The sequence below is a fragment of the uncultured Castellaniella sp. genome (assembly GCF_937988725.1).
Classification (GTDB): domain Bacteria; phylum Pseudomonadota; class Gammaproteobacteria; order Burkholderiales; family Burkholderiaceae_B; genus Castellaniella.
In genome coordinates this window covers 1,068,841-1,297,363 of sequence record NZ_CALKHS010000010.1, presented here as the reverse complement: position 1 = coordinate 1,297,363, position 228,523 = coordinate 1,068,841, and the positions used below count along the sequence as shown (strand labels likewise).

Below are 228,523 nucleotides of genomic sequence, written 5' to 3'. Positions count from 1 at the left end.
GATTAAAAAGCGAGTCACTGCGGCCCATCCATACCCTGATGGTCGCCCCCAGCCGCTCGCTGGATGATATGGCGCTGGATCATCTCGATGAATTGCCGCGCGCCGTGCAGACCTTGTTCCGGGTGCTGGGGGTTTCGCCTCGCAAGGCGGATGCCGCGGGCGGTGCGCTGGCATCGTATTTGCTGTTCGAGGCAGGCTACACCCGGGACCTGATTGCGTTGGGCAGGGCGGATAGCATGAACCGTGCTGATGAAATCATCGCTTTTTTCAAGGAGTGGCCCGCATGAGTCAGGCCCAGATAGGCAAAATGTTCGCCCAGGGAGTCGTCGACGCCCAGGCTGTGTCCGAACAGGATGCGCTGACGGCGGCCGCCGAGGCCGGCCTGGCGGCTTTTGTGGTGGATTGCGACCGCGCGCGCAGCCGTTCCGCCGTCTTGCGGGCGGTGGTGAAGTCCATCGACTATCCTGAATTCTTCGGCGGCAATCTGGATGCCCTGTACGACTGCCTGTGCGACACGCTCGGCGACCAGAAGACCGGGCTGTTCCTGTGGTTCCGCCACCTGCATTCGGGCGATCCGGCCCTGGCCGACGATGCCCAGGCCATCCGCGCGGTGTGCGACGACGTGGTCGAATTCGGCCAGAACAACGAACGCGTGTTCGCCTATGCGATCCAGCACGCCGGGGCGCATCCCGCCCCCGAGCCGGGCGTCGATCCCACGCCGTATTCCGGCCGCGAAGAAAACTGAATCCTGATGTGAAAACGGCGCCTGGCGAATCCGAGCGGCATGCAGGCCGCGAGGTGGGCAGCAAGCGGGCGCAGGCTGCGCAGCGTGGGGCCGGTTGCCCCCTACCAGCCCAGCAGCGCGCCCGCGGCGGCCGCCATGGCCAGACCGGCGGTTTCCGTGCGCAGGACCCTGGGTCCGAAACGCACGCCCTGCAGGCCCTGGCGCCGCGCCAGGGCCAGTTCCTCCGGCGACCAGCCGCCTTCGGGCCCCACCAGCAGGTTCAGGCGATCCTCCACGCCGCGCAGGGCCTGTGAAAAATCGGCGTCGCCGTCCGGATGGCAGAACAGGCTGACGCCGCTTAGCCGCTCCAGGCCGCCGCGCAGCGGGGCGGGCTCCAGAATTTCCATCAGGCGGTTGCGCCCGCATTGCTCGCTGGCCGACTGCACGATCGCGCGCCAGTGCGCCAGGCGCTTTTCCAGGCGGGGGCCGCTCAGGCGCAGCACGCTGCGTTCGGCCGCCACCGGAATCAGCGCGCTCACGCCCAGTTCCACGGCCTTTTCCACGATCCAGTCCATCTTGTCGCCGGAGGCGATGCCCTGGATCAGGGTCAGGCGGCCACGCAGTTCGCAGTCGACGGCCTGGTGGGGGCCGACGTCGGCCAGCACGGTCCGGCCCTGGATGTCCAGCACGGCCGGGTACTGCCCGCCGCGCCCGTCGAACAGCGTCACGGCCGTGCCGGAGGGCAGGCGCAGGACCCGGACCGCGTGGTGCGCCAGGGATTCGGGCAATTCGATCCGGCAATCGGCCTGCAGCGGCGACGGGCAGAAGAATCGGGCGATGGGCATGGATGGGCGGTTGTCCCTGCGGCGTGAATGCTCGGACTATAAACCGGAGCGGGCAGGGTGGTAAAATTCAGGGCTTTGTCATCCTGTATGCGGCGAGGCTTGCGGCAATGGCCGCCCGGTTCGCCCCCAAAGACCCTATGAGCGCTTTGCCCGCCCCCGATCCCGCCATGGCCAACGCAATTCGCGTGCTGGCCATGGACGCCGTCCAACAAGCCAATTCCGGGCACCCCGGCGCCCCCATGGGGATGGCGGATATCGCGCACGTGCTCTGGACGCGCCATCTGCGCCACAACCCGTCCGATCCGGCCTGGCTCGACCGTGATCGTTTCGTGCTGTCCAACGGCCATGGCTCGATGCTGCTGTACGCGCTGCTGCATCTTAGCGGCTACGACCTGCCCATCGAAGAACTGCGCAACTTCCGCCAGCTGCATTCCAGGACGCCCGGACACCCGGAAGTCGGCATCACGCCGGGAGTGGAAACCACGACCGGGCCGCTGGGCCAGGGTCTGGCCAACGGGGTCGGCATGGCCCTGGCCCAGGCCCTGCTGGCGAAGGAATTCAATCGCCCGGGGCATGACATCATCGATCACGACACCTACGTGTTCGTGGGCGACGGCTGCCTGATGGAAGGCATCTCCCACGAAGCCTGCTCCCTGGCCGGCACGCTGGGCCTGTCGCGCCTGATCGTGTTCTACGACGACAACGGCATTTCCATCGACGGCCACGTGGAGAACTGGTTCGCCGACGACACGCCGGCCCGCTTCGAGGCCTACGGCTGGAACGTGCTGCGCGGGGTCGACGGCCACGACATGAACGCCCTGGATGCGGCGATCACCCAGGCCAAGACCCATGCCGCCGGCGGCCGCGGACCCACCCTGATCTGCTGCCGCACCGTCATCGGGCGCGGCGCCCCCACCAAGGCCGGCACCGAAAAGGTCCACGGCGCCCCCCTGGGAGCCGACGAGATCGCCGCGGCCCGCAAGGCCATGGGCTGGAACCGCCCGCCCTTCGACATCCCGCGCGAGGTCTACGCCTACTGGAACGGCCGCGAACGCGGCGCCCACCTGCAGTCCGACTGGCAGGTGCGTTTCGATCACTATGCGGAAGCCTATCCGGAACTGGCGTCGGAACTGTGTCGGCGCATGGCCGGCGAACTGCCCGCCGATTTCGCCGCCCGCGCCCGCGCCTACGTGCTGTCCACGCAGGACAAGGCCGAATCCATCGCCTCGCGCAAGGCCTCTCAGCAGGCCATCACGGCGTTCGCCGAACTCCTGCCCGAACTGCTGGGCGGCTCGGCCGACCTGACCGGGTCGAACTTCACCGACTGGAAGGGCGTCGCGCCCGTGCGCCGCACGGCCGACGGCCTGCAGGCCGGACGCCACATCAACTACGGCGTGCGCGAATTCGGCATGGCGGCGATCATGAACGGCATGGCCCTGCATGGCGGCTACCTGCCTTTCGGCGGCACCTTCCTGACCTTCTCCGACTATTCCCGCAACGCCCTGCGCATGGCGGCCCTGATGAAGCAGCGCGTGGTGCACGTCTTCACGCACGATTCCATCGGCCTGGGCGAGGACGGTCCCACCCACCAGTCCATCGAACACGCCGGCAGCCTGCGCCTGATTCCCAATCTGCACGTCTGGCGCCCCTGCGACACGACCGAGACCGCGGTGGCCTGGCAGGCCGCCGTGGCGCGCCCGGCCAGCCTGGGCATGGCCGTGCACGACGGCGGCCCGTCGGCGCTGCTGCTGTCGCGCCAGAACCTGCCTTTCGTCGCCCGCGACGCCTCCACCACCGACGCCATCGCGCGGGGCGGCTACGTGCTGCGCGACATGGTGGGGGCCTGCGCCGTCATCATCGCCACCGGGTCCGAGGTCGAACTCGCCCTGCAGGCCCAGGATCAACTGGCCGCGCGCGGCATCGCCACGCGGGTGGTGTCCATGCCCTGCACCCAGGTGTTCGACGCCCAGGACGCAGCCTGGCGCAGCGCCGTGCTGCCCGACGGCTTGCCGCGCGTGGCCGTCGAGGCCGGGGGCACGGCCACCTGGTACAAATACGTCGGGACGACCGGAGCTGTGGTCGGGATCGACACCTTCGGGGAATCGGCGCCTGCCGGTGTGTTGTTCAAACATTTCAACCTCACGGCCGATCATGTCGCGGCCACGGTCGAGCAGCTTTTGTAAAGGAGATCCCTCATGACCATTCGCGTCGCCATCAATGGTTACGGCCGCATCGGCCGCAACATCCTGCGTGCTCACTATGAAGACGGGAAGAAGCACGATATCCAGATCGTGGCCATCAACGATCTGGGCAATCCCGAAACCAATGCCCACCTGACCCGCTACGACACGGCCCACGGCCGCTTCCCCGGCACGGTCGAAGTCGACGGCGACTTCATGGTGGTCAACGGCGACCGGATTCGCGTGCTGGCCGACCGCGACCCCGCCAAGCTGCCCTGGGGCGAGCTGAAGGTCGACGTGGTGCTGGAATGCACGGGCTTTTTCACCAGCAAGGAAAAGGCTTCCGCCCACCTGAAGGGCGGCGCGAAGAAAGTCATCATTTCCGCGCCCGGCGGCAAGGACGTGGACGCCACCATCGTCTACGGCGTCAATCACCAGGTGCTGAAGGCGTCCGACACGGTCATCTCCAACGCTTCGTGCACCACCAACTGCCTGGCGCCGCTGGTGTATCCGCTGCACCAGAAGCTGGGCATCGTCAACGGTCTGATGACCACGGTGCACGCCTACACCAACGACCAGGTCCTGACCGACGTCTATCACTCCGACCTGCGCCGCGCCCGCTCGGCCACGCACAGCATGATCCCGACCAAGACCGGCGCCGCGTCGGCGGTCGGCCTGGTGCTGCCCGAACTGAACGGCAAGCTCGACGGCTACGCGATCCGCGTGCCGACGATCAACGTGTCCATCGTCGACCTGTCCTTCGTGGCCGCGCGCGAAACCACGGTGGATGAGGTCAACGGCATCCTCAAGGCCGCCGCCGAAGGCCCCCTGAAGGGCATCCTGGCCTACACCACCGAACCGCTGGTGTCCGTGGACTTCAACCACAGCCCGCTGTCCAGCACCGTGGACGCCGCGCTGACCAAGGTCTCCGGCTCCCTGGTCAAGGTCTCGTCCTGGTACGACAACGAATGGGGTTTCTCCAATCGCATGCTCGATACCACGGTCGCCCTGATGGCCGCCAAATAAAGCCGGCATCCCGGTGATCGTCCCGCCGGCGTGTCCGATCCGGACATCTCCAGGCGGTGCGCGAGGGCGGGGCGACCCGCCCTTTTTTCCGTTTCCGGGGTTCTCGATGGCCGGGCCTGATCGCCCGGCGAGACGGGCCCCGCGCAGAAAAAGGCAAATCATGTCGATACAGACACTTTCCGGCCTGGCCCAGGCCGGCGCCCTGGCGGGCAAGCGCGTTTTCATCCGTTCCGACCTGAACGTGCCCCTGGACCAGGGGAAAATCACCGAAGATACCCGCGTGCGGGCCTCGGTGCCGGCCATCCGGCTGGCGCTGGACGCCGGGGCGGCCGTCATGGTCACGTCCCACCTGGGCCGTCCCAAGGAAGGCGTCGTCGGTCCCGACGACACCCTGCAGCCCGTGGCGGAGCGCCTGGCAGAATTGCTGGGCCGCCCCGTGCGGCTGGTTCGCGACTGGGTCGACGGGGTGGAACTGGCCGTCGGCGACGTGGCGCTGCTGGAGAACTGCCGCTGCAATCCGGGAGAAAAGAAGAACGATCCCGATCTGGCCCGCCGCATGGCGGCCCTGTGCGACGTCTACGTCAACGATGCCTTCGGCACCGCGCACCGGGCCGAGGCCACGACCGAAGGCATGGCCCGCTTCGCCCCGGTGGCCTGCGCAGGGCCGCTGCTGGCCGCCGAACTGGACGCCCTGGGCCGCGCCCTGAAGTCGCCGCGCCGCCCGATGGCGGCCATCGTGGGCGGGTCGAAGGTCTCCACCAAGCTGTCCATCCTGCAGGCGCTGGCCGACAAGGTCGATCAACTGATCGTCGGGGGCGGCATCGCCAACACGTTCATGCTGGCGGCGGGCCTGCCCATCGGCAAGTCCCTGGCCGAGCCGGATCAGGTCGATCAGGCCAAGGCCGTCATCCAAGCCATGCAGGCGCGGGGCGTGCAGGTGCCGATTCCGGTGGACGTGGTCGTGGCGAAGACGTTCGCCGCCGATGCGCCCGCCACGGTCAAGGAGGCCGCCGACGTGGCCCCCGACGACCTGATCCTCGACATCGGCCCCCGGACGGCGGCGCTGCTGGCGCAGCAGCTGCGCCAGGCAGGCACCATCGTCTGGAACGGCCCCGTCGGCGTTTTCGAATTCGACGCCTTCGCCGAAGGCACCCGGGTCATCGCCCAGGCGATCGCCGAGTCGGACGGCTTTTCCATCGCCGGCGGCGGCGACACCCTGGCGGCCATCGCCAAATACGGCATCGCCGACCGGGTGGGCTACATTTCCACAGGCGGCGGCGCCTTCCTGGAATTCCTGGAAGGCAAGACTTTGCCGGCCGTGGCGGCCTTGCAGGCGCGAAGTGCCTGAGGTCTGTTAGAATTCCAGAGGCGGGCCCCTTCGCATGGTTCGGCGGTGAACCTGGTCAGGTCGGGAACGAAGCAGCCACAGCCGTGCAGAACCAGTGCCGAAGTCAGGCTCGCCTTTCCTTTTGTCTTCTCCGGGCGGCGGCCGACTCATGAGCTATCTCGTTCTGGCGCGCAAATGGCGCCCCCGTTCTTTCGACACCCTGATCGGGCAGGACCACGTGGTCCGGGCGCTGACCCATGCCCTGTCGTCCGGGCGCCTGCATCATGCTTGGCTGTTCACCGGCACCCGGGGCGTGGGCAAGACCACGCTGTCGCGCATCCTGGCCAAATCCCTGAACTGCGCCGACGGCGTCACGGCGACCCCCTGCGGCCATTGCCAGGCCTGCACCGAAATCGATGCCGGGCGCTACGTCGACTACATCGAACTGGATGCGGCGTCCAACCGCGGCGTGGACGAAATGACCCAGCTGCTGGAACAGGCGGTCTATGCGCCGTCCGCCGGCCGCTACAAGGTCTACATGATCGACGAAGTGCACATGCTCACCGGGCATGCCTTCAACGCCATGCTGAAGACCCTGGAAGAGCCCCCCGAACACGTCAAGTTCATCCTGGCCACCACCGATCCGCAGAAGATCCCCGTCACGGTCCTGTCGCGCTGCCTGCAGTTCAATCTGAAGCAGATGACGGTGCCGGCCATCGTCGAACATCTGCAGCACATCCTGGCCCAGGAATCCATTCCCGCCGATGCGCAGGGCCTGAGGCTGATCGCCCAGGCGGCGGCCGGCTCCATGCGCGACGCCCTGTCCCTGACGGACCAGGCGATTTCCTATGCCGCGGGCAATCTCACGGCCGCCGCCGTGGGCGAAATGCTGGGCACGCTGGACCAGCACCATCTGGTCGCGCTGCTGCGGGCCCTGGCGGCGGCTGATGCGCCGGGAATCCTGGCCGTGGCGGATGAACTGGCCGCCCGCGGCCTGTCGTTCCAGGCGGCCCTGGCCGACCTGGCCATCCTGCTGTCGCGCGTCGCCATCGCGCAGCGCCTGGGGCATGCCCAGGCGGACGATCCCCTGGCGGACGACGTCCAGGCGCTGGCGGCCGGCCTCGGTCCGGACGACGTGCAGCTTTTCTATGCCGTGGCGGTTCACAGCCGCCAGGAACTTGCCCTGGCGCCGGATGAATACGCCGGCTTCGTCATGGCGTGCCTACGCATGCTGGCCCTGCTGCCGCCGGATCGCGTGCCGCCCGTGAGGCTGGATCCGCCCGCCGCGGGCCGGTCGACGGAGTCCGCCGCCGCGCCTGCGGCGCCCGCCGTTGCGCCTGTCGTCGAGGGCCTTGCCGCCGCGCCGACGGCGCCGACCGCCGGGGCTCACGCCGCGCCGGTTGCGCCCGCCGCCGCATTGTCCGCCGCGCCGATGGCGTCCGCGAAGTCGGTCAAGGCGCAGCCAGGCCCCGTGGCCGCGCCGGCTGCGTCCGCTGCCCGACCTGCCGCCCCGGCGGCGCCCGTCGCGGCGTCCGCCTCCGACGAGCCGCCCGCCTGGGACATGCCTGACTCCGATGCGCTGCCGCAGGCCGCCAATCCGTCGACGGCCGCCGCGCCGCCCGACGAGACGGAACCGGCGGGCCAGGACTGGACGGCCGACGTGCCGGACGATTTCGATGCGGTGGCGGCGGCCGATGCCCTGGACGAGGAAGACCTGCCCGTGCGCCTGACGGACTTGCCGGGCGCGTCGGCGCCGGCTTCCGTCGAGATTCCCGATCCCGCCCGCCTGACCGCATCCGACTGGCCCGCGGTGGCGGCCGGCCTGCCGGTCACCGGGGCGGCGCGCGCGCTGGCGCTGAACAGCGAATGGCTGGGGGGCGACGAACACCAGATCCGGCTGCGCGTGGCCATCCATACCTATACCGAAGGCGGCGCCCACGATCGCCTGCGCACGGTGCTGTCGGAATATTTCGGCCGGGTGCTGCGTCTGGACGTCGCCTACGGCACGACGGGCGACGATACGGCGGCCGCCGTGGACCAGGCGGCCCGGGCCCAGCGCCAGCAGGCGGCCGAAGACGCCGCCGAACACGATGCCCTGGTCCGGGCGCTGGCCGGCCAGTTCGCCGCCCGGCTGGTCCCGGGGACCGTCCGCCCGCCTGCGGTATAGTCCCTGTTTTCGTTTCCACCCCTTATTCAATCAGGACATCGACATGATGAAAGGTCAGATTGCCGGCTTGATGCGTCAGGCTCAGCAAATGCAGGAAAACATGAAGAAGGCCCAGGACGCCCTGGCCGAATTGATCGTCGAGGGCGCGGCCGGCGGCGGCCTGGTGAAAGTCACCATGAGCTGCAAGTTCGACGTCAAGCGCGTCGCCATCGATCCCTCGCTGTTCGACGATGACCGCGACATGATCGAAGATCTGGTCGCCGCCGCCTTCAACGATGCGCAGCGCAAGGCGGAAGCCACCGCCCAGGAAAAAATGTCCGCCGTCACGGCCGGCATGTCCCTGCCCGCGGGCATGAAGCTGCCGTTCTGACATGGCGGCGGGCCTGCCCGAACCGGAACCCCTGCGGGTCCTGATCGATGCCTTGCGCGGCCTGCCGGGCGTGGGCGTGCGCACGGCCCGGCGCATGGCCTACCATCTGCTGCAACGCGATCCCGATGCGGCCTTGAAGCTGGGCGACGCGCTGCGCGACGCGGTCACGGGGCTGTGCCATTGCGAGCGCTGCAACTCCTTTTCGCAGACGCCGCTGTGCGCCACCTGCGAGAGCCCGGATCGCGACGCCTCGCTGCTGTGCGTGGTGGAAACGCCGGCCGACCAGAACATGATCGAAGCCAGCCACGGCTACCGGGGCCTGTATTACGTCATGATGGGGCGCCTGGCGCCCCTGGAAGGCGTCGGCCCGGACCAGGTCCAGTTCGCCCGCCTGCTGGAACGCGCGACCGACGGCCAGGTGCGCGAAGTCATTCTCGCGACCAATTTCACCGCCGAAGGCGAGACCACGGCGTACTACCTGTCCGACATGCTGCGGGGCCGCGGCCTGAAGGTCACGCGGCTGGCGCGGGGCGTGCCCAGCGGCAGCGAACTGGAATACGTCGACGCGGGCACGATCGCCTGGGCGCTGATGGAACGCCGGTCCGATTGACGTCGCTTCCGGCTGCGCATGTTTGAATCCGGCGCGGTATCATGCTGGCTCGGTATCCAATCCTAAGGAGACAACACCATGCCGATTTCTCGCCGTGAATTGCTGAAGACCGTCGGTGCGGCGGGCGTGCTGGGCGCATTGCCTGGTGTGGTCCGCGCCCAGAAGGTCGCCCTGGAAAAACAGTCCCTGACCATCGCGGTCGGCGGCCAGTCCCTGATCTATTACCTGCCCTTGTCCGTGGCGCACCTGAAGGGCTACTTCAAGGACGAAGGACTGGATGCCACCATCGCGGACTTCGCGGGCGGGTCCAAGGCCCTGCAGGCGGTGGTGGGCGGCAGCGCCGACGTCGTCTCCGGCGCCTTCGAACACACCATCAACCTGCAGGCCAAGGGCCAGTTCTACCGCTGCTTCGTGCTGCAGGGGCAGGCGCCGATGATCGTGCTGGGCGTCTCCAAGAAGACGCTGCCCGACTACAAGACGCCGGCCGACCTGAAGGGCAAGAAGATCGGCGTGACGGCGCCGGGTTCCTCGACCAACATGATGGCCAGCTTCTTCCTGGCCCAGCATGGCCTCAAGCCCAGCGACGTGTCCTACATCGGGGTGGGCGCCGGGGCGGGGGCCGTGACGGCGCTGCGTTCCGGGCAGGTCGATGCCATCGCCAACCTGGATCCGGTCATCAGCACCCTGGCCAAGGAAGACGCCATCCGGATCATCGCCGATACGCGCACCCTGAAGGACGCCCGCCAGATCTTCGGCGGCAACATGCCCTCGGGCTGCCTGTACACCTCGCAGGCCTTCATCGACGCGAATCCCAACACCACCCAGGCCCTGGCCAACGCCATCGTGCGGGCCGACAAATGGATCCAGGCCGTCACGCCCGACGAAATCGCCAAGCTGGTGCCGGAATCCTACCTGCTGGGCGATCCCGAACTCTACAAGCTGGCCCTCAAGGGCAACCGCGAAGCCCTGTCGCCCGACGGCCTGGTGCCCGAGGACGGTCCGCAGACGGCCCTGAACGCCCTGGCGGAATTCGTGCCGCATTTCGACCGCACCAAGATCGACATCTCGCGCATCTGGACCAACCAGTTCGCGTCCAAGGCCGGCCAGACGTATCCGCATGTCTGATCCGCAGACCGCTCCGGAGCCCGGCCAGGCCGGGCAGACGCCCGCCTTGCTGCTCGACCGGGTCACGTGCACCTTCACGTCGCCCGACGGCTCCGCCTACACGGCCATGCGGGATGCCACCCTGACCGTGGCGCCCGGCGAGTTCGTCTCCGTCGTCGGCCCTACGGGTTGCGGCAAGTCCACGCTGCTGAACATGGCCGCCGGCCTGCTGCGCCCCTCGTCCGGCCGCGTCAGCGTCTTCGGCGAAGCCTTGCGCGGCATCAATCACAGGGCGGGCTACATGTTCCAGGGCGAGGCCCTGATGCCCTGGCGCAATGCTCTGGCCAACGTCACCGCCGGCCTGGAATTCGCCGGCGTGGCGGCGGCGGATGCCACGGCGCAGGGGCGCGACTGGCTGCGCAGGGTGGGGCTGGGCGGTTTCGAGAACCGCTATCCGCACCAGATGTCGGGCGGCATGCGCAAGCGCGCCATGCTGGCCCAGACCCTGATCCGTGATCCCGACATCATCCTGATGGACGAGCCCTTCTCGGCCCTGGACATCCAGACCCGCCAGCTGATGGAAAACGAGGTCCTGGATCTCTGGATGGCGCGCCGCAAGGCGGTGCTCTTCATCACCCATGACCTGGACGAGGCTATCGCCATGAGTGACCGCGTCGTGGTGCTGTCGGCCGGACCCGACACCCACCCGATCGGCGAGTTCGCCATCGATATTCCGCGCCCGCGCGACGTGGCCGAAGTCCGCATGCATCCTCGCTTCATTGAACTGCACCAGGGCATCTGGGCCGTGCTGCGCGACGAAGTCCTCAAGGGCTACGAACGCCAGAAGCAGGCCTGAACCGGAGCCGTATCCATCATGAAATCCGACGAACTGTCCCGGCCCGTGCTGCGGACGCTGCAAATAGCCCTGCTGGCCGCCATCCTGCTGGCCTGGTACTGGGCCTCGCTGAACCAGAACATCGCCTTCTTCTTCGGCCGGCCCCTCGAAGTCGCCCAGGTCATCTGGGCGTGGTTCGTCACCGATGCCAGCGTCTACCGCCATCTGTGGATCACCCTGTCCGAAACCGTGCTGGCCTTCATCATCGGCACGGTGGGCGGCCTGGGCTTCGGCCTGTGGCTGGGCCTGTCGCGCGGCGCCAGCGCCTTGCTGGAACCCTACGTGACGGCCGCCAATTCCATGCCGCGCGTGATCCTGGCGCCGATCTTCGCCATGTGGTTCGGCCTGGGCATCTGGTCCAAGGTCGCCCTGGCCGTCACCCTGGTGTTCTTCATCGTGTTCTTCAACGTCTACCGGGGCGTGCGGGAAGTGTCGCCCACCTTGCTGGACAACGCCCGCATGCTGGGCGCCACCCGCCGCCAGCTGCTGCGCCACGTGTACATTCCCTCGGCCACCAGCTGGGTCTTTTCCAGCCTGCACACGTCCGTGGGCCTGGCCTTCGTGGGGGCGGTGGTCGGCGAATACCTGGGGTCGGCGGCCGGCGTCGGCTACCTGATCCTGCAGGCCGAAGGCACGCTGGACGTGAACACGGTCTTCGCCGGCATCGTCGTCCTGACCATCTTCGCCCTGCTGCTGGACGGCGCGGTGTCCCTGGCCGAACGCCGCCTGCTGGTCTGGCAGCCCGGGCCGGGGGAGTCGGGCAAGACCTGAGCGGAACCGCTATCTGGCGAAATGGGGCGCCGGCGCGCCCGATTTCCTGGAAAAGCGGCGCACGGCGGCCGTGAGCACGATGCTGATGGCGAGATAGACCAGGGCCACGAACAGATAGGGTTCGACCAAGTTCCCGTCGCGGATCCCGATGATGGACGCCGCGCCCAGGAGATCCGTCACGGACATGACGTATACCAGCGACGTGTCCTGAAAAAGAATGATGGCCTGCGTCAGGAATACCGGCACCATGTTCCGGATGGCCTGCGGCAGCACGATCAGCGCCATCATCTGGCGGCGGGACATGCCCAGGGCCAGCGAGGCCGACCACTGGCCGGGTGACACCGAACTGATGCCCGAGCGGATGATTTCGCAGTAATAGGCGGCTTCGAACAGGATAAAGGCGATGATCGCGGTCTTGTCCGGGCCCACCTTGACGGGGCGCACCGCGCCCGTCGCCCACTGCAGGGCCAGCGGCGCCAGGAAGAAGATCCAGAACAAGGCCAGGAGCAGGGGCACGGACCGCATGAGGTCCACGTACAGCCCGGCCGCGATGCGGATGACGGCGATGCGGGAATATCTGGCCAGCGCCAGGACCAGGCCGATCAGGAAGCCGCCCGCGATCGCGATGGCGGACAGCTCCAGCGTGAACAGGAACCCCTTCTGAAGCAGGGGAAGGTTGTCCCAGATGACCGAGAAATCCATGTCCGTTCCGTCCGTGCGTCTTCAGGTCCGCGAGGCCAGCGGGCGCCCGGTCGATCCGGCGTGCGGTCCGGCCGCCGTCTTCTGGTGCCTCAGCTTGTGCTCGATCAGCGCCGATGCCCTGTTGGCGGCGAGCGCGATGATGATGTAGGCGAAGGTCGCGATGGTGAAGGATTCGAAGTAGGCGAAGGTGGTTTCCCCCATCTCGCGCGACCGGAAGGTGATTTCAGCCAGCCCGATGGTCAGGGCGATAGAGGTGTTCTTGATCAGGTTCATGGTCTCGCTGGTCAGCGGAGGCATGATGATCCGATAGGTTTGCGGCAGCAGCACGTGCCGGTACGCCTGGAGGCGCCGCATCCCGAGCGCCGCGGCGGCGGCCGGCTGGCCGGGCGGCAGCGCCTGCAGGCCCGAGCGGACCTGTTCCGCGATCCGCGCGGAGGTGTAGAGCCCCAGGCAGATGCTGGCCAGCGTGAATTGCACGATGCCCGCATCGGTGTCGTTCGCCCAGGCCTTGAGCGCGGGGACGAGCTGCGGCAGGATGAAATACCACAGGAACATCTGCACCAGCAGCGGTATGCCCCGGAAGATCTGGACATAGCACAGGGCAAGCATGCGCACGGGCCAGCTTTTGAGCGTGCGCAGGATGCCCACGACGGATCCGCTGGCCATCGCGATGAGCCAGCTGCTGGCGGAAAGCCCCAGCGTGACCGCGACGCCGTTCAGGAACAGCTGCAGATAGCTGACCCCGTAATTGGGAGAAATCTGGAAGAAAACGGCCCAGTTCCAGTGGTAGTTCATCCCTTGGCTCCTCCTGGCGCCGCCTGCTTGGTTCGGACGGCGGGTTGTGTCGGCGCGGCGGCGGCGCGTCGCGCACGCGCCGCCGCCGGGGGCCGGGCCTATTGCCGTGGCTGCGGATTCGTCGAATCGCTGGGGTGCTGCATGAGCTGCTTCAATTCACCCGACATCGGCATGTCGAGATTGATGCCCTTGGGCGGTATCGGGTTCATGAACCATTTTTCGTAGATGGCGGTGAATTTTCCGTCGTCGAAGGCCGTTTTCAGGATGCCGTCGGCGAGCTCCTTGAATTTCGGGTCGTCCTTGCGCACGCCGATGGCGTAGGGTTCCACGGACAGCAGCTGTTCGGGGATGAGCTTGAAGTCCTTGGGCGCCTTGGATTGGGCGCGCAGGACGGAGAGCAGGATGTCGTCGGTCGAGAAGCCGTCCACGCGGCCGTTTTGCAGCTGCAGGAAATTGACGGCGTGACTGTCGCCGTAGACCAGGGTGAGGTTCAGGTGCTTTTCCTCGTTGAGCTTCTGCACCGCGCGGATGTTGTTGGTGCCCGCCGTGACCGCGATCTTCTTGCCCTTCAGGTCTTCGACGCTGTTGATGCCCGAATCGGTCCTGACCAGGATTTTAGTTCCGGTCACGTAGGTGGTGTACAGAAAGGACACGGCCTTCTGCCGTTCCTGCGTGTTGGTGGTCGAGCCGCATTCCAGATCGATCGAGCCGTTGGCCAGCAGGGGAATGCGGTTCGATGCGGTGACCGGCTGGTAGGTGATCCGGATATCCTGCATGCCCAGCGCCTTTTCGATCCCCTTGACGATCTCCCGGCACAGGTCGACCGAGAATCCGGTCGGCGTCTGGCTGTTGTCGATGTAGGCGAAGGGCGTGGCGTCCTCGCGATAGCCCAGGACGATCTCCTTGGTGTCCTTGATCTTCTGCAGGGTGTTCGATGTGTCGGCCGCATAAGCGGAAAAGGCGCAGACCGTCAGCGCGGCGCCCAGGATCATTGAATGGATTTTCATGGTGTCTCCTCCTGTTCCGATCAGGATATGGTTGTGGTCTTGCGTGTCGTGATCAGGCGATGCCTTTGCCGCGCGTCATCTCGTCCAGGCTTTCCTGCAGGGACTCGTCCAGGATCGCGATGCCCTGGTCGATCTGGGCGTGGGTGACGGTGAGCGGCGGCGCGATGCGCCAGACGGACCCGCGTTCCGGCCGCCGCTTGATGTTCATGCTGAGGCCCTTTTCGTAGCATTTGCGCGTGGTGAGGGCGCCCAGTTCCAGCGCGGGCTCTTTGGTGTCCGGGCTGACGACCAGCTCCACGCCCAGCAGCATGCCGGCGCCGCGCACGTCGCCGATGACTTCGTACTTCTTCTGCAGATCGAGCAGCGCCTTGCGCAGATAGTCGCCGGTGTCGCGGGCTTTTTCCAGCAGGCGTTCTTCCTGCAGCGTGCGCAGGACCGCCAGCCCGACCGTAGCGGGCAGGGGATCGGACACGTGGCTCGTGTAGTAGCTGTAGCCGCGTTCGAAGTTGGTCTGCTCGATGTCCGGGCGCGTGATGGTGGCCGCCAGCGGCAGCCCGCCGCCCATGGTCTTCGAAACGCTCATGATGTCCGGCACGACGTCGAACATCTCCGAGGCGGTCTTGTATCCGATGCGGCCGAAGGCGGTCTGCGCCTCGTCGAAGATGAGCAGCATGTTCCGGTCGTCGGCCGCCTTCCTCAGCGCGCGCATGTAGGACGGCGGCGGCACCAGGACGCCGCCGGCGCTGATCACGGGCTCGATGACGATGGCTGCGGGCTTGCCCGTCGACGCCATGTCGAACATCCGCAGGCCGATCTGCAGGCAGGTCAGGGCGGATTCCTCGGCGGACAGGCCGGAGATGTACGGGCGGTAGGAATGTGGTTCGGGCATGACGAACACGCCGGGGGTCGGCACGCCGTAGCCTTTGCGGTCGCTGGCGAACGAGGCGGCGCTGACGCCGCCGGTGATGCCGTGCCAGGATCCGCCGACCGCGATGATCTCGTAGCCGCCGGTGTACAGCTTGGCCATCCTGAACGCCGCCTCGTTGCTTTCGGAGCCCGTGTTGATGAAGATGGATTTGGTGAGCCCCTTCGGCATCCATTCCGTGGCCAGCTTCTCGGCCAGTTCCGCGACGACCTCCGGGATCATCCCGCTGAACATGTGGTAGGCCTTCCGGCCGGCTTCGGCGATGGCCTGGACGACTGCGGGGTGGTTGTGCCCCAGGGTCGCGCACATCTGGCCGGACGTGAAGTCCAGTATCTCGCGCCCGGTGTCGTCCTTGACGATGGCGCCCCTGGCTTCGCAGAACAGGTTCGGGAAGCTGTCGCCGCCGTACCGGACGAGATATTCCTTGGCGGCGGCGCGCAGTGCTGGTTTCATGTCGATTCTCTCCTGGGGCTAAGGGCGGACTGAGTACCGGGCCAGTATGGTTGGTATGCTATTGCCGGTCTAATGCAAAAAATGCATGACGTTCCCCTCAGCTGATCGGAGGTCCCGATGGACACGCGCTGGTTGCAGGATTTTCTGACTCTGGTCGAAGTGCGCAGTTTTACGCGGGCCGCGGAGCTGCGCCATTGTTCCCAGGCGGCGTTCAGCCGGCGCATCCAGAGCCTGGAGAACTGGCTGGGGACGGAGTTGGTGGACCGCAGCCGGTACCCTTTATATCTGACGCAGGCGGGCGACGATCTGCTGGTGAACGCGGACCGGCTGCTCGCGCAGCTGGAAGGGCTCAGGGTCAGGCCGGTCCGGTTCGAGGCCCAGCGCAACGTGCGCATCGCCCTGCCGTATGCGCTGGCCAGCCTGTGGCTGCCGACGTGGTGGAAGATGTGGTGCGGCGGGGACAGGCACTGGACGTGTCAGGCATTGGTCGGCAGCGTGCTGGAGACGACCGCCGATTTCGCGGCCGGGGCTGCGGACATCCTGATCAACTACTACCAGCCGACGCAGCGGATTCCGCTGGACGCGGCCGATTACGAAAAGGCGGTGCTGCTGTCGGACGTGGTCCGCCCGTATTGCTCCCGGCAGCTGCTGGACCGCAAGGGGTTCGCGCTGCCCGGCACGAAGGCCAAGCCGGTGCCTTATTTCCACTATTCGGCAAACGCCTATTTCCACCGGCTGGTGGAGGCCATTCTGGAGAACGCCGCGGATGAGTTCTGCGGGACCTTGTTGGGCGAGTCCGACATGTCGGAGGTGCTGGCCGGGTTTGTGACCAGCGGTCTGGGCGTGGCCTGGATTCCGGATTCATCGCTGATGCGCAAGCCCACCCACGACCTGGTGAATCTGGATCAGACGGGGCGCTGGTCGGTCGGCGTCGATGTCGTGGCCTTCGTCGCCAGAAGCAATACGTCCGGCCACATCGGCGAGATCTGGCGCCGGATGCAGGGCAACGGCTGAGGACTTCCGGCGGGCGCGCCGCTTACGTCGCCTGTCCCACCAGCGCGTCCAGCTTCACCGCGTCCGCCGTGAAGATCCGGATGCCTTCGGCCAGCTTTTCCGTCGCCATCGCATCCTGGTTCAGCTGCGTGCGGAACGCCACTTCGTTGCTGGCCAGCCATTCCGGCGCGTTCGCCTTCGCGGCGGCCACCGTCAGCGCGGCGGGCAGCGGATCGTTCGATGCCGCCAGTTCGCCCAGCAGGGCGGGGCTGATCGTCAGCAGATCGCAGCCCGCCAGCGCGCGGATCTGCCCGATGTTGCGGAAGCTGGCCCCCATCACCTGCGTGGGGATGCCGTAGGCCTTGAAGTAGCCGTAGATGCGGGCGACCGATTGCACGCCGGGGTCGCTGGGGCCGGCGTTCGCGGCTTCGTCCCAGTCCGACCCGGCGGCCTTCTTGTACCAATCGTAGATGCGGCCCACGAAGGGCGAAATCAGCGTCACGCGCGCCTGGGCGCAGGCGATGGCCTGCGTCAGCGAGAACAGCAGCGTCAGGTTGCAGCGGATGCCCTGGGTTTCCAGCGCCCGCGCCGCCTGGATGCCTTCCCAGGTGGAGGCCAGCTTGATCAGGACCCGTTCGCGGGGGACGCCGTGGGATTCGTACAGCGCGATGATCTGTTTCGCCCGCTCGATGCTGGATTGCGTGTCGAAGGACAGGCGGGCGTCGACTTCGGTGGAGACCCGGCCGGGCACGATGGCCAGGATCTCGCGCCCGAACGCCACCAGCAGCCGGTCCACCTGCTCGGCTAGCGACGCCGAGGGATGGTCGCGCAGCACCTGGTCCAGCAGATGACGATAGGCGTCCTGCTGCACGGCCTTGAGAATCAGCGAGGGATTGGTGGTGGCGTCCGTGGGCCGGTAGGCCCGCATCGTTTCGAAATCCCCCGTATCCGCCACGACGGTGGTCAGCGCGCGCAGGGCGTCGAGTTGGTGAATCATGAAGACAAGACCCTCTGGTAAAGCAGTGAAAGACTCTTACTTTAGACCATTTTCAAGGTCGCGGATTCCGGGTTCATGGGGATAAACCCCTATCGGGCTGTATAATAGGAAGGTTTATATATCGACTTTACAACCGGGGTACCATTTTGCTGCCGTCAATCTTTCCTGAGGGGTCCACAGGGCTCATCCCAGCAATCCTTGCCTTGGCTGACGGTACCGTATTTCGAGGCGTTTCCATAGGCGCCGACGGATTCACCGTGGCCGAGATCGTGTTCAACACGGCCATGACCGGCTATCAGGAAATCCTGACCGACCCCAGCTACAGCGGCCAGATCGTCACCCTGACCTATCCCCACATCGGCAACACCGGCGTCAATGCCGAAGACGTCGAATCCAGCCAGATCCATGCCGCCGGCCTGGTCGTGCGCGACTGCCCGGCCCGCGTGTCCAACTTCCGGGCCACGCAATCCCTGCCCGAATACCTGAAGTCGCAGGGCGTCGTCGCGATTGCCGGCGTGGATACGCGCAAACTGACGCGCATCCTGCGCGAGCGCGGCGCCCAGGGCGCCTGCATCCTGGTGGGCGACGACGTCGCGCGGGCGGTGGAACTGGCGCGCGGCTTCGGCGGCATGGAAGGCCAGGACCTGGCGTTGAAGGTCACCACCGCCAAGACCGGCGCCTGGGTGCAGGGCACCTGGCAGCTGGGCCGCGGCTTCCGCCGCCAGGAATCCGCCGACTACCACGTCATCGCCTACGACTACGGCATCAAGACCAACATCCTGCGCCTGCTGGCCGATCGCGGCTGCCGCATCACCCTGGTGCCGGCCACGACGCCGGTGGCCGACATCCTGGCGCAGAACCCGGACGGCGTGTTTCTGTCCAACGGGCCGGGCGACCCCGCCGCCTGCCAGTACGCCGTCGAAACCTGCCGGGCCGTGCTGGAACGCGGCATTCCTCTGTTCGGCATCTGCCTGGGCCAGCAGGTCCTGGGCCTGACCCTGGGCGGGCGCACGGTGAAGATGAAGACCGGCCACCACGGCGCCAACCACCCGGTGCAGGATCTGGACAGCGGGCGGGTGTTCATCACCAGCCAGAACCACGGCTTCACCGTCGATGGCGGCAGCCTGCCGGGCAACGCCCGCGTGACGCACGTGTCGCTGTTCGACGGCACGCTTCAGGGCTTCGAACTCACCGACAAGCCGGTGTTCTGCTTCCAGGGCCACCCGGAGGCCAGCCCCGGCCCCCACGACATCCTGGTGCTGTTCGACAAGTTCATCGACCTGATGGCCCAGCACAAAGCCCAGTCGTCCAAATAACCGATACCGTTCTCTCATGCCCAAGCGTTCAGACATCAAAAGCATTCTCATCATCGGGGCGGGTCCGATCATCATCGGTCAGGCCTGCGAATTCGACTATTCCGGCGCCCAGGCCTGCAAGGCCCTGAAGGCCGACGGCTTTCGCACCATCCTGGTCAACAGCAACCCCGCCACCATCATGACGGACCCGGAAACGGCCGACGTCACCTACATCGAACCCATCACCTGGCAGGCCCTGGAAAAGATCATCGAGATCGAAAAACCCGACGCCGTCCTGCCCACCATGGGCGGCCAGACGGCGCTGAACTGCGCCCTGGATCTCGACCGCCACGGCGTGCTGGCCAAGCACGGGGTCGAACTGATCGGCGCCAACGCGGCCGCCATCGAAAAGGCCGAAGACCGCCTGAAGTTCAAGGACGCCATGACCTCCATCGGTCTGGAATCCGCGAAATCCGGCGTCGCCCACAGCATGGACGAGGCCTGGGCCGTGCAAAAGCGCATCGCCGCCGAGCTGGGCGGCTCGGGCTTCCCCGCCGTCATCCGTCCCAGCTTCACGCTGGGCGGCACGGGCGGGGGCATCGCCTACAACGCCGAGGAATTCGAGACCATCTGCCGGCGCGGTCTGGAAGCCTCGCCCACGCACGAACTGCTGATCGAGGAATCGCTGCTGGGCTGGAAGGAATTCGAAATGGAAGTCGTGCGCGACAGCGCCGACAACTGCATCATCGTGTGCGCCATCGAGAACCTGGACCCCATGGGCGTGCACACCGGCGATTCCATCACGGTCGCCCCGGCGCAGACGCTGACCGACAAGGAATACCAGATCATGCGCAACGCCTCGATCGCGGTGCTGCGCGAGATCGGCGTGGACACGGGCGGCTCGAACGTGCAGTTCGCCGTCAATCCGGCCAACGGCCGCATGATCGTCATCGAGATGAACCCGCGCGTGTCGCGTTCCTCCGCGCTGGCCTCCAAGGCCACCGGCTTTCCCATCGCGAAGGTCGCCGCCCGCCTGGCCGTGGGCTACACGCTGGACGAACTGCGCAACGAGATCACCGGCGGCGCGACGCCCGCGTCCTTCGAGCCCACCCTGGACTACGTCGTCGTCAAAGTCCCCCGTTTCGCCTTTGAAAAATTCCCGCAGGCCGATTCCCGCCTGACCACCCAGATGAAGGCGGTGGGCGAGGTCATGGCCATCGGCCGCACCTTCCAGGAAGCCTTCCAGAAAGCCCTGCGCGGCCTGGAAGTCGGCGTGGACGGCCTGAACCAGAAGACCACCGACCGCGAACGCCTGCAGATCGAACTGGGCGAACCGGGTCCGGAACGCATCTGGTACGTGGGCGACGCCTTCGCCCAGGGCTTCAGCCTGGACGAAGTCCACCAGCTGACGAAGATCGACCCCTGGTTCCTGGCGCAGATCAAGGAAATCGTCGACATCGAACTGGCCCTGGAACAGCGCACGCTGTCCGAACTGGACGACGACACCATGCGCCAGTTGAAGCGCCGGGGCTTTTCCGACCGCCGCCTGGCCTTCCTGCTGGACACCACGGAAGCCGAGGTGCGCAAGCTGCGCCACCAGATGAACGTGCGCCCGGTGTACAAGCGCGTGGACACCTGCGCGGCGGAATTCGCCACGACCACGGCCTACATGTATTCGACCTATGAGGACGAGGACGAGGCCGCGCCCACCGACCGCAAGAAGATCATCGTGCTGGGCGGCGGCCCCAACCGCATCGGCCAGGGCATCGAATTCGACTACTGCTGCGTGCATGCGGCGCTGGCCCTGCGCGAAGACGGCTTCGAGACCATCATGGTCAACTGCAACCCCGAAACCGTCTCCACGGACTACGACACGTCCGATCGCCTGTATTTCGAACCGCTGACCCTGGAAGACGTGCTGGAGATCGTCAACAAGGAAAACCCGGCCGGTGTCATCGTGCAGTACGGCGGCCAGACGCCGCTGAAGCTGGCCCGCGCCTTGGAAGCCAACGGCGTGCCCATCATCGGCACCAGCCCGGATTCCATCGACGTCGCCGAGGACCGCGAACGCTTCCAGAAGCTGCTGACCAAGCTGGGCCTGCGCCAGCCGGCCAACCGCACGGCCCGCACCGAAAGCGAAGCCCTGGCCCTGGCCGGGGAAATCGGCTATCCCCTGGTGGTGCGCCCCAGCTACGTGCTGGGCGGACGCGCCATGGAAATCGTGCACGAGCCGCAGGACCTGGAACGCTACATGCGCGAAGCCGTCAAGGTCAGCAATGATTCCCCGGTGCTGCTGGACCATTTCCTGAACAACGCCACCGAAGTCGACGTGGACTGCCTGGCCGACGGCGAGCAGGTCGTCGTGGGCGGCGTCATGGAACACATCGAGCAGGCCGGCGTGCACTCGGGCGATTCGGCCTGCAGCCTGCCGCCGTATTCCCTGTCGGCTGAAATCGTCGATGAAATCAAGCGCCAGACCGCGCTCATGGCCCGCGCCCTGAACGTCAAGGGCCTGATGAACGTGCAGTTCGCCATCCAGGATGGCGATGTCTACGTGCTGGAAGTCAATCCGCGCGCCTCGCGCACCGTGCCCTACGTGTCCAAGGCCACGGGCCGCCAGCTGGCCAAGATCGCCGCCCGTATCATGGCCGGACGCACCCTGGCCCAGCAGGGCGTGACCTCGATTCCGTCGCCCATCCATTACTGCGTCAAGGAAGCCGTCTTTCCCTTCGTGAAGTTCCCGGGGGTGGATACCATCCTGGGGCCGGAAATGAAGTCCACCGGCGAAGTCATGGGCGTGGGCGAAACGTTTGGCGAAGCCTTCGTCAAGTCCCAGATCGCGGCGGGGGCCTGGCTGCCGGAATCCGGCAAGGTCTTCATCAGCGTGCGGGCCCAGGACAAGCCCCGCGCCGTCGAAGTCGCCCGGGGCCTGGCGGCCATGGGCTTCCAGCTGATCGCCACGCGTGGCACGGCGGCCGTCATCGAGGCCGCGGGCCTGGCGGTGGAAGTCGTCAACAAGGTCACGGAAGGCCGTCCGAACATCGTGGACATGCTCAAGAACGGCGAGATCGCCATGGTCATCAATACGGTGGAAGAGCGCCGCAACGCCATCGCCGATTCGCGTACCATCCGCACGCAATCGCTGGCCAACCGCGTCACGTTCTTCACGACCATCGCCGGGGCCCGCGCCGCCGTCGAAGGCCTGCAGTACCTGCGCCATGGCGGGGGCCTGAAGGTCTACGGCCTGCAGGCCATGCACGCGGCCACGCTCGGCTGACGCGGCATGGCGGGCGACCCCATCGCGTCCGCAGGCTCCGATGCCCCCGCCGCGCCGGGGGCATCCTCCCGACCCGTCCAGGCGGAAGCGCCCGGACGGGTTTTCATTACCGGCGCCAGCAGCGGCATCGGCGCCGCGCTGGCGCGTCGATACGCGGCGCGGGGCGCCGTCGTCGGGCTGGTGGGCCGGCGCCGGGAGGCGCTGCAGGCCGTCGCGGACGCCTTGCCGGGGCAGGGGCACCGGGTGTATGCCCTGGACGTCCGGGACCGCGCCGCCCTGCGGGATGCCGCCCGGGATTTCCAGGCCGACGGCCCGGCGGACCGTGTCATCGCCTGCGCGGGCATCAGCGCGGGCACCCTGACCGACGCGCCCGAGGACTTCGAGGTCTTCCAGGCCATTTTCGACACCAACGTCCTGGCCATGGTGGCGACGTTCGAGCCTTTCATCGCGGCGATGCGCGCCCGGCGCCAGGGCGTCCTGGTCGGCATCGGCAGCGTGGCGGGGGTGCGCGGCCTGCCGGGCGCCGGCGCCTACAGCGCCTCCAAGGCCGCCGTGCGGGCGTATTGCGAAAGCCTGCGGGTGGAGCTTCGCGGATCCGGCGTGCAGGTCGTCACATTGGCGCCGGGCTTCATCGCCACGCCGATGACGGCGCGCAATCCCTATCGCATGCCCTTCCTGATGCCGGTGGACCGTTTCGCGCGGCAGGCCGTGCGCGCGATCGAATCCGGCGACCGCTATCGCGTCATTCCCTGGCCCATGGCCTGGGTGGGGCGCCTGCTGCGCCTGGTCCCGGACGCTCTCTATGACGCCGTGGCCGCCGGCCGCAAGCGCAAGCCCCGGGTTCATCGCGATCCCGAATGAAAAACCGGGCTCTTGAAAAGAGCCCGGTCCGGGTGGGGATGCTCGTCCTTATTGCTGGCGCCGCGCGTCCAGGCTCAGCGAACCGCCGCCGAAGGCCGCCAGTTGCAGCAGGCCGCCGGCAATGGCCAGGTTCTTGAAGAAGTGGGTCGACTGGTTCATGTCGCCGAACTGCGCGTGGAAGAACAGGGCGGCCGCGACCGAGAAGATCGCCAGGACCAGCGCGCTCAGTCGGGTGCGGTATCCCAGCACCAGCAGGACCGGCAGAACCAGTTCGACGAACACCGTGGCGGCGTAGGCCAGCGTCGGCAGCGGAATGCCGGCCGATCCGATGTAGCCGATGGTGCCGGCGGGGGCGGTGATCTTGCCGGAGACGCCGATCCAGAAAAGGATGGCGATCAGAATGCGGCCGATCAGGGACAGAGAGTCAAGGTTGCGTTGGGTCATGGCGTTCAATGAAAGGGTGATTAAAAGGAAAGCGGTAAGAAGGGGGAAAAGGCATCCCGTCCCGGAGGGCGGGATGCGTGTCCGGGTCAGCGGCGCGGCATCACTGCGCGGCGCTGTCCACCAGGATCAGTTCGGCGTCCTCGATGGCGATGATCCGCACGACGGCCTCGTCCTTGATGGCGGCGCCGTCGCGCGTCTCCAGCGGGATGCCGTTGACTTCGACCTGGCCGATCGCGGGAACCAGGTAGCCGACGCGGCCGGCGTCCTGGAACGTGTATTCCAGGGTCTCGCCCGCCTTGAGCGTGGCGCCGGAGACCCGGGCCTGGGCCCGGATGGGCAGCGCCTCGTCATCGCCTTCCAGGCCGCTGGCCAGCGTCACGAAGCGGCCGGAACGATCCGTCTTCGGGAAGGGCTGCGTGCCCCAGCAGGGCTTGCCGCCTTGCTGGTCCGGGAAGATCCAGATCTGGAAGATCCGGGTGACGCCAGGTTCCAGGTTGTATTCGGAATGGACGATGCCGCTGCCCGCGCTCATGACCTGGACGTCGCCCGCCAGCGTGCGGCCCTGGTTGCCCAGGTTGTCCTGGTGCGTGATGGCGCCTTCCCGCACGTAGGTGATGATCTCCATATTGGCGTGCGGGTGCGGGGGGAATCCGCTGCCGGGCTGGATCGTGTCGTCGTTCCAGACGCGCAGCGCGCCCCAGTGGACCCGCGCAGGGTCGTGGTATTCGGCGAAGGAAAAGTGGTGCCGCGCATCGAGCCAGCCGTGGTGGGCTGCGCCCAGACTCGCGTAGGGACGGCGTTCGATCATGATGTGGCTCCTGTGAAGCTTGGAAGATGCGAGCAGTTTAAGATTGGCTGATTGCGTTGAGAAGATCAACAATGGAATTCCATTGTTTCCAATTTTGATATGATCGATGCCGTGTCTTCGATCCCGAGAGAAGGAATCCCCATGAAAGGACTGCCCGACCTGGAAGCCTGGGCCCTGTTCGCCAAGGTGGTGGAAACCGGGTCCTTCGCCCGGACGGCGGCCGTCTGCAACGTGTCCCAGGCCACGGTGTCCAAGGCCATCAGCCGTCTGGAGGCCCGCATGAAGACCACGCTGATCCATCGCACCTCGCGGCGCCTGTCGCTGACCGACAGCGGCCAGTCGGCCCTGGAGCGCGCCGCCCGCATCCTGGAGGAAGGAGAGGCGGTCGAGGCCGAGGTCACGGAACAGGCCCAGGCCTTGCGGGGGCGGGTCCGGGTGTCCGCGCCCATGTCCTTCGGACTGGCGCGCCTGGCGCCGCTCTTGCCGGGGTTCATGCGGGCGCACCCGGGGGTGCGGCTGGACGTGCAGTTCAACGACGCCCAGGTGGACCTGCTGGCCGAACGCTTCGATCTGGCCCTGCGGATCGCCCGGCTGGCGGATTCCAGCCTGCTGGCGCGGCGCCTGTGCGGGGTGCGCATCGTGCTGGTGGGGGCGCCCGCGTACTTCGATGCGCATGGGCGGCCGCGCCATCCGCGAGACTTGCAGGCGCACCAGGCGCTGCACTATTCCTATGCGCGCCATGGCGTGACCTGGCATTTCCGGCATCCCCGGCAGGGCGAGTTCGCCCAGTTCATGCCGACCCGCCTGCAGGTGAACAACGCCGATGCCCTGATGCCCGCCCTGCGCTCGGGCCTGGGCCTGGCCCTGCAGCCGGAATTCCTGGTCTGGCCGGATCTGCAGTCCGGCGCGCTGGAAACGGTGATGGCCCCCTGGGAAGTCGAGCCCCTGGCGCTGCACGCGGTCACGCCGCCGGGGCGCAACCGGCCCGCCCGCGTCCAGGCCCTGATCGATTATCTGCGGGACGCCCTGGTGGACGAGCCCTGGGCGCGGGACGCGGCGCGCCCGGAATAGGGGCCGGCGGCGCGTGGATCCCTTCCGGCCCCCGGGACGCGGGGCGGCCTTTCCCGCCTTGCGAGGTGTGCGGGTCGCGCCGTACACTTGCGACGAAATTTAACCTTCCACCTTTCCCTTCCGGACGGCCCCGGGCCGCACACCCATGACAACTTCCTATTTCCCCCGCTGGCGTCGCGTATCCGGCACGGCGGACGGCGCCGTCGTGCAGCCCGACGAGACCATGCCGCTGTCGCAGACCGTGGCGATGGGCGCCCAGCACGTCGTCGCCATGTTCGGCTCGACCATCCTGGCGCCGCTGATCATGGGCTTCGATCCCAACATGGCCATCCTGATGTCGGGGGTCGGCACGCTGGTGTTCTTCCTGTTCGTCGGCGGCCGGGTGCCCAGCTACCTGGGCTCCAGCTTCGCCTTCATCGGCGGCGTGGTGGCCGTCACCGGCTACGCCGGCAGCGGCCCGAATCCCAACATCGGCGTCGCCCTGGGCGCCATCATCGTCTGCGGCCTGATCTATGCGGGCATCGGCCTGCTGACCATGCTCGTCAATGCCCGCCAGGGCGGGGCGGCCGACTGGATCGATCGCTGGATGCCGCCGGTGGTGACGGGGGCCGTGGTCGCCGTCATCGGCCTGAACCTGGCGCCGATCGCCGCCAAGGGCGCCATGGGCGGTTCGCTGTTCGATTCGGCCATGGCGCTGCTGACGATCCTGTGCGTGGGCGGCGTGGCCGTCTACACGCGCGGGCTGGTGCAGCGCCTGCTGATCCTGGTGGGCCTGTTCCTGGCCTGCGTGCTGTATGCGGTGCTGACCAATGGCCTGGGCTTCGGCGCCCCCATCGACTTTTCCGCCATCGCGGCCGCGCCCTGGCTGGGCCTGCCCAAGATGACGGCGCCGGTGTTCGAAGGCCATGCCATCAGCGTCATCGCGCCGGTCGCCATCATCCTGGTCGCCGAGAACCTGGGCCACATCAAGGCCGTCAGCGCCATGACGGGGCAGAACCTGGACCGCTACCTGGGCCGGGCGTTCCTGGGCGACGGCGTCGCCACCATGATTTCGGGTTCCATGGGCGGCACGGGCGTGACCACCTACGCCGAGAACATCGGCGTCATGACCGTTACCAAGATCTATTCCACCCTGGTGTTCGTGGTGGCGGCGCTGGTGGCGCTGCTGCTGGGCTTCTCGCCCAAGTTCGGCGCGGTCATCCAGGCCATCCCGGCCCCGGTGCTGGGCGGCATGGCCGTGGTCGTGTTCGGCCTGATCACCATCGCCGGCGCCCGCATCTGGGTGGTCAACCAGGTGGATTTCAGCGACAACCGCAATCTGATCGTGGCGGCCGTCACCCTGATCCTGGGGGCGGGCAATTTCTCCATCGAACTGGGCGGCTTCAAGCTGGACGGCATCGGCACCGCCACCTTCGGCGCCATCATCCTGTACGCCCTGCTGCGAGGGCGAAAATCCGCAACGGCGGTCTGATCAGTCCCGCCGGCTGCAGCGCCGGAACGCGGCGGGGGTGAGGCTTTCATTGCGGGCGAAGAACCGGGTGAAATACGCGGGGTCCTCGAAGCCGAGGTCGTAGCCGATCTCGGCGACGGTCTTTTCGGTGTACAGCAGGTTGCGCTTGGCCTCGAGCAGGATGCGCCGGTGCAGGATCCGCACCGGCGACTGGCCCACCAGATCGAATGAGGCGCGCCGCAGGCTGCGCTCGGTGGTCGCCAGCGCCAGCGCGTAATCCGCCACCCGCCACTGGTCCTGGTAGTGCGCCTCGACCAGTTCCTTGAAGCGCCTGTAGAGCGTCAGCCTGCCCGAGGCTTCGTGAGACTCTTTCTGCAGGCTCAGGTGGCGCAGCCTGGCCACCTCGGCGAACAGCATCAGGACGTTCCCCGAAATCGCGGTGCCGCGACACACCCTGTCGTGGATGTATTCGTCCAGGATGGTGTCGAACAGGGCCTTGAGCCGGCCGATGCTGCCCGGGTCGACCGCCCCGGTGATGGTCAGCAGCTGTTCCAGCGCGGCATGGACGGCCTCGTCGCCCGACTGCCCGGCCAGGTCCGCCACGAACCCTTCGGCGATCGTCAGGATCAGGCCCTTGGTGCCGGGCTGCCAGCGAAAGCCGTGGACGATCGGGGGAGGGATGCTGATGAGGACGGGCGCCTGCAGCGACAGGGTCTGTTCGTCGAGCATGACGGTTCCTTCGCCCTGTTCGACCCAGATCAGCTGGTACAGATCGTGATGCCGGTGCGGCCGGATGTCCCAGCCGTACACGCGATTGCGGGATTCCAGCGATTCCAGGTGCAGGAAGCGCAACTCGGCCGCCGTGTCGATCTGGCCATACAGGGAATACAGCGGTATCGAAGCACCCATGTCCGAAAAACACCATTATTGGTCCCGTTCGTCCATTCGCAGCGGGCCGTCGGGACGCGATCATGAAGGCACATTCCTTGAAGATTGAAGCTTAAGGCTTGTGGGCTGAAAAGCACAAGCCGCCACCAGATCGGAGCGCGACATGATGCAACTGGATCCCGGCCGGCCCATTCCCGACGTCCTGATATTCAATTTGAGCGAATCCCGCAAGGGCTACCGCATCAACAAGCTGTGCGACTCCCTGACCGTCGAGGCCAACCGCCGGGCGTTCCAGGCGGACGAGGAGGCCTATCTGTCCGCGCACGGCCTGAGCGAGGCGGAAAAGGACCTGATCCGCGCCCGCGATTGGGCGGGGCTCAATGCGGCGGGCGGCAACATCTACTACCTGCTCAAGCTGGGCTTCGTGACGGGGCACGGCCTGTACCGGATGGGCGCGCAGATGCGCGGCGAGACGTTCGAGGCCTTCCTGGCCTCGCGCAATGGCAAGGGAGCGCGCTGACCATGGGAAAGATCATCGCCGGCATCGGCACATCGCACGTCCCCTCGATCGGCGGCGCCTATGACCGCGGGGCGCAGAACGATCCCGACTGGAAGCCCCTGTTCGACGCCTACGTGCCCGTGCGGGAATGGCTGTCGGAACTGCGGCCGGACGTGGCCATCATGGTCTACAACGATCATGGCGCGGAGTTCTTCTTCAACAAGTACCCGACGTTCGCGGTCGGCTGCGCGGACCAGTACGCGATCGCCGACGAGGGCATGGGGGTGCGCCCCCTGCCTCCCATCCGGGGCGATTTCGAGTTCTCGCGTCATCTGTGCGAATCGCTGGTCTATGACGAGTTCGACCTGACCCTGTGCCAGGAGATGGCCGTGGAACACGGTTTCCTGGTGCCGATGCACCTGTGTTTCGACCCCGTCCCCGGCTGGCCGGTCGCCGCCGTGCCCCTGGCCGTGAACGTGCTGCTGCACCCGTTGCCGACGGCCCTGCGCTGTTTCAAGCTGGGCCAGGCGATCCGCCGGGCGGTCGAATCCGATCCGCGCGACCTGCGGGTCGTCATCCTGGGCACCGGGGGCATGTCCCACCAGTTGCAGGGCAAGCGCTTCGGCGCCATGGACTCGTGGTTCGATCAGGATTTCCTGGACCGGATCGAGCGCGATCCCGGGAGCCTGACCCGGATGACGCATCAGGAACTGATGGAACGGGCGGGTGCCGAGGGCATCGAGCTGATCATGTGGCTGGTGATGCGAGGGGCGCTCTCCGGCCAGGCCCGCCGCGTGCATCGGCACTACTACGCCCCCATGACGACGGGCATGGGGCTCGTCACGTTCGAAGAGCCCTGAACGGAAATCATCGACAGGAGACCGATTTCATGGAAGAGACACGCCGCACCCAGGTCGTCATCATCGGCGCGGGGCCTTCGGGCCTGCTGCTGGGCCAGCTGCTGCACAGGCACGGCATCGATCACGTCATTCTGGAGAACCGCAGCGCCGACTATGTGCTAGGGCGCGTCCGCGCCGGCGTGCTGGAGCAGCCCACGATCGCCGCCCTGCGCGAGGCGGGCGTCGGCGACCGCGCGGAAAGGGAAGGCCTGCGCATGAACGGCTTCGACCTGCGCTGGGACGAGGAACGCTGCCACATCGATTTTCGCCGGATCGGCAAGCATGCGACGGTCTATGGCCAGACGCGCGTCACGCGCGACCTGATGGACGCGCGCGCGGCCTGCGGCGGCATCACGCTCTACGAGGCGAGCGACGTGCAGCTCCATGACATCGAAAGCGGACGCCCCTACGTCACGTACCGCCACGAGGGGCGGAACTGGCGCATGGACTGCGATTTCATCGCCGGATGCGACGGCTTCCATGGGGTGTCGCGCCAGTCCATCCCCCAGGACACGGTGCGGCAGTATGCGCTGACCTTTCCCTTCGGGTGGCTGGCCCTGCTGGCCGACGTGCCCCCCGTATCGGAGGAAGTCGCCTGGATCAACCACGCCGACGGCTTCCTGATGTGCAGCCTTCGGTCCAAGACGCGCAGCCGCTACTACGTGCAGGTGCCCCTGACGGAAGACATCCGGGAATGGGACGCCGACCGGTTCTGGGCGCTGTATCGCAGCCGCCTGCCCAGGGACCTGGCGGAGAAGCTGGTGACCGGTCCGGCGCTCGAGATGAGCATTGCGCCCCTGCGCAGCTTCGTTTGCGCGACGATGCGGCACGGCCGGCTGTTCCTGGTCGGAGATGCCGCGCACATCGTTCCCCCGACGGGCGCCAAGGGCCTGAACCTGGCGGTCGGGGACGCGAAGGAACTGGCGGACAGCCTGCGGCGCCACTACCAGGACCATGACGTCCAGGGGCTGGACGGCTACTGCGATCGCGCCTTGTCCAGGATCTGGAAGGCTGTGCGGTTCTCGTGGTGGATGACCAACCTGACCCACAAGATGATGGACAACCCGTTCGCGCGGCAGATGCAGCTGGCCGAGTTCGAATACACGCGCGGTTCCGAGGCGGCGCAGATCGCCATTGCGGAAAATTTCTGCGGACTGGATTGAACGCGCCGCCCGCCGGCCGCTTCCGGTTCCAACTTCAAGGGAGGAAGACATGATGCTGCTGAAGAAAATCGCTTGTGCCGCCGTCCTGGCCGCCGCCGCATCCGGCGCGCAGGCCGAGGATCTGAAGATCGGCGTGATCCTGCCGCTGTCGGGACCCTTCGCCGCCCATGGGCAGCAGCTGGAAAACAGCATCCGCCTGTACATGAAGCAGCACGGCGACACCGTGGCCGGCCGCAGGATCCGGCTGATCATCAAGGACGACACCGGTATCGCGCCCGCGGTCAGCAAGCGCCAGGCCCAGGAGCTGCTGGTGCGGGACAAAGTGGATCTGCTGGCCGGCTTCGGCATGACTCCGTCGGCGTTTTCCGTCGCCCCCCTGGCGCAGGAGTCCAGGACGCCGATGGTGGTGATGAACGCCGCCACCTCGTCCATCACCACGAAGTCGGATTACATCGTCCGGACCTCGTTCACCCTGCCCCAGGTCACGACGCCGATCGCGGCCTGGTCGCTCAAGAACGGGATCAGGACGGTCTACACCATCGTCGCGGACTACGGTCCCGGACATGACGCCGAGGCGGAGTTCGTCAAGACCTTCACCGCCGGCGGCGGCAAGATCGTGGGCCAGGTCCGCGCGCCCGTCAACACGCCGGATTTCGCGCCCTTCCTGCAGAAGGCCAAGGACGCCAAACCCGACGCCGTCTTCGTGATGCTGCCGGCGGGCGAACTGGGGGTGGCCTTCGTGAAGGGGTACAAGGAGCGCGGCCTGGATGCGGCGGGCATCCGCCTGGTGACGACCGGAGACCTGACGGACGAGGGCGTGATCGATGCGATGGGCGACGCGGCCCTGGGGATGATCACCTCCTTCCATTATTCCCAGGCCCATGAGTCCCCCGAGAACAAGTCGTATGTCGGCGACTACGTCCGGGCCTATCCCGGCCAGAGGCCGAACTTCTGGACCGTGGGCGGCTACGACGGCATGCGCGTGATCTACGAGGCCCTGCGCAAGACTGGCGGCGATGCGGACGGCGACCGCTTCATGGCGGCCGTGAAGGGCATGCGATGGACGAGTCCCCGCGGGCCGGTCTCGATCGATCCCGATACGCGCGACATCGTCCAGGATGTCTACATCCGCAAGGTCGAGCGAGTGGGCGGGTTCCTGCAGAATGTCGAGTTCGACCGGCAGGAGGACGTCAAGGATCCCGGGAAATAGCGCCCGGGGATGCCTTCGGGATCCCGCGCCCGGGAGGGCTTGCTTTTTCCCGCCAGATTGACCACAATAGCCTCAGCACCCCGGTTTCGGCCGGGGTTTTTCACGAGCGAGCCTGCTGCTTATTCCGGCTTCGCGCAGGGAACTCAATCCCGCCGCCGGCGGCTGTGATCAGTCCACCGCGCAGGTCGCTCGCTCTCAGCATCCCGGGCCGGAATCACCTTTCGGATCCGCCGGGGTATGGCGACGGGGGTTCACCTCCGTCTTTACTTTTTCTTGTTGTCGGGCGCCCCCGCGCATGGGGCGTCTTTTTACTTTGAGTCAGGAAATTATGGCTGCGATCCCTTTGACAGCTCGCGGGGCCGAGCGTTTACAAGCCGAACTGCAACGTCTGAAGACGGTGGAACGCCCCGAAGTCATCAACGCCATCGCCGAGGCGCGCGCGCAGGGCGATTTGTCGGAAAACGCCGAATACGATGCCGCCCGCGAACGCCAGGGCTTCATAGAAGGCCGGATCCAGGAACTGGAAGGCTCTTTGTCCAATGCCCAGATCATCAATCCCGCGGATCTGGACGTCGGCGGCCAGGCCGTCTTTGGCGCGACCGTCGAAATCGAGGACCTGGAATCCGGTGAACGCCTGACTTACCAGATCGTGGGCGACCTGGAAGCCGACATCCGCTCCAACATGATTTCCGTGTCCAGCCCGGTGGCGCGCGCCCTGATCGGCAAGAGCCAGGGCGACGTGGTCGAAGTCCGCGCCCCCGCCGGCGTGCGCGAATACGAAGTCTGTTCCGTCAGCTACCAGTAGGCGGCCGGGCAGGGCTGTGAAAAGGCTCGGGCCCGGGCTCAGCGCATGCTGAACCCGGGCCCGAGCCTTTTGAGGTCAGGGCCGGTCGCGGCGTGTCAGCGCGGATTGCGGCTGCGGCGGGCGCCGGCGCGCAGCGACAGGGCGCTGCCGCTGCGGCGCGGGATGCCGTGCGCATCGGACGATGACGAACGGCCGCCGCCCGCGGGGCGGGCGCGGCGGGTGGTCGGGCGCCCGAGGGCGTCTTCCTGGCGGCCGTCGCGTCGCGCGCCGGCCGGTTCGAAGCCCTTGCCGCCGGGATGTTCGTCCTGCGATTTGCGGGGCGCCTTCCGAGCGGCGGGCTTGGCGGCGTCGGGGTGCGCCGCCTGTTTCTTGGGCACGTAGGGGTCGGATTTCCTGCGTACGGCGCGGGTGGCGTTCGCCGCTGCCGCCGCTGCCTGTTGCGCAAGCACGTCGGGCCGGTAGATAATCAGCGTTTTGCCCAGATGATGCACTGCAGCACACGACAGGGCGTCGCAGATGCTTTCCAGCATGGCTTCGCGGTCGGTGCGCTCGGCGCCCGCCACGCGGACTTTGATCAGCTCGTGGGACGTCAGGCTGCGGTCGATTTCACCCAGCACGGCGTCGGTCAGGCCCTTGTCGCCGATCAGGACGACAGGGTGCAGGGGGTGGGCAGCGGCGCGCAAGTCGCGGCGCTGCTGGGAACTTATTTCGAGTTTCGGCATACTGGAATTGTACGGGAATGGCCAAGAAAAAATTCTCCAAAGCCTGGGTGCAGCGTCATATTCATGACCCTTACGTCAAAATGGCGCAACAAAAGGGCTACCGCGCCCGCGCGGCCTTCAAGCTGACGGAAATCCTGGATGCCGAAAAGCTGCTGCGCCGGGGCGACGTCGTGGTCGACCTGGGCTCGACCCCCGGCAGCTGGTCGCAGATCGCGCGCGAACGGCTGCTGGCGGCGGGCGGCGCGATCGACGGGCGCATCGTCGCCCTGGATCTCCTGCCCATGGAACCCATCGCCGGCGTGGAATTCATTCAGGGCGATTTCCGCGACGACGCGGTCCTGCAGGAACTGCACGATCGCCTGGGCGGCCAGGCGGTGGACCTTGTGATTTCGGACATGGCCCCCAACTTGTCCGGTGTGGCCTCGGCCGATTCCGCCCGGATCGCGCACGTCTGCGAGCTGGCTCTGGAATTCGCCTGCGGCCACCTGAAGCCGGAGGGCGCCCTGATCGTCAAGGCCTTTCACGGCAGCGGGTTTTCCCAGATCGTGCAGACCTTCAAGCAGCATTTCACGCGGGTCGTCGAACGCAAGCCCAAGGCGTCGCGGGACGAATCCTCGGAAACCTTCCTGGTCGGAAGGGGGCTGAAATCCCCTCGCGAACCGGCGCCGTGAGGCGGCTGTGGCAGGGTGGTGGATTCAGGTAGAATGAAATATTGACGGATTTGTCAGCTTGCTGTAATCGCGCATTCCCGCGGATGGCAGGCAGGCAGCAGCAAAACCCAGGAGATTCGCTTTGAACAACTCGTTTTCCAAGATCGCGGTCTGGCTGGTGATCGCGCTCGTGCTCTTTACGGTGTTCAAGCAGTTCGACGGACGCCCGGCGACCGGCGGCGATACCGTGACCTACACGCAATTCATGAACGATGCGCGCGCCGGCCGGATCAACAAGGTCGACATCCAGGGCGACACCATCTACGTCACCCCGGAATCCGGCCGCGCCTACAGCCTGACTTCGCCCGGCGACCTGTGGATGGTGCCCGAACTGGTGAAGGACGGCGTGCAGGTGTCGGGCAAGGCCCGCGAAGAACCGTCCTTCCTGACCAGCCTGTTCATCTCCTGGTTCCCGATGCTGCTGCTGATCGGGGTGTGGATCTTCTTCATGCGCCAGATGCAGGGCGGCGGCAAGGGCGGGGCCTTCAGCTTCGGCAAGTCCCGCGCCCGCATGCTGGATGAAAACAACAACAACATCACCTTCGCGGACGTCGCCGGCTGCGACGAAGCCAAGGAAGACGTCCAGGAACTGGTCGACTTCCTGCGCGACCCCACCAAATTCCAGCGCCTGGGCGGCCGCATTCCGCGCGGCGTGCTGATGGTCGGCCCTCCGGGCACCGGCAAGACCCTGCTGGCCAAGGCCATCGCGGGCGAGGCCAAGGTCCCCTTCTTCAGCATTTCGGGCTCCGATTTCGTCGAAATGTTCGTGGGCGTGGGCGCGGCCCGCGTGCGCGACATGTTTGAAAATGCGAAGAAACAGTCCCCCTGCATCATCTTCATCGATGAAATCGATGCCGTGGGCCGTCAGCGCGGCGCCGGCCTGGGCGGCGGCAACGACGAACGCGAACAGACCCTGAACCAGCTGCTGGTCGAAATGGACGGCTTCGAAACCGGCCAGGGCGTGCTGGTGATCGCGGCCACGAACCGGCCCGATGTGCTGGACCCGGCCCTGCTGCGTCCGGGGCGCTTCGACCGCCAGGTGGTGGTGTCGCTGCCCGATATCCGCGGCCGCGAACAGATCCTGAAAGTCCACATGCGCAAGGTCCCCATCGCCCAGGACGTCGATCCCAACGTGCTGGCGCGGGGCACGCCCGGCTTCTCAGGGGCCGACCTGGCCAACCTGATCAATGAGGCCGCGTTGTTCGCCGCCCGGCGCAACGGCCGCACGGTCGACATGAACGACCTGGAAAAGGCCAAGGACAAGATCATCATGGGCGCCGAGCGCCGTTCCATGATCATGCCCGAAGAGGAACGCCGCAACACCGCCTACCACGAATCCGGCCACGCGCTGGTGGCCCGCATGCTGCCGAAGACCGACCCGGTGCACAAGGTCACCATCATCCCGCGCGGCCGCGCCCTGGGCGTGACCATGCAGCTGCCGGAAAACGACCGCTACAGCATGGACAAGGAACGCCTGCTGAACACCATCGCCGTGCTGTTCGGCGGCCGCATCGCCGAAGAAGTCTTCATGCACCAGATGACCACGGGGGCGTCGAACGACTTCGAACGCGCCACGGCCATCGCCCGCGACATCGTCACGCGCTACGGCATGACCGATTCCCTGGGGCCGGTCGTCTACGCCGAAAACGAAGGCGAAGTCTTCCTGGGCCGCAGCGTGACCAAGACCACTCACGTGTCCGAAGCCACCATGCAGAAGGTCGATGCGGAAATCCGCAGCATCATCGACGAACAATACAGCGTGGCCCGCAACCTGATCGAGTCCAATCAGGACAAGATGCATGCCATGGCCAATGCCCTGCTCGAATGGGAAACCATCGATGCCGAGCAGATCGACGACATCATGTCCGGTCGGCCGCCGCGTCCCCCGCGCACGTCTTCGTCGGGCAATGGCGACAACACGCCGCACACGCCGCCGTCGGCCGGCCAGGCGGCCGCCAATCCGGACAAAGGCCCCGCCGCCACGCCGGTCTGATCAGGCTGTTTCCGGATCCTATGTTTTCAACTCTTCGATGCGGGCGTTTCCAGCTGTCTCTGGAACGCCCGCTGGTCATGGGAATCGTCAACGTCACGCCCGATTCCTTTTCCGACGGCAATGTCCACTTCCAGGCGGACCAGGCGATCGCCCATGGCCTGCGCCTGATCGCAGAGGGCGCCGACATGCTGGACATCGGCGGGGAATCCACGCGGCCGGGGGCGCAAGCCGTCGCGGCGGACGAGGAATGGCGCCGCATCCAGCCGGTGATCCAGGGCCTGCGCGATGGCGGCGTCCCCCTGTCGGTCGATACCTGCAAGCCCGACGTCATGCGGCTCTCCGTGCAGGCGGGCGCGGACATGATCAACGACATCGGCGGCTTCACGGCGCCGGGCGCCCTGGACGCGGTGCGCGATGCCGGCTGCGCCCTGTGCCTGATGCACATGCGCGGGGAACCCCGCACCATGCAGAAAGATCCCGTCTACGCCGACGTGGTGGCCGACGTCCGCGACTACCTGGCGGCCGGGGCGCGGCGCCTGCGCGATGCCGGCATCGCGGCGGATCGCATCGTCCTGGATCCCGGGTTTGGCTTTGGCAAGACGGTGGCGCACAATTACGCCTTGCTGCGGCATCTGCCTCAAGTGATGGGAAACGATTATCCCAGCCTGCTGGGCCTGTCGCGCAAATCGATGATCGGCGCCATCACCGGACGGCCCGCCACGCAGCGCCTGGGCGGCAGCATCGCGGCGGCGCTGGCCGGCGCGACGCGGGGGGCGCACATCCTGCGCGTCCATGATGTGGCGGATACCGTGGATGCCCTGCGGATCTGGGCGGCGGTGGAACAGTCGTGTATTGAACAAGGAGTCCGTGCATGAGCGCACGCAAATATTTTGGAACCGACGGGGTCCGCGGAGTGGTCGGCGGCGAACGCATCAATGCGGAATTCGCCCTGCGCCTGGGCTATGCCGCGGGCCGTGTGCTGGCCCAGGGGGCGGTCACGAGCGGTCGTCCGACCGTCGTCATCGGCAAGGACACGCGGATTTCCGGCTACATGCTGGAATCCGCCCTGGAAGCCGGCCTGTCGGCGGCGGGGGTCGACGTGCTGCTGGCGGGGCCGATCCCGACGCCCGCCGTGGCCTACCTGACCCGCGCCTGGCGCCTGGCGGCCGGCATCGTCATCAGCGCCTCGCACAATCCGCACTACGACAATGGTATCAAATTCTTTTCCTCGGCCGGCACCAAGCTGCCCGACGAGACCGAAGCCGCCATCGAAGCCATGCTGGAACAGCCCGTGGGCTGCGCCGATTCGGCCGGCCTGGGCCGTGCGCGGCGCATCAATGACGCGGCCGGGCGCTACATCGAATTCTGCAAGAGCACCTTTCCCAACGAACTGGACCTGCAGGGCCTGAAGATCGTGGTCGACGCCGCCCATGGGGCGGCCTACCAGATCGCGCCCCACGTCTTTCGCGAACTGGGGGCCGACGTCAGCGCCATCGGCTGCGAACCGGACGGCTTCAACATCAATGAAAAGGTGGGCGCCACCCATCCGGAAACCCTGGCGGCGGCCGTCGCGGCCCAGAAGGCCGATTTCGGCGTCGCGCTGGACGGCGATGCGGACCGCCTGCAGATGGTGGATGCCGCCGGACGGCTGTATAACGGCGACGAACTGCTGTATGCCATCGTCCGGGATCGGGCGAAAACGCATCCCATCGAAGGCGTGGTCGGCACGCTGATGACGAACTTCGGCCTGGAGCGGCGCCTGAAGGAATTGCGCATTCCCTTCGAGCGCGCCCAGGTCGGCGACCGTTACGTGCTGGAACTGCTGCGCCAGCATGGCTGGCTGTATGGCGGCGAAAGCTCCGGCCATCTGCTGTGCCTGGACCAGCACACCACGGGCGACGGCATCGTCGCGGCCCTGCAGGTGCTGGCGGCGGTGCGCCATGCGCGGGTGCCTCTGGCGGCCCTGGTGGCCGACCTGAAGATGTATGCGCAGAAAATGGTCAACGTGCCCCTGGCGCCGGGACTGGACTGGAAGTCGCATGCCGGCCTGCAGGCCGCTTCGCAGGCGGTGCGCGACTCGCTGGGCGACCGGGGACGGGTGCTGATCCGCGCCTCGGGCACCGAACCCAAGCTGCGCCTGATGGTCGAGGCCGATGACGCCGCGCTTGCCGAGGAAGGCGTGCGCCAGCTCGTGGCCGTCAAGCTGACCTGATTACATCCTGTCTCATGGGTGACACATTGCTCGGGCACAATCGTCTCCACCTTACGGAACCCTGGAGATTTTCATGCTGGCCTGCCAACCCCTGCAGCAAGCGGAGCCCATGGAACAAATAGATTGGCCGGGGGTCGAGGCCGGCGGCCTGACCCTGAGCATCGCCCGCACGCCCGCGGATCTCGAGGCGCTGCAGCGCTTGCGCTTCCGGGTCTTTACCGAAGACATGGGGGCTCATTTCCCCCAGGCGGAAGGCGACAGGGACGTGGATCGCTTCGATCCCTGGTGCGTGCATTTCATGGTGCGGGAAGCCCGGACCCGGCGGGTCGTGGGCACCTACCGCCTGTTGACGCCGGAATCGGCCGCCCGGGCGGGCAGCTACTATTCCGAATCCGAATTCGACCTGGGGCCGCTGCAGGCCCTGCGCCCCTGGCTGGTGGAAGTCGGGCGATCCTGCATCGATGCGGAATTCCGCGGCGGCACGGCCATCATGCTGCTGTGGTCGGCGCTCGGCCAGGTCATGATGCAGGGCGGCTACCGCTACATGCTGGGCTGCGCCAGCGTCAGCCTGCGCGATGGGGGCGCCACCGCCTCCGAGGTCTGGCGCCGGGCGCAGACGCTGATGGACCGCCATCCCGACGTGCCCCGCATCCGGGCCCTGCACCCTTATCCGGTGGACCGCCTGGACAGCACGCTGCCGGCGCGGGTGCCGCCCCTGATCAAAGGTTATCTGAAGCTGGGCGCGACCATCTGCGGCGCGCCGGCCTGGGATCCGGACTTCCACACCGCCGATTTCCCCATCCTGCTGGATCTGGAATGGCTGGATGCCCGCTACCGTCGGCACTTCGGCATGGCATGAACCGGCTCCGCGCCTGAAACCGGCGTCGCGCGGCCTGCCCGGGCCCGGGCTCGGTCGCGGCGTCAGTGTTCCGTGACGTCCAGCACGAATCCCGCCTTGCGCCAGACTTCGGTTTCGCCCTTCAGGAGAAAGCCGCTGAGCGGGTGGGCGATCAGCCAGCCCGCGGGCGCCGACAGGGTGATGTGCTGCGCCTGGGCGTTCAGCCTGATGGGCAGCGTGTCGTGGGGCTCCCGGCGGCGCAGCAGCAGGACCGCCAGGCGCAGGCAGCACAGGGCCAGCCATTGTTCGCGGCTGGGCGCATAGGGACGGACCTTCGCCAGCTTGCCCTGATGGCCCAGGGCCAGGAAGGCCAGCAATTCCTGGTCGTCGTGCGAAAACCCCGGCATGTCGGCGTGTTCCAGGATATAGGCGCCGTGCTTGTGATAGTCGTTGCGGGCGATCACCAGGCCGATTTCGTGCAGCTGCGCGGTCCAGCCCAGCGCCTTGCGCAGTTCCGCCATCGGCAGCTGGCGGTCGTCCAGACCCAGCTGGTCGAACAGGGCCAGGGCGGTCCGGCGGACCTGTTCGGCCTGGGTCGCGTCCAGCTGGTAGCGGCTGCCCATCTGGCGCACGGTTTCGTCGCGCTGATCGTGGTGTGAATCCCGGCCCAGCAGGTCGTGCAGCACGCCGACGCGCAGGGCGCCGTCGCCGGCGCCCATGTGCGTGATGCCCAGTTCCTGGAAGGCCGCCATCATGATGGCCAGGCCGCCCGCCAGCACCGGCGCGCGCTCGGCCTTCAGGCCGGCCCAGTCCTGCAGGCGCACCTCGCCGGCCTTGACCAGCGCGGAGGCCAGGCGGTCCATGCCGTCCAGGGTGATGTCCCGTTCGCTGAGGCCGTTTTCCACGAGCACTGCCAGCAGGCCCTTGGCCGTGCCCGAGGACCCGTAGGCTTCCTGCCAGCCGATGCGCCGGTAGCTGTGGGTGATGGATTCGATGGTGCTGCGGGCGGCCAGGATGGCCCGGTGCAGCCGCGCCCTCGTGATCAGGCCGTTGGGAAAGAAGCGGCGCGTCCAGGTCGTGCAGCCCAGTTGCAGCGAGGCCAACTGCAGGGGTTCCTTGCCCTGGCCGATGATGAATTCGGTGGATCCGCCGCCGATGTCGATGACCAGGCGGTGGTCGTCCGTCGGCGGCAGGTCCTGGATGACGCCCAGGTAGATCAGGCGGGCTTCTTCCTGGCCGGAAATGATCTCGATGGGAAAGCCCAGGGCGCGTTCGGCCTCGGGCAGGATGTCGGCGGCGTTGCGGGCCACCCGGAAGGTGTTGGTGGCCACGGCGCGCACATTGGCCGGAGAGAACCCTTTCAGCCGTTCGCCGAAGCGCCGCAGGGCGGCGACGGCCTGGGCGACGGTGGCCGCGTCGATGCGCTGGTGCTCGTCCAGGCCGTTGGCCAGGGCGACCAGTTCGCGCAGCTTGTCTTCCGTGTAGAGCTGGACGGCGTCGCCATGGCGCACGATGCGTCCGATGGAGAGCCGGAATGTATTCGAGCCGAGGTCAATCGAAGCCAGCCGGTCGTCCATGGGGATACCTGAGAATGTCACACTGTGCGATTATAGTGGTCGCAACATGACAGGATCGGGAGCCCCCATGCACGGCGCTGATGCATCGCCACCTTTGCTGAATCGCGAACTTTCGGTGTTGAAGTTCAACGAACGGGTGCTGTCCATGGCCGAACGCGTGGACGTGCCTCCGCTCGAGCGTCTGCGTTATCTGTGCATCGTCGGCTCCAATCTGGACGAATTCTTCGAAATCCGCATGGCCAGCCTGAAAGAACAGCAGCGCCAGACGCCGGAACTGCTGGGCGTCGACGGCATGAGCCCGGATGAAGCGTTCGACCGCGTGCAGCGGGCCGCCCATGCCCTGGTGGACCGGCAGAACCGCCTGCTGACGGGCGAGGTCATGCCCAAGCTGATGGAATGCGGCGTGGGGCTGATCTATTCCACCGGCTGGACCGATCTGCAGCGCGAATGGGCCTACGGGGTGTTCCTGCGCGACGTCATGCCGCTGCTGACGCCGATCGGCCTGGACCCCGCCCATCCCTTTCCGCGGGTCTACAACAAAAGCCTGAATTTCGTGGTGTCGCTCAGCGGCGAGGACGCCTTCGGCCGCGAAGGCCATATCGCCATCGTGCAGGCGCCCCGGGCGCTGCCGCGCATGATGAAGGTGCCGCCCGAGATCTCCGGCATTCCCGATGGCTTCATGCTGCTGACCACGCTGATCAATGCCTTCGTGGGCGCCCTGTTCCCCGGCATGGACGTCCAGGGCTGCTACCAGTGGCGGGTGACGCGCAACAGCGACCTGTTCGTGGACGAGGAAGAAATCACCAATCTGCGCCAGGCCCTGCAGGGCGAACTGTCGCAGCGCAATTTCGGGGCGTCGGTGCGGCTGGAGATCGCCCATGCCATGCCGCCGGACCTGGAACTCTTCCTGCAGCGGGAATTCAATCTGGGGTCGGCCGACACCTATCGCGTCAACGGGCCGGTCAATCTGGCCCGGCTGATGCAGCTGTGCAACCGGGTCGGGCGCCCCGATCTGGAATACCCCGTGTTCCGTCCGCGGGTCCCGCCGCCCTTCGACGGCGACCTGGAACGGCCCGAAACCCTGTTCGCCGCCATCGCCGCGCGCGATCACCTGCTGCATCACCCCTATCAGTCCTTCCAGCCGGTGCTGATGTTCCTGCGGGCGGCGGCCGCGGACCCGCAGGTGGTGGCGATCAAGCAGACCATCTACCGCACGGGCGAGGACTCCGAGCTCATGGGGCTGCTGCTGTCGGCCGCCCGCGCGGGCAAGGAAGTCACCGTCGTGGTCGAATTGATGGCGCGCTTCGACGAACAGACCAACATCAACTGGGCCGCGCGCCTGGAAGAGGTCGGCGCCCACGTCAGCTACGGGGTGGTGGGCCACAAGACGCACGCCAAGATGGCCCTGGTCCTGCGCCGGGAAGACGGGCGCATCCGCCGCTACGGCCACCTGGGCACGGGCAATTACCATCCCCGCACGGCGAAGCTCTACACCGATTTCGGCCTGCTGACGGCGAACCAGGCCATCTGCGAGGACATGGACCAGGTCTTTTCCCTGCTGACGGGCCTGGGCGCGCGGCGCGAACTGAAGCTGCTGCTGCAGTCGCCCTTCACCCTGCACGAAACGGTGCTGAGGCTGATCCGCTCGGAAACCGAATTCGCCCGGGCGGGCAAGCGCGCCCGCATCCGCGCCAAGATGAATTCCCTGCTCGAACCCACGGTGATCCAGGCGCTCTACGAAGCCAGCCAGGCGGGGGTGCGCATCGACCTGATCGTGCGCGGCGCCTGCGCCCTGCAGGCGGGGGTGCCGGGCCTGTCCGAACACATCCGGGTGCGCTCCATCATCGGCCGCTTCCTGGAGCATTCCCGGGTCTTCTATTTCTACCAGGATGGCGCGGAACCCCTGTACCTGTCCTCGGCCGACTGGATGGACCGGAATTTCCTGCGCCGCGTGGAACTGGCGTTCCCGGTGCTGGACAAGACCCTGCGCCGCCGCGTGATCGACGAGGCCTTCACCTTCGCCTGGCGCGACAACCAGCTGGCCTGGGCCGCCCAGCCCGACGGCCGCTACCTGCGCGTGCGCAACCGCCGCGCGCCCGTGAACCTGCACCAGCACCTGATGGCTCGACTCGGGTGAATGTCATCAAACTGTCACGTCGGCTCTCTAATATGACGACCTGACAGCTTGGAAGCTGTCATTACTGCAAACCACAAAGGGTTTTCGACATGCTCAAACGAATTCTGACGCAATGCGCCGCCGGCCTGACGGTGATGGCGGCCGCAGGCGCGCCCGCGTTCGCCGCCGACCTGACGGGGGCGGGCGCTTCCTTCCCCTATCCGATCTACGCCAAATGGGCGGCCAAATACCAGGAAGTCACCGGCAACCGCATCAACTACCAGTCGATCGGTTCGGGCGGCGGCCAGCAGCAGATCATTGCCAAGACCGTGGATTTCGGCGCCTCGGATGATCCGATGAAGCCCGAAGCCCTGCAGGAAAACGGCCTGGTCCAGTTCCCGGCCGTGGTCGGCGGGACGGTCCCGGTCATCAACGTCGAAGGCATCAAGGCGGGCCAGCTGAAGCTGACCGGCCCGGTGCTGGCCGACATCTTCCTGGGCAAGATCAAGAAATGGAACGAACCGGCGATCGCCGACCTGAACCCGGGTGTGACGCTGCCGGCCAAGGGCATCGTGGTCGTGCACCGTTCCGACGGGTCGGGCACCACCTTCGGCTGGACCAACTACCTGTCCCAGGTGTCGCCGGCCTGGAAAGAGCAGGTCGGGCAGGGCAAGGCCGTGAAGTGGCCCACGGGTCAGGGCGGCAAGGGCAATGAAGGCGTCGCCGCCTACGTGCGCCAGCTGGCCAACTCCATCGGCTACGTCGAATATGCCTATGCCCACCAGAACGGCCTGGCCTGGGCCCAGTTGCAGAACCGCGAAGGCAAGTTCGTGCAACCGTCCCAGCAGGCATTCGCCGCCGCAGCCTCTCATGCCGACTGGTCGTCCGCTCCCGGCATGGGCCTGGTGCTGAACAACGAGCCGGGCGCGGATTCCTGGCCCGTGACCGCGGCCACCTTCATCCTGGTCCACGGCAAGCAGGCCGATCCCAAGAAGGCGAAGGAAGTCCTGGCCTTCTTCGACTGGGCCTGGCGCGACGGCGCCGACATGGCGCGCGAACTGGACTACGTGCCCCTGCCGGAAGCCGTGACCAAGCAGATCCGCACGCTGTGGACGGAAAAGGTCCGCGGCGAGGACGGCTCCGCCGTCTGGCCCTGACGGGCCGCTCCCCCGGCATCCCGATCCGGCCCGCAAGGGAACCGGGCGGATGCGGGGGGTTCCCGCAGGCGGGGGTCTGACGACACCCCGTTTGTGGGAAAATACAGCTCTTTCAATCCTGGCCGATCCGCCCGCCGTCGGGCGGCTCCTTATCACCGAAGCTCCCCATGCCCAATCAACACCGCAGTCTGCTGGTGGACGCCGGATTCCGGCATCTGACGCGCGTGTTCGCGTTCCTGGTCTTCATCCTGCTGGCCGGCATCATGGTGTCGCTGGTGTATGGCAGCCGGGATACCCTGATCCGCGACGGCCTGGCGTTTCTGTGGACCAACGACTGGGATCCGGTGAAGCAGCACTATGGCGCCCTGGTGCCGATCCTGGGAACGGTCATCAGCGCCTTTCTGGCCCTGCTGATCGCCGTGCCGGTGTCCTTCGGCATCGCCATGTTCCTGACCGAGCTCGCGCCCGTCTGGGTGCGCCGCCCCCTGGGGATCGCCATCGAGATGCTGGCGGCCATCCCGTCCATCATCTATGGCATGTGGGGCCTGTTCGTCTTCGTGCCCCTGTTCCAGGAATACGTCCAGCCCGTGATCGTCGACGTGTTCGAGGGCGTTCCGGTGCTGGGCGACCTGTTCGCGGGGCCGCCCATGGGGATCGGCCTGTTCACGGCGGGACTGATCCTGTCGATCATGGTCATCCCCTTCATCACCGCCGTCATGCGCGACGTGTTCGAGCAGGTGCCGTCCATGCTGAAGGAATCCGCCTACGGGCTGGGCAGCACCACCTGGGAAGTCGTCTGGAAGGTCGTCCTGCCCTACACCAAGCATGGCGTCATCGGCGGCATCATGCTGGGCCTGGGGCGCGCCCTGGGCGAGACCATGGCCGTCACCTTCGTGATCGGCAACGCCTTCAATCTGCCGTCCTCGATCTTCTCGCCGTCCAATTCCATCGCTTCGGCCCTGGCCAATGAATTCAACGAGGCCGGCGGCCTGCAGAAATCCGCGTTGCTGGAACTGGGCCTGATCCTGTTCCTGATCACCACGGTGGTGCTGGCCCTGTCGAAGTTCATGCTCCTGAAACTGTCGCGCAAAGAAGGCGCGCATCACTGACCCGCCCATGCCCGTGTCCGATTCTCCCATCGTCCTGACCAATCCCATCTACCGGCGCCGGCGGCTGTTCAACCGCCTCATGCTCAGCCTGTCGGGCGTGGCCCTGGCGTCGGGGCTGTTCTGGCTGGCGTGGATCATCGCCACGCTGCTGCTCAAGGGCGGCAGCGCGCTGTCCCTGACGCTGCTGCTGGAAAGCACGCCGCCTCCCGGCCAGAGCGGCGGTCTCATGAACGCCATCATCGGCAGCGTGCTGATGTCGGCGGTCGGCACGCTGATCGGCACGCCCATCGGCGTGCTGGCGGGCACCTATCTGGCCGAATACGGCCGCCGGGGCTGGCTCGCGCCGGCCACCCGCTTCCTGAACGACGTGCTGCTCTCGGCGCCGTCCATCGTGATCGGCCTGTTCATCTATGCCGTGTACGTGGCGCAGGTGGGCCATTATTCGGGCTGGGCGGGCGCCTTCGCCCTGGCCATCCTGGTGATCCCGGTGGTGGTGCGGGCCACCGACAACATGCTGTGCCTGGTGCCCAACAGCCTGCGCGAAGCCGCCGCCGCGCTGGGCTGCCCCCAATGGCGCGTGGTCGTGTTCATCTGCTATCGGGCGGCGCGTTCGGGCATCATCACCGGCATTCTGCTGGCGGTGGCCCGGATCGCCGGCGAAACGGCGCCGCTGCTGTTCACCGCCCTGAACAACCAGTTCATGTCCTTCAACATGAACGCGCCCATCGCCAACCTGCCCGTCGTGATCTTTCAATATGCCGCCAGCCCCTTCGAGGACTGGAATCGCCTGGCCTGGGCGGGCGCCGCACTGATCACCCTGCTGGTGCTGGGGATCAACATCGCCGCCCGCAGCCTGTTCCGTAAATAATCCGTCTTCGTCCGATCATGCCCCTGTCCTCGACCGCCAAACCGGAACGCACCAAACTGGCCGTGCGTCACCTGAATTTCTATTACGGCAATTTCCATGCCCTGCGCGACATCAACATGGAGATCGCCGAAAACAAGGTGACGGCCTTCATCGGTCCGTCGGGCTGCGGCAAATCCACCCTGCTGCGCACCTTCAACCGCATGTTCGAGCTCTACCCCGGCCAGCGCGCCGAGGGCGCCATCGAACTGGACGGCGAAGACCTGCTGAATTCGCGCCTGGACATCTCCCTGATCCGCGCCAAGGTCGGCATGGTGTTCCAGAAGCCCACGCCGTTTCCCATGAGCATCTACGACAACATCGCCTTCGGCGTGCGCCTGTTCGAGCGGCTCAGCAAGGGCGAGATGGACGAGCGCGTGGAATGGGCCCTGACCAAGGCGGCGCTGTGGAACGAGGTCAAGGACAAGCTGGGCCAGAGCGGCAACGGCCTGTCGGGCGGGCAGCAGCAGCGCCTGTGCATCGCCCGGGGCGTGGCCATCAAGCCCGAAGTCCTGTTGCTGGACGAGCCCTGCTCGGCCCTGGACCCGATTTCCACCGCCAAGATCGAGGAACTGATCGCCGAACTGAAGGACGACTACACCGTCGTCATCGTGACGCACAATATGCAGCAGGCCGCCCGCTGCTCGGACTACACCGCCTACATGTACCTGGGCGAGCTGATGGAATTCGGCCCCACCGACCAGATCTTCGTGAAGCCTTCCCGCAAGGAAACCGAAGACTACATCACGGGTAGATTCGGTTAATCCCCCGTTCATTTCCATCCGGCTATCCTGCCTCCATCGAATCAAACCGGAGGCTCGCCATGCGGCGTCGCAACATGCTGGCCGGCGCCCTGGCGCTGGGAATCTGGACCGCGGGCGCGCAGGCCCATGACCATGACCGGGATCGCGAGCGGGCCGAACGCCTGCAGGCGGCCGGCGAGGTCCTGCCGCTGCAGGACGTGCTGAACCGCGTGTCCAAAGACTATCCCGGTCAGGTCCTGAAGGTCGAGTTCGAGGAAGAGTCCGGCCGGGGCGACTGCGCGGATGGCTCGTCCTGCCGGGAGCGCTGGATCTACGAGTTCAAGATCCTGCAGGATGAGGGGCGTTTGGTCAAAATCAAAGCCGATGCCCGCACGGGGCAGGTATTATGGGTGGGTCGCCGTCCCGGCCGTGAGCAAGGAACCCATCGATGAGACTGCTGGTGGCCGAAGATGAACCGCTGCTGGCCTCGCAGCTGAAAGCCGCCCTGGAATCCGCCGGTTATGTGGTGGACGTGGCTGCCGATGGTCCGGACGCCCTGCACCAGGGATTGTCCGAGCCCTACGATCTGGTGGTGCTGGATCTGGGGCTGCCGGGGCGCGACGGCCTGTCGGTGCTGCGGGCCTGGCGCGAATCCGGCCGGCAGGTGCCGGTGCTGATCCTGACGGCTCGCGACAACTGGCACGACAAGGTCGCCGGCATCGACGCCGGGGCCGACGATTATCTGACCAAGCCTTTCCACCTGGAAGAACTGCAGGCGCGGGTGCGCGCGCTGCTGCGCCGGGCGGGCGGCCATGCCAGCCCCGAAATCCGCTGCGGGCCGTTGCTGCTCGATACGCGCCAGTCGCGCCTGCTGCTCGACGACGTGCCGCTGGAGCTGACCAGCCACGAATACCGGGTGCTGGCGTATCTGATGATGCACCAGGGGGAGGTCGTGTCCCGCAGCCAGCTGGTCGAGCACATCTATGCCCAGGACTTCGACCGGGACTCCAACACGATCGAAGTCTTCATCGCCCGCCTGCGGCGCAAGATTCCCTCTGAACTGATCCAGACGGTGCGCGGCCTGGGCTACCGGTTGGACGCGGTTCCCGCGCCATGAGGCGGCGGCTCCGGTCGCTGCGCCTGCGCCTGCTGGCCGGGATGCTGGCCTGGGTGCTGCTCAGCGTGGCGGTGGCCGGATGGGGCATCCAGCAACTGTTTCGCCAGCATATCCTGGCCCAGCTGCAGTCCGAGCTGAACATCCACCTGGACCAACTGACGGCGGTGCTGCAGGTCGACCCGAAGGGCGAGGTGTCCCTGTCTTCCTTTCCCAGCGATCCGCGTTTCAATCATCCCTTTTCGGGCCTGTACTGGCAGATCAGCGTGCCCGCCCAGGGCGGCCTGCCCGCCCAGCGGCTGCGGTCCCGGTCCCTGTGGGACGCTCACCTGCCGGATGCCTATGCCGATCTGCGGGCGGGCCAGGACCTGCCCGCGACGATCGAGGGGCCCGGCGGCAAGCAGCTGCGCGTGAGAGCGCGCGAGATCGAGCCGGCCGACGGACCGTTTGACGATCTGGTGCTGTCCGTGGCGGCGGATCAGGCTTTGTGGGCCGAACCCATCAGCCGCTTCAACCGCATGCTGGGCCTGGCGCTGGGCGTGCTGGTGCTGGGCATGCTGGCGGCGGCGTGGGCGCAGGTGTCCTACGGCCTGCGGCCCCTGGCCCGCCTGCGCCGCCGCCTGGCCGACGTGCGCGAGGGCCGCGCGGCGCAGGTCCGCGGACCGTTTCCCACCGAAGTGCAGCCGCTGGTCGAGGATTTCAATCAGGTCCTGCAGCGCAATGCCCAGGGTCTGGAGCGGGCCCGCCAGCAGGCCGGCAACCTGGCCCATGCCCTGAAGACGCCCCTGGCGGTCATGGCCAATGCGGCGGCTGCGGGCGATCCCGCCTTGCCGCGCCTGGTCGCCGAGCAGGTCGATGCGGCCCGCCGCCAGGTCGACTATCACCTGGCCCATGCGCGGGCGGCTGCCGCCGTGCGCATGACGGGCTTGCGCAGCCCCATCCTTCCCTTGCTGCAAGGCCTGGTGCGGGTAATGGAGCGTGTGCATGCCGAGCGGCATCTAAGCTACGAGTTGCAGGGAGTCGCGGCCGACCTGGCCTTTCGCGGCGAATCCCAGGATTTCCAGGAGATGCTGGGCAATGTGCTGGACAACGCCGGCAAGTGGGCGCGCCGGCGCGTGCGGGTGAGCGCCACCCGCCGCGACGGCGAGCTGGAGATTCGGGTCGAGGACGACGGCCCCGGGCTCAGTCCGGAGCGCGCCGAGGCCGTGTTCGAGCGCGGCAAGCGCGCCGATGAGCGCACCCCGGGGTCCGGCCTGGGCCTGGGAATCGTGCGCGATCTGGCCGATCTGTACGGCGGCTGGGCCCTGATCCGGAAAGGAGAACTGGGCGGCGCCTGCGTGGTGATCACGCTGCCGGCCGCCTGATCCGGCGGGGCCAGGGGCGCCGGAAATGCCGGAAACGAAACTGCCCGCCGAAGCGGGCAGTGGACAGACGGGGCAGGGGAGGCTCAGTTCCAGCGGCCGCCGCGCCCGCCCAGGCTGTAGGCCCCGGCGCCCAGGAGCGCCACGGCGATGCCGCCGAACAGGTACATGCCCTGCAGTTCCAGCGACCAGCCGCCGCTCTTGCCGATGGCGAACAGTTCGTTCGCGTGGACCAGGCCGAAGGCGAACAGCATGTTCAGGGCGACGATCAGGCCGCCGACGCGCGTCCACAGCCCCAGGATCAGCAGCACGGGGGCGACGACCTCGCCGACGTACACGCCGTAGGCGATGAAGCCCGGCAGGCCGCGGGCATCGAGCATGCCGGAGATCCAGCCCACGCCGCCGTCCAGTTTCGCCAGACCGTGCAGCAGGATCAGGATGCCCAGCGCCAGACGCAGGATCAGTTTGCCCAGATCATCAGTAGAGGTGGAAGACATCGTGGTGGATTCCTTTGTGTTGGTCGGGGCGACATGATTCGAACATGCGACCCTCTGCTCCCAAAGCAGATGCGCTACCAGGCTGCGCTACGCCCCGATTGAACCAGAACCGCAGATTCTACCATGGGGGGCAGGGTCATTCGGGCCTGGCGCGTCGCAGTTCGGGCAGGGTGTGGGCCTGGTGGCGGTAGGCCCAGGTGGGCCAGAGCGCGTGGGCCAGGGCGATGCGGCCGAGCTCCGGATCGGGGTCCTGCGGGGTGTAGCCGTCCGGGGCGGCGTACCGGAAGAAATGGGGCGCCTGCTGGGGTTCCAGCACGGCCAGCATGTCGCCTCGCAGGTAGCCGTAGTGGTCCTCGTATTGCATCATGGCGCGCCCGCCGGTGCCGGGGCGGGTCAGGTCGTGGCCGATCATCGGGTGTTCGTCGCTGATGCCGATCAGGGACAGCAGCGTGGCGGGCAGGTCGATCTGGCTGATGATGCGCTCGTCGCGGCGCGGATCGATCCCGGCGCCCACGACCAGGGCGGGAATGTGGAAGTGGCGCAGCGGAATGCGCTGGGCGCCGCCCACGCGGGCGTCGTGGTCCGCGACGATCAGGAAGACGGTGTCCTGCCAGTAGTCGCTGGCCCGCGCGCGCTCGAAGAACTGCCCGATGGCCCAGTCGGCGTAGCGCACCGTGTTCTGCACCGTGGCGGGATCGCCCTGGACCGGAATGCGCCCGGCCGGGTATTCCCAGGGCGTGTGGTTGGTCACGGAAAAGGCCAGGTGCAGGGTGGGCTGGCCGACGTCGCGCGACAGCAGGGTGTGCAGCTTGTCGAACATGTCCTCGTCGCTGGCGCCCCAGGTGCCGACGAAGGCGGGCGATTCGAAGGTCGGCAGATCGTGCAGTTCGTCGAAGCCGTTGCCCAGGAAGAAGCTCTTCATGTTGTCGAAGTGAGCTTCGCCGCCATAGATGAAGCGCGACCGGTAGCCGTGCCGGCGCAGCAGCTGCGCCAGGGTGAAGAAGTGGCTTTGCGCGTCGGTCAGGCGCAGCGCGGCGTCGGAGAGCGTGGGCGGAAAGCCCGCCGTGACTGCCTCCAGGCCGCGCACGGACCGCGTGCCGGTGGCATAGGCGCGGGTGAAGTTCCAGCCGGTGGCGGCCAGCGCGTCCAGGCAGGGGGTGAGCCCCGCGCCGCCCAGGTTGCCGACATACTGGGCCCCCAGGCTTTCCTGCACGATCAGCACCAGGTTGCGCGGCCGCGCCGGCCGCATGCTGGCGGGCTGGTGGTGCAGGGTGGGCAGCTCCGGCGGCCCGGGCGGGATGCCGGCCTGTTCGCAGATGATCGCCTGCAGTTCCTGATCCGGCAGATCGCCGTACACGTCGGCGGCGGACCGTTCGTTCTTGATGGCGTACAGAGCGAACAGCACGTTGTACAGGGAATTCAGGGGCAGCGTGTTCAGCAGGCTGTCGCCGCACCAGGCGACCGAGGCCGGATTGATGGGGCGGTGCCCCAGCGTACCGCGGATGGCCAGCACGATGGCGGCGGCGATCAGCAGCGTCATGCTCAGGCGCCAGGGCCAGGCGGGCAGGGGGTGCGGCTGCGCCTGCGCGAACAGGGCATGGCCCAGCCAGGCGGCCAGCGCCAGCGCGATCAGGGCGGCGGCCAGCACCAGCTTGTAGCCCTTCCACAGCATGCCGAAGACTTCCTTGGGGTATTTCAGGTAGTCCAGATACAGGCGATTGGGCCGGCTGTCGTATTCCTGGATGAACTGCGGGGTGGATATTTCCAGCAGCACGAAGAGCAGCCAGACGCCCTGCAGCCACAGGCCCGTCAGCCAGATGGCCAGGGGCTGGTCGGCCACCCAGGGGGCCAGCAGGGCGGGGATGCCGACCCACATGGCGATCTGGTTCAGATCGATGCGCAGGCCCCAGCGGAAGATCGGCCAGGGTGCGCCGGCGGCGCGGACGCGCGGCCAGAGCCAGGCGGTCAGCAGCAGGCGGCTGGCGGTCAGCAGCAGCGCGAGCGCCAGGATGAAGATGCCGATCTGGGTGAACATGCCGTGTCCTTTGCCGGGTCAGGGAACCAGGGCGATGCCGATGCGCACTTGCGGATCGCTTTTCTGGTTATAGCCCAGCAGGGTCTCGCCGTATCCCTGGAAGTACTGGACGTACAGGTGGCCGTTCATGTGCAGGAAGGTCCGCTGCAGCGGCCAGGCCGCTTCGATCTGCGTGGCGTTCCCGCGGCTGCCCTGGCGGTACAGGCCCGAGAGCGACAGGCCGTTGTCCTGCGCCCAGCGCAGCTTCCAGTCCACGTAGCCCAGGTAGTCCTGATAGCCCATGTCGCTTTCGGTCGTGAAGTAGGCCTTGAAGCGCGGCTGGAAGCTGAGCTTGCTGCCGCCATCGAGGCGGTAGTTGAATTCCGGCTGCAGGTAGAAGTCGTTCAGGGAACGCGAGTCGTCGCCTTCCTTGCCGTTGGACTTGTGTTCGACGCCGGCGTTCAGGCCGAGGGACCAACGCTTGTCCTGGGTTTCCAGCAGCGATTCCCGGGCCCAGAACAGGCTGGGATTGTAGGTCGTGTCCACGAAGGGAATGGAATCCGAATGCAGGTCCCACAGGGACGTCTGGGTGTAGCCGAAGTACCAGTCGTTCATGAAGCCCGAGCGGGCCGGGTCCGCGGGGCTGAAGGGCCGGTACTTGAAACTGAGCTGGAAGCGGGCGTTGGTGCCGCCTTCGCGGCCGAAGGCGAAATAAATGGGCTCGTAGGGCGACAGCGCGTTGCGGAAGGTCTCGAAGGGCGAGAGCGCGGCGGGGGCCGCCGTCGTCTGGGCGGTGGCCGGGGGGATGGGCGTGGCGCCGTCGCTGAGCGCGGCCGGTTCCGGGGATGTGGCCGGGCCGCCGGCCTGGGCGAGTCGGGGCGCGTCGCCCACCCGCAGCGCCAGCAGGGTGTTGTCCGCCCCCTGGACGGTCAGGGTCAACAGCCCCTGAGCAGTGGCCGGCACGGTGCCGGTCCAGGCCATGCGGGTGAACGTATTGGCGGGCAGGTCCGCCGCGTCGGGGGAGGTCCGCAACTGGAAGTGCGCCGGGGTGGTGTGGCCCTGGGCGTCCGTCCATTGCCCGGTCAATTCCCTGGGCATCGGACTGGACAGCGGGTTGCCGCTGTCGTTGACCAGCAGCCCTTCCAGTTCGATGGGTGCGCCGGGGGCGGCCTGGGGGCTGCCCAGCCGCAGCACGAGTTCGGCCTGGGCGGCGGGGGCCGTGGCGAGCAGCCCCAGGATCAACAGGAAAGACAGGCGAAGAAAGCGCGGAGCGTGCATGGAAAAGACTGGATGGCTGACTATGCCCGAAACTGTAGCATCTGTGCCGTCCGACCTAGCGTATCGCGCTTGAAAACAGCGGAGGAATCGGTAACAAGAACTGATCCGCCGGTTTCGGGTTTCAGGCCGCCAGGCTGGCGTTGTCGATCACGAAGCGGTACTTCACGTCGCCCTTGATCATGCGCTCGTAGGCTTCATTGATCTGGTCGGCCCGGATCAGCTCGATATCCGCCACGATGCCGTGTTCGGCGCAGAAATCCAGCATTTCCTGCGTTTCGGGGATGCCGCCGATCATCGATCCGGCAAGGCTGCGCCGCTTCATGATCAGATTGAACACCTCGGGCGAGGGGTGCGGCGTGGCCGGCGCGCCCACCAGCGTCATCGTGCCGTCGCGCTTGAGCAGCGCGAAGAAGGCATCCAGGTCGTGCGGGGCGGCTACGGTGTTGAGAATGAAGTCGAGGCTCCTGGCGTGCGCGGCCATCTCGTCGGCATCGCGCGAGACGACGACTTCGTCCGCGCCCAGCGTCCTGGCCGCTTCCCGCTTGGGTTCGGAGGTGGTGAAGGCCACCACGTGCGCGCCCATGGCATGCGCCAGCTTGATGCCCATGTGGCCCAGGCCGCCGATGCCGACCACCCCCACCTTGTGGCCCGGCCCCACCTTCCAGTGGCGCAGCGGCGAGTAGGTGGTGATGCCGGCGCACAGCAACGGCGCCACCGCCGCGAGCTGCGCTTCGGGGTGGCGGATGCGCAACACGTAGTGTTCGTGCACGACGATCCGCTGCGAATATCCGCCCAGCGTGTGGCCCGGCGCGTCGTCCGTCGGGAAGTTGTAGGTGCCGATCATGTGGTCGCAGTAGTTTTCCAGCCCTTCGCCGCAATCGGCGCAGTGCCGGCAGCTGTCGACGATGCAGCCGACGCCGACCAGGTCGCCCGTCCGGAAACCCGCCACGTGGGCGCCGACGGCGGACACGCGGCCGACGATTTCGTGTCCGGGCACGCAGGGGTAGCGCGTGCCGGCCCATTCCGAACGCACCTGGTGGATGTCCGAGTGGCACACGCCGCAGTAGGCGATGTCGATCTGCACGTCGTGGGGGCCCGGCGCGCGCCGGGCGATGTCCATCGGTTCGAGAGGCTGGTTGCCGGCGTGGGCGCCGTAAGCTTTGGTGGTCATCGTGGATGCTCCTTTTAAATCCGGGAAAATCTGTGCAACGTGGATTCCATGGGCCTCAGGCGGCGTGCGGCGCATGTGCGCGCGAGGTCAGGAAGGCCAGTGCGGCGGCGGCCGTCAGCAAGAAGGCGCTGGTCGCAAAAGCGGTCTGGTAGCCGATTCCATCAAACAGGATACCGCCGACCGTGGAACCCAACGCAATGCACAGCTGGATCACGGCGACCATCAATCCCCCACCGGCTTCGGCGCTTTGGGGCAGCGATCGAGCCAGCCATGACCACCAGCCGACAGGGGCGGCCGTCGCCATCATCCCCCACAGAGCCGACAGCGCGAAAGCCATGGACAGGGAACTGCCGACGGCGGTGAAGGCCAGTGCGATCAAGGCCATCAGAACGGGGATGGTCGCCAGCGTGGCGTACAGGCTCCGCTTCAGGAACGCGCCAATGAGCGTCGTGCCGAGAACGCCGGCCATGCCAAGCACCAGCAGGATCATCGACAAGGTGGGAATGTCCACGCGCGTGACGGTTTCAAGAAAGGGCCGGATGTAGGTGAACAGCGCGAACTGCCCCATGAAGAAGACGCCGACCGCCAGCATGCCCAGCGTCACCAGACGGTTCCTGAGCAGCTTGAAGATACCGCCTGATCCCGCTGGGCGAGAGGGCGCGGGCATCGACGGCAGACTGGCCCACTGCCAGGCCAGGGCGATCAGGATGACGGGCATCAGGCAGAAGAAGGCGCCGCGCCAGCCGATGAGGCCGCCGAGGTAGCTTCCCAGCGGAGCGGCCACTACGGTCGCCAGCGCATTGCCGCCGTTGAAAACGGCCAGGGCCTTGGGCACCTTGTCGGCGGGCACCAGCCGTATCGCGACCGCCGCCGACATGGACCAGAAGCCTCCCACCACCACGCCGATCAGCGCGCGGCCGATCATGTACGCCGGATAGTCGGGCGCCAATGCCACGACCAGGGCCGACACGCCCATCAGCCCGCTCAGCCATAGCAGCAGTGTTCTGCGATTCAGTGAGCCCGCGATTGTCGAAATGGAAAGACTGGTCAGCACCGCGAAGGCGCCGGAAATGGCGATGCCGTAGCCCACCCGGCCTTCGCTGACCTGCAATTCCGCGGCGATCGGCGTCAGCAGACTGACCGGCATGAATTCGGACGCGATCAGCGCGAAGACGCACAGCGTCATTGCGAAAACGCCATTCCAGTAAGCCGGCTGAGGCCGGTCTTCTCGTCGAATGGCGGGCCCGGGTCCCGCCGGGATGTCGGGGACTTGAGTGTTCATGAATATTTATGCCAGATACTTGGTGAAGGGCGAAGTGTTCGTGTCCTCCATCTTGATGGATTCGGGAGGATATGATTAGTAGGTGCAATCTTGATGTGCTAGTGAGAAAATTTCAGTAATGGCATATCCCAAAGTGAATGATCTGCAAGCCTTCGTGGCGGTCGCCCGAGACCGGAGTTTCACCAAGGCGGCGGCCAGGCTGGGCATTACGCCTTCCGCCCTGAGCCACGCGATGAGGGGGCTCGAAGAGCGGCTGGGCGTGCGCCTGCTGGTCCGCACGACTCGCAACGTGGCGCCGACGGAGGCGGGCGAACGCTTCATGCTGTCGATCGCGCCGCTTTTCGATCAGCTCGCCGCCGAAATCGAAGCGCTTGGAGTATTGCGCGACAAGCCGGCCGGCACGATCCGCATCACGTGCACGGACGATGCCATCGAAATGTCCGTGAGACCCAGGCTGGCGGCGTTTCTGGAAAATTATCCCGACATCACGCTGGAGTTCTATATCGACTACGGATTCACCAATGTCGTTGAGGAGCGGTTCGATGCCGGCATCCGCCTGGGCGAGGCGATCAGCAAAGACATGATCGCGACCCGCATCGGGCCGGATTGGCGCTTGATCGTCGTAGGCGCCCCGAAGTACTTCGAGCGGAATCCGATGCCGCAAACGCCCCATGATCTGACCAGATTTGCCTGCATCAATATCCGGCACAGGGCGTCCGGCGCCCTTTATGCCTGGGAATTCGAGAAGGACGGCCAGGCGTTCACCGTGAAGGTCGAAGGCCAGCTCGTCTTCAACAGCATGCCCCATGTGATCAATGCCGCGGTCGACGGCATCGGCCTGGCCTATGTCACCGAAGATCTCGCCGCGCCTTACTTGGCCGATGGCCGACTCAAAATGATCCTGAGCGACTGGTGTCCCTATTTCTCGGGCTATCACCTGTACTATCCGAACAGGCGGCAGGCCTCTCCCGCGTTTTCAGCGTTCGTCGAAGCGCTTCGGTATCGCGGTACGGCGTGATGCTCATGCGTGCCCGTCGGCTGCCCGACGGTGATCGACGTCTTGCGGTATCGCCCCGATTCCCCGGTCGCCGCGCCTCGCGGCTGAACGGCATCGTCCTGTCCCGATGGGGCGGGATGGGAAGATCGTTCAGCTCACTTCCAGCCGTCCCATCATGCCCAGGTCCTCGTGCTCCAGGATATGGCAGTGGAACATGCGGATGCCCCTGGCGGCCTGCGTGGTGCGGATGAGCACCGTTTCCCGGGCCTTGAGATTGACCGTGTCGCGCCAGGCGCGAAACGGCTCCCGGGTCGAGCTCCCGTCGAGGGGGCGTTCCAGCACGGCGAACTGCGTGCCGTGGATGTGGAAGGGATGATCCATGTCCGAATCGTTGACGATCTCCCAGTCTTCCCATTCGCCGGCCCGGCTGCTCAGGTCGATGCGCCGCATGTCGAAGGCTTTGCCGTTCAGCAGGAACTGCATCGCCGGGGGGCGTCCCATGCCCATTTCCCCCATGTTCCCCATGCCCGCCATGCCCGCCATGCTCATGCCGCCTGCGGACATCATGCCGTGCGATCCATGGGCCATGGGCATGCTTTCGCTCATGACGACCCGCTTCTTCGCAGTCGCGCCGGGCAGCGCCTGGAACGTCCGCAGCGGTTGCGGCAGCGCCAGGGGCCGGGGTTGCCGCGCGGCGCCGAAATCCACCTGCATGAGCGGGATGGGCGGCGTCTCGCCCGCGCCGCCCATCCGGCCGCGTGCGTAGGCCTGCGCCATCAGCGCGCCGCCGGATCCGTCCGTGGCGGTCACCAGGATTTCCGCGCGCTGGGCCGGCGCCAGCAGCACGTCGGGCAATCCCGCTTGCGCCTGTTCGATGCGTCCGCCGTCCGTGCCCAGCAGCGTGAGCTCGCGCCCCGGCAGGGCCAGGCGCAGATAGCGGGCGTTCGTGGCGTTGAGGACGTGCCAGCGTTCCCGGCCGCACGCATCGAACCGCAGCACGGGGCGATTCAGACCGTTGACCAGGGCGTACTGCCCTTCGCGGCCGTTCATCCAGTCCATCATGTCGTTCGCCGGGATCGCGCCGAGCGCCGTCAGCCGCAGGTCGGTGACGACGAGGATGCGCTCGGGAATGGCCGAGAGCGCGTCTTCCCGGGCGCGCACCCGGATCGCGCCGGCCAGCCCCCGGTGGACCTGCTCGCCGGACTGGCCGTGCGGGTGGGGGTGGTACCAGTAGAGGCCTTCGACGTCCTCGGGGATCTTGAAGCGATAGGTGTGGCTGGCCCCGGGCGCCACCGCGGCGTCGGGGTTGCCGTCCTGGTCCGGCGGCACGGGCAGCCCGTGCCAGTGGATCGTGGTGGGCTCGGGCAGGCGGTTCTCGAGCGTGATCTCGACTTCGTCGCCCGCCTGCAGATCGATCAGCGGACCGGGCAGCTGGCCGTTGTAGGCCCAGGCCTCGGTCGTGACGCCCGGGATCAGCTCGATCCCGGCGGGGGCGGCGACGAGCGTGGCCCGGAACAGGCCGGGCTGCGCAGCGGTGTTGCGCAGCGTCGCCGGCGCCGCGAAGGGACGTCCGGGCGGAATGGCGTCCGCGGCCGCCAGCGGCCCGCTGCCCGCGCCCATGGCGGGCGGGCCGTGCCGGGGCTGCGCGGAAGATCCGCCGGCGTGGTGCATGGCTTGCCCGCCGGACGCGGGCCGGATGCCCGTGGCAAGCGCCAGGCCGGCAGAGCCCGCCAGGCCCGTCAGAAAATCTCTGCGTCGCATGGGTTCTTCGCTCCTCGCATCGGATGCTTCGTGACATGCGGCGCCCGCCGCCGGCCGAACCATCTTGATAGTGTGATCCTTCCCACGGTGGGAAGGTCAAGCGCGGGTTTGAAGAAATCGTGTGGCCCGCCCTACTGGATTCGAACCAGTGACCTACGGCTTAGAAGGCCGTTGCTCTATCCAACTGAGCTAAGGGCGGCGAGGCGCGGCATCGGCGGGGCTGTCGGGCGCGGGATGCCCGTTGCGCGGCGGCTGCTCCGTGCCTGTGAACCCTGAATTCTAACGTGCAATCCGGGGATCGGTGTTTTCCCTGATCCGGAGCCGCATTAACGGGAATGTAAGGTCTCCGTAAGACCCGACCTCTAACTTGCCGGCGAACAGGAACCCATCCCCCATTACAAAAGTAGGAGACCGCCATGGGAGACCAACAGACACAGCGCATCGTGTCCAATCCGAAATACCAGCATCTGCGCCGCACCCGCCTGCGCTACGGCTGGACGCTGACCGTGGTCATGCTGATCGTGTATTACGCGTTCATCGGCGTCATCGCCTTCGACAAGGAACTGTTCGCCCTGAAACTGGGCGAAGGCGTCATGACCTGGGGCATCCCGGTCGGTTTCGGCGTCATCGTGTTCAGCGTGCTGGTCACCGGCCTGTACGTGCGCCGCGCCAACGGCGAATTCGATCGCCTGACGCGCGAAATCGCGCAGGAGGCCTGAGATGCGTCGCATGACTGTAAGCGCCTTGAGCGCGCTGGCCCTGGCGGGCATGACGGGAGCCGCGCGGGCGGCCGGCGGCGATCTGGGCGAACTGCAGCAGCAGCCGACCAACTGGACGGCCATCGCCATGTTCGCCCTGTTCGTGCTGCTGACCCTGTGGATCACCAAGTGGGCGGCCAAGCGCACCCGCTCCGCCGCGGATTTCTACACGGCGGGCGGCGGCATCACCGGCTTCCAGAACGGCCTGGCGATCGCCGGCGACTACATGTCGGCGGCGTCCTTCCTGGGGATTTCGGCGGCCGTCATGATCAACGGCTATGACGGCCTGATCTACTCCATCGGCTTCCTGGTGGGCTGGCCGATCCTGACCTTCCTGATGGCGGAACGCCTGCGCAATCTGGGCAAGTTCACCTTCGCCGACGTGGCCGCCTACCGCTTCAAGCAGGGCCCGATCCGCGCGTTCGCCGCCTCGGGCACCCTGGTGGTCGTGGCCTTCTACCTGATCGCGCAGATGGTGGGCGCGGGCCAGCTGATCAAGCTGCTGTTCGGCCTGGAATACTGGATCGCCGTGGTCGTGGTGGGCGTGCTGATGATGATCTACGTGCTGTTCGGCGGCATGACGGCCACGACCTGGGTGCAGATCATCAAGGCGGCGCTGCTGCTGGCCGGGGCGACGTTCATGGCCCTGATGGTGCTGGCGCACTACGGCTTCTCGCCGGAACGCCTGTTCGCCGCCGCGGTCGAGGTCAAGACCCTGGCCGCCCTGAACGCCGGCAAGGACGCCGCCCAGGCCGGCGCCCTGGGCCAGTCCATCATGGGGCCGGGCAATTTCATCAAGGACCCGATCAGCGCGATTTCCTTCGGCATGGCGCTGATGTTCGGCACGGCGGGCCTGCCGCACATCCTGATGCGCTTCTTCACGGTGCCGGATGCCCGCGAAGCCCGCAAGTCGGTGTTCTGGGCCACGTCCTGGATCGGCTACTTCTACATCCTGACCTTCATCATCGGCTTTGGAGCCATCGTGCTGGTGTCCACCAATCCGCACTTCCTGGATGCGGCCGGCGCGTTGATCGGCGGCGGCAACATGGCGGCGGTCCACCTGGCCGACGCCGTCGGCGGCAATGTCTTCCTGGGCTTCATGTCGGCCGTGGCCTTCGCCACGATTCTGGCGGTGGTCGCCGGGCTGACTTTGTCGGGCACGTCGGCCGTGTCGCATGACATTTACGCCACGCTGATCTGCAAGGGCGATGCGTCGCGCCGCGACGAGATGCGGGTGGCCAAGATCACGACCGTGGTCCTGGGCGTCATCGCGGTGGTGCTGGGCATCGCCTTCGAAAAGCAGAACATCGCCTTCATGGTGTCCCTGGCCTTCGCGGTCGCCGCGTCCGCGAACTTCCCGGTGCTGTTCATGTCCGTGCTCTGGAAGGGCTGCACGACGCGCGGCGCCATGATCGGCGGCTTCGCGGGCCTGATCAGCGCCGTGGGGCTGACGGTCGTGTCGCCGTCGGTCTGGGAAGCCACGCTGGGCAATCCGGCGGGGTCCGCCTGGTTCCCGTACGCGTCACCGGCGCTGTTCTCCATGACCATCGGCTTCGTGTCGATCTGGCTGTTCTCGGTCACGGACCGCAGCGAACGCGCCCGCATCGACCGGGCCGGCTTCGAGGCGCAGACCGTGCGCAGCGAAACCGGCATCGGCGCGGCGGCCGCCAGCGCCCACTGATCGGCATCGACGGCAGGATATCGGGCCGCCCTCGGGCGGCCCGATGCGTTCGCCGCCGCGCAGTATCATGAACCACCTGACGCAATTTGGAACCCTTCCCATGAATCCGCATTCGCCCGACACCCCCGACATGGCATCCTGGCATGAGCAGACCCTGGTCCTGCATGGCGATGCGGCCTGCCACCACGATGCGGCGGTGGTGCCGCCCATTCACTACAGCGCGACGTTCCGGGCGGAATCGGCGGAAGAGTTCTCGGCGATGGCGACCACGGTGCGGCCGGCCAGTTTCTACACGCGCCACGGCAACCCGGTCAACAAGCACGTCGAAGCCATTCTGGCGGGCCTGGAAGGCACGGAAACGGCCCTGCTGACCGGATCGGGCATGGGCGCCATCTGCACCACGATCCTCGCGCTGCTGCAGGCGGGCGACCACGTCGTCGTGCAGCAGCGCCATTACATGAGCACGTCCAAGCTCTTTTCCGAAGTCCTGACCCGCTACGGCGTGCAGGTCAGCGTGTTCGACCAGACGGACCTGGACAGCCTGAAGGCCGCGCTGCGGCCCGACACCAAGCTGATCATGGTGGAAACGCCGGTCAATCCCAGTCTGTCGATCACGGACCTGGCGGCGGTGGCGGCGATCGCCCGGCCCCGGGGCATCCTGACGGTGGCGGACAACACCTTCGCCTCGCCCCTGAACCAGCGCCCGCACGACCTGGGCATCGACATCGTGGTCCACAGCGCGACCAAGTACCTGGGCGGCCACAGCGACATCATGGCCGGCGCCATCTGCTGCAGCCAGGACCTGGCGGAAAAAATCTGGAAGATGCACGTCACCCTGGGGGCGGTGCTCTCGCCCATGGACGCCTGGCTGCTGCTGCGCGGACTGCGCACGCTGTCCCTGCGCATGGAGCGCATCAACGCCAATGCCCTGGCGGTGGCGCAGTGGCTGGAATCGCGCCCCGAAGTCGAACGGGTCCTGTATCCGGGGCTGCGCAGCCATGCCCAGCACGACCTGGCCGCCCGCCAGATGAAGGGCTTCGGCGCCATCGTGGCGTATTCCATCCGGGGCGGCTATGCCGTCACGCAGCGGTTCGTGTCGGCCTTGAAGCTGGCGACCCAGGCGGTCAGCCTGGGCGGGGTCGAGACCCTGGCCGTGCATACGGCGTCGATGTGGGCCAGTTCGATGAGCGAGGCCGAGATGCAGGCCGCCGGCATCGAACCCAATTTCGTGCGCATGTCCGTCGGCGTGGAGCACATCGACGACCTGAAGGCCGATCTGGCCCAGGCGCTGGCCCAGGCCCAGGTCCAGGCCCGGGTCGGAGCGGCCTGAGGCCGGGCGCGGGCCGCCGGCGGCGCTTTGGGTCGGCGGTGCGGGCGGGCCCGGCGGCTGCCGGCCCGCGTCCGTGGCTTAGTTCAGCCCGGCCTTGTCCAGCCCGTATTGCTTGTCGGCCGACCCCGGCTCGGCCCGGAAAGCCACGCCCAGGCGGTTCCAGCCGTTGATGCCGACGATCAGGAAGGACAGGTCGGCCAGTTCCTGTTCGGACAGCTGCTCGCGCACCCGCGCGAACAGGTCGTCCGGGATGCCGTGGGGCGGCAGCTGGGTCAGGGCCTCGGTCCATTCCAGGATGGCTTTTTCCTTGGCGTCGAAGAGCGGCGATTCGCGCCAGACGGCGACGTGATGCAGCCGCAGTTCGCGTTCGCCCGCCAGCTTGCCTTCTTTCACGTGCATGTCCACGCAGAAGGCGCAGCCGTTCAGTTGCGAGGCCCGCAGGGTGACCAGGTGGCCGATCCTGGCCAGGAAGGGATTCTTGTGCAGGGTCAGGCTGAAGTCGGAATACTTCTGGGCGGCCTCGGGCGAGGCCTTGTAGTAGTTGAGGCGTTGGGTCATGGTGTCGATCCGAAAGAGTTCATGAAACGAACCTTTTCATTCTGCACCATTTCGGTCCTGTATGCATGGGGGCGGCGCAGGGCTACAGGTACGGGCTGGCCAGCCAGATGACGCGGTTGCGCAGCTGCTTCAGGAAGGGGATGGCCTTCAGGGATTCCAGCGTGACCGGATCCGCGTGGGCGATCTCGGCGTCGATGCGTTCCGCGATGCGGCGCGCCATGACGGGATCGTAGATCTCCATGTCCAGTTCGAAGTTCAGCCGCAGGCTGCGCGGGTCCAGGTTCGACGAACCCACGTAGGACCAGCCATCGTCGATGGTGATCAGCTTGGAATGGTCGAAGTTGCCCCGGCTGCGCCAGATCCGGCAGCCGCTCGAGATCACCTGCGCCAGCTGCGCGGTCATGGCGTAATTGACCAGCCGCAGATTGTTGCGTCCCGGGATGACGATGTCGACCTGGATGCCCCGGCGGGCGGCGGTGTTCAGGGCGCCCATCAGGGTCTGGTCGGGCAGGAAGTAGGGCGACTGGATGCGCACGTGCCGCTGGGCGACGGCCAGGGCGCCCAGCAGCACATTGTGGGTCGCGGCGATGAACCGGTCGGGGCTGGAACGGATGCAGCGGGCCGGCACCTGGGGTTCGGGCGCGTCGGGCGCGCGCTGGCACCAGTCCTCGATGCTCAATCGTTCGCGCGTGGTGAATTCCCAGTCGTTGGCGAAGACGGCGAAGAGCTGGGTGGCGACGGGCCCCTCAATGCGGAAATGGGTGTCGCAGGCGGCGTGGCGTCCCGCCAGGGACGTCATGAAGCCTTCGCGGATGTTCATGCCGCCCATGAAACCCAGATGGCCGTCGACGAAGAGGATCTTCCGGTGGCTGCGCAGGTTGGCGTACGGCATGCGCAGGCCCAGCATGTTCGACATGAACAGTTCGGTGCGGATGCCGTGGCGGCGCAGCAGGTGAATGATGGGGGGGCGCGAATAGCGGGATCCCACCGAGTCGATCAGGACCCGGATGACGATGCCCCGGTCATGGGCGCGGCGCAGCGCCTCGGCGAACTGCAGGCCGATGCGGTCGTGGTCGAAGATGTAGCTTTGCAGGGCGATGCAGTGGGCGGCCGAGTCGATGGCCTGCAGCATGGCCGGGTAGGCCTGGTCGCCGCTGTCGAGCAGGGTGATGTGGTTGCCGTCGTGCAGCGGGAAGCGGCTGATGCGGTCGCACAGCACGCGCAGCGAGGCGAACTGCGAGCCAGCCAGGGAAGCGACGTCCTTGACGGGATCGCGGGCGTGATTGACGTAGTCCTTGATCAGCCGGCTGCGCTGGGTGGACATCTGGTCGTGGCGGATGCGGTTGATGCCGGCCACCAGGTACAGGAACGGCCCCAGGAACGGCGACATCAGCACGACGCCGACCCAGGCGATGGCCGCCCGCACGTCGTTCTTGTTCATGGCCGCGTGCACGGCGGCAAAGGCGCTGAGCGTGAGCGAGATGGCCGCCACCAGATGCGGCCAGTAATCCGACAGGAACTGCGAGATCGCCAGCATGGCTCAGCCCTTGCCGGCGCCCGCCGGGCGCCGTTGCAGCGAATCCAGCCAGTCGGGGTTGGGGGCGCCGGACCCCGCATACTGCTGGTTGCGCGAATTGGACCGCCAGACCCCGCCGCCGATGCCGGGGACGGGTTCGGCCCGATACCAGAACCAGCGGCCGTCGGCGTCCTGGGCGGCCCAGTCCCAGCCGGGCGGGGCCGCCGTCCAGTCGGGCATGCGGGGAAGAGGTTCGGTCGTGTTCGGGCTCATGGACATCCGGTCGGCTGACGGGCCCGATGCGCCGGCGCCTCCGCGGATGCCCGGGATCCCCGGGGGCCGGACCAGCTAGTGCGTGGCGATCAGGTTCTGACGAATCTTGTCATAACCCAGGTTGAAAAGAAACCCGTAGGGCAGGTAGAACAGGACGAAGCCGATGTCCAGCAGCAGCGCCTGCCACATGGAAATGCCCAGCCACCAGGCCACGAAGGGGATGGCGATGATGATCAGGCCGCCTTCGAAGCCGCAGGCGTGGCCCACGCGCACCCAGTAGGTGCGGTCGAAGCCCAGCCGGGACTGCAGGCGGTCGAACAGCCAGTTGTAGATCATGTTCCACGTGACGGCGATGGTGGCGATGGCGGCGGTCATGACGCCCATGTCCAGGGCGGAATGGCCGGTGATCCAGGCTGCCAGGGGGGCGGAAATGCCGATGGCCAGGACTTCGAACGCCAGCGCATGGAAGATGCGTTCGGACAGCGATCGATGATGAATCTGCATGGGGAGATTGTGCTATGGAGGCGGTGTCGTCACCGCGTTCAAGCGCCGCAGGCGGGGTCGTCCCTGCCTGGCCCGGAAGCCGGGAAGAAGATGGGGTGACCGATGGGGCTCGAACCCACGACAACCGGAATCACAATCCGGGACTCTACCAACTGAGCTACGGTCACCACTGAAAGAAGAAGGATTCTAGCATGGCTGCAAACCTTTTGCTGAAATGGGGCCGGCCCCTTGATCCGGGCTGCGTTTTCAGTCATGTTATGGGTTGTGGTTTCGATCGGGCCGGGCTCATGCCAGCCGGGCCTCTCCTCCAAAAAGGAAATGCTTATGGCACAGATTTTCGTTGTCCATCCCGAAAACCCGCAGTCCCGCCTGCTGCAGCAGGCGGCGGACCTTTTGTCGCAGGGCGGCCTGGTGGCCGTGCCGACGGATTCCAGTTATGCCGTGGTCGCCCGGCTGGACGACAAGGCGGCGGCCGACGGCCTGCGCCGCCTGCGGGGCCTGGACGAACGCCATCACCTGACCCTGCTTTGCCGCGACCTGGCGGAAATCAGTCATTTCGCCAAGGTCGAGAACACCCATTACCGCCTGCTGAAGCTGGCCACCCCCGGTCCCTGGACCTTCATCCTGGAAGCCACGAAGGAAGTGCCCCGCCGCGTGTCGCACCCTTCGCGCAAGACCATCGGCATCCGGGTGCCCGACCACCGGGTGGCCCGCGCGCTGATCGAAGCCGTCGGCTCGCCGCTGCTGTCCACCACCCTGATTCCCCAGGGCGAAGCCCTGCCGCTGAACGACGCGCAGGACATCCTGTCGCGGTACCAGCACGATCTGGCCGCCATCGTCGACGGCGGCGCCTGCCCCTTCGACCCGACCACCGTGATCGACCTGACCCGGGAAGCCCCCCAGGTGGTGCGGGTGGGGCGCGGCGATCCGGCCACGCTGGGGCTGCAATAGCGGTTATGCTTGCGGGGATTGCCGGCGCGGGCCGGCTCCCTTGCCAGCATTCTCATGGATCAACTCATCCAGACCATCGCGGTCTATGCCTTGCCGGTCCTGTTCGCCATCACCCTGCACGAGGCCGCCCACGGCTACGTGGCCCGGTTCTTCGGCGATCCCACGGCCCAGCAGGCGGGCCGCATCAGTCTGAATCCGCTGCGCCACATCGATCCCGTGGGCACCATCATCGTGCCGCTGGTGCTGCTGTTCGTCACGCGCTTCATGGGCGGCGGACTGCTCTTCGGCTGGGCCAAGCCCGTGCCGGTCAACTGGAGCCGGCTGCGTCGCCCCAAGCAGGACATGCTCTGGGTGGCCCTGGCCGGCCCGGCCTCCAACCTGCTGCAGGCCATCGCCTGGGTGCTGCTCTGGCGGCTGATGCTGTCCGCGGGCCTGGCGCAGGGCGGCGGCAGCTTCTGGACGCTGATGGCGCACGCGGGCGTGCAGGTCAACCTCATCCTGATGGCCCTGAACCTGCTGCCGCTGCCGCCGCTGGACGGCGGGCGCATCGTCTTCAGCCTGCTGCCCCCGCGCATGGCCTGGCAGTACGGCCGCATCGAACCCTACGGGCTCGTCATCCTGGTCGTGCTGATGATGATGGGCTGGCTCTGGCCCCTCATGGCGCCGCTGCTGAAGCTGGGCGAGTGGATCGTCAACGGATTTTTGTAAATCGGGCCCGCGAATCCGGTAAACTTGATTCTTTCATCGCCTGGGATGTCGCCCGGGCGTTTTTCGGAGACTTTCTTCATCATGGCCGGTGCGGATTCATCCCTTCCAGTCTTTCAGGGCAGCATGGTTGCCCTGGTCACGCCCATGCATCCCGACGGGCAACTGGACCTCGATGCCTTTCGAAAATTGGTCGATTGGCACATCGATCAGGGCACGGACGCCCTGGTGGTGGTCGGGACGTCGGGCGAATCGCCCACGGTCACGGTGCAGGAACAGGCCGAACTGATCGAACTGGCGGTGCGCCATGCGAACGGCCGCATCCCCATCATCGCCGGCACGGGCGGCAATTCCACGGCGGAAGCCATCGAACTGCAGCGCCATGCCTATGCGGCGGGCGCGGCGGCCGGCCTGACCGTGGTGCCCTACTACAACAAGCCCACCCAGGAAGGCCTGTACCAGCATTTCCGGGCGATCGCCGAATCCGTGGAATTGCCCAGCATCCTGTACAACGTGCCGGGGCGCACGGTGGCCGATCTGTCCAACGACACGATCCTGCGCCTGGCGCAGGTGCCGGGCATCATCGGGGTGAAGGACGCCACGGGCAACATCGCGCGCGGCGCGCAGCTGATCGCCGCCGCTCCGGCGGGCTTCCACGTCATCAGCGGCGACGATCCCACCGCGGCGGCGCTGATCCTGCTGGGCGGCCGGGGCAACATCTCCGTCACCGCCAACGTCGCTCCGCGGCTGATGCATGAACTGTGCGCGGCGGCCCTGCGCGGCGACGTGCCCGAAACCCGGCGTCTGAACACGGTCCTGTCCACCCTGAACCGGGTCCTCTTCCTGGAAGCCAACCCGATCCCGGTGAAATGGGCGGTGGCGGAAATGGGCCTGACCCAACTGGGCTACCGCCTGCCCCTGACCCCGCTGTCCGATTCCTTCCGCACCGTGGTGCGCCAAGCCTTGATTGATGCAGGTTGCCTCTGACATGATGATGAAACGTACGCCGTTTTCCCTGGCCAGCGTCCTGCTGTTCAGCCTGCTGGCGGGCTGCTCCACGCTCGGCCAGCTGACCGGACAGACCGAATCCGTCGAATACAAGAGCACGGTCACGGGCGATCCGCTGTCGATCCCGCCCGACCTGACCCAGGCCAGCGACAACACCCACTACAAGGCCCCCGAAGGCACCGCCAGCCTCAGCGCCTATTCCGCCAGCCAGCGCTCGCAAAGCGCCAACCCGGCGGACCGCGTCCTGCCGCAGACGGCCGGCGTGCAGGTGATGCGCGACGGCGCGCTGCGCTGGCTGTCGGTCAGCGAACCGGCCGAAACCCTGTATCCCAAGATCATCGAATTCTGGGGCCAGCAGGGCTTCACCATCCAGTCCCAGAATCCCAAGGCCGGCCTGATCGAGACCGACTGGGCCGAGAACCGCGCCAAGATCCCGGAAGGCTGGCTGCGCAGCGCCCTGGGCAGCGTCCTGGACCAGGTCTTCGACAGCGGCGAACGCGACCGCTTCTCCACCCGCCTGGAACGCAACAACGGCAAGACCGAGGTCTACATCAGCCACCAGCACATGGAAGAAACGCCTACGAGCGATGGCACGGCCTTCAAGTGGGTCGCCGGCAAGGAAGACCCGGGCCTGAACGCCGCCATGCTGGCGCGCCTGATGGTGTATCTGGGCACGGATCAGCAAAAGGCCGCCCAGGAAATCAAGAACGCTTCCCAGGAAGCCGGTTCTGGCACCACGACCCAACTGGCCGACGGCCAGGCGTCCCTGACGGTGAACGAATCGTTTGACCGCGCATGGCGCCGCGTCGGGGTGGCCATCGACTCGGCCCGCTTCACCGTGGAAGACCGCAACCGCGACCAGGGCGATTACTACATCCGCTACCTGGACACCGACACCGGCGAAAAGATCGAACAGCAGAACATCTTCGGTCGCCTGTTCGGCACCAAGAACGCCGCCGAGCCGCAGAAACTGCGGGTCCATCTGGCCCAGCAAGGCGCCGGCACCGAGGTCACCGTGCTGAATGCGAACGGGCAGACGATGACCGACGCCACGGCCCGCCGGATCCTGACGGTGCTGGACAAGAACCTGAAGACCACGCAGTAAACGGAAAGCGCGGCCGGCTCGCTGCCGGCGCACAGAAAAAATCCTGCTTCGGCAGGATTTTTTCTGTGCGGGATGCTGATGGGGGCGGGCATCGCCGGCGTAGCGCCGGCTCCTGGGTTGGGCGTCGCTTTATGCCGATGCCTGCAGACGATCTGCGTCGGGCAGCGTTGCGTCGGCATTCAGCATCTGACCGAACCAGGCCAGTTCCGCTCCCAGCGCCGTGACCTCGCCCACCAGGACCAGGGCGGGGGACAGCACCCGATGCCCGGCTGCCGCGGATGCCAGGGTGTCCAGGGTGGCGAAGACGGTCCGCTGGGAAGGCCGGGAACCGTTTTCCACCAGGGCGCAGGGCGTGGACGGCGCGCAGCCGTCCGCCAGCAATTGTTCGCGCAGGACCGGCAAGCGGTTCACCCCCATGTAATAGATCCGGGTCTGGCCGTCGCCCAGGCCGCCTGACGCCTGCGTGGCTTCCGCGCGGCGGTGCGCGGTCGCCAGCGTCAGCGATTGCGCGTGATCGCGGTGCGTCAGGGGGATTCCGGCGTAGGCCCCGCAGGCCAGCGCGGCGGTGATGCCGGGCACGACTTCGTAGGCGATGCCGTGGCGCTTCAGGTGCTGCAGCTCTTCGCCGCCCCGGCCGAACACCAGGGGGTCGCCGCCCTTCAGGCGCACCACGCAGCGGCCTTGCCGGGCATGGGACACCATCAGGGCGTGGATGCGGGCCTGGGTCGTTTCGTGCGGGCCGCCCAGGGCCTTGCCCACGTCGATCACCTGCGCGTCGCGCCGCGCCAGCGCCAGGACTTCGGGGCTGACCAGGCGGTCGGCCAGGATGACGTCGGCCTCGTTCAGGGCGCGCAGGCCGCGCAGGGTCAGCAGGCCCGGATCGCCGGGACCTGCGCCGACGAGCAGGACCTTGCCGGCCGGCGCGGGGGTGTTCCGGCCCAGCGCCTGTTCCAGGGCGGCTTCGGCTTCCTCGGGCCGGCTGCGCCGCAGCGCCCCCAGCACGGGGCCGTCCATCAGCCAGTCGTAGAAGTCCCGGCGGGCGCGCAGCTCGGGCCGGGCCTGGCGGATCGCCCCGCGCTTGCGCTGCGCCAGCGCGGCCAGCGCGCCCAGCGCCGGGTCGAACAGGGATTCGATGCGCTCGCGCAGGCGCCGGGCGATCACCGGCGCGCTGCCGCCCGAGGAAATGGCGATGGTGATGGGCGCCCGGTCCACGATGGCCGGCACCTGGGCGCTGGAGAGCGCCACGTCGTCCACCACATTGCAGAACAGCCGCCGGGCGGCGGCGGCATCCGCCACCTGGCGGTTCAGCGCCCGGTCGTTCGTGGCGGCGATGACCAGCCAGGCCTCGTCCAGCCAGGCCAGATCGAAGGGCGCCAGGCGCAGTTCCACGTCGCCCGCCCGGGCGCGGGCCTGGACCTGGGGGTGGGCCGCGTGGGCGCCGACGATGACGCGGGCGCCGGCCGAGAGCAGCAGAGCGATCTTGCGGTCCGCGACCAGGCCGGCGCCGATCACCAGCGCCGTGCGGCCCTTCAGGTCGGTGAACAGGGGGAACAGCTGCATGATCAGACCACTCCGGTGCGCACCAGGAAATTGCCGAAGGCTTCCTGCGGCTGGCGCTGCCCGGCATAGTCGGCGAACAGAGCGTCCAGGCTGCCCAGGATCTCGGTTTCGTCGATGTTCTCCCGGTACAGGCGGTTCATGCGCTCGCCCACGAAGTCGGCGCCCAGGCGCAGGTCGTAGCGGCCCAGCGCCCGTCCCACCAGGGCGATCTCGCCCAGGTAGGGGCGCGAGCAGCCGTTCGGGCAGCCCGACAGGCGCAGCAGGATGGGCTCGTCGCGCAGGCCGTGCTTGTCCAGCAGGGCTTCCAGTTTGGGCAGCAGCACCGGGGCGTAGCGCTCGCTTTCCGCCATAGCCAGGCCGCAGGTGGGCAGCGCCACGCAGGCGATGTGGTGGCGGCGGATGCCGCTTTGCTCCTTGTAGCCGTCCAGTCCGTATTCCTGCGCCAGGGCGTCGATGGCGGCGCGGTCGGCCTCGTCCACGTTGGCGATCACCAGGTTCTGGTTGCAGGTCAGGCGGAACTCGCCCTTCAGGACCTTGGCGATTTCGCGCATGCCGGTCTGCAGCCGCAGGCCGTCGCGGTCCCACAGGCGCCCGGAGGCGATGTACAGGCCCAGGTGCCAGCGGCCGTCCTCGCCGCGCGACCAGCCGTAGCGGTCGCCGTTGCGCTCGAACCGATAGGGGCGGGCATCCTGCAGGGTGCGGCCGCTGCGGACCTGGATCTGTTCGCGGAACCACTCCACGCCCAGGCGGTCCACCGTGTACTTCAGCCGCGCGTGCTGGCGTTCCTTGCGGTCGCCGTGGTCGCGCTGCAGCGTGACGACCGCCTCGGCGACGGCGATCAGGTCTTCGGGGGTGACGAAGCCCACCATCGAGCCCAGGCGCGGATAGGTCGTGGGGTCGCCCGCCGTGGCGCCCATGCCGCCGCCCACCGCGACATTGAAGCCTTGCAGCCGGCCATCCTCGATGATGGCGACCAGGCCCAGGTCGTTGGCGAACACGTCGCAGTCGTTGGTCGGCGGGATGGCGATGCCGATCTTGAACTTGCGCGGCAGGTAGGCGGAATTGTTGCCGTAGATGGGCTCCTCGTCCCCGGCTTCGCCCACCTGCTTGCCGCCCAGCCAGATTTCCGCGTAGGCCGTGGTGCGGGGCAGGAAATGATCGGACAGGCGCTGCACCCATGCCTGGGTCAAGGCATGCTGGCTGGACAGGTGCGGATTGACCGAGCTGATCACCTGGCGGTTGACGTCGCCGCAGGCGGCGATGGTCGTCGCCCGGGCATCGTGGATGCCCTGCATGAAGGCGCGCAGGTCGCGTTTCAGGATGCCGTGCCACTGGAAGGTCTGGCGCGTCGTGATGCGCAGGCCCCGCGTGGCGTACCGCTGCGCCAGCGCGTCCAGCGCCAGCCACTGCTGCGGCGGGATGACGCCGCCCGGCAGGCGGGCGCGCACCATGAAGGCGTAGGCGGGCTCCAGCTTCTGCTTGCGCCGTTCGTCGCGGATGTCGCGGTCGTCCTGCATGTAGCTGCCGTGGAATTTCAGCAGCTTGGTGTCGGATTCGGGGATCGCCCCGGTGATCGGATTGTCCAGTTCCGGGGCGATGGTGCCGCGCAGGAACCGGCTGGCGGTCTTGATGTCTTCCAGGGGGGACAGGGGGGAAATGCTCATCTTGTGTCAGTCGCTGCTATTGCTGTCAGGGGCGCCGGTCGGGCGGGAGTCGGGTGATGGGGGATCAGTACACGTCCCGGGCGTAGCGGCCCTGGGCCGCCAGGTCGTCCAGCCACTGCCGGGCGCCTTCCTCGCTCAGGCCGCCCTGGTCGCGGGCGATGTCCAGCAGGGCGGCGTGCACGTCGCGGGCCATGTGGTCCGCGTCCCCGCAGACGTAGACGTGGGCGCCGGCCTGGATCCAGTCGTAGACGTCGGCGCCGCGCTCCAGCAGCCGGTGCTGCACGTAGACTTTCTCGGCCTGGTCGCGGGAAAAAGCCAGGTCGATGCGGTCGAGCTGGCCGTCCTTCAGGGCCTGCTGCCATTCGGTCTGGTACAGGAAGTCGCTGGTGAAATGCGGGTTGCCGAAGAACAGCCAGTTGCGGCCGGCGGCGTCCGCGTCGGAACGAGCCTGGACGAAGGCGCGGAAGGGCGCCACGCCGGTGCCGGCGCCGATCATGATGATGTCGCGGGCCGGGTCCTCGGGCAGGCGAAAGCGCGTGTTTTCCTCGATGAAGATCGGCACCGTGTCGCCTTCGGCGCGTTCGGCCAGGAAGTGCGAGGCCACGCCCCAGCGGGATTCGGCTTCGTGTTCGAAGGCGACGTGCGCCAGGGTCAGGTGGACCTCGTCTTCGGCCACCGAGGCGCAGGAGGCGATGGAATACAGGCGCGGGGTCAGGGGGCGCAGGGCGGCCACCAGGTCCTGCGCGTTCCAGCGCACCGGCCAGGCCCGCAGCGCGTCGATCAGCTGGCGCCGCGCCATGTAGGCCGAGAGCGCCTCGCGGGATTCGGGCTGCAGCAGGGCCTTCAAGTCGTCCTGGCCGGCGCGCTCCGCCAGCGCCGTCAGGAAGGGGCGGGTCAGCACGGTCAGTTCGCGGTAGCGGCCCAGCCATTCGCCCAGCGGCCGGCGGGCGCCCTGGTGTTCGACGGAGTCGGCCGCATTCAGGCCCGTGGCTTCCAGCACGCGGGCGACCAGGGTGTCGTCCTGCACCGGCCACACGCCCAGGGCGTCGCCCGGTTCGTAGTTCAGCCTGCTGCCTTCCAGGGACAGTTCCAGGTGGCGGATGTCCTTGTCGCTGTCGCGTCCGGTGATGGGCTGGTTCAGCAGCACTTCGGCCTGGAAGGGATGATCGCGCGTGAATTTCTCGGCCTGCGGGCGCAGCGGCGTGACGGTGGCCTGGGCGGCGGCCGGCGCGGCGGCTTTCAGCGCCTGTCCCGCCTGTTCCAGGGCGCGGGCCTGCCAGGGGCCGGCGACGGTCTCGATGTCCAGATCGGCGGCGCCGGCATCCTGCAGGCGCTGGGCGCCCAGTTCGGCCAGCCGGGCGTCGATCTTCTGCGAGATGCCGCAGAACGAAGGGTAGCTGGAATCGCCCAGCCCCAGGACGGCGTATTTCAGCCTGGGCAGCTTGGGCGCCCGCTTGCCCAGCAGGAACTCGACCCAGGCGATGGAGTCGTCCGGCGCGTCGCCGTCGCCCTGCGTGCTCATGACGACGTAGAGCAGCTGCTCGTCCTTCAGTTCCTTGGTCTTGTACTGGTCGGCCCGCACCAGGCGCGCGTTCAGGCCCTGGGCCTGGACCTGCTCGTGCAACTGGGTGGCCAGGCGCCTGGCGTTGCCGGTCTGGCTGCCGTACAGGATGGTCAGGCGCTGGGCCGCATCCGCGGCGGGCGCGGCGGCGACCGTCAGCGGCGGCGCGGCTTCGCGCGCCGGCTGGCGGGCCTGGGCGACCCCGGCGAAATAGCCGGACAGCCAGTGCAGGCTGTTGGATTCGAGCGTGTCCGCCAGTTCGGCGATCAGGGAATGATGGGCGTCGGGCAGATAGTTCGGCGCGAGCATGGCGTGGCCTTGTCGGAACGAAAGAAGGGTCCATTCTGGGACGCTTCCTTCATGCCGTGAACGATCAGATGCTTATGTTTTTATGCGGATATAAGCAAATGCCGTGGCGATGCCGCCGCAGCCGCCGGGATGCGGCCGGGGGGACCGCCCGCTCGTCCGTGCCGGTGCGCGCTTGCCGTCCGAAGATCAGTCTTCCCAGTGCGCCCAGCCTTCCTGCAGCCATTCGTCCAGCATGGACAGCGCGTCCGGGGGCAGGTTGCGCAGCTCGTCCGCCGACAGGCTGCGCTGGTCGGCCAGGGCTTCCAGCGCCGGCGCGGCCGCCAGTTCGGCGACCTCGCCGTTGATGAAGAGCTGCGCGCCGCAGTACATCAGGCGGGTGCAGCGATCCAGCGCCAGCCTGCCTTGCGCCGGCACCCCGGCCGACAGGGACGTCGGTTCGTCGGGGGGATCGAACAGGGCGCTGTCGGGCAGGTTCGTCAGCCATTGGCCCAGGAAGCGGGCGGCCACGGCTTCGTCCAGGCGGATGCGCCGCAGGGTGTCCAGGGTGGATCGGACCAGCTGGTCGGGCAGGGCGGCCGGATGCCGGGTGGCGGGGGTGTCCGCGTCGGTGTACAGGGCGGACAGGTCCGGGCCCTGCAGGAGGGGATGCCCGTACAGCCCCGGATCGCCCAGGTGCTGCGCCGACAGCTGGTCGGCGGCCGATTCCAGCAGGCCGCGCGCCAGGGTGGCCTGGCTGGGCACGCGAAAGCCGATGGACAGCGTCATGCAGTCGTTGCCGATGGCCACGCCGTCGTGGCAGACGTGCGGCGGCAGGTACAGCATGTCGCCGGGTTCCAGGATGTCGTCGGCGTCCGGCTGGAAATCCGCCAGGATCTTCAGCGGCAGGCCGGGTGTCAGGCTGCGGTCGGCTTGGCAGCTGGTGCGCCAGCGCCGCCGGCCCTGGCCCTGCAGCAGGAACACGTCGTAGCTGTCGAAGTGCGGCCCCACGCCGCCGCCGTCGGTGGCGATGCTGATCATCAGGTCGTCCAGCCGGGCGTCGGAGATGAATCGGAACTGCCGCATCAGCGCCGCGGATTCGTCGTCGTGCAGGTCCACGCTTTGCACCAGCAGCGTCCATTTGGGCTGGGATGCCGTGGGAAAGCGGCGGAACGGGCCGTGCTTCAGGGACCAGCCCTTTTCGCCCTGCGTGATCAGGCGGGATTCGACTTCTTCCCGGCGGGCGAGGGTCTGCACGTCGCGGATCGTCACGGGCGGCTTGAAATCCGGAATGGCCTGGCGGATCAGCAGCGGCTTTTTCTGCCAGTAGTCGCGCATGAATTCGCGCGGCGTCAGGCCCCCCAGCAGGGGCGTGGGCTGATCGATGTCGGGGGTGGCGTAGGCGCGAGACATGGCGGGGTGTCCTGGCTAGACCCGTGGCGGCGCCGGGACGCCGTCGCGGGGTGATCGGGTGGAATCAGTGTAGGGGGTAACCGCTGGAAATCAAAGAAAATCGCGGCGCAGCTGGTAGATCAGTTGCAGCGCCTCGCGAGGGCTGAGCGTGTCAGGATCCAGGGCCTGCAGGGCCGTCTTCAGGGGGGCGTCCGCGTCGCGTTCCTCTTCCTCGGCCTGCTGGATGAAGAGCGAGAGCTGGGAGTCGGCGCGGTTGCGGGCTTCCAGTTCGGCCAGTTCCTTGCGGGCATGGCGGATCACCACGGGCGGGATGCCGGCGCGCTGCGCCACATGCAGCCCGTAGCTCTGGCTGGCGGGGCCAGGGCGCACTTCGTGCAGGAAGACCACCCCGTCGGGGGCGTCCGCCGCCGCCAGGTGCACGTTGGCGACCCCGTGCGTCTTTTCCGGCAGGCGGGTGATCTCGAAGTAGTGCGTGGCGAACAGTGTCAGCGCCCGGTTGTGCGTCAGCAGCCGGTGGGCGATGGCCCAGGCCAGCGCCAGCCCGTCGTAGGTGGACGTCCCCCGGCCGATCTCGTCCATCAGGACCAGGCTGTGCGGGGTCGCGGCCGCCAGGATGACGCCGGCCTCCATCATTTCCATCATGAAGGTCGAACGCCCGCCCGCCAGGTCGTCGGCCGCCCCGATCCGCGTGAAAATGCGGTCGATCGGCCCGATGCGAGCATGGCTGGCCGGGACGTAGCTGCCCATGCGGGCCAGCAGCGCGATCAGCGCCACCTGGCGCATGTAGGTGGACTTGCCGCCCATGTTCGGGCCGGTGATCAGCAGCATGCGGCGTTCTTCGTGCATGACGCAGTCGTTGGGCGTGAAGGTCTCGATGCTGTGTTCCACCACCGGGTGGCGGCCCGCCTGGATGTCCAGGCAGTTGTCGTCGCACAGTTCGGGGGCGACCCAGGCATGGCGGCGGGCATGGTGCGCCAGCGCCGCCAGCGCGTCGATGCGGGCCAGGGCCGCGGCGCTGGCCGCCAGGGCCGCCGCGTGCCCGGCCGCCTGTGCCAGCATCTGGTCGAACAGCAGCTTTTCGCGCGCCAGGCCGCGTTCGCGGGCCGACAGGACCTTGTCTTCCCAGGATTTCAGTTCGGGCGTGATGTAGCGCTCGACGTTCTTCAGCGTCTGGCGGCGGCGGTAGTCGTCCGGGACCTTGTCGGCCTGGCCGCGCGTGACCTCGATGAAGAAGCCGTGCACCCGGTTGTATTCCACCCGCAGATTGGCGATGCCCGTGCGTTCGCGTTCGCGGGTTTCCATCTCCATCAGGAAGGCGCCGTTGTCGCCCGCCAACTGGCGCAGGGTGTCGAGTTCCTCGTCATAGCCTTCGGCGATCACCCCGCCGTCGCGGATCATCAGCGCGGGCTCGGGCGCGATGGCGCGGGTCAGCAGCGCGGCCAGCGCCGCATCCACCGGGATCGCCCGCAGGCTGTCGGCCAGCAGGCCGGTCGCCTGGAAATCCGCCTGCGCCGCGGCGGACAAGGGTTCCAGCGCCCCCAGGGCGTCGCGCAGGCTGGCCAGTTCGCGCGGGCGGATCGTGCCCAGGGCCAGCCGGGTGGCCATGCGTTCCAGGTCGGGCAGGGCCCGCAGGCCGTCGCGCAGCGTCAGCAGCGCCTGGTCCGCATCGGCGGCCCCCAGCAGCTGCGTGATGGCGTCCTGCCGGGCCTGCGCCTGCGGATTGTCGCGCAGCGGCGCCTGCAGCCAGCGGCGCAGCTGGCGGCTACCCATCGGCGTGCGGGCGTGGTCCAGCGTGCTGAACAGCGTCGGCCCCTCGCCCCCGTTCAGCGTGTCGGTGAGTTCCAGATTGCGCCGCGTCGCCGGGTCCAGCACGACGTAGTCGCCGCCCGCGTCCACCGCCAGGCTGTGGACGTGGCTGAGCGTCTGCGCCTGAGTGGCGCCCACATAGCGCAGCAGGGCGCCCGCCGCGCACATCGCCAGCGGCAGGTGATCCAGGCCGAAAGCCCCTACGTCCGCCACCCCGAAGTGCCGCAGCAGCGTGTCGCGCGCGCCGTCGGCTTCGAAATGCCAGTCCGGCACCCGGCTGATCGCCGATTCCAGTCCGGACGCTTCCAGCGCCTGCACGTCCGCCTGCTCCGCGCAGACCAGCTCGGCCGGGGAGATGCGCCCCAGTTCCGTGTCCAGCAGTTCCGGCGTGCATTCGCATGCCTTGAATTCCCCATTGGCCAGGTTCATCCAGGCCAGCCCCGCGCCATCCTTGTGGCGATTGCGGCCCGTCACCCAGGCCGCGATCACGCGGTCTTCCCGCGCCGGCAGCAGGGCCTCGTCGGTCAGCGTGCCGGGCGTCACCACCCGCACGATCTTGCGCTCGACCGGCCCCTTGCTGGCCGCCGGATCGCCCACCTGCTCGCAGATCGCGATCGATTCGCCCAGCGCCACCAGCCGCGCCAGGTAGCCTTCCATGGCGTGATGCGGCACCCCCGCCATCGGGATCGGCGCTCCGTTGGATGTCCCCCGCTTGGTCAGCGTCAGATTCAGCAGCCGCGCCCCACGTTCCGCATCGTCGTAGAACATCTCGTAGAAGTCCCCCATGCGATAGAACAGCAGGTGAGAGCCCGCCTGGGCTTTCAGCTGCAGATATTGCTGCATCATCGGGGTGTGGTTGGAGAGGTCGGGGGTGGTCATGCGGGGGAATCGGTCTGCTTGGGGGGGAGGGGTAGGGGGTATTATCGTTCAATGTTGGGGGGAGGGGCTGTGTGGAACTAGCGGAAGTTATTGCTCAGTTGTAACGCTCTTGCGCGGATCAAGTCTCGGACTCTGATTTTCCGTTCGGCTACTCCAAGAAGAGCTGCACCAGCTTGGAGAGTCCTGCAGAGAAAAATGAACTCCATACCACCAGCATTATCAGTAGGATAGCTATTTCTCCTCCTATATCATTTTTTCTGCCTGATGATTGTTCGGTTTCAGAGTGAGGGCGCTCTGAATGTCCCTGAATGATTATGCTCTCGGCGGTGGATCGACCATTTATCGCTAGAAATACAAACAGCGTAGCCCAAAAAACAACGTCTTTCGCTGTTTTAAAAGTTTGTTCTGTTATGGGTCGAGGAGGAGCCAATTGCAGTACAACTAAAGAGAGAAACGCTGATAGTACCGCCGTCGGGACAGAAAGAATCATGGCGTGAAACGGATATGATTGGTCAAGGGAGTGTATAAGAGATGCAAGTGCTGTGGAACTCGCGATGAAAAATGACGTTACTAAAAGGAAATTGGTTAGTTGAAAGCTTGAGGTTGTCGGTCCGGCAATTGATGTTGCGATCATTGGAGGGCCCGCATACTGAAGTAAAGCAACAAGCAAGCTGATGGCAGCAACTAGTACGCCAATGACAGTTGCTGTAACTGTGATCGGCCCTCTCTTAAATTCTTCGATAATTTTTTCTTTCAGGGGCATTGGTGATATTAACTCTAAAATGGATTTAGAGGTGATGCTTGGTAGAAATATATTTCTGTGTTATTGAATTGAAGATGTCATGATGTAAATATTGCCTTGATTGCTAAATTGAGTTAGCGACTTTCAGAGCTGGTGATGGAAACTACAGCGACGGGTTATTTAGATACGTCTTGCGGCTAGACTTGGCGAAGCGTAGTCGCCTGCATTGGTTTTCCGTGATAGCTATTTGGAAAACGAATCATTATCTCTTTGAGGAGTTTTAGGGTGTGGCTGCGAAGGGTAAAATCCAAGTCGGCCAACGCCAGGGATGCCAGAAAATTCGATCGGATGCAGCAGTTCAGATGTTTGAGTTGAAATGCGCTCATTTTCCAAAATGATAACTTGGCCAATGCCAGCGAATTCCGACAGCCACCGATAGAACTGATCGGTTACTGTTCCGACGGGGATGTCCCTCTGCTCATTGGACTCGGGGTCTGCATAGGCTTTTAATGGCGAGTCCACGACAACAATGCCGAGGTGCGGATGATTATGGGCAAGTGCGTGTTCCATCAGGGCGATGATCAATGCAGTCAGGTAGATCGCTCGCCGACCCGCACCATAGCTAAGACGGGGCCTGTCGTTGATGACCAAATCGCACTGCTCGCTGTCGAGCGCGATGCTTTTGATGTCTTGGAATCCCCAAGCTTCCAAAAGAGCCTTAGCAGCATTTGCCACAGATCTTCCAAAGGTGCCGCCGTCTCGTACCACTTGAACCCTGGGGCGCAACTTCGACTTCTTAAGCCGCTCAATCTCTGCTTTTAGTCGCTCTACCTCGTCAAAGGTCGCCAGTTGTGCTGCGAGTTCGCTGCGTCGTATAGCAAGTTCCTTTGGATTTGCGGAGAACTCGATTCGAGTCCCTAGCATTACAGCCTCTTCGCGTCCCTGGAGCTCCGATAGTCGATCCATATGCTTGTCGACCTCAGCACCCCACGTGGCGAAGCGGCGACGTTCGTTCTCGAGAGCTGCCAAGAGACCAATTCGCAGGCCACGAATCTTTTCCGCTTCCGCATTGATCGCTGCCCGGTACCGCCGAGGTGCATCCGACCGAAGGTCGTTCGGGGCGGGCTGGACGTTTGTAGGTGTTCCACATAACGGGCATGGTAATGTAGGTAATTCTTCAAAGAAGGCGATGCCTTCGCCCGCAGCGCCGAGCCTTTCCATGTCGTTGGAGTATTTCTGCTCAAGCAGATGGAAGCGCGCGATCATGGCCCTGGCATGGTTGCGTAAACTGGTGGCTCTTGAAAGCATGTCGGATGTGTCTCCGATCTCACGCCGCAAACCCCGGAGCGTGGCAGCGCGTTCTTCATACTGAGCCGTGATTGCGCTCAAGGTTGCATCGACACGCTTGAGCGCGTCTGCGACATCCTCTCGTGTGGAATTGGACGGCAACCCGACCTGCACACGCTTTAGCGCGTCTTCTGCAGAGGTCAGTTGCCCCTTGATACGCTCCACTTCAGAGGATTTCTTGCGGAGCTGTACTGCGGCATCGTCGGTGCCTGTGAGGAAGAGATTAAACGACGATATCCGCTTCGTTGCACCGAAGCCAGGTCCGCTGGTGGGCTCATCGCTCAAGATGGTTGTTTGCGACCACAGAGACCAATGACGAACATCGTCACCGGTGACCGGACCGCGTTCGCTCAATGAGCGGATTATCTGATGATCCTTCGCATTGCTCAGTTCAACAAGCAGTTCACCGATGTCTTGGTCATGAGCCTCAAAATCTTGATCTCTACCCAATGGACGCTTACAGACTGCCGCAGCTCCCCCGTTAAGGGCTCGGCGGACCTCATACTCCATCCCCTCACTTGTAAATCGAAGCAGCAGCTCCTGGTAGCCCTCTGCCAGGGGAAAGGTTTTGGGAACCTTGTCGCCTCCAAGTAGGTACCAGAGACAATCGCGTATGTATGACTTCCCAGTATCGCTAGGTCCGCGTATTAGTGAACGTTTGTCGTGAAACTCAATAGCTGCGTCAAGGCGGTCGGGGCCGATGGATTGGAGGCGAGTCAAAACAATTGCCATGAACTCCCCCCACTACTTGCAACGTTCTCCAACTCTGCCCCCCAAAGATGCCCGCCATCAGCGAACTGTGCCATCAAATCTATAGAACTTGTTTGCCCAAAAAATTCGGCCACCCACTGGCAACGTTCTTCCAACTTTCTCATGTAAGCCGAGGCCAGTGCAGTGGTCATGAGGCGTGCCACCTCGCCCGCGTGGTAGGTGATTCCGTTGGAGTCCCAGGAGGCAGTCACCAGCCCGCGTGTACTCATCAAGTAGAGGCCTTGTTCAATCAACTCCCTACGGCTAAGAAGCTCAGCACCTCTAAAGGGTACCGGTGTATGCAGGCTACTGGGACCATTGAGGTCTGCTGAATAAACCACAGCGTAATCTAGGAGTACAAGCTTCTGAAGATCTGCACCTGAAGGGTTGAGTGCTTGCAGAAGATAGACCATTCGTAGTCCGAGCTCGAACGGCGAGTTGAAGATCAGCAGTTTTTTTCGGTGAGAATTCCTTACTTGACCCATTTTAGCCTTCCTCTATTTGCGAGGTGGTGACATGTTCCCGGCAGATCACCCGGTCGGAGTCTTGGCGCAAGTACGCTATCGCTGACCTTCAGCGATGTGGCACCGCTGAGGCTGGCATCCAGCCGTTCGACTCCTGTAGAGTGCTGCAGGCTGTTTGCGATCGGGCGAATTCCAATAAGCACCATCTCCATCAACGCTGTAAATTCTTCTTCGCCGTAGAGGTCGCGACTAAAAATCTTCAGGCCCTCGGCGCAGTAGAAAAGCGCGCGCTGATCTTGAAAATGTTCACCATACTTGGGCACTTGCATGATTTCGTCCAAGGTCAACGGCTGTCCAGAGTGCTCTGAATAGACTTTGATGAGTTCTTCCACATAACCTAACTCTTGACCGCTCGGCATAAGTGGTGCGTTTGGATCGTCACCTCGTTCCGGTTCGATTCCGAATAGATGGAAGTGAGCTTTTCTATCTAAGGAGTGCCATGCCAGAAGGTCGCGGATCTGGCATTCAAGGATAGTTGAGAAGTCATAATCTTCAACCAGTTGACGCACCTTTGGTGTCAGCTCGATAGCACGAGCCTTGAGTCCGGTTTTCTCAGCGGTCCAATCTGCGAGAAAGCGGCGCTTGAATTCTGCTTGCTTGCTGAGAAGATTATGCAGATCGTTGCCGACGCCCATAGGCGCGCAGATGAAATAGAAGCGGGGCGTTGGATACGTCCCGGCGGCAAGATGCAGGAAGAATTTTGCTAATTCTGGGAAGAATTCTGAGGGCTTGAGTCCTGCACCGTAATGCTTGGCTTGGTAAAGATCCCATTTGCGTGGCAGAAGATCCGTTACGAGTCGGGCTTCGACATCTCGTCCGCCGTCGCCTGCGCCGCCGAGTTGCTTCACAAAGACGTATCCTGCACCGCCCTCTAGAGGACGCAGGCGGCATGCAGCCTCAATGAACTTCTCCCACTGGTCGGGAGAAAAATGCATGACGAGTGCCGAGGGCGGAATCAACCCTCTCCGAACCTCGAATTTATTTCTCCGTGGCTTGCGCGATGTCTTTGTTTTGGTCGCCATACGTCAGGGGCATTGCGCGTATTAGCGCTATTGCTCTGCCTCCTCCTTTCAGGATCGCCGAGCCTCTCCGCTTAGTATGAAACAAAGTGTACCAGATCTTGGTGGATACTCCGTACTGAGTAGGTGATTTCGATCTCCGACCGTTTGCCTTAATCTTCAGCTTAGTGCGATTAAGTCGAGTAACTGACCTTAGAGTAGCAGCGATAGGTTGGCGTCGTATTCGTCGAGAAGTTCGCAATCACAACGGCGTACGGCGCCGACTGACAGGTGCGAATGGCTGAGGTTTGTCTGGTGGTGGGCAGCTAGGACAATTCTTGGTTGTCTGCCGCCGGCCGAGAGCAGTCGGCTGTAGTGATCGACCAGACGTTGATCTCCATGAAGAGATTCGTTTAGGCCTATGGGGGCTTACCTGCATAGGTCGGCGCCTGTGCGTTCATACGGAAAGGTGCCGGGTTTCTCTGCGGATTTCTCCCCCGATCATCCCCCACCCCATCCCCCCAACCCCTTGACCCACAAACAAAATCCCCAAAATCCCGCCCCCTTATCCCTAACCTTGTCCACAATTTCCGTGGACAAGTTCGACACACCGGGCATTTTTTGTGCAGTGCATCCAAGTCTTTGATCAGACAGAAGATTCAGGGATAACCCGCAGCTTGTCCATGGGCTTGTCCACAAGCGGCGTGGATAAATCGTTCACGTCCGAAAGCAAGCATTTCCGCGGGTCGCCGCCATGCGGCCGGCGGCTGCCACCCTGCCGACAAGGCCCCGTAAAGCGCGCCAGTAGGCCCAAGAGTGCCATTTCTTCCCCTCAATCATGGTTATTACCGTGGTGTAAGCTGGGTGTCATCCGATGCCGGGAGCATCGCCCGGCCGACAATACGCGATAAAAATCAAAGGGGTTCCATGGCGCATCGTGACGATGAAGCCTTCGTCTTCATGGATGAACCGGACGGGCCGGCGGAACGCCCGCAGGCCCGGGGCTGGCAGGTGCTGCTGGTCGATGACGAGCCGGACGTCCATGCGGCCACGCGCCTGGCGCTGAAAGGCATGGAAATCGAGGGCAGGACGATCGAATTCAGCCATGCCTATTCCGCGGCGCAGGCGATGGAACTGCTGTCGCGGCGCGACGACTTTGCCGTGGCGCTGATCGATGTCGTCATGGGCGGCCACGACGAAGGGCTGCAGCTGGTGCGCCGCATTCGTGAAGAGCTGGGCAGGCAGGCCATCCGCATCATCCTGCGCACCGGGCAGCCGGGCTATGCGCCCGAGATCGATACGATCCGGCAGTACGACCTGAACGATTACAAGACCAAGTCCGAATTGACCCAGGTACGCCTGTTCACCAGCCTGACCATGGCGATCCGTTCCTATGCGCAGATCCGGCGGCTGGAATCGGGGCGGCGGGGGCTGGAGCAGATCCTGTCCGCCACGCTCGAACTGGGCAAGCCGATGGGCATGCCGGCATTCGTCGGCGGCATCATGGCGCAGCTGCGCGCCCTGTTGAACGTCGGTGCGGAACGCCCGGTGTGCGCCGCCATCCGGGAACTCGATTCGCCGCGCTGCATCCTGGCGCAAGCCAGCCACGAGGATTCCTGGGCGGGCATGCCGCTGCGCGACGTGCCCGACGAGCGCGTCAGGATCCGTCTGCAGCAGACGCTGGACGAGCGCCGGCATTGCTTCGAGGACGGCGTGGGCCTGTTCTTTTCCGGCCGGGGCCAGCAGGATCTGGCGGTTTTCGTCGACACGCCCGGCCCTTTGTCGGACCTGGAGCAGCGCCTGCTGGCGATCTTCTGCGGCAATATCGCCATCGCCTTCGAAAACCTGCGGCTGTATCTGGACATCAATGACCTGGCCTATCAGGATGTCCTGGTGCGCCTGCCCAATCGCAATGCCATGGTGGCCGCCATCGATGCGCAGGCCTCGGGGATGGACGTCGTGGCCCTGGTGGATCTGGACAATTTCTCCGAGATCAACAGCATCCTGGACGACAGCTATGGCGATGCCGTGCTGCTGGCGGTCGCCCGGAAATTGCGGCAGGCTTTTCCCGCGGAGACCCTGGTGGCCCGGCTGGGCGGGGATCTCTTCGGCCTGTATGGGCCGGGCGCCCAGGTGACGTCGCAGCATATCGCACAGGTTTTTGCCGAACCTCTGGAAATGGCGGGCGGCGAACCTCTGCGCCTGTCGGCCACCGCGGGCCTGATCCGCCTGAAGGGCAACGGGCTGCCGGGGGTGGCGGTCCTGAAGAACGCCGGGGCCGCGCTGAAGCAGGCCAAGCGCTTCCAGCGGGGCAAGTCCATGATGTTCGAGACCGCCCAGGCGGATGCGGCGCGGGACCGGATCCAGATGCTGAACCGCTTGCGGGCCTCTTTTTCGGCGGAGCATCTGTTTTTGAACTATCAGCCCTTCGTGCATCTGGGAGACGGCCGGGTGATGGGGGCGGAATGCCTGTTGCGCTGGAAGACTCCCGAAGGGCTGTTCATTCCGCCCGACCGCTTCATTCCACTGGCCGAGCAATCCGGCCTGATGATCCCGATCGGCGAATGGGTGTTTCGCACGGCCCTGAACTGGCGCAAGTCGCTGGCCGGCCTGGTGGATGACGATTTCCGGGTGGCGGTGAACGTCTCCCACGTCCAGTTCGCGGAACCCGATTTCGTCCACAGGCTGCTGGGCATCCTGGATGAAATCGGGATTCCGGGCAAACAGGTGGAAATCGAGCTGACGGAATCGGTGGCCATCGGCAACATCGACGTGCTGGCCCGGCGCCTGGATGAATTGCGCGCGCGGGGCGTCAAGGTGGCCATGGATGATTTCGGCACCGGCTATTCCTCGCTCAGCGTGATCCAGCGCCTGAACCTGGACCGGCTGAAGATCGATCGCAGTTTCGTCAGCGGCCCCCAGGGCGGGGACGATCATTTCGGCATCGCACGGACGGTCATCGCGCTGGCCCGGCATCTGCAGGTGGCCACCATTGCCGAAGGCATCGAAACCAGCGCGCAGCGCCTGGCGCTGCAGGCCTCGGGCTGCGAGGAAGGCCAGGGATACCTGTTTTCGCGGCCGCTGGATGAAGCCGCCTTCCGGCAGTGGCTGCTGGACCGGCGGGCCGCCGGGGGCTGAATGGCCGGCCCGCATCGCCGCGATCACTTCAACGGGACGGAGTCATGAAAGCGACAGATATCACTGCCGTCGGCCCGCACGGCGATTCCGGCCGGGAAAGCGAACGATTGGCCGCAGCCCTGGCGCGGGTGTCCAATACCGGCGTCTGGGAATGGGACGCGGATCGGCGGCACCTGTGGTGCAGCCCGGAATACTTCAGCATGCTGGGGCTGGATCCGGCGGCGTTCGCCGACCAGGCTCAGGAAAACCTGGAGGCCGCCTGGATCGCTTTCCTGCATCCGGACGATCGGGAACGGGCCCGCCGCGGCTTCGCGGATTACCTGGCCTCGGATACGGCCGAGATGTACGAAGGAGAGTTCCGCATGGCCCATGCCGACGGCGGCTGGGTCTGGGTCTGGTCGCGCGGCAGCACCCTGAGGGACGACCAGGGAAGGCGGACCAGCCGCACCGTGGGCACGCACATCGACGTGACGTCGCTGCGGCAGACCCAGGAACGCCTGCGCGAGAGCCAGGAACGGCTGGCCGCGATCAGCAACAATCTGCCCGACAGCATGGTGTACCAGGTGGATTGCGGCCCCACGGGCGATACGCGGAAGTTCACCTATCTCAGCGAAGGGGTCTGGCACCTGCACGGGGTGTCCGTGGCGGATGCTTTGCGGTCGCCGGAACTGATCTACGGGCAGATTTCCCTGGACACCAAGGAACGCCTGCTGGCGCGGCAGCGCCAATGCCTCGCGGACATGGCCGATTTCAGATTCGAGATCTGCTCGACGCTGCCCGATGGCAGCCAGCGCTGGTTTCTGATCGCCTCGTCGCCCCGGCGCCTGGACAACGGCCATCTGGTGTTCGACGGCATCGAACTGGACATCACCGAGCGCAAGCTGCGGGAACAGGAAATCCGGGATCTCAACACCAGCCTGGAGCGCCGCGTGCGGGAACGCACCGTAGAGCTGCAATCGACGCTGGACCGGCTGCGCCACACCCAGGACGAGCTGCTGCAGAACGAAAAGCTGGCGTCGCTGGGGGCCCTGGTCGCGGGCGTGGCGCACGAACTCAACACTCCGATCGGCAACGCCGTCACGGTGGCCTCGACCCTGGCCCAGGCGCACCGCCGGTTCAGGGCGCAGACCGAATCCGGCCTGACCCGCAGCGCCCTGGCCAGCTACCTGGACGACGTCGAAGAAGGCAGCCAGATCATCGAACGCAACCTGGCCCGCGCGGCCGAGCTCATCGGCGGCTTCAAGCAGCTGTCCGCCGACCAGGCCAGCTATCAGCGCCGTCCGTTCGATCTGAGGGTGCTGGTCCAGGAAGTCGTCATGACCATGCGCCCGGCGGTTCGCAAGACGAATATCCGGCTGCTGGATGACGTGCCCCCGGGCCTGGCGCTCGACAGCTTTCCCGGGCCGCTGGGGCAGGTGCTGATGAACCTGATCAACAACGCCCTGATCCATGCTTTCGACGGGCGCGAGACCGGCCTGATCCGCCTGTCCGCCGCCCTGCCGGAGGGATCGGACGCCGTGCGCCTGACCGTTGCCGACGACGGCTGCGGCATTCCGCCGGGCGACCGCAAGCGGATCTTCGATCCCTTCTTTTCCACCCGCCTGGGGCAGGGCGGATCGGGCCTGGGACTGCACATCACCCACACGCTGGTGACGGGGCTGCTCGGCGGGCGGATCGAAGTCGACAGCGAGCCGGGGCAGGGCAGCCGCTTCGTCCTGCACGTGCCGCTGCGGGCCCCCCGGGATGAGGGCGCCGATCGGCCGGCACGGTAGAATCACGCCGTATCCCTCAATAGAACAGTGGTCTTCTCCATGGAACAATTCCAAACCTTCTGGGCGTCCATGCCAGATCTTCAGGATGCCGCCGTGCATCTGCTCGTCACGCTGCTCATTCTGGTGATCGGCTGGATGGTCTCCAACGGGCTGGGGCGGCTGGTGCGCCGCCTGGCGGATCATTCCCCGCGCATCGACCCCACCATCATCCCCATCCTGCGCAGCGTGACCGTCTGGTCCGTGCGCACGGTCGTGCTGCTGGCCGTGCTGGCCCGCCTGGGCGTGCAGACGGCCAGCCTGGTGGCGATGCTGGGCGCTTCCGCCCTGGCCATCGGCCTGGCCTTGCAGGGCACTTTGCAGAATTTCGCCGCCGGCATCATGCTGCTGTTGCTGCGCCCCGTGCGGGCGGGCGAGTTCGTCTCGGTGGAAGGCAAGGGCATGGGCACGGTGGATGAAATCGGCCTGTTCATGACGCGGCTGGTGCAGATCGACGGCATCCACCTGCTGCTGCCCAACTCCCTGGTCTGGGGCAACCCCATCGTCAATTACAGCCGCAACCCGACCCGGCGCCTGGACATGATGGTGGGGGTGCGCCATGACGACGACCTGGAAGCCGCGCTGGCCGTCTTGCGGGACCTGGTGGACCGGCACGCCGACGTGCTGAAGGATCCCGCGCCCGAGGTCATGGTGATGGAATACCGCGAGAGCACCATCATGCTGAACATCCGGTTGTGGACGCTGTCGGACAAGTACTGGGACGTCCGCTTCGACCTGCAGCGCCAGGCGCCGCAGGCGCTGCGCGATGCCGGGCTGCGCAGTCCGATTCCCCTGCGCGAGGTCCGGACCATCGACCAGGCGGCGCCCGCGCCTCGCGCGGCCGCCAACGGCGACTGACGGTCGCCGGAAACAGCACGCGAAAAAACCCGCCCGCGCGGTCCATCCCCCCGAACCCGGAGGAGGCGGACCGCGCAGGCGGGTTTTTTCAATCCACCATCCGGTTCAGGCGCTCCGCGTCCAGCGGGCGCTGGCCGTTTTCGATGCGCTGGCCCAGGTCTTCCATGGCCTGGCACAGGCGGTGGATGCGCTGGTCCTGCTGCGCCGTGTGGTTGATCAGTTCGTGCAGCACCTTCACCAGAGGGTCGTCGTCCGAGCGGCCCACGCCGTAGGGCGCGAAATCCTCCGGCCGCTCGGCGGCCTGGCCGTCTTCGCTCTGGCGGCCTCGCTGCAGCAGGTCCTGCAGGGGCTTGGCGGCCCATTCCGACTGGCAGGGCAGATCCCGCCCGGCCGGTGCGTCTGACGCCGGTGCGGCGCCGCCTTGCGTCGGCGCGGCGTCCGGCGTCGGCGCGCCATTGCCCGTGGCGTCCGCAGGGGCCGGTTCGTCCCCGGCGTGGTCCTGCGGCAGGATGATGCGGGCCGGGTTGCCCACCGCCGTCGCGCCCGCCGGCACCGGCTTGATCACCACGGCATTGGAGCCGATGCGGGCATGGGCGCCCACGGTGAATCCGCCCAGGATCTGGGCGCCCGCGCCGACCACCACGCCTTCTTCCAGAGTGGGGTGGCGCTTTTCGCCTTTATACAGGCGGGTGCCGCCCAGGGTGACGCCCTGGTAGATCGTGCAGTCGTCGCCGATTTCGGCCGTTTCGCCGATCACCACGCCGAAGCCGTGGTCGATGAAGACGCGCCGTCCGATGATGGCGCCCGGGTGGATCTCGATGCCGGTCAGCAGCCGGCCCAGGTGCGAGACGAAGCGCCCCGCCCAGTACCAGCCGCGCCGCCACAGGCCGTGGGCCATGCGGTGGATCAGGATGGCGTGCAGGCCGGGATAGCAGGTCAGGATCTCGATGCGGCTGCGGGCGGCCGGGTCGCGCTCGTGGATGCAGGCGATTTCTTCGCGTAGCTGTTCAAACATGGTGGCTCAGACGGTGTCCTGGGGGTGGGCGAGTCGGGCGGTGCGGATCATGGCGGTGCACAGGCCGCGCATCATGTCCACTTCATCGGCGCTCAGGCGGTTGCGCGTCCACATCTGGCGCATCCGCGGCACCAGTTTCTTGGGGTGCCGGGGGTCCAGGAATTCGACGGCGACCAGGGCCTGTTCGAAATGGTCCAGCATGGCCTGGACGCGGTCGCTGCTGGCCGGATCCGTGCCGGGGTCGTGGCGGCCGTGGGTGTCGGGCAGGCGGGCTTCGTGCGTCAGGGGCAGCAGGGCGTAGCGCATTTCCCAGGCGGCCAGCTGCAGCGCCTGGGACACGTTCAGGGAACTGTATTCCGGATTGGCCGGGATGTGGCAGATCTGCTGGCACAGCAGGATGTCGTCGTTGGACAGGCCGGATCGTTCCGTGCCCAGCACGATGGCGATCCGGGATTCGGGGCGGGCCAGCGCGGCGGCCGATTGCGCGGCGGCCTCGCGGATGTCGCAGGGCGGCGCGCCCAGGGCGCGGGCGCGCGCCGTCAGGGCGAAGGCCAGGGTCGTGGGGCCCAGGGCGTCGGCCAGGCTGGCGTGCAGGACGGCCCGTTCCAGGATGTCGGTCGCACCGCTGGCCAGCGCATGGGCGTCGGGGTGGCGCAGCACGTCGGGGTCGCCCGGCGCGACCAGATGCAGGTCGTGGAACCCCATGGTCTTGATCGCGCGCGCGGCCGAGCCCACGTTGCCGGGATGGCTGGGACTGACCATGACGAAGCGCACCCGGGCGAAGGGATCGGGCCCGTCGGCGGGCAAATCGGAGGAAACTGGCAGAGTCATTTAAAATAGGAAGCTTGTTACCCGTGATCTTTGGAAACCTATGCATCCGATGCTTAACACCGCCATCAAGGCGGCGCGCCGCGCAGGCGCCATCATCAACCGCGCCAGTCTGGACCTTGAACGCCTGAACGTGGCGCGCAAAGGCCCCAAGGACTACGTGACCGAGGTCGATCGGGCTGCCGAGGAATCCATTATCGACATTTTACGCACAGCCTATCCCGAACACGGTTTCCTGGGCGAAGAATCCGGCGCGCATGCGGGATCGGGCGGCGCCGAGCCCGAATTCCAGTGGATCATCGATCCGCTGGACGGCACCACGAACTTCATCCATGGTTTCCAGCACTACGCCGTGTCGATCGCCCTGATGCAGCGCGGACAGGCCGCGCATGCCGTGATCTACGATCCCTCGCGCAATGAAATGTTCACCGCCAGCCGGGGCAGCGGCGCCTTCCTGAACGATCGCCGGGTGCGGGTGTCGTCGTGCACGCGTTATCACGACGCCCTGCTGGCCTCGCACATTCCGCAGTCCACGGCGCTGCCGGCGCATTCGCCCTTCGTGCCGCTGCTGGCCGATTGCGCCGCCGCCCGGCGCACGGGCTCGACCGTGCTGGACCTGGCCTGGGTGGCCAGCGGCCGGCTGGACGGCTTCTGCGGCGTGGGCCTGAAGCCCTGGGACATGGCGGCCGGCAGCCTGCTGGTGCTGGAAGCCGGCGGCCTGGTGGCCGATTTCCAGGGCGAACAGGGCTGGCTGGCGTCGGGCAACGTGCTGGCCGCCGCCCCCAAAATCTTCGCCCAGATGGTGGCGCATCTGCAGGCCTGATAAGGAAACATGATGGAATGGTTGCTGGATCCGGCAGCCTGGGTGGGCTTGTTCACCCTGATCGTCCTGGAAATCGTCCTGGGGATCGACAATCTGGTCTTCATCGCCATCCTGGTCGACAAGCTTCCCCCCAAGGAACGCGACCGCGCGCGGGTGCTGGGCCTGAGCCTGGCCCTGATCATGCGGCTGCTGCTGCTGACCCTGATGTCCCATCTGGTCAAGCTGACCGCCCCGCTGTTCCACGTGGGGTCCATGGGGTTCTCGGGGCGCGACCTGATCCTGATCGTGGGCGGGTTCTTCCTGCTGTTCAAGGGCACCTTCGAACTGCATGACCGCATAGAAGGCCGCACCCAGCATGCGACGGGCTCGCGCATCCATGCGGGGTTCGCGGTCATCGTCACCCAGATCGTGATTCTGGACGCGGTTTTTTCCATCGATTCCGTCATCACCGCGGTGGGCATGGTGGATCACCTGGCGATCATGATGGCGGCCGTGATCATCGCCATGGCCATCATGCTGGTGGCGTCCAAGCCGCTGACCGCCTTCGTCAACGCGCACCAGACCGTCGTCATCCTGTGCCTGGGGTTCCTGCTGACCATCGGCTTCTCGCTGGTGGCCGACGGCTTCAAGTTCGCCGTGCCCAAGGGCTACCTGTACGCGGCCATCATCTTCTCGGTGCTGATCGAGGCCTTGAACCAATGGGCCAAGCGCAATGTGCGCCGGGCGGAAATGCGCCGGCCGCTGCGCGAGCGCACGGCCGAAACCGTGCTGCTGATGCTGGGGCGCAAGCCCCTGGCCGGTCCGGAACCGGAATCCGACGCGGAACACGCCCAGCCGGTGCAGGCCTTCGGCGACGAGGAACGCAATATGGTCAGCGGCGTGCTCACGCTCAGCGACCGCAACGTGCACTCGGTCATGACGCCGCGCACGGACGTGTCGTGGATCAATCTGGAATCTCCGGTGGAGGAACTGCGCGAGCAGCTGATCCGGGAACCGCACAGCTTCTTCCCGGTCTGCCGGGGCACCCTGGACGAGGTCGTGGGCGTGGGGCGGGCCAAGGAACTGCTGCTCGATCTGCTGGAACACGGCGGCATCCGCGAGACCCGCCTGCGCGAACCCATCATCGTCCATGAGAGCATCCAGATCCTGTCGCTGATGGAAACGCTCAAGCGCTCGCACGGCCTGCTGGTGCTGGTGGCCGACGAGTTCGGCTCCATCGTGGGGGTGGTCACGCCGATCGACATCTTCGAGGCCATCGCCGGCGAATTTCCGGACGAGGACGAGGCCCCGGACATCATCGACCAGGGGGGCGGCCGCTGGCGCGTCGACGGCGCGGCCGACCTGCATCACCTGGAACAGATCCTGCACACCGACGGGCTGGTGGACGACGACGAGGAATATTCCACGATCGCCGGCTATCTGCTGAGCCGCTTCGGGCGCCTGCCCGAAGTGGGCGACCAGTGCGAACTGGTGCACGACTACGATGCCTTCCGCTTCACGGTCGCCGCCTTGCAGGGCCGCCGCATCGCCGCCGTGCAGATCGAACGCCTGGCTCCGCTGGACGCCGATCCGGACGTGGAGATGCTGGGATGAGTCCGGACACAGGGCCGTCCCTGCGGACGGCGCTGTGCCTGACGAATCCGAGTGGCCTGCAGGCCGCGAGGTGGGGCAGCCTGGATGCCAAATTCAAGTACGAGTATTGGCCGAGCAGTACACGCTAGTTCCCGGCAGCTGCGGCCGGCCACGGGTGCAGCTGCACGCCCTGCGCCGCTGAAATCGAGATCCAGCCGCCCCGGGGCTCTCCCGCGTGGTCGAATTCCCAGTCGGGCAGCACGTATCGCCGCGCGGGGCGGCCGTCCAGGTTCAGCTCGTGCACCGCGGGCCGGTGGGTGTGGCCATGGATCATCACGTCGCAGCCCGAGGACCGCAGCGCCTGCAGAATCGCATCGGCGTTCACATCCATGATCCGCATGGATTTTCCATGCCGCGCCTGGCGGCTGCGGTTGCGCGCCCAGTTCGCGATGGCGCGGCGCGAGACCAGGGGCAGGGCCAGGAAGACGGACTGTATCCAGGGCGTGTGCACCACGCGCCGGAAGCGCTGGTAGGCCGCGTCGTCGGTGCAGTATTCGTCGCCGTGGGCCAGCAGGATGGGGCCGGCGTCGGTGTCCAGCCGCACGGGGGCCTCGATCAGGCGGGCGCCCAGCGCCCGGGCCAGGGTTTCGCCCATCAGGAAATCCCGATTGCCGCGGATCAGCCAGAGCGGGATGGCCTGCGCGGTGCGGCGCAGTTCGTCCAGGGCGGCGTTCAGCCAGGCGGGCGGCTCGCTCAGCGCGTGATCGTCGCCGATCCAGGCGTCGAAGATGTCGCCGCACAGGATCAGGGCCTGCGCCCGGGCGCGGGCCAGCGCCAGAAAATCGTAGAAGGCGCGCGACGTCCGGGGGACGGCCGCGCCCAGGTGGATGTCCGAGGCGATCCACAGATCGCCCGGCAGCGCGGCCTTATTCAACCAGCGTGGCGCTTTCGATGATCACGTCCTCGACGGGGACGTCTTGGTGGAAGCCCTTGTTGCCGGTCTTGACCTTCTTGATTTCGTCGACGACTTCGGTGCCTTCGACGACGCGGCCGAAGACGGCGTAGCCCCAGCCATTGGACGTGGGCGCCGTGAAGTTCAGGAAGTCGTTGTCCGCCACGTTGATGAAGAACTGCGCGGTGGCCGAGTGCGGGTCGGCCGTGCGGGCCATGGCCAGCGTGTAGCGGTCGTTCTTCAGGCCGTTATTGGCTTCGTTCTCGATCGGCGCGTGCGTCTGTTTCTGCTTCATGCCGGGTTCGAAGCCGCCGCCCTGGATCATGAAGTTGTTGATCACGCGGTGAAAGACCGTGCCGTTGTAGAAGCCTTCCTGGACGTAGGAGAGAAAGTTCTCGACCGTCTTGGGTGCTTTGTCAGCATCCAGCTCGATCAGCATGTCGCCCTTGTTGGTGTGCAGTTTGACGTGCGGGTGTGTGCTCATGGATTTGCCTTGGGTGGATTGAAGGGGGCTGGTTTGAGCGCCGGCCAGGCCGGGGGCCAGGACCAGGGCGCAGCCCAGGCTGAGTGCGCGCATCCCGGTCAGGATGCGCAGGAATGAAAAGGGATGGGACATGACAGGATACGCGGAAATGAAGGAATCAGTGGGCGTCCGGAGCCTGCGAGGCGTCCGTGGCCGGGGATGCGGGGGATGCGTCGTCGCTGGCCGGAGCCGGGGCCGGCGGCGCGGCGGAAGGCCGGGCGGCGGCCGGGCGGCCTTGCGCGCTGCGCGCCTTGGCGAAGGATTCCTGGGCCAGCGCCATCTGCACGTGCCCCAGGTTTTCCAGGGCGGGCGCGAAGGCGGGGTCGGAGGTCAGGGCCATGTTCAGGGCGTCGCGGGCCATCAGCAGCTTGCCCTGGCTGGCGTATTCGACGGCCAGCGCATTCCAGGGTTCCGGCAGTTCCGGGTAGTTCTCGGTCATGGACTGCCACAGGGCCACGGCCTGGTCGTGCCGGCCCAGGGCGGCCAGGGCGCGGGCCTTCTGGTATTCCAGCTGGACGTCCGTGCCGACCGGGTCGGTCTTGGCGCGGGCGGCTTCCTGCTTCTGGATCATGTCCATGGCGTCCTGGGCGCGCCCGTCGCTGATCAGCGCGGCGATGTGATCCGTGACCTGGGACGGCGTCAGGGGAATTCCCGTATTGACTGAAGGCGTGATTTTTCCCAGCAGGTCGGCAAAGGCCTGCCAGCCGCCGTCGGGCTTTTCTTCCTGCGTGAATTGGCCGGTGGCCGGGTCGAACGTCAGGCCTTGGATCGTCGTCGTGGACGCGTTAGTATCATGGGATGCCGCCTGCGCGGGCCCCGCGATCAGGCCGACGCAGGCAGTCAGGATAGTCAGAAAAACACGGGTCACGACACGTAGCGCCTAATGAGGGGTTTCAAAGATGGGGCCGGGGGACGGTATACTTGGCAGTTCATTTTACATCCCATCACGCCGCCGGCAGGTCTGGCGCGTGGGGGATGCTTGACCTTATCCATCCGACATGCTGCACATTTATAACACCCTTTCGCGCCAGAAAACCCCGTTGCGGACAGCGGAATCCGGGGTGGTGCGGATGTACGTCTGCGGCATGACGGTCTACGATTTCTGCCACCTGGGCCATGCCCGCATGCTGGTCAGTTTCGACGTGGTGCAGCGCTGGCTGCGGGCCTCGGGCTATCGGGTGCGCTACGTGCGCAACATCACCGACATCGACGACAAGATCATCCGCCGCGCCGTGGAACGCGGGGTGCCGATCCGCACCCTGACCGAATTCTTCATCGCCGCCATGCGGGCCGACGAGCGCGCCCTGGGCGTGCAGGCGCCCGACGACGAACCCCGCGCCACCGAACACGTGGCCGGCATGCTGGACATCATCGGTGTGCTGCAGTCCAAAGGCCTGGCCTACCAGGGCGCCGACGGAGACGTCAATTTTTCCGTGCGCAAATTCCCCGGCTACGGCAAGCTGTCGGGCAAATCGCTGGACGATCTGCGGGCGGGCGAACGCGTGGCCGTGTCCGCCGGCAAGCAGGATCCGCTGGACTTCGTGCTGTGGAAATCGGCCAAGCCCGAGGAACCCGCCGACACCCGCTGGGATTCGCCCTACGGGCCGGGGCGCCCGGGCTGGCACATCGAATGCTCCGCCATGAGCCGCAGCCTGCTGGGCATGCCCCTGGACATCCACGGCGGCGGGCCGGACCTGAAATTCCCCCACCACGAAAATGAGATCGCCCAGAGCGAAGGCGCCTTCGGCGGCACGCTGGCCACCACCTGGATGCATTGCGGCCCGATGATGGTGGATGCCGAAAAGATGTCCAAGTCCCTGGGCAATTTCCGCCGCATCCGCGATACGGTGTCCGATGCGGCGGCCGATGACGCCGCCGACTACGCGGCCAATCCGCGCGAATCCGAAATGCTGCGCTTCTTCCTGATCCGCAGCCACTATCGCAGCGTGCAGAACTACACGCCCGACAATCTGCAGGACGCCCAGCATGCGCTGGACCGGCTGTACCAGGCGCTGAACAACGTGCCGCCCGCCGCAGCGCAGATCGATTGGGAATCGCCCCAGGCCCGGGCTTTCCGGGACGCCATGGACGACGATTTCAATACGGCGGGCGCGGTGGCCGTGCTGTTCGACCTGGCCAACCAGGCCAATCGCGATACCGACGCCCAGGCCAGCGGCCTGCTGCGGGCGCTGGGCGGCGTGCTGGGCCTGCTGCAGACCGATCCGCAGGTCTATCTGCAGTCTCCGACCCGATTCCTGTCCGGGGGCGCCGGCGCGGCGTCGCTGTCGGCGCAGGCCATCGACGGCCTGATCGCCGAACGCGCGGCCGCCAAGGCCGCCCGCGATTTCGCGCGGGCCGACCGGATCCGCGCCGAATTGCGCGACCAGGGCGTGGAGCTGGCCGACGTGGCCGGCGGCGCCACGCAATGGCGGCGGGTGTAGACATGGACATGGGCTATTCAGAACCCGCCGTGCAGCGTCCCGTGTACTGGACGCAAGCCTGCCAGGACCTGATGCAGCGCGACCGCATCCTGCGCAAACTGATTCCGGTGTACGGACAGGAATGCGTGCAGGCGCAGCACGGCCCCTACCAGACCCTGATCCGCATCATCGTCGGCCAGCAGATTTCCCTGGCGCTGGGGCGCAAATTGTGGCGGCAGCTGGTGCAGGCCTGCGGCCAGGACCTGCAGCCCGATTGCATCCTGCGCCATTCCGAATCCGATCTGCGGGCCATGGGCCTGTCGCTGCGCAAGGCGCAGTACGTGCTCGATGCCGCCCGCTTCTTCCAGCAGGACGACCATCGGGACCCCGACTGGTGGCAGGCGCAGGACGATGCGGCCATCATGGCCCGGCTGTGCGACATCCGCGGGGTGGGGCGCTGGTCGGCGGAAATGTTCCTGATCTTCTTCCTGCGGCGCCCCGACGTGCTGCCGCTGGACGACACGGCCCTGCTCAAGGCCATTTCCCATCATTATTTCAGCGGCGAACCCGTGTCGCGCTTCGAGGCCCGTGAAGTCGCGCAGGCCTGGGCGCCGTGGCGCACGGTCGCCAGCTGGTACTTGTGGCGCAGCATGGATGCCGCTGCCGTCGAATATTGATTTTTCCATTCAGGAAATCCTGTTCTCATGCGAAATACCTTTCTTGAATTCGAACAGCCTCTGGCGGAACTCGAGCAGAAGATCGAAGAGCTGCGCTACGTGCAGACGGATTCTGCGGTGGACATCTCGGAAGAAGTCGGGCGTCTGCAACAGAAAAGCCAGTCGCTGGCCAAGAGCATCTACGCCAAGCTGACCCCGTGGCAGACGGCACTGGTCGCCCGGCATCCGCAGCGGCCCTACACCATGGATTACGTGCAGGCGCTGTTCACCGATTTCCATGAACTGCACGGCGATCGCATGTACGCCGATGACCAGTCCATCGTCGGCGGACTGGCGCGCTTCAACGGCACGCCCTGCATGGTGATCGGCCACCAGAAGGGCCGCGACACCAAGGAACGCGCCATGCGCAACTTCGGCATGCCGCTGCCCGAGGGCTACCGCAAGGCGCTGCGCCTGATGCGCCTGGCCGAAAAATTCCGCCTGCCGATCTTCACCTTCGTCGACACGCCGGGCGCCTATCCGGGCGTCGGGGCGGAAGAGCGCGGCCAGTCGGAAGCCATCGGCCACAATCTGTTCGCCATGGCGGGGCTGAAAGTCCCCGTCATCGTCACCATCATCGGCGAAGGCGGTTCGGGCGGCGCCCTGGCCATCGCCGTGGGCGACACCGTCATGATGCTGCAGTACGCCACCTATTCGGTGATCTCGCCCGAAGGCTGCGCGTCCATCCTGTGGCGCAGCGCCGACAAGGCCGCCACGGCGGCCGAAGCGCTGGCGATCACGGCGCCGCGCCTGAAGGATCTGGGCCTGATCGACCGCGTCGTCAACGAACCCGTGGGCGGCGCCCACCGCGATCCGGACACCATGGCCCGCCAGCTGCACCGGGCGCTGGCCGATGCGCTGCGCGAATTGTCCAGCCTGGACACGGAACAGCTGCTCAGCCGCCGGCTGGAACGCATCGCCGCCTACGGGCGATTCCAGGAAGCCCGCTGATCGGCCCGCGGGGCCCGCATCGGGCCCTGGCCGCGCGGAGCCGCAGCGCGGCGCCGTGATTCCCGGGGAACGCCATGAACACCCATCCCGCCCAGCAGTGGCAGGCCGCTTGCGACGAGCGCCTGCTGGCCGCCGTGCGGAAGACGCTGGCCGATGCGCCGGCCGGGGCCGCCGTCGGGGTGGCGCTCAGCGCCGGCGCCGATTCGGCGATGCTGGCCCTGCACGCCGCCGTGGCGGCGGCCGATGCCGGCCGGTCCCTGCATTGCTTCCACATCCACCATGGCCTGCAGGCCGAAGCCGACCGCTGGCTGGCGCAGGCGCATGATCTTGCCGGCCTGCTGGGCGCGTCCTGCCACAGCCTCCGGGTCCGGGTCGACGCCCAGGGCCTGGGCATGGAAGCCGCCGCCCGCGCGGCGCGCTATGCCGCCCTGGCGAGTCTGGCGGATCGGGCGGGCGTGGACCATGTCCTGCTGGCCCATCACCAGGACGACCAGGCGGAAACCGTCCTGCTGCGGCTGCTGCGCGGATCCGGGCCCCTGGGCCTGGCGGCCATGGCGGCCGTCATGCAGCAAGGCGAGGTGACGTACCACCGGCCCTGGCTCGACCAGCCCCGCGACCTGATCCTGCGGGCCGCCGACCGGTTCGCGGATCTCAGCGCCTGGCGGCCCGTGCGGGATCCCAGCAATCACGATGCGCGGTACAAGCGGGCGGCCATGCGCCTGAACCTGGCGCCGGTGCTGGACGCGCACTGGCCGGCCTGGCGCCGGACCCTGGCGCGGCACGCCCGTCAGGCGGGCGAACTGGCGCAGTGGGCGCGGGATGCCGCCCGGGAAGACTGGCTGCGGCTGGACCCGCGGGATGACGACGCCAGTTTTTCCCTGGCGGCCTGGCGCGCCTTGCCGGCCGCGCGCCAGGCGCCGGTGCTGCGGCACTGGCTGCTGGAACGCGGATTGCGCATGCCGACCGAGGCGCGTCTGAGCGCCTGGCTCAAGCAATTGCGGGAAGTCCATGCCCTGGGCCACGACCGCCAGGTGCGCCTGCGCCACGAAAAACACTGGATCGTGGTCCAAAAAGGGCGAGTTCGACTGATATCCGGGGTATCGGACGGAAACATCCTCAAAAGCCAGTTAGAATAATCAGCTTGTTTTCTTGCCTGCGGGGGCGTTGGCCGCTTGCAGCGTTTCACTGTCCATCCATCATGCTCATTGTCCAGAAATACGGCGGCACCTCCATGGGTTCCGTCGAACGCATTCAGAACGTCGCCCGGCGCGTGGCCAAATGGCATGCCGCCGGTCATCAGGTGGTTGTGGTGCCCTCGGCCATGTCGGGCGAAACCAACCGCCTGCTGGGCCTGGCGAAGGAAATCTCCCCGCAGCCCGATCTGCGCGAGCTGGACATGCTGGCCGCCACGGGCGAACAGGCCAGCAGCGCCCTGCTGGCCATCGCCCTGATGCGCCAGGGCGTGGCGGCCCGCAGCTACGCGGGCTGGCAGGTGCCGGTGCGCACCGACAGCGCCTACACCAAGGCCCGCATCAAATCGATCGACGACACCCGTGTGCGCACGGACCTGGAATCGGGCCGGGTGGTCATCATCACGGGTTTCCAGGGCATCGACGACGAGGGCCACATCACGACCCTGGGCCGGGGGGGGTCGGACACGTCCGCCGTGGCCGTCGCCGCCGCCATGCAGGCCGACGAATGCCTGATCTTCACGGACGTCGACGGGGTCTACACGACCGATCCGCGCGTGGTGCCCGAAGCTCGCCGCATGAACGTCATTTCCTTCGAGGAAATGCTGGAAATGGCCTCGCTGGGGTCCAAGGTCCTGCAGATCCGTTCCGTGGAATTCGCCGGCAAATACCAGGTGCCCCTGCGAGTGCTGTCGTCGCTGACCGATCCCATGATCCCGGTCGACGAGGAAATGCATTCGGGCACGCTCATCACTTTCGAGGAAGATCACAAAATGGAATCCGCCGTTGTCTCCGGCATCGCCTTCAGCCGCGACGAAGCCAAAGTCACCCTGCGCAACGTTCCCGACACCCCGGGCGTCGCCTATTCCATCCTGGGGCCGGTGGCCGCCGCCAACATCGACGTCGACATGATCCTGCAGAACATCTCGCAGCAGGGCATGACCGACTTCTCCTTCACGGTCAACCGCAACGACTTCACGCGCACCCTGGAACTGCTGAAGAACCAGATCGGCCCGGCCGTGGGCGCGGGCGACGTGGTGTCCGACGACAAGGTCGCCAAGGTCTCCATCGTGGGCATCGGCATGCGCAGCCACGTCGGCGTGGCCAGCCTGATGTTCCGCACCCTGGCCGAAGAAGGCATCAACATCCAGATGATCAGCACCTCGGAAATCAAGACGTCCGTGCTGATCAACGACAAATACATGGAACTGGCCGTGCGCGCCCTGCACAAGGCCTTCGAACTGGACCAGGAGCCGGCCAAGGCCGAGGCCTGAGTCTTCCGCGATCCGCCGCCGAAGCCTGTGGCCGGCGGCGGGGATTCAAGCCTGGTTTGCTGGCCGGTCTGGATTCCTATGTTAGAATGCCGGTCTTGCTGGAGACGTGGCCGAGTGGTTGAAGGTACTCCCCTGCTAAGGGAGCATGCGGCTTATACCCGCATCGAGGGTTCGAATCCCTCCGTCTCCGCCAGCACTGATGTTCCGCTGCGCCAAAACGCAAAGCCCGCATGTCCCTGGACATCGCGGGCTTTTTGTTGCCGCCGCGCTCATTGCGGGCGGCCCCGGCCGGGCCTCGTCAGTGGCTGCCGTCGGGGACTGTCTGGACCTCGATGTATTCCATGAGTCCTTCGCGGCCGCCTTCGCGGCCCAGGCCGGAACTCAGCATGCCTCCGAAGGGGGCGATCGCGGCGGGTCCGGTGCCGGTGTTGTAGGCGCAGTGGCCGAAGTGCAGCTGGGCGATGATGCGGTGCGACCGCGCCCGGTCCTTGCCAAAGACGTATGCCGCCAGCCCGAACTCCGTGTCGTTCGCCCGGCGGATGACTTCATCGTCGTCCGTGAACGAGATCAGCGGGATCAGCGGCCCGAATGTTTCTTCCTGGCAGCATTGCATCGTGTCATCCACGTTGCCGATCACGGCGGGCGTGAAGAACAGGCCGTCCCCGGCATTCAGCGCGTCGGGCTGTTTGCCGGTCAGCAGCGTGGCGCCTTTGTCCAGCGCGTCGGCCAGGTGTCCCTTGACCTTGGCGTAGCCATTGGCATTGATGAGCGGACCGATGTCCGTGCCGTCCTTCATGCCATCGCCCACCTTGAGCTTCGAAACGCGTTCGACGAGCTTTTGAGCGAAGGCGTCGTAGACCCCCCGCTGTACGTAGACGCGGTTGGCGCACACGCAGGTTTGCCCGGCGCCGCGGAATTTGTTGATCATCAGGCCGTCGGCGGCGGCGTCCAGGTCCGCGTCGTCCAGCACGATGAAGGGCGCATTGCCGCCCAGTTCCAGGCCCAGGCGTTTGACGCGCGGGGACGCCTGCTGCATCAGCAGGCGTCCCACGGCGGTCGATCCCGTGAAGGACACCATGGCCACGTCCGGCGAATGCATCAGTTCGCCGCCGATTTGCGCCGCGTCGCCCATGACCAGGTTGACCATGCCTTTGGGCAGGTCGAGCCGGTCCGCCATGATCTGGAACAAGGCGATCATCGTGAGCGGCGTGTCGGGCGCGGGTTTGATGAGGGATGGGCAGCCTGCGGCGAGCGCCGGCGCGATCTTCTTGGCGATCATGGCGATCGGGAAGTTCCATGGCGTGATCAGGCCGACGACCCCGACCGGCCGCTTGTAGAGCGTCCAGATGCAGTCCTTGACCTTGCCGGGAAGTGTCTCGGGCGCCGTGGCGGTCTCGGCCAGCGGAGCGTAGTAGTCGAAGAAACTGGCCGCGTATTGCACTTCGCCCTGCGCTTCCTTCCAGGGCTTTCCGTGCTCCAGGCACAGGATGCGGCCGATTTCCTGCTGTTGCTCCAGCAGGGCGTCGCGAATGGCGGTGAGCCAGCGCCGCCGGGTGGCGGCATCGGCCGGAGTCGCCAGCGCGCGCTTGGCCGATGCGATGGCGCGCCGGGTTTCCGCCGCCCCCATGACGGGCACATCCGCCAGTTTTTCTCCGGTGGCGGGGTTGACGACATCCTGCCGCTTGCCGGCGTCGGCTGAAATCCACCGGTCATTGATATACCCGGCCAGATGAGGCAGTAAAGGTGAGTGGATCATGGCGATGCCTCTGCTAAGCGTCCAGTGTGATGCTGTCGCGCAGGCCCGAACCTGACGCGAGGTGATCGAAACCCTCGTTGACTGCTTCGAGGGTGAAGGTTTTCCCCAGCAGCCTGTTCACGGGCAGCTTTCCTTCCTGATACAGGGTCATGTACTGGTTGATGGCAATCGACGGGACCCCTGATCCCAGGTAGCTGCCGCGGATGTCGCGCTCCTGCCCCACCAGTTCGGAAATGGGCAGGCTGAACATGTGCTTGGGGTGCGGCAGGCCCGTGGTCATCGTCACCCCGCCGCGACGGGTGAGCTTGTAGGCCGCTTCGAATGCCGGCACCGCGCCGGCCGCGTCATATCCGATGTCGACGGGGCCGCCGGCGGCATCCAGCAGGTCTTTGTCGGATTGGATGTCGCGGGGGTCGATGACGTGCGTGGCGCCCAGGGCGCGCGCGAGTTCCCGCTTGCCCGGATCCAGTTCCACGCCGACGATGCGGCGCGCGCCCGATGCGACCGCCGCCATGAGTCCGCTCAGGCCCACGCCGCCCAGGCCCACGATGGCGATCGTGTCGCCGGCCCGGATGCCGGAGCGGTTGATGACGGCGCCCGCGCCGGTCAGCACCGCGCATCCGAACAGCGCGGCCTCCTGGTGCGAGATGCCGGCTTCGACCTTGACGCACGACCGTTGCGAGACGACCGCGTAATCGGAAAAACACGACACGCCGAGATGGTGGTTGATGCCTTCCCGGCCCAGATGCAGGCGGCGTTCGCCGCCCAGCAGCACGCCCTTGGTGTTGGCGGCGGCGCCGGGTTCGCAGAGCGCGGGCCGGCCCGACATGCAGGGATTGCAATGGCCGCAGCTGGGGACGAAGACCGTGACGACATGGTCGCCCGGCCTGAGCAGGTCCACGCCAGGGCCGACTTCGACGACCTCGCCGGACGATTCGTGGCCAAGCGCCATCGGCATGACGCGGGGGCGGCTGCCGTTGATGACCGAGAGGTCCGAATGGCAGAGGCCCGCGACCTTGACCTTGATCAGGACCTCGCCGAAACCGGGCGGATCGAGCTCGGCTTCCTCAATGTGTATGGGCCGGCTTTGCTGGTACGGCGCCGGAAGGCCCATCTCCCGCAGGAGAGCGATGCGTGTTTTCAAGGTAGTGCTCCTTCATTTGACTCGTTGGCCGCTGTTCGAGACAGCGCCGCGTTCGATATGAAACACCTTATCGAGCAATTCTGACGAATGCCGCAGATCCGATTCCGCGACGATGATGGACAGCCCGCTGCTCTTGAGGCCGGCGATGACTTCGGCGATGCGGCGGGCGAGCGCGGGGGCCACGCCCTCGAAGGGCTCGTCCAGCAACAAGAGCTTTGAGCCGCACATCAAGGCCCGGCCGATCGCCACCAGTTTCTGCTGGCCGCCCGAGAGCTGTTGCGCCTTGCGCGCGGCGAATGCCTCGACTTCCGGGATCATGCGGCATACCTCGTGCCAGCGCGACTGCGTATCCGCGCGTTTCATGGCCCAGGAGGGGATGCAGATGTTTTCCTGCACGGTCAGTTCCGGCACCAGCCGCCGGTCCTCCGGCATGTAGCCGATTCCCATGCGGGCGCGCGACCAGGGGGGCGCCGCCGTCAGTTCTGCGCCGTCGAAGGTGATCTGGCCGCCGCGCGTCGGCAACAGCCCCATGATGCTGCGCATCAGCGTGGTCTTGCCCGCGCCGTTGCGCCCGATCAGGCCCGCCATTTCTTGCGGGTCGAGATTCAGCGCCACCTGGCGCAGGATGCTGACGGGTCCGATGGACACATCGAGATTGCGGATTTCAAGCATGGGTCTCTCTCATCATCCGATCTGGTTCGGCCTCGGGCGGGGTCGCCGGCGGGGTGCCGATGACCCGCATCAGGACTTCCGGATCGGTCAGCACGTCGGCGGCGGCGCCGTCGGCCAGGACGCGGCCCGCGTAGAACGCCAGGACGCGCTCCGAGTACCGCTCGATGATGTCCATGTCGTGCTCCACGAACAGCACCGTGACGTTCTGCGCGCGGACGGCGTCCATCACACGGTCCATGATCTGGAACTTTTCCTCCGCGCTGACGCCGCTGGTCGGTTCGTCGAGGAACAGGACCTTGGGCTGGGCGACCATGGCCATGGCGATGTCCAGCAGCTTGCGCAGTCCCTCCGGCAGCGTGCTGGCCGCTTTGTCGCGATGGGGCGTGAGGCCGAACTGATCGAGGACCTGATCGGCGGCTTCCCGGATTCCGCCCTGGAATCCCGGGACGTGCCGGGGCAGCGGCCCTATCGGCGAGCGGCGGCTGTTGCGCAGGACGATCCCCAGGCCGATGCCGAGGTTCTCGCGGACGCTCAGGCTGTCGAACAGCTGCGGGATCTGAAACGAGCGGCAGATCCCGGTCCGTGTGACCTGGCGCGGGCTCAGGGACGTGATGTCGCGGCCGTCGTACAGCACATGGCCGGAGTCCGGCTTGAGATAGCCGGTGATCATGTTGATGAATGTGGTCTTGCCGGCGCCATTGGTGCCGATCAGGCCGACGACGGTATGGCGCGCGATGCTGATCGTGATGTCGTCGGCCGCCGTCACGGCGCCGAATTGCTTGCGCAGGCCGACCGCTTCGATGATGGCAGTCATTTGAGGGCCTTCCCTGGTTGGCGTTGGAATAGCGACCACAGTCCCCCCGGCAGGAAGACGATGATCCCCAGCATCACGATGCCCAGCATAAGCTGCCAGACTTCCGGCGTGTACTGCGTGGCCAGGCTGCGCACGGTCTCGAACAGGATCGCCCCGAGGAAGGGCGCGGCCACGCTGCCTGTGCCCGCCAGGATCGCCACGAACAGGAATTCTCCCGAGGTGGACCAGTAGGACATTTCGGGGTCGACGTGCCCCACGACGATCGCCGCGATGGCGCCGCCCGCGCCGGCCAGCGCGGCGGCGATCAGGTACTTGACGTAGATGGTCCAGTACACGTCCGCGCCCATGTACTCGGTGCGGATCTCGTTGTCGCGTATGGCGGTGGACAGGCGCCCGAATGGCGTGTGGAAATAGCGGTGCATCGCGCAGATCACGAGGAAGACCAGGACGCAGGCCAGGATGAGCAGGCCGAGCTGTCCGTGGCTGTCGGCCAGCGCCTGGCCGAACAGTTTCGCGGACTTGACGTTGACCCCGTCCGTGCTGCCCAGCAGCGTCGTCTTGACCAGCAACCCGTAGAGGACCATCGAGAAGGCCAGGCTGAGCATGGCAAAAAAGATGTTCCGATATCGCGCCATGAGCAGACCCAGCACGGCCGCGACGGCGGCCGCGACCGCCACGCCCAGGATGATCTGCAACAGGATGTCGTCCGCTCCCAGGAATTCGCTGAGAACTCCGGCGGTGTAGGCGCCCAGGCAGTAGTACAGCGCCTGGCCGAAGGACACGAGGCCGGTGCGCAGGAGCAGCAGCAGCCCCAGGACCACCAGGCCTTTGGCCAGCGCCAGAGTGAGCAGGAATTGCCAGCTGCCGAAGGCCGCGCCGAACAGGACGACGATGATTGCCAGGCTCGCGAACAGGCCGTAGGTTTTGTGGGAATGGTTCATATCTTTCGCACCTCGGCGCCGGAAAAGAGGCCTTTGGGCCGGAAGATCAGGACAATGGCCATCACGAGATACACGCTGAAAAGCTCGGCCTCGGGAAGATAATGGACCGCTGCCGCGCGGGTAATCCCCACGATCAGGGCTCCCAGGGCGGCGCCCGGCAAGCTGCCAAGGCCGCCGATGACGACGACCGCGAAGGCGAGCACGATCACTTCCACGCCCATTCCGGGCACGACGGAAATCATGGGAGCGGTGACGGCTCCGCCGATCGTGGCCAGGATGGCCCCGGCCGTGAAGGTCGTCAGATAAAAGCGGCCCACGTTGATGCCCATGGCGACGCTGACCTCGCGATCATGGATCACGACGCGCAGCAGCTTGCCTGACCGGGTGCTTCTGAGTATCCAGCTCATCGCGCCGCCGATGAGCAGCGCGATGGCCAGGAGCAGAAGATCGTAGGTCGGATAGATCAGGTTGCCGAATTCCAGCGTCCCGAGCAGCCCGTAGGGTTCCGCGAAGAAGTAGGGGTCCACGCCCCAGACCAGCTTGATGAGGTCTTCCAGAATGAGCAGCAAGGCGTAGGTGGCCAGCAGCAGGGTCACTTCATCGCGGCCGTACATGAAGCGCAGCAGGCCGCGCTCGATGACGACGCCGGCGGCAAGCCCGGCGATGGCTGCCGCCACGATCAGGATGGCGTAGCTGCCATAAGGCGAATGGCCGTGCGCAATCCAGGCGCCGCCGAGTGAAGCGGCGGCGTACGCCCCCAGCGCGTAGAGGCTGCCGTGCGCCATGTTGAGGATTTTCATGACGCCATAGATCAGCGTCAGGCCCGCCGCGATCAGGAAGAGCCATGAGGCATAGATGACCCCGTCTGCCAGTACGGCCGGAATCTGATTCATAACAAAACCCCGAAGGAGGGCGGCGGTCCCGTCGCCGGGCGCCGCCACCGGTTCACAGGACTGCTTATTGCTTGAAGCCGTTCTTGATCCAGTCCGTGCTCTTCACGCCATCCGGCGGTGTGACCTTGTCGGCGGGGAAGCGGACGATGTCGACGACCTTGAGCGCGCCGTTTTCATGCTTGACCGTGCCCACGGCGGTTCCCTGGACGGCCTGGTGTCCTTTGCCCAGGCCCAGCGTGACTTCGCCGCCGGGGCCGGTCCAGGTCAGGTGTTCGAAAGCGGCGATGATCTGTTCCTGGCTGGGCGCGCTGTTGTTGTTGGCGGCCTTTGCTTTTTCATACGCCGTTTTCACGCCGAGGAGGGCTTGCGTGATCTTGTAGGCCGGGTAGCTCGGCGGAATCGAATAGCGGTCTTCGAAGGCCTTGCGAAACCAGGTATTCATGGCGGAATCCGGGGCCAGCATGTCGAATGGCCCGCGCGCGCCGATGATGGTGCCGTCGGGAATCTGCGAGCCGAGCTTCTGCACGGCCGTCTCGCCGGCAGTCAGGATGACCTTGCTCTTCTTGAACAGGCCGCGCGCCGATCCCTGCAGGATCAGCGCGTCGGTGTCGCCGCCCCAGAAACTGGACATCACGACGTCGGGACGGCTGGACAGCAGCGTGGAGATCTCGGCGCCGTACTGGCCCGCCCCCAGTTTCGGGAATTGCGCGGTGGCGATCTTGGCCTTGGGGTAGATCTGCGCCATGGTGGCCGTGAAGTCCGCCCAGTTGTCCTGTCCGTAGGCGTAGTTCTGGTTGATGCCCGCGTAGTTGTCGACCTTCACGCCCCGGTCCTTCAGATACAGCGCTGCGCTGACGTTGTCCATGGTGCCCAGCGCGCCGGTGCGGAACACGTAGTGGTAGGAATTGTCTTCGAAGATGCGCGGCGTGCCGCAGTCGAAGAAGACCGTGAGCTTCTTGAGCTCCTCCGCGACCGGCGCCACGGCCAGGCAGTCCCCGCTGGAGATGTAGCCGACGACCATGTCGACGTCCTGTTGCCCCACCAGGTTTCGGTATTCGGTGACGGCCTTGGTCGAGCCGCCCGCCTCGTCGATGATCTTGAGTTCGATGGGCGTGCCGCCGAATCCCTTGGTGCCGTATGGGCCGGGCACGGCGCCGGCGTTGATCTGGTCGGCGATCAGTTCTGCGCCGTTTCGCGCCGGGATGCCGAAGGTGCCGGCGGCGGCGCCCGACAGGAATGTCACCACGCCGATCTTGATGGGTTTGTCCGCCGCGGCCGCGTTGCCGGCCAGGCCGACCGACAGTGCGCCGATGGCGGTGCAGAGCGCGGTTCTGCGCATCGATTTCTTCAAGCCAAATTTCATCTGTCTCTCCGTTGCACTACTCTGGACTTGCCCCGGCGCCGATAGTCATTGGCTCCCGGGGCTCCTTCCCCTGGGCGTGATTTTTCGCATGAGCCCGGGGTCATGACGTTTCGATGGACGGTATGAGCGATTGCTGTTCAGGCTATTCGTTCAATATAATGAACATCGTTGCGTATGATGAACTCTGTGCATGGTACAAAATGGTATAAAACCAGTCAACAGAGCGGTCTGAGGGATTTTCCTAGGGTGCCCGGGATCGGGACGGGCTTTTCAGGGACAATGAGCCCCGGTCATGGAGGAGATGTTTTTTGAGCAGCGATAAACTTGCGGCGCCGGCGGTGGGCAGGGCGGCCGCCATTCTGGACTGTCTTGCGCGGGCGGGCTCGCCTCAGTCGCTGGCGGACCTGACGCGCGCCCTGCAACTGCCGAAAAGCAGCATACATGGGTTGTGCGCGACCCTGGAACACCTGAATCTGCTGACGCGGCTGGAAAGCGGGCAGATGACGCTCGGACCGCATGTGGTCATGTGGGCCAATGCGTTCCTGGCCCGCATCAACATCACGCAGGAGTTTTTCGCGTCCTGGGACGAGATGCGCGTCCTGCCGGAAGAGACCATCACGCTGTCGGTCCGCGACGGCCGGGAAGTCGTCTACATCGCGTGCCGCAACGGGACCCGCCCCCTGGGTTTCACCTTCAAGACGGGGATGCGGATCCCCGCCGTTTATACGGCGACGGGCCTGGCCATGTTGAGCACTTTGCCGGACCAGAGCGTCAGCAAGCTGCTCATGGGCCAGGGCGATCCGTGGCCGGCGCCATTGACGATGAAGGGGCTGCGCGACGTGGACGAACTCGTGGCGGAACTCCACGAGGTGCGCCGCCGGGGTTATTCCATCGATCGTGAAAGCGTGCGCGAAGGCATGTATTGTTTCGGCGCCCCGGTCTTCGACTCGTACAACCCGGAGGCGGTCGCGGGTGTCGCGGTCAGCATCCTGGCCAACGAGGTGGATCCCGAACTGGAAAGACGCGCAGGCCTGGCAATGCGCAAGCTGGCGGACCGCCTATCGGAGCGGCTGGGAGGGCTGGCGACCAGCCGCGAGGCATGGCATCGCAAGTCGGTTCTGGACTAGGCGCGCGCCGCGATCCTACATCCTGGGCAGTTGGCTGTCCTGGTCGTACATCGGGTCCGGCCCGGGGTGGAACTTCGTCACCTGGGCGCCGTCGCGGCCCATGAACACGTACATCAGCGAATTCCAGACGTGGTCCTGCTTGTAGCGGTAGCTCCAGACGATCTGGCGCACGTTGGGCAGGCCGGCCGTGTCGATGATCGCGGGCGGGCCGAATTCGCAGCGCACCTGCTCGGCCGTCCAGACGCCTTGTTTCAGCACCTGGAAGTGTTCGTCGGTCAACAGGGGCTGGATCGGGCCGACGCGGCCCTGGGCGTCGACCGTGGCGCCCCAGGCGTGCTGCCCGAAAGGCTGCTGCGACCAGACGGCGCGCTCGCGCCCCTGCCTGTCGGTGCATTGCAGGGTCGGGGCGCCGAACCGGGCCTCGACCTGCGCCAGCGGGGTGCCCGGCGGCGTGGCCGCGATGTTGGCGCAGCCCGCCAGCATCAGGCTGGCGCCGGCCGCCGCGCCGGCCAGAAGCGTTCGGGACAGGGGGAAGGAATGCTGCGACATGCCGGCCTCTCGACGAGGGGATGGGTGAAGCAGTCAGCATATCCCGAAAGCGCCTTGCGCGAATACCCTACAATCGACCGGAGTCCGTCGGCGGGGGCCGGAACGGACGGCTTGCGGCGGGGCATCCCCGCCCGATGACCGGGGAACACCATGGAATCCACCTTCATGCGCACGGTGCGCGCCCGCACCGACGCGGCCATCGCTTCGGGCGACCTGCAGCCGATCCAGGCCGATCAGGTCGTCCTCCAGGATCAGGGCCTGTCCTTCATCGTGCGCTGGGTGGCGGCGCTGGCCGCCAAGGATGCGGCGGGCAAGCCTGCCTCCGGGCCCGGGGGCGCCACGATCTTGCCGGGCGGGCCGCGCGACCCCGGTTTCAACCCTTTCCTGAATCCGGATCCCGCCTTGCTGGTGGGCACCGCGGGCGATCACCACGTGGCGATCCTGAACAAGTTCCCGGTCTGCCGGCATCATCTGGTGCTGGCGCGGCGCGTGTTCGCGGAACAGCAGGCGCCCCTGGAGCAGGTGGATTTCCAGGCGCTGGCCGCCATCCTGTCGGCCGAGGGCGGCCTGGGGTTCTACAACGGCGGCGCGGCGGCCGGGGCCAGCCAGCGGCACAAGCACGTGCAATGGATTCCCGCATCGGACCAGAACGCGTCGTTGCGCGCCCTGGGCGCGGGCATGCCGGAGGGCCTGCCCCTGGGGGCCATCAGCCGGCACCCGGCCTTGCCCCTGGCGCATCGTTTCGCGCGGGTGGATGCGGGGCAGGGGGCGGATGTCCAGGCCAGCGCCCGGAGCATGCTGACGGCGTTCGGGCAGGCGTGCGCGGAACTGGACCTGCGGGCGGGCGTCGATGGTCTTTTGCCGCCTTGCAACATGCTGGCGGGCGACGGCTGGATGCTGGTGCTGCCCCGCAGCAAGGAGCATTTCCAGGGGGTGTCCCTGAATGCCTTGTCCTTCGGCGGCACCATCTACGTGCGCGATCCGGCACAGATCGACGCCATCCGCGCGGCGGGGCCGTTGAAGGCGCTGGCCGACGTGGCGTTCCCGGCCAGTGGCCGGCAGCCTGCCTAGGCGAAAAACCAGTAGCACACTCCGATCGAAGCCAGCACGCCGGCCAGGTCGGCCAGCAGGGCGCAACCCACCGCGTGGCGGGCCCGCTGGATGCCGACCGCGCCGAAATAGACGGCCAGCACGTAGAACGTGGTTTCGGTGCTGCCCTGGACGGTCGCGGCCAGCAGCGACGCGAAGCTGTCGGGCCCCGAATGCTGCATGGTCTCGATCAGCAGCGCCCGCGCCGCGCTGCCCGAAAACGGCTTGACCAGGGCCGTGGGCAGGGCGTCCACGAAACGCGTGTCCAGGCCCATCCCGTGCACCGTCCAGCGGATGGCGTCCAGCACCATGTCCAGCGCGCCGGACGCCCGCAGCACGCCGATGGCGCAGAGCATGGCGACCAGATAGGGCAGCAGGTTCTTGCAGACGTCGAAGCCGTCGCGGGCGCCTTCGATGAAGCTTTCGTACACCGGGATCCGCTTCCAGGCGCCGACCGCCAGGAAGGCGATGATGACGCCGAACAGCACCAGATTGCCCAGCAGGGACGACAGGGCCGCCACGGCGCCGGCGCTCAGGCTGGCCAGGACGGCCATGAAGCCGCCCAGCAGCAGGGCGCCCCCGCCCAGCCAGGCCAGGACCACGGGATCGCGCAGCCGCAGGCGCTGCATGAACGCCACGGACAGCAGGCCCGCCAGCGTCGAGGCCGAGGTCGCCAGCAGGATGGGCAGGAACACCAGCGTCGGATCCGGCGCGCCCTGTTGCGCCCGGTACATGAAGATCGAGACGGGCAACAGGGTCAGGGACGAGGAATTCAGCACCAGGAACAGGATCTGCGCGTTGGTGGCGGTCCTGGGTTCGGGGTTCAGATCCTGCAGCGCATGCATGGCGCGCAGCCCGATGGGGGTGGCGGCGTTGTCCAGCCCCAGGGCGTTGGCCGCGAAATTCAGCGTCATCAGACCCAACGCCGGGTGTCCGGCCGGCACCTCCGGCATCAGCCGCCGGAACAGCGGCCCCAGCAGCCGGGCCAGACCCTGGACCAGGCCGGCGGATTCCGCGATGCGCAGGAACCCCATCCACAGGGTCAGGGTGCCGAACAGCAGCAGCATCAGCTTGACCGACAGGTCGGCCATGTCGAACAGGCTGGCGATCAGGCGGGAGAAGACGGCCGGATCGCCCAGCGCCAGCCACTGGAAGAGCCCGGCGGCCGCCGCGACCAGGAAAAACCCGAGCCAGAGAATGTTCAGCATGCCGGCCGCCGCGCGGATCCGCCGCCGCCGGGCTGAAGGGATGGCGGCATGCCGGCGCCCGTCATGCCGTCGCGGCATCCGCACCCGCCGGAATGCCGGGACGGGCAGGGCGGCGGACGGCTGCGGGACGGGTGATCTCGTGGAAGGCGGGCAAGGGGGACTCCGGCAAAGATACTCTGGTTTATACCGTGTTTCCCGGCCAGGGGGAAGGCAGTATCATGGCCTCCCGGGCGGGTAATACTTTTTAACTTCATTTATATCGATTTGATCATTGTCAATACTGGTCACAAGTGAATCTGGTTTGTACAATGCAACCGTATTTGCAACACTTAAACATACAGAAGACGCAAGTTCATGCTTCAAGAACACTGGCCAGAAGTCAGTGGCTCCGACTTGCCAGTGGGCGTTTGCCCAGGTGCTCCCAATGTTCCAATAACACTGGTGTCGTCATGGTATTGAAACCATTTCGTTGTTACATCCGGTGCGGACAGCCGTCTTGACAGTCTTCTCCCTCTTTGGGTCTGTGTGGCGCCGTGTACGTGTGTAATAGATTCCACTTGTTTCTGACGATATAAGTTGTATTTGTTCGTCCGGGCACTGTCGGAAAGCCGCGTGGCTGCCCAGGCTGATGTCCCAGAGGAGAATTGACGCATGAAAAACCATAAAACCACCCTCACTTTGCTGGGCGCCGCCGTGGCGCTGGCGTTCTCGGCGGCCGCATCCGCGGACAACATCTCCCTGCAGCAGGCCGTGGAATCCGCGGTTCTCAACAACCCCGAAATCGGCGCCCAGTTCCAGAACTTCCAATCCAGCCTGGAAGGCCAGAAGGTCGGCCGCGGCCGCCTGCTGCCCGAAGTCAACCTGCAGGGCTGGACCGGCCGCGAATACCGCGGCAGCAGCGAAGCCAGCGGGTCCACCGACTGGACGCGGACGGGCTACAGCCTGTCGCTGCGCCAGTTGCTGTTCGACGGCTTCTCCACGATCAACGACGTGCGCCAGCTGGGCTTTGAAAAGCTGGCGGACTACTACACCCTGAAAGCCACGGTCGACGACATGGCCCAGCAGGCCACGCAGGCGTATCTGGACGTGCAGCGGTATCGGGAACAGGTCCGCCTGGCCGAGCAGAACTACAAGCTGCACACCGACATCCTCAAGCAGATCTCCGAACGCAGCGATTCGGGCGTGGGCCGGGGCGTGGACGAAGTCCAGGCGCAGGCCCGGGTGGCCCTGGCGCAGACCAATCTGATGACCGCCAGCGGCAATCTCAACGACGTCACCCAGCGCTACCAACGGATCATCGGCAAGGTGCCGGCCGACACCATGGCCGAAGTCCCCGATGTGGAAAAGGACCTGCCCAAGGATCCCACGGATTTCATCCCGTCGGTGCGGGTGAACCCCAGCGTGCTGGCCAAGCAGGCCCTGGTGCAGGCGGCCGAGCGCGGCAACGCCTCGGCGAAAGGGCGTTTCTCTCCCACGCTGGAACTGCGCGCCGCGACCGGGCGGGACCGTTCCGATCCGCCCTACATCAACGACTCGTCGGTGCAAAGCTCCAACGTTCAGTTGATGGCTAGCTTCAACCTGTTCCGCGGCGGCGCCGACAGCGCCCGCGTGCGCCAGACGGCCGCGCAGACCTACGCGGCCCGCGACGTGCGCGACTACACGTGCCGCAACGTGCAGCAGGAACTCTCCATCGCCTGGAACAACGTCGTGCGCCTGCGCCTGCAGATGCCCTTCCTGCAGCAGCACGAACGCGACATCTCCCAGGTTCGCGTGGCGTACCTGCAACAGTTCAAGATCGGCCAGCGCACGCTGCTCGACCTGCTGGATACGGAAAACGAACTGTTCGATGCTCGCCAGGCCCTGACCAACGGCGCCTTCGACCTGCGGGTCGCGGAATTCCGCTGGCTCAGCCTGTCGCATCGCGTGCTGCCGGCGCTGGGCCTGGGCGATCCCTACCAGGAACAACCCGACGAGGCCGGCAAGCTGCAGTTTCCGGATGAAATCCTGAAGGCTTGCGTGACGCCCTTGCCCGATACCAGCCGCTTGCAACCCGTGCAGGTGAATTACCAGGGCGGCATGAAGCCCCCGGTGCTCGCCCCCACGGGCCAGACCGGTAAAAAGGGCGCCAGCGGCTGGAATTGATCCGGCGACAACGGCGGGCCGGTCCGGCCCGCCCCGGTACGAAGACCAACGGGTTGCCGGGCAGGCAACCCGGTTTTCTCTGTGGAACAAGGAAGGGCTGATGGCCTCTGATCACGACCGCATCAAGCAGGATCTTTCACAACTGGATGCCGGATTCATCCGGGTCCTGGAAGATCTGATCGATGCATTGATCGCCAACGGGTCGCTGCGGCTGACGGACCTCCCTCCCCAGGCGCTCGAAAAACTCAATCTGCGCAAGAGCGCGCGCCAGCGTCTGCGTGACGCGCTGGATCTGATTCCCGATGACGACAACATCCTCTGACGCCGCCATGGCCGCGCAGCCCGAATCCCCCCAACCCGATTCCCCGCCCCGGGCGACGACGCCCGGGGGCGCTGCGTCGTCGGGCGCCGCCGCGGCGGACCGGGGGCCTGAGCTGCCCGGCGCGACGCCGCACCAGCTGCATGACGATCCCCTGCTGGCCAGCCTGGTCCTGGTCACCCAGCTGCTGGGTCGTCCGTGCACGGCGCAGCAATTGTCTTCGGGCCTGCCGCTGGTCGATCAATGCCTGACGCCGTCGCTGCTGACGCGGGCCGCCGGCCGGGCGCAGTGCAGCGCGCGCATCGTGCGCCGCAAACTGGGCGGCTGGTCGCGCAGCGTGTTTCCCGCCATCCTGTTCCTGAAAAACCAGCGTACCTGCGTGCTGATCCGCGAACGCGCCGACCAGTATCTGGTGCAGTACCCGGAATCCCCGGAACCCGTCGAAGTCCACAAGGCGGACCTGGAAATCGAATACGCCGGCCTGGCCGCCTTCGTGCGGCCGAAATACCGGACCGAGGACCGCACCCAGGACGCCCACATGCGGGCGCGCAGCGGCCACTGGTTCTGGGCCGCCATGCTGGGCAACTGGAAGCTCTACCGCGATGCCGTCGCGGCCGCGGTGCTGATCAACATCTTCGCCCTGGTCATGCCGCTGTACACGATGAACATCTACGATCGCGTCATTCCCAACAGCGCGGTCGAAACGCTGTGGGCGCTGACCATCGGCATCGCCCTGGCCATGGTGTTCAACCTGGCGCTGACGGCGATCCGCGCCTACGTGGTCGATATCGCCAGCAAACGCGTCGACGTGGAATTGTCCTCGCGCATCATGGAACAGGTGCTGGACCTGCGCATGGAAAGCCGGCCGGTGTCGGTCGGCTCCTTCGCGTCGAACCTGCGCTCCTTCGAGTCCGTGCGCGACTTCATCGCGTCCGCCAGCCTCACCACCCTGGTGGACCTGCCGTTCGTCGTGCTGTTCCTGGCGGTGCTGGCCTGGATCTCCCCCTGGATGGTGGCGCCGCCCATCGTGGCCATCCTGATCATCCTGTTCGTGTCGCTGTTTTCCCTGGCCCGGGTCGAAAAGATGACCCTGGAATCCTTCCAGGCCGGGGCGCAGCGCAACGCCGGCCTGATCGAGGCCCTGAACGGCATGGAAACCGTCAAGGCCCTGAACGCCCAGAGCCATTCGCAGCGCATGTGGGAAGAATCCACCCGCTGGCTGGCCGAACTGGGGGCGCACATCAAGCTCACGTCCTCCGTCACGGTCAGCTTCGTGCAGACCTGCCAGCAACTGGTCAACATCAGCGTGGTGGTGATCGGCGTCTATCTGGTGCAGGACGGCATGACCATGGGCGGCATCATCGCCGCGTCCATGATCTCCGGGCGCTGCCTGGCGCCGCTGGGGCAGGTCGTGGGCCTGATGATGCAGTATCACAACGCCAAGGCGTCCCTGAAGTCCATCGACAACTACATGTCCATGCCGGTGGAACGCCCCGCGGACCGCGCCTTCATGCCGCGCCCGCAACTGCGCGGCGGGATCGAGTTCCAGGGCGTGACCTTCGCCTATCCCAATACCCAGATGGCGGCGCTGGACGACGTCAGCTTCCGGATCCAGCCGGGTGAAAAGGTCGGCATCATCGGGCGCATCGGCTCGGGCAAGACCACGCTGGAAAAGCTGGTGCTGAAACTGTATGCGCCGGTGCAGGGGGCCATTCTGGTCGACGGCATCGATCTGAACCAGATCGATCCGGCCGACGTGCGCCGCACCATCGGCTACGTGCCCCAGGATCCCGTGCTGTTCTACGGCACCCTGAAGCACAACCTGACCATCGCATCCCCCTTCGCCTCGGACGAAGACGTGCTGCGGGCGGCCCAGCTGGCCGGCGTGGACGAATTCGCGGCCGCCCATCCGGAAGGCTACAACATGATCGTGGGCGAACGCGGCGATTCGCTGTCGGGGGGGCAGCGCCAATCCATCGCCATCGCCCGGGCGCTGGTCAATGATCCGCAGATCCTGCTGCTGGACGAGCCCAGCAGCAACATGGACCACCAGAGCGAATCCCAGCTGAAGGCCCGCCTGCGGGCGGCCAGCCAGGGCAAGACCATGATCCTGGTCACGCACCGCACCTCGCTGCTGGACCTGGTCGACCGGCTGATGGTCATCGACCACGGCCGCATCGTGGCCGACGGTCCCAAGGCCCAGGTGGTCGAGGCCCTGCGCCAGGGCCGCATCGGCGGCGCCCGCAGGAGCTGACATCATGGGATTGCTACCACATTGGTTCGACCGCCTGCGCGCCACGTTCGCCCCCGACCATCACGGCGGCGGCAAGGACATGATCGGCGACGCCACCTGGGCGCTCAGCCAGCAGCGCACCCGGGGTTCGCGGACGCTGATCTGGATGTCGCTGCTGACGCTGGGCGTGCTGATTTTCTGGGCTTCCACTGCGGAAATCGACGAAGTCGTGCGCGGCGAAGGCAAGGTTGTGCCGTCCCGCCAGGTGCAGGTCGTGCAAAGCCTGGACGGCGGCGTCGTCCAGGAAATCCTGGTGCGCCCCGGCGACAAGGTCGTCAAGAACCAGGTCCTGCTGCGCATCGACCCGACGCGGTATTCCTCGTCGCTGGGGGAAAACCGGGCCGAATCCCTGGCCCTGAAGGCCAAGGTCGCCCGCCTGGAAGCCATCGCCAACAACACGCCTTTCCAGGCGCCGGCCGATGTCGTGGAACAGGCCCCTAATCTGGCCGAGCAGGAACGCAACGTCTGGCAGGCGCGCACCCGCGAATTGCAGGCCAATCTGCAGGTCGCCCAGGAACAGCTGAACCAGCGCCAGCAGGAACTGCGTTCCACCATCGCCAACCGCGATCAGGCGGCCACCGCCTGCAGCCTGTCGTCGCGCGAATATTCCATGACCAAGCCGCTGCTGGCCAGCGGCGCCGTGTCGCAGGTGGATCTGCTGCGCCTGCAGCGCGACGTGGCGAAATACTGCGGCGACCAGAAATCGGCGGCGGCGCAGATCGACAAGATCCAGGCCGCCATCCAGGAAGCCCAGGCCAAGCTGGGCGAGACCGAGGTCACCTTCCGCAACCAGGCCCGCACGGAACTGTCCGACACCCGGGCCAAGCTGTCGTCCCTGCTGGAAAGCCAGATCGCCCTGGCGGACCGGGTCACCTCGTCCAACATCCGTTCGCCGGTCAACGGCACGGTCAAGACCCTGACGGCCAACACCATCGGCGGCGTCGTGCAGCCGGGCAAGGACATCATGGAAATCGTCCCGTCCGACGACACCCTGCTGCTGGAAGTGAAGGTCAATCCGCGCGACATCGGTTTCCTGTATCCGGGCCAGAAGGCGGAAGTCAAATTCACCGCCTATGACTTTTCCATCTACGGCGGCCTGCAGGGCCACGTGGAGGAAATCGGCGCGGACTCCATCACCGATGAAAAAGGCAATTCCTACTATCTGGTCAAGGTCCGCACCGAAAAAGCCTACGTCGGCAGCGACGAGCGGCCCATCATCCCCGGGATGATGGCCGAAGTCCACATCCTGACGGGCAAGCGCACCTTGATGCAGTATCTGCTGAAACCCGTTTTGCGAGCGCATTCCAATGCGTTCCGCGAACGCTGAAGGGGGAATGATCATGACCTTACCGGTTCTGTTGCTCACGGCGGACGAGTCGCTCTATCGGCATTGGTCGAGCCTGTCGCAGGCCGATTGGGCGCCGGCGCATGGCACCAAGCTGGCCGACCTGGCCCCCTGGGGACGCCGGGGAGTGATGGTCATCATGGATGCCCGCCTGCTGCCCACGGCCGGTTCGCAGATTCCGTCCATTCCCGCTGGCCTGCAGATCGTGGTGGCCAGCACCCATCCCGGCGACCCCGAAGGCCAGCGCGCCCTGGTGGCCGGGGCCGTCGGCTACGTGCATGCCTACATGCCGGTCCAGGGCCTGGACCGCGTCCTGCGCCACGTCATGGGCGGCGAAATCTGGGTCGGCAAGAGCATGCTGACCCGGATGCTCAGCCAGATCGGCCAAGCCGTGCCCGAACCCGATCAGGACTGGGCCCGGGACCTGACCGCCCGCGAACGCGACGTCGCCCGCTACGTCGCCCAAGGCCATTCGAACCAGTCCATCGCCGACAGCCTGGGCATCACCGAGCGCACCGTGCGGGCGCACATTTCCGCCATCTTCGAAAAAATGGGCGTCACCGACCGCCTGATGCTGGCGCTGCGGGTGCATGGGATCGACCAGCACGCGCGGCGCGGCGTGGATGTGTGATTCGATGCGGGCTTCGAGGCCGCCCGGCCATGGCTTCGAATTGTCGTCCACGCCAATAGGCATCATTTCCTTACATTGGTAGCATGCCCCCTCAAGATTGTCGCCCTGGCGCCTGCGCGCGCCCCGGCAGACGCGACCGAATTTAATCTCTGGGGAACGCTCAATGGCCACCGATACCGTCCTGATCTCTCACGTCACAGGCAAAGCCTGGATGCGCACTGCTGAGGGACAACTGATCGCCCTGCATGAAGGCATGCGAGTGCCTGTCAACGCCAGCATCCTGACGGACGAGGGGGCCTCGGTGATCCTGCAGGTCGACGGGGTGCCGGCCGTGATCCTTGGCCAGAACACCGACATGCTGGTGTCCGCCGACCTGGCTCAGGCCCAGCCCCAGCCGGCTGAACACGCCGTGGCTGTGCCGGCCGACCCCGTTGCCGACCAGGTCCTGGCTGCCCTGGATGCGGGGCAAGATCCGTTCGCTGTCCTGGATCCGACCGCGGCGGTGCTGACCGGCGGCGGTGGCGGCGGCGCCAGCTTCACGCGCCTGGCCAGCGTCACCGAAGCCGTGTCCCCTCTGGATCTGGCCTACCCGCGCCAGGGCGTGGAAACGCCGGAGTTCGTGCAACTGGGCGGTGCGGCGCCGACGCCGACAGCGGCGGACGTGCTGGCGCCGACGCCGGAACCGGCCGCTCCGACGATTAACGTCCCCGATGACAACGACAAGACTCTGGAAGGTCTGCCGGTGTTTGTGCCGGGCACCTTCACCATCAGCGAGGCCGATACGGCCGCGGGTGTGGAAGGGACGTTCACCTTCTCCGCTCCGGCCGCTCCGTCATCCCTGGAGTTCGTCTTCGCGGGCGAAACCGGCACGCCGGGCGGCGGCGCGCCCGCCGCCTCGTCCCTCACGGTCACCTTGGCCCAGCTTCAGGCGGCGACGCCGGGCAGTCCCATCGTGATCGACACGGATCGAGGCGTCCTGACTCTGACCGGCTACAACCCCGCCACGGGCACGGTCTCTTACCGTTATGTGTCCGATGGCTGGCAGGACCACACGGGCTCGGCCACGGATCCGTCCATCGGGCAATACCTGCCCGATTCCATCAGCATCACCGTGACCGACAGCCTCGGCCGTACCGCGACTGGCAGCATCGTGGCCGCCATCACGGATACGGATCCCGTGGCCCGGCCCGACACGGCCGCGGTCACGGAAGACACCGCTCCGCAGGCCGTGGGCAATGTCATCACGGGCACGGGGGTCGATGGACAGGATACGCTGGCGGCGGACCCCGCCCACGTGACGGCGATCCAGGCGCCTGGCGCGGCGGATGCCGCCCCCGTATCTGAAAGCGGCACGGTGACCGTGCAGGGCGCCTATGGCGACCTGACGATCGATGCGGACGGGAACTACACCTACACGCTGGCGGGCGAAGGCGACCCGCGCTTTGGGGCCGTGCAGGCACTGGGGGCGGACGCCCATCCCACGGAAGTCTTTACCTACACGCTGACCGACCAGGACGGCGATGTTGCCGCGACGACGCTGACGGTCACTGTCAATGGCACGAACGACGTGCCGACGATCACCTTCGGCGGCGACAACGGCGCCGACGCGAACGCGGCGGTGTCGGAAGAGGGCCTGAAGGCCGGCATCTGGCCGCCGCAGTTCCCCGGGATCCCGGATGGCGAAGGCGTTCCCGACACGACCGACAGCGCCAAGGACAGCGGCACGTTCACGGTCCACGACACGGACGCGGGCGACACGGTGACGGTGAAGCTGGGCGCGCCGTCCGATGTCCTGAGCTCGGCCGGCCAGACGGTGCATTGGGTGGTGTCGGCCGATGGCCAGACGCTGACCGGGCGCGTGGGCAGCGGGCTCTTTGCGCATGACGTGATCAAGATCTCCCTGCACGACAACGGCGGCGGGAACTACTCGTATGACGTGAAGCTGCTGGGGCCGGTCGATCACCCCGATGCGAGCATCGAGGATGCCCTGAACCTGGGCGTTCCCATCCTGGTCACGGACAGCCAGGGCGCGACGGCGACAGGCAACATCCTGACCGTGAACATCCAGGACGACAGCCCTCTGGCGGTCAACGATGACGGCGGCACGGTGACCGAGGACGCCCAGGGGCATGCTGCGGTCCTGATCGGTAATGTGCTGGTCAACGATGTTGCGGAAAGCGGCGCCTGGGGGGCGGACGGCCCGAAAGACGGAACCCACGGCTTTGCCTGGAACGCCGGCGACAATGCGGCGGCGCAGGCCGATCTGTCGCAGTACGGCACGCTGCATCTGGATGCCCTGGGGAACTGGAAGTTCACTCTGGACAACTCCCTGCCCGCCACGCAGGCGCTGGCCGAAGGCCAGACCAAGGACTTCGTCCTGAAATACACGCTGACCGACAACGACGGCGACACGTCGGAAGCCACGCTGACCATTCACATCAAGGGCGCCAACGACGCTCCCACGATCACTTTTGGCCAGGATGGCGGCCATGCGGCCGTCTCCGAGGAAGGCCTGACCGCAGCCGGTGGCAACTATGACAACGGCGTTCCCGGCCACGGGAACGACGTTCCCAGCGGCGACCAGACCAACGCGCCTTCGGCGTCCGGCTCGTTCACCATCGCGGACGTGGATGGGGATATGCCGACTGTGGCGTTGGGCGCGGGCGTGACGGCGGTCAGCCTGGACAACCCGGCCGGCGGCTCGACCACGCCGCAGGGTCTGACGTCGCATGGCGATCCCATTCAATGGGCCCCCAGCGCCGATGGCCATCATCTGATCGGCTACACCGGGACCGAGGGCGCGGACGACTACCGTGAGATCATCCAGATCGATCTGACGCCGGGCGCCGACGGGCATTATGACTATACGGTGACGCTGAAGGGCGCCATCGACCATCCGATCACGGAAGGCGCCGCCGAGGACGTGCTGAGCCTGAACGTTCCGATCGCGGTGGATGACGGCCACGGCGGCGTCACGAATTCCGCCATCACGGTGCGTGTCGAGGACGACAGCCCCTATGTCGGCACGCCCGACGCACAGGGCTCCGCCGGCCTGACCGGCATCCCCGACGTGTATGTCGGGACCGTGGACTTCACGGGTGATTCCGTCGGAACCTTGCTGGGCTTCAATGATGGCGCCATCAGGGTTACGGCCCAGGGTTTCTCGACATCAACGGATTCCACCTTGACGAGCGCCAATGTCCTCCAGACCGATAATGGCCTGGGTGTCATGAGCAATGGCGAACCCTATCTTCCTCTATCCGGCGAAGTCGATTTCCGGAACTTCGCGGATGGCAGCAGCGCTTCCGAAACCCTGACGGTCGCGCTGCAGGATGGCAAGGTCGCCTATAGCGCTCATGTGGAATTCTCCATGATGTTCGGCGGCGAACTGGAATCCGGCATGGTGGAATTCTGGCGGGGCGGCATCAAGGTCGGCCAGCAAGCCTTCAGTTCCGACGCCGGGTCCGGGGACTACGCGGCGGATTTCAACGCCGACAGCTTCGGCGGTTTCGATACGCTGGTGTTCCGGGCGACCAGCAACGGCAACACCAATTTCAGCGACAACAGCGATTTCGCCGTCAAGAGCATCACCTTCGGCGGTTCCGATCTGCCCCAGGCCCTGGCCTATGGCACGGGCCAGCTCGACTACCAGTACGGCGCCGATGGCGCGGGTGGCGTTCAATGGAACACGCCGGCGGCCGGCGCGATCTATGCCGACGGGCAGGAAGTCCAGTTCTCGTCCGAGGGCAAGGGCACCGTGCTGAACGGCATGGTCAATGGCGAACTGGCTTTTCAACTGATCCTGTCGCCCGCGACAGGGAAGTGGGAATTCTTCGAGTACAAACCCCTGACCGATGCGAACGGCGATCACCTGAATTCGCTGCCCGCTTCCTTCACGGTTACCGACGCTGACGGCGATCCCTCGGTCGGGCGGATCACCATCGGCCTGCCGGAGTTCAATCACGCGCCTGTCATTGTCGACGGCGAGACAGCCGTGTCCGAGGAAGGCTTGCCTCATGGCCTGCCGGACACGGCCGGCACGCCCACGGACACGGGCAACGAGCGGACGGCTTCCGGCACGCTGGCCATCACCGACCAGGATAGCGGTGACACGCATACGGTCACCCTGGTGAAGCCGGCGGATGATGCGTTGACCTCCCAAGGCAAGCCGGTCGTCTGGGCCCTGTCGGACAGCGATCACACCCTGATCGGCACGGTGGACGGCGTCACGGTGATCACCGTGACGATCACGGATGCCGGCGCCTACACCGTCACCTTGTCGGGCCAGATCGATCATCCGACGAAGGGCGTGGAAGATGTGCTGTCCCTGGGCATCGGCGTGCAGGTTTCCGATGGTCACGGCGGCGCCGACAGCGGCACCCTGACAGTCAACATCGAAGACGACAGCCCGGAATTCGGCCAAGTGACCGATGCCACCCTGCTCAATCAGGTGGGTGAAACGCTCGGCGATCTGGTCTTCCATACGGGAGCGGATGTCAACGGCGCGTCGCTGGACATCACCAAGATCGATGGCCTGCCCAAAGGCTACGAGGCGAAGATCAGCGACGATGGAAAGACAGCGGATATTTATCCTTCCGGACATTCGGGAACGCCGCTGTACACCGTGACCCTGAACGACAACGGCACCTACTCGGTTGATCAGCATTACGTGCTGGCAGGAACAGAGGTCCTGCCTCCTGCCGGAGGCTATGCCATCATCACCAACTCGCCGACGGATCACTACCAATGGGGGACTGATGTACAGGTGCGTGCCTTGGGTGGCGATACTCTGAATGCAAGTTCTGCGAACGGGTTTGGTATTAATAACGGCGGGCAGTTCCAGCAGGGCGAACAATTCCAGATCGCGTTCAAGGAACCCGTGTCCGAGTTCAGCCTGTCCGTAAAAAAGGTCTGGGATGCGGGCTCCGTCAAGGTCGATTTGTATAACGACGGCGAACTTGTCAAGACGCTCTATGTGGCTCTCGACAGCAGTCATTCCGTTCTCGGCATTACAAGCGGTCAACTGGGCGGGGTGGTGTTTGACCAGGTGAACGTGACGGGCCAGGGGAATATCAAGGTCGGGTTTGACAGCGACCTTCAGTACACCTCGGCTCATGTCGACGCTCCCGACTTCACCGTTCACGTCACCGGCACGGATGGCGACGGCGATTCCGTGACGACATCGTTCGATGTCGCGACCAAGGCCAACACGCCGCCTGAATTCCTCAGCGGCAGCGACACGAACGATACGCCGCCGAATCACGACACCTATGCCTTCACGGCTGCGGATCCGCATGACGGCACATCGGTTGTGGGCGAGGTGCAGGCGCACGACGTCGATGGCGATACCCTGAGCTACCAGATCACCAACGGCAACGGAGACGGCGCCTACAGCATCGATGCCGCGACCGGGGAAATCCAGGTCGACGGTTCGAAGATCGGCGATCTGTTCGGCAAGGAGCAGACCGACACGCTGACGGTGCAGGTCTCCGACGGCAAGGGCGGCACTGACATCGCGGCGGTGGACATCCATCTGGTCGGCGACAAGCTGGTGACCGGCACCAATGACCAGAACGTCCTGGCCGGGAATGTCGGCGACGACATCCTGCTGGGCGATCAGGGCGGGGCCAAGGTAACGGTCCAGCCAGGACAGAACTACAACATTGCATTGGTGGTGGATACGTCCGGTTCGATGAGCGATGACTCTGGAGAGACCAGACCGGTCTGGGTGGAGAGTAAGGAATGGCAATCGACGGGGTGGTGGCCGTGGCAAGGGCATTGGGTCGATACCAGCCATTACGAGGACCAACCGATTTCCCGTATGGAGCTCGTTCAGGACGCGCTGAAGAATCTGGCTACCCAGTTGGCGAACCACGATGGCAAGGTCAATGTGACCCTGATCGGATTCGCGGGTACGGCGACGGATGTCACGCCAAGCCATGGGCAGTCGGGTTATGTGTTCAAGGATCTTGATGCCACGAAGCTCGCTGCGTTGATCGACAAGATCGACGATCTGACGGCTGATGGTGCGACAAACTACGAAGACGCTTTCAAGCAGGCGGGGGACTGGTTCCAGTCACTGCCGTCCGATGGCAGCTACAAGGACCTGACCTTCTTCCTGACCGACGGGAATCCCACGACCCATATCGGCGAAGGGGGCGGCAGCTATACGAACTATGGCGACGTGGCCAACGCCTTGGACGACTTTCAGCAGGTCGCCGGCTACGGCGAGGTCCATGCCATCGGCATCGGTGCCGGGATCAACGAGAGCATCCTGAAGTTTTTCGACAATACGAGCACCACCGGATCGCAATGGGTGCAACTCGAGGATGGCAGCTGGGTCCATGCCGAAGCCGGCCAGGTCGACATCGTCAACGATGCCGACGGCCTGAATGCCGCTTTGCAGGGCGGCGGACCGGACAGCATCGATCCGCTGCCCGTCAGCAACGACACCCTGTCGGGCGGCGACGGCAACGACATCCTGTTCGGCGACGCCATCAACACCGATGGCCTGACCTGGGCGGGGCGCCCGGACAATCTTCCAGACGGCTCGGGCCTGGATGCCTTGAAGGCCTACCTGAAGGTCGATCTGGGCCACGATGCCTCGAATCAGGACATCTACGACTACATCAAGGGCCATTCCGATCAGTTCAACGTCGCGGGCGATGAGCGGGGCGGGAATGACACCCTGGATGGCGGGGCCGGGAACGACACCCTGTACGGCCAGGGCGGCAACGATACGCTGATCGGCGGGGCAGGCAACGACACGCTGTATGGCGGCGCCGGCGACGACGTCTTTGTCTGGAAGCTGGGCGACCAGGCTGCGGCGGGCCAACCCGCGGCGGTGGATCATGTGATGGACTTCGGCGTGGATGCCGCCGGCGCCAATGGCAAGGATCTTCTGGATCTTAGCGATCTGCTCAAGGGCCATGCCGACGGCGCCACGCCGGGCGATCATGGTGACCTGACGCAGTACCTGCACATCAGCGGTGACGGCAGCAAGACCGTCATCGACGTGAAGGTCAACGCGGACGGTACGGCAGCCGATCATGTGACTCAGCAGATCGTCATCGACAACGTCGACCTGACGATCGGCCATGGCAGCGATCAAACGGCTCTCATCAACAGCCTGATCAACGATGGCAAGCTGAAGGTCGATCCCAGCTAAGCGGCACTTTACGCAGGTCCTGCGCCCGCGCTCCCGGTGTTTCCGGGGCGCGGGCGTTTCTCTTTGGGCGGCGGCAAACTCACCGATGTGACTTTTTCAGATGTCCGTAGTTTCCAGCCTGGCGGGGTGAACACGGCATCAGGCTCAGTGTGTCATCGTCATCTGCGCGATGTAGCCGGATCGGGTTTCGCCCGCTGATTTTGCCCGCTGATCCAGCAGCGCCAGGATGCGGCGGGGCAGGGTAATGTTCACCCGCTCGGTTGTGTCATCCATCAGGGCGGGGTCGACTTCAGCAATTGCCCATATCCAGCCATCGTATTCCCCTGACCTTTGCAGATCGGTGATGTGGGACGGCTTGGGAATAGTTTCCTGGTGGGCGATGGCGTCCTCGATCCACAGAGAGATCGCCTCTTTGGCATTCTCGATGGCCTCGTCGATGCCTGTGTCGGCGGCGGAAAAACAGCCGGGCAGATCAGGGACGACGACGCCCCAAGCGGTCGTGTCGTTGCCAGGCTCGATAGCGATCGGATACTTCATGATGGCCCCTTATTCCTTATTTCATGTTGGCTTGACGAAGCAGCTTGGCCACGAGTCCGGTACCTAGATCCTTTTTAGGGTGAGGCACGCTGATGTGGCCGGACCGTTCGGAATGTCTGTAGACGTGATGAGAACCTTTGACGTTCTGCAAGCGCCATCCAGCTTTTTCAAGCTGCTTGATAAGGTCTGCACTGTTCATCGTGTGTGCTATACACATTATAGCGAGTGAAATCACATATTGTCCGGACTGCGGCTAATCTCTTCCAGCCGGCAGATCTACCGAGGGTTGGAAATGTCATTCCTGGGCTTACCGAGCCATCATGCCTGTGTCACTGGTGCCTGACGCCCCAACATCTCCCTACGGGTTACCACCTGCTCAAAATCCCTCTTTATTGGCCGACCCGCCAATAGGCATCATTTCCTTACATCGGTAGCATCTCTCCTCATGATCGCCGCCATGGCGTTTGGATGCGCCCTGGCAGGCATGACCGAATTCCACCTCTGGGGAACCCACCATGGCCACCGATACCGTCCTGATCACCCACGTCACTGGCAAAGCCTGGATGCGCAACGCCGATGGGCAACTGATCGCGCTGCACGAAGGCATGCGCGTGCCCGTCGATGCGCACATCCTGACGGACGGGGGCGCCAGCGTCACCCTGCAGGCCACCGGTGTGCCGCCGGTCATCGTCGGCCAGAACACCGACATGCTGGTGTCCGACGACCTGGCCCAGGTCCAGCCGCAGCCGGCCGACAATGCCGTGGCTCCGCCGGCCGATCCGGTGGCCAATCAGGTCCTGGCCGCGCTGGATGCGGGGCAGGACCCGTTCGCCGTTCTGGATCCGACCGCTGCGGTGCTGACTGGCGGCGGGGGCGGCGGCGCCAGCTTCACGCGTTTGTCGAGTGTCGTGGAAACGGTCTCCCCGTTGGCTCTGGCCTACCCGCGTCCGGGCCTGGAAACGCCGGAATTCGTGCAACTGGGCGGGGCCGCGCCGGCGCCGACGGAAGCCGCGCCGGCTCCGGTGCCGGCCGGCCCGACCATCGATGTGCCTGATACCAACGATCAACCGGGCGGCGACGGTCAGCCGCCCGTCGCGGTGCCCGGCAATTTCAGCATCGTCGAATCGGATACGGGAGTCGGTGTCGAGGGCACGTTCAGCTTCACGGCCGCGGGCGGACTGCAGGCATTGGTATTCAATTTCGCCGGCGAAACCGGCACGCCCGGCGGCGCCGCGGCTCCGGCGGACGCCAGCCAGCTCGTCACCCTGGCCCAGTTGCTGGCTTCGTCCGGGACCCCCATCGCGATTGACACCGACCGCGGGCTGCTGGTGATCACTGGCTACAACCCGACGACGGGCGAAGTCTCTTATCGCTATACCTCCGACGGGGCGCAGGACCACCGGCAGGGAGACGGCGAATCGGTGCTCGACTCCATCGGCATCACCGTGGTCGATAACCAGGGAAGAACCGCCTCGTCGGATCTGGTGGCGAACGTTACGGATACTGTGCCCGTGGCCAATCCGGATGCCAATGCGATCGACGAAGACGGCAGTTCGGTCACCGGCAATGTGCTGGGCGCCGCCGGGGCGTCCGCGGGCGATGTCGCGGACACGCAAGGCGCCGATGGCGCCAAGGTGACGGGCGTTCAAGAGCCGGGCGCGGCGGGCAGTTCGGCCGTGGCCGACAGCGGTACGACGGTGTTCCATGGCCAGTATGGCGACCTGACGATTGATGCGCAGGGCCAGTACACCTACGCGTTGGCCGTTGAAGGCGACCCGCGCTATCTGGCGCTGCAGGGGCTGGCCGAAGGCCAGCAGGTCAATGAAGTCTTTAAATACACGCTGACCGATGGCGACAATGACCAGTCCTCGGCCGATCTGACGATTACGGTGACGGGCGCCGATGATGGCGTGACGGTTGTGGTGCCGCCGACTGACGATGGCGATCCGGTGCATGGCTCGACGACGGATAACACGGTTTTTGAAAGCGGGCTGGCCAACGGCAGTGCGCCTGGCGCGGCGGACCTGACGGCTGCCGGGTCGTTCACGGTGCAGGCGCTCGACGGCCTGCATGCCAGCGAAGCGGTGACGTTGGGCTATACGGATGCGGGCGGCAACCCGGCCACATTGGTGCTGGGCAAGGCGGCGCTGGAGGCGCTGGGCACGACGCATCAGACGGTGACGACGCAGTACGGCACGATGGAACTCATCGGCTACAGCCAGGCGGCCGATGGCACGATCACGGTGAACTACAGCTACACGCTGGTCAATGCGCCCGTGGTTGATGGGGCCTCGACGACCGATGGCTTCACGGTGGTGGCCAAGGACGTGGACGGGGATGTGAACCCGACGCAGGATCTGGACATCCGGATCGTGGACGATGCGCCGGTGGCTGCCGACGATGCCAATGCGATTGGCGAGAGCGGCACTTCGGTGACGGGCAATGTGCTGGGCGCCGCTGGCGCGACGGCGGGCGATGCCCTCGATACGCAAGGCGCCGATGGCGCCAAGGTGACCGGTGTTCAAGAGCCGGGCGCGGCGGGCAGTTCGGCCGTGGCCGGCAGCGGCGAGACGGTGTTCCATGGCCAATATGGCGACCTGACGATTGATGCGCAGGGCCAGTACACCTACGCGCTGGCCGTTGAAGGCGACCCGCGCTACCTGGCGCTGCAGGGCCTGGCCGAAGGCCAGCAGGTCAATGAAGTCTTTAAATACACGCTGACCGATGGCGACAATGACCAGTCCTCGGCCGATCTGACAATCACGGTGACGGGCGCCGATGATGGCGTGACGGTGGTGGTGCCGCCGACGGAGACGGGCAATCCGGTGCATGGCACGACGACGGATAACACGGTCTTTGAAAGTGGCTTGGCCGATGGCAGCGCGCCCGATGCGGTGGACCTGACGGCTGCCGGGTCGTTCACGGTGCAGGCGCTCGACGGGCTGCATGCCAGCGAGGCGGTGACGCTGGGCTACACGGATGCGGGCGGCAGCGCGGCCACGCTGGTGCTGAGCAAGGCGGCGCTGGAAGCGTTGGGCACGGCGCATCAGACGGTGACGACGCAGTACGGCACGATGGAGCTCACTGGCTACAGCCAGGCGGCCGATGGCACGATTACGGTGAACTACAGCTACACGCTGGTCAATGCGCCCGTGGTTGATGGGGCCTCGACGACCGATGGCTTCACGGTGGTGGCCAAGGACGTGGACGGGGATGTGAATCCGGCGCAGGATCTGAACATCCGGATCGTGGACGATGCACCGCAGGCGCATCTGGACGTGGACAGCATCGCGGCTGGCGGCACGGCGGCTGCGGGCAACGTGATCACGGGCGAGGGCACGGCGGGCGGCACGGCCAATGCCGACGTGCAGGGCGCCGATGGCGCGCACGTGAGCCTGGTCACGAGCAACAATGTCTCGACGAATACGGCCACGACCGACGGCTCGGGCAATCTGGTGATCAATGGTCAGTACGGGGTGCTGACGATCGGCGCGGATGGCGAGTACAGCTACGTGCGCAATCCGGGCACGGCCGGCGGCGTGAGCGACGTGTTCACCTACACGTTGAGCGACGGCGATACGGACACGGATACTGCCACGCTGACGATCAACATCGGCAACGATGTGCCGACGATCGGCGCGATCCCGGCGGCGGGCGGCGAGGACACGCAGGTGTACGAAGCGGGCCTGCTGGCCTCGCGCGGCACGGGCGAGTCGGCGGGCTCGGACAGCACGGCGCCGACGACGGCCGATGGCACGATCGCGTTCACTTCGCACGACGGCGTGGGCTCGGTAAGCCTGGGCGGTCATGCGCTGAGCAGCGATTCGTCCGCGCCGACGGTGTTTGCCGACGGCACGCGCGGCTCGGTGAGCGCGTACTACACGTACGACGCGGCCACGGGGGCGGGCACGATCCACTACGCTTACACGCTGGTGGACAACACACTGTCCGATCCGGATTCGACGAGCTTCGCGGTGGTGGTGACCGATGCGGACGGCCAGGACAGCACGGGCACCCACAATCTGGTGATCGACATCGTGGACGATGCGCCGCACGCGCATCTGGACGTGGACAGCATCGCGGCTGGCGGCACGACGGCTGCGGGCAATGTGATCACGGGCGAGGGCACGGCGGGCGGCACGGCCAATGCCGACGTGCAGGGCGCCGATGGCGCGCACGTGAGCCTGGTCACGAGCAACAATGTCTCGACGAATACGGCCACGACCGACGGCTCGGGCAATCTGGTGATCAATGGTCAGTACGGGGTGCTGACGATCGGCGCGGATGGCGAGTACAGCTACGTGCGCAATCCGGGCACGGCCGGCGGCGTGAGCGACGTGTTCACCTACACGTTGAGCGACGGCGATACGGACACGGATACTGCCACGCTGACGATCAACATCGGCAACGATGTGCCGACGATCGGCGCGATCCCGGCGGCGGGCGGCGAGGACACGCAGGTGTACGAAGCGGGCCTGCTGGCCTCGCGCGGCACGGGCGAGTCGGCGGGCTCGGACAGCACGGCGCCGACGACGGCCGATGGCACGATCGCGTTCACTTCGCACGACGGCGTGGGCTCGGTAAGCCTGGGCGGTCATGCGCTGAGCAGCGATTCGTCCGCGCCGACGGTGTTTGCCGACGGCACGCGCGGCTCGGTGAGCGCGTACTACACGTACGACGCGGCCACGGGGGCGGGCACGATCCACTACGCTTACACGCTGGTGGACAACACACTGTCCGATCCGGATTCGACGAGCTTCGCGGTGGTGGTGACCGATGCGGACGGCCAGGACAGCACGGGCACCCACAATCTGGTGATCGACATCGTGGACGATGCGCCGCACGCGGTGGCCGACACCAACAGCGTGACCGAGGGCGGTTCCACCGGCGGCAATGTGCTGACCGACGGCCCGGATGATGTGCTGGGCGCCGATGGCGCCGTGGTGACGGGCGTGGCCACGGGCTCGAACACGGCATCGCCGGTGAGCGGCAATCTGGGCGGCACGGGCATTGCTGGCACGTACGGCACACTGATCCTGAACGCCAACGGCAGCTACACCTACAAGGCCAACCCGGATGCGGTGACGGCCAATGCGGTGGATCACTTCGTGTACACCATCACGGACGGCGATGGCGACACCTCGACGGTGACGCTGAACATCAACGTGAGCAACGTGAGCCTGGGGGCGGACAACGCCACGGTCACGGTGGATGAGGCTGCGCTGGCCAGCGGCAGCAATCCGGGCAGCACGGCCGAGACGGCGGGCGGCACGCTGGCGGTGGCTGGCGCGACCAGCTACGCGTTTGCCAGCGGCACGGATGGCACGGGCGCCCACGGCACGCTGACGCTGAACCCGAACGGCACGTACAGCTACACGCTGAACACGCCCGTGGACGGCACGACGGCCGACAACGGGACGAACACCGTCAACGGGGTGGAGACCTTCCACTACACGGCCACGGATGCCAACGGCAACACGGTCAACGGCACCATCACGGTCAATGTGGTCGACGACGTGCCTACCTTCGGCACGCACGAGAACATCTCGATGGCCAACGAGGCGGGCACGGAGACGGGGGATCTGGTATTCAATACCGGGGCGGACGTGGATGGCGCCACGCACGTGATCTCCAGCATCACCGGCTTGCCGTCGGACTGGACGGTGAGCGGCTTGAACACCGGGGTCGGTACGATCAAGGATCAGGACGGGACGCCGATCTTCACGGTGACGCTGAACCCTGATAATGCGACGTATACGGTCCAGCAATTGGCTACGCGCCCGGGATCCACGGAGACCTTCGATGTGGCGGCCAACATCAGCAACTCGCCCATCACGACCTACGATTTTGGCTTTGCCACGCTGACTGCGCTCAATGGAGGCACGTTCAATGCCAATACCATTGGCGGCACCAGCAATCATGAATTCGGCATAGGCAACCCGCAGTTCAATGGCAGCGAAAGCTTCCGCATGGTGTTCGACGAGCCTCTGTCGCACTTCTCCCTGGATATCTCGACGTTCAAGACAGCTGGCACGATTGACGTACTGGTTCAGAGCGGCAGCCAGAGCGTCCTGGTCCACGTCCCCGTTTCGAGCGGGACTTCGGCGATTGAAATCACGCCGGCTGATCTCGCCGCCGCAGGCGCTCCGTTCACCAGCTTTGATACGGTCACCTTGACGGCCACTGGCGGCGTCAACGTCTCCTTCTCTACGTTGTCCTATACGGAAAGCGTTCCTGCGACGGACATGTCGTTCACCGTCAATGTGACCGGCACGGATGGCGACGGCGATACGGCGACGACATCGTTCGTCGTGACCTCGGAGGGCTCGGACAACGCGGCGCCCAGCATCACCGGCGCGGAGCTGCTGGTGTCCGAGGCCAGCATGAACACCCTGATGACAGGCGCGCTGATGGTTGCCGACCCCGGCGATACCGGCGCTCATCACATCAGCCTGCTGGCCCCGCCCACTGGCGCCTTCAAGTCGGATGGGCGCCCGGTGCACTGGGACATTTCCGATGACGGCCATACCTTGACGGGCAGCACGAAGGATACGGGCAACACCGTCGGCCACGACGTGATTACGGTCACCATCGACGACAACGGGAATTACACGGTCAAGCTGCTTGCTCCCATCGAACACCCGGGCCATAACCCGCAGAACGATGTGACGTCCTTCGACGTCAGGGTCAAGGTCACGGATTCGCAGGGCTCGACGGGCACTTCCAACCTGACGATCCATATCCAGGACGACGCGCCGGCCAACAATCCCAATGCCGATAGCGACCTGGGCATCCCCGTCAGCGTCATCAGCGTGGGCGAACTGGAATCCGGCTTCACGAACTGGAAGCTGGAGAACAACGGCTCTTTGTCTCAGACGATCAATAACGACAGCGATCCCGGGATCGATCGGATCGTCTGGGGCGACAAGAGCCAGGGCTCGGGCTATGCCTTCGTGGATAACGAGGGCCTGCGAGGCGCGGATTCCAACCTCCTGGATACCACGTTCAAGCTGGGGACGTTCACCCACAATAATTTCCCGGTTTCGGGCAATTCGCTGACCTCGGTCGACCTGCAGGTCTCCATCCATGTGACGATCGATGGCGTCGAACACGTCGTCAACCACACGATCAAGCTCAGCCATACGGAAACGCCGAACAACTACGGTGATTCGCGGGACGACGATATCGTGTCCATCACGAACTCGACGGCCACGCAGACCTTCACGGTGGGCGATCGGACCTATGTCCTGGATATCAAGGGTTTCCTGGACGCGAACGGGAACCTGGTGTCGACGATCCACACGCAGGAGAACAAGGCGAGTTCCTTCGACCTGTATGCCACGATTTCCTCCACGGATACGTTGCCCCGGGTCGAAGGGGACCTGTTCGACCAGAGTTCCGGCATCACGACGTGGCAGTACGGCGCCGATGGCGCCGGGTCGGTGACCTGGGAAAATGGGGTCGCGGGAGCCGGCGGGTCCACGGTCATCACCAATCAGTACGGGACGTTGACGGTGGGAGCCGACGGACATTACGTGTTCGAGATGAGCCGGGCGGCGAGGGACAACTTCCAGATCGGCGACAAGAGCCTGAACTACAACTACACCGTCACGGACGCCGACGGAGATACCCAGGTCGGGCACATCACGATCGACCTGAGCGGCTACAAGAACATCCCGACGGTGCCGACGATCGATCACGCGGCGGACAGCACTCTGCTGGCCAACGAGGTCGGCCTGGTGACCACGGCGGACACCGGCATCGACGTGGGCAAGGATGTGTCGGGCGCCACGATCGCCATCACGGGCGCGGACCAGGCGAGCCTGAACGGCTCGGCTGTGACGGCCAGCGTCATGGTGGACGGTTCGCCGCAGACGATCACCCTGACGTCCAACGGGCATGCCCTGGTGTATCAACAGGATGCCGCGACGGGCAAACTGTACGCGGTCTACCAGGATGACTCGGGACATAAGGTGTTCGAGGTGTCCGGGTCGGCGGCGGACGGCACCTATTCCGTGCATATGATCGATGCCCTGGATCCGGTCTCGTCGTACGTCACGACGCAACCGGGGGCGAACGGAACCGCCAATTTCGACTTCGGCGATTCCAGCAGCCGGGCGAGCGTCAGCGATACTGAGGACGGCGTCAAGCTGACGCTGTCGGCCTTCCTCGACAAGGGCGGTGTCGATGGCGTCAAGGATGGCAGCGACACGGTTGCGAATGTCGTGGTGAACGACAGCAGCAACCGGGGCATCAGCGTCGACAACACCGGCTGGAACAACAACAGCGAAACGGGCTACATCCAGAATAATTCGGAATCCGGCAACAAGGCGGACGGCAGCTTCGGTGAGAAGCTGGTGCTCGATTTCAGCGCCAATGCGGCCGAAGGCCGGCATATCACCGAGGTGGCCCTGACCTTGAACCAGTTCGGCGACCGGCAGGCGGATGGGTGGAGCCCGTCCAGGGGCGACGAGGACACGGCTCGTATCACCGTGTTTTATACCGACGGCTCGCACGAGAACGTGGATGTCACTGCGGCGGCTCGATCCTTTTGGGATGGCTCGAACAGCGATTCCGGAAGCCAGGACGTCACCATCCAGGCGTCGGGCGGCAGGGATATCGATCGCATCGTCATCGGCGCGGGCGATACCTCCAGCCAGTTCTCGGTGGATGAGCAGATCCAGGTGAAATGGCATACCGACGCCCATGACGTCACCCATGTCGTCGACCAGGACAGCCTGACCCTGCATCTGGGCGCCACCGTGACGGACGGCACCTCCGATCAGGCCTCGACGAACTTCGATGTGTCGATCGACAATTCGTCCAGCCAGGCCAATACCCTGCATGGCACGGGTGGCAACGACGCGCTGTTCGGCGGTCAGGGTTCCGACACGCTGGTGGGAGGAGACGGCAACGACCATCTGCACGGTGGCGCCGGCAACGACTTCCTGACCGGCAGCGCGGGCGACGATGTGTTCGTCTGGAAGCTGGGCGACCAGGCCGCGGCCGGGCAGCCGGCGGCGGTGGACCACGTCACGGACTTTGGTGTGACGAGCGGCGGCTCGCTGGGCAAGGATACCCTCGACCTGACCGAGCTGCTGAGCGGCCATACGGATGCCAACGATCTGACGCAGTATCTCCACATCAGCGGAGGCACCGGCGCGGACACAGGCAAGACCATCATCAATGTCAGCACCGATGGCGATGTGGCCAACAGCCATAACCAGCAGATCGTCATCGACAACGTCGATCTGACGGCCGGCCACGGCGGCGATCAGGCGGCTTTGATCCAGAGCCTGATCAACGACGGGAAACTGAAGGTCGACCACAGCTGATCCTGCCGTAGTCAGTCGTTGTAGGACACAGGCCCGCATCCAGGAAGCTCTGGATGCGGGCCTGTGCATTTTTATGTTCACTGACCCGAGCGAAGCGTTGGCTGTGCGGGTTCAAAAACAGCCTCCTCGAATTCCCTGGCGGGATTCAATATCCTCTAAGATGCAGCCTGGCAAGCTTGCCACTGACAGACTTCAGCACCGAGCCCTTCATGAAAAAAACCGATCTGGACAAGCAAAAAGCCCTGAAACTCATGGGCAAGCTCAATGCTGCCATCCCGCCGAGCCGCTACGCGGGCGCCGCGCCTGCTCTGGATCGCCGCGAACAGCGACGCCTGGGCCAGGCCGCCGGCCTGGTGTCTTTCCCCGTCAAGTTGCGCCAGCCACTGATTTCGGCCTTGAACGCCAAGGCACAGGCTGATCACATTAGCGTCAACGAATTGGTGAACACGCTGCTGGCCGAAGCGCTGAAGGGCTAGCTCGTGAATATATGGGTCGATGCCGACGCCTGTCCGGCCGTCATCAAGGACATCCTGTATCGGGCGGCGCAACGAGTGCGGCAACCACTGACGTTGGTGGCCAATCAAATGCTGCGTACGCCGCCATCGTCTTTGATCCGGGCCGTCCAGGTGCCGCAAGGCTTCGATGTGGCGGACAACTACATCGTTGAACATGCATCCATCGGTGATCTGGTCATTACCGCGGACATCCCTCTGGCAAGCGAGGCCCTGCGCAAAGGGGCGCTGGTGCTCAGCCCTCGCGGCGAGTGCTACACAGCCGACAGCATCAGTGAACGGCTGACAATGCGAGACATGATGGAGGAATTGCGCAGCGCTGGCGTCGATACGGGCGGGCCGGCGGCTTTCAGCCAAGCGGACAGGCGCGCATTTGCCAATGCGCTGGACAAACTGTTGCAGAAGGCGCTACGGATGTGCGCATCGACTGGCGACACGCCAGCGATCAGGCATCCTTGATTCAGAGTCTTCGATGATAAGTTAGCTACATTTGATATAATTTCAAATGAAATTACTTATCTGGCTTGTCTGCGAGGGCGAGCGAAGCCGTATCGGCGGGCGGGGCGTTCTTCCCGCCCGCCGATGCTCTGGACGCACACATGTCATTCGAATCCCGCATCGACCGGTTCTGCAAAGCCCATCCGGGGGCTCCCCGCGAAGACATCCTGGCCACGCGGCTGCTGTTTCGCACGGCCCGCCTGCTGCATGAGCGCATCGACCGGGCGCTCGCGCCGTTTTCGCTGAACATGTCGCAATATCTGGTGTTGAGCATGCTGGCCGCCGATGAAGGCGAACCCAGCTCGCCTTCGGAGGTCGGCGCCACGCTGGATGCCACGCGGACCCAGATGACCCGCATTCTGGATGCCCTGCAGACACAGGGCCTGATCCGGCGGCGCGCCAGCGAACAGGACCGCCGCAGCCTCGAACTCGAACTCACGGCCGCCGGCCGGCGCATGGTGGAAAAGGCCGCGCCTGCGGTGCACGCCGCTTACGTCCGGGTCTGGGCCTTCGTGGGGCCTCAGGATCGCGCCGTCACCACGGCCGGTCTGAAACAGCTGCATGCCGGGCTGGAGTCGGAACCGTCATGAAGCGTCCGCTGCATCGCAGGGTCCGGCCGCGCCGCCTGCTGGGCCTGGCCAGGCTGCTGACCCGCCGGGAACGGCAGCTGATCTCCATGATGCTGCTGGCGCTCATCGTGTCGGTGGAATTCTTCGAGAACGTGATGTTCGTGTTCTCGGCCAGCCACATCATGGGCGGCCTGGGCGCCGATCCGCGCAGCTTCGCGCTGGCGCAGTCGGCCTACGCGGTGGGCAGCCTGCTGATGATCGTCAAGCAGCAATGGCTCGCGCAAAATTTCGGCTACAGGCGCTACCTGACGGCGGCGCTGGCTATCTTCACGGCGGGCACGCTCATGGCGGCGGGCAGCTCCGGGCTGCCCGAATTTCTGGCGGCGCGGTTCGTCCAGGGGCTCGGCGGCGGGGCTCTGTTCACCAGCAGCCGGGTCCTGATCAACATCATGTTCTCGCCCGCCGACCGACCGCGGGCGGCGCGCATCTACATCATCGGAATATTCACCGCCACGGCGCTGGCGCCGGCCATCGCGGCCGAGCTCATGGATCATGGCGTCTGGCAGGACGTGTTCTATGGCGTCGCCCCGCTGTCGGCCATCGCTGCCCTGGGCGCCTGGCGCCTGCTGCCCGATGCCGAACCCCGCACCCGGCCGCGCAGGCCTCTGCTGGCGCCTCTGCTGTGGTTCGGCCTGGCGGTCGCCGCGCTGCAGGCAGCGCTCACCGAGGCGCGCTTCGACATGTTCTCGCACCCGGCCCGCCCGATCCTGGCGGCCGCCGTCGGCATGCTGCTGCTGATCGGCTTTCTGCACCATCAGTGGCGCCAGGACGAGCCGCTGCTGCACTTGCGCGTCTTGCGCAATCCGGTGTACTTGACCGGGCTGGCCCTGTACTTCATGTACTACCTGATCAGTTACTTCAGCAGCTATCTGTTTCCCATTTACGCCGAGCAGGCGCTGGAGATGCCGCTGTCCACGGTGGGCTGGCTCGACACCCTGGCCGGGCTGATCAGTTTCGGCGCGGTCCTGGTCTATCTGCGATACGGCAAACTGGTCAAGCGCAAGAAGCCCATGATGGTCGCCGGCCTGCTGGTCATGGCCCTGGCGGCCTGGCAGTTCTCCCGCATGCCGCCGGACGTGACGCCCGGCGCGCTGATTCCCAGTCTTGCGACCAAGGGGCTGTTCGCCGCGCTGTTCGTCATTCCCGTGGCGGGGCTGACGTATCGCGGCCTGGATGACAAGGCGTTCGCCCATGGCTACCAGAGCAAGAACCTGATGCGGCAGGTGGCGACGTCGCTGGCTTCGGCGCTGGGCGCCATCCTGTTGCAGAACCGGCAGTTCAGCGTGCAGGCCTCGCTGATCGACAGCACGGGCAACCAGCCCGCCGTCACCCTGGACTGGCTGCATCACGCGCAGGCGGCGCTGGTGGCGCACGGCATGGATGCCGGCGTCGCCGCCCGGACCGCCATGGCCCAACTGGCCGGCATGGTCGATCGCCAGGCCGTGCTGATCGCCAGCGAAGACCTTTACCGGCTGACCATCGTCGTCGCCGTGATGGGCGCCGCTATCGTCCTGACGCAGCGCCGTCTGGCCTGACGATGATCTTGTGCTGATCGATCACTTGCTTGAATGACTCGGGCGTTGCGGCCCAGTCCACGATGTCCACTTTCCAGGGCAGGTCCGACTCGCTGAAATCGTCCGCCAGGGCGGCGCGCGTTTCCAGCGGCAGGGGCTGGTCGGTCATGATGGCGAGGTCAAGGTCTGAATACGGTTTGGCTGTTCTGCGGGCGCGTGAGCCGAAGATCCAGATGTCGTATCGTGGCACGTGCCTGAGCAAAATGCTCTTGACGATCGCCCACTGCGTGGGTGTGATGTCGATGTTTGGGGTGGCGCCTGTCATGAGCGTCGGGCTTTGATCTGATCTCTCAAATGGCGGGCCTCTTGCAGGAATGCGGGAATGTGCGCCACGACTTCCAGGGCGATCTTCTCATCGTAGGTATGGCTGGTCTTGCCGCGCATTTCGCGATAGGTGCGCCAGCGCGGCCAGTCGCTGAGCAGCAGGCCTTGCTCGTTTCCGCTGCGGATCAGGTCTTGAAAGGCCATGCCGTCGAATTGCGCGGGTGTTGCGGAAGTCATTTCCAGATAGCGCTTCAGCATCTTGTGGCTGATTTCGTAGCTGAATTCAAAGCGCTGGATCAGCCCATCCCGGATTTGGGTGTCGGTGATGTCCTGTTCGTAGCGGGCGATGCCTTCGGCCAGCCTTTGCAAGGCGTTGTCGAGCGAAGTCAGGTCTATCGGGATGTTGGCCATGGGTGTCTTCCGTCTGGAACCACAGTCTAACGGATTGACGGCGCGGGGCAAGCGGCGGTCGGCCCGCCAGCATATCGGTCACGGCAAATTCTCGCTGAACACCACGCTGATCTGCATCGGTTCGATGCCCGCCATGGGCTCGCGCCCGGCGCGGACGTTGGCGAAGATGCGCACGGCCGACAGGATGGTCGACTGCAGGTTCTGGTTCAGCAGCGCGTCCATGGTGCCGTCGATCAGCAGGCTGCGAGTGTCGGGGGTCAGGCCGTGGCCGATGAAGACGATGTCCTGGTCCCTGCGGGCGTCCTTCAGGGCCTTGCCGACGCCGTCGGAGGCGCCGCCGATGTTGTAGATGCCGGCCAGGTCCGGGTGCTGGTCCAGCAATTGGCGGGCCTGGCGGTAGTTGGTGGCCGCGTCGTCGTGGCCTTCCTTCAGGCCGACCACCTGCAATCCAGGAAATTTTTCGTACAGCACGTCCTGGAAACCCATTTCGCGTTCCTCGTGGCCGCGGTAATGACGGCTGCCGGCGATCATGGCGACGCGCCCCGGGCGCGCGCCGATGAAGCGGCCCATCAGCAGGCCGGCGCTGCGGCCCGCCGCCCGGTTGTCCAGCCCGACGTAGGCGCAGCGCGCGGACCGGGACAGGTCGGAAATCAGGGTGATGGTGTGCACGCCCCGCTCGGCCAGTTGGTTGACGGCTTCGCGCACCACCGGGTGTTCCAGCGCCATGAAGGCGATGCCGTCGGCGCGCCTGCCTTCCCGCAGCAGGGTGTCGGCCAGGATGTGGGGGTCGAAGCCTTCGACGAAGCGGCTGCGGCACTGCACGTTGAACGGGTCCGTGTGGTCGTGCGCGGCGCCGGCGTAATCCCCCAGCATGTTCAGGTAGCGGTTGGTGCCGGCCGGCAGCAGGAACAGCAGGCGCATGGGGTGGGGCTGCAGCGCCCGATACAGGTCCGCCTGCGGCAGGTAGCGCAGATCGGCCGCCGCCTGGAAGACGGCCTGCACGGTGGCCGCCCGCACGCCGGGGCGCTGGTTCAGGACGCGATCGACCGTGGCGGTGGAGACCCCGGCCGCCTGGGCGATTTCACGGATGCCGGGGCGCCGGCGAGGAGAAGATGGCTGATCGCTATTCACATCAAAAACAATCAGAATTTATGATTGACCATCGACATCATATATTGAACACTTACGGCATACAAGAAGGCGATAGAATCCGCACATCAAATTCAATCACGGAGACATCATATGAAACCTGCCTCTTTTCTGCTTCGCCAAGGTCTGGCCGGGGCGATCCTGGCATCCGGTCTGGGCCTGATGGCGAGCCAGGCCTCGGCCGCCCCGCTGACCCTGCGCTACGGGCACATGAATTCCCCCAACAGCGTGGCGGGGCAGCAGGCCCAGATGTTCGCCGACAAGGTCAAGGAATACACCAAGGGCGAAGTCGTCATCCAGGTGTACCCGTCCTCGCAGCTGGGCAAGCTGCAGGAACTGGCCGAGGCGACGTCCACGGGCGTGATCGCGCTGTCCCACAACACGGCCGGCGGCATCGGCGCCCTGTATGAACCGGTGGCGGCGCTGGATACCCCGTATCTGTACCGGGACGTCGATCACCTGATGAAGGTGACGGATATCGCCTCGCCGGTGATGAAGGACCTGAACAAGGGGCTGATCGAGTCGGCCGGCGTGCGTGTCCTGTACGCCTATGACTTCGGCACCCGGGAATTGACGGCGAACAAGGCCGTCCGCACGCCGGCGGATCTGGCGGGCGTGAAGATCCGGTCCTTGCCGTTTCCGATCTACATGACGGCGGTCGAGGCCCTGGGCGCCGTTCCCGTGCCGGTGGACTGGTCGGAAGTGCCCACGGCGCTGGCGACCGGCCAGGTGTCGGGACAGGAAAACCCGGTGGATGTGGTGCTGTCCAACAAGCTGTACGAGTCGCAGTCGCACCTGATGCGCACGGGCCACATCACCAACCCGGAACTCATCATCATGAACGACCGTACCTGGAAGAAGCTTAGCGACGCGCAGCGGGACGCCTTCACGCGCGCGGCGGAGGAAACCCGCACCAAGGCCACCGAGATGGTGCTGTCCCAGGAAGCCACGCAGCTCGCCAAGCTGAAGGAACTGGGCATGAAGGTCATCGGCCCCGATGACGGCCTGGACCTGAAGGCCTTCCAGGATCGCGCGCACAAGCTGGTGCAGGAGCGTTTCGGCGCGAAGTACGGCGACCTCTACAAACAGATCGCCGCCATCCAGTAAGCCCCGCCGGGCTTCGTCCGGCATCGTCAGCCCCTATGCCGCCGCGCGGGTCCGTCCGGCGCGGCGGGGAGTCCTCCCATCATGTCCTCCACCTCGATCCATCCGGACGGGCCGCCGCCGGGCTGTCTCGCATCGCTGCTGCCGCGCCTGTGCCGCGGGTTTGAAAGACTGGCCATCGTGATGCTGCTGCTGACGACCTTTCTGGTCGTGCTGCAGGTGGCGGCGCGCAATGTCTGGCAGGTCGGCCTGCCCTGGGCGGACGAGCTGGCCCGGTACGGCGGGCTGGGCATCGTCTACCTGGCCATCCCTCTGTTGCTGCTGCAAAACGGCCACATCGCCGTGGACATCCTCAGCTCGCGAGTGAAGGGGCGCGCCGGCCGGGTGCTGGCCGTCGTCAACGAAATCATCATCCTGGCGTTCTGCGGCCTGTTCCTGCACGGCAGCTATCTGTTCCTGATGAAGGCCGGGAAATTCTCCACGCCGGCCCTGCGGATGCCCAACCTGATTTTCTATCTGCCGGTGGTGGTCGGGGTGCTGCTGTTCACCCTGGTGGCCGTTCTGCGCCTGACGCGCGCCGTCCGGCCGGCCTCGGCCGGCGCCGATTCGCGGGGGACGCCGTCATGATGAGCCTGACCATTCTGGTGCTGTTCCTGGTGATCATGCTGATGGGCGTGCCCATCGCCGTCGCCATGGGGATGTCGGCCGGCATCGTGCTCTGGTGGTTCGACCTGCCGCTGTCGGTGCTGGCGCAGCGCATGGTCAATGCGCTGGATTCCACGCCCTTGCTGGCGGTCCCGATGTTCATCTTCGCCGCCTGCCTGTTCAATGCGTCCGGCATCACGGACAGCCTGTTCACGCTGGTGCGCATGCTGGTCGGGCGCATCCGGGGCGGCCTGGGACACGTGTCGGTGCTGACCAGCCTGATCTTCTCCGGGATGTCGGGCGCCGCGCTGGCCGATATCGGGGCGCTGGGGGGCACCCAGATGCGCCTGATGCGGGAGCAGGGCTACAAGCCCGAGTTCGCCGCCGGCATCACGATGGCCGCGGCCACGATCGGGCCGATCTTCCCGCCCAGCATTCCGCTGATCATCTTCGCTTCGGCGGCCGAGGTGTCCGCCGTGAAGCTGCTGCTGGCCGGCGTCGTGCCGGGGCTGATCATCACGGCCCTGCTGATGGTGCAGATCGCGGTCATGGCCAGGCGCCAGAATCTGCCGCGCGACACCATCGCCGTCAATGCGCGGGCGCTGCTGCGCCAGGCCCTGGTGGCGTTCCCGGCGCTGTGCGCGCCGCTGGTGCTGATCGGCGGCCTGGTCAGCGGCCTGTTCGGGCCGACCGAGGTCGCGGGGGTGACCGTGGTGTACGCCCTGTTCCTGGGCTTCGCGGTCTATCGCCGGCTGACGTTTCGCGGCGTCTGGGACGCGGCCCGGGAAACCGTCAGGGCGACGGCCAGCGTGCTGTTCATCGTGGGCGCGGCGGCCCTGTTCGCCTGGGTCCTGACGATCGACCAGGTGCCCATGCTGGCGACGGAATTCTTCCTGGGCCTGTCCAGCAGCCCCTTCGTCCTGCTGATGATCGTCAATGTGCTGCTGCTGGTGGTGGGCATGTTCATGGAGTCGATCGCCGCGATCCTGATCCTGGCGCCGATCCTGACGCCGGCGCTGCTGGCCGCCGGGGTGGATCCCGTGCAGTTGGGGGTGGTCGTGGTGCTGAACCTGATGATCGGCCTGCTGACGCCGCCCGTGGGCATGAGCCTGTACATGGTCAGCATCATGGCGCGCATGCCCCTGCACCGCGTGATCGCGGGGGCCCTGCCGTTTTTCTTCCCGCTGCTGCTGTCGCTGCTGGTCGTCACGCTGGTGCCGGCGGTGTCCACCTGGTTTCCAAGCCTGTTCGTCCGGTGAACGGGCGCGCGCCGCGGGCGCGTGAAAGATTGATGTCGTCCGGCGCCTGAAGCGCGGGACGCAAGAAGAGGAGCACGAGCAATGAGTCGTTTTTTCGGAGAGATCCGCCAGCTGGGCTACGTCGTCAAGGACATCGAAGCGGCGATGGACTACTGGAGCCGCACCCTGGGCGTCGGCCCCTGGTACTACAACCCCAAGGTGCCGATCCGCAACTACCAATACCGGGGACAGGCCTACGAACCCCACAATTCGGTGGCGCTGGCCAATTCCGGGGACGTGCAGGTCGAGCTGATCCAGACCCGCAACGACGTGCCGTCCATGTATCGGGATTTCCAGCAGGCGGGGCATGAGGGCCTGCAGCACGTGGCCTACTGGACCCGCCAGTACGACGCGGACCTGGAGCGCCTGCTGGCCCGGGGCTTCAAGCCCGTCATGGGCGGCGAGGTCGGCGAGAACGGCCGCTTCATCTATTTCGACACCGAATACCATCCGGGCACGGTCATCGAACTGTCCGAGGTCCTGGGGCCCAAGGGCGCGCTGTTCGACCTGATCCGCCAGGAATCCCGGGGCTGGGACGGCCGCGACCCCATCCGGCCGTTCCCCGATCTGAACACGCTGTGAGCCCGTCATGGACGATCTTCACTACGAGGCCGACTATCTGATCGAGACGCCGCTGGATCCGGACCGCGTCGCGCAGGTGATGGCGGGCGAGCAATCCTGCGGCACCTTCACGCGGGTGGCGGGCGAGACCGACGAGCTGCGCGGCCGCGCCCGGGCCGCCGTGCTGGACGTGCGGGTCCTGGGCCGGGCGGATCAGCCGTCCCTGCCCAATGCGTTCCTGGCCCGCCGTCGGGTGGAAGGCCCCTGGACCCAGGCCCGGGTGCGGATCCGCTTTCCGACGGCCAATGTCGGCGCGAACCTGCCGACGCTGTACGCGACGGTGGCGGGCAATCTGTATGACCTGGGCGAGGTCACGGGCATGCGGCTGGACGCCCTGCGCGTGCCGGCGGACTACCGCGCGCGGTTCGACTTCCCGACTCACGGCGTGCGCGGCACGCGGGCGGTCACGGGGGTGGAACGCGGCGCCATGATCGGCACCATCATCAAGCCCAATGTGGGCCTGTCCGCGCGGCAGACGGCGGAACTGGTGGCGACGCTGTGCGAGGCGGGCGTGGATTTCATCAAGGACGACGAGATCTGCGCCGACCCCGCGCATGCGCCCCTGTCGGAACGCGTGCCGGCGGTGATGGCCGCGGTGCGCGATTATCGGGCGCGCACGGGCCGGACGGTGATGGTGGCCTTCAACATCAGCGACGAACTGGATGCCATGCGCCGCCATGCGGACCTGGTGAGCCGCGAAGGCGGTTCCTGCGTGATGGTCAGCCTGAACAGCTGCGGCTTTTCCGCCGTGCAGAGCTTGCGCCGCAGCACGCCCCTGGCCATTCACGGCCACCGCAACGGCTACGGTTCGATGTCGCGTCATCCTCTGCTGGGCATTTCGTTCCAGGCGTACCAGACCTTGTGGCGTCTGGCGGGCGTGGATCACATGCACGTGCATGGCCTGCAGGGCAAGTTCGCCCAGACCGATGCCGAGGTCGTGGAATCCGCCCAGGCCTGCCTGGCGCCGCTGGCGCCGGGGCAGGACGACGCCGTCCTGCCGGCCTTTTCCTCGGGACAATGGGCGGGGACCGTGCCGGCCACGTACCGGGCGGTGGGCGACGATCTGCTGTTCATGTCGGGCGGCGGCATCCTGGCGCATCCCGATGGTCCCGCCGCCGGCGTCCGCAGCCTGCGCCAGGCCTGGGAGGCCGCCCGCGGCGGCGCGGACCTGGCCGACTTCGCCCGCCAGGCGCCAGAACTGCGCCGGGCGCTGGAGTTCTTCGGTGGCCGCTGATCCGCGCCAGAACCCCCCGGCGGATGCGCCCCCGGACGCGTCGGACCTGAAGCTGGTCTTTTACGCGGATGACTTCACCGGGGCGACCGACACCCTGGCCACGGTGGCGCGGGCGGGATTGCGGGCGACGCTGTTCCTGCGCCTGCCCACCGCCGCTCAGCGGGCGGCCGTCGGCCCCCAGGACTGCCTGGGCATCGCGGGCGCCTCCCGGTCCATGACCCGCCGGCAGCTGCAGGCGGAGCTGGGCCGGGTGGCGGATCACGTCGCGCCGTGGCATGCCCCCGTGGTGCATTACAAGACCTGCTCCACCTTCGACAGCGGCCCTTCGGTGGGCAATATCGGGCTGGCCGTGAAGGTGTTGCGGGAACGCCTGCCGGCGGGTCCGTTCGTGCCGATCGTGGGCGGCCAGCCCAATCTGGGCCGGTATTGCGTGTTCGGCAATCTATTCGCCGCCTTTCAGGTGGGAGGCGAGGTCTTCCGCCTGGATCGGCACCCGACCATGAGCCGCCATCCGGTGACGCCGATGGACGAATCCGACTTGCGCCGGCACCTGGCCCGCCAGGGCCTCAAGGCCACGGCCGGCATCGCCTATCCGGCCTATGACGAAGCGCCCGACCGGCTGGATGCGCGGGTGGCCGAGGCGGCGGCGGCCGGTCCGGACGGGGTCCTGCTGGATGTGGCGGCGCCTGCGCATCTCGCGGCGATCGGCCGGATCCTGTGGGACCGGGCCCGGCGCCAGCCGCTGCTGGCCGTCGGCCCCAGCAGCGTCGAACAGGCGCTGCTGACGCAGTGGGTGACGGCCGATCACCAGGCGGCCGCGCAGGCGCGGGAACAGGACGCCTCGGACGCCGGCCGACCGGACGGCCCGGTGCTGGTGTTTTCGGGCAGCCTGTCGCCGCGCACGGCCCGGCAGATCCAGGCGGCGCGATCGTATGAGCGGGTTCCCGTCGCGGTCGGCGACCTGCTGGATGGCGCGTCGGACGGCCGCGCCGCCGCGCGGGACCGGATCGTGCGCTCGCTGCGCGGCGGCCATCACGTCCTGGCGCATTGGGTCGATCGTTCGGGGGCGGCGGCCGCGTCGCGCCTGGACCCTGCCCAGTTGGCCAGGGCCGGGGCGGGCCTGGCCGCGGACGTGCTGCGCGAAGTCCGCCCCGGACGCCTGGGCCTGTCGGGCGGCGATACGTCCAGCCATTGCATGCAGGCGCTGGACGCCTGGGCGCTGACCTATCGTCGGACGCTGGAACCCGGCGTGGCGCTGTGCCGGCTGCACGCGGATTCCCCCGGGCTCGGCGGGCTGACGCTCATGCTCAAGGGGGGCCAGATGGGCTCCGACGACATCTTCGAGCGACTGCTGGTCTGAGGCCCGGATCCCCATCCCCCCTGTGCTAAAGTCCCGAGGTCATTCACCATTGTTGGTTCAGCGCAAGGCGGCATGGCCGCCCCCAGCCTGACGGCCTGTGTATGGAAATCGTCTTCGCCTCCCGCCACGAATCGAATCCCCTGGAGTGGGTCAACGCCCTGCAGCAGGCGCTGCCGGAACACCGCGTGCGCCTGTGGGATGAAGGCGGATCGGGAAGGGCGGATGCCGCCGTCGTGTGGGCGCCGCCGGCCGAGCTGTTCGTCCGCGAACCCGGGTTGACGCATCTCTTCAACCTGGGGGCGGGGGTGGACGCCCTGCTGCGGATGCCCGACCTGCCGGACGGCATCACGCTGGTGCGCGTGGAAGACGGTGGCATGGCCGTGCAGATGGCGGAATACGTCCTGCATTACCTGATCCGCGAATCCCGGGACCTGGGTCGCTACGCCGGCCTTCAGGCGCAGGCCCGCTGGCAGCCGCTGGACGACATCGACCGGGACGCCTGGCCGGTCGGCGTCATGGGCGGCGGCGTGATGGGCGCCCGCGTGGCGCAGGCCTGCGCCGCGCTGGACTATCCCGTGGCGGTGTGGTCGCGCAGCGGCCGGCCGGTGGCGGGAACCCGGGCCTTCAGCCAGGACCGGCTGGCGGATTTCCTGGCGGGCACGCGGGTGCTGGTCAATGTCCTGCCGCTGACGGACGATACGCGCGGCATCCTGTCGCGCGCCGTTTTCGAACAGCTGCGGCCCGACGCCTATCTGATCAACATCGCGCGAGGAGACCATCTGGTCGAGGCCGATCTGCTGGCCTGCCTGGACAGCGGGCGCCTGCGCGGGGCGGTGCTGGACGTCTTTTCCCGGGAACCGCTGCCGTCCGATCATCCTTTCTGGACCGATGCGCGCATCCAGGTGACGCCGCACGTGGCCGGGGCCAGCCTGATGTCGCTGACCGTGCGGCAGATCGCCGGCAAGGTCCGGGCCGTGGTCCGGGGGGAATCCATCACCGGCGTCGTGGACCGGGCGCGGCAGTACTGATGGCCATGCCGGGCGCCGTGCGCCGGATCGCATGCGGGGCCCTGGGCGCGGCGCTGGTGCTGCTGGCGTCGGCCTGTTCCTCGCCGCCGGTCGAAGGGCTGCGGGGCGAATCGTTTTCCAGCGATCAACTGGTGCAGAACGACAACAATCGCCTGCAGACCATGGCCATGCGGGACAATCTGGACAGCCTGGTCCGCTTGCTGGAAAAACTGTATCGCCGCAACCCGGGGGAATGGCGCAAGGCCGGTTTCTCCGACCTGAAATCTGCCCTGGCCCAGGGGGATGCGCGCATCCGCGCCGGGGAAGTGCCCAAGGAACTGGACGGCCTGCGGGATATCGAGGTCCTGTCCGTGGCGATGGATCCGCGCTATCCCGGCGACCGGGTGGCCGCCTTCGTGCTGGGGCTGTCCAACATGATCATCACGGCCCACGGCGGGCGCACGCGCTTTCACGTGGGAAATTCGGTGGATGCCCGCCACGTCTTCAATGCCGCCCGCAATCTGGAAATCGCGGCCTGGATGCTGGCCAGCCGGCGCGACGCCCAGGGCCGCCCGCTGCTGCTGTCCAATGAACTGGGCAACGGCGTGGCCAATCTGAGCTTCGAGCGCGAATTCGGCCGCATGATCGCCCGGCTGGACCTGGTCGCCGAATTGCAGGACGAAAGCGTCCGGCGCATCGGCATCAATTATCTGCAGGGGCTGCTGTTCTTCAACTTTCTGCCGGTGCGCTAGCCGCTTGCCGGGCCAGGCGTTCGGCCTGGGCCAGCAGGCGGGCGCTGTGTTCCAGCCCGTTCAGGAAGCGGTCGGGAATGGCCTGGATGCCGCCGATGGCCCCGGCCAGCGCCCCGGTCAGGATGGCGCGGGCCTGGTTCTGGCCGCCGCCGTTGACGGCATGCAGCACGGCGGATTCGAAATCCCCCTGGAACCGGCCCGCCAGATAGTAGGCGGCGGGGAACTGGTGATAGACCGCGCAGGGCATGCCATAGACCAGGGACGCTTTCCAGGCCGGCTCGATGCGGATGTCGGGATCGGTGGCCGCGCGTAGGATGCCGGACGTCGTCAGCAGCGCGTCGGGAGACGGGAACTGGCCCGCCTGCCGGGGGGCTTCGGGGCCGGGCGGCGGGGTCTGCTCGCCGACGGACGTGACCGCGTGAAAGGGCAGGGCGCCGTCGTGCACCATCGTCATCAGGCGGTCGGAGGTCTGCGCGTCCAGCGGCTCGCCGCGCACCAGGCTGCCCAGCACGCAGCCGTAGGCCACGGTCATGGCCATGACCGTGGTGTCGTGCTGGGTCAGCAGCGTATTGGCCGATACCTGCCGCGCCAGCTCGGCGGGGCGCAGGGCGTAGCGGATGGCCAGGGCGGGAATGCGTTCAGCGGCTTCGGTGGTGTCGGCCAGGCCGGACACCTGGCCCCAAGGGCGCTGTTCGCGCACCCGCAGCCGCCAGGCTTCGCGGATCGACTGGCTGGTGTAGCCGCCCGGCCCGTTCATGGGAGTGCCGTCCAGTTGCGGGAACAGGTCCTGGTCCAGCCGCCGGCAGAAGTCGTCCTCGTCATAGCGTTCGCAGTCGACCAGGGACTGCGCGAGCAGGTCCAGGATGTAGCCGGCCTGCGACAGCTGCCCGGCCTTGAGGCCGCCGTGATAGCGGTCGGGGCGCGGATCGGTGTAGTCCGTGATCCAGGCGCCGTAGTCGCGGCGCAGGGCGTCCAGATCGTAGTACCAGTGCGGCCCCAGCGCCAGGGCGTCGCCGATGTAGGCGCCCATGAGGGCGCCCCGGGCGCGTTGTTCCAGTGTGATGTCTGCTTGTGTCATGCCGGATTCCAGGGCGGTGTGAGATCGGTCCAGTATGCGGCGGCGGGGGCCGCCAATGCAAGCGGCGAGCGCCGCATCGCGGCCTGGCGGCGCCACGGGACGCCGCGTAACGGTATAAGCTGATGCGATCAAAAATAATGCGAGGAGACTTCCGGTGAACAGTCCTGAGACCCGCCCTTTGTGGACGCCCGACGCCGAGCGCGTCGCCCGGGCCCGCATCACGGATTATCAGCGGTGGCTGGAGACGCGCAAGGGCAAGGCTTTTCCCGATTATCCCGCCCTGTGGCAATGGTCCGTCGACCACCTGGAAGACTTCTATCAGTCGGTCTGGGAATATTTCGATCTGCGCAGTTCCGCGCCTTGCAGCCGCGTGCTGGGCCGCCGCGCCATGCCCGGCGCGCAATGGTTCGAGGGCGCCCGCCTGAACCTGGCCGAGCAGGTCTTCCGTTTCCATCTGGATGATTCGGATCGCCCGGCCATTCTGTCGCGCTCGGAAATCCGTCCCCAGCAGGCCCTGGGCTGGGGGGCCTTGCGCACCCAGGTGGCCGCGGCCGCCCAGGGCTTGCGCGCCCTGGGCGTGGGGCCGGGCGACCGGGTGGTGGCCTATCTGCCCAATCTGCCCGAAACCCTGGTGGCCTTCCTGGCCGTCGCCAGCCTGGGGGCGATCTGGTCCAGCTGTTCGCCGGACATGGGCACCCGCAGCGTGCTGGACCGTTTTCGCCAGATCGATCCCAAGGTCATGCTGGCGGTCGATGGCTATCGGTACGGCGGCAAGGATTTCGACCGCCTGCCGGTGGTGGCGGGGCTGCGCGACGCGCTGCCGACGCTGGGCAAGGTCGTGCTGCTGCCCTATCTGGATCCGCAGGCCCGCCTGGATGGCGCCCTGCCGTGGGACGACCTGCTGGCGCAGCCGGCGGCCCCCATGCGGTTCGAACAGGTGCCCTTCGATCACCCGTTGTGGGTCGTCTATTCCTCCGGCACCACGGGGCTGCCCAAGCCCATCGTGCATGGTCACGGCGGCGTGCTGCTGAAAGGCCTGCAGGACCTGGCCCTGCAGATGGACATCGGCCCGCGGGACCGCTTCATGTGGTTCACCACCACCGGCTGGATCATGTGGAACATCCAGATGATGGGCCTGCTGACCGGGGCCACGGTCTGCCTGTATGACGGCAACCCGGGCTACCCGGACATGAATGCGCTGTGGGATTTCTCGGATCAGGCCGAGGTGACGTTCTTCGGGGCGGGCGCCGCGTATTTCCTGGCCTGCCGCAAGGCCGGCATCGAACCGGGAAAACGCCTGAGGCCGGGGCGCCTGCGGACGGTGGGGTCCACCGGGTCGCCTTTGTCCGACGACGGCTATCGCTGGCTGATGCGGCAGTTTCCGGACGTCCTGGTGGCGGCGCTCAGCGGCGGCACCGACGTCGCGGCGGCCTACGTCGGGCCGTGTCCCGTGCTGCCCGTGTACGCGGGCGAAATGCAGTGCCGCTATCTGGGCACGGCCGTGCGCGCCTATGACGATGAAGGCCGGTCGCTGGACGACGCAGTGGGCGAGCTGGTCGTCACCGAGCCCATGCCCTGCATGCCGCTGTATTTCTGGAACGATCCGGATGGCAGCCGCTATCGCGACAGCTATTTCAGCGTCTTCCCCGGGGTCTGGCGCCACGGCGACTGGATCCGCATCACGCCGCGCGGCGGCGCCATCATCTACGGCCGCTCGGATACGACCATCAACCGCCATGGGATCCGCATGGGGACGGCCGAGATCTATCGCGTCCTGGAGGCCTTTCCCGAAGTCCTGGACTGCATGGTGGTGGACCTGGAATACCTGGGCCGGGAATCCTATATGCCGCTGTTCGTGGTGCTGCGCGACGGCCAGGCGCTGAGCGACGCGCTGGCGGCGCGGATGAAAGCCGCCATCCGGGACAATCTGTCGGCCCGCCACGTGCCCGACGACATCCTGGCGGCTCCGGCGATTCCGCGCACCCTGAGCGGCAAGAAGATGGAACTGCCCGTCAAGCGGCTGCTGCTGGGCGAGCCACTGGACAAAGTCATCAACCCCGACGCCATGAGCAACCCCGACTGCCTGCCGTGGTACCTGGCCCTGGGGGAACGCCGCAGGCGGTGAGGGCGCGGCTGCCGGCCTGGGGCGGGTCCGCGCCATGGCGGTCGTGGGTCTTTCGTGCGTGGCCCGCTGGCTAAGGCGCTGTGGGGCCCCGTGCTACAGTGTTTGCCGACTTTTCGCCTTCGGAGTGGAGCTTATGCCAACCGCCTTCTATCCCATCGGAACGCCCGGAATCCCCTGGGGGGCGGCCGAGGTCGCCGCCTGGCGGGAACGGCAGCGGCGCCAGCGCAGCTACGCCGATCTGGTGCTGCGGGCGGTCGACGAACTGCGTGGGCGATTCGAGGTTGTGCAGTACGGCGAACTCGACTATGCGCCGGACGTCTATCCCCTGATGGCCCTGCGCAGCCGCCGCTGGCGGGGCGACCGGCCCGTGGCCCTGGTGACGGGCGGGGTGCATGGCTATGAGACCAGCGGGGTGATGGGGGCCCTACAGTTCGCCGCGCGGCATGCGGCGGATTTCGAGGATCGCTGCGATCTGCTGGTCGCGCCCTGCGTCAGCCCCTGGGGTTTCGAGCGCATCCACCGCTGGAACCCGCAAGCGCTGGATCCCAACCGGTCTTTCCGGGCGGATAGCCCGGCCCCCGAATCCGCGGCCTTGATGCGGCTGGTCGAATCCTTCGCCGCGCGGGCGCGGGTGCACATCGACCTGCATGAAACCACCGACACGGATGAAAGCGAATTCCGCCCGGCCCTGGCGGCCCGGGACGGGCGCCCCTTCACGCCGGGCGGGATCCCCGACGGCTTCTATCTGGTGGACGACGTCGACGCGCCCCAGCCGGACTTCCAGCAGGCGGTCATCGATGCCGTGGCCCGCGTCACGCATATCGCGCCGGCCGACGAGCGGGGCGAGATCATCGGCTCGCCCGTCGTGGCGCCAGGGGTGATCCGCTATGCCTTGCGGCCCCTGGGCCTGTGCGCGGGGATCACGGACGCCCCGTACCGCACCACGACCGAGGTCTATCCGGACAGCGCCAACGCGACGGTGGAAGAATGCAATGCCGCCCAGGTCACGGCGGTGCGCGCCGCCCTGGATTACGCGCTCTCGCATCCGGGGCATCGGGATCCCGGACATTAGGGTAAATCCCAATCTTGTCCTTTGGCGGTCGAGTGCCTATACTGAAGTCACTACCGGATGGTAGTGAATCTTCGCCTCAACGGCGTCGACTACGCACTGCGCCCATGCAGTGTTTACTGCCCCAGTGGCGGTAGGGCCCCACCAGAAGGTGGGGCCTTTACGTTTGGGCTCCCCTTTCAGGCCTCCGCCCCCATGACGCGATTGCGCCCCGCCTGCTTGGCGCGGTACAGGGCCTGGTCGGCGGCCTTCAGAACCTGTTCCGGGTCGATGGCGTCTTCGGGCGCCCAGGCGGCCACGCCGATCGACACCGTCACGGTTTCCTCCGGCAGGATGGCGGCGTGCTCGATGCCGGCCCGCAGTCGTTCGGCGATGTTGGCCGCCGCGTTCTGGTGCGCCCCGGGCAGCAGCGCCAGGAATTCCTCGCCGCCCATGCGAAACAGGGTGTCGCCCTCGCGGGCCTGGGTCCGCATCCAGTGGCCGACCTGCCGGATCACCTGATCCCCCGTATCGTGGCCATAGGTATCGTTGATGCGTTTGAAGAAGTCGATATCCAGCGCGATGACGGCGAAGGGCTGGCCCAGCGCCTGACAGGTCTGCAGGGCCAGGCTCAGGCCGCGCCGGTTGCCCAGGCCGGTCAGGGGATCCTGGTAGGCCTCGTCGTGCAGTTGATCCAGTTGCGCGCCGACGGCGCCCAGGCCTTCCAGCAGCGCCCGCTGCAGGCGCTGGGCCTCGAAGTACCAGCAGCGGATCGACTGGATGCGGCGCGCCATGTTGTCCTCGTAGCCGTCCTGCACGACCAGTGCCAGTTCGCCCAGGGGGCGGGAGACCCAGCCCGACAGGAACCAGAGCAGCGCCAGCAGCAGGCCCACCGGCACCAGCGACAGCCACAGCGCCCGGCGCATCAGCGTGTCCAGGCGCGCCAGCGTGACCTGGGTGGGGCGCTGGACGACGATGCCCCATTTGGCGGCCGGCACGTAGGCGAACCCGGCCAGCATGTCGATGCCCTGGCTGTTGGTGACCCGCAAGGCGCCGGTCTCGCCGTTCAGCACCGCGCCGATGGCCGGGTTGTCGTAGACCACTTCCGTGCCGATCCGGCTGGCCTGCGGGTGATACAGCAGCCGGCGCGTGGCATCCACCACGTAGACGTAGGTGTCGTTGCGGAAGTAATGCTGGCCGATCAGGCGCGACAGGCCGCCGTCGGATTTCAGGTAGACGGTGCCCGCCAGATAGCCGAGGTACTGGTCCTTGGCGGTGTACAGCGGATGGGTGACGAGGATGGACAGATTGCCCAGGATGGAGGTGAAGGGACTGCTGATCGTGGGCGTCAGGTGCCGCGGAGAGGACCGGGGGGCGTTCGGGTCCACGCGGCGGCCCCGGACCTTCAGGGCGCTGGGCGATACCGCCAGGATGACCCCCTGGCTGCCCATGACCGAGACGGTATTGAACCCGATGCCCTGAGCCCGCAGGCGGTCGACTTCGGATTGCAGCACGGTCGGGTCCATGCCGGATTGCACGACGCGCTCGGCGGAATACGCCAGGTCCTGCTGGGCCTGCCGCAACAGGTCGGACGTCGATGCGGCCAGCTTTTCCGCGAAGGCCTGGTTGGCCGCCAGGGTGTCTTCCATCAACTGATCGCGCTGGATCCGATAGGCCCCCGCCATGCCCGCCACCAGCATGGCCAGCACGCTGCCGATCGACAGGATCAGGACCAGCTGGCGCAGGGTGATGCGGGAAGGCTTCCGGATCTGCATCCCGTGAGGGTTCCTTTTTTGTTGGGTCGGTGCAGTTTGAACGGTCTGGGCTAGGCCAAGCCTACTATAGCTTATAAGGTTTAGGCCACCCTCTTGCAGGCGCAAAAATTCTTGCTATAATTGCGCTCTTTGGCGCATTAGCTCAGTTGGTTAGAGCGACGGAATCATAATCCGCAGGTCCCCTGTTCGAATCAGGGATGCGCCACCAAGGAATATCAAGGACTTAGCGAACATTCGCTAAGTCCTTTTCAGTTTCTTGGCCTCTCATTTTGCTCTCGTGTCCGACTTGTGTCCGAAATTTCCGGCGTTGGATGCGAGACGACTTGAGACGTTCAGTGTTGCGGCGGCGCCGCACAGGGCTGGCAGCCTCGGGAGTTTGCTGCACCTCCACCTCCCGATATTCTTCGGGGTTCTCTATCCATTCTTGCAAAGCAGCCGGCGTCCAACCACGCGCGCGCCCGCCCAGGTTGACGGGGCGCGGAAAGCGCCCCTCTGATATACGCCGGTAGATCGTAGCGCGGCTGATGGCCGTGATGCGTATTACATCGGCGATGCGATAAAACGCAGGCGCTACAGGGAAAGCTGTGTGTGCCGATCGCCTGGCGATTCCTTGCTGGTCAGACATGGCCATCTCCGTAGTGGATTGAGATGGCCTTAGGATGCCTCAAATGATCTCACCTACAAACCTGTAAGGGCGTAGCGTAGCGCAGTAGCGCTCTGTACATTTACCGGTTCCCACGTTAATCCGCCATTTGTTGTGTACAGACCGCCAGAGACTGTACGAGCGGCTTCCGAACCGACATGCTAGCCAGCGCATCTGTAAGTTATAGTAATTACAGTTACTATCAGAAAACAAACGCAAACTTGCCCTGCTGGAATCAACGAGGGCGTCCATGATTAGGCATGCACAAAGAATTATTAGTTTTAGAATGGAGAGATGCTGATGGAGAAACTTCAAGAATGCGTCGCACACACTAATGGCGCACACTTTTTTCGCGGCGACCTCCATATTCACTCGTACCAAGCGTCCCATGATGTCACCGACATAGACATGACGCCACAACGTATCGTTGAGATAGCACTTCGAGAAAACTTACAGATTATCGCCGTCGCGGACCATAATGAAATTAGCAATGTACAGGAGACCGTTTCAGCAGGAGCTTCCATCGGCGTACTTGTCATTCCATCCGTAGAGCTCTCTACACCCGAAGGACACCTCCTGTGCTATTTTCCAACAGTTGAATTACTTGCACAATTCCATGGACGACTTAACTTAGCAGATCGTGGACGCCAAACCAGCCGCTGCAAGGATGCCATGTTTGCGTGCCTGGAACACGCGAAAGAGCTAGGCGGCTTTTGTGTACTTGCACATGTTGATGGTGGCAACGGATTAGAGACCAATCATCCTGGTGGATCTCCCCATAAGACAGATATATTGTGCCATACAGCCTTGCTCGGTATAGAACTTACTACGGCCAACTCGCTTGTAAGCTATGCGCCTGAAGACCCAGATCAATCCCGTGCTCATATCGGGAAACAGCGTATTGAGCGGCTCGGCTTGGGTGAGCGTCAATATCTGGCCCGCATTCTGAACTCCGATTCACATACCCTAAACGCGCTGGGTCGCAACGCTAATCAGGATCGTAAACTCACCCGTTACAAAATGGCGGCCCCGTCCTTTGAAGGCTTACGTCATGCATTGGAAGAAGGAGACTCCCGAATTCGTTTGGAGGAGGAGGTACCTGCATCAACGCCGTTTATTTTAGGCGCGATTATTAGTGGCGGATACTTGGACGGACAAAAAATCCATTTCAGTCGCAATCTAAATTGCATCATCGGGGGAAGAGGCACGGGAAAATCCACCACATTTGAAGCTGTACGCTGCCTGACAGGTACGCCCTCAGGAGCGGACGTGATCGACTCCGAAGTCTGGCCGCATCAGTTGCACCTATTTTGGCAGGACGAAGCCGGACAGCAACACACATTATCGCGATCAATCGGTGAAGAGCTTATTAATCTCGACGATCCAATCGATGGCCCTATCGCTTTCGAACTTGATTGTTTTGGGCAAGGTGAAGCAGCGCGCGTACGCGAACACGCTAAAGACGATCCACTAGCCCTCATGCGCTATCTTGATACGTTCACACGTGTTGAGGATGCTCTTTTGCATGAATACGAAGCCCGAGAGTTATTGCAAACACTCCGCACACAAATTATCGAAGCAGAAAAACATGTTGCCGCTATCCCTCAGACTCAGCGATCCCTGACGGTGGTTCAACAACAGCTACAAGCATTCCAAGCAGCAAAAGGCGCAGAGGTCATTCAGCTTCAGCGCAGCCTCGCAATTGAAAAGGCAAGAAAAGACAATCTCAACGAATTGTTAACTGAACTGAAAGAATTTGTACAAGATACAACCCTAGCTGACGTATCAGCAAACTTTCGGTCGTTAGTTGCCGCTGAAGATATCACCACCGGTCATATTGAAGCAGCAGAAATCATTACTGCAGCGGACGAGTTTTCCACGACGCTGGAGCGAGCACAAGCTGACATCAAAGCCGCTTACCTAGCACTCCAAGCTTCAACGATATCTTCTATCGGACGATGGGTGGAAAAGGAGCGCCCCATCCGCGACAACATCGAAACCAAACGGGCCGCGCTGGAAGCCAGAGGCGTGAAACTAGATATGTCGCATATCACTCGGCTCACCACAGAAGAAACCCAACAGAAGAAACAATTGGTCAACCTGAAAACCTGGGAGCCCCACTTAAAAGCGCTTCGTGCGAAGTACGCAACAGCATTAAAGGAGCGATGGCAAGCACGACAACAAGTCGCCTTGCGCCGACAAGCTTATGCTATTCAGGCCTCGCGAGCACTTGCAGAAGTCCTCTCAGAATTTCAAGTCAAGTTACAGTACATTGAAAGTGGCTACACATCGGAGGCAGTCGGAATTATTGCAACGGCGTTGGGTTGGCGCACAATCAACCATCAAAAAGCGCGCATTATTGTGGAGCAACTCACTATTCCGGGACTGTTGTCCGTGATAGAAAAATCACAAACAGAACAACTTACGTCGATCCAGATTGCAGACGGTGTGCAGCAATTCTCGCCTGCAGAAGCAAGAGAAATTATTCAAAAACTGAGTGAGCCATCGGTGCTTGCCGATCTTGAACAATGTCATGTTGATGACCTTCCAAAATTAACAGTAACCGGCAAAGTATCGCGTGATGGAAAAACACGATACGTCCAACGTGATTTTTCTCAGTTATCGCTAGGTCAGCAGCAATCAGTTTTACTTGCCCTAATTCTATCGTCAGATAGCAGACGTCCACTGATTATTGACCAACCAGAAGATAACCTGGATAGTGAATTTATTTTTCACACGTTTGTACCAGTCCTGCGCCGCGCCAAAGAGCGCAGACAAGTCATTATCGTTACCCACAATGCAAATATCGCCGTGCTCGGTGATGCGGAACAGTTGATCGTCTTCAAAAGCAACAACGATCGCAGCCAAGTTGTTGCACGCGGGTCAATTGATGACGTGGCTGCGCGGGATGCGGCCTGCAAAATATTGGAAGGAGCGAGGGAGGCATTCACTCGCCGAGCCAAAATATACGGTATTTCTTAAGCAAATTGCCGTAAAAGGGCCAATCCTTAATTCGTCTTCAACGTCCAGTACTCACACTCTCTTGGTCTGTCAGAAGCTGCAAAGATTAAAATTATCCATTGCAATAACTTAGATTACCCAAAACTTACTTACCGGATCCGTTTGAATCCCCGATCCCCCGCCATGAAGGCTTCCAGCATATGCGGAATCAACGTCACGGCATCGACCGTCTCCCCATACGTCTGCGCATGCTGCGCCGCATAGCGCTCCAGCTCGGCTTTCAGGCTAGTCGGGCATGTGAAGGTCAGCTTAACGACCTCAGTCTTCGGCAGCGGCCCCAGCCGCAGTTTTCGGGTGGTGCTCATTGTGACGCTCCCTTGTTGAAGAACAATGGCTGGTACGGACGCAATACCAAATCTTTATTAACAATGATCCGCACCGGCAAGCCGGGGCGACTGGTCAAGGTGGGCTGGATGTTCATGTTGCGCCGGGTCATTTCCTGGCCCACCTGATTGATGCTGTCCTGGGCGCTGTCGCGTCCTGCGATGATGATGCGGTCGCCATCCTGGCGGTTTTCCGGCGCGGCCAGCTCGGCGCCGACGCCCAGCAAGGTGGTCAATACAGCGCCGCCGACGATGCGATCCCAATGCCAATCGACCTCATCCTCCAAGCCGGCATAGCCCGCTGGGTCGGTGCCCGCCAGGTTATCCAGCGTGAGCGAGGACGTATCGGGCAGGATGATACGGTTCCACACCACCTGCACCCGGCTTTGCCCATAACTCACCTGGCTGTTATAGCGACCCATGATGCGCGAGCCTTGCGGGATCAGCAAATGCTGGCCGGTCGCCGAGTCATAGACGGGCTCCGTCACGGTGCCGATCACATCGCCCGGCAGATCGGACTTGATGCCTGTGACCAGCGCGGCGGCGATGACCGTGCCGGCCATGACCTGATACGGCGAAGTGGGCATTTGCAGATCGCCGGAATTACGGGTTTGTGTAGAGCCGGATTGCAGGAAGGCTTCTTTCTGGTCTTGCCGATTCTGCACAGCGGTGGGGTCGATGGATTGCGCCGCAGTCGAAGTTGGCCCAGCGGCCAGCGGGTCGAAGGCGGCCAGGGTGTTGTCCATGCCCGGCGCGACAGGCATCGCCTGCACACCCGTCGTCGAAGGTTGGCCGGTCTGGCCTTGGCCGGTGCGGAAGAACACCGATGAGGCAGCGGCCGCTTCGGCTTCCTTGCGCCGGGCTTCTCGTTCAGCTGCTTCGGCATCAACGCCCGGCGGCGCATAGGTAGCAACCATCGGCTGCTGGCTATTGACTATGGCCGGCCCTAGGTCGCCGGGCAGTGGCGGGCCGAGTTCCGGCACATTGGGAGGTACGTCCGGGACGGGCAACATGGAATAGTCGGAAGGCAAGGCGTCCAGTCCTTCCGACTTCGATACCCGGTCTACGTTGTAAAGCTCATTCTGCTCTCCTGCGCTGCGCCGCTGCGGTTGCAGCGACCAGATAGTGGCACCCAAGACCGCTACCGATAGGCTGCCGACCAGCAAGGCTAGCGTGCGCCGGTTCAGTCGCGTGACCGGACGCGGCTGAGCGCGCAGCGCCACCGTCTCAGGTGCCACCTTATCCGCCGCCTTATGTTCCACTGGTGACGAAGCCTGATCAGGCATGTGATCGGATAATTTTTCCTGACTCATTTCAGTGCCTCCGTGCCACGCCATCAGTACGCTCAATCCGCACCACGTCGCCCCGATTACCGCCCAGGCGCAGTTCAGCCGCACCAAAGAGCCGATCCACGATGTAATACGGCGGGCGGAATCGGTAGTTCACCAGTTGGCCATCGCCTTCAGCGCCGATTACAAAGAGCGGCGGCAGCTCCCCTTGGGCAATGCCAGCCGGAAACTGGATATAGACCTTCTGCCCATCATCGAAGGCGCGCAACGGCTTCCAGGGCGGATTATTCCCGCTGACCGCATAACGGAACCGCAGGTTTTCCAGGGCCAGCCCGGTATCGACGGGCGCACTGGCCTGCGCGGCCTGATTCTGGCGCTGCAAGGCCAACATCTGATCCTTCGGATATTCCCAGGACACCGACGCCATCCATGTCTTTTCCGTGGAAGTCAGTTCCAGCAGATAAGTGCGCCGGCTGGTGGTGATGACCAAGTTCGTCTTCAGACCTGACCGAATCGGCTTGACCAGCACGTTCACGCGCAAGTCAGCGCCGCTGCCGCTGGAGGTGTCCCCAACAATCCAGCGCACGGTGTCACCGGCGGCGACCGTGACCAGTTCCTCCCCTGGCTGCAGCGCAATCACCGTCACGCGGCCCACGCCGGTATAGACCTGATACAGCGCCCCGTCGCTGTAAGGCCAGACCTGAATGGCATTGACGTAGCCTTCGCGGGTGGGCGCAACCCGTGCTTGGGCATTGGCACGGGATACCCGCACGGTTTCATCGGCGGGTTCGGGCGTGGGCTTGCCACCCTCCGTACCCGGCAAGGGTTTCAATTGCGCAGGCAGCGCCAAGGGTTCAGGCACGGCAATCACTTCGACCGGGCTGGGCGGCTCGGGCAGCAGTTCGGCCTGTACCGGCTCATCAAGCGAGATGGCCGGTGGCGGCTTGCCCTGTGTGGCGCAGCCCGCCAGGGCAAGCAGGGCCAACGGAAAAGCGTAAAAGCGCAAAGACGACATCATCGCGGTGCTCCTTCGGAGGAATCGAGTTCACGGCTCCACGACAGGCCATTGACGTAAAGCCCCAGGGGGTTTTTGCGCAAACGCGCTTCGGTACGCGGAGGCTGATGCACGATGGACACCACCGCCGTCCAACGCTCCAGACCTGCGGATGCGCCATTGACGAAGCGGCGTTCTGTCCAACGCACGTTGAAGGACGTGTCGCTCGCCCGCACGACACTCGTGATCTGCACCGTCACAGATTCTTTGCCGATGCGGGTAAAGGGATCATTCACCCGTGCGTAGTCATTCAGCACAGCGGCCCCCTTGTCCGTGGTGTAGTCGTAGGCATCCAGCCAGTTCTGACGCACCACAATGGGGTCGATGGAGAGCGAGCGCACCAACGTGATGAAGCGGGCGATATGGTGGGCGGTTTGCGCATCGTTGGGTCGGTACGGCGAAGCCGCTTCCCCCACCGCCCGCACCTGGCCGGCGTTATCCACCTCCACTACATAGGGCGTGACGATGGACTGCATTGAGCGCCACACCAGGCCGCCGGCCATGAGTAGCGCCAGCAGCAGGCAGCCAAAGGCCATCAGCCGCCAGTTCCTGGCCTGCAGCCGCGCCGAGCCGATACGGTCGTCCCAGACCTGGGCGGCGGATTGGTAAGGTGTGGCTGGTTGCGGAGATTCGGCATAACGCACCAGCGGCCGTTTGAAACGCATGAGGGTTCCCCTTATGAATCGGAATCACGCAGGCTTGGGCCTTGGCCCGCGCCGCCGCCATCCCCACCGCGCAGTGCGTGGGCAGTGGTCGTGGCGGCTTGCGTCAGTTGTTGCCGGCGGTGCAGGCGCTTGGCCCAGGCCGGTTGGGCAGTGGAACTGGCGGTATCGGTTGACGCTCCACCGGAGGTGCCTGCCCCAGCACCAGAAGCAGGGCTTGCCCCCGCCGCTCCTTTAAGGCCACCACTCGCCGCTACACCTGTCTGAAAAGCAGACCGGATGCCGCCCGCACTCGAACCGATGGATCGAGCCGCGCCGGAAGCCATGCGGGCGGCGCCCGGAACCATGCGTGCGCCTGCCGCCACGGCAGCCCCCACGCCAGTGGCGGCTGTACCGATGGCAACAGCAGTCCCGACAGCGCCGACGGCTGCACCGGCCATGGAGCCCGCGCCCAACTGCGGTCCGCCCGAAACGAGCCCCGTCGCGATGCCCGGCCCGAAAATCCCAAGCGCCAGCAAAGAGAGCGACGCCAGCATGATGACCAGCGCATAGTCGATGGACGGCTCATCGGGATGAACCTGAAACTCGGCGAACAAGCCGCTGCCAATGCCGACGATCACGGCCAGCACCAGCACCTTGACGCCGGAAGACACCACATTGCCCAGTACCTTCTCGGCAAGGAATGAAGTCTTGTTCCAAAGCGCAAAAGGCACCAGGACAAAGCCGGCAAGCGTGGTCAGCTTGAACTCGATCAAGGTCACAAAAAGCTGAATCGCCAGCACGAAGAAACTCAGCACCACCACCATCCAGGCGAGAAACATCACCACGATAGGGTCGATGTTGGTGAATACCTCGGGAAAGCCCGCCATGTCGCCGATCTGTTCCAGAATGGGCGCGGCGGCATCAATACCGGTCTTCGCCAACCGTCCGGGCTGCAAAAAGTTGCCCATCGTGAGCGACGAGCCTGAAGCTATCAGGCCCAGCCCAGCGAAAGAGCGGAACACAATGCCAGCCAGCACATTGAAGTTGCCGATGATGTAGGCAAACGCCCCGACATAAAGCACCTTGCGCAGCAGCTTGGCGATCACGTCGTCGCCCTGGCCACTGGCATGATTCATCGCCCAGAACAGGCCGGCCAGTGTCATGTCGATCACGATGAGCGTAGCGGTGAGAAACGCCACATCGCCTTGCAGCAGCCCGAACCCCGAGTCGATGTACTGCGCAAAGGTAGCGAGAAAGCGGTCGATCACCGCCACGTCATTCATGGCTCAAGCGCTCCGATCAGTTGCCGTAGAAATTCACGGCTTGCGGCGTATACGGCGTGCCGCTGCCCTGGAAGCGCTGGCGCACTTCACGGGCGCGCTCGGTGGCCGCTGCCTGACGTGCCAGCTCCAACGAGGCGGCGCGGTCCTGGGTGATCTGAAGCTGTTGCGCCTGGATGCCCTGCTTGGCCTGCAAGGCCAAAAGCTGGTTGGTCGCTTGCATGGCCTGCAACGCGCCTTGCGCCGACTGGCTTTGATTCACAAGGTCGGCCAGCGTGCTTTCATCATCGCGCAGGTTCTGCGAGGCTTGGGCCTGCACCCGCATCGCGGTATGCAGGCCATTCAACGTATTCTTCCAGCGCTCACGGGCATCCTGAGCCATGCTGTCGCCGCTCACGGTGGCGGCATACTGGTTGGGATACAGGCGCGCAAACTCCTGATCCATGTTCGCCACCTCGTAACTGAGCCCTTGCGCCTCGCCGATCAGACGTTCGGTGGCGGCCAGCGTGGTGCGCAGGCGGTTGACGACATTGAAATCCAGACTCGCCAGATTGCGGGCCTGATTCATCAACATCTGGGCCTCGTTCTGAAGCTGGTTGATCTGGTTGTTGATCTGCTGCAGTGTACGAACGGCGGTCAGCGTGTTCTTCGTATAGTTGGATGGGTCAAAGACCGTTTTCCAGGCCCAAGCGGGCGAAGCGGTGAGTAATGACGCCGAAAGAACGGCAGCAAGCGATACCGATAGTGTGCGGATTTTCATGGCAGATTCTCCTGTAGGTGGGAAGGAACGGCAGTGACTGAGGGTGCGAAGCCGGGAAACTCGGGCAACAGGTCGGCGGCCCAGTCCAAGCCGCGATGGCGCAACCAGGAGCCGGCAAACCCGGGTACGCCAGCGTCCAGCAGGATGCGGTCGATGTCGCGCTGATCTTGCGGGGTGGAGGCGCCAGCAAAAGCCAGCGTGGCCGGCCCGAGGTCAAGATCGAACAGACGGTTGCCCAGACGCGACTGGTAGTAGTAGTCGCGCTTGGGTTGAGCCGTTGCCACAATCTCGATCTGTCGGCTGTTCAGGCCGAAGCCTTCATAGATCGTGCGAATCTGCGGCTCGGTCGCCTGCGGGTTGGGCAGGAAAATGCGGCTGGCGCAGCTTTCGATAATTGCGGGCGCAATGCTCGAATCCTTGATGTCGGCCAGTGACTGCGTGGCAAAGATGACGCTGACGTTTTTCTTGCGCAGGGTCTTCAACCACTGCCGGATGCGGGCGGCAAAGAACGGTTCATCCAGAAACAGCCATGCCTCATCGAGAATCAGAAGGGTTGGCGCACCATCGAAACGCTCATCAAACCGGGCAAACAGATAGCGCAGTACCGCCTGCACGGCGGCGGGGCTGTGCATCAGCTCTTCCATTTCGAAGCCCTGCACGTCGGCCATGCCCAGCCGGTCATGGTCAGCGTCCAGCAGCTTGCCGTGCGCGCCGCCCAGCACATAGGGCGCAAGCGCCTGGCGCAGCATGTTCGATTGCAGCAGTACGGAAAATCCCGTCAACGTGCGCTGCTCCAACGGCGCACCCGCCAAGCTCCCCAGCGCCGACCAGATGGCGGCCTTGTCATCGGGACTGACGGCCATGCCTTCGTGCAGCAAACGCCCTTCAATCCATTCAGCCGCCCAGGTGCGATAACCTTCGTGGTCGATGCGTGCCAACGGCTGAAAGGCGATCTCGCCATCATTGCCAAGGTCATAGTGCTCGCCCGCCAGACCCAGAATGGTGGCGCGCATCGAGCGGCCCATGTCAAAGGCGAAGATGCGTGAACCGGGATACCGGCGAAATTGCTTGGCCAGGACGGCCAGCAATACCGACTTGCCCATGCCGGTCGGCCCGGCGACCAGCGTATGGCCCACATCGCCAATATGCGTCACCAGCCGAAATGGCGTCGCGCCTTCGGTGCGCGTGACAATGAGCGGCGGCCCATCCAGATGCTCATTTTTCTGTGGCCCGGCCCACACCGCCGACACTGGCATCATATGGGCCAGATTCAATGTAGACACAATGGGTTGCCGCACGTTGGCATAGGCATTGCCGGGAATAGACGACAGCCAGGCATCCACAGCGTTCAAGGTCTCAGGAATCGTCACAAAGCCCCGGCCCTGAATAACGCGCTCAATCATGCGCAGCTTTTCATCAGCCACAGCGGGGTCGGCATCCAGTACCGTCACGGTGGTGGTGACATACCCAAAGGCGACTTGGTCGCTGCCCAACTCCTGCAAAGCAGCATCCGCATCGGCGGCCTTGTTGCTGGCATCGGTATCAACCAGCGGCGACTCCTGCTGAAAAATCGTTTCCCGTAGCAGCGCCACGACATTCTTGCGCTTGGCGAACCATTGACGGCGCAAGCGGCGCAGCTCCTTTTCCGCCTCGGCTTTGTCCATGCAGATAAAGCGCGTACTCCAGCGATAGGCAAAGCCAAGCCGGTTCAGGTCATCCAAAATGCCCGGCCAGGTGGAAGTCGGAAAGCCTCGCACCGATACCACGCGCATATGGGCATCGCCCAGCATCGGCGCCAGGCCACCCACCAACGCGGAGTCGGTCAGTAGCGCATCAAGGTGAAACGAGACTTCCGGCACACCGATGCAGTAACGCCGTGTTGAGATGGTGGAATGAAGGTAGGTCAGCGTCTGGCTATCGTCCAGCCAGGAAATTTCCGGCATGACGCCATCTAGCAGGTCAAAGACGCGATCCGTTTCCGCCACGAATGCGGCCAGGCGCTCGCGCCAGTCCATACCTTCGGAGGGACGGTTCTCGTACAGCAGCCCCGCCGCGCGAGCACGGGATTCCTCGGGCGGCAGAAACACCAGCGTCAGGTGATAGCCGCTTTCAAAGTGGTTGCCCGCCTGCTCGAAGGCGGCGCGGCGCTCCTGATCGACCAGCCAGGACAAGGCTTCAGGGAAGTCCGAATGGGGATAATCCGCCGCTGCACGGCGTTCGGCTTCAATGAACAACGCCCAGCCCGACCCCAGGCGGCGCAGTGCATTGTTCAAGCGGGCCGACGTAGCGATCAGTTCGCCTTGCGTCGCGCTATCCAAGTCCGGCCCGCGAAAGCGTGCCGTGCGCTGAAAGGAACCATCCTTGTTCAGCACTACGCCCGGCGCAATCAGTCCAGCCCAGGGCAGCCAATCTGCCAATAAGGCGGGACGCTGACGGTATTCGGCAAGGTTCAGCATGGCGTCATCCTCTACACGTCCAGCAGCGTTTTATGTTTGATGTGACGGGAAAAAACCTGCATGAACTGCGGGTCAACACGCGCGCCCCATACCGCCAGAGAATGACCGACAATCCAGAGCACCACACCTGGAATCCACAGTTGCAGGCCCAGCCCCACGGCGGCGGCCAGCGTGCCGTTGGCAATCGCAACGGTACGCGGTGCGCCGCCCATCAAAATCGGTTCGGTCAGCGAACGGTGCAGCGGCACCTCAAACCCCGCAGCGAAGCTGGATACGCCTTCGATGTCAGTATTCATACGACGGCTCCGCCGGAGAATGAAAAGAACGACAAGAAGAACGACGATGCAGCGAACGCGATGGACAGGCCGAAGACGATTTGAATCAGCTTGCGAAAACCGCCACTGGTGTCGCCAAAGGCGAGCGCCAGACCCGTGGCAATGATGATGATGACGGCAACGATGCGCGCCACCGGCCCTTGGATAGACTCCAGAATGGATTGCAGTGGTCCCTCCCAGGGCATGGAGGAACCAGCGGCGTGTGCTGCTCCGGCAAGCAGCATCAACAGCATGACTAGCAGCAGCCCTTGCGCGGCAGGCCGGGCCAGCTGGCGCAGACGGTTCATAGTAGAAAGCGGAATCACGGAAATAAGAAACGCATCAACAGGCGTCATGACGGTTCTCCAGATAGATCAGGGGAGGAGGAAGAGTGTGGCGATAGCTCGGGAAATGGAGTTTGGAGCGCATCGACCAATTGGTAGTCCGTGCCGTCAAAGCCGACGACCCTGGCGATGCTTTCGATGCGGCGCTTGCGCCCGCGACCAGCGATGTAGATCACGACGTTGACCGCTTCGGCAATGAGCGCTCGCGGCGGGTGCATTGCTACTTCCAGAATCAGTTGTTCCAGGCGCAGCAACGCCCCCACGGCAGAACCGGCGTGGATGGTGGCAATACCGCCGGGGTGGCCCGTGCCCCAGACCTTAATGAGATCCAACGCTTCACCGCCGCGCACCTCACCGACCACCACACGGTCGGGGCGCAGGCGCATCGTGGCGCGTACCAGCTCCTGCATCGTCACGACACCTATCCGGGTGCGTAGCGGCACATGGTCGTTCGCGACGCATTGCAGCTCCACCGTATCTTCAAGCACTAGCACGCGATCGCCCGTGGCAGCAATTTCTGCCAGCAAGGCATTGGCAAGCGTGGTCTTGCCGGTGCTGGTGCCGCCGGCAATTAGGATGTTCTGCCGCTCGCGTACCGCCCGTACCAGAAACGCCGCCTGGGCCACGTTCATCATGCCGTCTGCGATGTAGCGCGTGAGCGGAATCACGCCCACAGCGCGCTTGCGCAGCGCGAAAGCCGGGCCGGGTGCGGCGGGCGGCAAGATGCCCTCGAAGCGTTCGCCGGTTTCGGGGAGTTCCGCTGTCAGAAGCGGCTGGCCGCGATGCACTTCCGCGCCGACGTGGGCGGCGACCAGGCGGATAATGCGCTCGCCATCGGCTTCGGACAATTCGACGCCCAAAGGTGTACGACCCGACGAGAGTCGATCCACCCAGAGGCTGCGGTCAGGGTTGAGCATGATTTCCACCACGTCCGGGTCTTCCAGAGCTGCAGCGATCACCGGTCCCATGGCGGTACGCAGCATCTGGATGCGGCGATCCAGAGCGACGGCAATTGAGGATTCGGGAACGGCACTCATGACACACGCTCCCGCCCCTCAAACGCGGGCGCGGTATCATCCAAGCGCACAGGGTCAGGGTGCAGTTCCTCCACCACATCACGCACCAGGCTGCGACCGCGCAGCAGGTGGCGGCCAAGCTGTTCCACGAATTGCTCAAAGCGTGCCTTGCCCTGGGCACGGGCGGCATCCTGATGGGCTTCGGGAACCGGCGTACTGACCGTCAAGTAGTAACGTACGAACAGCGCTAACGTTTCGATCTGGATGTTCTGGTCTCGCTCCAGGCGCTCGAACTGGCGTGACAGACGATCCAGCCGTTTGGCCATCGCCGCCTCGCGCTGATCGCCGGCATCAGGCGAGAGCCAGGACGCCAAGGCGGCGGCCACGATGGAGGATTTAGAAACCCCTTTTTTTGCAGCCAGCTCATCCAGGCGCTGGGCATGTTCCGGGCGGATAAAGAGATTCAGGCGATATCGGCTCATAACTGGATTCCGTCATCAGAGTCGAGGGCAGCCATGCGCACCACGCGCTGCATGGCGGGATCAAGCTGGCGGGGAGGAACGGACGGCAAGTCGTCGTCATTGAGCAGCGCCAGGTCGCTGGCCGGGTACTCCAGCTGGGGGCTGTAGGCGACGGCCTCCGATAGTTCGGGCTGATGGTGCGGGCCGCCGCCGTCGGCCGCGCCCGTCATGCCATCGCTATCCACTGAGGCGGGCGCAACGGGGACAACCGGAATCGTCAGGCCACTCCAGTCATCAGGACAAACCGGCGGCGCATCCGCATAGCGCCCGGCGGCAAGTACGGGCGGCGGCAGCACGCGGTGCTTAAAATTGGCATCCAGGTAGTAGCGCAGCTTCTTGGCCTTGATCGGCGCCACGCTGGAGACCATCACCACCGCCTCGTCGGGCGGAAGCTGCATCACTTCGCCCGGCGTCAGCAGTGGTCGTGCCGTTTCTTGGCGCGACACCATAAGGTGTCCCAGCCAGGGCGCAAGCCGATGTCCCGCGTAGTTACGCTGGGCGCGCAGTTCGGTGGCGGTACCCAGCGTTTCGGAAATACGTTTTGCGGTGCGTTCGTCGTTGGTGGAGAAGGTCACGCGCACATGGCAGTTATCCAAGATCGAATGGTTCTGGCCATAGGCCTTGTCGATCTGGTTGAGCGACTGCGAAATCAGAAAGCTGCGGATGCCGTAGCCGGCCATGAAGGCAAGGGCCGTCTCGAAAAAATCCAAACGGCCCAACGCCGGGAACTCATCGAGCATCAACAGCAGTTTGTGGCGACGGGCGATGCCGTCGGAGCCATCGAGCGATTCGGTGAGACGCCTGCCGATCTGATTGAGGATCAGACGAATCAGCGGTTTGGTGCGGCTGATGTCCGAAGGCGGTACCACCAGATACAGCGATACGGGGTGCTCAGAAGCAATCAGGTCGGCGATGCGCCAGTCGCAACGCGACGTAACTTCGGCCACCGTCGGGTCGCGGTACAGACCCAGAAACGACATGGCGGTGCTAAGAACACCGGAGCGTTCGTTATCCGATTTATTCAGCACCTCGCGGGCGGCGGAAGCCACCACCGGATGCGGTTCATCGCCTAGGTGCTGTGTCGTCATCATCCGATGCAAGGTCAGCTCGAACGGACATGCCGGGTCCGATAGGAAGTTCGCCACGCCACGCAGCGTCTTGTCTTCGCCCGCATAGAGCACATGCAAGATGGCGCCCACCAACAGCGCGTGCGAGGTCTTCTCCCAATGATTGCGGCGCTCCAGCGCGCCTTCGGGATCAACCAGAATGTCGGCGATGTTCTGCACGTCGCGCACTTCATGCTCGCCCCGGCGCACTTCCAGCAGCGGGTTGTAGCCAGCCGAGCGGCTATCTGTGGGGTTGAACAACAGGCAGTGCGAAAAGCGCGCCCGCCAGCCAGCCGTGATCTGCCAGTTCTCACCCTTGAGGTCGTGGATGACGGCGGATCCAGGCCAGGACAGCAAAGTCGGCACCACCAGGCCCACGCCTTTGCCCGAGCGGGTGGGTGCAAAGGCCAGAACATGCTCAGGCCCTTCGTGACGCAGATACTGTTCGTCGTGTAGACCGAGAAAAATGCCGGTGGGCTGGGTGAGCCCCGCTTTGTGAATGTCTCCGCTGTCAGCCCAGCGAGCCGAGCCGTAGGTGGTGACCGGCCGCGTCTGGCGTGAACGCCAGATTGACATGCCGATGGCGACCATCACGGCAACCAAGCCGCTGCCGCCAGCGATCATGCCACCGACGTTGAACACCTCCGGCGCATAGGCATCAAAAAAGAACCACCATTCGAAGAACCGCCAGGGGTAATAGACCGGCGTGCCGTAGAAATCAAACCAGGGCGAACCCAAGCGTAGCTGATAACCCAGGGCGGCTGCTGTCCATTGTGTGGCACCCCACACACCGGCAATCACGATGCCGAATACAACGGCAATCTGTCCGAACAGCACGTTTGTCCCTTGCATACCCTAGCCTCCAACTACACCTGCCCTGACTCCTCGTTCCACAGCGGCACAAAGATGCGCCTGCCTATGAGGATCGGTGCCGGGCCAGTGCCGGTCAAAGACTGTTATCAGAACAATGCTGATGAAAAAAACATCAATTCATATTGAGGCGAACATGACGAAAACACCGCAAGCGCGAGTACGCTGCAGCGTGTTAACCAAGAAAAACCAAATTTTCTAAAAATCCAGATATTTAGAACTTAGGTGGCGCATTTGATGGGGTGTAGGGTATTTTTCCATCACCATAAAAGCGCTTACGCGTAGCTTCAGCCACCTGGTCGCACCGCACACCCCTCAGATTGGAACGATCTCTTTTGCATTGCTCACGCAGATTTTTGAGCCGCTCAGGGTTGGAAACCAGCTCATCCACTGTCGATAGCTCAGCTTCTGAGGACACGTCCTTCGAGGGTTCCTCTGATCGACCGCAAGCAGCCAAGAAAACCAACAAGAAGAGCAAGATAACTTTTTGCATCATGTAGGTTCCTCTCGAAAATTAATATTGTGGCGTCATTCTGGCTTAGAAGGTTCCTGTGATCCAATGATTTGTACGCGCTCAATAAACCTTGACAAGACTTCAGATGGACCACTATCTAAGTACAGCAAATATGTCCTCAGTAATGGCGCGCGTCCGACGAGCGGTCGTGCGACTACACCCACCTCGTGGCTAGCCTCGATATGTGCGGCGCCTGCCAATCCGAGAGCGAAGCCTGCCGATACCAGCACCATCATTAGGTCGGCAGAGGTCACTCGCTCGGCAACCAACGGTTCTATGTCTACACGACGCAGTACTCGCTCGATTTGTTTTGCGTGACCTTCGCAAACGTCGGGGTCGCACATCACCAACGGGTACCGCAGCACTTCTTCCAGTGGAATCCGCTTATGACTAAGTATGGGGTGCCGCGCAGGTACGGCGACCATCAATGTATCGGACCAGACCGGCTCAGCGTGAATGCCGCCACCCACTTCATCAGACTGAGCAAAACCCACGTCGTACAGATCGTCATGTAACCCTCTGATCTGTTGCGCTAATGGCACCTCGAATAATCGAATATCGACTTCGGGTTCGTCCAAGCGGCATCGTGCCAACAAAGCGGGCAAACGCGATGGGGTAATGCCATCGGACAACGCGATTCTCAACTGACCTTGAAAACCACTGGCTGACGCCCTGACGCTATCGCGCGCTTGCTCTAGTGCGGCGAAAACGCGTGGAACATGCTCCAAGAACAGTTTCCCAGTACGGGTCAACCGAGTGCTGCGGGTAGTGCGTGCAAACAGAGCCACACCCAGTTCCTCCTCCAACTCCTTGATTGTCCGTGATAGCGGTGATTGTTCTATATGCAACCGCTCGGCCGCTCGGGCGAAGTGGAGTTCTTCAGCAACTGCCAAAAAACATCGTAAGTGTCTCAGCTCCATAAGTCAGACAGCAAGCCTCCATATCACCTCCCAATACAAGAGGCACACTGAAATCTAAGTAATGAGCTTGGCCACAGGGATGGAGACTATGACTCCTATACCTCGACCATGCAGCCCTGCACACCACTGGATCGTTGCTCCATGAGACTGTGCAATTCGACGGACAATGGCTAAACCCAACCCGCTACCCTGTTGGGTCGTACCTGGAATACGGTAAAAACGCTCGAATATTCGCTCACGCTCGGCGGGCAAAATTCCTGGCCCGTCATCACAGACGGACAGTTCTAAGTGTTTGGAAAAGCGAACGATACGAACCTCAACGTGCCCTGACGATGCGGTATATCGGATCGCGTTATCGACCAAATTGTCCAGAATGGAAATGAACCCTGCGCGGTTTACCGCGAACAATAGCGTTTCTGGTGCGTCAAGAGACAAATTTATAAGGCGAGATCTCGCTATTGACGAGAGAGATGCCAACCTTTCACGCGAAAGGCTGGCTATGTCGATCATTTCTCGATCGACTAGCGTTGGTTCGGCATCGACACGCGCAATGGTAAGTAACTGCGTTAATAGGTGAGAGACACGATCGATATCTTGTTGCAGTTCGCTAGCGGCCAAACGTTGATGCTCAATTTTTTGAGCATTCACCAGCAAATGAGCCTGCGCGTTGATTGCCGCAAGTGGCGTCCGTAGTTCGTGAGCCGCATCGGCTAAAAATCGTCGTTCATTATCTAATCGCGTACCTTCACGCCCCAGAAGCGCATTCAACTCTTCAAGAATTGGGGCTGTTTCTGCATATAAACGTGATGAATAGATAGGTGAAAAATCTCCAGTTTTTCTCTTCGCGATTTGTATGGCCAGCATTCTAAGTGGATGAAAACCCTTATATGCTGTCCAGAGCATAACGGCTGCACACCAAGCAAGAATCAACACTTGCGACAGCGCAATATCGGTAAGCATAGGCAAGCTGGTAGCCACACGTCGATCCCCTCGTTCAGCAATATGTACCTCAATAGCCGAATCGCCACTAATAGCAGCTACGGTTCTCCAAGAACTACCTCCCCAGTGCTTCTCCATAAAAACATCCCCTGTACCGGCAATGGGTTGATCGGGTGCATTCGCCGTTTTATAAATCAGACGGCCAGCCCTATCCCATACTTGATACAGCGGCGTATAGTGCGATCCCTTATCATGGGTGATTAGAGCTTGGCCATCGATAAATAATTTCTCAGCAGTTTTTAGGCGCCGCTCTAATTCCCGGGGATTATCGGGCGCTGCACTGGATGCTTCGGCGAGCGTGTGTGCAAAGTACAACATCCGCCGATCCAAATCGCCATTCTCAAACGCAAACCAGTGAAAAATAAGCCAGCAAAACACCAGCAAACACGCTATCACCATCGCTATAATTTGTGACAAAATTAAGCGTCGTAGAAGCGATGGATATTTCATGGATGAATGCTTTCCAAAACGTACCCTACACCACGCACAGTACCGATAAGATGACTACCGATCTTATTTCGTAAATTATAAATATGGACGTCAATAGCGTTACTCTCAGCACCCTCAATTAACGAAGCCGAACGCTCAATTTGGGCTCGTGTCAATACTTTTCCAGCCTCGGAAGCCAGTGCTAGAAGAATGTCGTACTCGCGCATGGTGAGCGATATCTCTCGATCATCAACGGAAACTTTGCGCCGTGCTGTATCGATCAGAATTGAACCCACTCGCCAGGAAGCCGTTAGTTGCTTGCTTTGCCGACGCAGTAGTACTCGAATACGCGACAAAAGCTCATCGATGGCGAATGGTTTGGGCAAATAATCATCAGCGCCTCCATCCAGCCCAGCCACGCGGTCACTGATCGCGTCGCGAGCGGTCAGCATTATTACAGGCGTTGCGTCACCCCGAGTCCGAAGCCAGCGCAGGACCTCCAATCCAGACCCATCGGGGAGCATTATGTCTAGCAATATTAGGTCGAAAGGACTGTCAGCTAGGAATTTTTTTGCGTCACTGGCCTGTCGTAACCACACTGCGTTATAGCCCGCACCCGTCAACACGCGCTGGAGCGATGTCCCCAGAGGGATGTCATCCTCGACAAGAAGAAATTTCATAGGGTATTAGCACCAAGAACAGCCATTAGATGGAAAGCACATAGGTCGTTTTTATGATGCTGCTACTGTAGCACCGCCAAGCGCGGCGATGAGCACAGCACGATGATTCTGTCAACGCTCTTCATCATCCCTTCATTTTAATCTTTGTACACTGCATGAAAGTTCGAGGGCCGTAGAAGTTAGGCTCGTGAACGCCGATAAGGCGTGTACCTCGCATCGTTGGTACTCCCGCTAGGCAAACAAGCACGGAATTCAATTGCAGGCGGCTCTTATGTCAAAAATTTTCCCTTCCTCTTTTACTGACTTACCCCGTCCCTGTATGCTCAGCATCGTGGTTCCGGTTTACAACGAAGAAGAAGTTCTACCGCTATTTCATCGACGACTCACCAGCGCACTGACCGATTTATCTGGTAGCTACGAGGTTATATTCATCGACGATGGCAGTGGGGATAACTCGTATCAGGTGCTAAAAAACATTCGCCAATATGACCTCACGGTTGGGGTGGCAAAATTTACCCGTAACTTTGGGAAGGAATGCGCTATAAGTGCTGGCTTGCAGTTGGCGCGAGGCGCAGCAGTCATAATCATTGATGCTGATTTGCAAGATCCGCCCGAACAAATTCAAAGTATGGTCGACGCCTGGAAAGCTGGTGCCAAGATCGTCAATATGAGGCGGCGTCGCCGCGATGGTGAGACCTCCTTTAAGAAAGCCACGGCTCATTTTTTTTATCGAACCATAAATCTTGTTAGCGAAGTTCCGATTGCTCAGGATGTAGGCGATTTCAGATTACTAAGCAGAGAGGCAGTTGACGCGCTCAATTCGTTGCCAGAACGATGCCGCTTCGCTAAAGGCTTATTTGCTTGGATTGGATTCGAGCAAGTGACGATCGACTACGATCGTGATGCCCGTCTCGCCGGAAAAACCAAATGGCGGTATTGGCGTTTATGGAACTACGCGCTGGATGGGATTACATCATTTTCCACAGCCCCCCTTAAATTCGCTACGTATACCGGACTAGTTAGTGCTATTAGTGCTTTTGTTTATGCACTTTATTTTTTATTTAAGGCACTGTTCTTTGGAGATCCGGTACATGGATTTCCGACACTGATAGTAACAATACTATTAGTTGGAGGCCTTCAATTGCTAGCCACAGGAATTGTCGGTGAATATGTAGGGCGTCTTTATATCGAGGTTAAACAACGACCGCAGTATTTGTTGGAAAACTTCCATCCCGTAATAATGGAAGTAAACGAAACACACAGGTCAACCTCATGAGCCAATCTCTCTGCTAGATTAGAGAAAATTGAGCATCGATTCTAAATTCAATTTCCGCTATAACATAATATAAGTCAATCCGGCACATACAATAAGTTTCATGAAAAATCCGTTCGATCTGCCGGGAATTCGTTTTTCCATCGTATTTTCAATAATACTGAGTATCTTTGCAGCCCTACCAACGGTAGTCTCAACATCCCATGATCCATCTGCTCTGTCAACCGCAGAAAGACTGCGTCATATTGAGCTTCCCATGGAAATTTTTGGTCATGGGCACAGTCATAATTTAGGCTTAGAAGACGAGAGAAGCATAGGTCATCTGCACGGTCATAACGCGACTGATCATTCTCATGAAACCCATAACCTTCCACCTGACGCGTTCATTCCATTAGTTCACATTCCGCAAATATGGTATCCAACGTCACTCTATCCCATATATCCTGAGCGTAACTTTATTCTTGAGCGCCCTCCGAAACTAACCTTCTCTTCCTGAGAATTGGCCAACCCAAGGCTGCTTTATTTAAAAAAAACCGGAGTACTCATGTTTACATCCTCCCTCTGGGGCGATCTGCGCTCGTCCATACAAGAAAAGCGAGTGGTTATCTTATGGCTCGTTCTATTGCCTATCTTACTATTCTCCGACGCGGCTTTTGGTCACGCTGTAGCAGAAGGCGACAAGGGCTATATCCAAGAGATAACTGGCGTTAACGTATTGCCATTTATCTATCTCGGTGCCAAACACATGGTGACCGGATATGATCACATATTGTTTTTGCTCGGCGTGATCTTCTTCCTTTATCGGATGAAGCATATCGGCCTCTATGTAAGCTTGTTCGCAGTAGGACACTCCACTACGATGCTCCTCGGCGTGTACTTCAATGTTGGGATCAACAGCTATATCATCGACACAATCATCGGCTTATCGGTCGTCTACAAAGCGCTCGATAACATGGGTGCATACCAGCGCTGGCTTGGCTTCCAACCCAACACCAAGATCGCCACTTTGATTTTCGGGTTTTTCCATGGCTTTGGTCTGTCTACGAAGATCATTGAATACAACATTTCACCAGACGGCTTGGTTCCCAATCTACTTGCCTTCAATATTGGTGTGGAGATTGGCCAGTTGCTGGCGCTTGGCATAATTCTTATCGCTATGAGCTATTGGCGCCGGACGGAGAGCTTCTGGCGTCACGCCTACACCGCCAATGCTGTCATGATGAGCGCAGGCTTCATTCTGATGGGCTATCAAATTACCGGCTATTTCGTTTCATAAAGGATTCAGTATGTATAACACCGATTTACCTAATCGCGCAGAGCTACCAACTTCTGAACAACTCAAGCGTTCTACAATTATTGCCGCGATCTCTGCCCTGGCCATCCTTGTTACCATAGTACTTCCGTCCGAATATGCAATTGACCCAACTCGAATCGGCCGTGCGTTGGGCCTCACTGAAATGGGTGAGATTAAATTGCAACTCGCAGCAGAGGCAGCCAAGGATGGAGCTGGTAAGACTGTTGCGGACAGGTTTATGCAAAATGCGTCTACATCAACTTCTTCCTCAACTGTGATGCCGCCCGCAATCATTCAGCCGTCGCAGCCCCCCACCTTTGCAGGCAAAGAACCCGAACCTTTGGTTACTAAAACTACACCTACCCAAACTGACAGATCTGATGAAATAAGCATCACTTTAAAGCCAGGGCAAGGGGTTGAAGTCAAGCTGGTTATGGCGGCGGGCGCAAAAGCTAAGTTCTCCTGGACAGCCAATGGTGCAGTGGTGAACTACGACACACATGGTGACGGTAACGGCCGCTCAGTTTCTTATGAAAAGGGTCGTGGTGTGGCGAGTGATGAAGGGGTGTTAGATGCTGCATTTGATGGAAATCATGGTTGGTTCTGGAGAAACCGAACTAACTCGAATGTCACATTAACTCTTCGAACGAATGGTGATTATTCCGAACTTAAGCGCGTAATTTAATTTTTCTTCTGTTCTATCGAATCAGATTGATCACAGCATCTAATACGCATGGAAGGAGCTTGCTTCTTCCATACTAAACACGATGTGATATTGGCTCAATATCGATAAAATAAGTACCATCCCTAATCGCAAAGAGCTTCTTCGTTCCTCCTTAAGCCAGGGTTTTCAGGGTTAGACCTAGGATCGCGCACGCGACGATCACGTGGATGACATTACGTTTATAGGCAAACAAGGCCAAGGCTGCCGCGACGGCAATTAATGCCGACACCCAGTCAAAGGCGCCCGCCAAGCCATTAGGCCAGAGCACATGATAAGCAAAAAACACCGCTAAATTCAGAATCACGCCAACTACAGCTGCAGTGATGGCGGTCAACGGAGCAGTGAACTTTAGATTCCCATGGGTGGACTCGACAAACGGGCCACCAGCCAAGATGAAAATAAATGACGGTAAGAAGGTGAACCAAGTGACCAGAACAGCCCCTACAGCGCCGGCCATAAATACCAGATTGGGGCCAAATAGCGCTTGAACGTAGGCTCCAACAAAGCCGACATATGCCACCACCATGATGAGCGGACCAGGATTGGCCTCACCCAGCGCGAGGCCATCTATCATTTGCGCGGGTGTGAGCCAGCCGTAATAGCTAACAGCACCTTGATAAATATAGGGCAGAACCGCATATGCACCGCCGAAGGTAAGTAGCGCAGCTTTAGTAAAAAACCAGCCCATTTGGGTTAGAGTGTGCTGCCAACCGACGAAGACGACAAGCAGTACCATCGGCACTAACCAAAGCACGGCACCAGCCAGCGCGATGCGGGCCAAGCCTGACCAGCGAAATACGGCATGCGCCGGTGGCGGAGTGTCGTCATCGATCAGGGCGGGCCCGAAGGATTTATTGGTTTGCTTGTGGCCACCTCCGAGTGCGAACGTATCGGGAGTCAAGCGACCGCCAACATAGCCAATGAGTCCTGCCGTAGCGACAATGATCGGAAACGGGACATTCATCGCAAAGATGGCTACGAAAGCCGCAGCGGCAATCGCCCACATTACGCCATTCTTAAGTGCGCGCGAACCTATCCGATGCACGGCATGCACCACCACCGCCGTGATTGCCGGTTTGATACCATAAAACAACCCTGCCACTACGGGCTGGTGCCCAAAGGCAATGTAAATCCATGATAAGAAAATCAAAAAGAAGAGGGAGGGTAAGACAAACAACACGCCAGCAGCAATTCCGCCGCGCGTGCAATGCATGAGCCACCCCATATACGTAGCCATTTGCTGCCCCTCGGGGCCGGGCAGCAACATGCAGTAATTCAACGCATGCAGGAAGCGCGCTTCACTTATCCAGCGCCGTTGTTCAACTAACTCACGATGCATCAGTGATATCTGCCCGGCCGGCCCGCCAAAGCCAATGAAACCCAATTTGAGCCACAGCAGGAATGCTTGCCTAAAGGTAACCGCCTCGGGTTTAGCCAGAGCTTTCTTCTCAGAGGCTAGCGGCATGATCGGGGTCATGGCTTTTGTATTTCATTATTAAAGGTGGTTAGCAAGCCATCAAACAGACCGCTGGCTGCTATGACCAATTGATCGTCGTCCGCGATAGAGTCACGCAGCCCAGCCAACACGCACTCAACGCCACTAGCCTCAGACGGCTGCACACCACCGACATCTAGATAATGCACCAAGACACCGATACGCTTAAGCGCCGATTGATTCAGGCCAAAACTGGCCAACAGAACCTCGAAACTGACCCTTGCGTCTATATGGGTAAAGGTGGCGCCGTCAAAATCGAACCCTAGCGCATCAGCCGGGCAGTGGGTAGGCGACTCCAACCAAAGAAATACTCCCTGAGGATCGATGAAACGCCGAATCAGCCACGCGCATGCCAAACGATCAACCCAAGGTCGGCGACGCGTCGCCCACGTGCGGCCCTGGTAATCTTTAACGAAAAGAAGGGGAATAGTGCCTTTGATCGCATGCGGCTCATCAGGTGTGAGCGCTTGGTTCGCCGTCAGCTCTAATTCCTGCAACGCCGCATCGACCTGGTGCTGTGCTTCGCCAGGAAAAAAATCGATTTCAATGAGGCTGGCAAAGGCTTTACGCAATTTACGGATTCGTTTGAGCACATCCAGCGGTGCTTCGGCGCTTAATGCCCGGTGTGCAACCTCAACTTGCCCGAGCAGTGCAGCGTAGTCCTGTGCACGGTCAAACAATGTGACAAATTGCGCATCTTCTGACCCGACACTGCAAAGTACGTGAGCCATCCCACCGCCTTCTCGCACATCGGCCCCAATTGTCTCCAAAATACTTCGGCCCGATGCAGTTTCAGGCAATACATAAACGCCGTCGCGCAGTACAGCTGCACCACAGCTTTTAAGAGCCCGCCATGCCCGCATCCGGACGGTTGCGTTTTGAGTGGGCAGAGAAGTTACGAGTAGTAGCCAAGTCATGATGTAGAGTTTACTATTAATTATATAGAGAACTCTACAAATTTTAAGTTTGTAAAGTTCCAACCATTCGCCAGCCGTTATCTGCTTAAACGTCGTGAACAGCACGTTGTTGTATGCGGCGCTGGACGCGTTGGCTGAGTACATAAAACAGGCACTAGCTGATAGCTGGTCCTTTCTGCCGCCCCACCTCCCATGACACTACGCTGCCGCGAATCGTCGCCACAAGATGCTGCCCCAACCGCTTCTCGATCACAAATCTCCACGGCACCAAGCTAAATCCCTTACCGTCATCGAGCACCGCGTAGCGTCCGCTGGCGAGCATTACCGAGCTCCGGTAGGTGCCGACCACGCGCTGCCCATCGGCCACGGGTCGATGCTCCAGGCAGGTTTCGGCGGCAATATCTTTGGCGGCCTGCGCCAATTCCCGATTGCGCAGCGTACCCAGCAGGTTACGGGCAAGGATCATACGCTGCCCACGCCACTCGGCAAGCCCCTGCTCTTCGAGGAAGTCAACGCGTTTCTGCATGGCCTGTTTGGCCTCGCCACCAAAGCCCACATCACCCACCCCCTTGCCACCTCCAATCAATTGTTGATCCAGCCAGGTGGCCCCGACGACGCGGGCCTGCCGCTCAATCGGCAGATGCGATTTCAGTTCCACCGCCACGCCGCCCAGGCGCTGGGCATCGTACTGGCGACCACGTTCAGGCAAATCATCTGGCACTTTCCATAGTCCTTCGGCTACCCGTTCCACAATACCGGCGCGGCGCAGGGCTTCCAGTCGGCGAACATGAGCGGCAACAATCTCCTGTGGGTCACGGCCAGCCTTGGATCGGCCTTGCTCAATCGCTAGGTGATGATCGGCGCGGTACAGGCCGTCGCTGGCCAGTTCCACGATGTTGCGGTCAGCCGCTCGAATGTCGGCAGAACTCTTCACCTCCACCACCGCGCCGGTCGGATAGTCGGCCGGTTCGTCGCGGGTATTGAGCGCAACGTAATGGGCCTTGCCATCCACGCCGTCGATCACCAGATAGCCCCGGTCGCGCAGCTCATCATCCAGCCCCTTGGCCGCCACGCGCCCGACGATGGCGCGGCCACCTTCATCGTCATCTTGGCCCGGCTCGAATATAGCAAGTTCACGCGGCTGCCCGCTCATAGCCCGTTGCATGGTGCGAATAATGTCGCCACGCTCGCCCAAGGCGCGCAAGGTCTTCTCGGCGTCGGTGTGCATGGCCCAGGAGCCGGGCTGTATTTCGTCGGCCAGCCCTAGGCGCTGCAAGCGTTGCAGGCGACCGATCAGCAACAGACGCTGGCGTTGCAGTCTCGGTTCATTGAAGCGTTCGATCTGCACCCGGCCGTGCTCGCCGATCTCGCGTTGCAGGGTACGGTCCAGGCCCGTCCACCGTTCCTGTTCCACTTCGCGCTGCATGGTCTGCTGGATTTCCCGCTCGGTGCGCGGCCCCAGCCATTCGGTCGCCAGCTCAGAAGCGCGATGACGCAAGCCCTGGGCGATGTAGTCGCCCGCGATGATGAGGTCTTGGCCGGTATCGTCACGCCCGCGCACGATCAGGTGAGTGTGCGGATTATCGGTATTCCAGTGATCCACCGCCACCCAATCCACGCGCGTGCCCAGGTCGGCTTCCATGCGGTTCACCAGATGCCGGGTGTAGGTGCGCAGGTCATCCAGTTCAGCGCCGTCCTCTGGGGAAACGATAAAGCGGAAATGGTGCCGATCCTCGGCGCAGCGTTCCTTGAAGGCATCCAGATCGGCGACGTCCGTCTGTGGCCCATAGGCTTGGCCTGGCTCGCCATCGCGGCCCGCGCCGTCACGCTCGATGTAGCGCAGGTGCTTAGCAAGCGATTGCGGGCTGGCGTTACGTTGATTCACCAGCAGCGTCTTGATGGTCACCCGCCGCGAGAATGGCGTGAGATTCGCCCCTGCGAAACGCGCCGCCGTATGGCCGCGCCCCAGGCGTGCGCCGGGACGCTGACCGGCGCGTGCGTCACGGCCACCGGCTGCGGGGCGCATCGAGGACTTGCCGCCGCTGGCCTTGCCGGTCTGCTTGAGTACCTTGGAAATAAAACCTTGGCCGTGACCCTTACCCCAGTTTTTCGGGGCACTGGGACGCACCCGGAAATCATCATCGCGGCGGTCGCTCATGGCTGCGTTCCCTGTAAGTTCTGACTGCAGTTGTGGCGTAGCCGGTCGTGTGAAGCACGCGGCCAGCCCTGTCTTGGCGCGGGAATCGCGCCCTCAGCGGCACGACGGCAACGCCGTATCGTGCCGCGCCACCCCCATGTGCAGACTGGCTTTGCGGGCGGCTGGGTGCCGCACCCTTTTGTCTTGCCTTCCGCCTTTGCCTGTCGCTTTCGCTCCTGGCGGCGGCAGCCCGGCGGCGCAGCTGCGTTAGTAGCCAGCGCACCGGCGAACGTGCAGATGGACGCGCTGGGGGCCACAGGCCAGGCGTGTTCGAGACAAGGCACCTTCATGTGGGACGGCTGCGTCGGATGCGGCGCGACGTGTGGTGCCCGATGGTCAGAATTGACACCTACATGGCAGATGCGGCTACATGGCGGTAGCCATAAGGAAGGCACGCCCGATAGCACGATGCAATGCACGGCAACGCGCAACGAATCGGCGACCCTCATGGCTGTACCTCATGCCAGATCGGGTGCGCGATACCGACTACGGCAGTTGCGCTGACCGGGCCAAAGTAGCGGCTGTCGAACGAAGCCGGATTCGTGGCGCTCAACAAGAACAGTTCGCCCTTCATCAGTGGCCGGCAATGCGGCCAGGATGGCAGCGGCCGAACCAGCCGATCAGCAGGCAGTGCGGCGGCCACCAGTACGCCGTCGATACGCACCTGATCGCCGATGATGCAGACGTGTTGTGGCGCGACCGCGCCCACACGTTTAAGTAGCGGGATATGTGCTGGCAGGTAGCCGCGCTGCGCGGCCAGCGCGGCGGCGTCGGCAGACAATCGGGCCAGAACAATGCTGCCCACTTCCAGCCGATGGGGCAGCGAGCCGGACTGATATTGGAACGGTTTGACGCGATACCAGCCGACTGCCACGCTGTCGGATGGGTTGTAGATCAGGCGCGGTAGCGGCTGCATGAAAGCCGCCCAGGCCAGTGCCGTGACGCTGACGGTGGCGAAGCCCGCCAGCACGATGCGAGCGCGTCGGCGAGAGCACGGTTGCTGCGCCGGGCTGGCAGTAAAAACTCTGGTCATGGCAGCATCCTTCCGGCCAGCCAGGCGGTGTGCCGCTCGGCGGTGTATTCGGGCAACGGCAAACGGGCCGCCAGCCGATTGGCGAGCGTGCGCCAGTACGCGGGCGAGGCCGCAGCGGGAGCAATGCCCAGCGCCTCGATGGCATCAATGCGTTCCAGCACAGAACGGACTTGATGATGACCTTCAGCGTGAAGCAGCAGGTGTGCGCCCGGCTGTACGCCGGGGATGCGCTGCGCCGCATCCAGGGGTGTGCAAGCCTGTATCACCATGAGCTGCCAGCGCACCGTGCCGTAATCGTTGGCCTGCCAGCGGATGCGGCAGAGCACCGCACTCGGTAGAAACACCGCCCAGCGTCGCCAGCGGTCAAGCCGCAGCGTGTGTGCCGGTTCGCCAAATCGCAGGTAGAGATTGAGGTGCGGTTTGATCGTGGCCAGCGCCACACGCGTTAGCAGTGCGCTGTTGACATGAATGGCAAGCGTAGCGGATGGCGGCAGCGATGCCACTGTGGCCGCGCCAGCGGCAGGCGAAGCGGATGTATTCATGGCCGGTCCTCTTTGCGATGTTCTGGAAACTCTCGTTCCAACAGACCGCGCAGTAGGTCGGCCACAGTCACGCCTTGCGTGAAGGCCAACACCTTGATGCGCGCCCGCATGGCGGGTGTGATGTCCAGCGTCAGACGAGCGGTGTAGAGCTCGCCCTTGTTCAGCGCATCAGCGTCGCCCTGACGAACCCATGCCTCGGCGTGCGGATTCTCGGGCGGACGCGCACCAATACCGATGCGCTTGGGCCGTGTGAGTTTCGCGTTCATGTTGGCCACCGCAACAGTTCATCGACCAGCGCAGTGATTTCACGCGCCGCCGCACTGTCAGGCGCTGCTTCGCGTGCAAGCCGCCCAGCGGCCACACTGTCGGCAAAGACAATCCTTTGCCGAATTTCGGCGCACAGTGCCGGCAACGGTTGGTCGGCCAGCGCCTGGCGCGCTTCGCGTCCAATGACGGTGGTGCTGACCCGTCGATTGATAACAAAGGCGGCTTGCAAAGCCGGCCGGAATATCTGAGCCTCACGGATCAGCGCCACCATCTCAGCGCTGGCCCACAGGTCGTAGGGGCTAGGTTGCACGGGAATCAGCACACAATCGGCAGCCAACAGCGCGGAACGTGCCAAGGCAGCAATCCGGGGTGGCCCGTCGATTACGACGTGATCGGCCCGTCTGGCGAGTTCTGGCGCTTCCTGATGCAGTGTTTCTCTGGCCAAGCCCACGGCGCTGAACAGCCTTGGCAAACCTTGTTGGCTTCGGCGCTGCGTCCAGTCCAATGATGAACCCTGCGGATCGGCATCTAGCAGAACGACATGCTGACCGCGCAGCGCAAGTTCTCCCGCGATGTGGGTGGCAAGCGTGGTCTTGCCCACACCGCCTTTTTGGTTAATCAAGGCAACGATCATGGCGCGGCCCTCTCAGCTGGAAAGTCGGGCTGCTTCTGCCTTGCCGAACGGGCTTGGTTTTGAGGTGGATTTTGCCGTCGAGGTTGTGGTATTTTTTGCTTTTCGGCCGTTATCCACCGCAACAATGCCTCTTTACTATAAGTTAGAGTGTTAAGGTTAGTAATGTTAGGGAACGCGCAAACCCAGCAATGGCGCGGGTTTTCGGCCGTTTTTGTTGCCTGATAGCACGAGGATGTGTTGCCTGATAGCACGAGTGTTCTGTTGCCCGATAGCACGACACTATCCACAGGATACTCACAGCTTATCCACAGGCTTATCCCCGTGTCGTGGGCGGCACGGGCCGGAACGTGAGCACTTCCTTGTTGTCCTTTGGAATGCACACAATACCCAGTTCGTAACCTGGCAAGGATTGCTTGTTCACCAGGGCGCGCAAGTCGGCGGCAAAGTCGTAGAAACGCGCCACGCTGCCCGATTTGCGGTACAGGTGCCGAAAGTCGAACTGCCAGCCATATTCCTGTCTGCCGCCGTGCTTGCGCACCAGACGATATAACCAGCGTTCGATACCACCTGTCAGCCGAAAGTATGCCGGGTCGATGGTCAGCACTAGGGCGGCATCCATCACCCCGGCATAGAACCAGTCCGGCAGGATCAGTTCGATGCCCAGCGGCTTGCCGCTGGCATCGGCTAACTCCTTCCATTCGTTGATCCAGGAAAAGCGGTGCAGCCGCCGTCCCGTGGTTTCCCGAATGGATGTAGCCACCGTAGTCGATTGCAGACGGTCCAGCGCCGCCTTCAGGCGCTGATAGTCTCGCAAGCCCGTGCCGCGCCCGATAAAGCGCAGGATTTCGTAGGGACGCACCTGCATCAGCCGAGAGCTGCGAAGGCCTGCATCGCGGGCTTGCACGATCTGGCTGGCGGCCCAGATCAGGATGTCGGCATCCCAGATGGTGGCAATGCCATGTTCGGCTGTGCCCTCCACTCGAATGGTGATGTGGCCGCTGCGAAAGTCGATGGGCGCAACGCGCCGCGACTTCGCCAGCGAAAAGAAGGGATAGGCCATCAAGTCCTGGGCGTCGCGCGGCGCCATGTCGTCGCCCGGCAGTGCGCGAAACAATTCCAGTTGTTCGCGCTGCTGCGGTGGTCGCTGCCGCAATGGCGGCGAGGGGCGGGAAATGGTGATAGCCACCGGCGAGGCGACAGTCAGCGGCCATCACGGTAGTCACCCGCGTGACGCTCGGCGTATTCCGGGTCGGACGTGGCCTCATAGCTGCGCGCATCAGCCCAGGCATCAAGGTCTGCCACGGCATACATGACGCGCCGGCCGAACTTGCGAAACGTCGGCCCACCGCCGATCACGCGCTGCTTTTCCAGCGTGCGCGGTGACAGGCGGAGGTACTCGGCAGCTTCGTCGTTGGTCAGGTAACGTTGCGGCTGTGTTGGCGCAGCCATGGGTGCGGTGGCAGGCCTTAAGGGAGCGGGTCGCATGAGATGAACCTCCATCGTTCAGTAAAGTCCGCAGCATCAACGCTGCCGGATGGAGACAGTCTCAAGAAAGAAGGGCATTGTGCCCAGGGACGTTTTAAGAAGGACGCAGAACGTCCCTTCTCATCAGGTAGAGACTCTGCTTGTTGAGCTCGGCACATTAGTGCGCTGCTGCACGGCGCACCAGTGCTTGCGAGCACGTAACATAGGTAGGAAATCTGGAATACGGGGCGAGCGAGTAATCTAGCAGTGATTAACCATGCCCTTATAGAAGTGCCTATCCGTGCGGCCAGGACCGATGCAGATCATCCATGATCAGCAGATGGCGGTGTTCCCCCCGCGAGGTATGCTCAAGCAAGTGGGGGTGATCCGGCGGTAAATCGGGGTGTTCGTGTGCAATGTTCGATGAATCACTGGCCGGCCACAGATGTAACGCCAACACCACTCCAAGAAAACCGAGCAGGGACATGATAAGGAACGTTGATTGCAGCCCAAAGGCAGCGCCGAAGCGCCCCGCCAGTGGGTAACAGATCAACCAACAAGCATGAGAGAGTGCAAACTGCGCAGCGAAAACTGCAGGCCGATCCTCAGAATGAGCAGAACGACGCAAGAGCCTCCCAGAAGGTGTTTGCGCCACACTGTAGCCAAAACCTATCACGAGCCAGAGTGGCAATAGCAGTTCATAGGACGAAATCAAAGCGCCGATAGCGGTGCCAAGGACCAGAACCGCGGCCCCAGTAACCATGACCGGCCTGTCAGGGATCTTGCTGAGCAGACCAGGCAGAGTCAATGCAGCAATCATAGATCCAGCACCAAACGCCGCTAACGCCCATGCAACTTCAGTATCACCAAGAGCAAAGCGGGCTTTCACAATCACCACCGTATTCACGATTACCATCGCTCCTGCTGCCGCAACCGCAAGACTGATCGCCAGCAGACCTCTCAATCGTGGTGTCGCGAGGTAAATACGAATGCCCCGTGTCGTGCGATCCCAAATTCCTCTCTGCGGTCCAGGCGTAGTCACGGGGAGAGTGACGCTGACCACAAGTGAGGCCGAGATAAGAAAACCAACCACCGTCCCGGCAAACAGGCTATGGAAACTGATGATAGTCAACAGTGCTGCAGCCAACATTGGAGAAAGCAGATTTTCTAGGTCATAAGCCAGCCGGGATAGAGCTAGCGCTTTCGTATATTCCTCTTCGTCAGGCAGAATGTCCGGGATGGTCGCCTGAAAAGTCGGTGTAAATCCTGCTGAAGCCGCTTGCAATACAAAAATCAGCAAGTAAATCTGCCAAACTTCGGTCACGAAGGGTAGGCTGATCGCCACGGCCGCCCGAACCAAGTCAAGTGCAACAAGTAGCGATCGCCTCGGTAGCCGGTCGGCAAAGGCCTGCGCAATAGGCGCGATTCCGACATAAGCAAGCATTTTGATGGCAAGCGCGGTACCGAGAACCGCTCCTGCATCAGCCCCCGCCAACGCATAGGCGAGAAGGCCAAGAGCAACCGTCATTAGTCCTGTACCAATCAGCGCGATTATCTGCGCGGCAAACAAATGACGATAAATACGGTTTTTCAGAATAGCAATCATTCAACGCCTTCAGAGAAGCTTAGTAAGTGCTTTCATTTCGTCTAAGACGGAAACCTCATCATGATCTAAGCAATGATCAATGTGGTCATAGATCAAGACGCGTTTCGCCGCAGTTACCGCGCTTTCCACTGCGGTAAGTTGACGGGCGACATCGAGACAGGGTTGCTCCTCTTCAATCATGCCGATAACGCGCCGAAGGTGGCCCTCAGCGCGTTTTAACCGCCTGACGAGATCCGGGTGAGTTGAATGTTTGTATTGCTGTGTCATACGGATATTATATCCCCCCCGGGGGGATATGAACAAGAACCGCAAAAACTTTATGAATGGCATTGACCACGCGGCTCAACTATCCAGACAATGAACGCCGTATTAGGCTGTGATAGCCACCGCGCATCAGTGTGTCACCTCGGCGAACGAGGCGGCGCACGCGGGCGCGCAAAGCACCGTCGGCATGCCAATCGCGGGCAACCACCTTCGGGCCAAACAGCCCTTCGGCGATGTCGCGCAAGGATGCCCCCGCTAGAGTGGCATCGAGCGCCTGCAAGGTGTGCAACTCCTGTAAGGCTGACAAGGTGGGGCGTGGCCGCACCACCGCGATGGGAGCGGCACCGTTGGTCAGGGCCAGCTTGTTCAATTCGAACACGAGCGCCTGCGCGTGTGCGACGGAGTCTGTACCGGCGCGCACCGCATAGACGTAGGCCATGCCGTCTGCCAGGCCGGGCGCGACCGCAAGCCGCAGACTGCACCCCGGCCAGCGCACCCGCAGCATCAAACGCATGCCGTCGTGAATCAGATGCTTCTCACCAGGGATACGCCAGAGCGTAAACAACGCGGCACCTGGCATAGGGTCAGCATCAGGGTACAGCTGCACGCCATAGGGATCGGAAAGCCAGATGGGATGAGCGTCTCGTGTATCCAGAGCGGGGTCTTCCAGCAGACGTAAACCCCAGCGCTGCGCCGTGTGCTGCGCGGTATGTGACCGACGGGAACGGCGTAGCCAGTCCCGCCGATAATCGGGATGACGGCGCAGATATTCCCAGGCCAGCGCTGGGCCATCTAGGTGCAGGATGTAGAGATACGCGGCGGGCGGATACCAGTGCTCAGTGCTCGAATTGGCCATGACGCAAACTCCCTTTTGGGTCAGCGAGAGCGGCGTCATAGAAAAACAAACACAGCACAGTTGCAATGCATTAATATTTCGCGACCAATCGCACAAAGTGAAACTAAAAGCATCAATTCCGATTGCGTCTTAACCATTGCGCTGTTGATCTGAGTGCGTCGCCAACGCCGCTAAACAATCAGCTTGCAGCACTCATCACCCTGCCGCATTACGCGCAGAAGATCATGGCTCTTTAAGTCTGAGTCACTGCGCTTTTCTGCAAGACTCCTGATTTAGACCATACCGGTCTTGAATATGACTGAAATAGTTTCAATTCACCCGGGCTGGATGGACTACGTGCTTTCATCACAGTCGCTCGTTCAATCTGTGATCGAACCATTTTCTTTCGCCAGGCGCGTATATTCCGACAACGGGCGCACCGCCTGGAAATAGCGGTCGCGCATCACGGATAGCTTGCGCGGGCCGACAATGGACGCCAAGGCGGAAAGCCGTACCGTTCCCAGTTCTGGCATACCTATCCCCAGGTCAATCAGGCCATAGGCCGTATCGCCGTCTTGTGGGTCAAGGCAGGCCAGTAACCAGGTCGCATGGGCGTCCGGCGTGAAGATCCGCACGACAGGCGGGGGGTCGATGCTCTGACCTGCGGCGCGGGCCTGCCCGTGGGCGAGCAGTTGTGCGCGTTCTTCGTCGGTGATGAGTGGATGGTTCACGTTTACTCTGCCAAAGGGTAAAGCCGCCGATCTGTCTTTGTGCTTCCGTGCAAAGCCCCGAAAGCGGTTGGTCTCAAATTCGTAAAAGCGGACAATCGTAATGCCGTTTATGCGCAAGCCATGAAAAGCACGATTGTGATTCTCCGCTTTTAAGGGAATCCACACTTACGGATTTCATTAATTACACAAGAAAAGACGAAATCCCGATGAATGAGTTAAAGATAACGTGGTTTTAATTGTGCCGACAAACGACGCTTCTGTCTATGCAGAAGCGACCCGTACAGCGCGGCCGGCCACCCGGTGCCACCACCTTTGATGCCGAACTGGCCCAGGCCTTCGGCGCTGCGGTGCGTGCGCTGCGCACGGAACGCGGCATCGCCCAGGAAATGCTGGCGAACCTCGCGGGCATCGAACGCTCCCACCTGGGCAAGATCGAGCGCGGCGAGCACATGCCCACGCTGGCGATTATCTTCAAGATCGCCGAAGCGCTGGAATGCAGCACGGCAGTGCTCATGACCCAGACAGAAACCCAGCTTACCGAAGGTAAGGTCTAACCATAAGGCCTGTGGGGCTGTGCCGCCATAGGCCTTTGAGTGGATACGCCCCGCCAAAAAGCGGGGCGCGATGGCTTAAGCCGCTTGCGGCTTGCTGCGCGTCCACAGCAGGTCATGCGTGCCGTCCTCGCCTTCGATCAAACGGGCATAGACGGTGGCCGGGAACGAGGGGTCATCCAGCGTCACCGACAGGTATTCCCGCCCGGCCTCACTGGTTTTCTTCCACGCCGCGCCGATGTCATTGCCCGCGGCCTGCAGGCGGAAGTCGGGGGCTTTGCCGTTTTCGCCCTTGTCGTTGGCGACCAGCTTGACCTTGACGTTAAGCGTCAGGGTGCGCAAGGTGCCGGTGTAGCCGTTGGTATCTGCGGTGAAGGTGCCGATGGTAGCCATGGTGATACTCCTTTCAGGAATTCAAGGTCGCGCCAGTGCGTCCTTGTTGTGATCCGGTCGGCGGGGGTGGGCGGGCCGCACCGCGCCAGCGGCCGTAACAACGTGAAGGGCCGGGAAGCACACAGAATTTGTCCCGCGAGGAATGCGCGCAGCGCAGGGGAAATTGTTTGTGCTGGACGGTTGCGGCCCATCAGCCCAAGGCTTGCCGTCCCCCGCCAGGATTCACGACAAGACAAGGACGTACAGGCCGACCGTCCTGCAAGGAGAGATGGCGAACTCGGTTTCACCGTATATACGCTCGACCGGCAAGCGCCCTGATGCGGGCAAGAACCAGGCTGCCGAGGTTGGGCGCAAACCTCCCCGCCGCACGCTGCGGCGCTGTCTTTGAAAGCGCGGTGTGGAAGCTCCATAAACCAGGCCGGGCGGCGTGTCGGTGAACCGCCCCTCGTGATGTCCAGACAAACAACTGCCAGCATCGAGGACAGCACGCTTGCGTACAACCTGCGCCAGCAAGCCCAGGCGTAGCGTGACTCACATCGCCTTTGGCGGGGCGCTATATAAAAGAAGCCGCAAACACTTGACCCTGCTTATCTGACAACCGCACAGGGTGTAACGCCCTGTGCGGTTGTCGGTGCTTTACATCTGCCCCAGCTCTGCCAGTGAGGCCGTGCTAGCCGCCGTCACGATGACATGATCGAGCAACCGTACATCTATCAGCGCCAGCGCGTTTTTCAGATGTTTGGTCAGGTTCAGGTCAGCCATGCTTGGCTCGGTTGAACCCGACGGATGGTTATGCGCCATGATGAGCGCGGCCGCGTTCAAGCGTAGCGCCGTCTTGACGATCTCGCGAGGATAGACGCTGGCCTGGCTCAACGTCCCCGGCCCCTGCTCGATATAGCGAATCGGCTTGAAACGTGAGTCCAGATACAGGAAGGCGGCGCATTCGTGGCCCAGCCCAGCCAGTTTGGCCTGAAAAAACTGCTTCACCTTGGTCGGCTGATCAACAGCCGAGGATTGGGAAACCAGACTTTCCGCAGCGGTACGGCCCGCCGCCAGAATCTGCTCGTCGCTGGCCAGCTTGTAGCGGCCACTGGGACTGCGTACATACAGGGTGAATGCCTCGTCCATGTTGTCATAGCTCAGTGCGGCGATGGTGTTGTTCATGATGATCTCCGGTATTCAGGGCGGGATTGCCCGGAACCCGAAGGCATGGCGCAGCGCAGGTTTCAAGGGTCGAAGACGGCCAGCGGCCGCAAGCGGCGCCCACGGCGACGCGCTGCCCTTGAAAATAAGAACGCCATGACACAATGACCGGAAGCAAAACAGCCCCCACCGTGTCACTGGGTTTTGTGTTGGCACCCTCTGCGTGAAACGCAGCCAGACAGTAATCGTTGCGGATTGCGCAACGTGCAAGCGAAGCGCGCAGCGCCACCGGCGCGAAGGCGTGAGGGATTGACGCCGAATGGCCGTGACGGCAAGGCCGGCACGGGGCGCAGCCCGAAAGCCCGGCGGCGCGTGCGCCGACACGCACGGATTTATCCACAGATTCTGTGCGCAAGCCTGTGCATAAACGATGAAGACTTTATGACAGCCCTTGTCATTCCGTGCCTTGCGCCTGGATGGGCTGCTATTTGTCCATTGAGGTCAAAGCCGCCTGAAACTTGGTCGAACACGCAGCGATGCTTTTGCCGACACGTTCCAGTCTCGACCGCTCAAAGAGTTACGTGGAAAAATTTGCTACGCGCTGCACTTCGACCGTGACATGCGACAGCTCGTGGATCGGTGCCAGCAGCGCCTTGTAGTCCTCGGATTCCTGAGGTTTGCGGGCGATCAACGAGACGATGGCCGCAAAATGGCCGGGGCCAACCTGCCAGACATGCAGATCCGTTATCTGGTCGCCTGTTGGCTCCAGCACTTCCCGGATTTCCTGCTGCACTTGTCCACTTTCAGTTGTGGCGTCAAGCAACACACTGCCGGAGTCGCGAATCAGCCCCCATGACCAACGGACGATCACCAGCGCGCCGACAACTCCCATGGCCGGATCGGCCCATGTCCAACCGTAGCCGCTCCCCACGAGCAGCGCGGCAATAGCCAACACTGAAGTCAGCGCATCGGCCAGCACATGCAAGTAGGCAGCACGCAGGTTGTTGTCGTGGCCTTTGCCCGGCGTGTGATGGTCATCGTGACTATGATGATGAGCATGGCTGTGACCATGATGGTGGCCGTGGTGCTGATGTCCATGATGCGCGTGATCATCTTTCAGCAGCCAGGCGCACACCAGATTGACAACCAGCCCCACGACGGCCACCGCAATCGCCTGATTGAAATCGATATGAATCGGTTGGGTGAGCCGTATAAGGCTTTCCCAGCCAATCAGCAAAGCGATCAGGGCCAGCAGCACTGCACTGGCAAAACCAGCCAAATCACCCAGCTTGCCGGTGCCGAAGGAGAAACGCGGATTGCCCGCATGCCTGCGCGCGAAACGATAAGCCAGCACGGCAATCAACATGGCTCCGGCATGCGTGGACATATGCCAGCCATCAGCCACGAGCGCCATTGAGCCGTATAAGGTACCGGCAATGATCTCCACCAGCATCATGCCGGCCGTGAGGGCAATGACCAGCCACACCCTGCGTTCATTGCGCTGGTGGTCGCTACCGAGAAAAAAGTGATCGTGGCCCGGGGCCGGTATAGTATTCGTCGTCATCAGGATTCCTGTATATCGCAAGCGGCGTGCGGGCAAGGCGTCATTTCATGTAGGCCCGGATGACCGCAATCATTTCCTCGCCACCCTGGTGGCGTTCCTTGTCGGTTTCGGCCATCAGGACATGTTCGCGCAAGTGATCTTCCATCACCTCTGTCGTCAACCCGTTGACGGCACCGCGAACCGATGCGATCTGACGCAGCACTTCCGCACATGCCGCTTCCGAATCCAGGGCGCGTTCAATGCCTTCCAATTGCCCTTTGATTCGACGGACGCGGGCGATTAGCTTGTCTTTCTGGCGGGACGTATGGGACATGAAAATCAGCCATTCAATATAGTATAGGGGGTTATATTATAATGAATTGCGAATTAAGCAAGAACCCAGCGTTGGCGCACGGCTGTTTCAACGCCCGGATTTTTGACCACCGGCCCCAATGACGGAACGGAGTTGGGGCCGGTGGGATCTGAACCGATGAAGACAGCCAGCGCCCCGGCTGGAACCGCGGCGCTGGCCTATCGTCAAAGTTATGCGGCGACTACATCAGCGGGCTCAATGGCAGTGGGCGTTCCGCCATCCTCGGCGGTTGCGCCGTCTTCGTCTGTCGCCATGTCCTGCGGGCCTTCAACCCGGAAAATAGCGGGCATCCATCCCGACCCGGCCACCAGCCGTTCCGCTTCGCTGGCAATATCGGCTTTTTTCAGCTTCGCCAGCCGGGAAACCTCATCGGGCGCGAACTCGCCCACAGCATCCAGAATCACGGCCTTGGATACATGCTTGAAATAACGCTCGGCAGTCGGCTGCCACCATGCCGCCATGTCCAGCCCCACGGCCTGCGCCAGTGCCACACCCGGTTGCTGCGCCGTAGCGCGAGGCGTGACAACATCCACGCTTGCCGCCGCGCACACCGCCAGCAGCCGCACCAGTGCATCTTGTGGCGTTGCCAGCAAGACAGCGAACAATTCGGCGCTGTCCTGCGGCAAGTCCTCGCCCACCGCCTTTTGCAGTTTGGCCAGCGCCACGGCGGCGGGGGATTCGGGCCAGTCCGGGGCCAGGCTTTCCAGCCGGTTTTGCTCGGTCAGGCGTATTTCCAGCGGCAAACCATCACGATAGTAATACCCCTTTTGCAAGACCGCCTGCACCATGCCATGCACCACAGCGGCCAGGGCGGCTTGTGGATTCCGGGCCAGCTCGATTTGCAGCGCGGCGGTACGGTGGGCGCTCAAACGCTGCACCAGCCGGTCGGACAGGGAAGCGGCCTTGGGCTGCTCGTCGTCCTCGCCATCGCTGTTTGCATCATCCTCGCCACTGAAACCCTGCCGCAGCCGTTCCAAGGTGCGCAACGCCTTCGCTTCGGCTTCACGCATCAGGCCGCGATGCACGACGATTTCACCTTGTCGGTCCAGCGTCACAATGGCACCGGCAGCGGCTTTGACGTTCGGGGCATAGTCCAGCAAGCGATCTTCCAGCGCCTGCAATTGTTCACCCATGCTGTCGCCTTCTTCTTGCAAAGCATCGGCCTTTTCCTCGTCATCCTCGGCCAGTGCGGCATCAATGGCTTCCCCTATGGCCTGCATCTTGGTTTCCAGCTTGTCCATGCGATCACTTTCCCGCTTGGTCGGATTGCGCCGCTCACGCGGGGCGCGTTGGAAGGCTTGCAGATCGGCATAGGTGGCGGCGGGCGTGGCATCCACCCATACCCACCCCTCGGCCTTCACCGTGGCCGCGTGTTCGTCCAGCTTTTGGCGTACCAGCGTTTCCAACAGCGCCGCATCGGTGACATACACCCCGCGATCATCCTGCGCGAACAGATCACGGCGAATGCCGCCGCCTGCGGCTTCGTAGGCGTCCAGCCCCACAAAACGCACCAGTGCATGGCCTGCGTCAATCTCCCGCTCGGTCAGCCGATCGCGCAAAGCATGCGGCTGGCGTTGCCATTCGGGCGCTTCATAGAATGCGGCTTCCTGCGTCGCGTGGTCATCCGTGATGGCAAGCGCCATCAACTGTTCAAGGGTGACGGCATCGGCGCGATAATCGGCCAGCAGACGCCGCGATACATTCGCCAGCTTCAAACGGCGCTGTACCACCAGCGGGGTCACGCTGAAATCCGCTGCAATGTCTTCGATGGGTCGGCCTTCGGCCACCAGCGCAGCGAACGCTTCAAACTGGTCTGCCGGGTGCATAGCTTCACGCTGCACGTTTTCGGTCAGGCTGACGGTGCGGGCGCTGGCGTCGGCCACCAGCAGGCACGGTACGGCCCAATCCTTGCTGATACGGTGTTTTTTGGCCAGCAGCTTGAGCGCGTCGAGCCTGCGGCCACCGGCCACGACTTCGTAATGCTCGCCGTCGCGGGCCAGAATGACGGTGAGGTTTTGCAGCAGCCCCACGCGGGCGATGCTTTCGGCCAGGGCATCAACAGACTGCCTGACCTTGCGTACATTGCGCTTGGAAGCGCGAAGCTGCGACAGTGGCACGACAATCAGGTTTTGCGCCGGGGTGGCGACTTCCTGCGTAGCGGTGTCGATGGCTTGGGTTTCGGTTTGATGAATCGCGTTCATGGTGAAAACTCCTTGAGGTTTTGCAGTGCAGCCATGAAAGGCGCGGCAAGGATGGCTGCCTGTTCCCTGCCGCGTAAGGGGGATCAGGCTTTCAACTGACGCATACCCTCGGTCAGCAGCCACAGGGAACGATTCAGGCGAATATCAGAATCAATGCCTTGCACCGCCCGGGTGCTTTGGCGGCGACCGTTGGCGCTGCGGCCACGCAAACCGCCTTTAATCAGGTTTTCTTGCAAACGGTTGAAGGTCATCCACAGATCGGCGCGGCGGTCGTCATAGCGACGCGGCATCAGAATCTGGCTTTCGGTGATGGGCGCGGGCTTGGCCGGGTCGTCGTATTTCAGGGCCAGCGCGGCGCGGGCGAAGACTTCGGCTTCGCCGTCGTCCAAGGTAATGGCCTGCATGGCTTCGCGGGATGCCTGCACCCGCTCGAAACCGTCCAACACTTCATAAGCGCCTTCGATGACCTGCCCGGTAATGTCGCCCTTATGGGGGATGCGAACATCGGCCACGGTGTCGCCGCATACCAGGCCATTGCTGCACACGAAACGAAACGCCCCGGCCAGCATCTGATAACTGCTCGTGCCATCATGCGAGTTCAAAAGAATGATTTCATTGGCGATGCTGTCATTCACCTGATTGGCATGGCGTAGCCGAATCATGTGTTTGGTGTGTTCGCGCCGGTCTAGGTTGCGTACGCGGGTTTGCGTCACCATGAAGGGTTCAAAACCCTCTTTCCGTAGCTCCGTCAGCACCGCCGCCGTGGGGATGTAGCGATAGCGTTCTGAACGGCTTTCGTGTGGGGCATCGGCATAGATAGACGGAACCACGGCCCTGATCTGATCGTCCGATAGCGGGCGGTCGCTGCGAAGCACCGGGGAATGGGAACCGAAGCGGGATGCAAGCATGAGATTTCTCCTGACAAAGAAAGGGTTTGCTGTTCACCGCACACCGGATTCCAAGATTCGAGCCCAACGCTTTTGAGCTGTTGATGTGCGGTCGGCACGAAGAACCCGGTTGGCCTCGTTGCCACCGTCTTTCCTGAGTTCATCGCCCGCGACGGTCAGGAGCGCGAGGACGAGTGCCGTCAAGGAAACAAGCGACAGGTTGGTGCGGCCCGCAGGCGCAGCCGAGGACACGGCCTGGCGCGCCTTGACGGCACGCGGCCACGGGCTACAGTCGCGGATAAGGTGATGAAGTCAGGAAAGATGGTTGAGCAGGCAACGGCCTGGTCTTGGGCGTGCAGACTGCACGCAAGCGAAGCGCGCAGGCCCGAAGCTGGGAAGCCGGGCCGTAGGCGTCAGGGATGTGGAAGGCTGGCGAAAGCCAGTCCCGTCAGGGATGAGCGAGGAGCGAACTTGGAACAGCGCGGTGCGCGAAGCGCAGACGCCATTGTGTGATTTGCGCAGGGGGCGTTAAAAGCCGCTATATTTATCGTTGTTTTTTGATACGTTTGATAGTATCGCCATACGAGTGCCTTTCAGACCCGGCAAAGGCAAGCACCAACTTAAAACATTGAGGCAACACAGGAAATGTTTGATGTCTTTACCGACGAGATCGAGGTTTTAATAAAAGAGGGAATGGCTAACCTGTATTGGTTCAAAGGAGACCTTCATAAGGCTTGGCTAACGTCCAAAGTTGAGCCGCACCTTGTAAATGAAATCAAAAATCTTCGGTCTGCGGAAGGCAAGCAACTTACCAAACGCGAGCAAATGGATTCGCTTTATGAGCGGATCAGGAATCTGGACTACAACAGGCGGTTGGAAATATCCAGAAATTTCGCCCGTATCCTTATCGAACAAGAAAGCTTTGTTCCTCAGGATAGAGGACACCAAATACAGCGGGCGCAATTAGCAGCGTTACGGTTGCGAGAACTGCGCGACAGGCAGTCCAAGCAGCAAGAAGCCAAACAAGCGCGTGTCATTCCCCGGACAGAAACCTATGAGGAAAAGCGCCAGAAGTTGCAGGAGAGATTCTTGGATATCCATAACCTCAATCCTCAACAAAAGGGATATGCACTGGAAAAACTCTTTGCTGACCTCATGGTGGCGTCTGACATTCCCGTGGAAAAGCCGTTCAACAATTTGGGCGAGCAGATCGACGGGGCGATCAAGTATGAAGGGCGATATTATCTGATTGAACTCAAGTGGACGGCGGACCAAACTGACCCCAAGCAGCTTCGGGATTTCTATGTGAAGTTGATTGGCAAACCAGATGGCAGGGGAATTTTTCTATCGATGTCGGGCTTCACAGACGGAGCGGTGCGAACACTTCCGCATGGCAAAGAAATCAATATGATGCTCCTTGACGGCCTTCATCTGTCGAACGTGCTTTTCGGCCACTATACCTTCAAACAGCTACTAGACCACGCAATAAAAACGATCTCGCTCAAAGGCGAAATCTACTGCCCACATGCACTGGGGAATCCATGAGGTTTTCTGAACGAAACGGTTTTGACGCAGTTCATGCTGCCCCGATTGTGGCAAGACTCGAAGCCTCGGAAGAGCTTCGTGCTGTCGTAATCAATACTGCCCTGGTATGCGGGGTAAAGCCTGACCGGCTTAGAGAAATGCTGTGCAGGCTTCTTCAGAAGCGCCCAGACCCTCAGAATTGGAGCGCTGGCAATGTCGAGCAGGAATCTCGCATGCTATTCGAAGAGGCACCATGGTACCGGGTCTATGACTTCATTGAGGATCTAGCCCAAATATCCTTTATCGCTCAGGAACACTTTATTCAAGAAATCAATCGCTACTTTTTCACGAACGGTATTGGCTGGCTTCTCGATAATTCAGGACAAGTAGTCTACCGGGGGGACGAAGGCTTTGATAGGGTCGTAGCTGATGCTCATGCAACGGAGCGGACCCAAGGGCATATGACGGCCTCCCGTGAACTCCATGAAGCAATTATGGATCTGTCTCGTCGTCCCGCTCCCGATACGACTGGGGCAGTGCAGCACGCCATGGCTTCGCTTGAATGTGTCGCCCGCGACATAACGAACCAGCACCAACTCACCCTTGGTGACTGGGTGAAGGCAAATAGAGCTCGGATTGGGCCGCCTCTCGATAAGGCAATTGAGGGCATGTGGGGCTTCACTTCAAACCGCGCTAGACACCTGAGCGAAGGCAAAGAGTGCTCGAATGAAGAGGCTGAGCTTATCGTAGGCTTTGCTGCCGCTCTGGGTGCCTACCTCTCAAAAGTGGGTGCATGAAGGCGAAGGAAACACCTGCATTCGTACCGCTTATTTCAGTGATTCGAGCATTTCCCGCCGCAGAATCGCATTGATGCGCGATTGATAGCCTTTACCCTGCGAACGCAGCCAAGCCAGGACATCCGAGTCGATGCGCAGGGTAGTCGAAGTCTTGGTCGGCTTGTAGAACTTGCCACGTTCGGCCTGCTTCCAAAACTCTGCCGTCAGTGGAGGGATGTCGCTGTAATCAACATCCCCATCGGCACGCGCCGCTAATGCCGCCAGCTCGGCCTTTTGCTTGTCGCTCAAGGGAGGCAGCTTGGCCAGATCCACTTCCTGCTTAACGGTTTTCTTGCTCATAACGTCGCCTTTCTTTCCGGTCGGCCGCTCTGGCCGAAATAATGCGAATGACCTCGACCACCAGATCGTTCTCATTCACCTCATGCACCGTATGAGCCACCAAGAGCACAAGATAACCATCAACCACGCCCAGCGTCTGCCAACGTTGCTCGCCATGCTCCACACGCTCCGGTCCGGTCAGTGCAAAGGGATCGGCAAACACCCGCATTGCAATCTCGAAGCTCACACCATGTTTTCGCAGGTTGCTCGCCGCTTTGGCGGCGTCCCATTCAAACCGCGTCAACATACAAAAACGTTACTACAAAATCGTATTTCATGCAATGACTTCCTCGCTTAAGCAGGACTTGCCAGCAGCAATCATAGGGTGCCGATTACGCAGGGTGGCTTGGCGAAAATTTCGCCAAGCATTTGGTCATGCTCTTTTTTTGTTGGCATATAGATAACGTTTTTACCCAGCAGGATTCGTGTCATGGAGTGATGCGATGCAATTTCCCTTGGCGTGACGGCAAGAGTTTCCACTTCTTCATCGACACCTGTAATTGCAAGAATGTACTGATAAACCTCACCATTGCTTGCTGGCTTGTACCCAAGGCACGTGAATTTATATCCGTCTTCAGTCATAAAACACTCCGTCACTATTACGCAGGCTGGGGTTCGGGCGATAAGGTTTCTTGGTCCAAATCGTTGGACAGGCGCTTTAGCGCCTTGATCTGCCGTGCCCGTTCAACTTCGTGCCACTGAATTACAGCGCTGCGCCGCACACGTCGCCGATTGCCAGCCATCATGTGTAGCGTCACCGCACCCGAGTCGATCAACTTGACCATATAGGGTCTGCTGACGCCAACCAACCGAGCCGCTTCTTCCGTAGTGAGTATAGGATCAGGGTCCGGCGCCGGTCCAAAGCGGTGACTGAAGGCTTCGCGCAATGCCTTCAACGCCAGTTCCTGGGCCGTGCTTCCATTAGCCGGTGCCGCCGCAGCAGCGAGCACATCGTCAGGAACAGCGAGGCGAGCCATTTCCTCATTGGCCGCCTTTGCAATGAAATCTGCCACGGTTTGCCAACCAGCCCGTAGTTGCGCTTCGCCCTTGCCAACGTAGTGGCCCAGGGTAACGTCGTCGTTTACGGCATGGTTAATGATGCGCTTGAGCACGCCACCGGACACCAATTCTTCGGCAATACTGGTGAAGGTTGAGCGCAAGCCATGACCTTGGACGGTCGTACCCGCTTGCCTATTGATCCAGGCCAGCGTTTTGCGGGCATCGACGATCGGAAACAACGGCTCGCCAGGCTTACGTCCTTTGCAGGCGTCCTCGGCAATCGCCAGGGCTTCCCTCGACAGCAGCAGGAGGTGATCGGTACGATTCTTGGTGTCGCGTAGCAGCACCCGGCCTGACTTGAGATTCACATCGCCCACTTTCAGGGGGGCATAGTCGTACTTCTTGTTCCCATGAATCTCGACGCCCCGACACCCTGTAAGCAGTTGGAAGCGGTAGTAGCTTGCCGCTACACGCTGCGGACACGCGCAAGCGGCCAGCCACCAGGCTCCCAATTTTTCCATCGGAATGGGCTTCGGGTTGCCTCGTGCCGGCGCCATCATAATGCGATCACGACCTGCCGTCTCTTGGCTCAAGGGACTGTTGGGTATCTGAACCCCGTGCCAACGCAGGACCGCCCGTAGCACTTGCATGGCATAGTCCGCCCGACGCTTCGACCGCTTCAGCAAGCTGTTGTAGACATCCCATATGTTCGTCGCTGTAATCTCGGACATGGGCGTGTTGGCTAAGGCGAGAAGCCCCCCATCGACAAATTTGCGACCGTTCTTGCCGACCTTACCTGGCTCGATCAAAGCAAGGTAATCTGCTTTGGTGCTCGCCTTGAGAGGCAAACCGTCTTTGGTGCGACGCTTCTTCTCGACGTATTCGCGGAGACCTTCAGCCAACGTCGGGGCGACCGGTGCCAAGGCTTCCTCTTCAGCTTCTAATCGAGCCTCTTCCTCCGCCCTCAACCGGGCCGCTTCCTCGGCTGGCCAGTCGATGCCGGCGCGTGCCAGAGTACGGATACGCTGTCCTTCCGCACATGCATCGGCCAGTTTGATTTGAGCCGGACCATCACCGTATTCCTGGGGGAGCGTGTATTGGCGCTCATCCTTAGTACCCCTCACGGTATACCGTACTAAGACCGTGCGAAGGCCATCGGGCGCAATGCGCAATTGCATGCCACGATCTATCGTTATCCTGTAAGACTTGTCCTTGGGCTTGTGGGCTTCGATACCCCGAGAGGTCAGAAGAGGCATAATTCTTTCCCTGTGTCCGAAATTGCGAATCCAAAACGCCGGGGATGGGCGTGCTATAAGGATTTCTGTGTCCGAACTGTGTCCGAAAAATCCTGAGATCAGGTGTTTTTCAATGAGACCGCAAAAAACCAGTTAAGTCAATAATTATTTGATTTAACAGTGTTTTTCAAATATCAAGTGATCTCATAAAATCTCATAAAAGCCCAAATACGTGCAATCATAATCCGCAGGTCCGGGGTTCGAGTCCCTGATGCGCCACCAGAATTACCCATTGAAACAAGCCCCTAGAGAATTTCTCCAGGGGCTTTTTCTTTGGCCGGCGGAGCCGTGCCGATGAGCCGGACGGCCTCGGGCGGTGGGACAGCGCCGATTGCGCAATGGCTCTCGGCGCTCGCCGGGCTACTTCGCAAACAGCTGGCCGATGTCCTTGAAGGCCTTGAATTCCAGGGCGTTGCCGCAGGGATCGAGAAGAAACATCGTGGCCTGTTCGCCCACCTGTCCCTTGAAGCGCACATAGGGCTCGATCACGAACTTCGTGCCGCGGGCCTTCAGGCGTTCGGCCAGGGCTTCCCATTGCGGCCAGTCGAGCACCACGCCGAAATGCGGCACCGGCACGTCATGGCCGTCCACCGCGTTGGTGTGCGCGCCTTCCTGCGAGGCCGTGCGGGGATGCTCATGGATCACCAGCTGGTGGCCGAAGAAGTCGAAGTCCACCCATTGGGCGCTGGAGCGGCCCTCGGGCAGACCGAACACCTCACCGTAGAAATGGCGCGCAGCGGGCAGGTCGTACACGGGGATGGCTAGGTGAAAGGGGGACAGGCTCATGGAGGTCTCCTGAAACAGTGGACGGAATGCCGTTCATTGTAGAAACTGCCGGCGCATCCTGCCACGGGCCTGCGCCCGGGTCGCGCCTGCGAGGCGGCGATGGTCGTGTCCGGCGTCCGGGCGGTGGAGCTTCCTCGCTTTGGAGGCTGTGATCGATCCTTGATCCGTCCACTGAAGGTCCGCGTCAATCCTGGCTGTCGCAGATCTGTCATAGGGTTTTCCACGCGCTTATCCACCGAGGATGTGAGTAAGTCGGGCGTGGCGGGGCCTTGCATCTGGCGCCGATGGCCTCGCGGGCTACAGCATCTCGTCCGGGGTCAGGGGCGCCAGCAGTTTCGCCAGGAATCGCAGCCACAGGCTGGTGTCGGGATCGTGCCCCACCACGAGGGGGCGCGTCTCGGGCGGCGCGTGCCAGCGCAGGGCGTCGTCCGGCGTCAGTTCGACCTTCCAGGCGGCCGCGTCGATCACGTCCTGCACCTGCTCGGCGGCCTGCCGCGCGAGCGCGGGACTGCGGATCACCAGGGCGATTTCCGAGTTCTGCAGCTTGGACCGCAGGTCCAGGTTCATCGAGCCGATGCTGAGGATGCGGCCGTCCACGATGACCAGCTTGGTGTGCAGGCTGGCGCGCGTCGCCTTGCTTTCGGATCCCAGTACGGTGTCCCGCAGCCGGGTGCGCGCCTGCGCCCGGGTTTCATACAGTTCCAGCCCCAGGCGCAGGAGCTCCTTGCGGTGGCGCGCGTAGCCGATCTGCGCCAGCAGGGCGTCCGTGGACGCCAGCGAATTGGTCAGCACGCGCAGCCGCACGCCCCGCGCCTTCAGCTCGGTGAACAGCGACATCATCTGCGGGCCGGGCACGAAGTAGGGCGACACGATCATCACGTCGTGCCGCGCCGTGCCCAACAGGGACAGCAGGCCCTCGATGACGGCGCCCTCGACGGGCGCGCCGTCCTCGGCGGGCATGAGCTTGAGCGGGCTGTCGACCAGCAGTCCCGCCGGGGCCCAGGTCAGCGGCAGCGCCGCCAGGTCCAGGGCCGGCGGCAGCGCCGGCGCTTCCTTGGCGGGCGGGGCGGCCTCGACCTCGCCGTCCGCCGGTTCGGGGCGGTTGGCGTCGCGCAGGCGCTTGAGTTCGGCGGGCGTGATCAGCGAACCGACCGGGTAGGCCAGGGGACTGTTCCAGTAGCGGTCGAAGCTGGCCGAGATCCGTTGCACCACGGGGCCGGCGGCCAGCACGTCCATGTCGATGAAATCGCTGCCGGTGGCCGTGCCGAAATAGGCATCCCCCAGATTGCGGCCGCCGATGATGCCCCAGGCGTTGTCGGCCACGTACAGCTTGTTGTGCATGCGGTGCTGGATGCGCTGGAAGTCGTGCAGGGATCCCAGCGCGCGCCACAGGCCGGCGCTCCGGCTGCCGGGCAGCGGATTGAACATGCGCATCTGCACGCCCGGCACGCCGGCCATGCGCATGACCTGGGCGTCGCGGCCGACGCTGTTGAAGTCGTCCAGCAGGATGCGGACGCGCACGCCGCGCCGAGCCGCCGCCCGCACGGCGCGCAGCAGGCTGCGGACGGTGGGGTCGACGTGAATGGCGTAGTACTGGATGTCCAGCGTCTTGCCGGCCTGTTCGGTCAGCGCGAGCCGGCCGGCGTAGGCCATGTTGGGCGAGGCCAGCAGGGCGAAGCCCGACAGGTCGTCGCGGATCGCGTCGGGCCGCTTGCGCGCGGCCAGCTGCCCCAGGGCGGTGGCCTCGGGGTGGTCCAGGGCGGCGGACACCGGCCGCTGCACGTCCTTGGGCAGGCTGGCGCAGCCGGCCAGCAGCAGGGCGGCCGCCAGGGCCCAGGGTGCGGGGCTCATCAGCCGGCAGCGGTGGTCGAGGCGGGGGCGTCCGGGATGCTCTGGTCCGCGTGGCCGGACAGCGCGGCGCTCAGGCTGTACAGCGGCTCGAACGATTCCGCTTGCGCCATGGGCCAGGCGGTGCGGAAGATCGTGTTGCGGAACTTGCCTTCCAGCAGCTCGCCTTTCTGCAGGTCGGGGAACAGGGCCGACAGGACGCGGACTTCGCCGTTGGCGATGCGCCGGGCGATGTGGTGGGGGCGCAGATCGCCGGGGTGCTGCAGGCCGGCGGCGCCGAGCAGTTCGCCCAGGGCCTTCAGGGTGTTGGCGTGGTAGTTGGCGACGCGCACCGATTTGTCGGCCACCACCAGGGCCTTCTGGCGCGCGGGATCCTGAGTGGTGACGCCGGTCGGGCAGCGTCCGGTGTGGCATGTCTGGGCCTGGATGCAGCCGATGGCGAACATGTAGGCGCGGGCGCTGTTGCACCAGTCCGCCCCCAGGGCCATGATGCGGGCCATGTCGAATGCGCTGATGACCTTGCCCGAGGCCCCCAGGCGGATTTGCTCCCGCAGGCCGATGCCCACCAGGGTGTTGTGCACCAGCCGCAGGCCTTCGCGCAGGGGCGTGCCCACGTGGTCCACGAATTCGATGGGCGCGGCGCCGGTGCCGCCTTCGGCGCCGTCCACCACGATGAAGTCCGGCGTGATGCCGGTGGCCAGCATGGCCTTGGCGATGGCGAACCATTCCCAGGGGTGGCCGATGCACAGCTTGAAGCCCACCGGCTTGCCGCCCGACAGTTCGCGCAGCCGGACGATGAAGTGCATCAGCTCGATGGGGGTGGAAAAGGCGCTGTGGCTGGAGGGCGAGATGCAGTCCTGCCAGACGGGCACCCCCCGGGCGGCGGCGATTTCGGGGGTGACCTTGGGCGCGGGCAGCACGCCGCCATGGCCGGGCTTGGCGCCCTGGGACAGCTTGATTTCGATCATGCGGATATTGTCGCGGCAGGCCATGTCGGCAAAGCGTTCCGCCGAGAAGCTGCCGTCCGCGTCGCGGCAGCCGAAGTAGCCCGAGCCGATGTTCCAGATCAGGCCCCCGCCGTGTTCCAGGTGGTAGCGGCTGACCCCGCCTTCGCCGGTGTCGTGGGCGAAATTGCCCAGCGCCGCGCCTTTGTTCAGGGCGCGCACCGCATTGGCCGACAGGGCGCCGAAGCTCATGGCCGAAATGTTGAAGACCGACAGGTCGACCGGCTTGGCGCAGTCCGGCCCGCCCACCTTGATGCGGAAATCGGTGTCTTCCACGTGGGCGGGCACCATGGCGTGGTTGATCCATTCGTAGTGGCTGTCGTAGACGTCGCCCTGGGTGCCGAAGGGGCGCTGGTCCATCTGGCGCTTGGCCCGCTGGTAGACCAGGGACCGGTCCACGCGGGAGAACGGCATCTTCAGCGTGTCGTCCTCGAAGAAGTACTGGCGCACCTCGGGGCGGATGTACTCGAACAGGAAGCGCAGGTTGCCGATCACCGGGTAGTTGCGGCGGATGGCGTGCCGGGTCTGGTTCAGGTCGTAGACCCCCAGGACGGACAGCGCGAGGAACAACAGGCAGGGCAGCCACCAGGCGGCGTTCAGGCCGAGGGCCAGGCCCGCGCACAGGACGGTCAGGCCGATGACCGCGTAGAAAGTGGTGTGGCGGGTAAACAGAGGGCGCATGAGAGCTCCGTCTTGTATTTGACCAGGTGTTACCTTAGCAGACTGCGGTCCAGATCACGCGCGCGACCGTATCGTCGAGACATTCGACGAAGGCGTTCTGCCCGAATCGCCGGGCCAGGACCAGGCCCGGCGCCTGCGGCATGCCGGGAATCCAGAAGCCGGCCTCGTCGGGCCAGAGGCCTTGCGGGTCCAGCCCCGTGGCGGGCAGGCAGGGAAATCCCAAAGCGCCGATGGCCTGCCGCAGCGCCCGCGTCCGCCGGGCGTTGGCGGCGGCCCGCAGGCGGCGGCTGCGTGGATTGCAGGCGGTCAGGATCAGGCTGCGGCGGCAGTGGTGCTGCCGATGCAGGCGGGCCAGATCGGGGTGGGCCTGGCCGATGCGGATCAGCAGGGCGGGCGTGGTGTCGATGCGGTAGAGGGCGTCCTGGTAGGCCTGGGCCAGAGCCCGGTTCCTCGGTTGCGCAGCGGCGGTGGCGGGTATTGGCATGGGGGCGGGGCTATAGACCGGCGCTGGCATGAGCCGCCAGATGGTGTTCAGCCGCCGGCCAGGGCCGCGTGCCGATGGCAATCGGTCGTGTGGTCCATCAGGCAACCGACGGCCTGCAGGTAGGCCTGGCAGATCGTCGGCCCCACGAAGGTGAAGCCATGATGCTTGAGCAGGCGGCTGAGCGCCTGGGCCTCCGGCCCCGCCGTGGGGATGGCGTCCCCGGGCGCGTAGTGGTGGATGCGCGGGGCGTGGTCCACCACCGACCAGATCAGGGCGGCGGGATCGTCCAGGGTCAGCCAGGCGCGCGCGTTCGTGCCGGTCGCCTGCAGTTTCAGGCGGTTGCGGATGATGGTGGCATTCTGCATTTGATCCTGCACCCAGGCGTCGTCGGTGTGCGCCAGGGCCTGGGGATCGAAGCCGAAGAAGGCGGCGCGGAAGGCCTCGCGCCGACGCAGGATGGTCAGCCACGACAGGCCCGCCTGGAACCCTTCCAGGATCAGCATTTCGAACAGATGCCGGGGGTCGCGGGACGGCACGCCCCATTCCTGATCGTGATACCGCACGTACAGTGGGTCGTCCGTGCACCAGCGGCAGCGGGGCGACGCATCGGGTGTCGCGGCGCGCGGGGCGGGGGCGGTGCCGGGCATGATGGCGGCGCGGTGTGGCGTGGTGGACATGGCGCCTTAGCGCCGCCGCCCGACCAGGGACCCGAGCAGGCCGCGCACCATCTGGTTGGCGGCGTTGCGCACCACGCTCTTGGCGACGGACTGCACCACGCCGTCGCGGCGGCCGCCGCGCGGGCCGGTGGAGCCGAACAGGAAATCGCTGAGCATGCCGCCCACGCCCGCCATGGCGCCGGCGGCGCCCTGATCGGCTGGCTGTCCGCCCTGGTCGGCCTGTCCCGCGGCCTGTGCCGAAGCGGGCGCGCCGCCCTGGGCGCGGGCCTGCAGGATTTCGTAGGCGGATTCCCGGTCCAGCGCCTGATCGTATTTGCCGCCCAGTTGGGAGGCGGACCGCAGCGCCTGCCGTTCGGCGTCGCTGGCGGGGCCGATCCGGCTGCCGGGGGCGGCCATCCAGACGCGTTCGGTGGCCATCGGCTGGCCCTTGGCGTCCAGCAGGGAGACGAGGGCCTCGCCGACCGCCAGTTCGGTGATGGCGGCTTCGATGTCCAGGCCGTCGCGCGGGCGCATGGTCTGCGCGGCGGTGCGCACGGCTTTCTGATCGCGGGGAGTGAAGGCCCGCAGGGCGTGCTGCACCCGGTGGCCCAGCTGGCCCAGCACCGTGTCGGGGATGTCGGCCGGGTTCTGGGTGACGAAATACACCCCCACGCCCTTGGAGCGGATCAGGCGCACGACCTGTTCGATCTTTTCCAGCAGGGCCTTGGGGGCGTCCTTGAAGAGCAGATGGGCCTCGTCGAAGAAGAACACCAGCTTGGGCTTGTCCAGGTCGCCGACTTCGGGCAGGCGTTCATAGAGGTCGGCCAGCATCCACAGCAGGAAGACGCCGTACAGCCGGGGAGATTGCATCAGCCGGTCGGCGGCCAGGATGTTGATCATGCCGCGCCCCTGGGCGTCCGTGCGCATCCAGTCGAAGACGTCCAGCATGGGTTCGCCGAAGAACTGCTCCGCGCCTTCGGAGTCCAGGCGCAGCAGGCTGCGCTGGATGGCGCCGATCGAGGCGGACGACACCTGCCCGTAGCGGGTGCGCAGTTCGCCGGCATGATCGGCCACGTATTGCAGCATGGTGCGCAGGTCCTTCAGGTCCAGCACCAGCAGGCCTTCGTCGTCGGCCACCCGGAAGGCCACGTTCAGCACGCCTTCCTGGGTGTCGTTCAGATCCAGCATGCGGGACAGCAGCAGGGGCCCCAGGTCGGAGACCGTGGCGCGGATGGGATGGCCCTGCTGGCCGAAGATGTCCCACAGCGTGGCGGGGCTGGCGCCCCAGACCGGTTCGGGCAGGCCCAGGGACTGCAGGCGCTTGCCGAGCTTGTCCGAAGGCGCGCCCGCCTGGGAGATGCCGGTCAGGTCGCCCTTGACGTCGGCCATGAAGACCGGCGTGCCGATGCGGGAAAAGGATTCGGCCAGCACCTGCAGGGTGATGGTCTTGCCGGTGCCGGTGGCCCCGGTGATGCAACCGTGCCGGTTGGCCATCTGCGGCAGCAGGGCCGCCTGGAAATCGGCGTTGCGGGCGATGATCAAGGGCTCTGCCATGGCGGCTCCGGGAAATGGAAACGGGTTTCAGGATACCTGAATGCGAGGCGTTCCGGCAGCCAGCCGCCCGATCCGGGCCGCCTGGCCGAAGCCTTCGGCGCGCAGCAGCGCCAGGACTTCGTCGGCGGCATCGGCGGCGCAGGCGACCAGCAGGCCGCCGGAGGTCTGCGGATCGGTCAGCAGGGCCTGGGCTTCCGGGGGCAGGCTGGCAGCCAGGGCGATGTCGGCCTGGCAGGCGCGCCAGTTGCGCCCCGACGCGCCAGTCTGGACGCCCCCGCGCGCCAGTTCGGCGGCGGGACTCAGCCAGGGCAGGGCGGCGTAGTCCAGTTCGGCGCGCAGTCCCGATCCCCGGCACATCTCCAGGGTATGGCCCAGCAGGCCGAAGCCGGTCACGTCGGTCAGGGCGTGCACCGCCGCCATCCGCGCCAGCCGCGTCCCCGGCGTGTTCAATTGCGTGGTGCTGCCGATCATGGCCTGGTAGCCGGCCGCGTCCAGGAGGTCCTTCTTCAGCGCGGCGGACAGGATGCCCACGCCCAGCGGCTTGCTCAGGATCAGCACGTCGCCGGCTTGCGCCTGGTCGTTGCGCTTGATCTCGTCGGGATGCGCCAGGCCCATGACGGCCAGCCCGTAGATGGGCTCCACCGAATCGATGGAATGGCCGCCGGCGATCGGGATCCCGGCCTGCTGGCAGACGGACGCGCCGCCCGCCAGCACCGCCGCGATGGTGTCGTGCGGCAGGGACTTCAGCGGCATGCCGACCAGGGCCAGGGCCATGATGGGACGCCCGCCCATGGCGTAGACGTCGGACAGGGCGTTGGTGGCGGCGATGCGGCCGAAGTCGTGCGGATCGTCGACGATGGGCATGAAGAAATCGGTCGTCGCGATCAGCGCCTGCTGTTCGTTCAGGCGGTAGACGGCGGCGTCGTCCGACGATTGCGTGCCCACCAGCAGGTCGGGAAACGGGCCGGCGGGCAGGGCGTTGCGCATCAGGTCCGCCAGGACGTCGGGCGCGATCTTGCAGCCGCAGCCGCCCCCGTGGGACAGCGAAGTCAGGCGGGGGATGGACGAATCAGTCATCAGGAACTCTCCAGAGCCGCCTGGGTTGGGCGGACGGTCGTGTGTGTCGGAAACCGGAAATCAGCCGGCCAAGACGGCGCGGCCCAGCCCCAGCCGATCCATCAGCTGGATCGCCTGGCGCCGGCCGTCGGGGTCGGTGGGATCGTAGTCGAAGGCGGGGGCCTGCTCCAGCCCGGCATAGTGGCCATGGCTGCTGCGCCGGTAGGCCGGATCGTAGTGATCCCGCACCAGGGCCTGGAACAGCTCGGCGCGTCGATCGGCATCGATCAGGGCGTGCCAGTCGTGGACGGTCTGCCGGCTGTGCAGGCCGATCAGCCGGTCCAGCGTGCCCTTGAAGGCGTCGGGGTCCTGGAACAGGTGGTCGTAGTCCTGCAGCAGGAACTCGATGCGCTGCGGCAGGGCCGCCTGGATGCGCACGCAGCGCCCGCCGTGCATGGCGCGCAGCAGGCTGTCGGGCAGGCTCAGCTGGCCGATGCGGCGGCTTTCCGCCTCGACAAAGACGGGACGGCCGGGATCCAGGCCGTCCAGGGTCCGCAGCAGATTGGATTCGAAACCGCGCTGGCTGGGCTGCGGCTGGGCGGGCAGGTCCCCCAGCAGGGACCCGCGATGGCAGGCCAGGCCTTCCAGGTCCAGTATCTGGGCGCCGGCCTGGCCCAGGGCCTGCAGCAGACGGGTCTTGCCGGAACCGGTGGGGCCGGTCAGCACGATGCATTCCAGGCGGGCGGGCTGGTCGGCCAGGCGGTCGATCACGTGCCGGCGCCAGGTCTTGTAGCCGCCATCCAGCTGCCGCGCGCGCCAGCCGATCAGATTGAACCAGGTCGCCATGGAGCCGGACCGCTTGCCGCCGCGCCAGCAGTAGATCAATGGCCGCCAGCTGCGCGGTCGGTCGGCGAACAGGGTTTCCAGGTGGTCGGCGATGTGGCGGGCCACCAGGGCGGCACCCAGCCGCGTGGCCTTGAAGGGGGACTCCTGGGCATACATCGTGCCGATCAGGACGCGTTCTTCGTTGCTGAGCACCGGGGCGTTGATGGCGCCGGGGATGTGGTCGTCGGCGTATTCCGCCGGCGTGCGCACGTCGATGATCTCGTCGAACTGATCGAGGGTGTCCAGGCCGCAGCGCAGCGACCCTGGGGGATGGGCGGGACGATTCATGCAGGGGATTGTAAATCCACCGTCCGGGATGTGGCTGCAGGGAAACCGCTGATGGCCGGGTGTGGATCATGACGCGGTTGACTGCACTGCTGAAGCAACCCGAGGCCGGTGGGGCGCCAGCTGACCCCGTAGGTCAAGCTGCGGCGAGGTGGAGGAGCATCCCCGGCAGGCCAGTGACAGAAGCTGCCTGAAGCGCGGTTTCCTGGATTGCAGACAGGCGCGTCACATACCAGCGTCGGGCAATTCCACGCGCATTCCCTCAATGGACACCCTGGCTTGGCCGGCGGAGTATGCCCACCAGATCCTCGATGCGGCAAATTTTTGTCTTTCGAGGCTGCATGGGCCTGATGTGATCAGGCCCATGCAGCTTCCGGACTCAAGTGTGGAATTGATCAGATGGCATCAGCCCGCGCGTACCGCGCAGCCGCGCGCCAGGATGGTGTTCACCTTCTCACCGGTGCGGTTGGGGGCCGGATCGGCGCGCGTCAGCATGTTGCCGTTCACTTTTTCAGCATTCTCCACCGTGAATTGGCCAGTGGTCCAGGTGTAGCCTTCGCCGACAAAGGTCGCTCCCACCAGGTTCGATTTGCTATTGGTGTCGCGTGTCATGGAGATGGCCTGATCGTCGTAGACCACTTGTGCGGTGACCGGGTCCGTACCTTGGAAGGTGTACTGCACTTCCAGGTTCACGTCGCGCTGACCTTGCGCATTGCATGCGTAGTGCACGGTCTTTTGTGCGAGCTGGTTGGGCGCATTCAGGTTGGTGGGCGTGGAACACGCCGCCAGTGTGATGCATAGAGCCGCGCTTGCAGCGCCTGTCAGATAGTGTTTGATCATCGTGATTGCACTCCTTGACCCCTGAAAAAGTTGGGGATCGCACGTTGACCTTATCACCGCAGATTGCAAATTTTGTGAGTTCCTTGTGTCAAAGATTCACATTGTGGGGCGGAGTCTGTCAGGGTGAGTGCCGGATTTTTAGCCTGATGATGAGGATTATCAAGTCGTGCCAGAGATCGTCAGGGCTTCCCGGCTGCTTTGAGGCAAAGCTTTCTAGGCTGCTGCGAAGTCCCGATAAAGCATAATGCTGCCAAACGTGAAATAAAGCATAAGCTTTCCAAATGGCAAAGTTATGCTTAACGGCACAGCAAGTTCCTGACTTTAATGGGCATCTGGTGGTGGGTGCTGAGGGGCTCGAACCCCCGACCTACGCCGTGTAAAGGCGCCGCTCTACCAACTGAGCTAAGCACCCGGATGCCGTCTTGCGCGACCCCGGCGGTGCGCCAGGGCGCAGGGGCGCATTATATCAGGCCTCGTCGTCCGCCATGGCCGGTGTCGAAGCCGGTTTTCTATCGTGGCGCGGCGGATCGATGCGGTCGATGTTGCCCAGCACCAGGGCGCGTCCGGCGAAGGTGCCGCCGGCGGTCTCCAGGGCGAAGCGCTCGGCGTCGCGGTCGCGCACTTCGCCGACCAGTTCGTCGGCCTCCTGGTCCGTGGCGCCCAGGGCCAGCACCGCCTGGCGTCCCATCAGCAGCGCCGACTCGAAGGTTTCGCGCACCACGTCGTCGGCGTCGAGCCGGACCAGTTCCAGGGCGTGCTCGCGGTCGAAGGCGCGCACGATCAGGCGGGTGTGCAGGCATTCGCGCCGGGCGTTCTCGACGATGCGCGTGGCGGCGACCGGGTCGTCGACGCAGACCAGGATGACGCTGGCATGCCGCGCGCCGGCGGAACGCAGCACGTCGGCGCGGGCGCCGTCGCCGAAGTAGACCTTGAAGCCGTAGCGCGCGGCATTGCGGATCACGTCGGGGTCGTTGTCGATGATGGAGAGTTCGGCGCCCTTGGCCAGCGGCCCCTGGCTGGCGATCTGTCCCACGCGGCCGAAGCCGATGATGAGCACCTTGCCGCGCAGGTCCTGCGGGGTTTCCACGCCGTCCAGCGTCGCGGCCTCGGCGCGGGCGTAGCGCTTGTGGACGGCCCCCACGAGCGGCGTCAAGGCCATCGAGAGCACGATGATCGCCGACATGTCGGCGTTGACCTCGGGGCTGATGACCTTGAGCCTGAGCGCTTCGGCGAACAGCACGAAGGCGAATTCCCCGCCTTGCGCCATCAGGGCGGCGCGGTCGATGGCGTCGGCGCGGCTGCCGCGGGCCAGCCGCGCGGCGAGATAGACGCACAGGGCCTTGGCCAGCATCAGCGCGATCACGCCCAGGCCGATGAGCCGCCAGTCGAGCGACACCACGTCCAGGTCGAGCGCCATGCCCACGCCCAGGAAGAACAGCCCCAGCAGCAGACCCCGGAATGGCTCGACGTCGGCTTCCAGCTGGTGGCGGAAGGACGATTCGGACAGCAGCACGCCGGCGACGAACGCGCCCATGGCCATGGACAGGCCGCCGAGTTCCATCAGCAGCGCGGCCCCCAGCACCACCAGCAGCGCGGCGGCCGTCATGACCTCGCGCGCCTTGGCCTTGGCCAGCACGCGGAACAGGGGGTTGAGCAGCCACAGTCCCGCCGCCACCAGCGCGCCCAGCGACAGCAGGCCCAGGCCGACGCGCTGCCATAGCGGCGACGCGGCCGCCGGTGCGGCATCGCCCGGCGCGAGAAAGGCCACCGCCGCCAGCAGGGGCACGATCAGCAGGTCTTCGAACAGCAGGATGGACACGATGCGCTGCCCTCGCGGCGCCAGGATGTCGCCGCGTTCGGCCAGCACCTGCATGACGATGGCGGTGGACGTCAGCACGAAGCCCGCGCCGCTGACGAAGGCCATCCGCCACGGGAAGCCGAGCGCGATGCCCACGCCGGTGAGCAGAGTGGCGCACAGCACGGCCTGCATGCTGCCGAGTCCGAAGATCTGCCGGCGCAGGCCCCACAGGTGCGATGGCTTCATCCCCAGCCCGATGATGAAGAGGAACATCACCACGCCCAGCTGGGCCACGTTGAGGATGGTCTCGGTGTCGGTCACCAGGCCCAGGCCGTAGGGGCCGATGGCCAGCCCGGCCGCCAGGTAGCCCAGCACGGAGCCCAGGCCGAGGCGCTTGAACAGCGGCACCGCCACGACGGCGGCGCCCAGCAGCGTGACCACGCCGATCAGCTGGCCCGCATCTGTTCCGGTTGCCATGTCGTATTCCTTGCCGATGAGGGAGGAAGAGAAACGAAAAAGGCCACCGGACTGCGGTGGCCTTTTTCATGCGGGAAAGCCGATCAGTTGACGGCGTCCTTCAGGGCCTTGCCCGGACGGAACTTCGGCACGCGGGCCTTCTTGATCTTGATGGCTTCGCCGGTGCGCGGGTTGCGGCCGGTACGGGCGGCGCGCTCGGACACGGCAAAGGTGCCGAAGCCGACCAGCGTGACCGACCCTTTCTTCTTCAGGGTGGTCTTCACGGCGCCGACAAAGGCTTCCAGGGCACGACCGACGTCGGCCTTGGAGAGATCGGTCTTGGAGGAAATGTGCTCGATCAGCTCGGTCTTGTTCATTTACAAAATACCCCTGAGGTTTATTGTCGCTCGGTGGAGACCACCGGGTCGTTTGATGGACGTGTCTGCCATGGCTGCCGGCGGTGCTGCCCAGGACCGCACTGTGGGGTGTCGGGACCCGGCCGGCTTTGGTGGCTAAGGCGTATTAAGCCTTCGAATGGCCCGCAGTGTCAAGAGAAAACCGCTGAAGACCCGCGTATTTCCTGATGTTTGTTAAAAATGTTTATATCAATATGGGTATTCCCGGAGCGTGGGGCGTTCCGGGCGGGGGATTCAACGATTTTCCAGGGCCTGCGCAAAATCGCCGATCAGATCGGCTTCTTCCTCGATTCCGACGGAGATGCGCAGGAAAGCGTCCGGGATGCCCATCAGGGCGCGGCGTTCCGGGCCCATCTCGTAGTAGATGGTGTGGGCGGCGGGCAGCACCAGCGTGCGGTTGTCGCCCAGGTGCGTGGCCAGCGCCGCGACGCGCAGCCGGTTCAGGCAATCGAAGACGTCGACGTGGTCCTTCAGGACGACGCCCAGCAGGCCGCCATGGCGGCCGCCGAAGAATTCCGCGGACCGCTGGTGCTGCGGGTGGCTGGCCAGGCCCGGATACTGCACCCGTTCGACCAGCGGATGGCTTTCCAGGAAACGGGCCAGCGCCAGGGCGTTGCCGCAGATGCGGTCCATGCGCAGGGCGATGGTCTCGGCGCCGGCCGACAGGCGATGGGCGACGTCGGAGGACAAGGTGCCGCCCATGTCGCGCAGGCCTTTCTTCTTGATCTGCAGCAGGCCCCAGGTGTGCGAATCGTCCTTGCGGTACTGTTCGTAGATATGGGGGAAGTCGGCCCAGTCGTACAGGCCGGTCTGGGTGACGGCCCCGCCCAGGGCGTTGCCGTGGCCGCCGATGTGCTTGGACAGGGAGTTGACGACCAGCGAGGCGCCGAAGTCGCGGCTCGGGCGCAGGTAGGGCGAGGACAGGGTGCTGTCCACCACGTAGACCAGCTTGTGCGCCTGGCAGATGTCGCCGATGGCTTTCAGGTCGGCGATCTGGGTGCCCGGATTGGCGATGGTTTCCACGAACACCATGCGGGTGTTGGGACGCAGGGCGGCCTGCACCCGGGCCGCGTCCGTCGCGTCCACCAGGGTGATCTCGACGCCGAAGTTTTCCAGCGTCATCAGCAGGCTGTTGGTGTTGCCGAAGATGTACTTGCTGGCGACCAGGTGGTCGCCGTGGCGCAGCAGCGCGAAGAACACGGCGTTCAGGGCCGCCATGCCGGTGGCGAATGCGACCGTGCCGATGCCTTGCTCCATGGCGGTGACCTGGGCTTCCAGGGCGGCGGTGGTTGGCGTGCCGGTGCGGCCGTAGGTATAGCCTTTCTTGCGGTTCTGGAAGACCGCGGCCAGCTCGTGGGCGTCGTCGTAGGTGTATTCCGTGGACGGATGGACCGCCGCGTGCACGGCCCCGTATTCGGAGTCGGCGCAGTGGCCGTAGTGAACGATCTGCGAGGTGAAGCCGGTGTTGGACATGGACGTGTAGCGGAAGTGAAGGATGGATGCTGGATTATGCGCCTGCCGGGCTCAGGCGCTGGCGCACGGTTTCGTACAGGCAGACGGCGCTGGCGACGCTGACGTTCAGGCTTTCGACCGAACCCTGCATGGGGATGGAGACGAGTTCGTCGCAGGTTTCCCGCGTCAGGCGGCGCATGCCTTCGCCCTCGGCGCCCATGACCCAGGCCATGGGACGGCGTGCGTCGACCCGATGCAGGCTGTGGCCGGCGGCGTCGTCCGTGCCGACCAGCCAGACGTCGCGTTCGCGCAGCGCCCGCAGGGTGCGGGCCAGGTTGGTGACCATCAGGTAGGGGACGGTGTCCGCTGCGCCGCAGGCCACGCGCTGCACCGTGGTGTTCAGGCCCACGGCGCGGTCCTTGGGGGCGATGACGGCATGCACCCCGGCGGCGTCGGCCGTGCGCAGGCAGGCGCCCAGGTTGTGCGGATCGGTCACGCCGTCCAGCACCAGCAGCAGCGCGGGTTCCTTGCGGTCTTCCAGGTCGTCGAGCACTTCGTCGACCGAGATGGCCAGCGGCCGGGCCTGGGCGAGGGCGACGATGCCCTGGTGGCGCACGCCCCGGGCCAGTCCATCCAGGCGCTGGGCGTCGGCGGCGTGCCAGCGCACGCCGGCGGCGTCCAGTTGCTGGATGCAGCGCTGCATGCGGGCGTCCTGGCGGCTGGTGTCCAGATAGACGTCTCGGATCGAATCGGGGGCGTGGCGCAGGCGCGCCTGCACGGCGTGGAACCCGGCCAGAATCTGTTGGGATGACATGGTCTTCCTGATGCGCGGTCAAAGGGACCCGCGCCATTGCGGCGCGGGTCGTGCCGGTCATTGTAGTGCGGGCGGCGTCCCGGGCGTCAGCCGCGCCGCTTGCGCGGGGTTTCCTGGCGGCTGGCGCGCTTGGCCTCGGCGCGGCGCTGGCGGGCCGTGGTGCCCCGCAGCGCGGCGGGCTTGGCGCCCGCGGCCTTTTTGCGCGGCCGCTGCGTGGTCGTGCGCGGATCGCCTTCGATTTCGGCCTGCAGCGATTTGAAGTCTTCGCCCCGCACCAGGCGGAAGTCGATGCGGCGGGCTTCCAGGTCGACGCGCGACACCTGCACCTGCAGCGTGTCGCCCAGCTGGTAGCGGAATCCCGTGCGCTCGCCGCGCAGTTCGTTCAGGGCCTCGTTGTACTGGAAGTAGTCGCTGCCCAGTTCGGAAATGTGCACCAGGCCTTCCACGTACAGGGTGTCCAGGGTGACGAACACCCCGAAACTGGTGACGCCGGTGATGCGGCCGCTGAAGACTTCGCCCACGCGTTCGCGCACGAACCAGCACTTCAGCCAGGCCTGGACGTCGCGCGAGGCGTCGTCGGCGCGGCGTTCGCGGGCCGACAGCAGCGCCCCCAGCGCGTCCCAGGCATCGTGTTCGCGGGCCTTGGCCGGCAGGGTCGGGTCCACGGGTTCGCCCGGCAGGACCGGCGGCTGGTAGTGCTGCTTGTGCAGGATGCCGCGGATGACGCGGTGCACCAGCAGATCAGGGTAACGGCGGATGGGCGAGGTGAAGTGCGCGTAGTGTTCGTAGGACAGGCCGAAGTGGCCCGTCTGTTCCGGACTGTAGATGGCCTGCTGCATCGACCGCAGGCACAGGGTCTGGATGATCTCGAAATCGGGCCGGGCGCGGCTGGCCTGGATCAGCTTGGCGTAGTCGCTGGTCTGCGGGTCGTCGCCGCCGTCCAGGCTCAGGCCCAGATGGCGCAGGGTCTCGCGCAGCGACTGCAGTTTCTCGGGGGTGGGACCGTCGTGCACGCGGAACAGCGCCTGGCGCTTGTTGCGCACGATGAAGTCGGCCGCGCAGGTGTTGGCGGCCAGCATGCATTCCTCGATCAGCTTGTGGGCGTCGTTGCGGGTGTAGGGCTCGATCTTCTCGATGCGCCCCAGCGGGTTGCAGACGATGCGCGTTTCCACTGTGTCGAAATCGATGGCCCCGCGCGCGCGGCGGGCCTGTTCGAAGGCCTGGAACAGTTCGTAGGCCGTCTGCACGTGAGGGTACAGGTCGCCCAGGTTCTGCGCCGCCGGCCCCTTGGGCTGCTGCAGCGCGGCCCAGATGTCGGTGTAGGTGGTGCGGGCGTGCGAATGGATGACGGCTTCGTAGAACTGGTAGGCCGCCACGGTGCCGGCCTTGGCGCCGCCGGCCGGGATCATCATGTCGCAGACCATCACCAGGCGGTCGACGTCCGGGTTCAGCGAGCAGATGCCGTTGGACAGGGCTTCGGGCAGCATGGGAATCACCCGGCGCGGGAAATACACGCTGGTGCCGCGATCCAGGGCGTCGTCGTCCAGGGCGGAGCCCGGGCGCACGTAGTGGCTGACGTCGGCGATGGCCACCAGCAGCCGCCAGCCGGGGCGGGCGCGCTTGGCGGTGCCCAGGTCCGCTTCCATGCAGAACACGGCGTCGTCGAAGTCGCGGGCGTCTTCGCCGTCGATGGTGATGAAGGGCACGTCGCGCAGGTCGACGCGTCCGGCGTATTCGCCGTCGCGCACCTGGGCCGGAATGGATTCCAGCTGGCGCAGCGTGTCCTTGGAGAAATCCACCGGCACGTCGAATTTGCGCACGGCGATTTCGATTTCCATGCCGGGGTCGTCGATTTCGCCCAGCACTTCGATGATGCGGCCCTGCGGCTGGATGTGGCTGGCGGGCTGGCGCATGATCTGCACCGTGACGACCTGGCCGGGCTCGGCGCCGGCGGTGTCCTGGGCGGCAATCAGGATGTCGTGCTTGATGCGCTGATCTTCGGGGGCGACGACGAAAGCGCCGTGTTCCTTCAGGAATCGGCCCACCAGCTTGACGGTGCGGCGTTCCAGGACCTCGACGATGGTGCCTTCGGGGCGGCCGCGGTATTCGCCGCTGGCGCGGACCCGGACGCGGTCGCCGTGCAGGACCTTGCCCATTTCATGGGTGGACAGGAACAGGTCGCGGCTGCCGTCATCGGGAATCAGGAAGCCGTAGCCGTCGCGATGCCCCTGGACGGTACCGGCGATGAATTCGGTGTTGTTGCATATTTGCAACCTTCCCTGGGCATTGAAGCGCACCTGGCCGTCGCGTTCCATGGCCTTGATGCGGCGGATGAATCCTGTGGACAGGGGGATCGAGGCCTGGGTCGTGTCGGCCAGGGCTTCTAGAGACAGAGGTTTGTCGGCGTGGCGCAGGGCGTCGAGCACCTGTTCGCGGCTGGGTACCTTGGGATCGAAGTCAGCGGGCAGATCCGCATTAGGCACGAAGGAAGCGTCGTGGTTATTGTCGTTGTTGTTGGTTCGCTTTTTCAAAGGCTGTTTGCATCCAAAAAAAATGTATTGTATAGTTCTGTCTTCGCTGAACGCGACGCACAAAAAGCGCCACGAATCAGCGAAAGCAATAGCATACACGTTATGCCGTGCCCAGGTGGCGGAATTGGTAGACGCGCATGGTTCAGGTCCATGTGCCGCAAGGTGTGGAGGTTCGAGTCCTCTCCTGGGCACCACTTCTCTTTATCGGGAAGTCCAATTCAGTACGATGTCCTCCGACATCGAAAAGCAAAACCCGCGTAGACATCCAGTCTTGCGGGTTTTTTGCTTTCGGCGGGTCCAGCGGCATCCGGAATGATGTTTCCGGAGTCGCTGTTGCAGCTCGTCGTCGCGGCGTGTTATTTGGTAACATCGCTGGCCTTATGGAGCGCCGACCTGCATAGTTTCAGGGGGGCATCTTTCCCTTCTATATTTAGGACTTACATTGAAAACAGAAACCGGTATCGTGAAGTGGTTCAACAATGACAAAGGCTTCGGGTTCATCTCGCCCGAATCCGGCGGCAAGGACCTCTTCGTTCACTTCAGCGAAATTCAGGGCACGGGCCACAAGACTCTCGAAGAGAACCAGCGCGTCTCCTTCGTGGTCGGCCAAGGGCAGAAAGGCCCCTGCGCGACTCAGGTCGTCGTGCTCTAAACGGACCGCCTGCCCGAGGGCAGGCAGTCCGACGCCGTCGGAAGGATCCGTCCGAAACACCGGATCCGTCTGATTGCAAGCAAGAAACCCGCATGAATCCTGGATTCCGCGGGTTTCTTGCTTTTCGGCGACCAGCCATCCCGGCGGGCCGGTCGCCGCAGCCCGGTCGCGTCATTGCTGCGCAAGCAAGAGTTTTCCGGGATGCCCTCCGATCGCCGCAGCCGGTCGGACCGCGGGGGCTTCTTCGGGCGCGGCATTTTCATCGTCCAGCGTGAAGGTCGCCACCAGGTCGGCCAGGGCGTCGGCCTGCCTGCGCAGGCTGGTGGCGGCTGCGGCGGACGCTTCCACCAGGCCGGCGTTCTGGCGGGTGACGCCGTCCATCTGCGTCATGGCGGAATTGATTTCCTCGATGCCGGTGGTCTGTTCGCGGCTGGCGGCGTTGATTTCGCCCATGATGCCGGTGACGCGATTGATGCTGTCGACGATGTTCTTCATGGTGGCGCCGGCGCGGGCGGCCTGCTCGTTGCCCTTGGCGGTGGCTTCGACGGAGGTGTCGATCAGGGCCTTGATTTCCTTGGCGGCGCCGGCCGACCGCTGGGCCAGCGCCCGGACTTCGGCGGCGACCACGGCGAAGCCGCGGCCCTGTTCGCCGGCGCGGGCGGCCTCGACAGCGGCGTTCAGCGCCAGGATGTTGGTCTGGAAGGCGATGGAATCGATCACGCCGATGATGTCGGCGACCTGCTGGGACTTGCTGTTGATCTCGCCCATGGTGCCCACCAGTTCGGCGACCAGGGCGCCGCCGTTGCCCGCGGTCCTGGCGGCGGCCGCCGCCAGGGTGTTGGCCTGCTGGGCGTTGTCGGCGTTCTGGCGCACGGTGGCGGTGATTTCTTCCATGGTGGCGGCGGTCTGCGCCAGGGAGCCGGCCTGCTGTTCGGTGCGCGACGATAGATCCAGGTTGCCTTCCGTGATCTGCGCGGAGGCTGTCGCGATGGCGTTGGAACTGCCGCGCACTTCTCCCACGGCCTGGCGCAGATTGTCGGCCATGGCGCCCAGCGCCGTCAGCAGTTCGCCGATTTCATCGCGGCCCTGGGCGCGGATGCGCACGGTCAGCCGGCGTTGCGCCACGGCGCCCGCGAGGCTGACGGCATGGCGCAGCGGCCGGATGATGGACCGGGTGACGCGCCAGGCGAACAGCGGCGCCAGGATCAGGGCCAGCAAGGTGGCGATGGCCAGGACGGCCAGCCCCAGTTCGCTGGACCGGGCGCTCTGGTCGAACAGCTGCTGCACGGAATCGTTCTGGCGTTGCGACAACTGGTCGATCCGCGCCAGATAGCCCGCCGTCATCTTCGGCAGTTGCTGATTGAAGAAGGCGTCGGCTTCGCCATAGTTGCCGCCGTCCAGGTCCTTGAAGGCCTGGTTGCGGCTTTGCAGGTAGGCGGCCCGGTCCTGCGCCGCCTGTTGCAGCAGGGCGGCGGATTCCGGGCCGTTCAGCAGGTCGGCCAGCTGGCGGCTGATTTTCCGCGCCTGTTCGTCGGATGCCTGGATCGAGGCCTTCAGCTTGCGCAGCGTGTCCGGGTCCGCCGCCAGGGTGGCCTGGGTCTGATTGGCGTTGATGCCGACCTGGCGGGTCAGCTGCTGCAGCAGATCGTTGGTCTGCAGGCGGTAGCCCAGTTCGCGGTTGTCCCGCTGCGAGTCCAGGATGCGCCAGGCGCCGATGCCCGACAGGATCAACAGCAGGATCACCACGAAACTGAAGCTCAGGGTCAGTCGGGTGCTGATTTTCAGATTGCGCATGGCGGGGTCTCATGAGGGCGGAAGCCGGGCCATGTTAGTGGAGGTGCGCCGGATTGTGAGCCTGAAACATCATCTTTCTGATATGCCTGAATGTTATAGAGCCAAGAGGGAGGCGGGGAAACGAGTAATACTTTGATAGATGTCCTATGCTATTCTGAGACCGCTCTCAAGTGCGGGACGGCCTCTGACCGACAGGCCGCATTCCGCGACGGCAGGAGAATCGGCATGAAACATTTTGTCACGACCGGGGGATCGTTCATCCGGCGCCGGCTGGCGCTCATGCGCACGGCGCAGGGGCTGTTGTGTGCCTTGCTGTGCGCCTGCGTGTTCGGACAGGCGGCGGCGCAGGCGCCCGCCAGGACCCTGACCTATTTCCCTGTCGGTCCCATCTACGAATACCGCTGGAAAGTGCTCGAACTGGCGCTGGACCACGTGCGCAAGGCCGAAGGGGCGGTGATCGACCTGCGGCCCTACGACGAAAAAGTCACGCAGAACCGGGGCATCCATCTGCTGCAAAGCGGCGAAATCGACGTCATCGCCCTGGGGACCGATCGCGAGCGCGAAGTGGCGATGCGGCCGATCCGGATCGATATCTCCCGCGGCACCGTCGGCTATCGGGTGTTCCTGATTTCCCAGGCCGATCAAGAGCGCATCGCGCGGATGGACGACGAGGCGTTCAGGACGCAATTGACCTTCGGCCTGAGCAGCCAATGGGCGGACGTGCCCGTGATGCGGGCCAATGGCTACAAGGTCGTCACGGCGACGGACTATGACCGTCTCTTTCCCATGCTGGCCGCCCATCGCTTCGATGCCCTGCCCCGGGGAATCGCCGAAGCGGACATCGAACTGAAGGCCCAGCGCCCGACCTATCCGCAACTGGCTCTCGAAAAGACCCGCGCGCTGTTTTTCCCATACCCCATCTATTTCTGGGTCAGCCTCGACGACGTGCAACTGGCCGGCCAGATCGAGCGGGGGCTGGATGCCGCGCTGGCCGACGGCTCGCTCAAGCGCCTGTTCCAGACTTATCACGCCTCGATGATCAAGGACATGAAGCGTTCCACCCGCCGGGTCATCCGCCTGGACAATCCCCTGCTGTCTCCCGACGCAGCGGAAATCGATACCCGGTGGTGGTGGCATTGATGCGGGCGCGCCTCGAATGAAGACGACGTCGACCTTGTCCAGGCGTTTGCTGCGGTCCATGCTGCCATGGTATCTGCTGGCGACCGTCGTCCTGGTGGCGGCGCAGCTGACCATTCAGTACATCAGCATCAGCCAGGCGATTTCCAGCGACCTGGCGTCGCTGGGCCGCACCATCGAACCCGCGGTGACGGACGCGGTCTGGGAACTGGATCAGGGGCAGTTGCTCAAGGCCCTGGACAGCGTGCGGCAGAATGCGATCATCAGCGGCCTGCAGGTCACCTCCTCGGACGGCGACATCCTGGTCGAGCGCAACTGGCCGCGGTCGTCCTCCGACATCGAACGCTCCGTTCTGTTCGTGGGCGGGCATGCCGTCGCCGTGCCGCTGCACCGTCCCGCGGCGGACGGCGGCCAGCAACTGATCGGGACCCTAAACCTCTACACCGATCCTTCGGTGGTCTGGGACCGGATCAAATACGGCTTCATGGTCGCGCTGCTGAATTTCATCGTCCTCAGCGGCATTCTGTGGCTGCTCTTCGTCTGGACGATCCGCAGCCGGCTCTCCAAGACGCTGGAGGCGGTCGTGGCCGCCGTCAAGAGCTGGCGCTTCGATGGCGATGGCGTCCAGGTCACGCCGCTGTCGCTCTCGTATCCCTATGCCGACGAACTGGGCGAACTGGTGGACGCCCTGCGCGACGGCCGCCAGCGCCTGTCGGCCTCGATGTGCGAACTCGAGGAACTGAACCAGACGCTGGAATCGAAGGTCGAGACCCGCACGCGGGAACTGCAGCGCGCCAAGGAAACCGCCGAAGACGCCACGCGTGTGAAGTCCGATTTCCTGGCCACCATGAGCCATGAGATCCGCACGCCGATGAACGCCATCCTGGGGATGCTGTATCTGGCGCTCAAGGAAGACATGGCGTCCAGCCTGCGCAATCGGCTGACCAAGGCCCAGGGCGCGGCGCAGTCGCTGCTGGGCATCATCAACGACGTGCTGGATTTCTCCAAACTGGAGGCCGGCAAGCTGGTGGTCGAGCAGGTCGAATTCGAACTGGAGACGGTGCTGGAACGGCTGGTGGACGCGGTCGGCCTGCAGGCCGAGGCCAAGGGCGTCGAGTTCCTGATCCGGCACGATCCCGCCATCCCGACGCTGCTGGTGGGCGACCCCCTGCGCCTGGGCCAGGTGCTGCTCAATCTGTGCGGCAACGCGGTCAAGTTCACCGAACAAGGCGAGGTCGAGCTGGCCCTGCTGCGCCAGGACCAGGATGCGGACAACGTCACGATCCGGATCTGCGTGCGCGATACCGGCATCGGCATGTCGCCCGACCAGATCCAGATGCTGTTCCAGAAATTCACCCAGGCCGATCAGTCCATGACGCGCCGCTACGGCGGCACCGGACTGGGCCTGGCGATCTGCAAGAGCCTGGTGGAACTGATGGGCGGGCGGCTTTGGGTGGAATCCTCCCTGCCGGGGCGGGGCTCGCTGATCTGCTTCACCGTGCGGCTGGCCGTGGCGCGGCAGACGCAGGACTCGCAGCGCCAGCTGCTGGAGCGCATCGGTTCGCGGCTGCAGGGCTGGCGGGTGCTGGTCGTGGACGACAATCCGGTGTCGGTGGAAATCCTGTCCGAAATGCTGCGGTTTTTCCAGCTCGACGTCAGCACCGCGAATCACGGGGCGCAGGCCCTGACCATGCTGCGGCAGGCCAGCGGCAGGCCCTACGACCTGGTCCTGATGGACTGGCGCATGCCCGGTATGAACGGCGACGAGGTCGCCGGGCGCATCCAGACGGATCCCGCCATCGCGCATCAGCCCAAGATCGTGATGGTGACCGCCTACGGCAGCGAAGACGTCATGCGCCGCGCGGCGCAGACCGGCATGGACGGCTTCCTGCTCAAGCCGGTGTCTCCCTCGTCGCTGCTGGACACGATGCTGTCCGTGCTGGGCCGGGGCCGCCTGATGCCGGATCTCCCCGCCGGCCAGGCCGCGCCGGGCAGGCTGGCCGGCGATACGGGGCTGGCGGGCGCCCGGGTGCTGCTGGTCGAGGACAACGACATCAACCGCGAGTTCGCCGTCGAACTGCTGCGCGGCGAGGGCATGTCGGTCGACGAGGCCGCCGATGGGCGCGAAGCGGTGGAGCGTGTCCAGCGCAAGCACTATGACGTGGTCCTGATGGATATCCAGATGCCCGTCATGGACGGCCTGCAGGCCGCGCGGCGCATCCGCCGCCTGGGACAGGCGCCGGGCGGGGCCAGTTTCGCCGAACTGCCCATCATCGCCATGACGGCGCTGGCGATGGCCTCCGACGTGCAGGCCAGCCAGGATGCGGGCATGAACGATCACGTCACCAAGCCGATCGACCCGGACCATCTGCTGGCCACGCTCATCCGGTGGGTGAAGGTGCCGGCCGACCGGGTCGCGGAGCCCCGGGAACCGGCGCCCGAGGACGAGGCCGGCCGCCTGCCCGACGACCTGCTGGCCCTGACGCATCTCGATGCCGCCGACGGCGTGCGCCGCATCGGCGGACGGGCCGGGTCCTATCGCAAGCAGTTGCGGCGCTTCCGGGCGCAATATGAAGGCGCGATCGCGGAAGTGCGGCGCCAGCTGGAACAGTCGGGCCTGAGCGCGGCCGAGACCCATTGCCATATGCTCAAGGGCGTGGCCGGCAACATCGGGGCCCGCGCGCTGTTCGCCTGCGTGTCGGAGATCGACGCCCGGCTCAAGCAGGGCCTGCTTCCCGACGATGCCGCGCTGGACCGGGCGGAAGCGCTGCTGCGCGACGTGCTGGCCGACATCGATTCCCTGCGCGAGGACGATTCCTCCGAAGAACCGCCCGCCGCGCCCTTGTCGCCCGTGGCCGTGCGCAGTCTGCTGGCGCGCCTGCGGCAGGCGATCGAGTCCGATCTGGGAGCAGCCGAAGCCTTGCTCGACGAATTGCGCAGGGGCGTGGCGGGCACGCCCCTGCTGGGCCGCGTCGAGGACATCGCCGAGCGGGTGGACTGCTTCGACCTGGATGCCGCCCTGGCGCTGATAGAGAAGATCCTTGTTCAGCCGGAGGATATTCCGTGAGCCTGTCCTTTCCCCCGTCCGGCGCGCAGCCGGACGCCGCCGACCGACCTCGGCTGCTGATCGTGGACGATGCGGCCGTCAACCTGCACATGCTGGTCGGCGTGTTCCGGGAAGACTATGCCATTTCCGCCGCCACCAGCGGACGCAAGGCCATCGAGATGGCCGGTCGCGAGCCGCGTCCGGACCTGATCCTGCTCGACATCCAGATGCCGGACATGGACGGCTACGAAGTGCTGGCGGCCCTGAAGCAGGATGCGGCGACGGCGGACATTCCGGTGATCTTCGTGACGGCGCTGGCCGAGGCGACGGATGCTGCGCGCGGCCTGCTGATGGGGGCGGCGGATTACGTCACCAAGCCCATCAATCCGGAATTGTTCAGGGCCCGCGTGCGCAACCAGCTCGAACTGGTCCGGTACCGCCGGATGCCGTCGGCGTTCGACATCCTGCCGCAGGCCGCCGAGGCGCCGGCCGCGACGCTGCTGGTGGTGGACGACGTGCCCGAGAACGTGCATGAACTGCTGGCCGCCCTGCGCGACGAGTTCCGCATCCTGGTGGCCAGCGACGGCGCCCGGGCGCTGGAGATCGTCCAGGGGGCCGCGCCGCCCGATCTGGTTCTGCTCGACGTCCAGATGCCGGGCATGGACGGCTACGAGGTCTGCCGGCGCATCAAGTCGTCCCCCGCGGGCCGGAACATGCCCGTGATGTTCGTCACCGTGGCCGACGACACGCAGGACAAGCTGCGAGGCTTCGCCCTGGGCGCGGCCGACTACGTGACCAAGCCCTTCGACATCGAGGAAGTCCGGGCCCGGGTGCGGGCCCACCTGGAACTGGCGCGCCTGCGCCGCTTCCTGGAGGACCTGGTGGCGCAGCGCACGGCCATGCTGCAGGTCAGCGAGGAAAAATACCGGATCCTGACCCAGCGCGACCCCCTGACCGGCCTGCCCAATCGGGTTCTGTTCGCGGAACTGCTGGCGCATGCCATCCAGATGGCCGGGTATGGGTCGGGGCGCTTCGCCCTGCTGTGCCTGGACCTGGACAAGTTCGCCGCCATCAATGAAACCCAGGGGCACGGGCAGGGAGACCGGGTGCTGGTGCAGGTGGCTCAGCGCCTGCGCGGCCTGCTGTCGGAACATGACGCCCTGGCGCGGGTCGGCGGCGACGAGTTCTACCTGATCCTGGACCGGGACCAGGTGGAATACGGCACGGACCTGGCCGCGCAGCGCCTGCTGGACGCACTGGCCGTGCCCTTCGAGGTCGACGGACAGGCCGTCTACGTCAGCGCCGGCATCGGGGTGGCCCTGTATCCCGAAGACGGCGAAACGGCGGAAGTCCTGCTGAGCCGCGCGGATGCGACGCTGCATCAGGCCAAGGCGGACGGGCGGGGCAGCCTGCGTTTCTTTTCGCCCGAGATCATGCTGCGCGCCCAGGAACGCCTGTCGCTGGAAGCCGAACTGCGCCGCGCGCTGGAACAGGGCGAGTTCCGGGTGCATTACCAGCCGCAACTGCACCTGGGCGAACGGGCGGTCACGGGGCTGGAGGCCCTGGTGCGCTGGCAGCATCCGCAGCGCGGCCTGATCGCGCCGGGCGAATTCATTTCCCTGGCCGAGGAAAGCGGCCTGATCGTGCCGCTGGGGAACTGGGTGCTCCAGGAAGCCGGGCGCCAGATGCGGCAATGGCGCGACGAAGGCCGGGCGCCCGGCTACGTCGCGGTGAATCTGAGCGCCCTGCAGCTGGATGGCGAAGGCTTCGCCGATTCCGTGCGGGCCATGCTGCAGGCCAACGGGCTGGCGCCCGAGTGCCTGGAACTGGAGATCACCGAAAGCTGCCTGATGCCCGACCGCATCCGCGCCATCGCGGCGCTGGAAGACCTGCGCCGCCTGGGCGTGCGCCTGTCCATCGACGACTTCGGCACCGGCTATTCATCCATGTCCTACCTGCAGCACCTGAAGGTGCATCGGCTGAAGATCGACATGTCCTTCATCCGGGATCTGGAAACCAATCCCGGCAATCTGTCGATCGTCACGGCCATCATCGCCCTGGGGCACGGACTGGAGCTGGACGTCGTCGCCGAAGGGGTCGAGACCCCGCAGCAGCTGGACCACCTGCGCAGCCTGGGCTGCGACCTGATCCAGGGCTATCTGGTCGGCCGGCCCGCGCCCGCGCAGCAGGCGCTGGACCTGCAATTCGGGGCGGGTCATCCCCTGAAGGCGATCATGGACGGTTCCCGGTCCTGACGCGGCGCCGGGCCCGCGGGCGCGGCTAGGCCCGCACCTCCTGCCGCTGGAACACCACGTAGCCCGCCGTGAACAGCAGCAGCACCGCCGCGATCAACCCGGTGAACTGCGGCCAGATGATGGCCAGGCTTTCGGACAGGGGCAGGGGGCTGCCCAGCAGGGCGCCCTGGATCTGCGACAGGAACACCGGCCCCAGGGCGCGGGTGGAGGGGCTCAGCAGCGTGATGGCGGTGTCGCTGAACAGGGTGGCGGGCGACAGGTGCAGCAGGCCTTGCTGCCAGGCGACGGTCCGCAGGTCCATGCCGCTGCCCATCACCGTCGCCAGGTCCGGCGGCGCGATCGCCTGGGCCAGGGCGGGGGCCAGCATCGGCCACAGCAGGGCGCAGAACAGCCACAGGCCCAGCGCCACCAGGGCCGACGTCGAGGCGGACCGGAACAGGATCGAGCACAGCATGGCGACCGCCAGCCAGACGCCGGCGTAGGCCAGGGCGGCGACCAGGAACGCCAGCGAGCGCACGACCTCTTCCGCGCTGGGGGGCACGCCCAGCAGGATCAGGCCGGCGCCCATCACCAGCAGCCAGAGGCTGACCAGGCAGATGGCCAGGGCCGTCAGGCCCGCCAGGAACTTGCCCATCAGCAGGGCGTCGCGGTAGATGGGCTGCGACAGGATGCGGCTGAGCGTGCGACGGCCGTATTCGCCGTTGATGGCGTCGAACCCCAGGCCGATGGCGACCAGCGGGATCAGGAATCCCAGCAGGGCGGCGAAGGAGGGCAGGGGCGCCTGGGCGTCGGTGAACAGGTGCAGGAAGACGAAGGGGTCGGACGAGGTCGTCTGGCGGATGCCCTGGATGGCGCCGTACAGCGCAGCGGCGGCCGTCAGGACGACCAGCCATTCCAGCAGGCGCATGCGGGCGCTGCCCAGGTGGTCGGCCAGTTCCTTGGACAGCACGGCGCCCAGGCCATGCCAGGGAGAGCCCATGCGGGATATGCGGTTCATGTCGGGGTGTCCTTGGAGAAGGTCTGCCGGTAGATGCGGT

The 228,523-nt window shown here is 64.5% G+C and carries 196 protein-coding genes, 7 tRNA genes and 1 other RNA gene (2 of these 204 running past the window's edge); 92 read left to right on the top strand and 112 right to left on the bottom strand.

What is annotated here, in order from left to right:
• On the top strand, positions 1 to 287 hold the end of the coding sequence (locus tag Q0263_RS16510; RefSeq protein ID WP_298018624.1) for a patatin-like phospholipase family protein. The gene continues 928 nt to the left of window position 1, outside the view; the window shows 287 of its 1,215 coding nt (coding positions 929-1,215); its start codon lies beyond the left edge, outside the window; its stop codon occupies positions 285 to 287.
• Positions 284 to 745, top strand: a complete 462-nt coding sequence (locus Q0263_RS16505) for a barstar family protein (RefSeq protein WP_298018621.1) — start codon at positions 284 to 286, stop codon at positions 743 to 745. Before Q0263_RS16510 ends, Q0263_RS16505 begins: the two co-directional genes overlap by 4 nt.
• A gap of 101 nt (positions 746 to 846) precedes the next feature.
• Here Q0263_RS16505 and Q0263_RS16500 read toward each other — a convergent pair whose 3' ends face one another.
• Positions 847 to 1,569 carry a 16S rRNA (uracil(1498)-N(3))-methyltransferase gene (locus tag Q0263_RS16500; protein ID WP_298018618.1) on the bottom strand — a complete coding sequence of 241 codons (723 nt, stop codon included), beginning with the start codon at positions 1,567 to 1,569 and terminating at the stop codon, positions 847 to 849.
• 137 nt (positions 1,570 to 1,706) lie between these two features.
• Here Q0263_RS16500 and tkt point away from each other — a divergent pair, with 137 nt between their 5' ends.
• The 10 genes from tkt to Q0263_RS16450 all read left to right on the top strand — a co-directional run bounded on the left by tkt (position 1,707) and on the right by Q0263_RS16450 (position 12,019).
• Positions 1,707 to 3,752, top strand: coding sequence for a transketolase (gene tkt, locus Q0263_RS16495; RefSeq protein ID WP_298018615.1), 2,046 nt, complete (start codon positions 1,707 to 1,709; stop codon positions 3,750 to 3,752).
• Positions 3,753 to 3,764: 12 nt separating this feature from the next.
• Entirely contained in the window at positions 3,765 to 4,775 is a 1,011-nt protein-coding gene (gene gap / locus Q0263_RS16490; protein WP_298018612.1) for a type I glyceraldehyde-3-phosphate dehydrogenase, read from the top strand.
• A 157-nt stretch (positions 4,776 to 4,932) separates the two neighbouring features.
• Positions 4,933 to 6,123 carry a phosphoglycerate kinase gene (locus tag Q0263_RS16485; protein WP_298019194.1) on the top strand — a complete coding sequence of 397 codons (1,191 nt, stop codon included), beginning with the start codon at positions 4,933 to 4,935 and terminating at the stop codon, positions 6,121 to 6,123.
• 19 nt (positions 6,124 to 6,142) lie between these two features.
• Positions 6,143 to 6,240, top strand: an RNA gene (gene ffs / locus Q0263_RS16480) — signal recognition particle sRNA small type.
• Positions 6,241 to 6,271: 31 nt separating this feature from the next.
• The gene (gene dnaX, locus Q0263_RS16475; RefSeq protein ID WP_298018609.1) at positions 6,272 to 8,269 is read left to right on the top strand and encodes a DNA polymerase III subunit gamma/tau; all 1,998 of its coding nucleotides are present in this window, start codon (positions 6,272 to 6,274) and stop codon (positions 8,267 to 8,269) included.
• A gap of 43 nt (positions 8,270 to 8,312) precedes the next feature.
• On the top strand, positions 8,313 to 8,639 hold the full coding sequence (locus Q0263_RS16470) for a YbaB/EbfC family nucleoid-associated protein (protein WP_298018606.1): 327 nt from the start codon (positions 8,313 to 8,315) through the stop codon (positions 8,637 to 8,639).
• 1 nt (position 8,640) lies between these two features.
• Positions 8,641 to 9,249, top strand: a complete 609-nt coding sequence (gene recR, locus Q0263_RS16465; protein ID WP_298018603.1) for a recombination mediator RecR — start codon at positions 8,641 to 8,643, stop codon at positions 9,247 to 9,249.
• Between the two features lie 78 nt (positions 9,250 to 9,327).
• Positions 9,328 to 10,374 carry an ABC transporter substrate-binding protein gene (locus Q0263_RS16460; RefSeq protein ID WP_298018600.1) on the top strand — a complete coding sequence of 349 codons (1,047 nt, stop codon included), beginning with the start codon at positions 9,328 to 9,330 and terminating at the stop codon, positions 10,372 to 10,374.
• A complete protein-coding gene (locus tag Q0263_RS16455; RefSeq protein WP_298018597.1) occupies positions 10,367 to 11,209 on the top strand; it encodes an ABC transporter ATP-binding protein in 843 nt (280 codons plus the stop codon). Before Q0263_RS16460 ends, Q0263_RS16455 begins: the two co-directional genes overlap by 8 nt.
• An 18-nt stretch (positions 11,210 to 11,227) precedes the next feature.
• Entirely contained in the window at positions 11,228 to 12,019 is a 792-nt protein-coding gene (locus tag Q0263_RS16450) for an ABC transporter permease (protein WP_298018595.1), read from the top strand.
• 9 nt (positions 12,020 to 12,028) lie between these two features.
• Here the strand turns inward: Q0263_RS16450 and Q0263_RS16445 are convergent, their stop codons facing one another.
• From Q0263_RS16445 to Q0263_RS16430, 4 genes are all read right to left on the bottom strand, one after another.
• The gene (locus Q0263_RS16445) at positions 12,029 to 12,721 is read right to left on the bottom strand and encodes an amino acid ABC transporter permease (RefSeq protein WP_298018592.1); all 693 of its coding nucleotides are present in this window, start codon (positions 12,719 to 12,721) and stop codon (positions 12,029 to 12,031) included.
• A 21-nt stretch (positions 12,722 to 12,742) separates the two neighbouring features.
• On the bottom strand, positions 12,743 to 13,516 hold the full coding sequence (locus tag Q0263_RS16440) for an amino acid ABC transporter permease (protein ID WP_298018589.1): 774 nt from the start codon (positions 13,514 to 13,516) through the stop codon (positions 12,743 to 12,745).
• 98 nt (positions 13,517 to 13,614) lie between these two features.
• Positions 13,615 to 14,523 (bottom strand): amino acid ABC transporter substrate-binding protein, encoded by a 909-nt coding sequence (locus Q0263_RS16435; protein WP_298018587.1) that lies wholly within the window; start codon positions 14,521 to 14,523, stop codon positions 13,615 to 13,617.
• 52 nt (positions 14,524 to 14,575) lie between these two features.
• Positions 14,576 to 15,901, bottom strand: coding sequence for an aspartate aminotransferase family protein (locus tag Q0263_RS16430; protein WP_298018584.1), 1,326 nt, complete (start codon positions 15,899 to 15,901; stop codon positions 14,576 to 14,578).
• A gap of 117 nt (positions 15,902 to 16,018) precedes the next feature.
• On the opposite strand from Q0263_RS16430, the gene Q0263_RS16425 reads away from it, so the two are divergent.
• Positions 16,019 to 16,915 (top strand): LysR family transcriptional regulator, encoded by an 897-nt coding sequence (locus Q0263_RS16425; protein WP_298018582.1) that lies wholly within the window; start codon positions 16,019 to 16,021, stop codon positions 16,913 to 16,915.
• A 22-nt stretch (positions 16,916 to 16,937) separates the two neighbouring features.
• On the opposite strand, the gene tal is transcribed toward Q0263_RS16425, so the two are convergent.
• Entirely contained in the window at positions 16,938 to 17,891 is a 954-nt protein-coding gene (gene tal / locus Q0263_RS16420; protein WP_298018580.1) for a transaldolase, read from the bottom strand.
• Positions 17,892 to 18,037: 146 nt separating this feature from the next.
• Between tal and carA the strand changes: the two genes are divergently transcribed.
• Genes carA through Q0263_RS16405 form a run of 3 tightly spaced genes read left to right on the top strand, consistent with a single transcriptional unit; the run spans position 18,038 to position 23,324 of the window.
• On the top strand, positions 18,038 to 19,207 hold the full coding sequence (carA, locus tag Q0263_RS16415) for a glutamine-hydrolyzing carbamoyl-phosphate synthase small subunit (RefSeq protein ID WP_366140716.1): 1,170 nt from the start codon (positions 18,038 to 18,040) through the stop codon (positions 19,205 to 19,207).
• Between the two features lie 16 nt (positions 19,208 to 19,223).
• Complete coding sequence (carB, locus tag Q0263_RS16410; protein WP_298018574.1) at positions 19,224 to 22,463, top strand: carbamoyl-phosphate synthase large subunit; 3,240 nt, start codon at positions 19,224 to 19,226, stop codon at positions 22,461 to 22,463.
• Between the two features lie 6 nt (positions 22,464 to 22,469).
• Positions 22,470 to 23,324, top strand: coding sequence for an SDR family oxidoreductase (locus tag Q0263_RS16405; protein ID WP_298018571.1), 855 nt, complete (start codon positions 22,470 to 22,472; stop codon positions 23,322 to 23,324).
• Between the two features lie 48 nt (positions 23,325 to 23,372).
• Here Q0263_RS16405 and Q0263_RS16400 read toward each other — a convergent pair whose 3' ends face one another.
• Entirely contained in the window at positions 23,373 to 23,768 is a 396-nt protein-coding gene (locus Q0263_RS16400; RefSeq protein ID WP_298018568.1) for a DoxX family protein, read from the bottom strand.
• A 100-nt stretch (positions 23,769 to 23,868) separates the two neighbouring features.
• Positions 23,869 to 24,576 (bottom strand): pirin family protein, encoded by a 708-nt coding sequence (locus tag Q0263_RS16395; RefSeq protein WP_298018565.1) that lies wholly within the window; start codon positions 24,574 to 24,576, stop codon positions 23,869 to 23,871.
• Positions 24,577 to 24,717: 141 nt separating this feature from the next.
• Between Q0263_RS16395 and Q0263_RS16390 the strand changes: the two genes are divergently transcribed.
• Positions 24,718 to 25,647, top strand: a complete 930-nt coding sequence (locus Q0263_RS16390; protein ID WP_298018563.1) for a LysR family transcriptional regulator — start codon at positions 24,718 to 24,720, stop codon at positions 25,645 to 25,647.
• Positions 25,648 to 25,792: 145 nt separating this feature from the next.
• A complete protein-coding gene (locus Q0263_RS16385) occupies positions 25,793 to 27,118 on the top strand; it encodes a solute carrier family 23 protein (RefSeq protein ID WP_298018561.1) in 1,326 nt (441 codons plus the stop codon).
• On the opposite strand, the gene Q0263_RS16380 is transcribed toward Q0263_RS16385, so the two are convergent.
• The gene (locus Q0263_RS16380; protein WP_298018558.1) at positions 27,119 to 28,006 is read right to left on the bottom strand and encodes a helix-turn-helix domain-containing protein; all 888 of its coding nucleotides are present in this window, start codon (positions 28,004 to 28,006) and stop codon (positions 27,119 to 27,121) included. It abuts the gene before it with no gap.
• A 142-nt stretch (positions 28,007 to 28,148) separates the two neighbouring features.
• Here Q0263_RS16380 and Q0263_RS16375 point away from each other — a divergent pair, with 142 nt between their 5' ends.
• The 5 genes from Q0263_RS16375 (at position 28,149) to greA (ending at position 32,561) form a co-directional block, all read left to right on the top strand.
• Positions 28,149 to 28,505, top strand: a complete 357-nt coding sequence (locus tag Q0263_RS16375) for a protocatechuate 3,4-dioxygenase (protein WP_298018555.1) — start codon at positions 28,149 to 28,151, stop codon at positions 28,503 to 28,505.
• 2 nt (positions 28,506 to 28,507) lie between these two features.
• Positions 28,508 to 29,344 carry a class III extradiol dioxygenase family protein gene (locus Q0263_RS16370; RefSeq protein ID WP_298018552.1) on the top strand — a complete coding sequence of 279 codons (837 nt, stop codon included), beginning with the start codon at positions 28,508 to 28,510 and terminating at the stop codon, positions 29,342 to 29,344.
• Between the two features lie 29 nt (positions 29,345 to 29,373).
• A complete protein-coding gene (gene pobA, locus Q0263_RS16365) occupies positions 29,374 to 30,546 on the top strand; it encodes a 4-hydroxybenzoate 3-monooxygenase (protein ID WP_298018549.1) in 1,173 nt (390 codons plus the stop codon).
• 52 nt (positions 30,547 to 30,598) lie between these two features.
• The gene (locus tag Q0263_RS16360; protein ID WP_298019191.1) at positions 30,599 to 31,756 is read left to right on the top strand and encodes an ABC transporter substrate-binding protein; all 1,158 of its coding nucleotides are present in this window, start codon (positions 30,599 to 30,601) and stop codon (positions 31,754 to 31,756) included.
• A gap of 328 nt (positions 31,757 to 32,084) precedes the next feature.
• Positions 32,085 to 32,561: a transcription elongation factor GreA gene (gene greA, locus Q0263_RS16355; RefSeq protein ID WP_298018546.1), complete on the top strand. Its 477-nt coding sequence runs from the start codon at positions 32,085 to 32,087 to the stop codon at positions 32,559 to 32,561.
• A gap of 95 nt (positions 32,562 to 32,656) precedes the next feature.
• Here greA and Q0263_RS16350 read toward each other — a convergent pair whose 3' ends face one another.
• The gene (locus Q0263_RS16350) at positions 32,657 to 33,283 is read right to left on the bottom strand and encodes a YhbY family RNA-binding protein (protein ID WP_298018543.1); all 627 of its coding nucleotides are present in this window, start codon (positions 33,281 to 33,283) and stop codon (positions 32,657 to 32,659) included.
• Between the two features lie 17 nt (positions 33,284 to 33,300).
• Here Q0263_RS16350 and Q0263_RS16345 point away from each other — a divergent pair, with 17 nt between their 5' ends.
• From Q0263_RS16345 to Q0263_RS16325, 5 genes are all read left to right on the top strand, one after another.
• On the top strand, positions 33,301 to 33,954 hold the full coding sequence (locus Q0263_RS16345; protein WP_298018540.1) for an RlmE family RNA methyltransferase: 654 nt from the start codon (positions 33,301 to 33,303) through the stop codon (positions 33,952 to 33,954).
• A 121-nt stretch (positions 33,955 to 34,075) separates the two neighbouring features.
• Positions 34,076 to 35,986, top strand: a complete 1,911-nt coding sequence (ftsH, locus tag Q0263_RS16340; RefSeq protein ID WP_298018537.1) for an ATP-dependent zinc metalloprotease FtsH — start codon at positions 34,076 to 34,078, stop codon at positions 35,984 to 35,986.
• Positions 35,987 to 36,006: 20 nt separating this feature from the next.
• The gene (folP, locus tag Q0263_RS16335) at positions 36,007 to 36,861 is read left to right on the top strand and encodes a dihydropteroate synthase (protein WP_298018534.1); all 855 of its coding nucleotides are present in this window, start codon (positions 36,007 to 36,009) and stop codon (positions 36,859 to 36,861) included.
• Positions 36,858 to 38,198 (top strand): phosphoglucosamine mutase, encoded by a 1,341-nt coding sequence (glmM, locus tag Q0263_RS16330; protein ID WP_298018530.1) that lies wholly within the window; start codon positions 36,858 to 36,860, stop codon positions 38,196 to 38,198. The genes folP and glmM overlap by 4 nt, the downstream gene beginning before the upstream one ends.
• 109 nt (positions 38,199 to 38,307) lie before the next feature.
• Positions 38,308 to 39,057, top strand: a complete 750-nt coding sequence (locus tag Q0263_RS16325) for a GNAT family N-acyltransferase (RefSeq protein WP_298019188.1) — start codon at positions 38,308 to 38,310, stop codon at positions 39,055 to 39,057.
• 62 nt (positions 39,058 to 39,119) lie between these two features.
• Here the strand turns inward: Q0263_RS16325 and Q0263_RS16320 are convergent, their stop codons facing one another.
• Entirely contained in the window at positions 39,120 to 40,613 is a 1,494-nt protein-coding gene (locus Q0263_RS16320; protein WP_298018527.1) for a Ppx/GppA phosphatase family protein, read from the bottom strand.
• Between the two features lie 67 nt (positions 40,614 to 40,680).
• Between Q0263_RS16320 and ppk1 the strand changes: the two genes are divergently transcribed.
• The 8 genes from ppk1 (at position 40,681) to Q0263_RS16280 (ending at position 49,120) form a co-directional block, all read left to right on the top strand.
• On the top strand, positions 40,681 to 42,750 hold the full coding sequence (gene ppk1 / locus Q0263_RS16315; protein ID WP_298018516.1) for a polyphosphate kinase 1: 2,070 nt from the start codon (positions 40,681 to 40,683) through the stop codon (positions 42,748 to 42,750).
• 89 nt (positions 42,751 to 42,839) lie between these two features.
• Complete coding sequence (pstS, locus tag Q0263_RS16310; RefSeq protein WP_298018513.1) at positions 42,840 to 43,886, top strand: phosphate ABC transporter substrate-binding protein PstS; 1,047 nt, start codon at positions 42,840 to 42,842, stop codon at positions 43,884 to 43,886.
• 167 nt (positions 43,887 to 44,053) lie between these two features.
• Positions 44,054 to 44,995, top strand: coding sequence for a phosphate ABC transporter permease subunit PstC (gene pstC, locus Q0263_RS16305; protein WP_298018510.1), 942 nt, complete (start codon positions 44,054 to 44,056; stop codon positions 44,993 to 44,995).
• A 7-nt stretch (positions 44,996 to 45,002) separates the two neighbouring features.
• Entirely contained in the window at positions 45,003 to 45,863 is an 861-nt protein-coding gene (gene pstA, locus Q0263_RS16300) for a phosphate ABC transporter permease PstA (protein WP_298018507.1), read from the top strand.
• A gap of 17 nt (positions 45,864 to 45,880) precedes the next feature.
• Complete coding sequence (pstB, locus tag Q0263_RS16295; protein ID WP_298018504.1) at positions 45,881 to 46,663, top strand: phosphate ABC transporter ATP-binding protein PstB; 783 nt, start codon at positions 45,881 to 45,883, stop codon at positions 46,661 to 46,663.
• A gap of 59 nt (positions 46,664 to 46,722) precedes the next feature.
• Positions 46,723 to 47,094: a PepSY domain-containing protein gene (locus tag Q0263_RS16290; RefSeq protein ID WP_298018501.1), complete on the top strand. Its 372-nt coding sequence runs from the start codon at positions 46,723 to 46,725 to the stop codon at positions 47,092 to 47,094.
• Positions 47,091 to 47,759 (top strand): response regulator transcription factor, encoded by a 669-nt coding sequence (locus Q0263_RS16285; protein WP_298018498.1) that lies wholly within the window; start codon positions 47,091 to 47,093, stop codon positions 47,757 to 47,759. Before Q0263_RS16290 ends, Q0263_RS16285 begins: the two co-directional genes overlap by 4 nt.
• The gene (locus Q0263_RS16280) at positions 47,756 to 49,120 is read left to right on the top strand and encodes a sensor histidine kinase (protein ID WP_298018495.1); all 1,365 of its coding nucleotides are present in this window, start codon (positions 47,756 to 47,758) and stop codon (positions 49,118 to 49,120) included. The genes Q0263_RS16285 and Q0263_RS16280 overlap by 4 nt, the downstream gene beginning before the upstream one ends.
• An 83-nt stretch (positions 49,121 to 49,203) precedes the next feature.
• On the opposite strand, the gene Q0263_RS16275 is transcribed toward Q0263_RS16280, so the two are convergent.
• The 6 genes from Q0263_RS16275 to Q0263_RS16250 form a co-directional block, all read right to left on the bottom strand.
• Positions 49,204 to 49,614, bottom strand: a complete 411-nt coding sequence (locus Q0263_RS16275; protein WP_298018492.1) for a DoxX family protein — start codon at positions 49,612 to 49,614, stop codon at positions 49,204 to 49,206.
• Positions 49,615 to 49,634: 20 nt separating this feature from the next.
• A tRNA-Pro gene (locus tag Q0263_RS16270) sits at positions 49,635 to 49,711 on the bottom strand.
• Positions 49,712 to 49,750: 39 nt separating this feature from the next.
• Complete coding sequence (locus tag Q0263_RS16265) at positions 49,751 to 51,649, bottom strand: LTA synthase family protein (RefSeq protein WP_298018489.1); 1,899 nt, start codon at positions 51,647 to 51,649, stop codon at positions 49,751 to 49,753.
• Between the two features lie 18 nt (positions 51,650 to 51,667).
• Complete coding sequence (locus Q0263_RS16260; protein ID WP_298018487.1) at positions 51,668 to 52,906, bottom strand: phospholipase A; 1,239 nt, start codon at positions 52,904 to 52,906, stop codon at positions 51,668 to 51,670.
• A 121-nt stretch (positions 52,907 to 53,027) separates the two neighbouring features.
• A complete protein-coding gene (locus Q0263_RS16255; RefSeq protein ID WP_298018484.1) occupies positions 53,028 to 54,077 on the bottom strand; it encodes an NAD(P)-dependent alcohol dehydrogenase in 1,050 nt (349 codons plus the stop codon).
• A gap of 55 nt (positions 54,078 to 54,132) precedes the next feature.
• The gene (locus Q0263_RS16250) at positions 54,133 to 55,263 is read right to left on the bottom strand and encodes an MFS transporter (protein WP_298018481.1); all 1,131 of its coding nucleotides are present in this window, start codon (positions 55,261 to 55,263) and stop codon (positions 54,133 to 54,135) included.
• Positions 55,264 to 55,477: 214 nt separating this feature from the next.
• On the opposite strand from Q0263_RS16250, the gene Q0263_RS16245 reads away from it, so the two are divergent.
• A complete protein-coding gene (locus Q0263_RS16245; RefSeq protein ID WP_298018478.1) occupies positions 55,478 to 56,377 on the top strand; it encodes a LysR family transcriptional regulator in 900 nt (299 codons plus the stop codon).
• A 129-nt stretch (positions 56,378 to 56,506) separates the two neighbouring features.
• On the opposite strand, the gene Q0263_RS16240 is transcribed toward Q0263_RS16245, so the two are convergent.
• Both Q0263_RS16240 and Q0263_RS16235 read right to left on the bottom strand, forming a co-directional pair.
• Entirely contained in the window at positions 56,507 to 58,117 is a 1,611-nt protein-coding gene (locus Q0263_RS16240; RefSeq protein WP_298018475.1) for a multicopper oxidase family protein, read from the bottom strand.
• A 122-nt stretch (positions 58,118 to 58,239) separates the two neighbouring features.
• Positions 58,240 to 58,316: transfer RNA gene (locus Q0263_RS16235), tRNA-Arg, on the bottom strand.
• A 217-nt stretch (positions 58,317 to 58,533) separates the two neighbouring features.
• On the opposite strand from Q0263_RS16235, the gene Q0263_RS16230 reads away from it, so the two are divergent.
• The 3 genes from Q0263_RS16230 (at position 58,534) to Q0263_RS16220 (ending at position 61,886) form a co-directional block, all read left to right on the top strand.
• Positions 58,534 to 58,836, top strand: a complete 303-nt coding sequence (locus Q0263_RS16230; protein WP_298018472.1) for a DUF485 domain-containing protein — start codon at positions 58,534 to 58,536, stop codon at positions 58,834 to 58,836.
• A gap of 1 nt (position 58,837) precedes the next feature.
• Complete coding sequence (locus tag Q0263_RS16225) at positions 58,838 to 60,556, top strand: cation acetate symporter (RefSeq protein WP_298018469.1); 1,719 nt, start codon at positions 58,838 to 58,840, stop codon at positions 60,554 to 60,556.
• 100 nt (positions 60,557 to 60,656) lie between these two features.
• Positions 60,657 to 61,886: an aminotransferase class I/II-fold pyridoxal phosphate-dependent enzyme gene (locus Q0263_RS16220; RefSeq protein ID WP_298018466.1), complete on the top strand. Its 1,230-nt coding sequence runs from the start codon at positions 60,657 to 60,659 to the stop codon at positions 61,884 to 61,886.
• Positions 61,887 to 61,964: 78 nt separating this feature from the next.
• Here Q0263_RS16220 and Q0263_RS16215 read toward each other — a convergent pair whose 3' ends face one another.
• From Q0263_RS16215 to Q0263_RS16195, 5 genes are all read right to left on the bottom strand, one after another.
• On the bottom strand, positions 61,965 to 62,444 hold the full coding sequence (locus Q0263_RS16215; RefSeq protein ID WP_298018463.1) for a carboxymuconolactone decarboxylase family protein: 480 nt from the start codon (positions 62,442 to 62,444) through the stop codon (positions 61,965 to 61,967).
• An 82-nt stretch (positions 62,445 to 62,526) separates the two neighbouring features.
• Positions 62,527 to 63,981 carry a phospholipase D-like domain-containing protein gene (locus tag Q0263_RS16210; protein ID WP_298018459.1) on the bottom strand — a complete coding sequence of 485 codons (1,455 nt, stop codon included), beginning with the start codon at positions 63,979 to 63,981 and terminating at the stop codon, positions 62,527 to 62,529.
• A 3-nt stretch (positions 63,982 to 63,984) separates the two neighbouring features.
• Positions 63,985 to 64,233, bottom strand: a complete 249-nt coding sequence (locus Q0263_RS16205) for a hypothetical protein (protein ID WP_298018456.1) — start codon at positions 64,231 to 64,233, stop codon at positions 63,985 to 63,987.
• A 75-nt stretch (positions 64,234 to 64,308) separates the two neighbouring features.
• Positions 64,309 to 64,737 (bottom strand): multidrug/biocide efflux PACE transporter, encoded by a 429-nt coding sequence (locus tag Q0263_RS16200; protein ID WP_298018453.1) that lies wholly within the window; start codon positions 64,735 to 64,737, stop codon positions 64,309 to 64,311.
• A 91-nt stretch (positions 64,738 to 64,828) separates the two neighbouring features.
• A tRNA-His gene (locus Q0263_RS16195) sits at positions 64,829 to 64,904 on the bottom strand.
• A 157-nt stretch (positions 64,905 to 65,061) separates the two neighbouring features.
• Here Q0263_RS16195 and Q0263_RS16190 point away from each other — a divergent pair.
• The 4 genes from Q0263_RS16190 to bamC all read left to right on the top strand — a co-directional run bounded on the left by Q0263_RS16190 (position 65,062) and on the right by bamC (position 68,506).
• Entirely contained in the window at positions 65,062 to 65,688 is a 627-nt protein-coding gene (locus Q0263_RS16190; RefSeq protein ID WP_298018450.1) for an L-threonylcarbamoyladenylate synthase, read from the top strand.
• 54 nt (positions 65,689 to 65,742) lie between these two features.
• Positions 65,743 to 66,396 (top strand): site-2 protease family protein, encoded by a 654-nt coding sequence (locus Q0263_RS16185; protein ID WP_298018448.1) that lies wholly within the window; start codon positions 65,743 to 65,745, stop codon positions 66,394 to 66,396.
• A gap of 81 nt (positions 66,397 to 66,477) precedes the next feature.
• Complete coding sequence (dapA, locus tag Q0263_RS16180; protein WP_298018445.1) at positions 66,478 to 67,380, top strand: 4-hydroxy-tetrahydrodipicolinate synthase; 903 nt, start codon at positions 66,478 to 66,480, stop codon at positions 67,378 to 67,380.
• Position 67,381: 1 nt separating this feature from the next.
• Positions 67,382 to 68,506 (top strand): outer membrane protein assembly factor BamC, encoded by a 1,125-nt coding sequence (bamC, locus tag Q0263_RS16175; RefSeq protein WP_298018442.1) that lies wholly within the window; start codon positions 67,382 to 67,384, stop codon positions 68,504 to 68,506.
• A 129-nt stretch (positions 68,507 to 68,635) separates the two neighbouring features.
• Here the strand turns inward: bamC and cysG are convergent, their stop codons facing one another.
• The 9 genes from cysG to Q0263_RS16130 form a co-directional block, all read right to left on the bottom strand.
• Positions 68,636 to 70,066 (bottom strand): siroheme synthase CysG, encoded by a 1,431-nt coding sequence (gene cysG / locus Q0263_RS16170; protein ID WP_298018439.1) that lies wholly within the window; start codon positions 70,064 to 70,066, stop codon positions 68,636 to 68,638.
• Positions 70,067 to 70,068: 2 nt separating this feature from the next.
• On the bottom strand, positions 70,069 to 71,730 hold the full coding sequence (gene cysI, locus Q0263_RS16165) for an assimilatory sulfite reductase (NADPH) hemoprotein subunit (protein WP_298018436.1): 1,662 nt from the start codon (positions 71,728 to 71,730) through the stop codon (positions 70,069 to 70,071).
• Between the two features lie 64 nt (positions 71,731 to 71,794).
• Positions 71,795 to 73,600, bottom strand: coding sequence for an assimilatory sulfite reductase (NADPH) flavoprotein subunit (locus tag Q0263_RS16160; RefSeq protein WP_298018433.1), 1,806 nt, complete (start codon positions 73,598 to 73,600; stop codon positions 71,795 to 71,797).
• 186 nt (positions 73,601 to 73,786) lie between these two features.
• The gene (locus Q0263_RS16155) at positions 73,787 to 74,989 is read right to left on the bottom strand and encodes a cupin domain-containing protein (protein ID WP_298018430.1); all 1,203 of its coding nucleotides are present in this window, start codon (positions 74,987 to 74,989) and stop codon (positions 73,787 to 73,789) included.
• 90 nt (positions 74,990 to 75,079) lie between these two features.
• Positions 75,080 to 77,674, bottom strand: a complete 2,595-nt coding sequence (gene mutS / locus Q0263_RS16150) for a DNA mismatch repair protein MutS (protein ID WP_298018427.1) — start codon at positions 77,672 to 77,674, stop codon at positions 75,080 to 75,082.
• Positions 77,675 to 77,822: 148 nt separating this feature from the next.
• Entirely contained in the window at positions 77,823 to 78,437 is a 615-nt protein-coding gene (locus Q0263_RS16145; protein WP_298018424.1) for a hypothetical protein, read from the bottom strand.
• Positions 78,438 to 78,659: 222 nt separating this feature from the next.
• Entirely contained in the window at positions 78,660 to 80,495 is a 1,836-nt protein-coding gene (locus Q0263_RS16140) for a hypothetical protein (RefSeq protein ID WP_298018421.1), read from the bottom strand.
• Positions 80,480 to 80,998 carry an ABC-three component system middle component 2 gene (locus Q0263_RS16135; protein ID WP_298018418.1) on the bottom strand — a complete coding sequence of 173 codons (519 nt, stop codon included), beginning with the start codon at positions 80,996 to 80,998 and terminating at the stop codon, positions 80,480 to 80,482. The genes Q0263_RS16140 and Q0263_RS16135 overlap by 16 nt, the downstream gene beginning before the upstream one ends.
• Complete coding sequence (locus Q0263_RS16130; protein WP_298018415.1) at positions 80,986 to 81,972, bottom strand: ABC-three component system protein; 987 nt, start codon at positions 81,970 to 81,972, stop codon at positions 80,986 to 80,988. Before Q0263_RS16130 ends, Q0263_RS16135 begins: the two co-directional genes overlap by 13 nt.
• Positions 81,973 to 82,962: 990 nt before the next feature.
• Here Q0263_RS16130 and Q0263_RS16125 point away from each other — a divergent pair.
• The 3 genes from Q0263_RS16125 to Q0263_RS16115 are packed head-to-tail and all read left to right on the top strand — an operon-like array spanning position 82,963 to position 87,839.
• A complete protein-coding gene (locus Q0263_RS16125) occupies positions 82,963 to 85,173 on the top strand; it encodes an EAL domain-containing protein (RefSeq protein WP_298018412.1) in 2,211 nt (736 codons plus the stop codon).
• Positions 85,174 to 85,217: 44 nt separating this feature from the next.
• Entirely contained in the window at positions 85,218 to 86,945 is a 1,728-nt protein-coding gene (locus tag Q0263_RS16120; RefSeq protein ID WP_298018409.1) for an ATP-binding protein, read from the top strand.
• 39 nt (positions 86,946 to 86,984) lie between these two features.
• Positions 86,985 to 87,839 carry a mechanosensitive ion channel family protein gene (locus tag Q0263_RS16115; RefSeq protein WP_298018407.1) on the top strand — a complete coding sequence of 285 codons (855 nt, stop codon included), beginning with the start codon at positions 86,985 to 86,987 and terminating at the stop codon, positions 87,837 to 87,839.
• An 88-nt stretch (positions 87,840 to 87,927) separates the two neighbouring features.
• Here Q0263_RS16115 and cysE read toward each other — a convergent pair whose 3' ends face one another.
• Together cysE and Q0263_RS16105 are read right to left on the bottom strand one after the other, a co-directional pair.
• Positions 87,928 to 88,854 (bottom strand): serine O-acetyltransferase, encoded by a 927-nt coding sequence (gene cysE / locus Q0263_RS16110; protein WP_298018403.1) that lies wholly within the window; start codon positions 88,852 to 88,854, stop codon positions 87,928 to 87,930.
• A gap of 6 nt (positions 88,855 to 88,860) precedes the next feature.
• Complete coding sequence (locus Q0263_RS16105) at positions 88,861 to 89,685, bottom strand: RNA methyltransferase (RefSeq protein ID WP_298018400.1); 825 nt, start codon at positions 89,683 to 89,685, stop codon at positions 88,861 to 88,863.
• A gap of 40 nt (positions 89,686 to 89,725) precedes the next feature.
• Here Q0263_RS16105 and Q0263_RS16100 point away from each other — a divergent pair, with 40 nt between their 5' ends.
• Both Q0263_RS16100 and Q0263_RS16095 read left to right on the top strand, forming a co-directional pair.
• A complete protein-coding gene (locus tag Q0263_RS16100; RefSeq protein ID WP_298018398.1) occupies positions 89,726 to 90,505 on the top strand; it encodes an inositol monophosphatase family protein in 780 nt (259 codons plus the stop codon).
• A gap of 12 nt (positions 90,506 to 90,517) precedes the next feature.
• Complete coding sequence (locus Q0263_RS16095) at positions 90,518 to 92,098, top strand: TerC family protein (RefSeq protein WP_298019186.1); 1,581 nt, start codon at positions 90,518 to 90,520, stop codon at positions 92,096 to 92,098.
• A 124-nt stretch (positions 92,099 to 92,222) separates the two neighbouring features.
• Here Q0263_RS16095 and Q0263_RS16090 read toward each other — a convergent pair whose 3' ends face one another.
• The 3 genes from Q0263_RS16090 to Q0263_RS16080 all read right to left on the bottom strand — a co-directional run bounded on the left by Q0263_RS16090 (position 92,223) and on the right by Q0263_RS16080 (position 94,420).
• The gene (locus tag Q0263_RS16090) at positions 92,223 to 93,011 is read right to left on the bottom strand and encodes a UDP-2,3-diacylglucosamine diphosphatase (RefSeq protein WP_298018395.1); all 789 of its coding nucleotides are present in this window, start codon (positions 93,009 to 93,011) and stop codon (positions 92,223 to 92,225) included.
• Positions 93,004 to 93,513 carry a peptidylprolyl isomerase gene (locus Q0263_RS16085; RefSeq protein WP_366140725.1) on the bottom strand — a complete coding sequence of 170 codons (510 nt, stop codon included), beginning with the start codon at positions 93,511 to 93,513 and terminating at the stop codon, positions 93,004 to 93,006. The genes Q0263_RS16090 and Q0263_RS16085 overlap by 8 nt, the downstream gene beginning before the upstream one ends.
• Before the next feature lie 157 nt (positions 93,514 to 93,670).
• The gene (locus tag Q0263_RS16080) at positions 93,671 to 94,420 is read right to left on the bottom strand and encodes a tetratricopeptide repeat protein (protein ID WP_298018383.1); all 750 of its coding nucleotides are present in this window, start codon (positions 94,418 to 94,420) and stop codon (positions 93,671 to 93,673) included.
• Positions 94,421 to 94,550: 130 nt separating this feature from the next.
• Here Q0263_RS16080 and cysS point away from each other — a divergent pair, with 130 nt between their 5' ends.
• The 6 genes from cysS (at position 94,551) to Q0263_RS16050 (ending at position 100,296) form a co-directional block, all read left to right on the top strand.
• Positions 94,551 to 95,993, top strand: a complete 1,443-nt coding sequence (cysS, locus tag Q0263_RS16075; RefSeq protein WP_298018379.1) for a cysteine--tRNA ligase — start codon at positions 94,551 to 94,553, stop codon at positions 95,991 to 95,993.
• 8 nt (positions 95,994 to 96,001) lie between these two features.
• Positions 96,002 to 96,649, top strand: coding sequence for a DNA-3-methyladenine glycosylase 2 family protein (locus Q0263_RS16070; protein WP_298018376.1), 648 nt, complete (start codon positions 96,002 to 96,004; stop codon positions 96,647 to 96,649).
• Positions 96,650 to 96,676: 27 nt separating this feature from the next.
• Positions 96,677 to 97,639: an acetyl-CoA carboxylase carboxyltransferase subunit alpha gene (locus Q0263_RS16065; RefSeq protein WP_298018374.1), complete on the top strand. Its 963-nt coding sequence runs from the start codon at positions 96,677 to 96,679 to the stop codon at positions 97,637 to 97,639.
• Between the two features lie 74 nt (positions 97,640 to 97,713).
• Entirely contained in the window at positions 97,714 to 98,775 is a 1,062-nt protein-coding gene (tilS, locus tag Q0263_RS16060; RefSeq protein ID WP_298018371.1) for a tRNA lysidine(34) synthetase TilS, read from the top strand.
• Positions 98,776 to 98,834: 59 nt separating this feature from the next.
• Positions 98,835 to 100,103 carry an aspartate kinase gene (locus tag Q0263_RS16055; protein ID WP_298019183.1) on the top strand — a complete coding sequence of 423 codons (1,269 nt, stop codon included), beginning with the start codon at positions 98,835 to 98,837 and terminating at the stop codon, positions 100,101 to 100,103.
• Positions 100,104 to 100,203: 100 nt separating this feature from the next.
• Positions 100,204 to 100,296, top strand: a tRNA-Ser gene (locus Q0263_RS16050).
• Positions 100,297 to 100,401: 105 nt separating this feature from the next.
• Here Q0263_RS16050 and Q0263_RS16045 read toward each other — a convergent pair.
• Genes Q0263_RS16045 through Q0263_RS16015 form a run of 7 tightly spaced genes read right to left on the bottom strand, consistent with a single transcriptional unit; the run spans position 100,402 to position 107,686 of the window.
• Positions 100,402 to 101,859, bottom strand: coding sequence for an NAD-dependent succinate-semialdehyde dehydrogenase (locus Q0263_RS16045; RefSeq protein WP_298018368.1), 1,458 nt, complete (start codon positions 101,857 to 101,859; stop codon positions 100,402 to 100,404).
• A 13-nt stretch (positions 101,860 to 101,872) separates the two neighbouring features.
• The gene (locus Q0263_RS16040) at positions 101,873 to 103,003 is read right to left on the bottom strand and encodes an alcohol dehydrogenase catalytic domain-containing protein (protein WP_298018365.1); all 1,131 of its coding nucleotides are present in this window, start codon (positions 103,001 to 103,003) and stop codon (positions 101,873 to 101,875) included.
• A gap of 12 nt (positions 103,004 to 103,015) precedes the next feature.
• Positions 103,016 to 103,675 (bottom strand): ATP-binding cassette domain-containing protein, encoded by a 660-nt coding sequence (locus Q0263_RS16035; protein ID WP_298018362.1) that lies wholly within the window; start codon positions 103,673 to 103,675, stop codon positions 103,016 to 103,018.
• Complete coding sequence (locus Q0263_RS16030; RefSeq protein ID WP_298018360.1) at positions 103,668 to 104,489, bottom strand: ABC transporter ATP-binding protein; 822 nt, start codon at positions 104,487 to 104,489, stop codon at positions 103,668 to 103,670. Before Q0263_RS16030 ends, Q0263_RS16035 begins: the two co-directional genes overlap by 8 nt.
• Positions 104,486 to 105,430, bottom strand: coding sequence for a branched-chain amino acid ABC transporter permease (locus tag Q0263_RS16025; RefSeq protein WP_298018358.1), 945 nt, complete (start codon positions 105,428 to 105,430; stop codon positions 104,486 to 104,488). The genes Q0263_RS16030 and Q0263_RS16025 overlap by 4 nt, the downstream gene beginning before the upstream one ends.
• Positions 105,427 to 106,371, bottom strand: a complete 945-nt coding sequence (locus Q0263_RS16020; RefSeq protein WP_298018355.1) for a branched-chain amino acid ABC transporter permease — start codon at positions 106,369 to 106,371, stop codon at positions 105,427 to 105,429. Before Q0263_RS16020 ends, Q0263_RS16025 begins: the two co-directional genes overlap by 4 nt.
• Positions 106,372 to 106,387: 16 nt before the next feature.
• On the bottom strand, positions 106,388 to 107,686 hold the full coding sequence (locus Q0263_RS16015; protein WP_298018352.1) for an ABC transporter substrate-binding protein: 1,299 nt from the start codon (positions 107,684 to 107,686) through the stop codon (positions 106,388 to 106,390).
• 308 nt (positions 107,687 to 107,994) lie between these two features.
• Between Q0263_RS16015 and Q0263_RS16010 the strand changes: the two genes are divergently transcribed.
• The gene (locus Q0263_RS16010; RefSeq protein WP_298018349.1) at positions 107,995 to 108,813 is read left to right on the top strand and encodes an IclR family transcriptional regulator; all 819 of its coding nucleotides are present in this window, start codon (positions 107,995 to 107,997) and stop codon (positions 108,811 to 108,813) included.
• Positions 108,814 to 108,828: 15 nt separating this feature from the next.
• On the opposite strand, the gene Q0263_RS16005 is transcribed toward Q0263_RS16010, so the two are convergent.
• A complete protein-coding gene (locus tag Q0263_RS16005; protein WP_298019180.1) occupies positions 108,829 to 109,296 on the bottom strand; it encodes a hypothetical protein in 468 nt (155 codons plus the stop codon).
• A 216-nt stretch (positions 109,297 to 109,512) separates the two neighbouring features.
• Between Q0263_RS16005 and Q0263_RS16000 the strand changes: the two genes are divergently transcribed.
• Positions 109,513 to 110,433: a phosphorylase gene (locus Q0263_RS16000; RefSeq protein ID WP_298018346.1), complete on the top strand. Its 921-nt coding sequence runs from the start codon at positions 109,513 to 109,515 to the stop codon at positions 110,431 to 110,433.
• Here Q0263_RS16000 and Q0263_RS15995 read toward each other — a convergent pair.
• Complete coding sequence (locus Q0263_RS15995; protein WP_298018343.1) at positions 110,430 to 111,659, bottom strand: spore maturation protein; 1,230 nt, start codon at positions 111,657 to 111,659, stop codon at positions 110,430 to 110,432. The genes Q0263_RS16000 and Q0263_RS15995 overlap by 4 nt on opposite strands.
• Before the next feature lie 651 nt (positions 111,660 to 112,310).
• On the opposite strand from Q0263_RS15995, the gene Q0263_RS15990 reads away from it, so the two are divergent.
• The 6 genes from Q0263_RS15990 to Q0263_RS15965 all read left to right on the top strand — a co-directional run bounded on the left by Q0263_RS15990 (position 112,311) and on the right by Q0263_RS15965 (position 125,557).
• Positions 112,311 to 113,801, top strand: coding sequence for a TolC family outer membrane protein (locus Q0263_RS15990; protein ID WP_298018340.1), 1,491 nt, complete (start codon positions 112,311 to 112,313; stop codon positions 113,799 to 113,801).
• Positions 113,802 to 113,901: 100 nt separating this feature from the next.
• Positions 113,902 to 114,123 (top strand): hypothetical protein, encoded by a 222-nt coding sequence (locus Q0263_RS15985; RefSeq protein WP_298018337.1) that lies wholly within the window; start codon positions 113,902 to 113,904, stop codon positions 114,121 to 114,123.
• The gene (locus tag Q0263_RS15980) at positions 114,104 to 116,374 is read left to right on the top strand and encodes a type I secretion system permease/ATPase (protein ID WP_298018334.1); all 2,271 of its coding nucleotides are present in this window, start codon (positions 114,104 to 114,106) and stop codon (positions 116,372 to 116,374) included. The genes Q0263_RS15985 and Q0263_RS15980 overlap by 20 nt, the downstream gene beginning before the upstream one ends.
• A 79-nt stretch (positions 116,375 to 116,453) precedes the next feature.
• Positions 116,454 to 117,740, top strand: coding sequence for an HlyD family type I secretion periplasmic adaptor subunit (locus tag Q0263_RS15975; protein WP_298019177.1), 1,287 nt, complete (start codon positions 116,454 to 116,456; stop codon positions 117,738 to 117,740).
• Between the two features lie 13 nt (positions 117,741 to 117,753).
• Entirely contained in the window at positions 117,754 to 118,389 is a 636-nt protein-coding gene (locus Q0263_RS15970) for a response regulator transcription factor (RefSeq protein ID WP_298018332.1), read from the top strand.
• Between the two features lie 163 nt (positions 118,390 to 118,552).
• Positions 118,553 to 125,557, top strand: a complete 7,005-nt coding sequence (locus tag Q0263_RS15965) for a retention module-containing protein (protein ID WP_298018330.1) — start codon at positions 118,553 to 118,555, stop codon at positions 125,555 to 125,557.
• Positions 125,558 to 125,701: 144 nt separating this feature from the next.
• On the opposite strand, the gene Q0263_RS15960 is transcribed toward Q0263_RS15965, so the two are convergent.
• The gene (locus tag Q0263_RS15960) at positions 125,702 to 126,094 is read right to left on the bottom strand and encodes a type II toxin-antitoxin system HicB family antitoxin (protein WP_298018327.1); all 393 of its coding nucleotides are present in this window, start codon (positions 126,092 to 126,094) and stop codon (positions 125,702 to 125,704) included.
• A gap of 16 nt (positions 126,095 to 126,110) precedes the next feature.
• On the bottom strand, positions 126,111 to 126,293 hold the full coding sequence (locus Q0263_RS15955; protein WP_298018324.1) for a type II toxin-antitoxin system HicA family toxin: 183 nt from the start codon (positions 126,291 to 126,293) through the stop codon (positions 126,111 to 126,113).
• Positions 126,294 to 126,609: 316 nt separating this feature from the next.
• Here Q0263_RS15955 and Q0263_RS15950 point away from each other — a divergent pair, with 316 nt between their 5' ends.
• The 5 genes from Q0263_RS15950 (at position 126,610) to Q0263_RS15930 (ending at position 138,603) form a co-directional block, all read left to right on the top strand.
• Complete coding sequence (locus tag Q0263_RS15950; RefSeq protein ID WP_298018321.1) at positions 126,610 to 135,429, top strand: retention module-containing protein; 8,820 nt, start codon at positions 126,610 to 126,612, stop codon at positions 135,427 to 135,429.
• A 209-nt stretch (positions 135,430 to 135,638) separates the two neighbouring features.
• Positions 135,639 to 135,905, top strand: coding sequence for a hypothetical protein (locus Q0263_RS15945; protein ID WP_298018318.1), 267 nt, complete (start codon positions 135,639 to 135,641; stop codon positions 135,903 to 135,905).
• A 3-nt stretch (positions 135,906 to 135,908) separates the two neighbouring features.
• Positions 135,909 to 136,400, top strand: coding sequence for a YaiI/YqxD family protein (locus Q0263_RS15940; protein WP_298018315.1), 492 nt, complete (start codon positions 135,909 to 135,911; stop codon positions 136,398 to 136,400).
• Between the two features lie 140 nt (positions 136,401 to 136,540).
• Entirely contained in the window at positions 136,541 to 137,029 is a 489-nt protein-coding gene (locus Q0263_RS15935) for a MarR family transcriptional regulator (RefSeq protein ID WP_298018313.1), read from the top strand.
• Positions 137,026 to 138,603: an MFS transporter gene (locus tag Q0263_RS15930; RefSeq protein WP_298018310.1), complete on the top strand. Its 1,578-nt coding sequence runs from the start codon at positions 137,026 to 137,028 to the stop codon at positions 138,601 to 138,603. Before Q0263_RS15935 ends, Q0263_RS15930 begins: the two co-directional genes overlap by 4 nt.
• Here Q0263_RS15930 and Q0263_RS15925 read toward each other — a convergent pair.
• From Q0263_RS15925 to Q0263_RS15915, 3 genes are all read right to left on the bottom strand, one after another.
• Complete coding sequence (locus Q0263_RS15925) at positions 138,572 to 138,907, bottom strand: nucleotidyltransferase domain-containing protein (RefSeq protein WP_298018307.1); 336 nt, start codon at positions 138,905 to 138,907, stop codon at positions 138,572 to 138,574. The two genes, Q0263_RS15930 and Q0263_RS15925, sit on opposite strands and share 32 nt — an antisense overlap.
• Complete coding sequence (locus Q0263_RS15920) at positions 138,904 to 139,317, bottom strand: nucleotidyltransferase substrate binding protein (RefSeq protein ID WP_298018304.1); 414 nt, start codon at positions 139,315 to 139,317, stop codon at positions 138,904 to 138,906. Before Q0263_RS15920 ends, Q0263_RS15925 begins: the two co-directional genes overlap by 4 nt.
• 78 nt (positions 139,318 to 139,395) lie before the next feature.
• The gene (locus Q0263_RS15915) at positions 139,396 to 140,448 is read right to left on the bottom strand and encodes a LacI family DNA-binding transcriptional regulator (protein WP_298018301.1); all 1,053 of its coding nucleotides are present in this window, start codon (positions 140,446 to 140,448) and stop codon (positions 139,396 to 139,398) included.
• A gap of 111 nt (positions 140,449 to 140,559) precedes the next feature.
• Between Q0263_RS15915 and Q0263_RS15910 the strand changes: the two genes are divergently transcribed.
• The 8 genes from Q0263_RS15910 (at position 140,560) to Q0263_RS15875 (ending at position 148,487) form a co-directional block, all read left to right on the top strand.
• Complete coding sequence (locus tag Q0263_RS15910) at positions 140,560 to 141,573, top strand: TRAP transporter substrate-binding protein (protein WP_298018298.1); 1,014 nt, start codon at positions 140,560 to 140,562, stop codon at positions 141,571 to 141,573.
• 81 nt (positions 141,574 to 141,654) lie between these two features.
• The gene (locus tag Q0263_RS15905; protein ID WP_298018295.1) at positions 141,655 to 142,197 is read left to right on the top strand and encodes a TRAP transporter small permease subunit; all 543 of its coding nucleotides are present in this window, start codon (positions 141,655 to 141,657) and stop codon (positions 142,195 to 142,197) included.
• The gene (locus Q0263_RS15900) at positions 142,194 to 143,474 is read left to right on the top strand and encodes a TRAP transporter large permease (RefSeq protein WP_298018291.1); all 1,281 of its coding nucleotides are present in this window, start codon (positions 142,194 to 142,196) and stop codon (positions 143,472 to 143,474) included. Before Q0263_RS15905 ends, Q0263_RS15900 begins: the two co-directional genes overlap by 4 nt.
• An 81-nt stretch (positions 143,475 to 143,555) precedes the next feature.
• Positions 143,556 to 144,095 (top strand): VOC family protein, encoded by a 540-nt coding sequence (locus tag Q0263_RS15895; RefSeq protein ID WP_298018289.1) that lies wholly within the window; start codon positions 143,556 to 143,558, stop codon positions 144,093 to 144,095.
• 7 nt (positions 144,096 to 144,102) lie between these two features.
• The gene (locus Q0263_RS15890; RefSeq protein WP_298018286.1) at positions 144,103 to 145,368 is read left to right on the top strand and encodes a ribulose-bisphosphate carboxylase large subunit family protein; all 1,266 of its coding nucleotides are present in this window, start codon (positions 144,103 to 144,105) and stop codon (positions 145,366 to 145,368) included.
• Positions 145,358 to 146,728, top strand: coding sequence for a four-carbon acid sugar kinase family protein (locus Q0263_RS15885; protein ID WP_298018284.1), 1,371 nt, complete (start codon positions 145,358 to 145,360; stop codon positions 146,726 to 146,728). Before Q0263_RS15890 ends, Q0263_RS15885 begins: the two co-directional genes overlap by 11 nt.
• Positions 146,729 to 146,829: 101 nt before the next feature.
• Positions 146,830 to 147,756: a glyoxylate/hydroxypyruvate reductase A gene (locus Q0263_RS15880; RefSeq protein ID WP_298018281.1), complete on the top strand. Its 927-nt coding sequence runs from the start codon at positions 146,830 to 146,832 to the stop codon at positions 147,754 to 147,756.
• 5 nt (positions 147,757 to 147,761) lie between these two features.
• Entirely contained in the window at positions 147,762 to 148,487 is a 726-nt protein-coding gene (locus Q0263_RS15875) for a hypothetical protein (RefSeq protein WP_298019174.1), read from the top strand.
• Here Q0263_RS15875 and Q0263_RS15870 read toward each other — a convergent pair.
• On the bottom strand, positions 148,465 to 149,565 hold the full coding sequence (locus tag Q0263_RS15870) for an ADP-ribosylglycohydrolase family protein (RefSeq protein ID WP_298018278.1): 1,101 nt from the start codon (positions 149,563 to 149,565) through the stop codon (positions 148,465 to 148,467). The two genes, Q0263_RS15875 and Q0263_RS15870, sit on opposite strands and share 23 nt — an antisense overlap.
• A gap of 154 nt (positions 149,566 to 149,719) precedes the next feature.
• Here Q0263_RS15870 and Q0263_RS15865 point away from each other — a divergent pair, with 154 nt between their 5' ends.
• Complete coding sequence (locus Q0263_RS15865; protein WP_298018275.1) at positions 149,720 to 151,690, top strand: acetoacetate--CoA ligase; 1,971 nt, start codon at positions 149,720 to 149,722, stop codon at positions 151,688 to 151,690.
• Between the two features lie 133 nt (positions 151,691 to 151,823).
• A complete protein-coding gene (locus Q0263_RS15860) occupies positions 151,824 to 152,762 on the top strand; it encodes a M14 family metallocarboxypeptidase (RefSeq protein ID WP_298018272.1) in 939 nt (312 codons plus the stop codon).
• A 176-nt stretch (positions 152,763 to 152,938) separates the two neighbouring features.
• On the opposite strand, the gene Q0263_RS15855 is transcribed toward Q0263_RS15860, so the two are convergent.
• The gene (locus Q0263_RS15855; protein ID WP_298018269.1) at positions 152,939 to 154,513 is read right to left on the bottom strand and encodes a sensor domain-containing diguanylate cyclase; all 1,575 of its coding nucleotides are present in this window, start codon (positions 154,511 to 154,513) and stop codon (positions 152,939 to 152,941) included.
• Between the two features lie 131 nt (positions 154,514 to 154,644).
• Between Q0263_RS15855 and Q0263_RS15850 the strand changes: the two genes are divergently transcribed.
• A tRNA-Met gene (locus Q0263_RS15850) sits at positions 154,645 to 154,721 on the top strand.
• A 15-nt stretch (positions 154,722 to 154,736) separates the two neighbouring features.
• On the opposite strand, the gene Q0263_RS15845 is transcribed toward Q0263_RS15850, so the two are convergent.
• Complete coding sequence (locus Q0263_RS15845) at positions 154,737 to 155,138, bottom strand: AlpA family phage regulatory protein (protein WP_298018267.1); 402 nt, start codon at positions 155,136 to 155,138, stop codon at positions 154,737 to 154,739.
• A gap of 315 nt (positions 155,139 to 155,453) precedes the next feature.
• Here Q0263_RS15845 and Q0263_RS15840 point away from each other — a divergent pair, with 315 nt between their 5' ends.
• On the top strand, positions 155,454 to 158,138 hold the full coding sequence (locus Q0263_RS15840) for a TrlF family AAA-like ATPase (protein ID WP_366140724.1): 2,685 nt from the start codon (positions 155,454 to 155,456) through the stop codon (positions 158,136 to 158,138).
• Between the two features lie 128 nt (positions 158,139 to 158,266).
• On the opposite strand, the gene Q0263_RS15835 is transcribed toward Q0263_RS15840, so the two are convergent.
• The 16 genes from Q0263_RS15835 to Q0263_RS15760 all read right to left on the bottom strand — a co-directional run bounded on the left by Q0263_RS15835 (position 158,267) and on the right by Q0263_RS15760 (position 173,696).
• Complete coding sequence (locus Q0263_RS15835; protein ID WP_298018261.1) at positions 158,267 to 158,482, bottom strand: DUF2274 domain-containing protein; 216 nt, start codon at positions 158,480 to 158,482, stop codon at positions 158,267 to 158,269.
• Positions 158,479 to 159,786: a TrbI/VirB10 family protein gene (locus Q0263_RS15830; protein ID WP_298019172.1), complete on the bottom strand. Its 1,308-nt coding sequence runs from the start codon at positions 159,784 to 159,786 to the stop codon at positions 158,479 to 158,481. The genes Q0263_RS15835 and Q0263_RS15830 overlap by 4 nt, the downstream gene beginning before the upstream one ends.
• Before the next feature lie 28 nt (positions 159,787 to 159,814).
• Positions 159,815 to 160,807: a P-type conjugative transfer protein TrbG gene (gene trbG / locus Q0263_RS15825; protein WP_298018258.1), complete on the bottom strand. Its 993-nt coding sequence runs from the start codon at positions 160,805 to 160,807 to the stop codon at positions 159,815 to 159,817.
• On the bottom strand, positions 160,804 to 161,508 hold the full coding sequence (gene trbF, locus Q0263_RS15820; RefSeq protein WP_298018256.1) for a conjugal transfer protein TrbF: 705 nt from the start codon (positions 161,506 to 161,508) through the stop codon (positions 160,804 to 160,806). Before trbF ends, trbG begins: the two co-directional genes overlap by 4 nt.
• Before the next feature lie 11 nt (positions 161,509 to 161,519).
• Positions 161,520 to 162,770 carry a P-type conjugative transfer protein TrbL gene (gene trbL, locus Q0263_RS15815; protein WP_298018254.1) on the bottom strand — a complete coding sequence of 417 codons (1,251 nt, stop codon included), beginning with the start codon at positions 162,768 to 162,770 and terminating at the stop codon, positions 161,520 to 161,522.
• A gap of 16 nt (positions 162,771 to 162,786) precedes the next feature.
• A complete protein-coding gene (gene trbJ, locus Q0263_RS15810) occupies positions 162,787 to 163,527 on the bottom strand; it encodes a P-type conjugative transfer protein TrbJ (protein ID WP_298018251.1) in 741 nt (246 codons plus the stop codon).
• Positions 163,524 to 165,983, bottom strand: coding sequence for a conjugal transfer protein TrbE (gene trbE / locus Q0263_RS15805; protein WP_298018248.1), 2,460 nt, complete (start codon positions 165,981 to 165,983; stop codon positions 163,524 to 163,526). Before trbE ends, trbJ begins: the two co-directional genes overlap by 4 nt.
• Positions 165,984 to 165,994: 11 nt before the next feature.
• Positions 165,995 to 166,279 (bottom strand): VirB3 family type IV secretion system protein, encoded by a 285-nt coding sequence (locus Q0263_RS15800; RefSeq protein ID WP_366140715.1) that lies wholly within the window; start codon positions 166,277 to 166,279, stop codon positions 165,995 to 165,997.
• The gene (locus tag Q0263_RS15795) at positions 166,276 to 166,653 is read right to left on the bottom strand and encodes a TrbC/VirB2 family protein (protein ID WP_298018245.1); all 378 of its coding nucleotides are present in this window, start codon (positions 166,651 to 166,653) and stop codon (positions 166,276 to 166,278) included. Before Q0263_RS15795 ends, Q0263_RS15800 begins: the two co-directional genes overlap by 4 nt.
• Positions 166,650 to 167,678, bottom strand: a complete 1,029-nt coding sequence (gene trbB, locus Q0263_RS15790) for a P-type conjugative transfer ATPase TrbB (protein WP_298018236.1) — start codon at positions 167,676 to 167,678, stop codon at positions 166,650 to 166,652. The genes Q0263_RS15795 and trbB overlap by 4 nt, the downstream gene beginning before the upstream one ends.
• On the bottom strand, positions 167,675 to 168,139 hold the full coding sequence (locus Q0263_RS15785) for a CopG family transcriptional regulator (protein ID WP_298018233.1): 465 nt from the start codon (positions 168,137 to 168,139) through the stop codon (positions 167,675 to 167,677). Before Q0263_RS15785 ends, trbB begins: the two co-directional genes overlap by 4 nt.
• The gene (locus Q0263_RS15780; RefSeq protein ID WP_298018232.1) at positions 168,136 to 170,136 is read right to left on the bottom strand and encodes a conjugal transfer protein TraG; all 2,001 of its coding nucleotides are present in this window, start codon (positions 170,134 to 170,136) and stop codon (positions 168,136 to 168,138) included. The genes Q0263_RS15785 and Q0263_RS15780 overlap by 4 nt, the downstream gene beginning before the upstream one ends.
• A 232-nt stretch (positions 170,137 to 170,368) precedes the next feature.
• Complete coding sequence (locus Q0263_RS15775) at positions 170,369 to 170,647, bottom strand: EexN family lipoprotein (RefSeq protein WP_298019167.1); 279 nt, start codon at positions 170,645 to 170,647, stop codon at positions 170,369 to 170,371.
• A gap of 35 nt (positions 170,648 to 170,682) precedes the next feature.
• Positions 170,683 to 171,588, bottom strand: coding sequence for a LysR family transcriptional regulator (locus tag Q0263_RS15770; RefSeq protein ID WP_298018229.1), 906 nt, complete (start codon positions 171,586 to 171,588; stop codon positions 170,683 to 170,685).
• A gap of 54 nt (positions 171,589 to 171,642) precedes the next feature.
• Positions 171,643 to 173,037, bottom strand: coding sequence for an ATP-binding protein (locus Q0263_RS15765; protein ID WP_298018226.1), 1,395 nt, complete (start codon positions 173,035 to 173,037; stop codon positions 171,643 to 171,645).
• Positions 173,034 to 173,696: a response regulator transcription factor gene (locus Q0263_RS15760; RefSeq protein WP_298018223.1), complete on the bottom strand. Its 663-nt coding sequence runs from the start codon at positions 173,694 to 173,696 to the stop codon at positions 173,034 to 173,036. The genes Q0263_RS15765 and Q0263_RS15760 overlap by 4 nt, the downstream gene beginning before the upstream one ends.
• A gap of 271 nt (positions 173,697 to 173,967) precedes the next feature.
• Here Q0263_RS15760 and Q0263_RS15755 point away from each other — a divergent pair, with 271 nt between their 5' ends.
• The 4 genes from Q0263_RS15755 to Q0263_RS15740 all read left to right on the top strand — a co-directional run bounded on the left by Q0263_RS15755 (position 173,968) and on the right by Q0263_RS15740 (position 176,948).
• Entirely contained in the window at positions 173,968 to 174,972 is a 1,005-nt protein-coding gene (locus tag Q0263_RS15755; RefSeq protein WP_298018221.1) for a glycosyltransferase family 2 protein, read from the top strand.
• Positions 174,973 to 175,072: 100 nt separating this feature from the next.
• A complete protein-coding gene (locus tag Q0263_RS15750; RefSeq protein WP_298018219.1) occupies positions 175,073 to 175,465 on the top strand; it encodes a hypothetical protein in 393 nt (130 codons plus the stop codon).
• Between the two features lie 48 nt (positions 175,466 to 175,513).
• Positions 175,514 to 176,245 (top strand): HupE/UreJ family protein, encoded by a 732-nt coding sequence (locus Q0263_RS15745; protein WP_298018215.1) that lies wholly within the window; start codon positions 175,514 to 175,516, stop codon positions 176,243 to 176,245.
• A 10-nt stretch (positions 176,246 to 176,255) separates the two neighbouring features.
• Positions 176,256 to 176,948, top strand: coding sequence for a transmembrane anchor protein (locus tag Q0263_RS15740; RefSeq protein ID WP_298018212.1), 693 nt, complete (start codon positions 176,256 to 176,258; stop codon positions 176,946 to 176,948).
• A gap of 151 nt (positions 176,949 to 177,099) precedes the next feature.
• Here the strand turns inward: Q0263_RS15740 and chrA are convergent, their stop codons facing one another.
• The 13 genes from chrA to Q0263_RS15675 form a co-directional block, all read right to left on the bottom strand.
• Positions 177,100 to 178,452 carry a chromate efflux transporter gene (gene chrA / locus Q0263_RS15735; RefSeq protein ID WP_366140723.1) on the bottom strand — a complete coding sequence of 451 codons (1,353 nt, stop codon included), beginning with the start codon at positions 178,450 to 178,452 and terminating at the stop codon, positions 177,100 to 177,102.
• Positions 178,453 to 178,460: 8 nt separating this feature from the next.
• On the bottom strand, positions 178,461 to 179,504 hold the full coding sequence (locus Q0263_RS15730) for a chromate resistance protein ChrB domain-containing protein (protein ID WP_298018206.1): 1,044 nt from the start codon (positions 179,502 to 179,504) through the stop codon (positions 178,461 to 178,463).
• A 49-nt stretch (positions 179,505 to 179,553) separates the two neighbouring features.
• Positions 179,554 to 181,557, bottom strand: coding sequence for a relaxase/mobilization nuclease and DUF3363 domain-containing protein (locus Q0263_RS15725; RefSeq protein WP_298018204.1), 2,004 nt, complete (start codon positions 181,555 to 181,557; stop codon positions 179,554 to 179,556).
• A 484-nt stretch (positions 181,558 to 182,041) separates the two neighbouring features.
• Complete coding sequence (locus Q0263_RS15720) at positions 182,042 to 182,629, bottom strand: S26 family signal peptidase (protein ID WP_298018201.1); 588 nt, start codon at positions 182,627 to 182,629, stop codon at positions 182,042 to 182,044.
• Positions 182,626 to 183,171 (bottom strand): DUF2840 domain-containing protein, encoded by a 546-nt coding sequence (locus Q0263_RS15715; protein WP_298018198.1) that lies wholly within the window; start codon positions 183,169 to 183,171, stop codon positions 182,626 to 182,628. The genes Q0263_RS15720 and Q0263_RS15715 overlap by 4 nt, the downstream gene beginning before the upstream one ends.
• Positions 183,168 to 183,437, bottom strand: coding sequence for a chromosome partitioning protein ParB (locus Q0263_RS15710; protein WP_298018195.1), 270 nt, complete (start codon positions 183,435 to 183,437; stop codon positions 183,168 to 183,170). The genes Q0263_RS15715 and Q0263_RS15710 overlap by 4 nt, the downstream gene beginning before the upstream one ends.
• Entirely contained in the window at positions 183,434 to 184,072 is a 639-nt protein-coding gene (gene parA, locus Q0263_RS15705; RefSeq protein WP_298018193.1) for a ParA family partition ATPase, read from the bottom strand. The genes Q0263_RS15710 and parA overlap by 4 nt, the downstream gene beginning before the upstream one ends.
• A gap of 313 nt (positions 184,073 to 184,385) precedes the next feature.
• On the bottom strand, positions 184,386 to 185,246 hold the full coding sequence (locus Q0263_RS15700) for a replication initiator protein A (RefSeq protein ID WP_298019164.1): 861 nt from the start codon (positions 185,244 to 185,246) through the stop codon (positions 184,386 to 184,388).
• A 26-nt stretch (positions 185,247 to 185,272) separates the two neighbouring features.
• Positions 185,273 to 185,557 (bottom strand): helix-turn-helix domain-containing protein, encoded by a 285-nt coding sequence (locus Q0263_RS15695; RefSeq protein WP_298018190.1) that lies wholly within the window; start codon positions 185,555 to 185,557, stop codon positions 185,273 to 185,275.
• A 274-nt stretch (positions 185,558 to 185,831) separates the two neighbouring features.
• Positions 185,832 to 187,142, bottom strand: a complete 1,311-nt coding sequence (locus Q0263_RS15690) for an MFS transporter (protein WP_298018187.1) — start codon at positions 187,140 to 187,142, stop codon at positions 185,832 to 185,834.
• 9 nt (positions 187,143 to 187,151) lie between these two features.
• On the bottom strand, positions 187,152 to 187,409 hold the full coding sequence (locus Q0263_RS15685; protein WP_298018184.1) for a metal-sensing transcriptional repressor: 258 nt from the start codon (positions 187,407 to 187,409) through the stop codon (positions 187,152 to 187,154).
• A gap of 79 nt (positions 187,410 to 187,488) precedes the next feature.
• Positions 187,489 to 188,262: a DUF2285 domain-containing protein gene (locus tag Q0263_RS15680; protein WP_298018181.1), complete on the bottom strand. Its 774-nt coding sequence runs from the start codon at positions 188,260 to 188,262 to the stop codon at positions 187,489 to 187,491.
• Between the two features lie 359 nt (positions 188,263 to 188,621).
• Entirely contained in the window at positions 188,622 to 188,972 is a 351-nt protein-coding gene (locus Q0263_RS15675) for a DUF2958 domain-containing protein (protein WP_366140722.1), read from the bottom strand.
• 263 nt (positions 188,973 to 189,235) lie between these two features.
• Here Q0263_RS15675 and Q0263_RS15670 point away from each other — a divergent pair, with 263 nt between their 5' ends.
• Positions 189,236 to 189,526 (top strand): helix-turn-helix transcriptional regulator, encoded by a 291-nt coding sequence (locus Q0263_RS15670; protein WP_298018176.1) that lies wholly within the window; start codon positions 189,236 to 189,238, stop codon positions 189,524 to 189,526.
• Between the two features lie 75 nt (positions 189,527 to 189,601).
• Here Q0263_RS15670 and Q0263_RS15665 read toward each other — a convergent pair whose 3' ends face one another.
• The 6 genes from Q0263_RS15665 to Q0263_RS15640 form a co-directional block, all read right to left on the bottom strand.
• Positions 189,602 to 189,916, bottom strand: coding sequence for a DUF736 domain-containing protein (locus Q0263_RS15665; protein ID WP_298018172.1), 315 nt, complete (start codon positions 189,914 to 189,916; stop codon positions 189,602 to 189,604).
• A gap of 636 nt (positions 189,917 to 190,552) precedes the next feature.
• Positions 190,553 to 191,068, bottom strand: coding sequence for a JAB domain-containing protein (locus Q0263_RS15660; RefSeq protein WP_298019162.1), 516 nt, complete (start codon positions 191,066 to 191,068; stop codon positions 190,553 to 190,555).
• A 568-nt stretch (positions 191,069 to 191,636) separates the two neighbouring features.
• A complete protein-coding gene (gene dmeF, locus Q0263_RS15655) occupies positions 191,637 to 192,623 on the bottom strand; it encodes a CDF family Co(II)/Ni(II) efflux transporter DmeF (RefSeq protein WP_298018169.1) in 987 nt (328 codons plus the stop codon).
• Positions 192,624 to 192,663: 40 nt separating this feature from the next.
• A complete protein-coding gene (locus Q0263_RS15650; RefSeq protein WP_298018166.1) occupies positions 192,664 to 192,936 on the bottom strand; it encodes a metal/formaldehyde-sensitive transcriptional repressor in 273 nt (90 codons plus the stop codon).
• Positions 192,937 to 193,145: 209 nt separating this feature from the next.
• On the bottom strand, positions 193,146 to 195,176 hold the full coding sequence (locus Q0263_RS15645) for a ParB N-terminal domain-containing protein (protein WP_298018163.1): 2,031 nt from the start codon (positions 195,174 to 195,176) through the stop codon (positions 193,146 to 193,148).
• A gap of 83 nt (positions 195,177 to 195,259) precedes the next feature.
• Positions 195,260 to 196,084 carry a DUF932 domain-containing protein gene (locus tag Q0263_RS15640; RefSeq protein WP_298018160.1) on the bottom strand — a complete coding sequence of 275 codons (825 nt, stop codon included), beginning with the start codon at positions 196,082 to 196,084 and terminating at the stop codon, positions 195,260 to 195,262.
• Between the two features lie 624 nt (positions 196,085 to 196,708).
• On the opposite strand from Q0263_RS15640, the gene Q0263_RS15635 reads away from it, so the two are divergent.
• Both Q0263_RS15635 and Q0263_RS15630 read left to right on the top strand, forming a co-directional pair.
• Positions 196,709 to 197,608, top strand: a complete 900-nt coding sequence (locus Q0263_RS15635; RefSeq protein ID WP_298018157.1) for a restriction endonuclease — start codon at positions 196,709 to 196,711, stop codon at positions 197,606 to 197,608.
• On the top strand, positions 197,605 to 198,384 hold the full coding sequence (locus tag Q0263_RS15630) for an AbiJ-NTD4 domain-containing protein (RefSeq protein WP_298018154.1): 780 nt from the start codon (positions 197,605 to 197,607) through the stop codon (positions 198,382 to 198,384). Before Q0263_RS15635 ends, Q0263_RS15630 begins: the two co-directional genes overlap by 4 nt.
• A 30-nt stretch (positions 198,385 to 198,414) precedes the next feature.
• Here Q0263_RS15630 and Q0263_RS15625 read toward each other — a convergent pair whose 3' ends face one another.
• The 19 genes from Q0263_RS15625 to rnr form a co-directional block, all read right to left on the bottom strand.
• Entirely contained in the window at positions 198,415 to 198,723 is a 309-nt protein-coding gene (locus Q0263_RS15625) for a BrnA antitoxin family protein (RefSeq protein ID WP_298018145.1), read from the bottom strand.
• Positions 198,704 to 199,009 (bottom strand): BrnT family toxin, encoded by a 306-nt coding sequence (locus tag Q0263_RS15620; protein ID WP_298018142.1) that lies wholly within the window; start codon positions 199,007 to 199,009, stop codon positions 198,704 to 198,706. The genes Q0263_RS15625 and Q0263_RS15620 overlap by 20 nt, the downstream gene beginning before the upstream one ends.
• 71 nt (positions 199,010 to 199,080) lie before the next feature.
• Positions 199,081 to 199,344 (bottom strand): hypothetical protein, encoded by a 264-nt coding sequence (locus Q0263_RS15615; RefSeq protein WP_298018139.1) that lies wholly within the window; start codon positions 199,342 to 199,344, stop codon positions 199,081 to 199,083.
• 17 nt (positions 199,345 to 199,361) lie between these two features.
• A complete protein-coding gene (locus tag Q0263_RS15610; protein WP_298018136.1) occupies positions 199,362 to 201,017 on the bottom strand; it encodes an excisionase family DNA-binding protein in 1,656 nt (551 codons plus the stop codon).
• 399 nt (positions 201,018 to 201,416) lie between these two features.
• Positions 201,417 to 201,842, bottom strand: coding sequence for a VOC family protein (locus Q0263_RS15605; RefSeq protein ID WP_298018134.1), 426 nt, complete (start codon positions 201,840 to 201,842; stop codon positions 201,417 to 201,419).
• Positions 201,843 to 202,139: 297 nt separating this feature from the next.
• Positions 202,140 to 203,693 (bottom strand): phospholipase D family protein, encoded by a 1,554-nt coding sequence (locus tag Q0263_RS15600; RefSeq protein ID WP_298018130.1) that lies wholly within the window; start codon positions 203,691 to 203,693, stop codon positions 202,140 to 202,142.
• On the bottom strand, positions 203,693 to 205,375 hold the full coding sequence (locus Q0263_RS15595; protein ID WP_298018127.1) for an FMN-binding glutamate synthase family protein: 1,683 nt from the start codon (positions 205,373 to 205,375) through the stop codon (positions 203,693 to 203,695). Before Q0263_RS15595 ends, Q0263_RS15600 begins: the two co-directional genes overlap by 1 nt.
• 34 nt (positions 205,376 to 205,409) lie before the next feature.
• A complete protein-coding gene (locus tag Q0263_RS15590; RefSeq protein ID WP_298018124.1) occupies positions 205,410 to 205,859 on the bottom strand; it encodes a DUF3293 domain-containing protein in 450 nt (149 codons plus the stop codon).
• 47 nt (positions 205,860 to 205,906) lie between these two features.
• A complete protein-coding gene (locus Q0263_RS15585) occupies positions 205,907 to 206,536 on the bottom strand; it encodes a DNA-3-methyladenine glycosylase I (RefSeq protein ID WP_298018121.1) in 630 nt (209 codons plus the stop codon).
• A gap of 6 nt (positions 206,537 to 206,542) precedes the next feature.
• On the bottom strand, positions 206,543 to 208,069 hold the full coding sequence (locus tag Q0263_RS15580; protein WP_298018118.1) for a helicase HerA-like C-terminal domain-containing protein: 1,527 nt from the start codon (positions 208,067 to 208,069) through the stop codon (positions 206,543 to 206,545).
• 27 nt (positions 208,070 to 208,096) lie between these two features.
• Positions 208,097 to 209,146 (bottom strand): selenide, water dikinase SelD, encoded by a 1,050-nt coding sequence (gene selD / locus Q0263_RS15575; protein ID WP_298018115.1) that lies wholly within the window; start codon positions 209,144 to 209,146, stop codon positions 208,097 to 208,099.
• A gap of 60 nt (positions 209,147 to 209,206) precedes the next feature.
• Positions 209,207 to 210,298: a tRNA 2-selenouridine(34) synthase MnmH gene (gene mnmH, locus Q0263_RS15570; RefSeq protein ID WP_298018112.1), complete on the bottom strand. Its 1,092-nt coding sequence runs from the start codon at positions 210,296 to 210,298 to the stop codon at positions 209,207 to 209,209.
• Positions 210,299 to 210,700: 402 nt separating this feature from the next.
• Positions 210,701 to 211,135, bottom strand: a complete 435-nt coding sequence (locus Q0263_RS15565; protein WP_298018109.1) for a hypothetical protein — start codon at positions 211,133 to 211,135, stop codon at positions 210,701 to 210,703.
• A gap of 336 nt (positions 211,136 to 211,471) precedes the next feature.
• Positions 211,472 to 211,547: transfer RNA gene (locus tag Q0263_RS15560), tRNA-Val, on the bottom strand.
• Positions 211,548 to 211,601: 54 nt separating this feature from the next.
• Positions 211,602 to 213,410: a monovalent cation:proton antiporter-2 (CPA2) family protein gene (locus Q0263_RS15555; RefSeq protein WP_298018106.1), complete on the bottom strand. Its 1,809-nt coding sequence runs from the start codon at positions 213,408 to 213,410 to the stop codon at positions 211,602 to 211,604.
• 83 nt (positions 213,411 to 213,493) lie between these two features.
• Positions 213,494 to 213,766, bottom strand: coding sequence for an HU family DNA-binding protein (locus Q0263_RS15550; protein ID WP_269495036.1), 273 nt, complete (start codon positions 213,764 to 213,766; stop codon positions 213,494 to 213,496).
• Between the two features lie 273 nt (positions 213,767 to 214,039).
• Positions 214,040 to 215,278, bottom strand: a complete 1,239-nt coding sequence (locus tag Q0263_RS15545) for a cystathionine gamma-synthase family protein (RefSeq protein ID WP_298018101.1) — start codon at positions 215,276 to 215,278, stop codon at positions 214,040 to 214,042.
• A 34-nt stretch (positions 215,279 to 215,312) separates the two neighbouring features.
• A complete protein-coding gene (rlmB, locus tag Q0263_RS15540) occupies positions 215,313 to 216,071 on the bottom strand; it encodes a 23S rRNA (guanosine(2251)-2'-O)-methyltransferase RlmB (RefSeq protein ID WP_298018097.1) in 759 nt (252 codons plus the stop codon).
• A gap of 86 nt (positions 216,072 to 216,157) precedes the next feature.
• Positions 216,158 to 218,602: a ribonuclease R gene (rnr, locus tag Q0263_RS15535; RefSeq protein ID WP_298018093.1), complete on the bottom strand. Its 2,445-nt coding sequence runs from the start codon at positions 218,600 to 218,602 to the stop codon at positions 216,158 to 216,160.
• A 109-nt stretch (positions 218,603 to 218,711) separates the two neighbouring features.
• Between rnr and Q0263_RS15530 the strand changes: the two genes are divergently transcribed.
• Positions 218,712 to 218,796, top strand: a tRNA-Leu gene (locus tag Q0263_RS15530).
• A 248-nt stretch (positions 218,797 to 219,044) separates the two neighbouring features.
• Complete coding sequence (locus tag Q0263_RS15525) at positions 219,045 to 219,254, top strand: cold-shock protein (RefSeq protein WP_298018091.1); 210 nt, start codon at positions 219,045 to 219,047, stop codon at positions 219,252 to 219,254.
• A gap of 171 nt (positions 219,255 to 219,425) precedes the next feature.
• On the opposite strand, the gene Q0263_RS15520 is transcribed toward Q0263_RS15525, so the two are convergent.
• Positions 219,426 to 221,048, bottom strand: a complete 1,623-nt coding sequence (locus Q0263_RS15520; protein ID WP_298018088.1) for a methyl-accepting chemotaxis protein — start codon at positions 221,046 to 221,048, stop codon at positions 219,426 to 219,428.
• 225 nt (positions 221,049 to 221,273) lie between these two features.
• Between Q0263_RS15520 and Q0263_RS15515 the strand changes: the two genes are divergently transcribed.
• From Q0263_RS15515 to Q0263_RS15505, 3 genes are read left to right on the top strand one after another with little or no spacing between them, the layout of a single operon-like run.
• Complete coding sequence (locus Q0263_RS15515; protein WP_298018085.1) at positions 221,274 to 222,188, top strand: hypothetical protein; 915 nt, start codon at positions 221,274 to 221,276, stop codon at positions 222,186 to 222,188.
• Between the two features lie 16 nt (positions 222,189 to 222,204).
• The gene (locus Q0263_RS15510; protein WP_298018082.1) at positions 222,205 to 225,252 is read left to right on the top strand and encodes a hybrid sensor histidine kinase/response regulator; all 3,048 of its coding nucleotides are present in this window, start codon (positions 222,205 to 222,207) and stop codon (positions 225,250 to 225,252) included.
• Positions 225,249 to 227,486: an EAL domain-containing protein gene (locus Q0263_RS15505; RefSeq protein ID WP_298018079.1), complete on the top strand. Its 2,238-nt coding sequence runs from the start codon at positions 225,249 to 225,251 to the stop codon at positions 227,484 to 227,486. Before Q0263_RS15510 ends, Q0263_RS15505 begins: the two co-directional genes overlap by 4 nt.
• Before the next feature lie 25 nt (positions 227,487 to 227,511).
• Here the strand turns inward: Q0263_RS15505 and Q0263_RS15500 are convergent, their stop codons facing one another.
• Both Q0263_RS15500 and Q0263_RS15495 read right to left on the bottom strand, forming a co-directional pair.
• Positions 227,512 to 228,483 (bottom strand): ABC transporter permease, encoded by a 972-nt coding sequence (locus tag Q0263_RS15500; protein ID WP_298018077.1) that lies wholly within the window; start codon positions 228,481 to 228,483, stop codon positions 227,512 to 227,514.
• Positions 228,480 to 228,523 carry the final stretch of an ABC transporter ATP-binding protein gene (locus tag Q0263_RS15495; RefSeq protein ID WP_298018073.1) on the bottom strand. 925 nt of this gene lie beyond the right edge of the window, so only the last 44 of its 969 coding nucleotides appear in the window; the start codon falls outside the window, past its right edge; the stop codon is at positions 228,480 to 228,482. Before Q0263_RS15495 ends, Q0263_RS15500 begins: the two co-directional genes overlap by 4 nt.

What these genes read in the sequence shown, in the direction of transcription:
- Q0263_RS16155 (WP_298018430.1), bottom strand. Translation starts at nt 74,989, where the DNA reads ATGTCTCGCGCCTACGCCACCCCCGACATCGATCAGCCCACGCCCCTG.
- chrA (WP_366140723.1), bottom strand. Translation starts at nt 178,452, where the DNA reads ATGCCGCTAGCCTCTGAGAAGAAAGCTCTGGCTAAACCCGAGGCGGTT.
- Q0263_RS15955 (WP_298018324.1), bottom strand. Translation starts at nt 126,293, where the DNA reads ATGAACAGTGCAGACCTTATCAAGCAGCTTGAAAAAGCTGGATGGCGC.
- Q0263_RS15585 (WP_298018121.1), bottom strand. Translation starts at nt 206,536, where the DNA reads ATGTCCACCACGCCACACCGCGCCGCCATCATGCCCGGCACCGCCCCC.
- Q0263_RS15880 (WP_298018281.1), top strand. Translation starts at nt 146,830, where the DNA reads ATGGAAATCGTCTTCGCCTCCCGCCACGAATCGAATCCCCTGGAGTGG.
- Q0263_RS15950 (WP_298018321.1), top strand. Translation starts at nt 126,610, where the DNA reads ATGGCCACCGATACCGTCCTGATCACCCACGTCACTGGCAAAGCCTGG.
- Q0263_RS15515 (WP_298018085.1), top strand. Translation starts at nt 221,274, where the DNA reads ATGAAACATTTTGTCACGACCGGGGGATCGTTCATCCGGCGCCGGCTG.
- Q0263_RS15935 (WP_298018313.1), top strand. Translation starts at nt 136,541, where the DNA reads ATGTCATTCGAATCCCGCATCGACCGGTTCTGCAAAGCCCATCCGGGG.
- Q0263_RS16115 (WP_298018407.1), top strand. Translation starts at nt 86,985, where the DNA reads ATGGAACAATTCCAAACCTTCTGGGCGTCCATGCCAGATCTTCAGGAT.
- Q0263_RS16005 (WP_298019180.1), bottom strand. Translation starts at nt 109,296, where the DNA reads ATGCTGGCGGGCTGCGCCAACATCGCGGCCACGCCGCCGGGCACCCCG.
- Q0263_RS15835 (WP_298018261.1), bottom strand. Translation starts at nt 158,482, where the DNA reads ATGAGCACCACCCGAAAACTGCGGCTGGGGCCGCTGCCGAAGACTGAG.
- Q0263_RS15620 (WP_298018142.1), bottom strand. Translation starts at nt 199,009, where the DNA reads ATGTTGACGCGGTTTGAATGGGACGCCGCCAAAGCGGCGAGCAACCTG.
- Q0263_RS16385 (WP_298018561.1), top strand. Translation starts at nt 25,793, where the DNA reads ATGACAACTTCCTATTTCCCCCGCTGGCGTCGCGTATCCGGCACGGCG.
- dapA (WP_298018445.1), top strand. Translation starts at nt 66,478, where the DNA reads ATGGCCGGTGCGGATTCATCCCTTCCAGTCTTTCAGGGCAGCATGGTT.
- Q0263_RS15870 (WP_298018278.1), bottom strand. Translation starts at nt 149,565, where the DNA reads ATGACACAAGCAGACATCACACTGGAACAACGCGCCCGGGGCGCCCTC.
- Q0263_RS15685 (WP_298018184.1), bottom strand. Translation starts at nt 187,409, where the DNA reads ATGACACAGCAATACAAACATTCAACTCACCCGGATCTCGTCAGGCGG.
- Q0263_RS15895 (WP_298018289.1), top strand. Translation starts at nt 143,556, where the DNA reads ATGAGTCGTTTTTTCGGAGAGATCCGCCAGCTGGGCTACGTCGTCAAG.
- Q0263_RS16065 (WP_298018374.1), top strand. Translation starts at nt 96,677, where the DNA reads ATGCGAAATACCTTTCTTGAATTCGAACAGCCTCTGGCGGAACTCGAG.
- bamC (WP_298018442.1), top strand. Translation starts at nt 67,382, where the DNA reads ATGATGATGAAACGTACGCCGTTTTCCCTGGCCAGCGTCCTGCTGTTC.
- Q0263_RS15665 (WP_298018172.1), bottom strand. Translation starts at nt 189,916, where the DNA reads ATGGCTACCATCGGCACCTTCACCGCAGATACCAACGGCTACACCGGC.
- Q0263_RS16015 (WP_298018352.1), bottom strand. Translation starts at nt 107,686, where the DNA reads ATGAAATTTGGCTTGAAGAAATCGATGCGCAGAACCGCGCTCTGCACC.
- Q0263_RS16025 (WP_298018358.1), bottom strand. Translation starts at nt 105,430, where the DNA reads ATGAACCATTCCCACAAAACCTACGGCCTGTTCGCGAGCCTGGCAATC.
- Q0263_RS16350 (WP_298018543.1), bottom strand. Translation starts at nt 33,283, where the DNA reads ATGCCGAAACTCGAAATAAGTTCCCAGCAGCGCCGCGACTTGCGCGCC.
- Q0263_RS16345 (WP_298018540.1), top strand. Translation starts at nt 33,301, where the DNA reads ATGGCCAAGAAAAAATTCTCCAAAGCCTGGGTGCAGCGTCATATTCAT.
- Q0263_RS16405 (WP_298018571.1), top strand. Translation starts at nt 22,470, where the DNA reads ATGGCGGGCGACCCCATCGCGTCCGCAGGCTCCGATGCCCCCGCCGCG.
- Q0263_RS15695 (WP_298018190.1), bottom strand. Translation starts at nt 185,557, where the DNA reads ATGCGACCCGCTCCCTTAAGGCCTGCCACCGCACCCATGGCTGCGCCA.
- Q0263_RS15710 (WP_298018195.1), bottom strand. Translation starts at nt 183,437, where the DNA reads ATGAACGCGAAACTCACACGGCCCAAGCGCATCGGTATTGGTGCGCGT.
- trbF (WP_298018256.1), bottom strand. Translation starts at nt 161,508, where the DNA reads ATGCGTTTCAAACGGCCGCTGGTGCGTTATGCCGAATCTCCGCAACCA.
- Q0263_RS15510 (WP_298018082.1), top strand. Translation starts at nt 222,205, where the DNA reads ATGAAGACGACGTCGACCTTGTCCAGGCGTTTGCTGCGGTCCATGCTG.
- mnmH (WP_298018112.1), bottom strand. Translation starts at nt 210,298, where the DNA reads ATGAATCGTCCCGCCCATCCCCCAGGGTCGCTGCGCTGCGGCCTGGAC.
- Q0263_RS16390 (WP_298018563.1), top strand. Translation starts at nt 24,718, where the DNA reads ATGAAAGGACTGCCCGACCTGGAAGCCTGGGCCCTGTTCGCCAAGGTG.
- Q0263_RS16430 (WP_298018584.1), bottom strand. Translation starts at nt 15,901, where the DNA reads ATGAAACCAGCACTGCGCGCCGCCGCCAAGGAATATCTCGTCCGGTAC.
- Q0263_RS15500 (WP_298018077.1), bottom strand. Translation starts at nt 228,483, where the DNA reads ATGAACCGCATATCCCGCATGGGCTCTCCCTGGCATGGCCTGGGCGCC.
- Q0263_RS15595 (WP_298018127.1), bottom strand. Translation starts at nt 205,375, where the DNA reads ATGCGCCCTCTGTTTACCCGCCACACCACTTTCTACGCGGTCATCGGC.
- Q0263_RS15650 (WP_298018166.1), bottom strand. Translation starts at nt 192,936, where the DNA reads ATGTCCCATACGTCCCGCCAGAAAGACAAGCTAATCGCCCGCGTCCGT.
- Q0263_RS16130 (WP_298018415.1), bottom strand. Translation starts at nt 81,972, where the DNA reads ATGCATTTTTCTCCCGACCAGTGGGAGAAGTTCATTGAGGCTGCATGC.
- cysE (WP_298018403.1), bottom strand. Translation starts at nt 88,854, where the DNA reads ATGTTTGAACAGCTACGCGAAGAAATCGCCTGCATCCACGAGCGCGAC.
- Q0263_RS16425 (WP_298018582.1), top strand. Translation starts at nt 16,019, where the DNA reads ATGGACACGCGCTGGTTGCAGGATTTTCTGACTCTGGTCGAAGTGCGC.
- tkt (WP_298018615.1), top strand. Translation starts at nt 1,707, where the DNA reads ATGAGCGCTTTGCCCGCCCCCGATCCCGCCATGGCCAACGCAATTCGC.
- rlmB (WP_298018097.1), bottom strand. Translation starts at nt 216,071, where the DNA reads ATGTCATCCCAACAGATTCTGGCCGGGTTCCACGCCGTGCAGGCGCGC.
- Q0263_RS15555 (WP_298018106.1), bottom strand. Translation starts at nt 213,410, where the DNA reads ATGGCAACCGGAACAGATGCGGGCCAGCTGATCGGCGTGGTCACGCTG.
- Q0263_RS15635 (WP_298018157.1), top strand. Translation starts at nt 196,709, where the DNA reads ATGTTTGATGTCTTTACCGACGAGATCGAGGTTTTAATAAAAGAGGGA.
- Q0263_RS15860 (WP_298018272.1), top strand. Translation starts at nt 151,824, where the DNA reads ATGCCAACCGCCTTCTATCCCATCGGAACGCCCGGAATCCCCTGGGGG.
- Q0263_RS16260 (WP_298018487.1), bottom strand. Translation starts at nt 52,906, where the DNA reads ATGCACGCTCCGCGCTTTCTTCGCCTGTCTTTCCTGTTGATCCTGGGG.
- pstB (WP_298018504.1), top strand. Translation starts at nt 45,881, where the DNA reads ATGCCCCTGTCCTCGACCGCCAAACCGGAACGCACCAAACTGGCCGTG.
- Q0263_RS15875 (WP_298019174.1), top strand. Translation starts at nt 147,762, where the DNA reads ATGCCGGGCGCCGTGCGCCGGATCGCATGCGGGGCCCTGGGCGCGGCG.
- Q0263_RS16360 (WP_298019191.1), top strand. Translation starts at nt 30,599, where the DNA reads ATGCTGCTGAAGAAAATCGCTTGTGCCGCCGTCCTGGCCGCCGCCGCA.
- Q0263_RS16205 (WP_298018456.1), bottom strand. Translation starts at nt 64,233, where the DNA reads ATGAGCCCGAACACGACCGAACCTCTTCCCCGCATGCCCGACTGGACG.
- Q0263_RS15780 (WP_298018232.1), bottom strand. Translation starts at nt 170,136, where the DNA reads ATGCAAGGGACAAACGTGCTGTTCGGACAGATTGCCGTTGTATTCGGC.
- Q0263_RS16185 (WP_298018448.1), top strand. Translation starts at nt 65,743, where the DNA reads ATGGATCAACTCATCCAGACCATCGCGGTCTATGCCTTGCCGGTCCTG.
- pobA (WP_298018549.1), top strand. Translation starts at nt 29,374, where the DNA reads ATGGAAGAGACACGCCGCACCCAGGTCGTCATCATCGGCGCGGGGCCT.
- Q0263_RS16000 (WP_298018346.1), top strand. Translation starts at nt 109,513, where the DNA reads ATGGAATCCACCTTCATGCGCACGGTGCGCGCCCGCACCGACGCGGCC.
- Q0263_RS16085 (WP_366140725.1), bottom strand. Translation starts at nt 93,513, where the DNA reads ATGAGCACACACCCGCACGTCAAACTGCACACCAACAAGGGCGACATG.
- Q0263_RS16230 (WP_298018472.1), top strand. Translation starts at nt 58,534, where the DNA reads ATGGGAGACCAACAGACACAGCGCATCGTGTCCAATCCGAAATACCAG.
- Q0263_RS16220 (WP_298018466.1), top strand. Translation starts at nt 60,657, where the DNA reads ATGAATCCGCATTCGCCCGACACCCCCGACATGGCATCCTGGCATGAG.
- Q0263_RS15900 (WP_298018291.1), top strand. Translation starts at nt 142,194, where the DNA reads ATGATGAGCCTGACCATTCTGGTGCTGTTCCTGGTGATCATGCTGATG.
- Q0263_RS16440 (WP_298018589.1), bottom strand. Translation starts at nt 13,516, where the DNA reads ATGAACTACCACTGGAACTGGGCCGTTTTCTTCCAGATTTCTCCCAAT.
- Q0263_RS15550 (WP_269495036.1), bottom strand. Translation starts at nt 213,766, where the DNA reads ATGAACAAGACCGAGCTGATCGAGCACATTTCCTCCAAGACCGATCTC.
- Q0263_RS15690 (WP_298018187.1), bottom strand. Translation starts at nt 187,142, where the DNA reads ATGATTGCTATTCTGAAAAACCGTATTTATCGTCATTTGTTTGCCGCG.
- recR (WP_298018603.1), top strand. Translation starts at nt 8,641, where the DNA reads ATGGCGGCGGGCCTGCCCGAACCGGAACCCCTGCGGGTCCTGATCGAT.
- Q0263_RS15615 (WP_298018139.1), bottom strand. Translation starts at nt 199,344, where the DNA reads ATGACTGAAGACGGATATAAATTCACGTGCCTTGGGTACAAGCCAGCA.
- Q0263_RS15590 (WP_298018124.1), bottom strand. Translation starts at nt 205,859, where the DNA reads ATGCCAATACCCGCCACCGCCGCTGCGCAACCGAGGAACCGGGCTCTG.
- Q0263_RS15545 (WP_298018101.1), bottom strand. Translation starts at nt 215,278, where the DNA reads ATGTCCAACACCGGCTTCACCTCGCAGATCGTTCACTACGGCCACTGC.
- Q0263_RS16190 (WP_298018450.1), top strand. Translation starts at nt 65,062, where the DNA reads ATGGCACAGATTTTCGTTGTCCATCCCGAAAACCCGCAGTCCCGCCTG.
- Q0263_RS16145 (WP_298018424.1), bottom strand. Translation starts at nt 78,437, where the DNA reads ATGCCCCTGAAAGAAAAAATTATCGAAGAATTTAAGAGAGGGCCGATC.
- Q0263_RS16250 (WP_298018481.1), bottom strand. Translation starts at nt 55,263, where the DNA reads ATGACGCTGTGCGTCTTCGCGCTGATCGCGTCCGAATTCATGCCGGTC.
- Q0263_RS15905 (WP_298018295.1), top strand. Translation starts at nt 141,655, where the DNA reads ATGTCCTCCACCTCGATCCATCCGGACGGGCCGCCGCCGGGCTGTCTC.
- carB (WP_298018574.1), top strand. Translation starts at nt 19,224, where the DNA reads ATGCCCAAGCGTTCAGACATCAAAAGCATTCTCATCATCGGGGCGGGT.
- Q0263_RS16290 (WP_298018501.1), top strand. Translation starts at nt 46,723, where the DNA reads ATGCGGCGTCGCAACATGCTGGCCGGCGCCCTGGCGCTGGGAATCTGG.
- trbJ (WP_298018251.1), bottom strand. Translation starts at nt 163,527, where the DNA reads ATGAAAATCCGCACACTATCGGTATCGCTTGCTGCCGTTCTTTCGGCG.
- Q0263_RS16030 (WP_298018360.1), bottom strand. Translation starts at nt 104,489, where the DNA reads ATGACTGCCATCATCGAAGCGGTCGGCCTGCGCAAGCAATTCGGCGCC.
- Q0263_RS15580 (WP_298018118.1), bottom strand. Translation starts at nt 208,069, where the DNA reads ATGGCAGAGCCCTTGATCATCGCCCGCAACGCCGATTTCCAGGCGGCC.
- Q0263_RS15785 (WP_298018233.1), bottom strand. Translation starts at nt 168,139, where the DNA reads ATGAGCCGATATCGCCTGAATCTCTTTATCCGCCCGGAACATGCCCAG.
- Q0263_RS15725 (WP_298018204.1), bottom strand. Translation starts at nt 181,557, where the DNA reads ATGAGCGACCGCCGCGATGATGATTTCCGGGTGCGTCCCAGTGCCCCG.
- Q0263_RS16070 (WP_298018376.1), top strand. Translation starts at nt 96,002, where the DNA reads ATGGGCTATTCAGAACCCGCCGTGCAGCGTCCCGTGTACTGGACGCAA.
- Q0263_RS15715 (WP_298018198.1), bottom strand. Translation starts at nt 183,171, where the DNA reads ATGAATACATCCGCTTCGCCTGCCGCTGGCGCGGCCACAGTGGCATCG.
- Q0263_RS15605 (WP_298018134.1), bottom strand. Translation starts at nt 201,842, where the DNA reads ATGAGCCTGTCCCCCTTTCACCTAGCCATCCCCGTGTACGACCTGCCC.
- dnaX (WP_298018609.1), top strand. Translation starts at nt 6,272, where the DNA reads ATGAGCTATCTCGTTCTGGCGCGCAAATGGCGCCCCCGTTCTTTCGAC.
- Q0263_RS16255 (WP_298018484.1), bottom strand. Translation starts at nt 54,077, where the DNA reads ATGACCACCAAAGCTTACGGCGCCCACGCCGGCAACCAGCCTCTCGAA.
- Q0263_RS15830 (WP_298019172.1), bottom strand. Translation starts at nt 159,786, where the DNA reads ATGCCTGATCAGGCTTCGTCACCAGTGGAACATAAGGCGGCGGATAAG.
- Q0263_RS15975 (WP_298019177.1), top strand. Translation starts at nt 116,454, where the DNA reads ATGATCGGCGACGCCACCTGGGCGCTCAGCCAGCAGCGCACCCGGGGT.
- Q0263_RS16500 (WP_298018618.1), bottom strand. Translation starts at nt 1,569, where the DNA reads ATGCCCATCGCCCGATTCTTCTGCCCGTCGCCGCTGCAGGCCGATTGC.
- Q0263_RS16450 (WP_298018595.1), top strand. Translation starts at nt 11,228, where the DNA reads ATGAAATCCGACGAACTGTCCCGGCCCGTGCTGCGGACGCTGCAAATA.
- Q0263_RS15745 (WP_298018215.1), top strand. Translation starts at nt 175,514, where the DNA reads ATGTTTACATCCTCCCTCTGGGGCGATCTGCGCTCGTCCATACAAGAA.
- Q0263_RS15845 (WP_298018267.1), bottom strand. Translation starts at nt 155,138, where the DNA reads ATGTCTGACCAGCAAGGAATCGCCAGGCGATCGGCACACACAGCTTTC.
- Q0263_RS16325 (WP_298019188.1), top strand. Translation starts at nt 38,308, where the DNA reads ATGGAACAAATAGATTGGCCGGGGGTCGAGGCCGGCGGCCTGACCCTG.
- Q0263_RS16370 (WP_298018552.1), top strand. Translation starts at nt 28,508, where the DNA reads ATGGGAAAGATCATCGCCGGCATCGGCACATCGCACGTCCCCTCGATC.
- Q0263_RS16280 (WP_298018495.1), top strand. Translation starts at nt 47,756, where the DNA reads ATGAGGCGGCGGCTCCGGTCGCTGCGCCTGCGCCTGCTGGCCGGGATG.
- Q0263_RS16400 (WP_298018568.1), bottom strand. Translation starts at nt 23,768, where the DNA reads ATGACCCAACGCAACCTTGACTCTCTGTCCCTGATCGGCCGCATTCTG.
- Q0263_RS15795 (WP_298018245.1), bottom strand. Translation starts at nt 166,653, where the DNA reads ATGACGCCTGTTGATGCGTTTCTTATTTCCGTGATTCCGCTTTCTACT.
- Q0263_RS16210 (WP_298018459.1), bottom strand. Translation starts at nt 63,981, where the DNA reads ATGCTGGCGATCTCGCAGTTCCTGTCGGATTACTGGCCGCATCTGGTG.
- Q0263_RS15750 (WP_298018219.1), top strand. Translation starts at nt 175,073, where the DNA reads ATGAAAAATCCGTTCGATCTGCCGGGAATTCGTTTTTCCATCGTATTT.
- pstS (WP_298018513.1), top strand. Translation starts at nt 42,840, where the DNA reads ATGCTCAAACGAATTCTGACGCAATGCGCCGCCGGCCTGACGGTGATG.
- cysS (WP_298018379.1), top strand. Translation starts at nt 94,551, where the DNA reads ATGCTGCACATTTATAACACCCTTTCGCGCCAGAAAACCCCGTTGCGG.
- Q0263_RS15995 (WP_298018343.1), bottom strand. Translation starts at nt 111,659, where the DNA reads ATGCTGAACATTCTCTGGCTCGGGTTTTTCCTGGTCGCGGCGGCCGCC.
- Q0263_RS16275 (WP_298018492.1), bottom strand. Translation starts at nt 49,614, where the DNA reads ATGTCTTCCACCTCTACTGATGATCTGGGCAAACTGATCCTGCGTCTG.
- Q0263_RS15925 (WP_298018307.1), bottom strand. Translation starts at nt 138,907, where the DNA reads ATGACAGGCGCCACCCCAAACATCGACATCACACCCACGCAGTGGGCG.
- Q0263_RS16225 (WP_298018469.1), top strand. Translation starts at nt 58,838, where the DNA reads ATGCGTCGCATGACTGTAAGCGCCTTGAGCGCGCTGGCCCTGGCGGGC.
- Q0263_RS16125 (WP_298018412.1), top strand. Translation starts at nt 82,963, where the DNA reads ATGGCGCATCGTGACGATGAAGCCTTCGTCTTCATGGATGAACCGGAC.
- Q0263_RS16470 (WP_298018606.1), top strand. Translation starts at nt 8,313, where the DNA reads ATGATGAAAGGTCAGATTGCCGGCTTGATGCGTCAGGCTCAGCAAATG.
- Q0263_RS16095 (WP_298019186.1), top strand. Translation starts at nt 90,518, where the DNA reads ATGGAATGGTTGCTGGATCCGGCAGCCTGGGTGGGCTTGTTCACCCTG.
- Q0263_RS16445 (WP_298018592.1), bottom strand. Translation starts at nt 12,721, where the DNA reads ATGGATTTCTCGGTCATCTGGGACAACCTTCCCCTGCTTCAGAAGGGG.
- Q0263_RS16045 (WP_298018368.1), bottom strand. Translation starts at nt 101,859, where the DNA reads ATGATCCACTCACCTTTACTGCCTCATCTGGCCGGGTATATCAATGAC.
- Q0263_RS15990 (WP_298018340.1), top strand. Translation starts at nt 112,311, where the DNA reads ATGAAAAACCATAAAACCACCCTCACTTTGCTGGGCGCCGCCGTGGCG.
- Q0263_RS15985 (WP_298018337.1), top strand. Translation starts at nt 113,902, where the DNA reads ATGGCCTCTGATCACGACCGCATCAAGCAGGATCTTTCACAACTGGAT.
- Q0263_RS15600 (WP_298018130.1), bottom strand. Translation starts at nt 203,693, where the DNA reads ATGAGCCCCGCACCCTGGGCCCTGGCGGCCGCCCTGCTGCTGGCCGGC.
- Q0263_RS16455 (WP_298018597.1), top strand. Translation starts at nt 10,367, where the DNA reads ATGTCTGATCCGCAGACCGCTCCGGAGCCCGGCCAGGCCGGGCAGACG.
- trbG (WP_298018258.1), bottom strand. Translation starts at nt 160,807, where the DNA reads ATGATGTCGTCTTTGCGCTTTTACGCTTTTCCGTTGGCCCTGCTTGCC.
- Q0263_RS15945 (WP_298018318.1), top strand. Translation starts at nt 135,639, where the DNA reads ATGAAAAAAACCGATCTGGACAAGCAAAAAGCCCTGAAACTCATGGGC.
- pstA (WP_298018507.1), top strand. Translation starts at nt 45,003, where the DNA reads ATGCCCGTGTCCGATTCTCCCATCGTCCTGACCAATCCCATCTACCGG.
- mutS (WP_298018427.1), bottom strand. Translation starts at nt 77,674, where the DNA reads ATGACCACCCCCGACCTCTCCAACCACACCCCGATGATGCAGCAATAT.
- greA (WP_298018546.1), top strand. Translation starts at nt 32,085, where the DNA reads ATGGCTGCGATCCCTTTGACAGCTCGCGGGGCCGAGCGTTTACAAGCC.
- Q0263_RS15755 (WP_298018221.1), top strand. Translation starts at nt 173,968, where the DNA reads ATGTCAAAAATTTTCCCTTCCTCTTTTACTGACTTACCCCGTCCCTGT.
- Q0263_RS15980 (WP_298018334.1), top strand. Translation starts at nt 114,104, where the DNA reads ATGACGACAACATCCTCTGACGCCGCCATGGCCGCGCAGCCCGAATCC.
- Q0263_RS16140 (WP_298018421.1), bottom strand. Translation starts at nt 80,495, where the DNA reads ATGGCAATTGTTTTGACTCGCCTCCAATCCATCGGCCCCGACCGCCTT.
- cysI (WP_298018436.1), bottom strand. Translation starts at nt 71,730, where the DNA reads ATGAGCATTTCCCCCCTGTCCCCCCTGGAAGACATCAAGACCGCCAGC.
- pstC (WP_298018510.1), top strand. Translation starts at nt 44,054, where the DNA reads ATGCCCAATCAACACCGCAGTCTGCTGGTGGACGCCGGATTCCGGCAT.
- Q0263_RS15640 (WP_298018160.1), bottom strand. Translation starts at nt 196,084, where the DNA reads ATGCTTGCATCCCGCTTCGGTTCCCATTCCCCGGTGCTTCGCAGCGAC.
- Q0263_RS15920 (WP_298018304.1), bottom strand. Translation starts at nt 139,317, where the DNA reads ATGGCCAACATCCCGATAGACCTGACTTCGCTCGACAACGCCTTGCAA.
- Q0263_RS15775 (WP_298019167.1), bottom strand. Translation starts at nt 170,647, where the DNA reads ATGCAAAAAGTTATCTTGCTCTTCTTGTTGGTTTTCTTGGCTGCTTGC.
- Q0263_RS16435 (WP_298018587.1), bottom strand. Translation starts at nt 14,523, where the DNA reads ATGAAAATCCATTCAATGATCCTGGGCGCCGCGCTGACGGTCTGCGCC.
- Q0263_RS15800 (WP_366140715.1), bottom strand. Translation starts at nt 166,279, where the DNA reads ATGAATACTGACATCGAAGGCGTATCCAGCTTCGCTGCGGGGTTTGAG.
- Q0263_RS15625 (WP_298018145.1), bottom strand. Translation starts at nt 198,723, where the DNA reads ATGAGCAAGAAAACCGTTAAGCAGGAAGTGGATCTGGCCAAGCTGCCT.
- Q0263_RS15565 (WP_298018109.1), bottom strand. Translation starts at nt 211,135, where the DNA reads ATGATCAAACACTATCTGACAGGCGCTGCAAGCGCGGCTCTATGCATC.
- trbE (WP_298018248.1), bottom strand. Translation starts at nt 165,983, where the DNA reads ATGCTGAACCTTGCCGAATACCGTCAGCGTCCCGCCTTATTGGCAGAT.
- Q0263_RS15645 (WP_298018163.1), bottom strand. Translation starts at nt 195,176, where the DNA reads ATGAACGCGATTCATCAAACCGAAACCCAAGCCATCGACACCGCTACG.
- Q0263_RS15765 (WP_298018226.1), bottom strand. Translation starts at nt 173,037, where the DNA reads ATGAAATATCCATCGCTTCTACGACGCTTAATTTTGTCACAAATTATA.
- trbL (WP_298018254.1), bottom strand. Translation starts at nt 162,770, where the DNA reads ATGAATGACGTGGCGGTGATCGACCGCTTTCTCGCTACCTTTGCGCAG.
- Q0263_RS15630 (WP_298018154.1), top strand. Translation starts at nt 197,605, where the DNA reads ATGAGGTTTTCTGAACGAAACGGTTTTGACGCAGTTCATGCTGCCCCG.
- Q0263_RS15770 (WP_298018229.1), bottom strand. Translation starts at nt 171,588, where the DNA reads ATGGAGCTGAGACACTTACGATGTTTTTTGGCAGTTGCTGAAGAACTC.
- Q0263_RS16200 (WP_298018453.1), bottom strand. Translation starts at nt 64,737, where the DNA reads ATGCAGATTCATCATCGATCGCTGTCCGAACGCATCTTCCATGCGCTG.
- Q0263_RS15740 (WP_298018212.1), top strand. Translation starts at nt 176,256, where the DNA reads ATGTATAACACCGATTTACCTAATCGCGCAGAGCTACCAACTTCTGAA.
- Q0263_RS15965 (WP_298018330.1), top strand. Translation starts at nt 118,553, where the DNA reads ATGGCCACCGATACCGTCCTGATCTCTCACGTCACAGGCAAAGCCTGG.
- tal (WP_298018580.1), bottom strand. Translation starts at nt 17,891, where the DNA reads ATGATTCACCAACTCGACGCCCTGCGCGCGCTGACCACCGTCGTGGCG.
- Q0263_RS16240 (WP_298018475.1), bottom strand. Translation starts at nt 58,117, where the DNA reads ATGCGACGCAGAGATTTTCTGACGGGCCTGGCGGGCTCTGCCGGCCTG.
- Q0263_RS15970 (WP_298018332.1), top strand. Translation starts at nt 117,754, where the DNA reads ATGACCTTACCGGTTCTGTTGCTCACGGCGGACGAGTCGCTCTATCGG.
- Q0263_RS16160 (WP_298018433.1), bottom strand. Translation starts at nt 73,600, where the DNA reads ATGCTCGCGCCGAACTATCTGCCCGACGCCCATCATTCCCTGATCGCC.
- glmM (WP_298018530.1), top strand. Translation starts at nt 36,858, where the DNA reads ATGAGCGCACGCAAATATTTTGGAACCGACGGGGTCCGCGGAGTGGTC.
- parA (WP_298018193.1), bottom strand. Translation starts at nt 184,072, where the DNA reads ATGATCGTTGCCTTGATTAACCAAAAAGGCGGTGTGGGCAAGACCACG.
- selD (WP_298018115.1), bottom strand. Translation starts at nt 209,146, where the DNA reads ATGACTGATTCGTCCATCCCCCGCCTGACTTCGCTGTCCCACGGGGGC.
- Q0263_RS16105 (WP_298018400.1), bottom strand. Translation starts at nt 89,685, where the DNA reads ATGACTCTGCCAGTTTCCTCCGATTTGCCCGCCGACGGGCCCGATCCC.
- Q0263_RS16265 (WP_298018489.1), bottom strand. Translation starts at nt 51,649, where the DNA reads ATGTTCACCCAGATCGGCATCTTCATCCTGGCGCTCGCGCTGCTGCTG.
- tilS (WP_298018371.1), top strand. Translation starts at nt 97,714, where the DNA reads ATGAACACCCATCCCGCCCAGCAGTGGCAGGCCGCTTGCGACGAGCGC.
- Q0263_RS16460 (WP_298018600.1), top strand. Translation starts at nt 9,328, where the DNA reads ATGCCGATTTCTCGCCGTGAATTGCTGAAGACCGTCGGTGCGGCGGGC.
- Q0263_RS16215 (WP_298018463.1), bottom strand. Translation starts at nt 62,444, where the DNA reads ATGACCCAACGCCTCAACTACTACAAGGCCTCGCCCGAGGCCGCCCAG.
- gap (WP_298018612.1), top strand. Translation starts at nt 3,765, where the DNA reads ATGACCATTCGCGTCGCCATCAATGGTTACGGCCGCATCGGCCGCAAC.
- Q0263_RS16245 (WP_298018478.1), top strand. Translation starts at nt 55,478, where the DNA reads ATGGCATATCCCAAAGTGAATGATCTGCAAGCCTTCGTGGCGGTCGCC.
- Q0263_RS16100 (WP_298018398.1), top strand. Translation starts at nt 89,726, where the DNA reads ATGCATCCGATGCTTAACACCGCCATCAAGGCGGCGCGCCGCGCAGGC.
- Q0263_RS15855 (WP_298018269.1), bottom strand. Translation starts at nt 154,513, where the DNA reads ATGCAGATCCGGAAGCCTTCCCGCATCACCCTGCGCCAGCTGGTCCTG.
- dmeF (WP_298018169.1), bottom strand. Translation starts at nt 192,623, where the DNA reads ATGACGACGAATACTATACCGGCCCCGGGCCACGATCACTTTTTTCTC.
- Q0263_RS15760 (WP_298018223.1), bottom strand. Translation starts at nt 173,696, where the DNA reads ATGAAATTTCTTCTTGTCGAGGATGACATCCCTCTGGGGACATCGCTC.
- Q0263_RS16035 (WP_298018362.1), bottom strand. Translation starts at nt 103,675, where the DNA reads ATGCTTGAAATCCGCAATCTCGATGTGTCCATCGGACCCGTCAGCATC.
- Q0263_RS16120 (WP_298018409.1), top strand. Translation starts at nt 85,218, where the DNA reads ATGAAAGCGACAGATATCACTGCCGTCGGCCCGCACGGCGATTCCGGC.
- Q0263_RS16380 (WP_298018558.1), bottom strand. Translation starts at nt 28,006, where the DNA reads ATGGGTGCTTCGATACCGCTGTATTCCCTGTATGGCCAGATCGACACG.
- folP (WP_298018534.1), top strand. Translation starts at nt 36,007, where the DNA reads ATGTTTTCAACTCTTCGATGCGGGCGTTTCCAGCTGTCTCTGGAACGC.
- Q0263_RS15670 (WP_298018176.1), top strand. Translation starts at nt 189,236, where the DNA reads ATGCAGAAGCGACCCGTACAGCGCGGCCGGCCACCCGGTGCCACCACC.
- trbB (WP_298018236.1), bottom strand. Translation starts at nt 167,678, where the DNA reads ATGAGTGCCGTTCCCGAATCCTCAATTGCCGTCGCTCTGGATCGCCGC.
- Q0263_RS16135 (WP_298018418.1), bottom strand. Translation starts at nt 80,998, where the DNA reads ATGGGTCAAGTAAGGAATTCTCACCGAAAAAAACTGCTGATCTTCAAC.
- Q0263_RS15720 (WP_298018201.1), bottom strand. Translation starts at nt 182,629, where the DNA reads ATGACCAGAGTTTTTACTGCCAGCCCGGCGCAGCAACCGTGCTCTCGC.
- Q0263_RS15890 (WP_298018286.1), top strand. Translation starts at nt 144,103, where the DNA reads ATGGACGATCTTCACTACGAGGCCGACTATCTGATCGAGACGCCGCTG.
- Q0263_RS15610 (WP_298018136.1), bottom strand. Translation starts at nt 201,017, where the DNA reads ATGCCTCTTCTGACCTCTCGGGGTATCGAAGCCCACAAGCCCAAGGAC.
- Q0263_RS15960 (WP_298018327.1), bottom strand. Translation starts at nt 126,094, where the DNA reads ATGAAGTATCCGATCGCTATCGAGCCTGGCAACGACACGACCGCTTGG.
- Q0263_RS16395 (WP_298018565.1), bottom strand. Translation starts at nt 24,576, where the DNA reads ATGATCGAACGCCGTCCCTACGCGAGTCTGGGCGCAGCCCACCACGGC.
- cysG (WP_298018439.1), bottom strand. Translation starts at nt 70,066, where the DNA reads ATGCAGCTGTTCCCCCTGTTCACCGACCTGAAGGGCCGCACGGCGCTG.
- Q0263_RS16505 (WP_298018621.1), top strand. Translation starts at nt 284, where the DNA reads ATGAGTCAGGCCCAGATAGGCAAAATGTTCGCCCAGGGAGTCGTCGAC.
- ppk1 (WP_298018516.1), top strand. Translation starts at nt 40,681, where the DNA reads ATGCACGGCGCTGATGCATCGCCACCTTTGCTGAATCGCGAACTTTCG.
- Q0263_RS15520 (WP_298018088.1), bottom strand. Translation starts at nt 221,048, where the DNA reads ATGCGCAATCTGAAAATCAGCACCCGACTGACCCTGAGCTTCAGTTTC.
- Q0263_RS15910 (WP_298018298.1), top strand. Translation starts at nt 140,560, where the DNA reads ATGAAACCTGCCTCTTTTCTGCTTCGCCAAGGTCTGGCCGGGGCGATC.
- Q0263_RS15930 (WP_298018310.1), top strand. Translation starts at nt 137,026, where the DNA reads ATGAAGCGTCCGCTGCATCGCAGGGTCCGGCCGCGCCGCCTGCTGGGC.
- Q0263_RS16375 (WP_298018555.1), top strand. Translation starts at nt 28,149, where the DNA reads ATGATGCAACTGGATCCCGGCCGGCCCATTCCCGACGTCCTGATATTC.
- Q0263_RS16320 (WP_298018527.1), bottom strand. Translation starts at nt 40,613, where the DNA reads ATGGACGACCGGCTGGCTTCGATTGACCTCGGCTCGAATACATTCCGG.
- Q0263_RS15680 (WP_298018181.1), bottom strand. Translation starts at nt 188,262, where the DNA reads ATGGCCAATTCGAGCACTGAGCACTGGTATCCGCCCGCCGCGTATCTC.
- Q0263_RS16285 (WP_298018498.1), top strand. Translation starts at nt 47,091, where the DNA reads ATGAGACTGCTGGTGGCCGAAGATGAACCGCTGCTGGCCTCGCAGCTG.